At 38.2% G+C, this 230,686-nt stretch carries 203 protein-coding genes, 16 tRNA genes, 6 rRNA genes and 7 riboswitches; of the genes, 175 read left to right on the top strand and 50 right to left on the bottom strand.

Annotated elements, in window-relative coordinates; all coding sequences use genetic code 11:
• Positions 1–30: 30 nt before the first annotated feature.
• Both A2J09_RS16370 and tatC read left to right on the top strand, forming a co-directional pair.
• Positions 31–216: a twin-arginine translocase TatA/TatE family subunit gene (locus A2J09_RS16370; protein WP_010857065.1), complete on the top strand. Its 186-nt coding sequence runs from the start codon at positions 31–33 to the stop codon at positions 214–216.
• 17 nt (positions 217–233) lie between these two features.
• Positions 234–1,058 carry a twin-arginine translocase subunit TatC gene (gene tatC, locus A2J09_RS16365; protein WP_012291937.1) on the top strand — a complete coding sequence of 275 codons (825 nt, stop codon included), beginning with the start codon at positions 234–236 and terminating at the stop codon, positions 1,056–1,058.
• Positions 1,059–1,133: 75 nt separating this feature from the next.
• Here the strand turns inward: tatC and A2J09_RS16360 are convergent, their stop codons facing one another.
• Positions 1,134–1,898 carry a CPBP family intramembrane glutamic endopeptidase gene (locus A2J09_RS16360; RefSeq protein WP_031416324.1) on the bottom strand — a complete coding sequence of 255 codons (765 nt, stop codon included), beginning with the start codon at positions 1,896–1,898 and terminating at the stop codon, positions 1,134–1,136.
• 168 nt (positions 1,899–2,066) lie between these two features.
• Between A2J09_RS16360 and groES the strand changes: the two genes are divergently transcribed.
• The 5 genes from groES (at position 2,067) to A2J09_RS16335 (ending at position 7,190) form a co-directional block, all read left to right on the top strand.
• Entirely contained in the window at positions 2,067–2,351 is a 285-nt protein-coding gene (groES, locus tag A2J09_RS16355; RefSeq protein WP_024363933.1) for a co-chaperone GroES, read from the top strand.
• Positions 2,352–2,479: 128 nt separating this feature from the next.
• Positions 2,480–4,114 (top strand): chaperonin GroEL, encoded by a 1,635-nt coding sequence (groL, locus tag A2J09_RS16350; protein WP_012291939.1) that lies wholly within the window; start codon positions 2,480–2,482, stop codon positions 4,112–4,114.
• Positions 4,115–4,320: 206 nt separating this feature from the next.
• Positions 4,321–5,400: a FecCD family ABC transporter permease gene (locus A2J09_RS16345; protein ID WP_031416326.1), complete on the top strand. Its 1,080-nt coding sequence runs from the start codon at positions 4,321–4,323 to the stop codon at positions 5,398–5,400.
• A gap of 4 nt (positions 5,401–5,404) precedes the next feature.
• Positions 5,405–6,166, top strand: coding sequence for an ABC transporter ATP-binding protein (locus A2J09_RS16340; RefSeq protein ID WP_012291941.1), 762 nt, complete (start codon positions 5,405–5,407; stop codon positions 6,164–6,166).
• Positions 6,167–6,179: 13 nt separating this feature from the next.
• The gene (locus A2J09_RS16335) at positions 6,180–7,190 is read left to right on the top strand and encodes an ABC transporter substrate-binding protein (RefSeq protein ID WP_012291942.1); all 1,011 of its coding nucleotides are present in this window, start codon (positions 6,180–6,182) and stop codon (positions 7,188–7,190) included.
• A 99-nt stretch (positions 7,191–7,289) separates the two neighbouring features.
• Here A2J09_RS16335 and A2J09_RS16330 read toward each other — a convergent pair whose 3' ends face one another.
• From A2J09_RS16330 to A2J09_RS23150, 4 genes are all read right to left on the bottom strand, one after another.
• Positions 7,290–7,946: a 4'-phosphopantetheinyl transferase family protein gene (locus tag A2J09_RS16330; RefSeq protein ID WP_012291943.1), complete on the bottom strand. Its 657-nt coding sequence runs from the start codon at positions 7,944–7,946 to the stop codon at positions 7,290–7,292.
• Positions 7,943–11,110: a non-ribosomal peptide synthetase family protein gene (locus A2J09_RS16325; RefSeq protein ID WP_012291944.1), complete on the bottom strand. Its 3,168-nt coding sequence runs from the start codon at positions 11,108–11,110 to the stop codon at positions 7,943–7,945. The genes A2J09_RS16330 and A2J09_RS16325 overlap by 4 nt, the downstream gene beginning before the upstream one ends.
• Positions 11,111–11,241: 131 nt before the next feature.
• Positions 11,242–12,990, bottom strand: coding sequence for a methyl-accepting chemotaxis protein (locus tag A2J09_RS16320; RefSeq protein WP_012291945.1), 1,749 nt, complete (start codon positions 12,988–12,990; stop codon positions 11,242–11,244).
• Between the two features lie 556 nt (positions 12,991–13,546).
• Positions 13,547–14,023, bottom strand: a complete 477-nt coding sequence (locus A2J09_RS23150) for a hypothetical protein (RefSeq protein ID WP_080695153.1) — start codon at positions 14,021–14,023, stop codon at positions 13,547–13,549.
• A gap of 151 nt (positions 14,024–14,174) precedes the next feature.
• On the opposite strand from A2J09_RS23150, the gene A2J09_RS16310 reads away from it, so the two are divergent.
• Both A2J09_RS16310 and A2J09_RS16305 read left to right on the top strand, forming a co-directional pair.
• Positions 14,175–15,512 (top strand): AAA family ATPase, encoded by a 1,338-nt coding sequence (locus A2J09_RS16310; protein ID WP_012291947.1) that lies wholly within the window; start codon positions 14,175–14,177, stop codon positions 15,510–15,512.
• A complete protein-coding gene (locus A2J09_RS16305; RefSeq protein ID WP_012291948.1) occupies positions 15,505–16,236 on the top strand; it encodes a hypothetical protein in 732 nt (243 codons plus the stop codon). Before A2J09_RS16310 ends, A2J09_RS16305 begins: the two co-directional genes overlap by 8 nt.
• Before the next feature lie 44 nt (positions 16,237–16,280).
• Here the strand turns inward: A2J09_RS16305 and A2J09_RS16300 are convergent, their stop codons facing one another.
• Complete coding sequence (locus A2J09_RS16300) at positions 16,281–21,365, bottom strand: DUF4132 domain-containing protein (protein ID WP_012291949.1); 5,085 nt, start codon at positions 21,363–21,365, stop codon at positions 16,281–16,283.
• Between the two features lie 13 nt (positions 21,366–21,378).
• Positions 21,379–21,798: a hypothetical protein gene (locus tag A2J09_RS16295; RefSeq protein ID WP_012291950.1), complete on the bottom strand. Its 420-nt coding sequence runs from the start codon at positions 21,796–21,798 to the stop codon at positions 21,379–21,381.
• A 600-nt stretch (positions 21,799–22,398) separates the two neighbouring features.
• On the opposite strand from A2J09_RS16295, the gene A2J09_RS16290 reads away from it, so the two are divergent.
• From A2J09_RS16290 to A2J09_RS16280, 3 genes are all read left to right on the top strand, one after another.
• On the top strand, positions 22,399–23,571 hold the full coding sequence (locus A2J09_RS16290; RefSeq protein ID WP_012291952.1) for a glycoside hydrolase family 18 protein: 1,173 nt from the start codon (positions 22,399–22,401) through the stop codon (positions 23,569–23,571).
• Between the two features lie 126 nt (positions 23,572–23,697).
• A complete protein-coding gene (locus A2J09_RS16285; RefSeq protein ID WP_036160386.1) occupies positions 23,698–25,911 on the top strand; it encodes a YcdB/YcdC domain-containing protein in 2,214 nt (737 codons plus the stop codon).
• Positions 25,912–26,018: 107 nt separating this feature from the next.
• Positions 26,019–26,483, top strand: coding sequence for a YusW family protein (locus A2J09_RS16280; protein ID WP_012291954.1), 465 nt, complete (start codon positions 26,019–26,021; stop codon positions 26,481–26,483).
• 50 nt (positions 26,484–26,533) lie between these two features.
• On the opposite strand, the gene A2J09_RS16275 is transcribed toward A2J09_RS16280, so the two are convergent.
• Positions 26,534–28,519, bottom strand: a complete 1,986-nt coding sequence (locus A2J09_RS16275; RefSeq protein ID WP_012291955.1) for a catalase — start codon at positions 28,517–28,519, stop codon at positions 26,534–26,536.
• A gap of 172 nt (positions 28,520–28,691) precedes the next feature.
• Here A2J09_RS16275 and A2J09_RS16270 point away from each other — a divergent pair, with 172 nt between their 5' ends.
• From A2J09_RS16270 to A2J09_RS16245, 6 genes are all read left to right on the top strand, one after another.
• The gene (locus A2J09_RS16270) at positions 28,692–29,126 is read left to right on the top strand and encodes a MarR family winged helix-turn-helix transcriptional regulator (RefSeq protein WP_012291956.1); all 435 of its coding nucleotides are present in this window, start codon (positions 28,692–28,694) and stop codon (positions 29,124–29,126) included.
• 49 nt (positions 29,127–29,175) lie between these two features.
• Positions 29,176–30,159 (top strand): ring-cleaving dioxygenase, encoded by a 984-nt coding sequence (locus A2J09_RS16265; protein WP_012291957.1) that lies wholly within the window; start codon positions 29,176–29,178, stop codon positions 30,157–30,159.
• A gap of 68 nt (positions 30,160–30,227) precedes the next feature.
• Complete coding sequence (locus tag A2J09_RS16260; protein ID WP_012291958.1) at positions 30,228–30,845, top strand: nitroreductase family protein; 618 nt, start codon at positions 30,228–30,230, stop codon at positions 30,843–30,845.
• Between the two features lie 64 nt (positions 30,846–30,909).
• Positions 30,910–31,452 (top strand): NADPH-dependent FMN reductase, encoded by a 543-nt coding sequence (locus tag A2J09_RS16255; protein ID WP_036160389.1) that lies wholly within the window; start codon positions 30,910–30,912, stop codon positions 31,450–31,452.
• Between the two features lie 129 nt (positions 31,453–31,581).
• Entirely contained in the window at positions 31,582–32,982 is a 1,401-nt protein-coding gene (locus tag A2J09_RS16250) for an ATP-binding protein (RefSeq protein WP_012291960.1), read from the top strand.
• A complete protein-coding gene (locus A2J09_RS16245; protein ID WP_036160392.1) occupies positions 32,954–33,640 on the top strand; it encodes a response regulator transcription factor in 687 nt (228 codons plus the stop codon). The genes A2J09_RS16250 and A2J09_RS16245 overlap by 29 nt, the downstream gene beginning before the upstream one ends.
• A gap of 56 nt (positions 33,641–33,696) precedes the next feature.
• On the opposite strand, the gene A2J09_RS16240 is transcribed toward A2J09_RS16245, so the two are convergent.
• Positions 33,697–34,281 (bottom strand): YdhK family protein, encoded by a 585-nt coding sequence (locus tag A2J09_RS16240; protein ID WP_012291962.1) that lies wholly within the window; start codon positions 34,279–34,281, stop codon positions 33,697–33,699.
• 116 nt (positions 34,282–34,397) lie between these two features.
• Complete coding sequence (locus A2J09_RS16235; RefSeq protein WP_031416340.1) at positions 34,398–34,994, bottom strand: biotin transporter BioY; 597 nt, start codon at positions 34,992–34,994, stop codon at positions 34,398–34,400.
• A gap of 154 nt (positions 34,995–35,148) precedes the next feature.
• A riboswitch (cobalamin riboswitch) is annotated at positions 35,149–35,339 on the top strand.
• 194 nt (positions 35,340–35,533) lie between these two features.
• Between A2J09_RS16235 and A2J09_RS16230 the strand changes: the two genes are divergently transcribed.
• Together A2J09_RS16230 and A2J09_RS16225 are read left to right on the top strand one after the other, a co-directional pair.
• Positions 35,534–36,580 carry a FecCD family ABC transporter permease gene (locus tag A2J09_RS16230; RefSeq protein ID WP_012291963.1) on the top strand — a complete coding sequence of 349 codons (1,047 nt, stop codon included), beginning with the start codon at positions 35,534–35,536 and terminating at the stop codon, positions 36,578–36,580.
• A gap of 5 nt (positions 36,581–36,585) precedes the next feature.
• Positions 36,586–37,377 carry an ABC transporter ATP-binding protein gene (locus A2J09_RS16225; RefSeq protein WP_012291964.1) on the top strand — a complete coding sequence of 264 codons (792 nt, stop codon included), beginning with the start codon at positions 36,586–36,588 and terminating at the stop codon, positions 37,375–37,377.
• An 89-nt stretch (positions 37,378–37,466) separates the two neighbouring features.
• Here A2J09_RS16225 and A2J09_RS16220 read toward each other — a convergent pair whose 3' ends face one another.
• The 3 genes from A2J09_RS16220 to A2J09_RS16210 all read right to left on the bottom strand — a co-directional run bounded on the left by A2J09_RS16220 (position 37,467) and on the right by A2J09_RS16210 (position 38,787).
• On the bottom strand, positions 37,467–37,781 hold the full coding sequence (locus A2J09_RS16220; RefSeq protein WP_012291965.1) for a DMT family transporter: 315 nt from the start codon (positions 37,779–37,781) through the stop codon (positions 37,467–37,469).
• Positions 37,781–38,134 (bottom strand): DMT family transporter, encoded by a 354-nt coding sequence (locus A2J09_RS16215; RefSeq protein ID WP_012291966.1) that lies wholly within the window; start codon positions 38,132–38,134, stop codon positions 37,781–37,783. The genes A2J09_RS16220 and A2J09_RS16215 overlap by 1 nt, the downstream gene beginning before the upstream one ends.
• 71 nt (positions 38,135–38,205) lie before the next feature.
• Positions 38,206–38,787, bottom strand: a complete 582-nt coding sequence (locus A2J09_RS16210; protein ID WP_036162504.1) for a TetR/AcrR family transcriptional regulator — start codon at positions 38,785–38,787, stop codon at positions 38,206–38,208.
• Positions 38,788–38,931: 144 nt separating this feature from the next.
• On the opposite strand from A2J09_RS16210, the gene A2J09_RS16205 reads away from it, so the two are divergent.
• The 4 genes from A2J09_RS16205 to A2J09_RS16190 all read left to right on the top strand — a co-directional run bounded on the left by A2J09_RS16205 (position 38,932) and on the right by A2J09_RS16190 (position 42,938).
• On the top strand, positions 38,932–39,102 hold the full coding sequence (locus A2J09_RS16205; protein WP_171821080.1) for a hypothetical protein: 171 nt from the start codon (positions 38,932–38,934) through the stop codon (positions 39,100–39,102).
• Between the two features lie 69 nt (positions 39,103–39,171).
• Positions 39,172–40,338, top strand: coding sequence for an endonuclease Q family protein (locus tag A2J09_RS16200; RefSeq protein WP_012291969.1), 1,167 nt, complete (start codon positions 39,172–39,174; stop codon positions 40,336–40,338).
• 103 nt (positions 40,339–40,441) lie between these two features.
• Positions 40,442–42,064: an S-layer homology domain-containing protein gene (locus A2J09_RS16195; RefSeq protein WP_012291970.1), complete on the top strand. Its 1,623-nt coding sequence runs from the start codon at positions 40,442–40,444 to the stop codon at positions 42,062–42,064.
• 505 nt (positions 42,065–42,569) lie between these two features.
• The gene (locus A2J09_RS16190; RefSeq protein WP_031416348.1) at positions 42,570–42,938 is read left to right on the top strand and encodes an ion channel; all 369 of its coding nucleotides are present in this window, start codon (positions 42,570–42,572) and stop codon (positions 42,936–42,938) included.
• 49 nt (positions 42,939–42,987) lie between these two features.
• Here A2J09_RS16190 and A2J09_RS16185 read toward each other — a convergent pair whose 3' ends face one another.
• Positions 42,988–43,275: a DUF2653 family protein gene (locus A2J09_RS16185; RefSeq protein ID WP_008176904.1), complete on the bottom strand. Its 288-nt coding sequence runs from the start codon at positions 43,273–43,275 to the stop codon at positions 42,988–42,990.
• The gene (locus tag A2J09_RS16180; protein ID WP_012291972.1) at positions 43,263–43,727 is read right to left on the bottom strand and encodes a hypothetical protein; all 465 of its coding nucleotides are present in this window, start codon (positions 43,725–43,727) and stop codon (positions 43,263–43,265) included. Before A2J09_RS16180 ends, A2J09_RS16185 begins: the two co-directional genes overlap by 13 nt.
• Before the next feature lie 394 nt (positions 43,728–44,121).
• On the opposite strand from A2J09_RS16180, the gene A2J09_RS16175 reads away from it, so the two are divergent.
• From A2J09_RS16175 to A2J09_RS16130, 10 genes are all read left to right on the top strand, one after another.
• The gene (locus A2J09_RS16175; protein ID WP_231112970.1) at positions 44,122–44,928 is read left to right on the top strand and encodes a YdcF family protein; all 807 of its coding nucleotides are present in this window, start codon (positions 44,122–44,124) and stop codon (positions 44,926–44,928) included.
• 71 nt (positions 44,929–44,999) lie between these two features.
• Positions 45,000–46,286, top strand: a complete 1,287-nt coding sequence (locus A2J09_RS16170; protein WP_036160398.1) for an SEL1-like repeat protein — start codon at positions 45,000–45,002, stop codon at positions 46,284–46,286.
• A gap of 629 nt (positions 46,287–46,915) precedes the next feature.
• The gene (locus tag A2J09_RS16165; RefSeq protein WP_012291975.1) at positions 46,916–48,208 is read left to right on the top strand and encodes a globin-coupled sensor protein; all 1,293 of its coding nucleotides are present in this window, start codon (positions 46,916–46,918) and stop codon (positions 48,206–48,208) included.
• Positions 48,209–48,399: 191 nt separating this feature from the next.
• Entirely contained in the window at positions 48,400–49,794 is a 1,395-nt protein-coding gene (locus tag A2J09_RS16160) for a protoporphyrinogen oxidase (RefSeq protein WP_031416356.1), read from the top strand.
• 102 nt (positions 49,795–49,896) lie between these two features.
• Positions 49,897–49,996: riboswitch (SAM riboswitch) on the top strand.
• An 89-nt stretch (positions 49,997–50,085) separates the two neighbouring features.
• Positions 50,086–51,933 carry a bifunctional homocysteine S-methyltransferase/methylenetetrahydrofolate reductase gene (locus A2J09_RS16155; protein WP_031416357.1) on the top strand — a complete coding sequence of 616 codons (1,848 nt, stop codon included), beginning with the start codon at positions 50,086–50,088 and terminating at the stop codon, positions 51,931–51,933.
• Positions 51,926–55,357, top strand: a complete 3,432-nt coding sequence (gene metH, locus A2J09_RS16150) for a methionine synthase (RefSeq protein ID WP_012291979.1) — start codon at positions 51,926–51,928, stop codon at positions 55,355–55,357. The genes A2J09_RS16155 and metH overlap by 8 nt, the downstream gene beginning before the upstream one ends.
• Before the next feature lie 100 nt (positions 55,358–55,457).
• Positions 55,458–55,967, top strand: a complete 510-nt coding sequence (locus A2J09_RS16145) for a GNAT family N-acetyltransferase (protein WP_031416360.1) — start codon at positions 55,458–55,460, stop codon at positions 55,965–55,967.
• Between the two features lie 98 nt (positions 55,968–56,065).
• Positions 56,066–57,097: a Delta(5) desaturase DesA gene (locus A2J09_RS16140; protein ID WP_012291981.1), complete on the top strand. Its 1,032-nt coding sequence runs from the start codon at positions 56,066–56,068 to the stop codon at positions 57,095–57,097.
• Positions 57,098–57,221: 124 nt separating this feature from the next.
• Positions 57,222–58,370: a sensor histidine kinase gene (locus tag A2J09_RS16135; RefSeq protein WP_418903501.1), complete on the top strand. Its 1,149-nt coding sequence runs from the start codon at positions 57,222–57,224 to the stop codon at positions 58,368–58,370.
• 16 nt (positions 58,371–58,386) lie between these two features.
• Positions 58,387–58,998: a response regulator transcription factor gene (locus A2J09_RS16130; protein ID WP_031416364.1), complete on the top strand. Its 612-nt coding sequence runs from the start codon at positions 58,387–58,389 to the stop codon at positions 58,996–58,998.
• Between the two features lie 44 nt (positions 58,999–59,042).
• Here A2J09_RS16130 and A2J09_RS16125 read toward each other — a convergent pair whose 3' ends face one another.
• The 3 genes from A2J09_RS16125 to A2J09_RS16115 all read right to left on the bottom strand — a co-directional run bounded on the left by A2J09_RS16125 (position 59,043) and on the right by A2J09_RS16115 (position 61,571).
• Complete coding sequence (locus A2J09_RS16125; RefSeq protein WP_012291984.1) at positions 59,043–60,017, bottom strand: proline dehydrogenase family protein; 975 nt, start codon at positions 60,015–60,017, stop codon at positions 59,043–59,045.
• A gap of 73 nt (positions 60,018–60,090) precedes the next feature.
• On the bottom strand, positions 60,091–60,843 hold the full coding sequence (locus tag A2J09_RS16120; RefSeq protein ID WP_012291985.1) for an ABC transporter permease: 753 nt from the start codon (positions 60,841–60,843) through the stop codon (positions 60,091–60,093).
• The gene (locus tag A2J09_RS16115) at positions 60,840–61,571 is read right to left on the bottom strand and encodes an ABC transporter ATP-binding protein (RefSeq protein WP_012291986.1); all 732 of its coding nucleotides are present in this window, start codon (positions 61,569–61,571) and stop codon (positions 60,840–60,842) included. The genes A2J09_RS16120 and A2J09_RS16115 overlap by 4 nt, the downstream gene beginning before the upstream one ends.
• A 99-nt stretch (positions 61,572–61,670) precedes the next feature.
• On the opposite strand from A2J09_RS16115, the gene A2J09_RS16110 reads away from it, so the two are divergent.
• Positions 61,671–62,171 carry a methylated-DNA--[protein]-cysteine S-methyltransferase gene (locus tag A2J09_RS16110; protein ID WP_012291987.1) on the top strand — a complete coding sequence of 167 codons (501 nt, stop codon included), beginning with the start codon at positions 61,671–61,673 and terminating at the stop codon, positions 62,169–62,171.
• 66 nt (positions 62,172–62,237) lie between these two features.
• On the opposite strand, the gene A2J09_RS16105 is transcribed toward A2J09_RS16110, so the two are convergent.
• Complete coding sequence (locus tag A2J09_RS16105) at positions 62,238–63,539, bottom strand: ammonium transporter (RefSeq protein WP_012291988.1); 1,302 nt, start codon at positions 63,537–63,539, stop codon at positions 62,238–62,240.
• Between the two features lie 13 nt (positions 63,540–63,552).
• Positions 63,553–63,894, bottom strand: a complete 342-nt coding sequence (locus A2J09_RS16100) for a P-II family nitrogen regulator (RefSeq protein WP_012291989.1) — start codon at positions 63,892–63,894, stop codon at positions 63,553–63,555.
• Positions 63,895–64,206: 312 nt separating this feature from the next.
• On the opposite strand from A2J09_RS16100, the gene A2J09_RS16095 reads away from it, so the two are divergent.
• The 30 genes from A2J09_RS16095 (at position 64,207) to purD (ending at position 99,769) form a co-directional block, all read left to right on the top strand.
• Positions 64,207–65,667: a nicotinate phosphoribosyltransferase gene (locus tag A2J09_RS16095; RefSeq protein ID WP_036160402.1), complete on the top strand. Its 1,461-nt coding sequence runs from the start codon at positions 64,207–64,209 to the stop codon at positions 65,665–65,667.
• 18 nt (positions 65,668–65,685) lie between these two features.
• Positions 65,686–66,510, top strand: coding sequence for an NAD(+) synthase (gene nadE / locus A2J09_RS16090; protein ID WP_012291991.1), 825 nt, complete (start codon positions 65,686–65,688; stop codon positions 66,508–66,510).
• A 157-nt stretch (positions 66,511–66,667) separates the two neighbouring features.
• The gene (locus tag A2J09_RS16085; protein ID WP_012291992.1) at positions 66,668–66,988 is read left to right on the top strand and encodes a hypothetical protein; all 321 of its coding nucleotides are present in this window, start codon (positions 66,668–66,670) and stop codon (positions 66,986–66,988) included.
• Between the two features lie 206 nt (positions 66,989–67,194).
• A complete protein-coding gene (locus A2J09_RS16080) occupies positions 67,195–67,833 on the top strand; it encodes a hypothetical protein (protein ID WP_012291993.1) in 639 nt (212 codons plus the stop codon).
• Between the two features lie 59 nt (positions 67,834–67,892).
• On the top strand, positions 67,893–69,164 hold the full coding sequence (locus tag A2J09_RS16075; RefSeq protein WP_227256954.1) for a right-handed parallel beta-helix repeat-containing protein: 1,272 nt from the start codon (positions 67,893–67,895) through the stop codon (positions 69,162–69,164).
• Complete coding sequence (locus tag A2J09_RS16070) at positions 69,161–69,613, top strand: nitrous oxide reductase accessory protein NosL (protein ID WP_031416375.1); 453 nt, start codon at positions 69,161–69,163, stop codon at positions 69,611–69,613. Before A2J09_RS16075 ends, A2J09_RS16070 begins: the two co-directional genes overlap by 4 nt.
• On the top strand, positions 69,610–70,413 hold the full coding sequence (locus tag A2J09_RS16065) for an ABC transporter permease (RefSeq protein ID WP_031416377.1): 804 nt from the start codon (positions 69,610–69,612) through the stop codon (positions 70,411–70,413). Before A2J09_RS16070 ends, A2J09_RS16065 begins: the two co-directional genes overlap by 4 nt.
• The gene (locus A2J09_RS16060) at positions 70,410–71,090 is read left to right on the top strand and encodes an ABC transporter ATP-binding protein (protein WP_012291997.1); all 681 of its coding nucleotides are present in this window, start codon (positions 70,410–70,412) and stop codon (positions 71,088–71,090) included. The genes A2J09_RS16065 and A2J09_RS16060 overlap by 4 nt, the downstream gene beginning before the upstream one ends.
• 192 nt (positions 71,091–71,282) lie before the next feature.
• The gene (locus A2J09_RS16055) at positions 71,283–72,227 is read left to right on the top strand and encodes an AAA family ATPase (protein ID WP_012291998.1); all 945 of its coding nucleotides are present in this window, start codon (positions 71,283–71,285) and stop codon (positions 72,225–72,227) included.
• Positions 72,224–73,405, top strand: a complete 1,182-nt coding sequence (locus A2J09_RS16050; RefSeq protein WP_012291999.1) for a DUF58 domain-containing protein — start codon at positions 72,224–72,226, stop codon at positions 73,403–73,405. The genes A2J09_RS16055 and A2J09_RS16050 overlap by 4 nt, the downstream gene beginning before the upstream one ends.
• Complete coding sequence (locus A2J09_RS16045) at positions 73,402–75,585, top strand: DUF4129 domain-containing transglutaminase family protein (protein ID WP_012292000.1); 2,184 nt, start codon at positions 73,402–73,404, stop codon at positions 75,583–75,585. Before A2J09_RS16050 ends, A2J09_RS16045 begins: the two co-directional genes overlap by 4 nt.
• Before the next feature lie 32 nt (positions 75,586–75,617).
• Positions 75,618–75,719: riboswitch (purine riboswitch) on the top strand.
• Positions 75,720–75,873: 154 nt separating this feature from the next.
• The gene (gene guaA / locus A2J09_RS16040; RefSeq protein WP_031416382.1) at positions 75,874–77,427 is read left to right on the top strand and encodes a glutamine-hydrolyzing GMP synthase; all 1,554 of its coding nucleotides are present in this window, start codon (positions 75,874–75,876) and stop codon (positions 77,425–77,427) included.
• A 173-nt stretch (positions 77,428–77,600) separates the two neighbouring features.
• On the top strand, positions 77,601–78,269 hold the full coding sequence (locus tag A2J09_RS16035; RefSeq protein WP_031416432.1) for an MOSC domain-containing protein: 669 nt from the start codon (positions 77,601–77,603) through the stop codon (positions 78,267–78,269).
• 227 nt (positions 78,270–78,496) lie between these two features.
• A riboswitch (purine riboswitch) is annotated at positions 78,497–78,598 on the top strand.
• Between the two features lie 131 nt (positions 78,599–78,729).
• Positions 78,730–80,031: an NCS2 family permease gene (locus A2J09_RS16030; RefSeq protein WP_031416433.1), complete on the top strand. Its 1,302-nt coding sequence runs from the start codon at positions 78,730–78,732 to the stop codon at positions 80,029–80,031.
• 477 nt (positions 80,032–80,508) lie between these two features.
• A 16S ribosomal RNA gene (locus tag A2J09_RS16025) occupies positions 80,509–82,060 on the top strand.
• Between the two features lie 308 nt (positions 82,061–82,368).
• Positions 82,369–85,296, top strand: a 23S ribosomal RNA gene (locus A2J09_RS16020).
• Positions 85,297–85,483: 187 nt separating this feature from the next.
• Positions 85,484–85,599: ribosomal RNA gene (gene rrf / locus A2J09_RS16015) — 5S ribosomal RNA — on the top strand.
• The 16S, 23S and 5S rRNA genes sit together here, the layout of an rRNA operon.
• Before the next feature lie 576 nt (positions 85,600–86,175).
• Positions 86,176–86,370, top strand: a complete 195-nt coding sequence (locus tag A2J09_RS16005; protein ID WP_012292006.1) for an NETI motif-containing protein — start codon at positions 86,176–86,178, stop codon at positions 86,368–86,370.
• 93 nt (positions 86,371–86,463) lie between these two features.
• Positions 86,464–86,562: riboswitch (purine riboswitch) on the top strand.
• 207 nt (positions 86,563–86,769) lie between these two features.
• Positions 86,770–87,258, top strand: a complete 489-nt coding sequence (purE, locus tag A2J09_RS16000) for a 5-(carboxyamino)imidazole ribonucleotide mutase (RefSeq protein WP_012292008.1) — start codon at positions 86,770–86,772, stop codon at positions 87,256–87,258.
• Positions 87,255–88,379 carry a 5-(carboxyamino)imidazole ribonucleotide synthase gene (purK, locus tag A2J09_RS15995; protein WP_012292009.1) on the top strand — a complete coding sequence of 375 codons (1,125 nt, stop codon included), beginning with the start codon at positions 87,255–87,257 and terminating at the stop codon, positions 88,377–88,379. Before purE ends, purK begins: the two co-directional genes overlap by 4 nt.
• A gap of 13 nt (positions 88,380–88,392) precedes the next feature.
• Positions 88,393–89,688, top strand: coding sequence for an adenylosuccinate lyase (purB, locus tag A2J09_RS15990; RefSeq protein ID WP_012292010.1), 1,296 nt, complete (start codon positions 88,393–88,395; stop codon positions 89,686–89,688).
• A 129-nt stretch (positions 89,689–89,817) separates the two neighbouring features.
• Positions 89,818–90,528 (top strand): phosphoribosylaminoimidazolesuccinocarboxamide synthase, encoded by a 711-nt coding sequence (gene purC / locus A2J09_RS15985; RefSeq protein ID WP_012292011.1) that lies wholly within the window; start codon positions 89,818–89,820, stop codon positions 90,526–90,528.
• 2 nt (positions 90,529–90,530) lie between these two features.
• The gene (purS, locus tag A2J09_RS15980) at positions 90,531–90,779 is read left to right on the top strand and encodes a phosphoribosylformylglycinamidine synthase subunit PurS (protein ID WP_012292012.1); all 249 of its coding nucleotides are present in this window, start codon (positions 90,531–90,533) and stop codon (positions 90,777–90,779) included.
• Between the two features lie 2 nt (positions 90,780–90,781).
• Entirely contained in the window at positions 90,782–91,465 is a 684-nt protein-coding gene (gene purQ / locus A2J09_RS15975) for a phosphoribosylformylglycinamidine synthase subunit PurQ (protein ID WP_012292013.1), read from the top strand.
• Positions 91,452–93,686 carry a phosphoribosylformylglycinamidine synthase subunit PurL gene (gene purL / locus A2J09_RS15970; RefSeq protein WP_012292014.1) on the top strand — a complete coding sequence of 745 codons (2,235 nt, stop codon included), beginning with the start codon at positions 91,452–91,454 and terminating at the stop codon, positions 93,684–93,686. The genes purQ and purL overlap by 14 nt, the downstream gene beginning before the upstream one ends.
• Positions 93,662–95,086 (top strand): amidophosphoribosyltransferase, encoded by a 1,425-nt coding sequence (gene purF, locus A2J09_RS15965; RefSeq protein WP_012292015.1) that lies wholly within the window; start codon positions 93,662–93,664, stop codon positions 95,084–95,086. Before purL ends, purF begins: the two co-directional genes overlap by 25 nt.
• A 93-nt stretch (positions 95,087–95,179) precedes the next feature.
• Positions 95,180–96,235, top strand: coding sequence for a phosphoribosylformylglycinamidine cyclo-ligase (purM, locus tag A2J09_RS15960; protein ID WP_012292016.1), 1,056 nt, complete (start codon positions 95,180–95,182; stop codon positions 96,233–96,235).
• Complete coding sequence (purN, locus tag A2J09_RS15955) at positions 96,235–96,804, top strand: phosphoribosylglycinamide formyltransferase (RefSeq protein ID WP_012292017.1); 570 nt, start codon at positions 96,235–96,237, stop codon at positions 96,802–96,804. The genes purM and purN overlap by 1 nt, the downstream gene beginning before the upstream one ends.
• A gap of 105 nt (positions 96,805–96,909) precedes the next feature.
• Entirely contained in the window at positions 96,910–98,436 is a 1,527-nt protein-coding gene (gene purH / locus A2J09_RS15950) for a bifunctional phosphoribosylaminoimidazolecarboxamide formyltransferase/IMP cyclohydrolase (RefSeq protein WP_012292018.1), read from the top strand.
• 73 nt (positions 98,437–98,509) lie between these two features.
• Complete coding sequence (gene purD / locus A2J09_RS15945) at positions 98,510–99,769, top strand: phosphoribosylamine--glycine ligase (protein ID WP_012292019.1); 1,260 nt, start codon at positions 98,510–98,512, stop codon at positions 99,767–99,769.
• 113 nt (positions 99,770–99,882) lie between these two features.
• On the opposite strand, the gene A2J09_RS15940 is transcribed toward purD, so the two are convergent.
• Positions 99,883–100,308 (bottom strand): YgaP-like transmembrane domain, encoded by a 426-nt coding sequence (locus A2J09_RS15940; RefSeq protein ID WP_051563166.1) that lies wholly within the window; start codon positions 100,306–100,308, stop codon positions 99,883–99,885.
• A gap of 200 nt (positions 100,309–100,508) precedes the next feature.
• Here A2J09_RS15940 and A2J09_RS15935 point away from each other — a divergent pair, with 200 nt between their 5' ends.
• The 23 genes from A2J09_RS15935 (at position 100,509) to A2J09_RS15825 (ending at position 128,975) form a co-directional block, all read left to right on the top strand.
• The gene (locus A2J09_RS15935; RefSeq protein ID WP_012292021.1) at positions 100,509–102,230 is read left to right on the top strand and encodes an adenine deaminase C-terminal domain-containing protein; all 1,722 of its coding nucleotides are present in this window, start codon (positions 100,509–100,511) and stop codon (positions 102,228–102,230) included.
• Between the two features lie 58 nt (positions 102,231–102,288).
• The gene (locus tag A2J09_RS15930) at positions 102,289–103,344 is read left to right on the top strand and encodes a DUF3048 domain-containing protein (RefSeq protein WP_036160415.1); all 1,056 of its coding nucleotides are present in this window, start codon (positions 102,289–102,291) and stop codon (positions 103,342–103,344) included.
• 15 nt (positions 103,345–103,359) lie between these two features.
• On the top strand, positions 103,360–103,680 hold the full coding sequence (locus A2J09_RS15925; protein ID WP_004225717.1) for a YerC/YecD family TrpR-related protein: 321 nt from the start codon (positions 103,360–103,362) through the stop codon (positions 103,678–103,680).
• 110 nt (positions 103,681–103,790) lie between these two features.
• Entirely contained in the window at positions 103,791–104,480 is a 690-nt protein-coding gene (locus A2J09_RS15920; protein WP_031416796.1) for a heptaprenylglyceryl phosphate synthase, read from the top strand.
• Between the two features lie 32 nt (positions 104,481–104,512).
• Positions 104,513–106,762, top strand: a complete 2,250-nt coding sequence (gene pcrA / locus A2J09_RS15915; protein WP_012292024.1) for a DNA helicase PcrA — start codon at positions 104,513–104,515, stop codon at positions 106,760–106,762.
• A 14-nt stretch (positions 106,763–106,776) separates the two neighbouring features.
• On the top strand, positions 106,777–108,780 hold the full coding sequence (ligA, locus tag A2J09_RS15910; RefSeq protein ID WP_012292025.1) for an NAD-dependent DNA ligase LigA: 2,004 nt from the start codon (positions 106,777–106,779) through the stop codon (positions 108,778–108,780).
• Positions 108,781–108,889: 109 nt separating this feature from the next.
• Positions 108,890–110,029 carry a CamS family sex pheromone protein gene (locus tag A2J09_RS15905; protein WP_031416797.1) on the top strand — a complete coding sequence of 380 codons (1,140 nt, stop codon included), beginning with the start codon at positions 108,890–108,892 and terminating at the stop codon, positions 110,027–110,029.
• A 232-nt stretch (positions 110,030–110,261) separates the two neighbouring features.
• Positions 110,262–110,549: an Asp-tRNA(Asn)/Glu-tRNA(Gln) amidotransferase subunit GatC gene (gene gatC / locus A2J09_RS15900; RefSeq protein ID WP_012292027.1), complete on the top strand. Its 288-nt coding sequence runs from the start codon at positions 110,262–110,264 to the stop codon at positions 110,547–110,549.
• A gap of 24 nt (positions 110,550–110,573) precedes the next feature.
• Positions 110,574–112,037 carry an Asp-tRNA(Asn)/Glu-tRNA(Gln) amidotransferase subunit GatA gene (gene gatA / locus A2J09_RS15895; protein WP_012292028.1) on the top strand — a complete coding sequence of 488 codons (1,464 nt, stop codon included), beginning with the start codon at positions 110,574–110,576 and terminating at the stop codon, positions 112,035–112,037.
• A gap of 1 nt (position 112,038) precedes the next feature.
• Complete coding sequence (gatB, locus tag A2J09_RS15890) at positions 112,039–113,466, top strand: Asp-tRNA(Asn)/Glu-tRNA(Gln) amidotransferase subunit GatB (RefSeq protein WP_012292029.1); 1,428 nt, start codon at positions 112,039–112,041, stop codon at positions 113,464–113,466.
• A 160-nt stretch (positions 113,467–113,626) separates the two neighbouring features.
• On the top strand, positions 113,627–114,190 hold the full coding sequence (locus tag A2J09_RS15885; RefSeq protein ID WP_012292030.1) for a thioredoxin family protein: 564 nt from the start codon (positions 113,627–113,629) through the stop codon (positions 114,188–114,190).
• Positions 114,191–114,262: 72 nt separating this feature from the next.
• Positions 114,263–115,177, top strand: coding sequence for a diacylglycerol kinase (locus A2J09_RS15880; protein WP_025115774.1), 915 nt, complete (start codon positions 114,263–114,265; stop codon positions 115,175–115,177).
• A 450-nt stretch (positions 115,178–115,627) separates the two neighbouring features.
• A complete protein-coding gene (locus A2J09_RS15875) occupies positions 115,628–116,974 on the top strand; it encodes a cytochrome ubiquinol oxidase subunit I (protein WP_012292031.1) in 1,347 nt (448 codons plus the stop codon).
• A complete protein-coding gene (locus tag A2J09_RS15870; RefSeq protein WP_031416799.1) occupies positions 116,971–117,996 on the top strand; it encodes a cytochrome d ubiquinol oxidase subunit II in 1,026 nt (341 codons plus the stop codon). Before A2J09_RS15875 ends, A2J09_RS15870 begins: the two co-directional genes overlap by 4 nt.
• A 14-nt stretch (positions 117,997–118,010) precedes the next feature.
• Entirely contained in the window at positions 118,011–118,133 is a 123-nt protein-coding gene (gene cydS / locus A2J09_RS24475; protein WP_012292033.1) for a cytochrome bd oxidase small subunit CydS family protein, read from the top strand.
• Positions 118,134–118,242: 109 nt separating this feature from the next.
• Positions 118,243–119,607 (top strand): 23S rRNA (uracil(1939)-C(5))-methyltransferase RlmD, encoded by a 1,365-nt coding sequence (gene rlmD, locus A2J09_RS15865; protein ID WP_036162511.1) that lies wholly within the window; start codon positions 118,243–118,245, stop codon positions 119,605–119,607.
• A gap of 116 nt (positions 119,608–119,723) precedes the next feature.
• Positions 119,724–120,692 (top strand): tRNA dihydrouridine synthase, encoded by a 969-nt coding sequence (locus tag A2J09_RS15860; RefSeq protein ID WP_012292035.1) that lies wholly within the window; start codon positions 119,724–119,726, stop codon positions 120,690–120,692.
• A 195-nt stretch (positions 120,693–120,887) separates the two neighbouring features.
• On the top strand, positions 120,888–122,531 hold the full coding sequence (locus A2J09_RS15855; protein WP_031416806.1) for a glycerol-3-phosphate dehydrogenase/oxidase: 1,644 nt from the start codon (positions 120,888–120,890) through the stop codon (positions 122,529–122,531).
• Between the two features lie 71 nt (positions 122,532–122,602).
• The gene (locus tag A2J09_RS15850) at positions 122,603–123,160 is read left to right on the top strand and encodes a glycerol-3-phosphate responsive antiterminator (protein ID WP_012292037.1); all 558 of its coding nucleotides are present in this window, start codon (positions 122,603–122,605) and stop codon (positions 123,158–123,160) included.
• Positions 123,161–123,322: 162 nt separating this feature from the next.
• Positions 123,323–124,126: an MIP/aquaporin family protein gene (locus tag A2J09_RS15845; protein ID WP_012292038.1), complete on the top strand. Its 804-nt coding sequence runs from the start codon at positions 123,323–123,325 to the stop codon at positions 124,124–124,126.
• Between the two features lie 19 nt (positions 124,127–124,145).
• Entirely contained in the window at positions 124,146–125,642 is a 1,497-nt protein-coding gene (gene glpK, locus A2J09_RS15840) for a glycerol kinase GlpK (RefSeq protein WP_012292039.1), read from the top strand.
• A gap of 461 nt (positions 125,643–126,103) precedes the next feature.
• Positions 126,104–127,465, top strand: a complete 1,362-nt coding sequence (locus tag A2J09_RS15830) for a serine protease (protein ID WP_012292041.1) — start codon at positions 126,104–126,106, stop codon at positions 127,463–127,465.
• Between the two features lie 313 nt (positions 127,466–127,778).
• Positions 127,779–128,975 (top strand): MFS transporter, encoded by a 1,197-nt coding sequence (locus A2J09_RS15825; RefSeq protein ID WP_012292042.1) that lies wholly within the window; start codon positions 127,779–127,781, stop codon positions 128,973–128,975.
• 77 nt (positions 128,976–129,052) lie between these two features.
• Here A2J09_RS15825 and A2J09_RS15820 read toward each other — a convergent pair whose 3' ends face one another.
• Positions 129,053–129,256: an alpha/beta-type small acid-soluble spore protein gene (locus A2J09_RS15820; RefSeq protein WP_008173624.1), complete on the bottom strand. Its 204-nt coding sequence runs from the start codon at positions 129,254–129,256 to the stop codon at positions 129,053–129,055.
• A gap of 187 nt (positions 129,257–129,443) precedes the next feature.
• Here A2J09_RS15820 and A2J09_RS15815 point away from each other — a divergent pair, with 187 nt between their 5' ends.
• The 6 genes from A2J09_RS15815 (at position 129,444) to A2J09_RS15790 (ending at position 135,477) form a co-directional block, all read left to right on the top strand.
• Entirely contained in the window at positions 129,444–129,938 is a 495-nt protein-coding gene (locus A2J09_RS15815; RefSeq protein WP_031416827.1) for a YehS family protein, read from the top strand.
• 147 nt (positions 129,939–130,085) lie between these two features.
• Positions 130,086–130,280 carry a hypothetical protein gene (locus A2J09_RS15810; protein ID WP_012292043.1) on the top strand — a complete coding sequence of 65 codons (195 nt, stop codon included), beginning with the start codon at positions 130,086–130,088 and terminating at the stop codon, positions 130,278–130,280.
• Positions 130,281–130,454: 174 nt separating this feature from the next.
• Positions 130,455–130,540: riboswitch (cyclic di-GMP riboswitch) on the top strand.
• A 102-nt stretch (positions 130,541–130,642) separates the two neighbouring features.
• The gene (locus A2J09_RS15805; protein WP_036160424.1) at positions 130,643–132,394 is read left to right on the top strand and encodes a methyl-accepting chemotaxis protein; all 1,752 of its coding nucleotides are present in this window, start codon (positions 130,643–130,645) and stop codon (positions 132,392–132,394) included.
• The gene (locus tag A2J09_RS15800) at positions 132,384–133,136 is read left to right on the top strand and encodes an SDR family NAD(P)-dependent oxidoreductase (RefSeq protein ID WP_012292046.1); all 753 of its coding nucleotides are present in this window, start codon (positions 132,384–132,386) and stop codon (positions 133,134–133,136) included. Before A2J09_RS15805 ends, A2J09_RS15800 begins: the two co-directional genes overlap by 11 nt.
• A gap of 21 nt (positions 133,137–133,157) precedes the next feature.
• Positions 133,158–134,648, top strand: coding sequence for a sodium:solute symporter family protein (locus A2J09_RS15795; protein WP_012292047.1), 1,491 nt, complete (start codon positions 133,158–133,160; stop codon positions 134,646–134,648).
• A 145-nt stretch (positions 134,649–134,793) separates the two neighbouring features.
• Entirely contained in the window at positions 134,794–135,477 is a 684-nt protein-coding gene (locus A2J09_RS15790; RefSeq protein ID WP_012292048.1) for a hypothetical protein, read from the top strand.
• Between the two features lie 58 nt (positions 135,478–135,535).
• On the opposite strand, the gene A2J09_RS15785 is transcribed toward A2J09_RS15790, so the two are convergent.
• Both A2J09_RS15785 and A2J09_RS15780 read right to left on the bottom strand, forming a co-directional pair.
• Entirely contained in the window at positions 135,536–137,230 is a 1,695-nt protein-coding gene (locus A2J09_RS15785; RefSeq protein ID WP_012292049.1) for a methyl-accepting chemotaxis protein, read from the bottom strand.
• A gap of 264 nt (positions 137,231–137,494) precedes the next feature.
• Positions 137,495–138,490, bottom strand: coding sequence for a M23 family metallopeptidase (locus tag A2J09_RS15780; RefSeq protein WP_012292050.1), 996 nt, complete (start codon positions 138,488–138,490; stop codon positions 137,495–137,497).
• Positions 138,491–138,705: 215 nt separating this feature from the next.
• On the opposite strand from A2J09_RS15780, the gene A2J09_RS15775 reads away from it, so the two are divergent.
• The 3 genes from A2J09_RS15775 (at position 138,706) to A2J09_RS15765 (ending at position 143,384) form a co-directional block, all read left to right on the top strand.
• A complete protein-coding gene (locus A2J09_RS15775) occupies positions 138,706–140,601 on the top strand; it encodes a PrkA family serine protein kinase (RefSeq protein ID WP_031416834.1) in 1,896 nt (631 codons plus the stop codon).
• 176 nt (positions 140,602–140,777) lie between these two features.
• Positions 140,778–141,935, top strand: a complete 1,158-nt coding sequence (gene yhbH, locus A2J09_RS15770; protein WP_012292052.1) for a sporulation protein YhbH — start codon at positions 140,778–140,780, stop codon at positions 141,933–141,935.
• A gap of 45 nt (positions 141,936–141,980) precedes the next feature.
• Positions 141,981–143,384 (top strand): SpoVR family protein, encoded by a 1,404-nt coding sequence (locus A2J09_RS15765; protein ID WP_012292053.1) that lies wholly within the window; start codon positions 141,981–141,983, stop codon positions 143,382–143,384.
• A 53-nt stretch (positions 143,385–143,437) separates the two neighbouring features.
• On the opposite strand, the gene A2J09_RS15760 is transcribed toward A2J09_RS15765, so the two are convergent.
• The gene (locus A2J09_RS15760; protein ID WP_031416835.1) at positions 143,438–143,854 is read right to left on the bottom strand and encodes a hypothetical protein; all 417 of its coding nucleotides are present in this window, start codon (positions 143,852–143,854) and stop codon (positions 143,438–143,440) included.
• Between the two features lie 180 nt (positions 143,855–144,034).
• Here A2J09_RS15760 and A2J09_RS15755 point away from each other — a divergent pair, with 180 nt between their 5' ends.
• Complete coding sequence (locus A2J09_RS15755) at positions 144,035–144,910, top strand: radical SAM/SPASM domain-containing protein (RefSeq protein WP_031416837.1); 876 nt, start codon at positions 144,035–144,037, stop codon at positions 144,908–144,910.
• A gap of 30 nt (positions 144,911–144,940) precedes the next feature.
• Here A2J09_RS15755 and A2J09_RS15750 read toward each other — a convergent pair whose 3' ends face one another.
• The gene (locus tag A2J09_RS15750) at positions 144,941–145,330 is read right to left on the bottom strand and encodes a helix-turn-helix domain-containing protein (RefSeq protein ID WP_031416838.1); all 390 of its coding nucleotides are present in this window, start codon (positions 145,328–145,330) and stop codon (positions 144,941–144,943) included.
• Between the two features lie 200 nt (positions 145,331–145,530).
• On the opposite strand from A2J09_RS15750, the gene A2J09_RS15745 reads away from it, so the two are divergent.
• A complete protein-coding gene (locus A2J09_RS15745) occupies positions 145,531–146,217 on the top strand; it encodes a restriction endonuclease subunit S domain-containing protein (protein WP_012292057.1) in 687 nt (228 codons plus the stop codon).
• A 49-nt stretch (positions 146,218–146,266) separates the two neighbouring features.
• On the opposite strand, the gene A2J09_RS15740 is transcribed toward A2J09_RS15745, so the two are convergent.
• Positions 146,267–147,937: a ribonuclease J gene (locus A2J09_RS15740; RefSeq protein ID WP_012292058.1), complete on the bottom strand. Its 1,671-nt coding sequence runs from the start codon at positions 147,935–147,937 to the stop codon at positions 146,267–146,269.
• A gap of 209 nt (positions 147,938–148,146) precedes the next feature.
• Here A2J09_RS15740 and A2J09_RS15735 point away from each other — a divergent pair, with 209 nt between their 5' ends.
• On the top strand, positions 148,147–148,911 hold the full coding sequence (locus A2J09_RS15735; RefSeq protein WP_012292059.1) for a DUF2935 domain-containing protein: 765 nt from the start codon (positions 148,147–148,149) through the stop codon (positions 148,909–148,911).
• Between the two features lie 38 nt (positions 148,912–148,949).
• On the opposite strand, the gene A2J09_RS15730 is transcribed toward A2J09_RS15735, so the two are convergent.
• Complete coding sequence (locus A2J09_RS15730; RefSeq protein WP_012292060.1) at positions 148,950–149,444, bottom strand: L,D-transpeptidase family protein; 495 nt, start codon at positions 149,442–149,444, stop codon at positions 148,950–148,952.
• A gap of 123 nt (positions 149,445–149,567) precedes the next feature.
• On the opposite strand from A2J09_RS15730, the gene A2J09_RS15725 reads away from it, so the two are divergent.
• From A2J09_RS15725 to A2J09_RS15710, 5 genes are all read left to right on the top strand, one after another.
• Positions 149,568–149,801 (top strand): hypothetical protein, encoded by a 234-nt coding sequence (locus A2J09_RS15725; protein WP_012292061.1) that lies wholly within the window; start codon positions 149,568–149,570, stop codon positions 149,799–149,801.
• Between the two features lie 45 nt (positions 149,802–149,846).
• Positions 149,847–150,056, top strand: coding sequence for a hypothetical protein (locus A2J09_RS15720; protein WP_031416844.1), 210 nt, complete (start codon positions 149,847–149,849; stop codon positions 150,054–150,056).
• 12 nt (positions 150,057–150,068) lie between these two features.
• Positions 150,069–150,266 carry a gamma-type small acid-soluble spore protein gene (locus tag A2J09_RS15715; RefSeq protein WP_012292063.1) on the top strand — a complete coding sequence of 66 codons (198 nt, stop codon included), beginning with the start codon at positions 150,069–150,071 and terminating at the stop codon, positions 150,264–150,266.
• A gap of 81 nt (positions 150,267–150,347) precedes the next feature.
• On the top strand, positions 150,348–150,524 hold the full coding sequence (locus A2J09_RS23145; RefSeq protein WP_080695155.1) for a cysteine-rich CWC family protein: 177 nt from the start codon (positions 150,348–150,350) through the stop codon (positions 150,522–150,524).
• Between the two features lie 102 nt (positions 150,525–150,626).
• Entirely contained in the window at positions 150,627–151,211 is a 585-nt protein-coding gene (locus tag A2J09_RS15710; protein ID WP_012292064.1) for a DUF305 domain-containing protein, read from the top strand.
• 423 nt (positions 151,212–151,634) lie between these two features.
• Here the strand turns inward: A2J09_RS15710 and A2J09_RS15700 are convergent, their stop codons facing one another.
• Positions 151,635–152,240 carry a metallophosphoesterase family protein gene (locus tag A2J09_RS15700; protein WP_012292067.1) on the bottom strand — a complete coding sequence of 202 codons (606 nt, stop codon included), beginning with the start codon at positions 152,238–152,240 and terminating at the stop codon, positions 151,635–151,637.
• A 245-nt stretch (positions 152,241–152,485) separates the two neighbouring features.
• Between A2J09_RS15700 and A2J09_RS15695 the strand changes: the two genes are divergently transcribed.
• From A2J09_RS15695 to A2J09_RS15655, 9 genes are all read left to right on the top strand, one after another.
• Positions 152,486–153,982, top strand: coding sequence for a class I adenylate-forming enzyme family protein (locus A2J09_RS15695; protein WP_012292068.1), 1,497 nt, complete (start codon positions 152,486–152,488; stop codon positions 153,980–153,982).
• 177 nt (positions 153,983–154,159) lie between these two features.
• A complete protein-coding gene (locus tag A2J09_RS15690; RefSeq protein ID WP_036160430.1) occupies positions 154,160–155,149 on the top strand; it encodes a C39 family peptidase in 990 nt (329 codons plus the stop codon).
• 57 nt (positions 155,150–155,206) lie between these two features.
• Positions 155,207–156,439 carry a carboxylate--amine ligase gene (locus tag A2J09_RS15685; RefSeq protein WP_012292070.1) on the top strand — a complete coding sequence of 411 codons (1,233 nt, stop codon included), beginning with the start codon at positions 155,207–155,209 and terminating at the stop codon, positions 156,437–156,439.
• A complete protein-coding gene (locus A2J09_RS15680; RefSeq protein ID WP_012292071.1) occupies positions 156,436–157,137 on the top strand; it encodes a cysteate racemase in 702 nt (233 codons plus the stop codon). The genes A2J09_RS15685 and A2J09_RS15680 overlap by 4 nt, the downstream gene beginning before the upstream one ends.
• A 218-nt stretch (positions 157,138–157,355) precedes the next feature.
• Positions 157,356–158,504, top strand: a complete 1,149-nt coding sequence (locus A2J09_RS15675; protein ID WP_012292072.1) for a DEAD/DEAH box helicase — start codon at positions 157,356–157,358, stop codon at positions 158,502–158,504.
• 1 nt (position 158,505) lies between these two features.
• On the top strand, positions 158,506–159,735 hold the full coding sequence (locus A2J09_RS15670; RefSeq protein ID WP_012292073.1) for an aminopeptidase: 1,230 nt from the start codon (positions 158,506–158,508) through the stop codon (positions 159,733–159,735).
• A gap of 32 nt (positions 159,736–159,767) precedes the next feature.
• Complete coding sequence (locus A2J09_RS15665; protein WP_036160442.1) at positions 159,768–160,679, top strand: SGNH/GDSL hydrolase family protein; 912 nt, start codon at positions 159,768–159,770, stop codon at positions 160,677–160,679.
• Between the two features lie 109 nt (positions 160,680–160,788).
• The gene (locus A2J09_RS15660) at positions 160,789–161,946 is read left to right on the top strand and encodes an exonuclease SbcCD subunit D (protein ID WP_012292075.1); all 1,158 of its coding nucleotides are present in this window, start codon (positions 160,789–160,791) and stop codon (positions 161,944–161,946) included.
• Positions 161,943–165,023 (top strand): SbcC/MukB-like Walker B domain-containing protein, encoded by a 3,081-nt coding sequence (locus A2J09_RS15655; RefSeq protein WP_012292076.1) that lies wholly within the window; start codon positions 161,943–161,945, stop codon positions 165,021–165,023. The genes A2J09_RS15660 and A2J09_RS15655 overlap by 4 nt, the downstream gene beginning before the upstream one ends.
• A gap of 40 nt (positions 165,024–165,063) precedes the next feature.
• Here the strand turns inward: A2J09_RS15655 and A2J09_RS24470 are convergent, their stop codons facing one another.
• Both A2J09_RS24470 and A2J09_RS15650 read right to left on the bottom strand, forming a co-directional pair.
• Positions 165,064–165,186, bottom strand: a complete 123-nt coding sequence (locus A2J09_RS24470) for a hypothetical protein (RefSeq protein WP_257216288.1) — start codon at positions 165,184–165,186, stop codon at positions 165,064–165,066.
• Between the two features lie 56 nt (positions 165,187–165,242).
• The gene (locus tag A2J09_RS15650; protein ID WP_031416856.1) at positions 165,243–165,566 is read right to left on the bottom strand and encodes a magnetosome magnetite crystal formation protein family; all 324 of its coding nucleotides are present in this window, start codon (positions 165,564–165,566) and stop codon (positions 165,243–165,245) included.
• Positions 165,567–165,692: 126 nt separating this feature from the next.
• Positions 165,693–165,800, top strand: a riboswitch (TPP riboswitch).
• 135 nt (positions 165,801–165,935) lie between these two features.
• Between A2J09_RS15650 and thiT the strand changes: the two genes are divergently transcribed.
• Together thiT and map are read left to right on the top strand one after the other, a co-directional pair.
• Positions 165,936–166,496: an energy-coupled thiamine transporter ThiT gene (gene thiT / locus A2J09_RS15645; RefSeq protein ID WP_012292079.1), complete on the top strand. Its 561-nt coding sequence runs from the start codon at positions 165,936–165,938 to the stop codon at positions 166,494–166,496.
• Positions 166,497–166,667: 171 nt separating this feature from the next.
• Positions 166,668–167,423, top strand: a complete 756-nt coding sequence (map, locus tag A2J09_RS15640) for a type I methionyl aminopeptidase (protein WP_012292080.1) — start codon at positions 166,668–166,670, stop codon at positions 167,421–167,423.
• Positions 167,424–167,451: 28 nt separating this feature from the next.
• On the opposite strand, the gene A2J09_RS15635 is transcribed toward map, so the two are convergent.
• The gene (locus tag A2J09_RS15635; RefSeq protein WP_031416860.1) at positions 167,452–168,165 is read right to left on the bottom strand and encodes a TspO-related membrane protein; all 714 of its coding nucleotides are present in this window, start codon (positions 168,163–168,165) and stop codon (positions 167,452–167,454) included.
• A gap of 199 nt (positions 168,166–168,364) precedes the next feature.
• Between A2J09_RS15635 and A2J09_RS15630 the strand changes: the two genes are divergently transcribed.
• Both A2J09_RS15630 and A2J09_RS15625 read left to right on the top strand, forming a co-directional pair.
• Positions 168,365–169,174 (top strand): polyphosphate kinase 2 family protein, encoded by an 810-nt coding sequence (locus tag A2J09_RS15630; protein ID WP_012292082.1) that lies wholly within the window; start codon positions 168,365–168,367, stop codon positions 169,172–169,174.
• 175 nt (positions 169,175–169,349) lie between these two features.
• Positions 169,350–169,937, top strand: coding sequence for a GNAT family N-acetyltransferase (locus A2J09_RS15625; protein ID WP_012292083.1), 588 nt, complete (start codon positions 169,350–169,352; stop codon positions 169,935–169,937).
• A gap of 70 nt (positions 169,938–170,007) precedes the next feature.
• Here A2J09_RS15625 and A2J09_RS15620 read toward each other — a convergent pair whose 3' ends face one another.
• The 3 genes from A2J09_RS15620 to A2J09_RS15615 form a co-directional block, all read right to left on the bottom strand.
• Positions 170,008–170,571, bottom strand: a complete 564-nt coding sequence (locus A2J09_RS15620) for a beta-class carbonic anhydrase (protein ID WP_012292084.1) — start codon at positions 170,569–170,571, stop codon at positions 170,008–170,010.
• Positions 170,572–170,747: 176 nt separating this feature from the next.
• Complete coding sequence (locus A2J09_RS24465; protein ID WP_004225590.1) at positions 170,748–170,882, bottom strand: hypothetical protein; 135 nt, start codon at positions 170,880–170,882, stop codon at positions 170,748–170,750.
• A 138-nt stretch (positions 170,883–171,020) separates the two neighbouring features.
• On the bottom strand, positions 171,021–172,262 hold the full coding sequence (locus A2J09_RS15615; protein ID WP_012292086.1) for an aminopeptidase: 1,242 nt from the start codon (positions 172,260–172,262) through the stop codon (positions 171,021–171,023).
• 190 nt (positions 172,263–172,452) lie between these two features.
• Between A2J09_RS15615 and motA the strand changes: the two genes are divergently transcribed.
• The gene (motA, locus tag A2J09_RS15610; RefSeq protein ID WP_031416865.1) at positions 172,453–173,256 is read left to right on the top strand and encodes a flagellar motor stator protein MotA; all 804 of its coding nucleotides are present in this window, start codon (positions 172,453–172,455) and stop codon (positions 173,254–173,256) included.
• Positions 173,240–174,004 carry a flagellar motor protein MotB gene (gene motB / locus A2J09_RS15605; protein ID WP_025115820.1) on the top strand — a complete coding sequence of 255 codons (765 nt, stop codon included), beginning with the start codon at positions 173,240–173,242 and terminating at the stop codon, positions 174,002–174,004. The genes motA and motB overlap by 17 nt, the downstream gene beginning before the upstream one ends.
• A gap of 55 nt (positions 174,005–174,059) precedes the next feature.
• Here motB and A2J09_RS15600 read toward each other — a convergent pair whose 3' ends face one another.
• The gene (locus A2J09_RS15600; RefSeq protein ID WP_031416866.1) at positions 174,060–174,281 is read right to left on the bottom strand and encodes a DUF1128 domain-containing protein; all 222 of its coding nucleotides are present in this window, start codon (positions 174,279–174,281) and stop codon (positions 174,060–174,062) included.
• A gap of 178 nt (positions 174,282–174,459) precedes the next feature.
• Between A2J09_RS15600 and A2J09_RS15595 the strand changes: the two genes are divergently transcribed.
• Entirely contained in the window at positions 174,460–174,786 is a 327-nt protein-coding gene (locus tag A2J09_RS15595) for a hypothetical protein (RefSeq protein ID WP_012292090.1), read from the top strand.
• Positions 174,787–174,808: 22 nt separating this feature from the next.
• The gene (locus A2J09_RS15590) at positions 174,809–175,726 is read left to right on the top strand and encodes a YihY/virulence factor BrkB family protein (RefSeq protein ID WP_012292091.1); all 918 of its coding nucleotides are present in this window, start codon (positions 174,809–174,811) and stop codon (positions 175,724–175,726) included.
• A gap of 62 nt (positions 175,727–175,788) precedes the next feature.
• On the opposite strand, the gene A2J09_RS15585 is transcribed toward A2J09_RS15590, so the two are convergent.
• On the bottom strand, positions 175,789–177,693 hold the full coding sequence (locus A2J09_RS15585) for a heavy metal translocating P-type ATPase (protein WP_012292092.1): 1,905 nt from the start codon (positions 177,691–177,693) through the stop codon (positions 175,789–175,791).
• A gap of 259 nt (positions 177,694–177,952) precedes the next feature.
• Positions 177,953–179,491, bottom strand: coding sequence for a fumarate hydratase (locus A2J09_RS15580; RefSeq protein WP_031416868.1), 1,539 nt, complete (start codon positions 179,489–179,491; stop codon positions 177,953–177,955).
• Between the two features lie 190 nt (positions 179,492–179,681).
• On the opposite strand from A2J09_RS15580, the gene A2J09_RS15575 reads away from it, so the two are divergent.
• On the top strand, positions 179,682–180,482 hold the full coding sequence (locus tag A2J09_RS15575) for a YwqG family protein (RefSeq protein WP_036160445.1): 801 nt from the start codon (positions 179,682–179,684) through the stop codon (positions 180,480–180,482).
• Between the two features lie 42 nt (positions 180,483–180,524).
• On the opposite strand, the gene A2J09_RS15570 is transcribed toward A2J09_RS15575, so the two are convergent.
• Positions 180,525–180,710: an SE1561 family protein gene (locus tag A2J09_RS15570; protein WP_008173529.1), complete on the bottom strand. Its 186-nt coding sequence runs from the start codon at positions 180,708–180,710 to the stop codon at positions 180,525–180,527.
• Between the two features lie 362 nt (positions 180,711–181,072).
• Between A2J09_RS15570 and A2J09_RS15565 the strand changes: the two genes are divergently transcribed.
• Both A2J09_RS15565 and A2J09_RS15560 read left to right on the top strand, forming a co-directional pair.
• Positions 181,073–182,257, top strand: a complete 1,185-nt coding sequence (locus tag A2J09_RS15565) for an MFS transporter (protein ID WP_036160447.1) — start codon at positions 181,073–181,075, stop codon at positions 182,255–182,257.
• A 236-nt stretch (positions 182,258–182,493) separates the two neighbouring features.
• Positions 182,494–183,129: a hypothetical protein gene (locus A2J09_RS15560; RefSeq protein ID WP_012292096.1), complete on the top strand. Its 636-nt coding sequence runs from the start codon at positions 182,494–182,496 to the stop codon at positions 183,127–183,129.
• A 330-nt stretch (positions 183,130–183,459) separates the two neighbouring features.
• Here A2J09_RS15560 and rlmD (A2J09_RS15555) read toward each other — a convergent pair whose 3' ends face one another.
• Genes rlmD (A2J09_RS15555) through A2J09_RS15545 form a run of 3 tightly spaced genes read right to left on the bottom strand, consistent with a single transcriptional unit; the run spans position 183,460 to position 186,666 of the window.
• Positions 183,460–184,839 carry a 23S rRNA (uracil(1939)-C(5))-methyltransferase RlmD gene (gene rlmD, locus A2J09_RS15555; RefSeq protein ID WP_036162515.1) on the bottom strand — a complete coding sequence of 460 codons (1,380 nt, stop codon included), beginning with the start codon at positions 184,837–184,839 and terminating at the stop codon, positions 183,460–183,462.
• Between the two features lie 37 nt (positions 184,840–184,876).
• Positions 184,877–185,701: a polysaccharide deacetylase family protein gene (locus A2J09_RS15550; RefSeq protein WP_012292098.1), complete on the bottom strand. Its 825-nt coding sequence runs from the start codon at positions 185,699–185,701 to the stop codon at positions 184,877–184,879.
• Positions 185,702–185,757: 56 nt separating this feature from the next.
• Positions 185,758–186,666 (bottom strand): TIGR01777 family oxidoreductase, encoded by a 909-nt coding sequence (locus A2J09_RS15545; protein WP_036160449.1) that lies wholly within the window; start codon positions 186,664–186,666, stop codon positions 185,758–185,760.
• A gap of 156 nt (positions 186,667–186,822) precedes the next feature.
• On the opposite strand from A2J09_RS15545, the gene recX reads away from it, so the two are divergent.
• From recX to A2J09_RS15530, 3 genes are read left to right on the top strand one after another with little or no spacing between them, the layout of a single operon-like run.
• Positions 186,823–187,626 (top strand): recombination regulator RecX, encoded by an 804-nt coding sequence (recX, locus tag A2J09_RS15540; RefSeq protein WP_080695156.1) that lies wholly within the window; start codon positions 186,823–186,825, stop codon positions 187,624–187,626.
• On the top strand, positions 187,623–187,952 hold the full coding sequence (locus tag A2J09_RS15535) for a YfhH family protein (RefSeq protein ID WP_012292101.1): 330 nt from the start codon (positions 187,623–187,625) through the stop codon (positions 187,950–187,952). The genes recX and A2J09_RS15535 overlap by 4 nt, the downstream gene beginning before the upstream one ends.
• Positions 187,953–188,222, top strand: a complete 270-nt coding sequence (locus tag A2J09_RS15530) for a YfhJ family protein (protein ID WP_012292102.1) — start codon at positions 187,953–187,955, stop codon at positions 188,220–188,222. It begins immediately after the preceding gene.
• 35 nt (positions 188,223–188,257) lie between these two features.
• Here A2J09_RS15530 and A2J09_RS15525 read toward each other — a convergent pair whose 3' ends face one another.
• Positions 188,258–189,244 carry a metal-dependent hydrolase gene (locus A2J09_RS15525; RefSeq protein ID WP_036160453.1) on the bottom strand — a complete coding sequence of 329 codons (987 nt, stop codon included), beginning with the start codon at positions 189,242–189,244 and terminating at the stop codon, positions 188,258–188,260.
• A 200-nt stretch (positions 189,245–189,444) separates the two neighbouring features.
• Here A2J09_RS15525 and mutY point away from each other — a divergent pair, with 200 nt between their 5' ends.
• The 19 genes from mutY to A2J09_RS15435 all read left to right on the top strand — a co-directional run bounded on the left by mutY (position 189,445) and on the right by A2J09_RS15435 (position 209,593).
• Positions 189,445–190,488 (top strand): A/G-specific adenine glycosylase, encoded by a 1,044-nt coding sequence (mutY, locus tag A2J09_RS15520; protein WP_012292104.1) that lies wholly within the window; start codon positions 189,445–189,447, stop codon positions 190,486–190,488.
• Positions 190,489–190,576: 88 nt separating this feature from the next.
• The gene (locus A2J09_RS23140; protein ID WP_008173504.1) at positions 190,577–190,753 is read left to right on the top strand and encodes a gamma-type small acid-soluble spore protein; all 177 of its coding nucleotides are present in this window, start codon (positions 190,577–190,579) and stop codon (positions 190,751–190,753) included.
• A 280-nt stretch (positions 190,754–191,033) separates the two neighbouring features.
• Positions 191,034–191,582: a nucleoside tri-diphosphate phosphatase gene (locus tag A2J09_RS15515; RefSeq protein ID WP_025115837.1), complete on the top strand. Its 549-nt coding sequence runs from the start codon at positions 191,034–191,036 to the stop codon at positions 191,580–191,582.
• Positions 191,583–191,786: 204 nt separating this feature from the next.
• Positions 191,787–193,511 carry an ABC transporter ATP-binding protein gene (locus A2J09_RS15510; RefSeq protein WP_012292106.1) on the top strand — a complete coding sequence of 575 codons (1,725 nt, stop codon included), beginning with the start codon at positions 191,787–191,789 and terminating at the stop codon, positions 193,509–193,511.
• 299 nt (positions 193,512–193,810) lie between these two features.
• Positions 193,811–194,824, top strand: coding sequence for an ABC transporter ATP-binding protein (locus tag A2J09_RS15505; RefSeq protein ID WP_012292107.1), 1,014 nt, complete (start codon positions 193,811–193,813; stop codon positions 194,822–194,824).
• Positions 194,799–195,779 (top strand): ABC transporter ATP-binding protein, encoded by a 981-nt coding sequence (locus tag A2J09_RS15500; RefSeq protein WP_031416885.1) that lies wholly within the window; start codon positions 194,799–194,801, stop codon positions 195,777–195,779. Before A2J09_RS15505 ends, A2J09_RS15500 begins: the two co-directional genes overlap by 26 nt.
• A 31-nt stretch (positions 195,780–195,810) precedes the next feature.
• Positions 195,811–197,427 carry an ABC transporter substrate-binding protein gene (locus A2J09_RS15495; RefSeq protein WP_012292109.1) on the top strand — a complete coding sequence of 539 codons (1,617 nt, stop codon included), beginning with the start codon at positions 195,811–195,813 and terminating at the stop codon, positions 197,425–197,427.
• A 225-nt stretch (positions 197,428–197,652) separates the two neighbouring features.
• On the top strand, positions 197,653–198,657 hold the full coding sequence (locus A2J09_RS15490; RefSeq protein WP_031416888.1) for an ABC transporter permease: 1,005 nt from the start codon (positions 197,653–197,655) through the stop codon (positions 198,655–198,657).
• 12 nt (positions 198,658–198,669) lie between these two features.
• On the top strand, positions 198,670–199,566 hold the full coding sequence (nikC, locus tag A2J09_RS15485) for a nickel transporter permease (RefSeq protein WP_012292111.1): 897 nt from the start codon (positions 198,670–198,672) through the stop codon (positions 199,564–199,566).
• Positions 199,567–199,830: 264 nt separating this feature from the next.
• Complete coding sequence (locus A2J09_RS15480) at positions 199,831–200,448, top strand: TerD family protein (RefSeq protein ID WP_012292112.1); 618 nt, start codon at positions 199,831–199,833, stop codon at positions 200,446–200,448.
• Between the two features lie 32 nt (positions 200,449–200,480).
• Positions 200,481–201,062: a TerD family protein gene (locus tag A2J09_RS15475; protein ID WP_012292113.1), complete on the top strand. Its 582-nt coding sequence runs from the start codon at positions 200,481–200,483 to the stop codon at positions 201,060–201,062.
• A 33-nt stretch (positions 201,063–201,095) separates the two neighbouring features.
• Positions 201,096–201,671: a TerD family protein gene (locus A2J09_RS15470; RefSeq protein WP_012292114.1), complete on the top strand. Its 576-nt coding sequence runs from the start codon at positions 201,096–201,098 to the stop codon at positions 201,669–201,671.
• 109 nt (positions 201,672–201,780) lie between these two features.
• Positions 201,781–201,966: a hypothetical protein gene (locus A2J09_RS15465; protein ID WP_012292115.1), complete on the top strand. Its 186-nt coding sequence runs from the start codon at positions 201,781–201,783 to the stop codon at positions 201,964–201,966.
• Positions 201,967–202,088: 122 nt separating this feature from the next.
• Complete coding sequence (locus A2J09_RS15460) at positions 202,089–203,282, top strand: HpcH/HpaI aldolase/citrate lyase family protein (RefSeq protein WP_012292116.1); 1,194 nt, start codon at positions 202,089–202,091, stop codon at positions 203,280–203,282.
• Positions 203,263–204,621 carry a phosphoribosyltransferase family protein gene (locus A2J09_RS15455; protein WP_012292117.1) on the top strand — a complete coding sequence of 453 codons (1,359 nt, stop codon included), beginning with the start codon at positions 203,263–203,265 and terminating at the stop codon, positions 204,619–204,621. The genes A2J09_RS15460 and A2J09_RS15455 overlap by 20 nt, the downstream gene beginning before the upstream one ends.
• Entirely contained in the window at positions 204,621–205,721 is a 1,101-nt protein-coding gene (locus A2J09_RS15450) for a cysteine protease StiP family protein (RefSeq protein WP_036160459.1), read from the top strand. Before A2J09_RS15455 ends, A2J09_RS15450 begins: the two co-directional genes overlap by 1 nt.
• Positions 205,722–205,732: 11 nt before the next feature.
• On the top strand, positions 205,733–206,545 hold the full coding sequence (locus A2J09_RS15445) for an HAD family hydrolase (RefSeq protein WP_036160461.1): 813 nt from the start codon (positions 205,733–205,735) through the stop codon (positions 206,543–206,545).
• 359 nt (positions 206,546–206,904) lie between these two features.
• Positions 206,905–208,536, top strand: coding sequence for a YceG family protein (locus A2J09_RS15440; protein WP_012292120.1), 1,632 nt, complete (start codon positions 206,905–206,907; stop codon positions 208,534–208,536).
• A 22-nt stretch (positions 208,537–208,558) separates the two neighbouring features.
• Positions 208,559–209,593, top strand: coding sequence for a toxic anion resistance protein (locus tag A2J09_RS15435; RefSeq protein ID WP_031416897.1), 1,035 nt, complete (start codon positions 208,559–208,561; stop codon positions 209,591–209,593).
• A 91-nt stretch (positions 209,594–209,684) separates the two neighbouring features.
• Here A2J09_RS15435 and A2J09_RS15430 read toward each other — a convergent pair whose 3' ends face one another.
• Positions 209,685–210,773, bottom strand: coding sequence for an FUSC family protein (locus tag A2J09_RS15430; protein WP_008173466.1), 1,089 nt, complete (start codon positions 210,771–210,773; stop codon positions 209,685–209,687).
• A 132-nt stretch (positions 210,774–210,905) separates the two neighbouring features.
• A complete protein-coding gene (locus A2J09_RS15425; protein WP_031416899.1) occupies positions 210,906–212,195 on the bottom strand; it encodes a glutamate-1-semialdehyde 2,1-aminomutase in 1,290 nt (429 codons plus the stop codon).
• Positions 212,196–212,324: 129 nt separating this feature from the next.
• Between A2J09_RS15425 and bcp the strand changes: the two genes are divergently transcribed.
• From bcp to perR, 3 genes are all read left to right on the top strand, one after another.
• Positions 212,325–212,801: a thioredoxin-dependent thiol peroxidase gene (gene bcp / locus A2J09_RS15420; RefSeq protein WP_012292123.1), complete on the top strand. Its 477-nt coding sequence runs from the start codon at positions 212,325–212,327 to the stop codon at positions 212,799–212,801.
• Entirely contained in the window at positions 212,798–213,742 is a 945-nt protein-coding gene (locus A2J09_RS15415; protein WP_012292124.1) for a D-2-hydroxyacid dehydrogenase, read from the top strand. Before bcp ends, A2J09_RS15415 begins: the two co-directional genes overlap by 4 nt.
• Positions 213,743–213,860: 118 nt before the next feature.
• Positions 213,861–214,304 (top strand): peroxide-responsive transcriptional repressor PerR, encoded by a 444-nt coding sequence (gene perR / locus A2J09_RS15410; RefSeq protein WP_031416903.1) that lies wholly within the window; start codon positions 213,861–213,863, stop codon positions 214,302–214,304.
• 21 nt (positions 214,305–214,325) lie between these two features.
• Here perR and A2J09_RS15405 read toward each other — a convergent pair whose 3' ends face one another.
• Positions 214,326–214,679, bottom strand: coding sequence for a YgzB family protein (locus A2J09_RS15405; protein WP_008173457.1), 354 nt, complete (start codon positions 214,677–214,679; stop codon positions 214,326–214,328).
• 146 nt (positions 214,680–214,825) lie between these two features.
• On the opposite strand from A2J09_RS15405, the gene A2J09_RS15400 reads away from it, so the two are divergent.
• From A2J09_RS15400 to A2J09_RS24460, 21 genes are all read left to right on the top strand, one after another.
• A complete protein-coding gene (locus tag A2J09_RS15400) occupies positions 214,826–215,713 on the top strand; it encodes a nucleotidyltransferase-like protein (protein WP_031416904.1) in 888 nt (295 codons plus the stop codon).
• A 346-nt stretch (positions 215,714–216,059) separates the two neighbouring features.
• Positions 216,060–217,611, top strand: a 16S ribosomal RNA gene (locus tag A2J09_RS15395).
• A gap of 308 nt (positions 217,612–217,919) precedes the next feature.
• A 23S ribosomal RNA gene (locus tag A2J09_RS15390) occupies positions 217,920–220,847 on the top strand.
• A 112-nt stretch (positions 220,848–220,959) separates the two neighbouring features.
• Positions 220,960–221,075 (top strand): 5S ribosomal RNA (gene rrf / locus A2J09_RS15385).
• 16 nt (positions 221,076–221,091) lie between these two features.
• Positions 221,092–221,168: transfer RNA gene (locus A2J09_RS15380), tRNA-Asn, on the top strand.
• 5 nt (positions 221,169–221,173) lie between these two features.
• Positions 221,174–221,265 (top strand) — tRNA-Ser (locus A2J09_RS15375).
• Positions 221,266–221,289: 24 nt separating this feature from the next.
• A tRNA-Glu gene (locus tag A2J09_RS15370) sits at positions 221,290–221,364 on the top strand.
• A 19-nt stretch (positions 221,365–221,383) separates the two neighbouring features.
• A tRNA-Val gene (locus tag A2J09_RS15365) sits at positions 221,384–221,459 on the top strand.
• A 25-nt stretch (positions 221,460–221,484) separates the two neighbouring features.
• Positions 221,485–221,559: transfer RNA gene (locus tag A2J09_RS15360), tRNA-Met, on the top strand.
• Between the two features lie 3 nt (positions 221,560–221,562).
• Positions 221,563–221,638, top strand: a tRNA-Asp gene (locus A2J09_RS15355).
• Between the two features lie 16 nt (positions 221,639–221,654).
• Positions 221,655–221,727: transfer RNA gene (locus tag A2J09_RS15350), tRNA-Phe, on the top strand.
• 10 nt (positions 221,728–221,737) lie between these two features.
• Positions 221,738–221,813 (top strand) — tRNA-Thr (locus A2J09_RS15345).
• Positions 221,814–221,822: 9 nt separating this feature from the next.
• Positions 221,823–221,906 (top strand) — tRNA-Tyr (locus tag A2J09_RS15340).
• A gap of 23 nt (positions 221,907–221,929) precedes the next feature.
• Positions 221,930–222,003 (top strand) — tRNA-Trp (locus tag A2J09_RS15335).
• Between the two features lie 12 nt (positions 222,004–222,015).
• Positions 222,016–222,091: transfer RNA gene (locus A2J09_RS15330), tRNA-His, on the top strand.
• Positions 222,092–222,135: 44 nt separating this feature from the next.
• Positions 222,136–222,211 (top strand) — tRNA-His (locus tag A2J09_RS15325).
• Positions 222,212–222,215: 4 nt separating this feature from the next.
• A tRNA-Gln gene (locus A2J09_RS15320) sits at positions 222,216–222,290 on the top strand.
• 6 nt (positions 222,291–222,296) lie between these two features.
• Positions 222,297–222,371, top strand: a tRNA-Gly gene (locus A2J09_RS15315).
• Positions 222,372–222,379: 8 nt separating this feature from the next.
• Positions 222,380–222,453: transfer RNA gene (locus tag A2J09_RS15310), tRNA-Cys, on the top strand.
• A 47-nt stretch (positions 222,454–222,500) separates the two neighbouring features.
• A tRNA-Leu gene (locus A2J09_RS15305) sits at positions 222,501–222,581 on the top strand.
• A 326-nt stretch (positions 222,582–222,907) separates the two neighbouring features.
• Complete coding sequence (locus tag A2J09_RS24460; RefSeq protein WP_258858693.1) at positions 222,908–223,039, top strand: hypothetical protein; 132 nt, start codon at positions 222,908–222,910, stop codon at positions 223,037–223,039.
• Positions 223,040–223,168: 129 nt separating this feature from the next.
• Here the strand turns inward: A2J09_RS24460 and A2J09_RS15300 are convergent, their stop codons facing one another.
• Positions 223,169–224,464, bottom strand: coding sequence for a S8 family peptidase (locus A2J09_RS15300; protein ID WP_012292128.1), 1,296 nt, complete (start codon positions 224,462–224,464; stop codon positions 223,169–223,171).
• Between the two features lie 129 nt (positions 224,465–224,593).
• On the opposite strand from A2J09_RS15300, the gene A2J09_RS15295 reads away from it, so the two are divergent.
• The 3 genes from A2J09_RS15295 to A2J09_RS15285 all read left to right on the top strand — a co-directional run bounded on the left by A2J09_RS15295 (position 224,594) and on the right by A2J09_RS15285 (position 227,984).
• Positions 224,594–225,820, top strand: a complete 1,227-nt coding sequence (locus A2J09_RS15295; protein ID WP_012292129.1) for a helix-turn-helix domain-containing protein — start codon at positions 224,594–224,596, stop codon at positions 225,818–225,820.
• 434 nt (positions 225,821–226,254) lie between these two features.
• Positions 226,255–227,286 carry an ABC transporter permease gene (locus tag A2J09_RS15290; RefSeq protein WP_012292130.1) on the top strand — a complete coding sequence of 344 codons (1,032 nt, stop codon included), beginning with the start codon at positions 226,255–226,257 and terminating at the stop codon, positions 227,284–227,286.
• Between the two features lie 2 nt (positions 227,287–227,288).
• Complete coding sequence (locus tag A2J09_RS15285) at positions 227,289–227,984, top strand: ABC transporter ATP-binding protein (RefSeq protein WP_012292131.1); 696 nt, start codon at positions 227,289–227,291, stop codon at positions 227,982–227,984.
• A 19-nt stretch (positions 227,985–228,003) separates the two neighbouring features.
• Here the strand turns inward: A2J09_RS15285 and A2J09_RS15280 are convergent, their stop codons facing one another.
• Genes A2J09_RS15280 through A2J09_RS15270 form a run of 3 tightly spaced genes read right to left on the bottom strand, consistent with a single transcriptional unit; the run spans position 228,004 to position 230,115 of the window.
• Positions 228,004–228,813 (bottom strand): SDR family NAD(P)-dependent oxidoreductase, encoded by an 810-nt coding sequence (locus A2J09_RS15280; RefSeq protein ID WP_012292132.1) that lies wholly within the window; start codon positions 228,811–228,813, stop codon positions 228,004–228,006.
• A 3-nt stretch (positions 228,814–228,816) separates the two neighbouring features.
• Positions 228,817–229,518 (bottom strand): SGNH/GDSL hydrolase family protein, encoded by a 702-nt coding sequence (locus A2J09_RS15275; RefSeq protein ID WP_012292133.1) that lies wholly within the window; start codon positions 229,516–229,518, stop codon positions 228,817–228,819.
• Entirely contained in the window at positions 229,519–230,115 is a 597-nt protein-coding gene (locus A2J09_RS15270; protein WP_012292134.1) for a TetR/AcrR family transcriptional regulator, read from the bottom strand.
• A 231-nt stretch (positions 230,116–230,346) separates the two neighbouring features.
• Between A2J09_RS15270 and A2J09_RS15265 the strand changes: the two genes are divergently transcribed.
• Positions 230,347–230,637, top strand: a complete 291-nt coding sequence (locus tag A2J09_RS15265; protein WP_012292135.1) for a VOC family protein — start codon at positions 230,347–230,349, stop codon at positions 230,635–230,637.
• The last annotated feature ends 49 nt before the right edge of the window (positions 230,638–230,686 follow it).

The raw sequence follows: 230,686 nt of genomic DNA, 5'->3' as shown, positions 1-230,686 counted from the left end.
AATGATGGATATAAAGAGGAGGTGGCTGTAATGGGTGGTATTGGTCCTATGAGCCTCATTATTATCGGAATTGTCGCGTTACTAATTTTTGGTCCTAAAAAGTTACCAGAGCTTGGTAAAGCATTTGGTTCAACACTACGTGAATTCAAAAATGCTACTAAAGGTTTAGCCGACGAAGATGATGATGACAAGAAAAAGAAAGAACTAGATAAGTAAGTTAGGATGTTTGAGGAATGAATCCAAAAGATCTAACTGTCATTGAGCATATAGAAGAATTAAGAAAACGGCTGTTCATTGTTGCCGTTTTCTTTGTTCTCGCTATGGCTGGCGCCTTTTTTGTCGCAAAGCCACTTGTTAAATATCTTCAAACTACAGGAGCAAAATATAATATCGAGCTCCATGCATTTGACGTAGTAACACCACTAGCCATTTATATTCAAGTTGTTTTTTTAATTGCATTTATTCTTTCATCGCCAGTTTTAATGTATCAATTGTGGTCGTTTATTAGTCCAGGGTTAAGGGAAGTAGAGCGAAGAGCAACCTTAAGCTATATACCATATTCTTTTTTATTGTTTATCGCAGGGTTATCATTTTCATACTTTTTACTATTCCCGTATGTCATCAAATTCATGATGAATTTATCAAATGATTTAGATATTCAGCAAACAATTGGTATACATGAGTATTTTACATTTTTATTTAAACTCACAATACCATTCGGTTTTCTATTCCAATTACCTATTGTAGTATTATTCTTTTCACGGATTGGAATATTAAGTCCAGATCTATTAATTCGTATTCGTAAATATTCATATTTTGGTTTATTTGTATGTGCTGCTCTCATTGCGCCGCCTGAATTGGCGTCTCACTTAATGGTATCAGTACCACTGTTTATCCTGTATGAAATTAGTATTATGATATCTCGGGTTGGTTATAGAAAATATCTAAAATCAGAGGAAATTCGATTAAAAGAAGAGCAGGAAGCTGAACAAAAGCGCCAGATTGAAGAGGCATTGGAACAGCAACGACGACAAATAGAAGAATTGAATAATCAGTAATAGTTAAAGCTCGGTGGCCTCATGAAGGCACCGAGCTTTTGTATTTTTGGCAACTTTATATAGCTTTTAAAAAAATTATTGCATTTTTTCTAGTTCTTGAAGAAACTTTTGCAATGGTTCTGCATAGAATTGTACAAGTGTCACAAATCCATTCAACATGACGTGTGCAATAATAGAAGTCCAAATACGTTTTGTTTTGTGATATAAAAAGGCAAAGATTAAACCACAAATTGTATAAAGTAAAATATGAGAGAAGTCGAAGTGTATAATCGCAAAGAATATAGCACTTACTATTGCCGCCACCCAGAAGTTTGTTGTTTGGACAAGTGATCCAAATATAACTCTACGGAAGACGAACTCTTCTAAAATGGGACCGAATACAACAATCGCTAATATGGCAATAGGAGCTCCTTTAGCTATAGCGACAATATCTGCGGTATTTTGGGAACCTCCTTCGATACCAAAAACGGCCATTTCAATAGCTGCTCCAATCATTTGACCAAAAAATACAAGGATGAAGCCAAGAATACCCCAAATAATTGTGAGCGGTATCGTTTCTTTTTTTCCTTGATAAACGTTCCAAAAGGTTTTATCACGAGATGTTAAGATTAAACTTAAAATGAGCGCAATTGCAAAGCTAAGCGCAATATACCAGCCTTGAGTTATAGGCGCTGCTTGCTCAGAAGTTAGGTCGGTCATCTTCATAACGAGCTTGTGAAACGGTAAGAGCAACCATCTACTTGAGATTTGCATAAGGATATAAATCAGTAAAACATATAGAGCGGTTTTTTTATGTTTTGTTACTTTTGGAGAATTAGTCACAGTCAAAATCCTTTCCATTCATAGGCTTCCTTTCTATTGTAGATGAATATGGAAAGAAAACAAAATTTTTCGAAGTTCTGACTTGCAAAAAAAAGTGTGATTGATTATCATAATAATTGTGTTAGCACTCGATGATATAGAGTGCTAATAAATTCAACAATTATTATTATTAGGAGGTTGTTTCACTTGTTAAGACCACTAGGAGATCGTATTGTAATTGAACTAATCGAGGTAGAGGAAAAATCTGCATTCGGTATTGTACTACCTGACTCTGCAAAAGAAAAACCACAAGAAGGTAAAGTTGTAGCAGTTGGGACAGGTCGTGTTTTAGAGAACGGACAACGTGTAGAGCTTGACGTTAAAGTTGACGACCACATTATTTTCTCTAAGTACGCTGGTACAGAAGTTAAATATGAAGGTAATGAATACCTAATTTTACGTGAAAGCGATATTCTCGCAATTATTGGATAATTTTTAATGCACCTTCAATGAAGGTGAATGCTTATTGTTTCTTGAACGAAAAGTGACAATAAGATGAAATTGATATAAATATATTGAAGAAGCTTAACGAATATTCCATTTCAGGAGGGTAAATTCTCATGGCAAAAGATATTAAATTCTCAGAAGACGCTCGTTCATTAATGTTACAAGGTGTAGATAAATTAGCGAATGCAGTAAAAATAACATTAGGTCCAAAAGGACGTAATGTAGTGTTAGAAAAAAAATTCGGTTCACCACTTATTACAAATGATGGTGTGACAATTGCAAAAGAAATCGAGCTGGAAAATCCATACGAAAACATGGGAGCAAAATTAGTAGCTGAGGTTGCTTCTAAGACAAACGAAATCGCTGGTGATGGTACAACTACTGCAACAGTTCTTGCACAAGCAATTATTCGTGAGGGCTTGAAAAACGTGACAGCTGGTGCAAACCCTGTAGGTATCCGTAAAGGGATTGATAAAGCTGTTGCTGCGGCATTAACTGAATTACACACGATTTCGCGTCCTGTAAGCAATAAGGATGAAATCGCACAAGTTGCTGCTATTTCGGCAGCTGATGATGAAGTTGGACAGCTTATTGCTGAAGCGATGGAACGTGTAGGTAATGATGGTGTTATTACAATTGAAGAATCTAAAGGCTTCACAACAGAGCTTGATGTAGTAGAAGGTATGCAGTTTGACCGTGGCTATGCATCACACTATATGGTAACAGATACAGATAAAATGGAAGCAGTTCTGGATAACCCATATATCTTAATTACTGATAAAAAAATTACAAACATCCAAGAAGTATTACCATTATTAGAACAAGTGGTACAACAAGGTCGTCCACTTTTAATTATTGCTGAAGACGTTGAAGGAGAAGCGCTTGCAACACTTGTCGTGAACAAGCTTCGTGGTACATTCAACGCTGTAGCAGTAAAAGCACCAGGTTTTGGTGATCGTCGTAAAGCAATGCTTGAAGATATCGCTATCTTAACTGGTGGTCAAGTGATTACAGAGGAATTAGGTTTAGACCTAAAATCAGCTGATATTTCTTCGCTAGGTCGTGCTGCAAAAGTAGTTGTGACAAAAGACAATACTACAATTGTTGAAGGTGTAGGCGGTGCAGATGCAATCGAAGCACGTATTGGCCAAATCCGAGCACAACTTGCTGAAACAACTTCAGAATTCGATAAAGAAAAACTACAAGAACGCCTTGCGAAATTAGCGGGTGGTGTAGCAGTTATCAAAGTAGGGGCTGCAACAGAAACAGAGCTTAAAGAGCGTAAACTTCGTATTGAAGATGCTTTAAACTCAACACGTGCAGCTGTTGAAGAAGGTATCGTATCAGGTGGTGGTACTGCACTTCTTAACGTGTATGCAGCAGTGGAAAAAGTGTCTGAATCTGAAGAAGGCGATGTAGCAACAGGAGTGAAAATTGTTCTTCGTGCTTTAGAAGAGCCAGTTCGTCAAATCGCTAACAACGCTGGTCTTGAAGGCTCTATCATCGTGGATCGCCTGAAACGTGAAGAAATTGGCATTGGTTTCAATGCAGCAACAGGCGAATGGGTAAACATGATGGAAGCAGGTGTAGTAGACCCAGCAAAAGTAACTCGTTCAGCATTACAAAATGCTGCGTCAGTAGCTGCTCTATTCTTAACAACAGAAGCAGTAGTTGCAGATATTCCTGAACCAGCTGGCGCAGGTATGCCAGATATGAGTGGTATGGGCGGCATGCCAGGAATGATGTAATCGAACGCTAAATGCGATTTGAGTAATAAACTTATAAAAGAAACCAGTTCTCAGTTATAAAATTGAGAGCTGGTTTTTTGTTATGGATACGAAATTCAAATTAAAAATTTTTTCCTGTTGTTTTTCTATAAGATATCACTTACAATACAAATTGATAATGATAATCGTTATCAACGATAGTGATTTTGATAGATAGAGGTGACATTTTGGATAAACAGGAAGCTAACAGAATAGGGATGGGCAATATATATTATGTCATAGTTTTACTATTAATTGCCTCCATTGTAATATCTGCCATTTTTTCTGTATCAATTGGGCAGGTCAGTATACCCTTCAAGCAATCAATGGATATCTTGTTGCATGCTGTATCTAATGGGAGGTTTGGCACACTTGATAGTGTGGATAGTGAATCCTATCTGAATATTATTTTACAGGTCAGAATGCCGCGTGTTATTTTTGCATTGCTCATCGGTATTGGACTTGCTTTATGTGGGGCTGTGATGCAAGCAGTTGTACAAAACCCTCTTGCTGATCCATACATACTTGGCATTTCTTCAGGTGCATCCTTAGGTGCAACTTTTGCCATTCTCGTTGGTTTTGGGAGTAGTGCATTACTGGCACAATTTGGTGTAGCCTTTGGTGCATTTGCTGGAGCTATGCTTACTTCTATGGCAGTGCTTATTTTATCTAGTATAGGTGGTAAAGCAACATCGGTAAAACTTGTTTTATCTGGTGTTGTCATAGGTGCATTATGTAGCTCCTTTTCAAGTCTTATTATCTTTTTTGCCAATAATGCTGAGGGCATAAAAACTGTTACTTTTTGGTCTATGGGAAGTTTAGCCTCTGCAAGCTGGGATAAAACACCGATTTTAGCAATCGTCATTGTATTAGGAGCTGCGTTATTTCTTTTTCAACATCGTGTGCTTAATACGATGCTACTTGGAGATGAATCTGCAATTACATTAGGTATCAATTTAAGTGTTTATCGTAAATTGTATATGATTCTCACATCACTAATAACAGGAACGATGGTTGCTTATGCAGGTATGATTGGTTTTGTCGGCTTAATTATTCCGCATATTACGAGAGGGATTTTTGGAGCAGATCATAAACGATTAATGTTAGGAACGTTACTCTTAGGAGGACTTTTCATGATATGGGCAGATATTTTATCTCGAACATTAATCGAGAATGTAGAACTACCGATTGGCATCATTACTTCTGTCATTGGATCACCATTATTCATCTATATGATTGTAAAAAAAGGTTACAACTTCGGAGGGTAGAACAATGGAATTAGTAGCGAAGGAAATAGAAGTAAAGATTGGAAAGAAGGAAATTGTAAAAAACATATCGATTCATGTAAACAAGCAGCAATTTGTGGGCTTAATCGGACCAAATGGATGCGGAAAGTCAACTTTATTGAAAAGTATTTATAAAAGCTTAGTACCACAAAAAGGGATGGTCTTTTTAGATGATTTAGACGTTTTGAAAAGCCCAGAAAAAAAGATTTCACAGCATTTAGGTGTAGTGGGGCAATTCAATGAAATGCACTTTGATTTAACGGTACAGCAAATGGTGATGTTAGGCAGAACACCTCATAAGAAAATGTTAGAGTCCGATAACCAAAAAGATTTTGACATTGTCGAAGAGGCTTTAACACGGACAAATTTACAAGCTTACAAGGGTCGTAGTTTCCTATCATTATCTGGTGGGGAAAAACAACGGGTTATTTTAGCGAGAACAATCGCCCAGCAACCTAAATTTATGATTTTAGATGAACCAACGAACCATTTAGATATACGCTATCAAATTGAAATACTATCTTGTGTGAGAAGCTTAAATATTGGTGTGTTAGCAGCACTGCATGATTTAGAAATGGCTGCACATTACTGTGATTATCTTTACGCAGTAAAAGATGGTGAGATTTATGCGCATGGTACCCCGGAGCAAGTTTTAACACCCGAGATTATAGAAGCTTTATATCATATCAAGTGTCAAACGTTTACTAATCCAGTGACGAATGGATTAGGCTTTGCATATGGACTATAGGAGGAGCAACAATATGAAGAAAAAATTATTATTAGGAATTGGTTTAGCCGCTGTATTAACGTTAACAGCTTGCGGTAATACTACCAAAAATACTTCAGAAGAAGCACAAACAAAAGAGCATTATCCATTAACTATCGAAAACTTTACAAAGGCTGAAGGTGGTTCGACATGGGAGAAGAAAGATCAAGTATTCGATAAAGCACCTGAAAAAATTATGGCAAATACACGCCCAGCAGCGGAACTACTATTGCATTTAGGACTAGGGGATAAAATCGTTGGTGTTGGTGCAAACTTTGGTGCTGTAGATAAATCTGTAGAAGAGGCATATTCAAAGTTAAATATATTAAGTGATGAATATGTAGGGAAAGAGGTAACATTAGGAACTAATCCAGATTTAGTATTTGGTCGTGGTGGCTTATTTGATAATGCTGAATGGGGGGTAGGCACAGTAGACTCACTAAACGACATGGGCATTAAAACATTTGTATTAGAATCATCCATTACAGGTGGTACATATGATTCTATTTATAAAGATATCGAAAATATCGGTGAAATTTTCAATGTTCAAGACAAGGCCACTAGCTTCATTAAAGAATTAAAAGATCGACAACAAGACATTACTTCAAAATTAGAAAGTATTAAAGAAGAAAAGTCATTTGCTTATTTACATACAAATGATCCTAAAGAACTTTTTGTATACCCCGCGCACGATGAAACATTTTTTAACGACGCATTCAAAATGGTGAAGTTAGATAATATTTTCAAAGATGAAACAGGAGATGTTAGTGTAGAAACATTAATTGCATCAGATCCAGATGTGTTAATTCTTCCAAACTGGGATGGGTCTGATCTGACAAAAGTTCGTGAAGAAATCTATGCTAACCCTAAGCTTTCAAGCATGAAGGCTATTAAAAACAAACAAATTTATATTGTGGATTACAATTATATGTTTGGTTATGGCTATAATACAATAGATGGTATGGAAGCCTTAGCGAAAGAAATGTATCCAGATTTATTTAAATAATATATTGGAGCTGCCCAGACGGTTTATAAAACAGACACAATGGGCAGCTTTTCTATTCATAAAAAAGGGAGGAGAAATGATAGTTTTCTCCTCCTTGTTTTATGACTGTAGAAGCTGATGTTTATTTAATGTTGTTATTTTTACATGGGTAGAGCCATTGTTCCAGCAAATGGTTACAGGATGACGTTGATCGAGATAATGTAATTGCGTTGAAAGATCCGCTCTTGTTTTTTTTATATCGATAGTATCAAGCATGTGAGGTGATAGGTGAGGGAATAAGCCTGTTTTAAAAAGAGCCTCCTTTAAAGTCCAAAGCTCATAAAAAACATGTAGAGGTTGATGAAGAGCCATGTGGAACTCTTGTTTAGATAATGCAAAGTGCATAATATCTTTATTCACTGGCTTTATTTCTTCAACATCAATTCCTACTCGCCCGTTTGTTGTTAGGGCCAGGACAATCCAATCACCAGAGTGAGAGAGATTAAAATCGCCTTTCCAGTGCTGATGACTCGCTACATTTGGACGACCATATATGTCTTGAGTTATTTGGAATGTGGTCTTATCCATGAATGGGAGGAGCACCCACCTAATAAGCGTGTTACCTAGCAAGGCTCTTTGACGGTCCTGCCACTGCTTGTACTGCTGGATATTTCTTTGAACATGAGAAGGGAGTACATTATGAAATACATTCCATTCTGCTGAAGTTAACGGTTCCCCTAATGGTAGTGCAAAAAGCTGTATATCATTTGTGCTCATCGTATATTGACTTGCGTAGGCTCAGGAAAGTAGCCAGTTTCTATCCCGTATTCAATCATTTGGTGAATAAATGCTGTATTTGGTGCAGCACATTCAATTCTTGCATTGGCTAGAAATTCAATCGTTTTTTTACAGTTAAAGATAAATGGTGAGTCACTAGCTCCATCACCTTCTAGCTGTGCAATAGCTAATGCTAAATATTCCTGTACCTCTATAGAATGATCATCATGTAATAGCCAATTTGTATACTCTTGCTTTGACATAACTTGTAAATCATAGCCAAATTCCTTCAGCATGTCGATTAATTCTAAATAAGTAAGCGATACAGGGTTACATAAATGGAAGACATGACCATTTGATGCTGGCTGATTAGCTAGACATACTAATGCTTGGCTAGCATAATTAATTGGTGTAAAGTCTACATGCCATTGTACAGAAGGTGTTTTACCTAAATAAAGCATAGCTTTAATCATACGGTAAAAGGCGTTATCATCGATATTACGTTGGAATTTTCCTGTTTCAGAATGACAACTCAAATTACCTACTCGATAGATTGAAATAGGAATCATATCATGTACTGCATTTCTTACGAGATTTTCTGCTTCCAGCTTACTTTGTGTATAGACATTATGAAGCTTCGTATCGTAGTTGAAATCACCATTAGCCTCTTCTGCCCCCCATTGAATGGCAGCGAGCTCCTCTGGAATACCGATTGTTGATACATAATGAAAATGAATACCAGGTTTACGCTCTGCCAATTCAAGTAAATAACGTGTCCCATTTACATTGACATTATTAAAATGCTCAGTCGCTCCGAAGTGACGTACATCAGCTCCACAGTGGATGATGGCATCGATTTCATCTATTAGTGTCTGTTCATCTTCACTAGTTAGATGAAGTTTTTTCTTTCCTAAATCGCCTTTAATGATAGTTACTCGATTCTGCATATGTCTACCAATGTTATGTCCAAAGTAAAATTGCATACTTTCCATTAGCTTATCCTCTAAAGTGCTCTTTTCACTTGGTCGAATAAGACAATAGATGTGCGCTTTTGTTGAGACTAGTAGCTCATATAGCACGTGGCTTCCTAAATAACCTGTCGCACCTGTTAATAAAACCGTAGTCATCGGTAATGGCTTCACTATTGGTGAGATTGGTAGCGGACCAGGCTCCATTAAATCCTTATAAACAAGGTTAGTAGGTTGCGTTTGCACGTCTAAATCTTCAGGCTGATGGTTGCAAATATATTGATCTAATTCAGCAATCGTTTGATATTGGAAAAAATCCTGAATCTTTAGGAATGGTATATGCTTCTTCACTTGTACAAGAATTTCAAGTACTTTTAATGAATGTCCGCCAATGTGAAAGAAGTTATCATGAATACCTATTGGGCTGACGTTAAGTACATACTCCCATGCATTTGCTAGTAAATGCTGCGTATCATTTTCAGGGGCAACGTATAAATTACTCCGTGATAAATGTGTATCCATTGAGGCCAACTGCGTGCGATCAATTTTGCCAGTAGGGGATAATGGCATTTCTAGTAATTCGATGAATCGTTCAGGCACCATATAATCTGGTAAAAGATTGTGTAAATAGTCTCTTAAATTGCGTTCCTCTAGCTGAATACCACTTGCCACCGTATAATAAGCAAATAAATGGTTCTGACCATCAGACATTTTCTTAGCTATCACTACAGATTCCTGAATGGTAGGGTAATTGCTTAATACTGTCTCAATTTCTCCAAGCTCAATACGGAAGCCTCTTACTTTAATTTGCGAATCCTTCCGTCCAACAAATTCAATGACACCATTAGGTAAAAGGCGCACTAAATCACCTGTGCGATACATTTTTTGATCTGGTTTAAACAGATGCGGGACAAAGACCTCGGCTGTTTTTTCAGGCTGATGTAAATATCCTGCTGCCAAGCCAACCCCAGCAATACATAGTTCGCCTGTTACATGAACTGGGCAAAGCTGTTCATCCTCATTCACCACATACATCTCATAATTGGCAATCGGTTTGCCGATAGGAATACTAGATTGCATGTCTGTAAGCTGACTTTTTATCTTAAAGTAGGAAGTTAACACTGTACATTCAGTTGGTCCATAAACATTTATAATTTCTGTAGAATATCCGAACTTTTCTTGCCATTTTTGAACAATGGCAGGCAATAGAGCTTCGCCGCCGACGGATAAATATTGTAGTGTCATCAACTTGTCCCGATACTCTACAGGTAAATGTGTGGCTAATTGTGTAAAGAAAGCGTTTGGTACAGTTGCTGTTGTTACTCGCTCTCGTGCAATCATATCAGCAAATGCTTCTATTGAAAGACGCTCAATACTTGTGAGCATATGGAGTCTTGCACCAGAAAAGAAAGCGGTAAAAGTCTCTGTCACAGAGGGATCAAAACTGTAAGAAATAAACTGAGAAAATACACCTTCTTCAGTCGAATGGTAAATTCTTTGATTATCTGTAATTAGGTTAATAACGGCTGTATGTTTAAGCAAAACACCTTTAGGTTTACCAGTAGAACCAGATGTATAAATAATATAGGCTAAATCGGATGGATGTAGGTTACATGGCAAATCCTCTTTTGAAAGGCCACTCTCCATTTGATTGATTGTTAGCACTGTGTGTGATTGGAACTTATTATGTATTAGGTCATTCAGTAAGTCACTATATTCGTTTTTCGTAATGATAAATGGTGCACCTGTATCATGTAACAAATACTGGCAACGTTCTTTTGGATAACTAGGATCGATAGGAACATAAACACCACCCGCTTTTAGCACACCTAACAAACTAATAATAGTTTCCTTACTACGGTCCATGATAATTGCCACATAGTCACCTTTTTGAAGACCATTGGCTAATAGCATATGTGCAACTTGGTTGGACTGTTCATTTAACTGACGATAGGTCATCTTGCCATCTTCATAGGATAGAGCGATACGGTCTGCAAATTGCTGTGCTACTTGATAAAATACTTCTGGTATTGTGATAGTTTTATCGTAGTCAGCCATAGTGCGATTTAATGTTTGATAAGCTAATGTATCCTCTTCATTTAATAGCTGTGTATGATTGGATAGTAGCTTCTCTTGTTTAGAAAAATGCTTATTAAACTGTGATGTAGGACAATCAAATTCTCGTTTATTATTCAATCATTACAACCCCTATTCTAGAAAAGGGCAGTCACTTATGCAGGAAATTTTAAGTCCGTTAGCTCTGACAGAAAGTATTCTGTAGAAGCTAAGGGACCAAAAACACCGTATAAGGGCAGCCCTTTCTCTTTTTATTTCACTACAAAGGTATTGACAACATTCAATAATTCTTCAGATAACTCGGATAGTACTTGTGCTTCTTCAGATACTTGCTGTACTGTATTTAGCTGAGAGGCAGAAGTTGCAGCTACTGCTCTTGTACTATCTTTAGAGTTGATGGAGAAGTCCTCCATATCTTTAACAGCAGAAGTGACTTGTTCCATGCCAGCCGCCATTTCTTCAATAGTTGCGGATAGCTCTTGTATTTGCCCTGTTACATGATGAATAGATGTTAAAATTTGACTAAATGATTGTTCTGAATCGTTGATCATGACAATACCATGATCAACTTCCTCTACCGCCCGAACCATGATATTAACAGATTCATTCGTATCGTGCTGAATATGAGATATAAGCGTGGAAATTTCCCGGGCTGAGGCCTCAGACTGTTCAGCTAGCTTACGCACTTCATCAGCTACAACGGCAAATCCACTGCCAGCTTCTCCTGCACGAGCAGCTTCAATGGCTGCATTTAAGGCTAGGAGGTTTGTTTGAGAGGCAATGCCAGTAATAATGCCGACAATTTCTTCAATTTTATTAGAATGATCGCCCAGCAATTTAACAGATGCCGCTGATTGATTGACTGCCTGACTAATCGCATTCATTTGAGCGACAGACTTATTAGTTGAATCATTCCCTCTTTCAGCTTCTTCAGATGCTAAAATAGAAGATTCTGAAATCTGATTGGATGTCATCGCAATACGTTGAATTCCAATACTCATTTCTTCTATTGTAATTGTACTTTCTTTAGCTCTTTGAACTTGAAGATCAGCTGAACTCGCAATTTCTTGCATGGAAGAAGCTACGGTATTGTAGGAATCAGAAGTTTCCTGCATATTCGTAGACAAAATATTAGCTGTGTTTGATACACGTGCTGATACATTTGTTGTACTTTTAATAACAGTTTTTAAGTTTTCAATCATCGAATTAAAGTTTTGAGTAAGCGTTCCTACTTCATCCGTTGAAGTAACTGGTAAAGGCTCAAGCTCTAAATTACCATTTGCTACTTTTTTAGATTGTAAGGATAGCTGCTGAATAGGTGTTAATTTTTTTCTTAAAAGAGTATACACAGCAATAGATGAACCAATTAAGAAAATAACCGTTACTACCAATGTCCAAAGTGCCTCTGACATAGCCTTGCCAGTTACCATCGACACGTCATAATCAATAGCATACGCAGCTAGCATATTTCCATCATCATCTAAAATTGGTGTAAGGCCAGTTTTATAGCTACCAAATTCATCGCTATAGATATCTGTAGCTGTAGCCTCTTTTGTCTCAAAAACCTCTTTAATTCTCGCTAGGAAATCAGGCGATAAACCCATAGCAATCATGTCCTGATTATACTCAGCCCCTAGTTTAAGTATACTAGAAGAAAGGACAGGTGCATTAATATTTTCCCCATTAACAGTTATTAAAAAGAGATTGGTAATGCTATCTGAATAATCATTAATAGCATCCATTTCCTTCGTCAGTCGAAGTGCATCAGGGTTACTGTCTGAAGGATTATCTAATATCGATTTCAATGTGTTAACATCAATTGTTTTGGCTAAGATCATGCCTTTGTCATCAAGTGATTGATTCATATCTGTTAAATTACTATTTCTTACTATATAATAAGAAAGACCTAAAGTAACTAATCCAAACAGTAATAAAATACTTACCATTATAGCAGTTATTTTCTTACTAATAGACATATGCTGCTTCTTACGTTTTTTCATGCTTTTCCTCCTAATTATATTATACCGATTATTTCATGTTAAGGATGAGAAATGGGTATTTAATCGATGAAATAAAAGCTCATTCAATGTAATGTCGTGGTGTCATTCATAGAATTCTAGATGCATTCTCAATAAATATATACCAGTGAAAAATAATCTAATTATCCCCTAACAATAAACTACTATACTGCCAAAAAAAATGATTCACAACCCAGAAAACTTACTATTTGAAGTGTAGATTTTAGTAGATGAATGAGAATTTTTAGTGTTTTAGTCTATGTATTTTTCAGCTTAGACGATATTTTTACGAAAATTTAGAGGCTATTTAATATAAAAAACAAGTATGCTCAAAACTGAGTCAAATTTAATTTAATTAAAATTTGGCTAAAATCTTATTTTTTAATCTCTCGTTAAGTCTTTTTGCCTATTAGGGAATGTCATTTCTTCTAGAAAATACTATTGCTTATCGTAGTTTTGTTACGGGAATAAAATATAAAAATGTAAAAAAAGGCTTTCTCTTTATTCGTAAATGAATAAAGAGAAAGCCTATTATTTTTTACGGCTGTCTGGGATTACCGATGATACCTGGCATTATATTGGGGAGTCCTGGCAATAATGGGGGTGGGAAGCCTGGGAATTGTCCCCCTGGAAATGGCGGATATGGCCTTGGTGGTTGTGGTGGATAAGGTTGTGGTGGATAAGGTCTTGGTGGATAAGGTCTCGGTGGATAAGGCTGCGGCGGATATGGCCTTGGTGGGTACGGTTGCGGCGGATAAGGTGTCGGATAGGGTGGTGGATAAGGTGGTGGATAGGAATTACCAGGAGGTGCTCCTGTACCAGCCGCGGTTATTTGGCTAACATCAACAGTCACTATTTGACCGTTATCTAATTGAATTTCAGCAGTTCTTCCTCCTGTTCCAAATGTTCGAATTAATGTACCTGAATAAGTCCCAGTAGGAAGTGTCACCCATATTTTCATTCCTGGACGGAATTGACTGTTAAAATCTTCAGGGGCCAATCTAGGATAAACCAATGAAACACACCTTTCTTCATTTTCTTTAACATATGCCCACTTACTGTGAGTGTCATAGGCTATAGGCTAGTTGATAATTAAGTGGAATATTGTTATAAAATATATCAATTTTCATTATAATAGGGGAAAAGAGCTAAAGGGTGTTTAGCAGATGGCAATCATTAAAGTGAAAAAAATAAACATAAAAAATTTACGGAATGTACGACATGGTGAGATTATTCTGGCTGTTAACTTTGAGACCTTCTTAAAAGCAAATGTTGTTGGACTATACGGACAAAATGGCTCAGGGAAGACAACCATTGTTGATGCGTTTGGTTTATTGAAGACCCTTATCTCAGGTTGGCTTGCTGAAGTGAAGCTGCCCTCGCAAGAGAAGCGGCTAATTTTAGCAGGCGAGGATACAGCCAGTCTTGATTTTGAATTTTTAGTTGAGAATCAATTTGGTACATTTTTTGTCCATTATTATGTAGAGCTGCAGGAGGATCAACATCGGCTCTATACAACACTGGAACGTCTCACGTACCGAGAAAATGACAAAGGAAAACGCTCAAAGGTGTTAATGGCTATGACAGAGAATGGTATTCAAATTCGTAACTCTCATTTGCCTGATATGAGTGAACAAGCACGTATTCAATTGCTTGTTATTCAACAATTAGCAAGAAAGGAATATCGATCCTTTCTCTTTCATAAAGATTTGAAGCCATTATTACAGGAACGGCTTACCGAGCAAGAAATACAGCTGCTCCAAAATATGGCCGTTGATTTTAATCGAGATTTACATGTAGTGAATAATCAAAATATTGCTCCTCTATTTGAAGAACGTATCATGCCATTTAGTATTCATTTAGAGAAAACAAGAGGGCAAATTCCGTATGATTTAAAGGGTCCTGCATTATTGCCAGAGGATGAATTCTATGCCTTATGTGAAGTGATTGAACAGAGTAACCGAGTGCTAGCTGCTATTATTCCAGGTCTAACTATTAAAATCAATATCATTACAAAGCAAACAATGGATGATGGTGGACAAGGCATCCGTTTTGAATTTTTATCGCAGCGTGGAGAGCAGGAATTACCCTTACGAACAGAGTCTGAAGGGATATTGAAGATTATTTCAGTTCTTAGTGTATTGATTGCCGTATATAACAATCCAAATGCTTGTGTCGTGATTGATGAATTAGATTCAGGTGTTTTTGAATATTTGCTAGGTGAGTTGTTAACAGTGATAGATGAGGATGGAAAAGGACAGCTTTTTTTCACATCCCATAATCTACGAGTGTTAGAGGTGCTAGCTATTAAAAATTTATGGTTTACGACAACGAATGAAAATCACCGTTATATGCAGTTAAAGGGCATTAAAGAAGTAAATAATGCCAGAGATGTCTACTTGCGTGCTATTCAGCTTGGCGGCCAGGATGAAGAGGTTTATAAGGAGACTAAAACATTTAAAATTAAGCGTGCTTTTCGTAAGGCAGGTGTGCACCATGACTAAAAAAGTACTTTTAATCATTGTTGAGGGGCAGACGGAGCAAATTATTTTAGAGGATTACTTGGATGCTTACTTCGAGAATGCAACTATACGATTTGATGTCCAGCGTGAGGATGTATTAACAAAATGGGATGCCCATAAACGCATCCCGAATATTAAAAACAGTGTTATACGGGTAATCCAGAGTTATTTAGAAAAATATAAATTTTTGGCGAAGGATTTAACTGCTGTTGTTCATATAACAGATGCAGATGGTTGTTTTATTGCACCAGAATGCGTCCAAGTCGATGAGAAAATTGAGCAAAAATTGTTTTATACTGAGGAAGCCATTTTAGTGAAGTCTAATAAGCGTAAGGAGCAAATTGAACAGCGCAATGAAATGAAGGCGAGAAATGTCAGAATTTTAATTGCCAATGACCATTTTAGTATTAATCGCTTAAAAGTGCCTTATCAATTATTTTATTTCTCTACAAACTTAGAACATGTACTATGGGATGAACGCAATGAAATCCCAACAGAGAAAATCCACAAGGCGGATGAGTTTATAGAAAACTTGTCTGGTACAATCGAAGATTATTTAAAGGCTTATTTGCCAGTCGATACTGAATTACCATATAGGGAAAAAATGAAAAAAAGCTGGTCATATTTAATGGAAGGAAGCCATTCATTACAGCGAGGAACGAATGTACCCCTTTTATTTGAAATGATAAAAACAGACGTACAATAAAACAGGTGACATATGTTTCGTCACCTGTTTTTGTTTTATATCTCTTAATGCGTTTGTTCATAACTTCGAATATGAGCTAAAATGGCTGGGTCCTTAATTTTAGTATCTTCACTTAGCAATAAAAGCTTTGCCATAATTTCAGCTGTCCGTGGATCATCATCCACCATAGGTAAAAATATACGTCCACGATGCTGAGATGGGACTGCGACAATCGGTATCATCGAACCACCGACTTGATGAACGATACCGCTGCCTAAATGCAAGGAATAGCTTGCTAATTTACCTTCAATAAGGACATGTTGTTTTTTAGTTTCTACGTTGGATAGTTTTAATAATTTAGCTAATTCTTCAACGATAATACTCCGCATGTCAACAGTAGAATGACTGGCCTCAGGGTCGACACCACCAACATGGGCAACGCTGACAACGAGGTCCATATCCCGCATAACCTCGGAGAAGATTGCGGCTGGAATATCATCTAAGACGATATCTTTTCCTGTTAAACGGTTGTAGAAATAAACACCTTCGATTGTAGGTGCTTCGATTTCTGCTGGAGTAAACCAGTCTGCCTGCGCATACAAGGAAGCCACTATATTTTCTTTGTAATACACCTTACGAGGTCCAGTTTCATAACTAATTTGCCAGCCTCGTGTTTTTAACAAGGCTACTGTTTGAGATGGATTGACTTGATGTCCCGCATAACGCAATGATTGTTTTCGTCCTTTTTCGTCTGCATTTATAAGGTATAGTTCACGGAACACTTGTTTAAATGGCTGTTGTATTTTGTGCTCGAACATATAGGCTTGCCATTGTCTCCATTGACCACTTTCAAGAAGATGATAAGGATGAGCAATCATTAAGGTTGTTGTTGGAGCCAAATTCACAACGTTACCTGATAGTACTTGTAAGCCCTCTGGTGTTATCATCCCAACATGCTCGCCGCTAATAAAGACAAGCTTTTGTAAAAGAGGAGCTAGAATTGGGTGAGCTAACAGGTTGATTAGCTCTTCCGCTGAAAATATGGTTTCTAATGCCATTGCCTGCTCAAGTGCTGGACGTGCACGTTTATATTGCTCTTGCAAATCTTTGCGAGCTTCTTGAAGAGTGACAACGTCAGCATGCTTTTTTAAAGCAGTAGGTATGTTTTTTAGTCGTTTACCATCTTTTTCAACAATTATCGTAATAGTTGCATCTTCTTCGATTTGTAAATGCGCTGTTATTTGTTCGATAGGCTGTGCTTTAAATAATTGCTGAATATCGTTAAAGGCTGATAATTCCATTCGCCATATGAAGCGAGTGGCTTCCCCATCTCCAGCATTACGGGCTAAATTTTCTAGTGCAATACTAGCTGCTCGTGCCTCACTTGCCCTACGTTGAGCGCCAAATTGTTTACTCTCCTTTAAAAACTGTTGAATAAATTGGTAACGATCTAGAGCATCTTTGTCATCTGCTGATTTTAAAGGAATAAGTCCAAGTGCACGTAGTTTATCTTTATTGCGCTTTTCTTGAATTTCTTTCATTAATGGTTTCGGACTAAGTTTGCCAATGGCTGTATCTGCATATAACTGAGCTCGACGATGGTTGGCTCCTTCAGAAGCATATTTTGCTGCATCATATACAACTTTAAATTTCTTCGAACCCAATGTTTGGTAAGCACTTTGGAACCATGCTAAATCAAAGGCGCCATCACCAAAATCTTCTGCCGTTATGCTGGAGAAGAGAGCTATCTGATCTTTGGCAAAATCTGATAAAGAATCTGTAGTATGAGCGATAAAATACCAAGCTGATTCCTTTAGTCCTTCCCAGTCAATCACTTCACTGACAAGGTCAATCCAATGCTGGTTATACATCATAGCTTCAATTAAACGCTCTTTAGAAATCTCTGTTTTTTGCCATGCTTCTTTTAATTGCTGTGCCGTTTCTTCTTTTTTAGGATAGCAGCTAGTTAAAAGGCGGGAGAATACATCTTTCTTCGTTTCAGCCTGCCATATATAGCCTCGCGAAAGCTTTTCACCATCAAGTGCCTGTAAAATTTGCAGGAAATAATCAATCCCTTCAAAGTAAGAAATGCTACTAGCCAGCTTGGTAACAGCTGTTGGAGTATCACCACGCTTCAGTTCTATAGCTAAGATGCGATCTATAGCTTCATTACGAATAGCAAGGAAATCCGTTAAGTCATCAAACGATTGATAGCGATCTAGTAGTTTACTTGGTTCAGTAAATATTTCTGAGGCAAGAGTATTCGTAAAAATGGCTTCATATAAATGGTCTTGCTTTAATAGACCAGCTTTAAAGGCATCTAAATATTGGAATAATGATAAATCGTATAGAATTGGGCTATAATTTTCTTTTTGCATACGTTTTGTTAGCTCTTCATTGATGGCAAGCATTTTAGCATAGTCTTCATAAGTTGCATAATTCGATAGTCGATCGACAAATGCCTCAATAATATCTAAGTCGATAATTGTAGAGGTAGATTGATAGTAGTAATAACCTTTATCTCTTACATTCACTTGCCATTGATCAGCAGGGATTTGATGTAATAGCTGAAGCACAATACCAGCTGCCTGATTGAAGCTATTAAATACCGGTGTATGTCTTTCTAGTAATGAAACTGCTTCTGTATGCAGTGTTGTCTCTCCTGAAATATTTTTGATATCTTGTGACAAAACAGAAAAAATTTGTTGAAGTGTATAGTGATATTTCAAGGAATTAAATTGAGCAACATATTTTTTTATTTCTTCATACTGAAAGAATGGTTGTATAAGAACATGGGCTGCTTCAGAAAGGTCATGCGCAGCAGGGTATTCAGATAGATGACTATAAAAATTAAAATACGCTAAGTCTTCACTGCTAAAGGATGATGATTGAATCCATTGAACAATAGCCTCTGGGATAGGATAAACATCCAAACTAGCATGTCGCTGACTGTCTGTTTTAGTGGCCAATATACTGTATTTTTGTCCTAAAGTAGTGGTCATTTTAGTGTCATTCCATTGAAAAGTTTCATATTCAAAATCAGCATATTCATCAAGAATATGAATAAGTTGCTCTAACTTGAAGAGAAGCTTATCTAAATCATATTGGAAAAATTTTTCAATGGGTGTAGGTGTTTGTACATATAAAGGTATAAGCTGTTGCCAAGGTTCTTCACTGTTCATTTTGATGGAGCTATTGGTAATGCTATCGTATGAAATAGGGGCATGTGGTGTATACAAGCCAAAGCCATTGCTTTCGTTATATTCTGGTACATCCCTTGCTACTAATTGTTCTAAAAATACTTGTTCATTTTTTGTTATCTTTGGTAATAGTGAGCATAATGCCGTAATTTGCTCGTTAGCTAAATTGTAGTCCTTAGAGGCCTCTAATAATAATTCAAGACCGCCAAGCCTCTTTAGCTGTTTATTATCTTTTATTAATCGTTCAGCGCTTTGCAATACATGATCTTGTGGTTGTACTTTCAAGAGTGAAATAGCTTCTTTTCGCAGAGCCCCAGATTTATTAGCTAAAAGATCCTCAATTTTTGCTATTTCTTCTTGGGTTGGTGTCAGGGCATGTATTTTTTTTAATGCAAGGGAACGATTGATAGAGCTTCGATCTCGTAAAGAATTGAATAGAAATTCACGCTGTCCTTGTGTGATTGGATCAAGACAATAAATATTCAATAGACCAATCCTACTTGATGGTGGATAAGCATCTGAACGTGCGATGATTCGTTGGAATAACTCTTCATCCTGAAGATAATGCGCAAGAATGATTTGTGTTGAAATTAAGTCTTCGAATGACAAGTGTACAAAGACAAAAGATAAAGGCTTGCCTGTAATGGATAATCCGTCTTTTGTCATTTCATTTTTTGCCCATTCAAGCTGTTCAAATAAAGGATATTCTATGCCTTGTAGCTGTGAATTTTCTTTCATAAAGCCTTGAAGTGTTTTTTCCCATTCGTTATCTCTCGCATATTCACTATTTATATAGTGGTTGGCATGAATGAAATTATTCCATGCAAATGCAAATAACTCGATATCCTTCGTTGTTAAAATTAATTCCTTCACAAAAGGCGCTGTAAAGGAGATTTTTGATAGATTCTTTAAAAAGGCTAATGTTGTAAGCTGAATATGCTTGTCTCGCTTTAAGAGATCAGCTAATAGCAATTCTAGCTTCGTATAGTCTTTTGTAGAAGTCGCCCATAATGCGACGTAAATATCAATGGTACGTTCACTTTTTAGCAGCTGTTCGGTGAAATGATCATCTTCCATCGCTTGGATGGCTAAAGACAAAACTTCTTCCGTAATTTTTTGATTTTCAAAGCTACTATAGCCAAGTCCCATCCATGTATCGACCGCTCGAATAACAGAGGAGAACCTTGTTAGTTGATGTTCCTGGATAAGTTTCATCATTTTTAGTTGTGCATCTAGATTCCCATGGTCAATATTTTCTACAATTGCTTGTCGAAGCCCTTCTTGACGTGCAGCCGCTACTAATAATTTACCAAGTGCTTCATGCATCCGACTATTGCTTGATTTAAAAATGCCACGAATGAGGGGATGACCGAAAAAGCTACTGCGGTGCTCATCAAATAAAATACTTTCTATCTTTTCTTCAATGATAGGATTTTCTAAGGATAACTCTTCAGCAAGCAATTGCTCAAATACATGAAAGCTCATTACTTTTTCATTTTCGTTTTTCAATACATAGGAGCTATAGTTAGGGTATGTACCATGCTCATATTGGCTGTGGTGAGCTAGTAAATCTTGTAAACCAATTTCCTCAAATGTCAGCATCTCCTCTATTAATTGTAGACATTGAAAAAGATGATCTTGTACGGACGAGGCTGACCGAAATGAGCGACGTAAACTATCAGTTTGGAATATCGTAGCATCAAAACGTAAAGCTAATTTCTTGATATGGGATGCCCGTTCCTGTGAAGAAAAAAGTGTAAGCACTTCTAATAATGGTCCGCTAAATAGTTCCTCTAGTGATTGAACGTGCTGTTCTGTAATAAGCTGTTCAATATCATAATTCCGATTGTCCATATATTTTAGTAATGCAGCCGCTAATGGCTGTATAGTTGACGGTGCTGTGTCAACTATACTTTGAAAATGTGTTTTTTGTTCATGTGAAAGTGTCATGAAACATTCCTCCTTACCAAATTCGTCCTGCAAGCATTGTTAATTTAATAAATGTAAAAACATCGTCCTCCTGTACAGCTAGTGGTGAGTTAAGCGAATCTATGGTCTCCTCATTATGAAGGACTAAAAAAAGTTCATCTTGAAAAGCTTGGAGCATTGTAGAGACGGCTTGGTCTACTGGTTGGAATGAACCGTTTTTTTTCTCTCCAAAATGGACTTTGCCGTACTGAGCAGCATGATCTAATTGCTGATCGGTTAAATATAGATGGAGAGGCGTATCTACCATTTTTTCGTTATATTGTTGTACCTGTTGTGTGACAATCTTTATAAGTAAATCCTGTAAATTTATGACAGGCTCTTCGATAAAAAATGGAATCTTTTGAAGCTTACGTGATTTCTTACCGATTACTTTTTGTTGGTAAAATAAACGCAATCTAACACCTCCTTACAATAATTTCATTATACAAGAGGGGTAGCTGTGAAAAGAATAAGGCATACGAAGCTAGTTGCATAAATATTTTTGGGAAATGTGTAACAAAAAATAGTGTATTACGGATGATTTGTAAGGTAAAAAGAGAGGGAAGTTCTGCTAAAGGATACTTCAAAAATAGAACGTTTGTACGATTGTTTTCGTTGGGGTATGTATCATTTTGCGCTCTAACACAAATAGTAGAGAAAAGACAGAGGATGTTACGCAAGTATTTTTCAGGAATAAATACGTATGGAAATATATACTAAAAAACGAAGGTGCTTTTCTTACTTGAACAATTATTTGCCCAAGCTGTAAAGCTATTAAAAAATCCATTACTGCTTCTAGTGAATGGATTTTTTATGAGATTTCTAGTAAGACATCATTTCATTCCTTATTTCATAAACTTTATAGGTATGATTTATCAAGCTAGAAGGAGGCAAAGTCATTCAAATACATGTTGTACGGGCTGGCGAGTCTTTATGGGGTATTGCGGAGGCATATGGGACTACAGTTCAAAGTATTGTAGACGCCAATAAAATTCCAGAGCCAAATCGTTTAGTCGTGGGGCAAGCACTCGTTATTCCAATTGTCGGCAGTTTTTATTATGTACAGCCAGGAGATAGTCTATGGTCAATCGGGCAACGATTGGGTATTAACTATGTAACACTTGCACAAGTAAATGGTATTAATCCGAACCAACCATTAGCTGTTGGGATGAGATTATATATTCCGCAACCACCAAAAACCAGAGCAGAAACGTTAGCATACTTAGAACCAAGGGGTACTTCTGTTAGTGAGGTGCTTTTGGATCAAGCCAGAGAAGCGGGTCCCTATTTAACATACTTGGCTTTATTTAGCTACGAAGCCAGACGAGATGGCACCTTACGGATACCGCCTAGTCAAGGTGTACCTCAGATTACGGATGATACTGGGGCTTCTTTGGCAATGGTTGTTACGAATCTGGAAAACTTCAGTTTTAGTGGAGAGCTAGCGAGAGATATTTTTCAAAGTACGGCTGTTCAGGATTTACTCTTTGATAATATTCTTGCAGAGGCTAATAAGCTAGGTGACGTTAAGGATATCCATTTTGATTTTGAAAATTTACCAGGCGATCAACGAGAAGCCTATAACAATTTTTTAAGAAGAGCTGTGGAGAAGTTTCATACTCAGGGTTACACAGTATCTACTGCGTTGGCTCCAAAAACAAGTGCAAGTGATCGAGGTCCATGGACTGCGGGACATGATTATAGGGCACATGGTGAGATAGTGGACTTTGTTTTACTAATGACCTATGAATGGGGTTATTCAGCAGGACCACCAATGGCTGTTTCCCCACTTCCTGAAGTGGAGGAAGTGGTCAAGTATGCGGTGAGTGAAATACCTGCAGGCAAAATTATGCTGGGACAAAATTTATATGGTTATGATTGGACGTTACCATTTGTTCAGGGGGGGCCTATTGCAGAAGCATTGAGTCCTCAACGAGCTATTGAGACTGCCAAACGTTACAATGCGGCAATTCAATATGATTGGAGAGCACAAGCTCCGTTTTTTGAATACTATGATGAACAAGGTAGGGCACATATTGTTTGGTTTGAAGATGCAAGATCCATTCAAGCTAAATTTAATCTTGTTAAACAATATAATCTTCGGGGGATCGGCTATTGGAAATTAGGACTACCATTCCCTCAAAATTGGCTATTAATTGGTGCTAACTTTGATGTGGTAAAGAAATGATATGCGATAGAAGAATAGGGTTTACCCAATGTATTTTCTGCGTAGTTGGTAATTATCTGTAAAATTGTTTCTAAATATAGGAATCTGTATTATAATTATGGTAAATTGTATTTTAGGAGGGATATTTTGGGTAAATTCAAAAAGTTAGGAATCATTTTAACATCAACAGCTTTTTCTGTTGGTATGCTAGCACCAATATCGCAGGCATCAGCAAATGTAAAGGAATCATCGGAGCGTATTGAAATTCAAGTAGCTTCAACTGAAACAAAAATTACAAAAAATATGCTGATAAAAAAGCTCCGTTCACTATTCCCGGAAGAGTTCAAATTTGTAGCGGATCAAGATTTTAATTCTGGACCTGGACATTTCTATAGAGATGATACAACGGTTCGATATGAACTAAATTTCTATAAAACCATTAAAGGTAAAGATGTACATGGTAGTTTTGTATTTAAGGGTGATGATTTAGAATTAGAACACTTTTATTATCAGCCTGCAAATATGGCAGAGGCAATCTATCCAGCAAAGTATTCAGAGAATGAAGCACAAAAAATTGCGCAAAAATTCCTGGGTAAATTTGTGAATTCGGATAATTTTAAACTTCGAGATGATAATAACGAATATGGTTTTAATATTACTAGACCGTTATCAGAACCAATTACTTACTCCTTTACCTATTCACCAATTTATAATGGGGTTCTTATTGGAGATCAAAGTATAACTATTAATGTTCTGGCAAATGGTGATGTTACCGGGATGTCTAGTAATGCAGAGTCTATTAGTAAAGCTTCTTTTGATAATTTAGATCAAAAAAAGAAAGAAGAAGATGTGTTGGCGCAAGTTCGTGAAAACCTAGCTATGGAACTTCGTTATTATATTGATTATGATTACAGATCTGACCAAAGTAACGTGAAGCTTGTTTATGCGCCTGTTACAGGGTTCAATGGTGTACATGCTCTTAATGGGCAATGGCAGACAGCAAATGGCTTCACTGAACAGTTGCCGAAGACAAAGAGTGTTGAAAAAATTTCAGCACAACCGCTACCTCCAAGAAAGAACGGTATAACGGCAACTGAAGCTGAAGAATTCGCAAAAAATTTCTTAAAAGTTGATGAGAGTAAAGCAAAGCTTACGATCGATTTAGTAGATGAAAGAGAAAATGACAATGGTGAGACGATCTACTCTGTAAACTATACGTATATGTATGGCAATGGTGGATCGGGTAGCTCTTTAGAAATTAATAAGGCGACAGGTGAGCTAGTTCAGTATCATGACCTATCAAGAGACTTTTTAACAGATAACAAAGTAAACGCTATTTCTAAGGACGCTGCATTGAAGAAGGCAATCGATTACTTAAAGGAATGGGCACCTTCGTATTTACATGAATATTCAATGCCAATAGAGGATGCTGTATTTGATCAATATAGTAAGGACTATTACTTCACCTTCCCACGCATCATGAATGGAATTGCAGTTGTAGGAGATGGTTTACATGTAGGGATTGGGGCTGATGGAACCTTACGCTCATTAAGTGTTAATAAGCAGAAGATAGATAACTGGCAGCCGATTAAAAATGTCATATCAGCTGACAAAGCAAAAGAAGCTTATAGCAAAGCACTTACATTGCAATTACAATATGTAAAACAAGATACAGAGAGTAAACTACATTACGATTTAGTCTATGCGCCTACTTACAATGGCAGTTTATATAACCAGATAGATGCTGTGTCTGGTGAATGGCTAAATAATGTAGATGGCTCCACAGAGAAACCAGTTATTTCTCATCCAACAGCTGCCAAAGAGTTGAACTATTTATTCAATCAAAATGTGTTAGATGTAAAAGATATAGCAAACTTTAATGCGGACGCTGCTGTAACAAAAGGAGAAGCATTGAAAATTTTATTGCATTCCTTAACATATGGTTACTATGGTAGTGGAGATGGAGAAAAGCAATCCTTCAACAATATTGATAAAAAACATCCTCTCTATGGGGTAGTAGAGCAAGCTGTTAAAATGGGCATCATTCAGCCAGCTAATCAATTTGCATTAGATGCTACTCTGAGTCGTCAAGAGTTCGCAGAGTGGTCAATCAAACTATTACAATTAGACAATGTTGCTAAGTATAAGGATATTTATAAATTAAACTTTGCTGATGCAGCTTCAATTGATCCAGCGTATACAGGCTATATTGCATTAGCAAATGGTATGGGTCTGATTGACGCACAGCAAAATAACTTTAATGCTACGAAGAGTGTGTCATATGCTGATTTAGCTGTCTCAACAGTCCGTTTAGCAAAGGCTATTCAAGAAAATAAAGTTGATCGCAACTTCTATTATTAAGTTATATGTCATAAAAAGGGCATTTCCTCATTAGAGGAGATGCCCTTTTGGGGTTAGTTTATAGCAGAATGGGGAAATAATATGAAAAGAAAGGAGTGTACAACTAGATGAAATTAAAATTATTATTAGCGATTTCTTTCGTAATGGTTATATTGTATGGCTGTAACAAAGAAGAGGTGAAGGATGTACCTACTAATGCGCCGGCAGATCAGAATGCTTCACAACAGACTGGTGATACGCCTACAGACCAAGTGACATTCAATTTTTTAGAGTTTTCATTAGATGTTGATTATTCTGCTACGGAGTCATACGAGGTAGAGTATGAAAATAAAAAAACAGGTATCTCAGCGAAGTTACAGGATGATCGACAAAATGTAAAGTTACAGGGTGATGAAGCCTATACAAAACTAGAGCCGTTATTTAAGCAGTTAAATTTTGATTCTACCACTCCAAATGATGAAGTGATTGATCAAGTAATTAAAGTTTTTAATATTGAAGATAACTATCAGTCCATTGAAGTCGAAGTAGAGTTTATGGACGGAAATGAGAAGGAATTCAAACGACTACCTTAAAAATGAGACAAGCCAGCTAAAGCGTTAGCTGGCTTTTACATGTATGAACGCTAACGTTCCCAATGTCGATGCTTTGCAAGGAGTTGAATAAAAGAAGGTAAGTTATTAGCAACCCCATTTTTATTGGCGAGATGCTGTGAAAACGATACATTTTTAGCAAGGCCAATTGTTTTAAAGTGCTGGTAGGCTTCTTCAATAAATTGCTCTGCTTTAGCTTGTTGATTCAAATCATGGAAGGAACCAGAAACGTAAATCCCATCATAAAGTACGGAAGAAGCAGTGGCAAATGTTTCATGAATCTCAAAGCCATTTAGTAACCCCTGTTTTGTACTAACTAATTCAACTACTATATTTTTGCTCAGCAGTGTAGCTATTAGCTCATTTAAGTTTTCTTCCGTATTTTCTGCTACAATCACCGCTACTTTAAAAGTTTTGACACTTTCTACTGCATTCAAGATTTGGCTAACAGCAGGGGAAGTTTGCATTATGTGCGGGACCTCTACTTGTACAGGCGGTACGATACCAATATTATCTGCAATAGCTGTAGCAAGGGAATGGCTGACATGAGCAAACATATCAACAACTTGTTTTCGAATGGCTTTGCTTTTTACTTTTCCCAGTTCGAAGCTAAAAGCATTGATGATATGTTCCTTTTCAATCTCTGTCATACTCAGCCAAAATAACCTAGCTTGTGTAAAGTGGTCTTTAAAACTTTCACTGCGGGCGCGTACCTTATGTCCCTCTACTTTTTCCTCATAATGTGTATAGCCACCTTCTTCCTCAGAGACAGGGGACGGTGTATTATCAGCTAAGGAATTTTTGTGGTAGCTAACTTGCCCAACATTAATCGTTTGTCGACCATAGCCATCTCGTTGATTATTATGGAAGGGACAGATGGGTTTATTAATAGGGATCTCGTGAAAGTTTGGGCCACCTAATCTTATTAACTGTGTATCTGTATAGGAGAATAAGCGGCCTTGTAATAAAGGATCATTAGAGAAGTCAATGCCAGGTACAACATGTCCTACATGAAATGCAGCTTGTTCTGTTTCAGCAAAAAAGTTGTCCACATTTTTATTAAGCGTCATTTTGCCAAGGATACGGACAGGAACTTCTTCTTCAGGCCATATTTTCGTTGCATCTAAAATGTCAAAATTAAATTTGAATTCATCTTCGAGCGGAATAAGCTGCACGCTGAGTTCCCACTCTGGATAATCCCCTCGTTCAATGGATTCCCATAAGTCTCTGCGGTGGAAATCAGGATCTTTACCAGCTATGATTTGTGCCTCATCCCATACTAACGATTTAACACCTAGAACAGGCTTCCAATGAAACTTAACAAAATGGGACTTCCCTTCAGAATTGATGAAACGATAAGTATTCACACCGAAACCTTCCATCATTCGATAGCTTCGTGGAATTGATCTATCTGACATATGCCACATAACCATATGGGCAGATTCCTGATTGTTTGCAATAAAATCCCAAAATGTATCATGGGCACTTTGAGCTTGAGGAATTTCGTTATTTGGTTCGGGCTTTACTGCGTGTACGAAATCGGGGAATTTAATAGCGTCTTGTATAAAAAATATAGGAATGTTATTTCCGACCAAATCATAATTACCTTCCTGTGTATAAAATTTTGTAGCGAAGCCACGTGCATCGCGGACGGTATCAGCGGAGCCTCTTGAGCCTGCAACGGTCGAAAAACGAACAAAGACAGGTGTTTTCGTTCCTTTACCATTTAAAAATTGTGCTTTTGTAATGTCACTTGCACATTCATAGGTTTCAAAAATGCCGTGTGCAGCCGATCCACGTGCATGAACGACTCTTTCTGGAATACGTTCATGATCAAAATGCGTCATTTTTTCACGAAAATGAAAATCCTCTAGTAAAGTAGGACCTCGATTGCCAGCCTTTAAAGAATGTTCATCCTCAGCTATTTTTAGCCCTTGATTGGTTGTGAGTGGTTGATTTTTATCACTTACTCGGAATGCTTCTAATTGATGTTGTTTTTGATTGATATCTTTTTTCATTTATAGAATCCTCCTTTATAAGTTACAACTACCTTCTACCCGCAGAGGATGTTCACAAACATTTTCAGCTCACAATTAAAATACGAAACAAAATGATTGCTGATTAAAAATGGATATGTTATTATTATCTCGAATTAAAGATAATTAAATTCGAAATAAGTGAGGGAGTCGTATGAAGGAAGACAATCGTAACTTAAAAGCATTTACGGTCTTGTTCCGAGCATATCAAACGATTCAGGAAGCAACAAAAAGGGATTTACTTCAATTTGACTTAAATCAAACCGAATTTTCAGTCCTTGAATTTCTGTATCATCGTGGCGAGCAGCCCATTCAAGTAATCGGCAAAAGAATATTAATTGCTAGCAGTAGTATTACGTATGTAATTGATAAGCTTGAACAAAAAGGCTATGTATATCGCAAATCTTGCCCTAGAGATCGACGTGTCACTTATGTATTGCTTACACATGAGGGACAAATTTTAATGGAAGAGATTTTCCCTAAGCATGAACAAAAAATAAATGAAATATTTGAAGTATTGGAGCCTCAGGAGCTGGATACAATGATTTTGTCCCTTAAAAAGGTTGGCAAAAATGCTAATGAACATTAAAAAAATTTAAATAAATATCTCGATTTCGAGATAATAGGAGGAGAATTTTATGAACCATTTAAAAGGTGTACACCACGTAACCGCTATTACAAGCAGTGCTGAAGAAAACTATAAATTCTTTACCTATGTATTAGGAATGCGTTTAGTGAAGAAAACAGTAAATCAGGATGACATTCAAACATATCATTTATTCTTTGCAGATGATAAAGGTAGTGCTGGTACAGATATGACGTTTTTTGATTTCCCTAACATTCAAAAAGGTGTACATGGTACGAACGAAATTTCAAAGACTTCCTTCCGTGTGCCAACAGATGCTTCCTTAGAATATTGGGAAAAGCGCTTTGATCGATTGCATGTAAAGCATACTGGTATTAAAGAGCAGTTTGGTAAAAAAACATTATCATTCGTGGATTTTGATGATCAGCAGTATCAGCTTATTTCTGATGAGCATGATACAGGAATTGCATCAGGTACGCCTTGGCAGGTCGGTCCTATTCCACTTAAATATGCTATTACAGGTTTAGGACCAGTATTTATTCGCGTAGCTAATTTCAATTACTTTAAAGATGTTTTAGAAAAAGTAATGCTGTTTACCGAGATTGGGGAGGAGGGTGACTTCCATCTATTTGAAGTAGGTGAGGGTGGAAATGGAGCCCAAGTGATTGTAGAACACAACACTGTGTTACCAGTAGCGCGCCAAGGTTTTGGTACTGTTCACCATGCAGCCTTCCGTGTAGAGGATCGTGCAGTATTAGATGAATGGACTGCGCGTTTTGAAAGCTTTGGTTTCCACACATCTGGCTATGTAAATCGTCATTTCTTTGAATCATTATATGCACGTGTAGCGCCACAAATTTTATTTGAGTTAGCAACAGATGGCCCAGGATTTATGGGAGATGAGCCGTACGAAACTTTAGGAGAAAAACTTTCATTACCACCATTCCTAGAACCAAAACGTACCCAAATTGAAGGCCTTGTTCGCCCTATAGATACTGTAAGAAGTTCCATTACGTTCGATAAAGAATATGAGTAATATTATTTTATTCAGTAGACAATTTTTTCTCTACTGAATGGTTACATATTGGATTGGGGGTTTAATGAATGGAATTTTCCAAATTAATTGATAAGCGTCGATCGGCGAACAATTTTTTAAAGGACGTAAAAATGACTGAGGAAGATATACGTCCAATTTTAGAGGATGTTAAACTTGCTCCGTCAGCTTTTAACTTACAGCATGCCAATTACATCGTTGTGTTAGATGAGACTATGAAGGAAAAAGTAAGAGAAGCTGCATATGGTCAATATAAAGTACATTCAGCTTCTGGGGTCATTCTTGTATTAGGTGATAAAAAAGCTTATAAAAACACGGCTGAACTAAGTCAGGGTATGGTGGACTTAGGGATTATCACAACATATGAGTTAGAAGAAATAGTTGCTGAGAATACTCACTTTTATGAAGATCGCGGCGATGCATTTATGAAAGAAGAAGCGATTCGAAATGCATCTTTGTCAGCAATGTTATTTATGCTAGCAGCGAAAAATCGCGGATGGGACACTTGTCCTATGATAGGCTTCGATAATCAAAAAATGCGTGAGCTTTTCAATGTGCCCGAAGAGCAAGAAATAGCTCTCATGATTACTATTGGGAAAGAAAAAGAAAGCAGTCGTCGTTTACGCGGTTATCGTAAGCCAGTCGAAGAATTTGCCACTTATTATTAAAGTGGTATAAAATTACAAAAGTTATATAAATACTATGAATAATATACATTTAGGAGGAAACATCGTGAAAGTAGTAGCCATCGTAGGGAGTATCCGTAAAGAATCTTATAATATGCAATTAGCTCAATTTATTGAAAAACGTTATGCCGAGAAATTGGATCTAGAAGTGTTAAGTCTGAAGGATTTACCGATGTACAACCAAGATATCGAAAATGAAGCACCACAAGCAGTACTTGATTTTAAAGCGAAAGTAAAGGCTGCAGATGCAGTGTTATGGATAACACCAGAATATAATGGAACTGTTCCAGGTGTGATGGTTAATGCAATTGACTGGTTATCTCGTGTAGATAAAGTAATGATTGGCAAGCCATCTATTATAATGGGTGCATCTATGGGGAATTTAGGTACTGTTAAAGCACAATTACATCTGCGTGATATATTATTCTCACCTGGTATTAATTCACCATTACTAAGTGGTAATGATGTTTATATCGGTGCTGTGCATACTAAATTTGATGAAGAAGGTAATTTGACGGATGAGGGTACAGTGAAATTCTTAGATGTAGTCATCGATAATTTCTTAAACTGGTCAAAAAAATACATTTAATTTAAAACCTAACCCATAAGTTTATAGTATACTTATGGGTCTTTTTCTGTTTGGATCGAGCTTTTTTCTGCATGAAATCTTCATATTTTGCCGATATACTAGTAAGAAACTCTAAAATGGTGGTTACAGATGAGAAAATTATCACTAAAGCTAGGCATCATCTTTTTCATTACATTATTTTGTATTGAAACATTTATGATGTTTTTTTTACACGCCTCATTGACTAATTCTAGAGTCGAAGAAGAATTAGCAAGTTTGCAAGCGAGAGGAAACTCACATCGCACAATATTAGAACAGAACTTTAATAACGAAACATTAGCACATGTCGTCCTGATGGAATCGGAAGAATCTACAGATGTAGTGGTGACAGATGCTGAGGGGATCATTTTAGCCTCCTCGCAACTACATCCTGAAATCAAAGAGCTGATAAAGAAAATAGATGAGACTATTCCATACGAGGGAAAGATTCTACAAGATAACTGGCGAGAGGTAAAAGCTATTGCTACTATTAGTCCAATGAAAAGAGAGCAGACAACGATTGGCTATGTCTTTATGTTTCAAAATACAGACTCAATCCATGCTTTAATGAAACGTTTAAATAAACATTTTCTTATTGTGGGCATTGTCTCTGGTTTAGTAACCATTGCTGTCATCATTGTGTTATCTAGAAAACTTGCGGAACCATTAATTCAGATGAAAGAGGCCACTTTGAAAATGAGTAAAGGGGATTTTACTGTCGCTCTTTCTACAAATGGCAAAGATGAACTTGGAGATTTATCGAATGCCATTCAGCTACTATCCAATGAGTTAAATCATTTAAGGCAGGAACGCGAAGAGTTTTTATCTAGTATTGCCCATGAGCTTCGTACACCGATAACCTTTATTAAAGGCTATACCGATATTCTTTATAAACGTGATTTATCAGCGCAGGATCGACAAAAATATTTAGCCATTATACGGGAAGAGACAAATAGACTTTCTCGTTTAATAAAGGATTTATTTGATCTAGCTAAAATGGATGAAAACTCCTTTATAATTGAAAAACAAAATCTAGATTTACAGGCTTTTTTTACTGGCATTAAGGGGAAATTAAGCCCTGCTTTTCAAGAAAAAGATATCCACTTTGAGGTATGCTGTGAAAACGGCTTAACGTTATGGGCAGATGAGGCAAGATTAGAGCAAATAATAATCAATCTATTAAATAACGCATTGACCTATTGCGGACAGGGAGATACTACCACGGTAAATGTTAAGAAGGTCAATGGTGTCTTAACGATTATTATTCGTGATACAGGAAGAGGGATTCCCAACAAAGATTTACCGTTTATTTTTGAGCGCTTTTACCGTGTAGAAAAATCTAGAAGTCGTGCTTTAGGTGGCTCTGGATTAGGTCTTGCAATTGTCAAGGAACTCGTACAGGCCCATGGGGGAGAAGTGACGGTTAAAAGTGAACTAAATAAAGGGACTGTTTTTGAATTATCGTTTAAAGGAGTAGGAGCGGATGAAAACCATTTTATGCATAGACGATGAACCAAGAATGTTAGATTTATTGACTCTTTATTTAGAGCCGGTGTTTCATTGTAGAGCCATGTCGTCCATTCATGATGCGCTCATATATCTAGAGGAAGAGCATGTTGATTTAGTTCTTTTGGATATTATGATGCCAGAGATGGATGGATTTCAAGTGTGCCAAGAAATCAGGAAGTTTTGGCATGTACCTATCATCATGCTTACGGCAAAAGGAGAGCACTCGGATATTGTAAAAGGATTAAACATTGGGGCAGATGATTATATATTAAAACCTTTCGATGAGGAAGAGCTATTAGCACGTATACATGCTGTATTAAGGAGAACCAAAGTAGAAAACAAAGTCGTTGTCTTTGAGGGGTTACGCTTAGATAAAGAATCCTTTGAATTATATTTTCAACAAGAAGCCATCCCATTAACACCAAAAGAATTTTCCATGATGTCCTTATTTCTAGATTATCAAAATAAAGTATTTTCAAGGGAACATCTTATTAATACAGTTTGGGGATATCATGTATCCATTGAGGATCGCACTATCGATTCCCATGTCCGAAATTTACGTGAAAAATTAAGAAAAAGCGGTTTTCCTGCTGATGATTATTTGCAAACTGTTTGGGGAATCGGCTATAAATGGCATAAGTTTGCGGATCGAAAGCCTTGAGAACATAAAAACTAGAAAACAACCTCTGCCAAATCTATTGGGAGAGGTTGTTCGGATTATTGCGCTGTTAACTCATCTTCTGTTACCCATTTATGATTTTTCACTGTTTCACCATTCGTCGTAGAAATATAATCAACCATATAAACAGTGGTTGGTACAGCTTCTTCAATTCGGACAGTCGCGTTTTTCATTCCTGCCATATGAGTAGCAGTCGTTTTTACCTCTGTGTCAGAGGATAAAGGCGCTTCTCCTACATCAATTAATTCCTCATGGATAATCCATTTATGATTCTCTACACGTTCGCCACCAGATGTTGGATTATAAGAAATAATATAGGCTGTAGTTTTATAGGCACCAACAATTGTCGCTTCAGCACCTTTCATCCCTTCCATATGCCCATCTTTAATCAAAGCGGTACTTCCTACCGGAAATGTTGGATCTTCAGCCTTTTTTAATGTAGCTGGTACTTCTGCTGAGCTAGAATGGTTCATCGTGGAGTGATCCATTTCTGTTTGTTGCTCCGACTCTGGAGTATTATTTGAAGTTGATGAAGGCTCCGTTTTATCTTCAGAACAAGCTGATAAAGTTAGTAAAACAACTGCTAATAATAGTCCACCTGACCACCTTCGTTTGAATGTCATATGAGATTCTCCTTTCTATTTGCCCTTACTGTAACAAACAAATATGCAGAAAGGATGAACATTAACGATTACAAAAAACTTCTTTAGTCCATTAACTTAAGAAGTGGGTGTAAGCGTTATTGAATGGGTAAGATTTTCAATGTTTTTTGCAGTCGGTACGCTAAAAAACCAGCGAAAATAGCTAAAATAATATCTTTTGGAAGTGGGGGGATCATCCAGAGCCAAGCTAATCTATAGGAAAAACCCTCTGGCGCACTGGCCCATAGTTTGTATGCAATAAACAGCCAGTTGGTACCTATTAAATAATTGAGAGCAGTTGCCAAAAATGCCGCTAGAATATAGCTTTTTCTCGTACCACTTCGTTCTACCATTAATCCAGCCATATACGCTGCTAAAATAAAGGTAATAATGAATCCAAATGTGGGGCTTAATAGTTGACTAAAGCCTCCACCAAAGCGAGCAAAGACAGGGGCTCCTGCTAATCCAATGCACATATAAACTGTGCAGGCAAGCGCTCCCTTTCTACTACCCAAAATAAGTCCTGCTAAAATGGCAAAAAGGGTTTGGAGAGTAATCGGTACTCCTCCCACTGTCATAAAGGGTACAAAGGAAGTTATATTGGCGCCGATCATCATAAGGGTAGAAAATAATCCAATATATGCCATATCTACAGTTCTTAATTTTTGATGACTTTGATTTGTTGCTGTTGTCATGATTTCACCTCTTATTTCAGAGTACTTACCGATAGTGTAAAAAACTAAGTTTTTTGTGTCAACTTAATTTTTGTTCATTGTTAACTCAAGTATGCTGGAAATTCCTTGTAGACTAAGTATCTATAAAAATGTATGATAGAATCGTCATAATTTTATAACTTCACATACTATTGGTGTGACATTTGAAACAATGTCGCTTAAAAGGGAAATCGGTGGAAGTCCGATGCTGTCCCGCAACTGTAACGAGGAGTCCTATCATGTTTATTTGCCACTATTAAAATGGGAAGGCTAATTATAGGATGATGAATCGAAGCCAGGAGACCTGCCAATAAGTAATACCTGTAATGCCCACGAGGATGCAAGCAATTACGGACAATAGCTGGATTTTCTGACTTTGTTTATTCGAGGGTATTTTTGTGCATATTTTGCACGAAATGCCCTTTTTTTATTGAGTGCTAACTGAAGTAAGAGGATCTGGCCAAAATCATGCGAAAGTATATTTAATTGCTTCATTCATCATCTTAGTAGGAGTTTAATGAATGAATAAAAAATTTATGTTATTTTCTTTAGTGCTTCTTTTAGTATTAATCGTATCCATGACATTTGCTGTGATGGTAGGATCTGTTTCTGTGACGCCATTATATGTATGGAAAGTAATTCTTTCAAAATTACCCTTTATACAACAAACAATAGAGCAGGATTGGAGTCGCTCACAGGAAATTATTATATGGCAAATAAGAGTACCCCGTGTCATCCTTGCGGCTATTGTTGGAGCGGGTTTAGCCATTGCAGGGGCAGCAATTCAGGCACTTGTAAGAAATTCCATTGCAGACCCGTACATATTAGGAATTTCTTCAGGAGCAGCAGTTGGAGCAACTTCAGTAATTATTTTAGGTGCTTTTTCATTTTTAGGTATTTACGCACTTTCTGTATCAGCTTTTATAGGGTCTTTGCTTGCGATTGGGTTAGTGTTTTTCTTATCGCGCGTAGGTGGCAGGGTCTCGATTTTTCGCTTACTATTGGCAGGAATGGCAGTTTCCTTTATATTAACAGCCATTTCTAATTTTATATTAATGATGTCAAAGCAAGAGGGTGCATTAAAGGCCGTTATGTTTTGGATGTTAGGAAGCTTAGCTGGAGCTAAATGGAGTAATATTATTATTCCAGCTTCCATCTTTTTCATAGTGTTTGCCCTTTTATGGCTATTTTATCGAAATTTAAATTTGCTATTACTTGGGGAAGAGGCTGCTGTAACATTAGGAGTCAATCTTCAACAATTTCGCATACAGCTCATATTACTTGTCTCTCTTTTAACGGGGGTACTTGTAGCAGTCAGTGGTTCTATCGGATTTGTGGGATTAATTATTCCGCATATAGTACGGTTAATTGTCGGTTCTAACTATAAATATGTAATACCGGTCAGTGCTTTATTAGGAGGGATATTCTTAGTCTGGGCAGATGCTTTAGCTCGCATTATAATTGCCCCACAGGAGATGCCAATCGGTATTATTACAGCTTTCTGTGGGGGACCATTTTTCATTTGGTTGCTCCGTCGTAACAATTATTCTTTCGGTGAAGGAGATTAAGTTCTATGACATTAGAAGCAAAACAAGTATCATTCTCCATTTACGATCAGCAAATACTTCACGAGGTAAGTGTAAAAATAAAGAAAAAGCAATTTGTCGGGTTAATCGGCCCTAATGGTAGTGGGAAGTCGACCTTGCTTAAAAATATGTATCGTCTCCTAAAGCCGGAAAGTGGGACAGTCTTGTTAAATGAACAAGATATTTTAAAGCAATCTAGTAAAGCCATTGCTAAAAATTTAGCCGTTGTGAGTCAAGAAACACCTGTATTATTTGACTTTACTGTTCACGATTTAGTCAGTATGGGAAGGACTCCACATAAAAAGCTTTTAGAGCTTGATCAGGAACAGGATTTTCAAATTGTTAAAAATGCTCTCAAGCAAACGGGTATATTGCATCTCGCGAAACGAAGCTTTAGCTCACTTTCCGGTGGGGAAAAGAAGCGTGTCATGGTGGCAAGAGCACTTGCTCAGCAAGCACACGTACTTATATTAGATGAACCAACAAATCATTTAGATATTCAACATCAACTTCAGTTGATGGACTTAATTCAAACCTTACATCTAACAGTAGTAGCCGCTTTGCATGACTTGAATATCGCCGCAATGTACTGTGATCAAATTTATGTTTTACAGCGTGGACGCATTGTTTGTCATGGTACACCAGAAGAAGTGCTTACACCATCATTACTGCAAGAAGTATTTGGAGTATTTGCAGATATTCAAACACATACACTGACGGGTAAACCGTATCTTACATATGTCCCTGAACAATTTGCAAGAAGGACCAACCCTATTTAGTAATCACAATTGTCTTGCCTCAATCATTTAACATCATCTAAATAAAAAGGGCGCCACTTCATTAAGAGGGCGCCCTTTGTAATCAAATATCAAGATACTGCTTTTAAACCTGCAACTCCAATGATAATTGCAACGATACTGATGATTCGTGCAAGGTTTTTAGATTCCCCAAAGAACATAATATTGACAAGCACGGCACCTACAGTTCCAATACCAACCCAAACAACATAGGCGATACTTAATTGTAAATAATTGAAGGAAGCATATAAAAGTGCAAAAGATAAACCAAAGCCTCCGATGTATAATAATAAATTTCGGACGGTTTTATGTTGACTATAAAAGCGTAAACCAATGACACCGACTATTTCCGCCACTGCTGCTAATATAACGAATACCCAGCCCATTATGCATCCACTCCTTTTGTCGTACTAGGATCTTTCGATGGATTATCCGCCAATTTTAGGCCAATAACGCCCAACACTAAAATAACCATAAATATCCCCTTAATCGCATTAAAGTCACCATTGAAAATAAAAATATCCATTAAGGTCGTTCCGATTGCACCTGCTCCAGCGAAAATTGCATAGACAGTACCAGTAGGAAGTTTTTCACAAGCCTTTGATAAGAAGTGAAAATCAATAGCGATAATAGATACAATAATGATCCAATGCCACCATGAATTTGCTACATTAAAACCGAATATCCAGAACAATTCAAATAAACTTGTTAGTCCTACATACATCCATTCTTTTTGCATAAATAAATTCCTTTCATAGTAAAATATTATGACTGACATTCAGTCATTTTTGAGGTAAAAGAGAACGCCACTTATGCGTGACGTAGGCCAAGTGCATGATATAAAAAGTCTAGAAGCTCAAGTTTAAGCTGTTGCATGGTTTCATCCTTACTATCGTCAAACAAATAAATTTGTTCGGCAGCAGATTCAATTAGCCCAATGATAAGCTTGGCTGAACGTGATGGGTTAATGGAATCTCGTATGACTCCTTGCTGTTGAGCCGTTAATAAGAAATTACTCATCCAATGATAGTAGGGTGAATAGATGTTTTCCCATTCTTTCAAATGCTCAGTTTGTGCAATACCCGCATAAATAAGTGCAACGATATCTCCATATTCTTTCGTAATTAAGAAAATCATTTCAACCACTTCTTCAAGCTGCTGTTCAAAGGGTTTATGATCTGAAACTCCTTCTTCGACAGTCGCTATAATGCGCTCTACCATATTTTTTGCAATAGCAGGCATAACTGAAAGGCGCGATGGGAAATAAAGATAAAATGTTCCTTGTGCAATACCAGCGGCCTTTACGATATCTGAAACCTTTGTTTTTTCAATACCTTTTTCTCGAAATACTTCAATGGCTGCTTGAATAATTTTTTCTTCCTTTGACATGATATCCCTCACTTTTGCCATCTTTATTAGTATGTTACAGGAGAGAAAAATGAATGTCAACGAAAAATGACTGATAGTCAGTCATTTTTTAGGTAAGTATAGTTGTTTTAAATTCGGGGAACTTTATATTTGAAAGGATTGATGACAATGGAAGACATTAAATTTGCACAATTAGATCCACAGCAACTTGCGAAAATTAATGAACTGGAGAAAAAAATGGGTGTTACATTAGTTGCCTATGATTCATCATCTACACCCCCACACAGCTCTGGGGCTTATGAGGAAAATAATAGCACAACCAATCATCATCCATCATAATAAAATGTGAAATGCCTTGCAGTCATGTAAGGTATTTTCGTTTAAGTAGCGCTTAAGGAGTGAATGAACATGAAAGAATTCTATGCTGATTTACATATTCATATTGGTCGTACAGCCAAAGGGCGTGCCGTGAAAATTACTGGCAGTAAAACGTTGACATTAGCCCGTATATTGGAGACTGCTAGTGCAAGAAAGGGACTGGACATCATTGGTATTATTGATTGCCATTCGCCCGAGGTAATAGAAGAAATGAAAGTGATGATTGACCAAGGAGAACTGGTGGAGCTGGCAGAGGGTGGACTACGTTTTCAAGAAACGACACTGATTCCTGGTTCAGAAATAGAAATCTATGACCATCATTGTCATGGTCCCATTCATGTACTTGCTTACTTTCCTACATTATTGCGAATGGAACAATTTTCAGATTGGATGTCTCAGCATATGAAAAACATTCATTTAAGCTCACAACGAATTTACTGTGAAGGAAGGACATTACAAAAAAAGGTCCGTGAGTTGGGAGGGCTATTTATCCCTGCACATGTATTTACCCCATTTAAAAGTTTATATGGGAAAGGTGTTCATCGCAGTTTAACAGAGGTTTTTGATCCGCAGCTAATAGATGCCATTGAATTAGGGTTAAGCTCAGATACAAACATGGTACGCCAGATTAAAGAGCTTCAATCCTATCCATTCGTGAGTAATTCTGACGCTCATTCTCTTGGAAAACTGGCACGTGAGTATCAAAAATTACGATTAGCAGATGCAAATTTTATAGAATTACAAATGGCTCTCCGTGATCAACAGGGACGAGCCATAATAGCCAATTATGGCTTAAATCCATTGCTAGGTAAATATCATCAGACAGTTTGTAGTAAATGTGGAGAACAGCTTAGTAACGAGGCTATGATTTGTACGAACTGTGAAAGTACGCAAATCATAAAAGGCGTTGCTACACGTATTCAGGAGTTATCAGAGAATTTTCCACATGAAAAAAATAGACCACCGTATATCCATCAAGTACCGCTCGATTTTATTCCAGGGATTGGCCCAAAAATGATGGAACGACTACTACATGCTTTCGGAACAGAGATGAATATTTTACACCAAGTTACCATGGAACAGCTTGAACAAATAGTGCCACATAAAATAGCCAAATTAATTGATGCGGCAAGAACAGGTCATTTAGATATTGAAGTTGGTGGTGGAGGAATTTATGGGAAGGTACACATGGAATAGCAAAAATGATTAAAAAACATTGCTGGGTTTTTAACCTATTTTTATCCTTCTTCTAGTAAAATAGTTAAAACAATTACTATTTTTTAGGTAGGGGAGAGAGTGTATGAAACTTTCAAAGAAATGCCGATTTTTAGCTACTAGTATGCTAGCATTACAATTAACGATACCTGTCGTTGCGAATGCTGAAGAAACAGGAGATTACATAGCACCAAGTTGGACTACTCAGGCAGATTATGTAGCTCTAGGTGATTCAATTGCACATGGGATGAATGAGGTCGGTGCAATCGGATTAGGCTACCCAGATTATGTTGCACAAGCTTTACAAAAAGAGGGTTTCATTACTTCTTTTAATAAAGGCTTTGCGATGTCAGGCTATACAACAAAAAATGTGTTGGCAGATATACAAAATGATGTTGCAAAAACAGTGACAGGTTTTGGCTATCCCATTGAACAGGTTAAATTAAAAGCATCTATTAAAGAGGCAGAGATTATTACGTTAACTATTGGTGCTAATGATTTACTGCCAATATTAAAAGAATCACAGACAGCGGGAATTGATACACTAGCCATTATAAAGGCTACAAAAGAGGCTGTAACCAATATTGCAGCAATTTTAACTGAAATAAAAAAACTAAATCCACAAGCAGAAGTTTATGTGATGGGCTATTACAATTCGTTCCCCTATTATGGTGAGAGCCTACAAAATCAATTTAAAATACTATTGGCTACAATGAATACAACCATTAAAACGACAGTTGAAAAGGCTGGAGCATTTTTTGTACCAACATCTGATATTGTAGCAAAGGATGTTCCAAGCTATCTTCCAAATCCAGAAAATATTCATTTAAGTGAAGCCGGTTATTTCGCAGTAGCCAATGAGGCATTTTTACCAATCATAAAAACTAGTTCCTTATGGGATGTAACAAATGCTATTCAAGTACATGTGAAAGATCATAAAACTGTGGATATAAGTTGGCGAGAAGCGACGGATAATGTAGGTGTGGAAAATTACCAAGTATATGTAAATGGGAAATTAGCTTCAACAGTAACTGCTGATACAACAGAGATGACACTTACGGATCTGACTGAGAATACAGACTACACTATTACAATAAAAGCAATTGATGCTGCTGGTAATGAAAGTGTTCAAAATCCAACAGCGGCTTTCACTACTAGAGAAACGATACGTTTTACAGATACAGCTCATCATTGGGCAAAAGAGTATATTCAACAAGCAGCAGAAGCGGGGATGATGAATGGCTATCCAGATGGTACATTTAAACCTAATCAAAATGTGACACGAGCACAAGTAGCTTCAATACTAGTGAGAAGTCTGGGGATATCAACACAGGAAAAGACGCCGTTTACAGATATCGCCAAATATGATGCGAAAACACAGTCGGAAATTGCGGCAGCGTATGCACATGGCATTATTAAGGGGGCCGATGGGAAATTCAACCCTGCAAGACCTGTAAGCCGCGCTGAATTAGCAGTAATGATTGAGCGTGCCTATGAGCAACAATTTAAACAGCCTTATATTGTCCAAGGAAGTTCACCATTTACAGATATTACATCTTATAATGCAGAGACAAAACATGCCATCACGATGTTATTTGAGCTAGGAATTGTGTCCGGAGATGGACAGAAGTATTCACCAGCGGCTTCAACTACAAGAGGGCAAGCAGCTAAAATAATGGTGAATCTGAATCAATTATTCAATAAGTAGACCATCAAAGGTAGAGGTGAAATGGCGCCTCTACCTTTTAACGTTTTCGTGATAAATGAAAGCTTCTATGTTTTTATTCGTCATACAACTTTTTCAGCAACGTTTTCATTACCTGTCAAGTGACGAGGACCTGCCTGACAGTGTTGTTCACCACCGGTTTTTCTTTGGAAAAGATTTTCGTAATGATTGAAGCGCCATTACACAGTTCAACTGTATACCGCAAATGCTATAGCGACATAAACTAAACATTAATAAGCGATAAGGATAAAAATGAGATTGAACTTGTCCTAAATTACTACAATTTAGATCAGGTTTAAAAATAAATGTGTTGAATACCCTCTAATGATAGTTATAGGGTGTTTTTTTATGATTAAAAGAAATAAGATTTGTCTAGATAAAATTATAGTAGGTAAATACCTGGGTTAGAGGATAATATATGAATATAAGCAATACTTTTAATTCGTACTTATATAGAGTTTACTGAATTAAAGAAAGGAAAATGAGGATGTTATCATTTATTTTATCTACCAAAAGATTAGTTAAAGGATTGTGGCGGTCATTTAAAAGACCCCAGTTTCTTTCATTATTTACAACTCTATTCCTCATCATTCTATCGGGTACGTTGTTTTACAAGGGGACAGAGGGGTGGCATTGGCTAGATGCCATGTATTTTGCCGTAGTCAGCTTGATTCCAACAGGCGTAGAAACGGGGCTATATCCAACAACCTCGTTCTCCAAGATTTTTACCATGATCTATCTTATTGTAGGTACGGGTGTAATGTTTATTATGTTGCTCACGCTTGGCCGCTCTATCGTAGACTTTTCCTTAAATGAGGAGGAAGCGGTTGCGGTTAAGAAACGTTTGAAAAAGTAAAATAGCCGTACAATGAATCTGGTGAAAGATTCATTGTACGGCTATATTTTTATGAAAGTTTAGCTATAATGCCTTCTTCGTCGTCTAAAACAAGTTCAATACCTGTTGAAAAAGGATCACCATGTAGAACATCTTTTATCCAAACACGTAAGGCACCAATCATGGCTCCTGTATTGAGTATTTCGATTTGACCATTTACTTCAACCTCCGCACCGAAGCCTGTGTCATCATCATATGTCAATTCGACGATAACATCCTCTGGGCGAATGCTCTTATAATACGCTTGAGATAAACAAATAGCGTTAATAATATCTTGTTCGTTAATTATTTGTGCCATTGGGCTTCCTCTTTGCGTTTTTTATCTTTAAACATATTCATAATTTTTACGACTAGCATCACAATAACAGCAATTGCAGCTACGTTAATGAGCAATCCTAAGATGTTTCCAAGTAAACCCATACCGCTAAATAAGCTACCGAATAATAAACCTGCAAGTCCCCCAAGCATTAAACCTTTCATAAGACCACCCGAGAAGAAACCACCTTTTTTAGTTGTATCAGCTTTATTTGTTGAGTTGGTATTGTTTTTATTTGTTGTGGCATTTTTTTGATCTTTAGAAGTGTCCTGAGACTTCTGGATATTTGAGCTATTGTTATTATTTGAGAAGCCTTTTTTACCTGATTTATAGGACTTAGCCTCTGCTGTTGGTGTGTCAGAGATGAATAATGCTGCACCAACTGTGGAAAATATCAGTGTCGCTGCAAATAGAGCGGCAAGAATTTTTTTCATTACTTACATTCCTCCAATATAATTTTTGGTTTGGTCATAAACTAGTTCTTATATAGTAATATTACATGAACTTTATTAAAAAATAAAACCAATACCTTCTATAAATAAGCAATATCAAAAAATTTGAACAAATAGTGACAGATGTAGCATTTGGGAAAATTATATAATAGAAAGAGGTGAAACGATGCTAGTTACATTCATATTCTTCATCTCCATATTTTTATTGCTGTACCTGACAGAAAAAAGGCGTTTCCTTAACGCGGTAGCTCTGGGTTTGATAGGTGTATATATAGTCAGGGTGCTCATTATACATTTTCCTTTATTACTGCCGAATAATCAGGGCATCATATCAGAAATGGGGATTTTTATTATACTAGGAAGCTTTCCTAGTATCATGTTTATGTTATCTATAGCTATGTTTTTCAATAGTAAGGTTTTGTTAGAGAAGGAAGGACGTAAAGTAAGGAATTTAATGTTAGCTATTATGGGGCTTAGTTTTGTTATTATGATGATAGGGTATGTATTCGTTATTTTTATTCAGATTGAAAATGTGCTTTGGCATATTCTTTTCTTCTATGCCTTTTTAATTTTTGGCTATACCATGTTTTTATACACAAGTGTCCTAGCATACGCTGTATTGTATCATTTCACACCTATACGCTATGAACCAAACTATATAATAGCTCTTGGATCAGGATTAATTGGGGATAGAGTTCCACCACTTTTAGCAAGTCGCTTAAATGAAGCGGTAAAGCAATACAAGAAGTACGGGGAAAGACCGTTTATCATTGTCTCAGGTGGTCAAGGGACTGATGAAAACGTATCTGAGGCAAAGGCTATGGAAAAATATTTATTAGATGTTCATGATATTCCCGCTAATAAAGTTCTAATGGAAGATCAGTCAACCAATACAGAAGAAAATATGATTTTTACGAAAAACATAATGGATCAGCATGCTCAAGGAGAAAAATATCGTTCCATATTTGTGACAAATAATTTTCACGTATTTCGCGCAAGTCTCTATGCAAAAAAAGCAAAATTAGATGCAGAAGGAGTTGGCTCAAAAACAGCCTTTTACTATGTTCCTAATGCATTTACAAGAGAATTTATAGGCTTATTAGAAATGAATAAGTGGGCCCATATGACAGTTTTTTTGATCATTACGCTATTCATAGGCTTACTGTTGCGAGCATATGTGTAACCAAAAATCAACTGTCTTCCATATAATAATGGCAAGACAGTTTTTTACATAATGTGCAAGGGAGGAAAACAATGTACGAGCAAATTTTAGCTAAGCGCAATAAGGAACGCATTCAGTCCCTACAAGAAATCATGCAAACAAAAAATACAATGTTTGCTCAAAATATTACATTACTAACATTCACTGAAGTTAACTTAACAGCCTTGCAAAAAATACTGTATCAAATAGTGCGAGGGTTATTAAAAGATCAGCAACAGCGACATTTACAAATTGTCCATTCAGATCAAACTCAATCTGTGCAGGATAATGTTTTAACGTTGTTAGCAGAGTATGATGATGTGTTGCGTGATGCCATTCCACAACCAATCTATATACTCATTTGGCAAATTTCATCCCTCGAAAGGTTAACAAGCAGAGTAGAAGTTGTAGATGATGTACTTGATGTTGTTGAATGGTATTTCGACCATCAGGATGATCAAGTCAAGATTTTAGATGAAGAAGATTTAGATCATGAGGTAATGATTGATTTATATAAAGAGGCGGTTGAAGATCAAGACACGGATGCACAATATCAGCTAGGGGAGTATTACAATGCTAAGGAAGGGAATTGTTTTCAACCTGAAAAATCATTAAAATGGTTCGAATTAGCCGCAGCCCAAGGAAATGCAGATGCTCAATATGTGCTAGGGAATTTTTATTTTGAGGGAGTCGGTGTTGAGGAGAATTACACGCAGGCCTTTTCTTTATATGAAAGGGCTGCTTTACAAGGGCATGCCGATGCTGCCAATAATTTAGCGGATATGTACTTTAATGGAGAGGGTGTGCCGCTGGATTTTACTCTGGCAAGAAAATGGTTTGATTTTGCAGCTAGTAAGAATGTGGCAGAGGCTATGTTTACGCTAGGAATTATTTATGAGCAAGGATTAGGAGTCAATAAAGATACAAATGCAGCTTTTAATATGTATAAAAAGTCTGCCGAAGCAGGATATGTGGAAGCGCAGTATCGTCTAGGGGGTATTTATCTAGAGGGGCGCCTTGATCAAGCAAAAGATATAAATCGAGGTCTATTTTGGTATGAAAGAGCTGCAGAGCAATTTCATATCGATGCCTTTTATGATTTAGGCTTTATTTGGAGTAAAGGTTTAACAGGCATCCGAAATATTGAAAAGGGCATTCATTGGTTTAAACAGGCTGCTCTACAAGGGGATGCAGATGCAAAGCTACAACTTGGTCATATATATAATAATGGTGAAGGCATTGCTAGAAATCTGAAGGAGGCTCTTAAGTGGTATAGACTTGCTGCAGATGCTGGCATAGAAGAAGCGGCTAAAATAGTAGAGGAACTTAAGGGATTGTAAATTTTATATTAAAATTTCATAGCTCAATAAGATTATTTATACGAATGTATATAATGAACCTTTTGTATTGTTAGAGAGCTAGATGTTAGGTATTTATGATTATTTAAAATGAAGGTATAAAATATTAATATAGTGAAATTCAATGATGATTGATCGAAAAATAGAAAAAAGGTAAAAAAAATAAGCATAATCAAACAAACAAATGAAACAAAAGGCTACCAATAATATTGTGGTAGCTTTTTTTTGATGATATTCATACAATGTAACAACAAGGACTTTATATACATATTATGTAAAATTATGGTAATGATAAAATTGACAGTATTTTTTAAAATGTTTAAGGTAAATGAGTAATTTTGAAATGAATCAAACATAAATAAATCGACTGTAGTCAATGTATAGAGAAGATCTGTTAGTTGGGTGCAAATTACCTTTTATTCATGATAGAACAATGTGTGACTGCTTTTTTGGGAGGAAGAAGTGTGACAAATGAAATAGCTGAAGCAAATGGGCTCATAGTAATATGCTAAGCTATTTATCGGTATTTTTTGTTGTATCAATCAATATGCTAAAAGGTATTTGTTGTTTCTCAGCCTAATAAAGTAAACGGGACGAAAGAGGGAAGATAAGTGATTTTTCAAAAACAGAGTAAGACGAAGGCGTTGGATTTACAGCAATATACGGTGAAAATGGATCTGTCTAATCGCCAATTAATGGTGAAGCAAATTGAAATGCTGAATGTAACGAAGCAGGACTTACAATATTTAAAAGCATTCCAGCCGTATGTTATGGACAATGTAGACCACATCGTAAACCGTTTTTACAATATGATCGGTACCGAACAACATTTGGTAAATATCATTAGTCATCATAGTTCTGTAGAAAAGCTTAAAGTAACGTTACGGCAGCATATTATTGAAATGTTTAATGGAACGATTGATGAGGTGTATTACCAAAGGCGTGTGAAAATTGCAAAGGTGCACGTCCATATTGGGCTTAGAACACAATGGTATATTTGCGCATTCCAAGATTTATCTCTCTCATTTATAGACTTGGTTGAACAGCATATTGGTCATCCGCAAGATCAGTTTAATACAATAAGAGCTATTTCTAAAATTTGTAATTTTGAGCAACAACTTGTTTTAGAGGCATATGAAAATACAGTGGAACAGCATAAAGAAAACATGGAACAAGAAAAAGAAGTAATTGAACGACAAATTGTACAATCCTCTGAATTACTTGCAGCCATTTCACAGGAAACCAATAGTTCATTTTGCAGACTAAGCGAGCAGTCTGGGGATATTGAACAATTGGCGAAGAGATCACTAGAAGTGTCTACTCTTGCTGAAAACCAAGCACTGGATGGACGTGAATGTTTAAAGAAACAATCACAAAATATGCACAATATTATTCAATCTCTTCATGATATAGAAGAAAATATTGAACAATTATCTGATATGTCGAAGGAAATGGAAACGATTATGAGTGTCGTTACCAATATTGCCAATCAGACTAATTTGTTGGCTTTAAATGCCGCTATTGAAGCAGCCCGTGCCGGAGAAGCAGGGAAGGGATTTAGTGTAGTAGCTGATGAAGTACGTAAATTATCCATTCAAACAAAGGAATCTGTCACAGCTGTTGCATTATTGCTGCAAAAAACGAGTGAACGCACAGAGAAGTTAGAGCAATCTCTCATTAATATCCAAGATGAGGTGGCATCTGGTGAGGATAATATGTTACACACGGAAGGTCAATTTACAAATATAGTAGGTGCAATGACAGAAGCAAAAGATCAAAATGATTGCATGGCGACGAAAATACAAGCAATTGCAGGTATATTAAGTGGGTTGGGTACTTCTTTTACTGAAGTAACGAACTCAGCAGAAAAATTAGCTAGCTTTGCCCAAAATTTAAAAAGCTAGACCACTAGTAACAATATTTAACACTATAGTACTCATTGTAATGTGTGTTTAGTAAGTATCATTCTTTTGAGCTAGAGTTATCTCACGGTTGAGATAGCTCTATTTTTGCTAAATTTGTAAAGGGTTTAACGTAATTTTCAATGAAAATAAGTTTATACTGTAGACAGAACTAAAAATAGGGGCGGTTTACTATGAAAACAGTTGTTGTATTAGGTGGCGGTATTACTGGGTTATGCACAATGCATTATCTACAACGTCAAGTGAAGGAAAAAAATTTAGATGTTCAGCTAGTGCTCGTAGAAAAAAATACATATTTAGGTGGTAAATTATATTCAGCCTATGAACAAGGTTTTATTATGGAAACTGGTGCTGATTCTATTGTAGCTCGCCATAAAGGTGTAATGGAGCTAGTGCAGGAGCTAGATTTTGAAGATCATCTCGTTTACAACGAAACAGGTATATCCTATATTTATACAAATAACGAGCTGCACGCCATCCCAGCGGATTCTACTTTCGGTATACCTATGAGTGTGGCATCACTTGAAGAAAGCACACTTATCTCTGATCAGGCCAAACAAGAAGCTTTAAAAGATTTAACTTTACCCAATGCAGGCTTTACAAAAGAAAGCTCGATAGGGGAATTTCTAACTTATTACCTTGGTGAAGAGCTAGTGGAAAATCAAATTGCACCAGTTCTAGCAGGTGTCTATTCTGGTGATTTACACCAGCTTTCTATTGCCTCCACTTTACCGTATTTAATTGACTATAAAAATGAATATGGAAGTATCATAAAAGGTTTTGATGCGAATCGTGAGCAATTTGTTAAAGCAGCTAATAAAAAATTTATTTCATTTCAAAATGGATTATCCTCTTTAATTGAGCGATTAGAGCAAACATTAACAGATGTAGACATCATTAAAGGTGTAGCCACAAGTCAGGTCAAAAAAATGGAGAACCACTATTTGATTTCCTTAACAAGTGGTCAAAACATTGAGGCAGATTATGTTGTTCTAGCACTACCAAATGAGGCAGTCCAAAGTATATTGCAGGACGATTCCTTAACACATTATTTTAATCAGTTTACTACAGCGTCAGCCATTACCATTTATCTGGGCTTTGATGTGCCTGATGCAAACTTACCAGCGGATGGTACAGGCTATATTGTATCTCATAATTCTGATGTCACTTGTAATGCAGCAACTTGGACGAGTCGTAAGTGGAAGCATACATCGAAAAACAATCAATTACTTGTGCGCCTATTCTATAAGAGTATAAATCCGGCGTATGAGCAGTTACGTGATATGACTGATGATGAATTGGCAGCGGTTGCTTTAGAAGATGTTCGAAAAAGCCTAGGAATCGATGAAAAACCAACCGTTGTGAATGTTACAAAGTGGATTGATCAAATGCCTAAATATGACTTAGCACATCGTGAAGCGCTGCAAGGCTTATTACTAGAGCTAAATGAAAACTACCCGAATTTATCGATAGCAGGTTGCTCTTATTTTGGAGTAGGTATTGGTGCTTGCATTCAAAATGGGAAAAAAATTGGTGAAGAGCTTGCGGAAGAACTATCCAATCTTTAAGTTTTTAAGCGGAAAAATTCTTTGTTGTGAGAAATAGTCTTGACTCATACGTCTGTAAACGATATGATTCTTTTAATTATTTAAAAAATTCATACTTAATAATTCTTATCAAGAGAAGCAGAGGGACTGGCCCATTGAAGCTTCAGCAACCAACTTTTTGTCAGGTGCTAAATCCAGAAGACCGTTGAGTCGAAGATGAGAAGGAACAATAATGATGAGTCGTTAAAGCCTTCTTTTTATATAAAAGAAGGCTTTTTATTATACAGAGATAGAGGAAGAGAGGCTAGATTTATGGGATTGCTGGAAAGGTTAAAAACGCATGTATTGACGGCAGATGGTGCAATAGGCACAGTGTTGTATGGCTATGGATTGGAGTATTGCCATGAGGAAATGAATGTTCAAAGACCTGAATTAATTGAAAAGATTCATAGAGAGTACATTGCAGCTGGTGCTGATATCATTCAAACGAATACATACGGTGCCAATGCCATTAAATTAGCTCGCTATGGACTAGAATCGAGTGTCCAACGATTTAATGAAGCAGCTATTACTATTGCCAAGCGAGCAGCAGCAGATGGCGGTCAATTTGTTTTAGGAACAATAGGTGGTATTCGTGGTATTCGTAAAAGCGATGCCACATTAAATGACATTTTAAAGACCGTTGAAGAACAGGCAAGTGTGCTACTTGCAGGGAATCCAGATGGCCTTTTACTCGAAACCTATTACGATTTTGAAGAATTAACAGCAACATTAAAAATGCTACGCGCCAAAACTAATATACCGATAATTGCTCAAGTATCTATGCATGAGCCTGGTGTTTTACAAAATGGTATGTCTCTAAATATTGCACTACATGAGCTAGAGATTCTTGGTGCAGATATAGTAGGTGTCAATTGCCGTCTAGGTCCATATCATACGATTCAAGCCTTTGAGGGTGTAGAACTTCCAGAAAAGGCGTTTATGTCGGCCTATCCAAATGCTTCGTTATTAGATTTAGAGGATGGGCGTGTTGTTTATGAGTCGGAGGCTGATTATTTTGGTCGCGCTGCTGTCGAGCTGCGTGATCAAGGGGTACGCTTAATTGGGGGGTGTTGTGGTACGACACCAAAGCATATTGCAGCCGCAAAGAAGTATTTAGAGGAGCTATCACCAGTTAGTGAAAAGTATGCGAAACCTGCAAAAATTGAGATTGTTCGTGATGCAGAGCCAGCTAAGTATGAACCACTTCATGAAAAAGTAAAACGTGAGCGCTCGGTCATCGTGGAGTTGGATACGCCTAGACACTTAGAAATAGAAGGATTTCTTGAAGGGGCCAAACAACTATATGAGGCAGGTGCCGATGTAGTGATGATGGCAGACAATTCATTGGCATCCCCACGTATTAGCAATATTGCAATGGGTGCCTTATTGAAAAGTACGAATGGTGTACGCCCTCTTACTCATATTACCTGTCGAGATCGTAATTTAATTGGCCTGCAATCGCATTTAATGGGCTTAAATGCATTAGGGATTCATGATGTGTTAGCTGTTACGGGTGACCCAACGAAGGTTGGAGACTTTCCTGGTGCCACCAGTGTATATGATGTCTCCTCGATGGAGCTTATCCAATTAATTAAACAATTAAATGAGGGAGTCTCTTTCTCAGGGAAACCACTCCGAAAAAAGGCAAATTTCTCTGTGGCTGCTGCATTTAACCCAAATGTTCGTGTTTTAGATCGTGCTGTTGCACGCTTAGAAAAAAAGATTGAGCATGGGGCAGACTACTTCATTTCACAGCCTGTGTATACGAAGGAAAAAATGATAGAAATTTATGAAGCAACCAAGCATTTACAAGCACCGATTTATATTGGTATTATGCCCGTTACGAGTTATAAAAGTGCTGAATTTTTACATCATGAGGTGCCAGGTATTAAATTATCTGAAGATGCTTTAGCAAGAATGAAAGCATGTGGTGAAGATAAGGAACGCGCCACACTTGAAGGTATTGCAATTGCCAAGGAATTAGTAGAAGTGGCTGCGCAATATTTCAATGGAATTTACCTCATTACACCATTTTTACGCTACGATGTGACATTAGAGTTAATGAAATATATAGAGCAATTGGATGAACAGAAAAAAGGGGTAAGTATAAATGGCTAAGCACTTAATTGAAGAACAACTTGATAAACGAATATTAATTCTTGATGGCGCGATGGGAACAATGCTGCAAAATGAAAACTTAACAGCAGATGATTTTGGCGGGGAGGAGCTAGATGGGTGTAATGAAAATCTAGTGCTAACTAGACCTGATGTCATTGAAAAAATACATCATAAATACTTAGAGGCAGGAGCAGATATTATTTGTACGAATACATTCGGTGGAACACCACTTGTATTAAATGAATATAGTCTGGGTGCAAAAGCGGAGGAAATTAATAAACGTGCAGTCGAGATTGCTCGCCAAGCAGTAGATAATTATTCTACTTCTGATTGGCCCCGCTTTGTTGCTGGTGCAATGGGTCCAACAACTAAAACACTATCCGTAACAGGTGGTATTACATTTGATGAATTAGAAGAAAATTTTTATGTACAAGCAAAGGCATTGATTGAAGCAGGTGCAGATGTGCTTTTACTAGAGACAAGTCAGGATATGTTAAATGTGAAAGCAGGTACCCTTGGGGTAACGCGTGCTTTCGAGAAAACTGGCAAAGAGCTACCTGTTATGATTTCTGGAACGATTGAGCCTATGGGTACTACTCTTGCAGGACAAACCATTGATGCTTTTTATATTTCCATCGAGCATATTCAACCACTATCAGTGGGCTTAAACTGTGCAACGGGACCGGAATTTATGACGGATCATATACGCTCGTTAGCAGAGCTGTCAACAGGGTATATTAGCTGTTATCCGAATGCAGGCTTACCGGATGAGGAAGGATGTTATCATGAGTCTCCAGAATCTTTATCGCAAAAATTAAAAGGATTTGCAGAAAAAGGTTGGCTCAATATTGTAGGTGGATGCTGTGGTACAACTCCAGCACATATTGCGGCCATTCGTGAAGCTTTAAAGGATGAAAAGCCTCGTCAGCTACCAGAAAAAACGCATGGTCACGTAGTATCAGGGATCGAGCCACTTCTATACGATGATTCTATGCGTCCGTTATTTATTGGGGAAAGAACAAATGTTATTGGTTCCCGCAAATTTAAAAACTTAATTATTGATGGAAAGTTTGAGGAAGCGGCTGAGATTGCAAGGGCGCAAGTGAAAAACGGCGCACATGTCATAGATATTTGTTTAGCGAACCCAGATCGGGATGAATTAGCAGATATCCGTGGCTTTATGCAGGAGGTCGTAAAAAAAGTGAAGGTTCCACTTGTTATTGATTCCACAGACGAAAAGGTTATTGAAGAGGCACTCAAATTTTCGCAAGGAAAGGCCATCATTAACTCTATTAATCTAGAAGATGGCGAAGAACGATTTGATGCAGTATTGCCATTAGTGAAAAAGTATGGTGCCTCGTTAGTTGTGGGAACAATCGATGAGACAGGGATGGCAGTCGATCGTCATCGGAAGCTTGAAATTGCTGAGCGTTCCTATCAATTACTAACAGAAAAATGGGGAATTGAACCTGAAGATATCATCTTTGACCCATTAATGTTCCCAGTAGGAACGGGGGATGAGCAATATATTGGCTCAGCACTTGAAACAATTGAAGGAATACGTCTCATCAAAGAAAAAATGCCTCGTACTTTAACGGTGCTTGGCGTTAGTAATATTTCGTTTGGCTTACCACCGGTTGGACGCGAAGTTCTCAATGCTGTATATCTTTATCATTGTACACAGGCTGGTTTAGATTATGCCATTGTAAATACCGAGAAGCTAGAACGGTACGCATCTATTCCAGAAGCAGAAATAAAACTAGCCAATGATTTGTTATTTAATACAAATGATGAAACATTAGCTGTATTTACCGATTTTTATCGTGACAAAAAGAAGGAAAAGACGGAAGCTGATATTCCGAAAACTGTAGAAGGTCGCTTAGCCTACTATATATTGGAAGGGACCAAAGAAGGACTTATTGCTGATTTAGAGGCTGCCCGAGAAATATTTGAGACACCTCTTGATATCATAAATGGACCTCTTATGAATGGTATGGCTGAGGTTGGTCGTTTATTTAATGATAACCAACTGATCGTAGCGGAGGTTTTACAATCTGCTGGAGTGATGAAGGCTGCTGTTGCCCATTTAGAGCAATACATGGAGAAGAACGAGGAGAGCGCTGGTAAGGGTAAAATGGTGCTTGCTACTGTAAAAGGTGATGTGCATGATATTGGAAAAAACCTTGTTGATATTATTTTAAGTAATAATGGCTATAAGGTTGTAGATTTAGGTATCAAGGTGACGCCTGCTCAATTAATAGAAGCTATTCGCAAGGAAAAGCCAGATTTCATCGGATTATCAGGTTTATTAGTCAAATCTGCCCAGCAAATGGTCACTACCGCTCAAGATTTCAAAGAAGCGGGAATTGATGTACCCATTTTAGTAGGAGGAGCTGCACTTTCTCGACGTTTTACAGAAACAAAAATTGCTGATGAATATGGTGGTCCTGTTATTTATTCAAAGGATGCGATGCAAGGATTAGAGCAGGCAAATTTACTAATGGGTGAGGGGACACGTGAAAACTTCTTAGCAGAAATAGCGGAATCTCGACAAAAACGTTTAGAGGCAGATGAAAAAAGAGCGGCTCGTCCTGCCAAAGAGGTCACAATAAAACCTGCGCGTACCGTAAAGGAAGCACCAGTTTTTTTACCTGCTGATTTACGCCGTCATGTAAAGAAAGAATACGCTGTCTCTCATTTATATCCATATGTGAATATGCGGACATTGTTGGGGCATCATTTGGGGTTAAAAGGGCAAGTGCAACCATTACTAGATGCTGGCGATCCAAGAGCTACAGAGCTAAAAGATTTAGTGGATGATTATTTAAAAAGTGATTTATTAAAGCCTTCAGGTTTATATCAATTTTTCCCTGCCCAAGCAGATGGAGATGATGTAATTATTTATGATCCAGCGGATAGCAAGACAGAAATTGAACGTTTTACATTCCCACGTCAGCAGATAGACCCTTTTTTATGCCTGGCTGATTTCTTAAGAACGGTAGAAAGTGGAGAAATGGATTATATTGCCCTTATGGTAGTGACAGCAGGGCAAGGAGTTATGGCAAAAGCTCGTCAGCTAAAAGAAGATGGCAAATTCCTTGAAAGTCATGCCTTGCAGTCGACGGCACTAGAATTAGCAGAGGGCTTTGCTGAACGCATGCATCAAGAAATACGTGATCAATGGGGTTTCCCAGATGTGACAGATTTCACGATGCGCGATCGTTTTGCGGCTAAGTACCAGGGACAACGTTTTTCATTTGGTTATCCAGCATGCCCAAACTTAGAGGATCAAGAAAAATTATTTGGTTTACTAAAGCCAGAAGATATTGGTGTTCATTTAACGGAAGGCTTTATGATGGAGCCAGAAGCATCTGTATCGGCGATTGTTTTTGCTCACCCTGATGCTCGTTATTTCAATGTGTAAGGCGTAAAATTGAGGATATAGATAGTGGAATGATAAGTCTATCTATATCTTCTTTTCTTACAATCGAAGATAAGGATAATGTCGGAAGGACGTGAGGAAAATAATTCGATTGATGGAAGAAAAAGATATACCTGAGGTATTAGAAATTTATAATGATATAATTTTAACAAGCAAAGCAGTCTATCGATATGAAATTCAATCTTTAGATGAAAAAGTGAAGTGGTTTAGGGAACAGCAAGCATTAGGAAATCCGTTGCTTGTATTTGATGATAATGGGATGGTCGCTGGCTTTGCAACTTATAGTCAATTCCGTCCTTATCCGGGTTATAAATATACTATGGAGCACTCCGTTTATGTACATAAGGAGCACTATCAAAAAGGTATTGCAACGAATCTTATGCTTCAGCTTATAGAGATAGCGAAGGAGCAAGGGGTAAAGACATTAGTTGCAGGTATAGATGGAGAAAATATTGGTAGTATTAAAGCACATGAGAAACTAGGCTTTGAATATGCAGGAACCATAAAAAATGCAGGCTATAAGTTTGAACAATGGCTAGATCTTGTGTTCTATCAACTACATCTGACTGGACCGATTCATAAAAGGATATGACAAATGTCATATCCTTTTTGTGATGTTTGCGTCTGTTGCTGACTTATACTCTTATTTTATGATGAGGTCATAAGAAAAAGGAAACGAGGGAGTAAAAGATGGCAACAATAAAAGAAAAAACAAAAAAATTACGCCAAGATGTAGCGCCTTTTGCTAAATCAGACACGCGTAAAAGTGTTTTTCAAATGATTAATACCATTGTACCGTTAATTGCTTTGTGGGTGGCAGGTTACTTGTTAGTTGATGTTTCACCTTGGCTAACAGTTGGTTTAAGTGTTATTTCAGCAGGTTTTGTCGTAAGAACTTTTATTATCTTTCACGATTGTACACATGGATCATTTTTCAAAAGTAAAAAGGCAAACGACTGGGTTGGATTTTTTACTGGGGTGTTAACTTCATTCCCATATGAAAAATGGAAACGTGAGCATACAATTCACCATGCAACAAGCTCAAACTTAGACAAGCGTGGTATTGGTGATATTGATATGATGACTGTGGAAGAATATATGCAAGCCTCAAAGGGACAACGATTATGGTATCGCTTTTATCGTAATCCATTTGTAATGTTTGGTTTAGGACCTTTATATATGGTACTTGTTTTAAATCGTTTTAATCGTAAGGATGCAAAGCAAAAGGAACGTACTAACACAATTTTAACGAATATTGTTATTGCTGGAGTTTGTGCCGCTTTAATCTTCTTTATGGGCTGGCAAGCGTTTTTATTAGTCCAAGGTGTAACATTATTTATTGCGGGTGCTTTAGGAATTTGGTTATTTTATATTCAGCACACCTATGAAGATTCTTACTTTGAACATGATTCAGAGTGGGATTATGTGAAAGCCGCAGTAGAAGGTAGCTCGTATTACAAATTGCCGAAAATCTTGCAATGGGTTACTGGAAATATCGGTTTCCATCATGTTCATCACTTGGCACCTCGTGTACCTAACTATAATCTTGAAAAGGCTCATAATGAAACGCCGCCATTACATACGGCGACAACGATTACTTTACGTACAAGTTTAGAATCATTGCGTTATAAGCTATATGATGAAGAGCAAAGTAAATTTGTCACATTTAAAGAAGTCGAATTAATTATAAAACGTAAAGCAAAAGGCAGTATTGCCGCTTAGCTAGAAACAGCCATCTCAATTAGAGAGATGGCTGTTTTAAATATAGCTGAGAAAATAAGCATGTATGGGCAAAAAAATAATTTTCTTGTTATAATAAGGGAAAAGTAGGAAAGAGCGTGAGATTATGTTGAGGAAATGGCATAGTATTATTCCGAATAGTCCTATGCTCAGTATATATTTATGGATTATTTTTTGCTTTCTACCGTTTTTCTTTATTTTTAGAAAATCATCTTATATAGAAATCTCTATAGGCATTACGTTTTTAATGCTATATTTTATTTTTTATCGATTTTCCATGAATTCGAAAAGCGGTCTTGTATATATGTGGATTAGCTTTGAAATGGTTATTAATATTGTCATGACGATTTTATATGGTTATGTTTATCTTTCCATTTTTACAGCATTTTTCATTGGAAATATACGAAGACCAGTTGGTTTCTATATCATGTACGGTCTACATATTGGCTTTACAGTCATTTCTACAGGCGCTGGCTTTTTTGTCGAGCTTCACTTATTTTTATCACAATTACCTTTTGTCGTGTTAACTATTTTGGCTGTTGTTCTTTTACCACTAACAATCTATTCCAAAAACAAACGTGAGAACCTAGAAGGACAGTTAGAAACGGCCAATGAACGTATTGCTGAGTTAATTGTTTTTGAAGAACGACAACGTATTGCACGTGATTTACATGATACATTGGGGCAAAAATTGTCTATGATCGGTTTGAAAAGTGATTTGGCATCAAGGTTGATTGAGCGTGATCCACAGCAAGCTTTAGTTGAGATTAAGGATATACGCCAAACTGCCAGTATTGCCTTAAAAGAGGTTCGTGAATTGGTTTCAGACATGCGGACAGCAAAATTTGAAGATGAGCTTATGCGTATTTCTCAAATACTAAAGGCAGCAGAGATGGAATTTGTCTTTGAGGGCGATAAAAATGCCTTGCAAGTGCCACCACTTGTAGAAAATGTTTTGTCTATGTGCTTAAAAGAGGCTGTTAATAATGTTGTTAAACATAGTGGTGCGACAAAATGCGAAATAGCATTTCATCAAAATTTTAAAGAAGTTTACTTAGTAGTTCGTGATAATGGACAAGGGATTACAAAAAAACAAGCATGGAAGACTGGGAACGGGTTAAAAGGAATGCGAGAGCGTTTAGAGTTTATCAATGGTTCCTTTAAAATTGAAAGTGTTGACGGAACGACATTGTCGGTAACCATTCCAGTGGCTATTACGCATCAAAGTGTAAAAGAAAATCTGAAGAACATATAGAAAAGAGGCTTGTGACATGATACGAATTGTGATTGCTGAAGATCAGGGGATGCTATTAGGCGCTCTTCGCTCTTTACTTAGTATGGAGGATGATATGGAGGTCGTTGGCTTAGCCAAAAATGGTGAGGAAGCAGTGATGCTTGTTGAAGAGCACCAGCCTGATATTTGTGTGATGGATATTGAAATGCCTGTTAAAACTGGCCTTGATGCAGCAGAAGAGATGCATGGCTCTGGCTCGGATTGTAAAGTCATTATTTTAACTACGTTTGCTAGACCGGGTTATTTCGAGCGTGCTAGAAAAGCTAGTGTAAGGGGATATTTATTAAAGGATAGCCCTATTGAAGAATTAGTTTCTGCAATTCGTACGATAATGGATGGTAAACGGATTTATGCCCCAGAGCTCGTTGATTTTGTTTATGAGGATGATAGCGAAAATCCATTAACAGAGCGAGAAAGCCAGGTGCTGACACTTGTGGCAGAGGGCAAAACAACAAAGGAGATTGCCGCAGAGCTATTCCTATCTGCTGGAACCGTTCGTAACTATATTTCTACGATTTTAGAAAAATTAAACGTAGGCAATCGTATTGAAGCCATCGCACGCTTTAAAGAAAAAGGATGGAATAAATAAGAAAAGAACCTTATCGCATGGTTGCGGCAAGGTTCTTTTCTGTTTTATTTATTGCGTTTTGTTAAACGTCCAAGAACGAATGCACCTGCTGCTACAGCAAGAACTGTATTCGTCTTTTTCGTAAACACTTGTTTTGTGACAAGGTTAAGGTTTTGAGGACGTTCAGCTAGGCGACGCATAAAGTAACCATACCAATCTTCGCCGAATGGAACGTATACACAGAAGTTATAGCCTTCTTTAGCTAGCTCTTTTTGCATATCTGTACGGAATCCATAAAGCATTTGGAATTCGAATTTATCAAGTGGAATATTATGATCAGCTACAAAGCGTTTAACGTGAGCAATAATATTATGGTCATGTGTTGCAATGGACGTAAATTTACCATGTAATAAATGATATTCAATTAACTCAATAAAGTTTAAATCGATATCCAATTTATCCTGATAAGCAACTTCAACAGGCTCTTTATAAGCACCTTTTACGATACGTAAACGATAGTCCTTGAATTTTTCAATGTCGTCCTTTGCACGGTAAAAGTAAGATTGAATGACAGTTCCAACATTACTAAATGTTTTAGATAATTCTTCTACCATATCAAAGGATGTTTGAAGACGCCCGAAGTCTTCCATATCGAAGTTAACGAATATATCGTAAGCAGCCGCTTTTTCAACAATTTCATACAGATTGTCATAGCAGAAATCTACATCAATATCTAAACCTAATTGAGAGGGCTTTAATGAAATATGTGCTTTTACATCATTTTCATGAATAGCTTCTACGACAGAGAGGATTTTATCTTTTGCAGCAGTTGCTTCTTCTTTACTTGAAACAAATTCCCCAAGGTTATCAACTGTACAAGAGATATTATGTGCATTTAGTTCTTTGATGCTTGCAATTGTTTCTTCAATATTTGTACCAGCTACTACACTTTGTGCTCCTAATTTTAGGCCATATTTCTTTGCAGCACTATTCAATAGTTGGTTTTCAGATAGATGGATGAAAAAATCGCGTAATAACATGGTCATTCTCCTAACTGCATTTTCTTTTTAGTATATCATAAATTATTAAAACTATATTAAATCTGCTTAACAATTATTTCATTTCAAGTATTTGCATACGCTCATTAAAAAGTGCAGGATAACTTAAAAAACCAATCATGATACTTGATAATGTTGCCGTTGTTAGAAGAGCGAAGATGATCAAAAGCTGAAATTGTACAGCCTGAATGGGGTCGGCACCACCGATAATTTGACCGCTCATCATGCCTGGTAGCTGTACCAAGCCAATTGTTTTTTGGCTTTCAATAGTAGGAATCATACTTGCTTTTACGGCATTGATAAGTTGTCGATGAACGGCTTGTTTAGGTGTGCCTCCAAGTGACAAGATTAATTCCATTTGATCTTTATGGCTAGTAATTTCAGCCGTAAATCGGTTTAAAAATAAAATGGATAACACCATTGAATTGCCAATTAACATGCCACTAATGGGAATAATATATTGAGCGGTTGCTGGCACAATGTTGAAGCCCAGTAAGACACCTTGTGTAATAATTTCTATTATCACAAGCGTCAGTGCAATCTTCCAGGTGATTCCTTTAATACCTTCTCCTTTTTTTCGAGCATTAAACGTAGCAACTAGTATCATTAAAGCTACCATAAGAAAAATATACATATAACTATTTGCATCAAAGACAAATTTAAGTATATAGCCAACAGCAAGCAATTGAACTATTGAACGAAGAGTTGCAATAAGTGTATCTTTTTCAAGTCCTAATTTTAATGTTTTGGATAGCAGTAAAGGGATGCAAACAAATATTAATGTCAGTGATAAGGACGTATATGTCATATGCTAGCCCCCTGAACAAATTCAGCTACACGTGGGTTCGTTGGTGCTTTAAGTAAAGCACTCTTGCCAGTTTCAATTAGCTCTCCATTCATCATGACCCATGTGTAGTGTCCAATTGTTAACGCTTGTTGCAAATTGTGAGTAATCCAAATCATCGTTACATTGTATTTTTGATTAATAGTGACGATGAGTTTTTCAATGTCCTTGACTGATTGGCGATCGAGAGCGGAGGTTATTTCATCTAATAATAAAATAGAGGATTGATTAATAAGTGTTCTTGCTATAGAAACCTTTTGACGTTGTCCTCCGGATAATTCATTTGTGGATTGATATAAGAAGCTTTCATCTAAGCCAACATCCTCTAAATATTGAATGGCCTCCTGTTGAGAAAGTTTTTTTCCTTGCAATGTTCGCGGGAGTGCAATGTTTTCCTTAACAGTACCAGCAATCATAGGAGCAGCTTGTAGGGCAATACCAACATGTCTTCGTAATGCTGAGGGCTCATAATTTGAGATGGGCTCATTATCAATAAGTATTTGCCCATTTGTCGGTGAAAGAAGGCCATTACATAATTTAAGCAGGGTTGTTTTACCTGCACCAGAAGGGCCGACGAGAGTGGTAATTTGACCTTTCGGAAACGACCCCGTAATTGACTTTAATATCATTTTGTCATTTACTGAGAATTGAACTTGTTGAAAGTGAATGGCAGGCTCGTATAGCGTATTCATATAGTAACTCCTTTGCTATAGTCAGTAAAATAACTGTAGCATGAAATGAAGGAAAGATGCATTTTAAATATAAGATTTTAGAAATGGGGAGAAAAGGGAATGGAAAAATTGTATTTTGATACATTAACGTTTGCACAAGGTAGTATGTACATTGTGGCCTCAAATAATGGACTTGCCTATATTGGAACACCTAATGCATCATTTGATGAGGTTAAAGAGTGGGCTAAAAAGCCTTTCAAAGGTTATAGCTTTGAAGAAAATCAAGAGCAATTGCAACCATATAAAGAACAATTAACAGCATACTTTAATAAGGAACTGACAGAATTTGATGTACCTATCCATGTGAAGGGGACACCTTTTCAATTAGCTGTATGGGACGCCCTTAAAGAATTACCCTATGGTTCAACAACATCGTATGGAAGTATCGCAGAACGTATTGGGAACCCCAAAGCGGTTAGGGCTGTAGGCAGTGCTATTGGTGCAAATCCAATCTTAGCAATTATTCCATGTCACCGGGTCATTGGAAAAAATGGTCAATTAACAGGTTTTCGTAGTGGACTAGATGTCAAACAATTTTTATTAGAACTAGAGAAAGCTTAACATCATTAGTTTACTAAAAAAATCTGCCTGCTATTTTATTAAAGGCAGAGCAGATTTTTCTTTTGGTTATATGTGTTGTTCTTCTTGTTGTACGTTGCTTTGGGTTTTACCAAAATGTGTTAAACGATGTGCAAAGGTTTCTCCTCGAACAGCAGAACTCTTAAAAATATCTTGGAATTCGTAGGCAGGAGCTCCGTGCTCTATAACGTCTAAACCAGCAATTTCCTCTTCAGCCGTTACCCGTAATGGTACAAAAGCTTTGATGATAAATATACCAGCTGTTACAGAAACACTAACCCAGGCTATTGTAGCAATAACACCGACTGCTTGAATGCCTAATAGACTCAAGCCCCCACCATAAAATAAACCTTGACCGTTACTATCAAATAATCCAACTGCTAGTGTCCCCCATACACCGCAAATACCATGTACAGCAATTGCACCAACTGGATCATCCACTTTTAGCTTCCACTCAAGGAATCGTACACCTTCAACAAGTAATGGGGCGGCGATAAGGCCGATGATAATAGAACCGATAATGCTGACATTCGCTGCACCTGCTGTAATTCCTACTAGTCCTGCTAGTGCACCATTTAATGTGAGGGAGCCGTCAATATGGCCATAACGGAACTTTGTATAGAAGGCGGTTGCTACGACACCAGCGGCCGCTGCAAAAAATGTATTAGCAATGACATTTGGAACAAGTTCAGGATCAGCAGCTAAAGTGGATGCACCATTAAAGCCAAACCAACCGAACCATAGTAAAAATACGCCTAATGCTCCTAATGGTATACTATGACCTGTAATAACATTTACTCGACCGTTTTCATATTTACCTAGTCGTGGTCCAACCATAACTGCTGCGACAAAAGCGGCTACAGCACCTGTTAAATGAACGACTGTCGAGCCGGCAAAATCTACAAAGCCTAAATCAGTCAACCAACCTTGACCACTCCAAACCCAATGGCCTACAACTGGATAAACAACTAATGACATTAGTATAATAATTCCTATATAAGCAAAAATATTAGTACGCTCTGCTACAGCGCCAGATAAAATAGTTGCTCCTGTTGCAGCAAACATTGCTTGGAAAATAAAGAATGAAAGATCATCGACTCCGTTTAAAGCAAAGCCGCTTATGCCGAAAATACCACCTACAGTGTCACCAAACATAATGGCATAGCCACATAAAAAATAAACAATTCCCCCTAGGGAAATGGTAAGAAAATTTTTCATGATGATGTTAACAGCATTTTTTGAACGTGTAAATCCTGCCTCTACCATAGCGAATCCAGCGTGCATAAAAAAGACTAAAATTGTGCCTAACATCACCCAAATTAAATTAACCGATAATATTATTTCCTCCATCTATATCGCCCCCTTATTCTACTGCAATTGATCCGACTTCTTTTGTTCGGATACGAATCGCTTGTTCTACTGGATAAATGAAGATTTTCCCGTCCCCAACCTTGCCAGTGGCTGCTTCACGCAATAGTATTTCTACAATGCCATCCACTTTACTATCATCTACAATCATTTCTAATTTCAATTTAGGTAAAAATTCGATTTCATACGTATTACCACGAAATAAACCAGTCCGCCCTAATTGACGACCACAACCTGCGATTTCAGAGACACTTAACCCTGCAATTCCTTGTTGTGCAAGACCGTCCCGAACGGCTCCAAAAACCTCAGGACGAATGATTACTTCGATTTTTTTCATCTGTACCAGCTCCTTGCGTAATTTTAATTTACATGATAAATTGCCTTGAACAGGAGTGCAATTACTTTTTGGAAGTTCGTGTTAGTTTTTATTACATGAATTATTTTTGTTCTCGAAATATTCGTGAGAAAAAGGTTTCAGAATGGGAATGAAAGCGGTACTAAAATTTGTGTCTAAAATATGAACAGTTCTAAATTTTCTGACTATTAATGTTAGAAAACCTAACATAGAGGAGTGAGAATGTCATACGCAAGAATTTGGGTATATAGTGTATACTAGGACTAATTATCAAAGCGGAAGAAGGGGTTTCTTGTGAGATCAAACTATGCAGACGATAGCTTAGCGCTACACACAGACTTATATCAAATCAATATGGCCGAATCCTATTGGGCTGATGGGATACATAATAAAAAAGCAATTTTTGAGTTGTATTTTAGAAAATTACCTTTTGGCAATGGCTATGCAATATTTGCTGGCCTAGAGCGAATGCTGGATTATTTACGCAATTTCCGTTTTAGTGAATCTGATATTACGTATTTACGTGAGGAAGTTGGTTATAAAGAGGACTTTATTGAGTATTTAAAAGATATTCGATTCACAGGGGATATGTATTCGATGGTAGAGGGAGAGCTTGTTTTTGCCAATGAACCAATTGTTCGAATTGAAGCTCCATTAGTGGAGGCTCAGCTTATAGAAACAGCATTATTGAACATCGTTAATTATCAAACATTAATAGCAACGAAGGCTAGCCGTATTAAACAAATTATTAAAAATGAAGTGGCCATGGAATTTGGTACACGACGCGCTCAGGAAATGGATGCAGCTATTTGGGGGACGCGTGCAGCATTCATAGGTGGCTTTGCTTCCACTAGTAATGTACGAGCAGGTAAACTGTTTAACATCCCGGTGTCTGGCACACATGCTCATGCTTTGGTACAGGCGTATAAAAATGATTACGATGCTTTCCATTCTTATGCAAAGCGTCATAGAGATTGTGTTTTTCTTGTAGATACGTACAATACTTTGAAATCTGGTGTTCCAACCGCTATAAAAGTAGCCAAAGAATTAGGTGACAAAATTAATTTTATTGGTATACGTTTAGATAGTGGAGACATTGCGTTTTTATCAAAAGAGGCTCGTCGCATGCTAGATGCGGCTGGTTTCCATGATGCGAAAATTATTGTTTCAAATGATTTGGATGAATACACCATATTAAATTTAAAAGCTCAAGGGGCAAAAGTTGACGTGTGGGGAATTGGTACGAAGCTTATTACAGCTTATGACCAGCCTGCGTTAGGAGCTGTTTACAAAATGGTTGCCATTGAAAATAGTGAAGGTCAATTGGAGGATACCATTAAAATATCAGCGAATGCTGAAAAGGTAACAACGCCAGGTCTCAAAAATGTATATCGTATTATCGATAAAAAGAATGGCAAAGCAGAGGGAGATTACATCGCGATGCAGGATGAAAATCCTCAGGAGGAGGAGCGTATTAAAATGTTCCACCCAATTCACACGTTTGTATCTAAATTTGTCACGAATTTCGAAGCGAAAAATTTACATCAGCATGTGATTCATCATGGCGAAATAAACTATACAAACCCAACGCTTGAGGAAATGCGTGACTATGCAGCCGGAAATTTAGAGCTGCTATGGGATGAATATAAACGTGCGATGAATCCTGAAGAGTATCCAGTCGATTTAAGTCAAAAATGCTGGGATAATAAAATGCGCAATATTGAAGAAGTTCATAACATGGTTAAGCAAATGTAAATAGGGAGTGATGGAACGATGACTTTACAGCAACAGATCATTGAAGAATTACGTGTACAACCAACTATTAATGCGCAGGAGGAAATACGTAAATCCATTGATTTCTTAAAGGAATATGCGAAACATTATAGTTTTGTAAAAGGATTTGTTCTTGGTATTTCTGGTGGTCAGGATTCAACGTTAACAGGAAAACTAGCGCAACTAGCTGTTGATGAATTGAATAAAGAAGTTGGTGAAATGAAATATTCATTTTGGGCGATTCGCTTACCGTATGGAGTGCAAGCAGATGAGCAAGATTGTCAGGACGCTATCGACTATATAAAGCCAACGGGGTCTTATACAGTTAATATAAAAGATGCTGTCGATGCGAGTGTGAAGGCCCTAGCAAATGCGGGTGTTGAGCTGAATGATTTTGTCAAAGGGAACGAAAAAGCACGGGAGCGTATGAAAGTGCAATATTCGATTGCTGCAATGAATGGAGGAGTTGTATTAGGAACGGATCATGCGGCAGAGGCTATTACAGGTTTTTATACTAAGTTTGGTGATGGAGGAGCTGACTTAATGCCAATCTTTCGTTTAAATAAAAGACAAGGGAAGCAGTTATTGGCAGAACTCAATTGTCCAGAGCATCTTTATACGAAGGTACCGACAGCAGACTTGGAGGAAAATCGTCCATCTTTGCCAGATGAAGTGGCTCTTGGTGTGTCCTATGATCAAATTGATGATTATTTAGAGGGAAAGGAAATCCCAGAAGAACCTCGCCAATTACTAGAAGGGTATTATTTGCGTTCACAACATAAACGCCATATGCCTATTACAATATTTGATGTTTTTTGGAAGTAAAATTAGGGAAAAGGGTTATAAAAGTGAATCTCACTTTTGAAAATAGCTCTTTTCTCTCTTTTTTTATGCAATTTGGTTCTATGTTGTTAAATATCATCATATAATGTCGATATAATTACCTATAAGGATTATAAAATGTAAGGGAGGGTAACTTAATATGAGGACTTCTAGAGTAAATGCAACGACAAGTAGTGTTTTTCGTCAGGAAAATCAGTATCTACATGCAGGTGATATTAGCCATAATTTTGGGCAAAATCCACAAAATTTATTTAAAAATAGTTTGCAAAGAAATAAAGAGAAGAAGCGCAGTTCGATCAATACACCAAATCAACAGAAACAGCATCAGCAAACTGCGCCCATCCATATGGATAGTACGAATGATTTGCAAATTCGTCGCGAATTAAATGAAACTGCGTTAAAACTTAGTCGTTTAAGCAGACAAAAGAAGTTACTTAATAGTTACCGTTCTTCCATATAAAGACTAAACTCCCCACAGCTAAACATGTGGGGAGTTTTTGATGCGAGTGAAAAAGAAGCACTAAATTCAAATTATTTGAAATGAAGATGTTCATTGAATGTTCAAGATAATTTTTCCAAATCTTCACCTCGATTTTTTACTAATTTCACAACTAATCTGTATTGTAGAATATGGCAACAGAAAATTAAAATTGGAGGAAAAAATTTGTGAAAAAATTATGGTTACCAGCATTATTATTATTATTACTTGCAGCATGTAATAGCGAAAAACCACAGGTAAAGGAGAAGGGATCAGAGCAAGATGCTACCGAAATGGAAACGGAAGTAGTGGATGATTCTGTACAAGTTGCTTCGCTTGTCGATTCACGGTTACAAGAGCCAAAGGAAGATACAGTTTGTGAAATGTGTAATATGAAGGTATACATGAAGGATCATGAGATGGGCGTATTTTCAACGCAAGCGATCAAAGAAGATGGAACTATTGCATTTTATGATGATATTGGCTGTTTGTTAAATGCAGAGGTTGCCAATGAAGAGAAAAATGCCAAATTCGTCCGTGATTTTGTGACGAAGGAGTGGGCGAAGGTCGAAGATGTAACAATTGTGAAAACAGAGCTGAAATCTCCGATGAACTGGGGCTATATTTACTTCGTGAACAAAGCGGAAGCAGATACATACATCCAAGAAAATCCGAATGCTTATGTTGAAGAACTACAAAAAATTAAAGATGACGCATTGGAACGACGTAAGAAAATGATGGAAAAAAAGGCTAAGGAAGAAAGTGGAGATTCTAGTTCTATGCATTCAAATGAAATGAATCATGGGCAAGAGGGACATGGCCATTAAAAGCCTAGACTAGGGGGCTCTCCTCTAGTCTTTTTATGCTGAATAAGGTGGTGAACGTGATGAAACGAATATGTTTGTTCGTATTGTTTTTTCTATGGGCAAGTCAAACAGCGAATGCGGAGTTTGATCTTCAATTGGCTATTGATCAAGCGAAACCAGGAGAAATTGTTCATATTCCTGCCGGTCGTTACCAAGGAAATTTTATAGTAAAGAAACCGATTAAACTCCTAGGTGAAAAAGGGGTTGAACTTTATTCTCAAAATACTGAACCTGCACTAAAAATTGACCATACGGCTAATGTCTCTATCGAAAATATAATGATTTCTGCCAAAAACAAAGGAATTGTTGTTAATGAAACGGAGAATTTAAAACTGAAAGCTATTGAGATAAAGAATATACAAGTGGGTATCCATATTCAACGTTCTAAGCATATTCGAATAGTTGAAAATAAGATTGTTGGTAATCAGTTACATTATGCTGAAAAAGGCAATGGGGTTGCTGTGTTTAAAAGTGAGGACATTGCTATTGAACACAATGCTATTGATCTTGTGCAAGATGGAATATATGTAGAAGAAGCAAAACAAATCGATGTGCGTCAAAACGAAGTGACAAATAGTCGATATGGGACGCATTTTATGTATTCAAGTGATGTCAAGGTGGATTACAATTCATATTTTCAAAATGTTACAGGTCTTATGGTAATGATGACTACTGACTTAGAAATAGCCAGAAATACGGTTAGAAACCATAATGATTTCAATAGCTATGGTCTTTTAATGTATGACACTCAACAGGCAAAGGTAAGAAAAAATAGCTTTCAAAATAATCGGGTGGGCGTAGCATTGCAAAAATGTTCAGTTATACAAATACAAGAAAATCGGTTTCAGATGAATCAGACTGCCTTAGAAGGAACAAAGGTAGATAAGCACTCTATTATAAAGGATAATCAGTTTACTGGAAATATATTGACAGCAAGATCAGACCAACAAGGTTTGCGATTAGTTCGCAATTTTTATGATGATTATAGAGGGATAGATGTTGCAGGAGATGGTTTTGGAGATGTTCCATATGTAGCTGTTTCGAGCTTTGGTCAATGGATGGTGAGACAACCAGTTTATCAATTTTTTGTGGCATCACCGAGTGTTATGATCCTGACGTCACTTGATCAGCAAGTGAATAAGACAGAACAAAATTTACTTGTAGATAACGAACCGAGATTAATTAGCCATACGAAAGAGAAGGGGCTTTCGATTAACATCCTACAATTCATTATTGGTTTGGTTGTAACTATGGGTGGATTTTGGCTGTGGAAAAGAGGAATGTTAGTATGATAAGGTGGATAACCATTCTAGTTATATGTAGTACAATATTGGGCGGTTGCAGCGGAAAAGTATATAACCCACGTGATATTATCAGTGAAACAGATATTTGTGAAATTTGTAATATGAGTATCGTTCATCAAGAATATGCTGGACAAATTGTATTAACAAATGGAGATTATAAGATTTTTGATGATATTGGATGTTTGATGGATTATCTTACGCTAAATGGTGAGGGTGAAATTGGCGCAGCCTATATTAAAAATAAAGCAAATAATGAATGGATTGATGTTTATAAAGCTACCTATGTATATAATCCAGGCTATTGGACGCCGATGAACTATGGCGTTCTTGCGTTTGCGACAGAGGCTGAGGCACAGGAATGGATGACCAATGAAGGAGAGGGGCAATTATTAGCCTATCAAGATTTGCTGACGTTTAATTGGGGGATTCATAAATGATGTTTGTGAAAATAGAGCTAAAGCAAATTTTAAGAAGCCATTGGATGCAACTAGTAGCTTTTCTGTTTACATTTGTATTTGTAGCCATTATAGTCATTCAACGAATGGCATTACCTGATATGGAGGGCTTTACACGTCAAACAGCATCATTTTTAAATGTGTTATTGTTTCTATTGCCCTTATTCATTATCACCATTGGAAGTATGAGTTTAGCTGGCGATATAGAATCTGGTTGGTTTTCGTTATTAAAAACATATCCCATGAAAATAGCGCAATATATTATAGGGAAGTATGTGGCTATATCACTTGCTTTTTTATTAGTAGTGCTTGTGGCGTTTGGTGTTGTCTTAGCATTAGGTGGTCTATTGGATGGCGTACAGTTACCGATTATTTTAGTAATCCTTACGTTATTATGTATCTTTATATTTGTCTCATTGGGTATTGTACTGGGGGCAATGGCTAAAACAAGATTATTTGCACTAGCCCTGTCACTTGTTGTATGGTCCTTTTTTTTACTGCTCATTTCTTATGCTTTAATGGCTCTTGGTGCAGTTGTAGCGGGTCATGTTTTACAAAAACTTACCATTATATCGATACATATTAATCCAGTAGAATGGCTACGCTTTGGTTATTTTATATTCACCCATCAGGCTAGTGTGCTTGGTCCAGCATTTTATGGTGTAACGAAATTTTATTCGTCACCTGAGGGTCATGTGATGTATGTGATAGTGACGCTTCTTTGGATCATTCTACCACTTATACTGGCTACGAAGTTTTTAAAGGAGGACCCAAAGCGATGATTCTATTAGAAGCAAAAAATGTAGCCAATGTCTATGGAAATGGTAGAGGCTTAAAAGAAGCTACCTTTACACTACATTCGGGTAAAATTCTAGCATTGGTTGGGGGCAATGGAGCTGGGAAGAGTACGTTGATCCGTTTACTAACGGGACAAGAAAAGAAAAAGTCTGGAGAAATGATATGGCATAAACCGCAAGTAATTCGTTATATGCCTGATGACGTAAATTTTCCAATCATGCTAACGGCGGCAGAAATTTTTGAACTGCTGGCATCTTTAAAACAAGTAGATCAAGATGAGCAAGAGCGTATATTGAAGCGTGTTTCCTTGTGGGATGTTCGCAATCAACCAGCTAAACAGTTCTCTAAAGGGATGCTTCAACGATTAAATCTTGCGCAAAGTTTACTTGGAAGTGGATCCTTGCTAATCTTGGATGAACCGACAAATGGTCTTGATCCATTTTGGATAGCACAACTGAAACATGTGATGATAGAGGAAAAGAAAAAAGGAAATACGGTCATATTCTCTACTCACTTGCTGTCATTTGCTGAAGAAATAGCAGATGATGTATTAGTTTTACATGATGGGGAAATTATTATTTCTGGTCCGATCACTGAAATTTTTACACAAGAAAATTCTACATCTTTGGAAGAGATATGGTTAAAAAGATTAGAATTGTAACATTCTAATGATTAGTGACGTTGTATAATAAACAAGGCTTGTTTGACTATGTTCAAACAAGCCTTGTTTATTAAGTGTTATCAAAGGGAAGGAGTTTCTGATAATTGTTTTACTAGACATATTTCGATATGCTTATGATAAGTTATCGTGCAATTCACACAATTGTTCGGTGGAATGGAGGTTTTTTAATTTATGAATTCTCAAATACAAAATGTGCTAGAAAATATAGAGAAAGTAATGATTGGAAAGAGAGAGGTGGCTGAGCTGAGCCTTGTTGCTTTATTAGCGAGGGGGCACGTATTGTTAGAGGATGTGCCTGGTGTTGGGAAAACAATGATGGTTCGTTCATTAGCCAAATCCTTTGATGCACAGTTTAAACGAATTCAATTTACTCCAGATTTATTACCTTCCGATGTAGTGGGAATCTCTATTTATAATCCAAAGACTTTGGAGTTTGAATTTCGTCCAGGACCGATAATGGGCGATGTTATTTTAGCTGATGAAATTAATCGTACCTCGCCAAAAACGCAATCAGCTTTACTAGAGGGGATGGAAGAAGCATCTGTTACTATTGATGGTAAAACACTTGCCATTAATCAGCCTTTCTTTGTAATGGCCACGCAAAATCCGATAGAACACGAAGGTACTTATCCATTGCCGGAAGCCCAGCTTGATCGTTTTTTGTTGAAAATAAAGATGGGCTACCCTACTAGAGGGCAAGAAGTAGAAATTTTACGTCGAGCGGAAAATGGCAAAGCAATTGAAAAGATCGACGCTGTATTGTCAGTAGCTCAATTAATTGAATTACAAGAGCTTGTTCAAGGAGTGTACGTTGAAGATTCAGTAAAAAATTACATGGTGGAGCTTGCTACTCAAACTAGAGAAAACAGCTATGTTTATTTAGGAGTAAGTCCCCGGGCTACATTAGCCTTAATGAAGGCTTCGCAAGCTTACGCGTTTATGAAAGGGCGTAGCTATGTCATACCTGATGATGTCCAATACCTTGTACCTTTTGTTTTCAGTCATCGCCTAGTTTTAAAACCAGATGCTCGCTACGATAATGTAACGGCCAATGAAATTATTGAACGGATCATTGCCAAAACGCCAGTACCAACAAAAAGGTTTGCAGAACAATGAGGCAATGGAAAGCTTTTTTGGAGAAAAGTAAACATTTCCTATTAGTGGTTTTCTTAATGGTTGTAACATTTTGTTATGCAATGTTCCAAGGTGGTTTTGTTAGTTGGTTTGTGTTTTTTACCGTAAGTCCATTTTTAGTGTACGCCTTATTTTTCTTTGTTGTTAGGGAAAGTATCCTAGTAGTAGAGCGCAAAATTGAACCTTCACACATAGAACGTGGTCAGTCAGCGAAGGTAACGATTTCGGTCGAGAGGAAAACACGTTTCCCTTTTGCTTATATGATGATGGAGGAACTTGTAGATAGTGAGGGATTAGTACAGGCCAAGCTACAAAGTTCAGCTGCTATCAAATTTGTTGGCTTTAGAAAAAAATTTAACTGGCATTATGAACTAGTAAATATGCCTCGTGGTGAACACCGTTATTTGGGTGTTACGATAGCTTTCTATGATTTTTTTGGCTGGGCCAAAAAAATGGTTGTGGCTGAGAAAGAACAAACTATTTTAGTTTATCCAAGGCTCAGAGAAATGAAATATTCGGCACTGCAAACAAAATATGATGTTGGGCCAATGATGTCCCCTTATTCCATAGTTAAGGATACTACTATGTCTGTTGGATTACGAGAATATGTTCCAGGGGATCGTTTTTCTTGGATTCATTGGAAATCTTTCGCAAAAACCCAAACCTTACAATCGAAGGAATTTGAGGATAGACAATCCTCTGAGTTAATGTTAGTGCTTGATGCCAAGAAATCAACGTTATTTGAGGATAAGATTGAACTAGTTGCATCTATGCTCAATATGATCGTGCAGGAACTTGGTGATATTTCCTTTATTGCTGCTGGAGAAATGACGAAGGTGTTTCCGGTTATACAAGGTGAAAAGCAGTTAGATCAGGTTATGTATCATTTGGCAGCTATCAAACCTACTGAGAATGTAAAATTCCGATTTTATGACCAGCAAGCCTTTAAGCAAGTTGCGACATTGCTTTATGTAACTAATGAAGTATCAGATGAATTCCTACATACTCTTGCGAATATAGTGAAAAGTTGTATTTGTTTTGTCGTGACAAAACAGCCACCTGTGCAATCTGAGGTTACGTTGCGTTATAAACATATTCAAATGGTCTATGTAGATCCAACAGATTTTTATCATGTTTTCACGGGGGTGATGAAGCCGTGAAACAGTCGTTAGGAGAATTTTTAGAGTTGGCAGTCGCCTATATTATCGTTTTCTTTATATTGCGTGAATGGCTAATGCCCATTATGCAATTAACTAATACAGGAGGGTTTCATCTCTTCCTAGTCTTTATTGGCTTGTCTCTAGCTTTAAGTTTATTCCGAGTGCATCCTGTATTATCAGGAATTGTAAAGTTAGGTTATATTATTTGGTGTATTGTCTTTATTTATAGCGAAAGCCCAGTGCTCTCTGGAAAGACCATATCCTTCTTATTAGCAGAATGGAAAGGCAATATGGCCGCCATTATTTCAGGTGATTTTGGACTAGTATCCGATGCTTTTAGAACAGTGCTATTTCTAGTATTAATATGGATGCTTGTTTACTTAATTCACCATTGGGTCTCCGTGCGGAAAAATATATTTTACTTTTTTGTCATGACAGTATTCTTTATTGCTACGTTAGATACGTTTAGTGAATACAATGGTAAAACAGCTATTGTTAAAGTGGTTATACTAGGATTAATGATGACAGGTGTCCTATTTGTCAAACGTTTATGGCTTCAAGCGGGTACAACGAGCAATGCGTTTGGAAAATGGAAAATTGTTATTCCGATGCTTGTTTCCGTAATACTTTTTGGTAGTATCGCCTTCTTTTTACCAAAGACAGGGCCGACATGGGCAGACCCTGTGCCATTTATCCAAGGTGTTACTGGGCAAGATGGGAATGGAGCAGGCATGAAATCAGTCGGCTATAGTCAAGACGATAGTCAATTAGGTGGACCTTTCCAAGGAGATAATACATTAATTTTTACTGCTTCTTCTCGTGATCGTCATTATTGGCGTGTTGAAACGAAGGATACTTATACCTCAAAGGGATGGATTTTGTCAGAGGGGAACTTTGGGAAAAATGTATATGAGTCAAATGCGCCGATTATGACCTCATTACAAGTGGGATTACCTGAAAACGAGCGTCAAATTCAATTGGACATTGCGGCCTCGATGCCATTTTTAATCCAAACATATGGTTTATTATCTGTTTCGGCACAAGATTCTACATTATTTATTCAGGATGAGCAGACGGAACGGATGACTATAGAGCAGCAGAATGATACATCTAAATCGTTATCAAACTATACATTATCATATAGTGAGCCAGTCTATAGTATGGAACAGTTGCAATTATCTCTGCCAGCCACACTTGAAACGTTAGATTTATCTTTTGATCGCTTTATGCAGTTGCCAGTGGAATTGCCACAACGGGTAAGAGATTTGGCGTTGGCGATAACACAGGATGAAACTACGGTTTACGATCAAATTAAGGCAGTGGAAGGTTATTTTCGGACAAACGGGTTTAGGTATGATAAAACCCAAGCGGCTATTCCGGCAGAAAATCAAGATTATGTCGATCAGTTTTTATTTGATACAAAAGTAGGGTATTGTGATAATTTTTCAACGTCAATGGTAGTGCTTTTGCGTTCAATAGGCATACCGGCTCGCTGGGTCAAAGGTTTTGCGCCTGGTACGGCAGGGCCAATGACAGATGGTCTGCGAGAGTATCGAATTACCAATGACAACGCACACTCATGGGTAGAGGCATATATACCTGGGACAGGTTGGATGGAGTTTGAACCTACAATAGGCTTTAGTGGCAATGCTAACATTGATTATGATATACCATTAGATACATCAGAACAGGAAGAAATTCTACAGCCAGAGCAAAAACCTGAACAGCCACAACAGCAGGAACAAGTGTCCAATAAAGAGCAAAGTAAATCAACGTTTAGTCTGGATATGCTCTGGGCATGGATGAAGAAGTTCGCTTATGTTTGGGGAATTGGTTTAATATTATTACTGATTAGTGGGATTGCATTATACTTGCAGCGCAAAACATGGCTGCCTAAAATGCATGTGCGAGCATATCGTAAAAAGACTGCCGATTGGTCTACCTTTGATTCCTCTTATCATATTCTTCTGAAGCAATTATCACGTATTGGACTGCGTATGAGAGATGGAGAAACGTTGCACATGTTTGCCGAACGTGTGGATGCATCCTTAGAAACAGATGAAATGCAAAAGCTAACGGCTGTTTATGAGCAACATGTTTATGGGAAGGATAAACAAGAAGTGGATTTCATAAAGCTGAAAGAAAGTTGGGAATATTTAATCAATCGCACTATCGGTTGATTTTAACTTAGACAAAGAGTAAAATGAAAAAAATTAAATGCAAGGATTGCTTTCATATAAGTTCGATAATAAGGTTCGGATGTTTCTACGAAATCACCACAAATGATTTCTCTATGAAGGCGGATGTATTCGCTAGGTGAGAGGTATAGTAAATCACTTTACTTTGCTACGCATTCGCCTTTATAAATCATCATGAGCTTTTTGAACGCGTAGAAAGATTTTACTTTCTTCGCGTTTTTCTTTGAACAAATGAATGATCCTTTAATAATAGTAGAAGAGGTGGAAATTTTGACAGCTAGCCCTTTATTAAAAGAGCAAGAAAAAATCGTTGTACTTGACTTCGGTAGCCAATTTAACCAATTAATTACTCGTCGTATCCGTGAGTTTGGTGTATTCAGTGAATTACATCCACATACAGTAACTGCTGAAGAAATTAAAGAAATGAACGCAGCTGGTATTATTTTTTCAGGTGGTCCAAACTCTGTTTATGATGAAAATGCTTTCCATGTGGATCCAGCCATTTTTGAATTAGGCCTACCAATCCTAGGTATTTGCTATGGTATGCAATTAATGGCGCATACAAATGGTGGTAAAGTAGAAGGTGCTGAAACTCGTGAATATGGTAAAGCTGAAATCAAAGTAACTGCTTCCAATAAATTATTTGGTGAGTTACCAACTGAGCAAATCGTGTGGATGAGCCATGGTGACCATGTAACAGAAGTTCCTGCTGGATTTGAAGTGATCGCAACGAGCGCATCATGTCCGATTGCAGCAATGGCAAACGTAGAACGTAAACTATACGCTGTTCAATTCCACCCAGAGGTACGTCACTCTGTTTATGGTAATGATTTATTACGTCAATTCGTATTCGATGTTTGTGAAGCAAAAGGTGATTGGTCAATGGCCAACTTCATCGAACTTGAAATCGCAAAAATTCGTGAAATTGTAGGCGATAAAAAAGTATTATGTGCGCTTTCAGGTGGTGTTGACTCTTCAGTTGTAGCTGTTCTTATCCACAAAGCGATCGGTGACCAATTAACTTGTATGTTCGTAGACCACAACTTAAACCGTAAAGGTGAAGTTGAGCAAGTAATGAAAACATTTACTGAAGATTTCGATATGAATCTTATTAAAATTGATGCTCGCAAACGTTTCATGGACAAGCTTGCGGGTGTATCAGATCCAGAGAAAAAACGTAAAATTATCGGTAATGAATTTATTTACGTATTTGATGAAGAAGCATCAAAGCTTGAAGGTATGGATTTCTTAGCTCAAGGTACTCTTTATACAGATATTATTGAATCAGGTACTTCAACTGCACAAACAATCAAATCTCACCATAATGTTGGTGGACTTCCAGAAGATATGCAATTCCAATTAATCGAACCACTAAAAACATTATTCAAAGATGAAGTACGAGCATTAGGCTTAGAGCTTGGTCTGGATGAAAAAATCGTTTGGCGTCAACCATTCCCAGGTCCTGGATTAGGTATCCGTGTACTTGGTGAAGTAACAGAAGAAAAATTAGAAATCGTTCGCGAATCTGACTTCATCTTACGTGAGGAGATCGCCAATGCTGGCCTTGATCGTGACATTTGGCAATACTTCACGGTATTACCTGATATCCGTTCAGTTGGTGTAATGGGCGATGCACGTACGTATGATTACGCAATCGGTATCCGTGCGGTAACATCTATCGACGGTATGACATCTGACTGGGCACGTATCCCATGGGATGTACTAGAAAAAATCTCTGTCCGTCTAGTAAATGAAGTAAAACACGTTAACCGTGTAGTGTATGATATTACATCTAAGCCACCAGCAACGATTGAGTGGGAATAGTAGCAAAAGCCCTAAAAGCCCTGAGAGGTTTTTAGGGCTTTTTTGATTTCACTATGTCTGAATTTATGCTAAATAAAGTATCTCAACATGGAAAAATTGCTGGTAAAGTGTTGTGTGTAGTAAACTAAATGAATGCAAAAGAAATGATACTATTCAGATTAGGGGGGATTCAAATGGAAAAAAATAAACCAATAATTCATACATTAGCAGTTGGGATGCCAAAAGAATTGATTGATAGTAAAGGGCGTTCAATGATTACAGGTATTGAAAAGCAAAAAATTCAAGAAGTTTATTTGTCAGCTCATGGCTTCGACGGAGATGATGTTGCTGATAAAAAACATCATGGTGGTCCTGATCGTGCAGTTTGTTTATATCCTGCGGAACATTACATACAATGGGAACAAGAACTTGGTAAACCACTACCAACTGCTGCTTTCGGTGAAAATCTAACGGTTACAAATATGCTAGAAGCGGATACTTGTATTGGTGATATTTATAAAATAGGAGATGCTGTCATTCAAATTACACAAGGGCGTGTTCCCTGTAGCACGATCGACAAATATACTGAATCAAACACATTGCTGAAACGTATGATTGAAACTGGTTATACTGGCTTCCTTGGGCGTGTACTAGAAGAGGGGACAATCTGTGCGAGCTCGAATATTGAATTAGTAGAAAAGCATCCTGCCCAAGTTTCGGTTTTGTATTGCAACGAAGTATATTTTAAAAACAAAGATGCGGATGCGATGAAACATATCCGAGCAGTAGATGCATTGGCGGAAGATTGGAAACAGAAGTTAGAAAAAAGAATTCAGGTTTTGCAAAGTAAAGTGATGAATTAAAGATTGTCTGCAATTGAGTCCTTCCATAAAATCCTTTAGAATTCGAGTGAGTTCTAAGGGGTTTTTTATTGTTTGCGTTCGGAGAATTGTTCAGTACTTAGGCTTTTTAGTAGCAGTTTATTAAAATATGAACATTAAATAAGAAATTTACACGAACTTTCGTATTTTATTTTATAAAATTGTTCGGAAATAGGGTTGAAATCTAAAAAGTGAAATGATATATTACGAATGTAAATTAAATAAGTCGTCGTATAATGTCGGGGATAGGGCCCGTGAGTTTCTACCAAGTTACCGTAAATAACTTGACTACGATTGAGGTTTATATGCGAATGTATAAACCCTAATTTATTTCACACATTAATGTGGATGAAATATATCGTAGACATGCGACTAGTAGATTAGTCAGCGTGTCTTTTTTGTTTTCGATATTGAGGACGACCATACGGAGGATTTTTTTATAATGAAAAAATATTTCATGTTTGATGAATTAGGAACTAATTACCGCCGCGAAATAATAGGCGGTATTACAACCTTTCTTGCGATGGCATATATTCTAGCTGTTAACCCAGGTATTCTAGAAAATGCAGGGATGGATAAAGGTGCTGTTTTTGTAGCAACAGCATTAGCTGCAGCAGTTGGTTCTTTAATAATGGGTATTTTCGCTAAATTCCCAATTTCACTAGCTCCTGGTATGGGATTAAATGCATTCTTCGCCTTTACTGTAGTTGGAGCTTATGGTATTCCATGGCAAACTGGTCTAACTGGCGTCTTCTTCTCTGGGATTATCTTTATCATCCTATCTCTAACAGGTATTCGCGAAACAGTTATTAACGCTATACCAGTACAGCTTAAATATGCTGTTTCGGCAGGTATAGGATTGTTTATTACTTTCGTAGGTTTACAAGGTGCAGGAATTGTTGTAGATAGTCCAGCTACATTAGTAACTTTAGGAACTTTCACTGGCTCTACATTACTAGCGGTATTCGGCATCGTTCTATCTGTTATTCTGATTATTAAATTACGCAGTGTCGGTATTTTCTTAGGGATGGTTATTACTGCGATTATTGGTATGGTGACAGGTATTATTGAACCTCCAACAGCAATTGTTTCTGCTATTCCAAGTGTGGATTCTACATTCATGGTGGCACTAGAACCACTTGGAGATATTAAATCATTATTTAACGTGAAGTTTTTAGTAGTTGTATTAACATTCTTGTTTGTAGATTTCTTTGATACAGCAGGTACTTTAATGGCTGTGGCAACACAGGCTGGCTTAGTCAAAGATAATAAATTACCACGTGCAGGTCGCGCATTAATGGCAGATGCACTTGCAACAACAATTGGTTCTTTATTTGGTACATCTACGACTACTGCCTATGTAGAATCAACTTCGGGGGTAGCAGCTGGGGCTCGCTCTGGGTTCTCGGCGGTAGTAACAGCAGTACTTTTCTTAGTAGCTTTATTTTTCTCTCCGTTATTAGCAGTAGTAACGCCAGCAGTAACAGCACCTGCGCTAGTAATTGTAGGGGTATTAATGGTTTCGTCATTACGTTTAATTGATTGGGATAAATTTGAGATTGCCGTACCTGCATTCTTTACGGTATTAATGATGCCTCTTGGTTATTCTATAGCTACGGGTATTGCAATTGGCTTCGTGTTCTACCCAATCACAATGTTGTTAGCGGGACGGAGAAAAGAAATTCATCCTATGATGTATGGTTTATTCTTTGTCTTCCTAGCATATTTCATCTGGGTACGATAAATTAAATATACTTTGAAAAAAACTCCATTGTTAAGTAAGGATTCTAACAATGGAGTTTTTTATGATTGAATAAAAAATTTTATTGTTACTCTATTCATCTTTTTTATTATTCATAGAGCATTACTTTATATAAAGTTGCTTTCACCTTTATTATAGAAGAAACTCACTTTTAAATAATAAGAATAGTTTTACTTTAATGAAACGCTTGCAAACTTTATTTTATGATGATATATTTAAACACGTTGTTACGAAACAAACGAACAACTTTTAAAATATTAACATAGACAGTTGACAATATGTTAACAATATGTTAAATTATAAAAAGTTACTTGAGAGTAACTAGCAAATGAACCTTGAAAACTGAACAAGCAAAACGTAATCAATAAAGTTTTAAGTAGCTAGCCTAGCTAGTGAACGAAACAAAATTTTGGACATCAAAATGATGCCAGCAAAACAATTTGAGCTAATCAAATTTCTTTTATGGAGAGTTTGATCCTGGCTCAGGACGAACGCTGGCGGCGTGCCTAATACATGCAAGTCGAGCGAACAGAGAAGGAGCTTGCTCCTTTGACGTTAGCGGCGGACGGGTGAGTAACACGTGGGCAACCTACCTTATAGTTTGGGATAACTCCGGGAAACCGGGGCTAATACCGAATAATCTATTTCACCTCATGGTGAAATATTGAAAGACGGTTTCGGCTGTCGCTATAGGATGGGCCCGCGGCGCATTAGCTAGTTGGTGAGGTAACGGCTCACCAAGGCGACGATGCGTAGCCGACCTGAGAGGGTGATCGGCCACACTGGGACTGAGACACGGCCCAGACTCCTACGGGAGGCAGCAGTAGGGAATCTTCCACAATGGGCGAAAGCCTGATGGAGCAACGCCGCGTGAGTGAAGAAGGATTTCGGTTCGTAAAACTCTGTTGTAAGGGAAGAACAAGTACAGTAGTAACTGGCTGTACCTTGACGGTACCTTATTAGAAAGCCACGGCTAACTACGTGCCAGCAGCCGCGGTAATACGTAGGTGGCAAGCGTTGTCCGGAATTATTGGGCGTAAAGCGCGCGCAGGTGGTTTCTTAAGTCTGATGTGAAAGCCCACGGCTCAACCGTGGAGGGTCATTGGAAACTGGGAGACTTGAGTGCAGAAGAGGATAGTGGAATTCCAAGTGTAGCGGTGAAATGCGTAGAGATTTGGAGGAACACCAGTGGCGAAGGCGACTATCTGGTCTGTAACTGACACTGAGGCGCGAAAGCGTGGGGAGCAAACAGGATTAGATACCCTGGTAGTCCACGCCGTAAACGATGAGTGCTAAGTGTTAGGGGGTTTCCGCCCCTTAGTGCTGCAGCTAACGCATTAAGCACTCCGCCTGGGGAGTACGGTCGCAAGACTGAAACTCAAAGGAATTGACGGGGGCCCGCACAAGCGGTGGAGCATGTGGTTTAATTCGAAGCAACGCGAAGAACCTTACCAGGTCTTGACATCCCGTTGACCACTGTAGAGATATGGTTTCCCCTTCGGGGGCAACGGTGACAGGTGGTGCATGGTTGTCGTCAGCTCGTGTCGTGAGATGTTGGGTTAAGTCCCGCAACGAGCGCAACCCTTGATCTTAGTTGCCATCATTTAGTTGGGCACTCTAAGGTGACTGCCGGTGACAAACCGGAGGAAGGTGGGGATGACGTCAAATCATCATGCCCCTTATGACCTGGGCTACACACGTGCTACAATGGACGATACAAACGGTTGCCAACTCGCGAGAGGGAGCTAATCCGATAAAGTCGTTCTCAGTTCGGATTGTAGGCTGCAACTCGCCTACATGAAGCCGGAATCGCTAGTAATCGCGGATCAGCATGCCGCGGTGAATACGTTCCCGGGCCTTGTACACACCGCCCGTCACACCACGAGAGTTTGTAACACCCGAAGTCGGTGAGGTAACCTTTTGGAGCCAGCCGCCGAAGGTGGGATAGATGATTGGGGTGAAGTCGTAACAAGGTAGCCGTATCGGAAGGTGCGGCTGGATCACCTCCTTTCTAAGGATATTTTCGGAATACAAACCTTGGGTTTGTAAGATTACGTTTTGCGTTCAGTTTTGAAGGTTCATTCTTTCTGAATGAAATACTTCAAAACTTGTTCTTTGAAAACTGGATAAAACGACATTGAAATTGTAACAAACACATTTATTTTTTTAAGTTTTTTTATAGGCTTAATAACATGATAAGATTTTCAGACACGAGCAGTTCTAGGAAGCAATCGAGTAAATGAAGGAGCGTACTTCAGTACGTGACTGATTGAACGAGTGAGGCTGACAACGAAATGTGAAGTGTATGGAAAGCTGATAGGTTAAGTTATTAAGGGCGCACGGCGAATGCCTTGGCACTAGGAGCCGAAGAAGGACGGCACTAACACCGATATGCTTCGGGGAGCTGTAAGTGAGCTTTGATCCGGAGATTTCCGAATGGGGGAACCCACTACGTTTAATCGCGTAGTATCTTGACGTGAATACATAGCGTCTTGAAGGCAGACCCAGGGAACTGAAACATCTAAGTACCTGGAGGAAGAGAAAGAAAAATCGATTCCCTGAGTAGCGGCGAGCGAAACGGGAAGAGCCCAAACCAAGAGGCTTGCCTCTTGGGGTTGTAGGACACTCAATACGGAGTTACAAAAGAGCGAGTTAGATGAAGCGACTTGGAAAGGTCCGCCAGAGCAGGTAAAAGCCCTGTAGTCGAAAGTTCGTTCTCTCCTGAGTGGATCCTGAGTACGGCGGAACACGTGAAATTCCGTCGGAATCCGGGAGGACCATCTCCCAAGGCTAAATACTACCTAGTGACCGATAGTGAACCAGTACCGTGAGGGAAAGGTGAAAAGCACCCCGGAAGGGGAGTGAAAGAGATCCTGAAACCGTGTGCCTACAAGTAGTTAGAGCCCGTTAATGGGTGATAGCGTGCCTTTTGTAGAATGAACCGGCGAGTTACGATTACGTGCGAGGTTAAGCTTTAGAAGGCGGAGCCGCAGCGAAAGCGAGTCTGAATAGGGCGAAATAGTACGTGGTCGTAGACCCGAAACCAGGTGATCTACCCATGTCCAGGGTGAAGGTAAGGTAACACTTACTGGAGGCCCGAACCCACGCACGTTGAAAAGTGCGGGGATGAGGTGTGGGTAGCGGAGAAATTCCAATCGAACTTGGAGATAGCTGGTTCTCTCCGAAATAGCTTTAGGGCTAGCCTCGTGATGAGAATACTGGAGGTAGAGCACTGTTTGGACTAGGGGGCCATCCCGGTTTACCGAATTCAGACAAACTCCGAATGCCAGATATTTATACACGGGAGTCAGACTGCGAGTGATAAGATCCGTAGTCAAAAGGGAAACAGCCCAGACCACCAGCTAAGGTCCCAAAGTAATCGTTAAGTGGAAAAGGATGTGGCGTTGCACAGACAACCAGGATGTTGGCTTAGAAGCAGCCATCATTTAAAGAGTGCGTAATAGCTCACTGGTCGAGTGACGCTGCGCCGAAAATGTATCGGGGCTAAACGATTCACCGAAGCTGTGGATTGACATCTACGATGTCAGTGGTAGGAGAGCGTTCTAAGTGCGTTGAAGTCAGACCGGAAGGACTGGTGGAGCGCTTAGAAGTGAGAATGCCGGTATGAGTAGCGAAAGACGGGTGAGAATCCCGTCCACCGTATGACTAAGGTTTCCTGAGGAAGGCTCGTCCGCTCAGGGTTAGTCGGGACCTAAGCCGAGGCCGATAGGCGTAGGCGATGGACAACAGGTTGATATTCCTGTACCACCTCCTCACCGTTTGAGAAATGGGGGGACGCAGTAGGATAGGGTAAGCGCGCTGTTGGTTATGCGCGTCCAAGCAGTAAGGCGTGTGTGTAGGCAAATCCGCACACTGTAACGTTGAGCTGTGATGGCGAGTCCGTATGGACGAAGTTCCTGATTTCACACTGCCAAGAAAAGCCTCTATCGAGGTGAGAGGTGCCCGTACCGCAAACCGACACAGGTAGTCGAGGAGAGAATCCTAAGGTGTGCGAGAGAACTCTCGTTAAGGAACTCGGCAAAATGACCCCGTAACTTCGGGAGAAGGGGTGCTCTTGAGCGTGCAAGCGCATGAGAGCCGCAGTGAATAGGCCCAGGCGACTGTTTAGCAAAAACACAGGTCTCTGCAAAACCGTAAGGTGACGTATAGGGGCTGACGCCTGCCCGGTGCTGGAAGGTTAAGAGGAGTGGTTAGCGCAAGCGAAGCTACGAATTGAAGCCCCAGTAAACGGCGGCCGTAACTATAACGGTCCTAAGGTAGCGAAATTCCTTGTCGGGTAAGTTCCGACCCGCACGAAAGGCGTAACGATCTGGGCACTGTCTCAACGAGAGACTCGGTGAAATTATAGTACCTGTGAAGATGCAGGTTACCCGCGACAGGACGGAAAGACCCCGTGGAGCTTTACTGTAGCCTGATATTGAATTTTGGTACAACTTGTACAGGATAGGTAGGAGCCAGAGATCTCGGAGCGCCAGCTTCGAAGGAGGCGTCGGTGGGATACTACCCTGGTTGTATTGAAATTCTAACCCATGCCCCTTAGCGGGGCAGGAGACAGTGTCAGGCGGACAGTTTGACTGGGGCGGTCGCCTCCTAAAAGGTAACGGAGGCGCCCAAAGGTTCCCTCAGAATGGTTGGAAATCATTCGTAGAGTGTAAAGGCACAAGGGAGCTTGACTGCGAGACCTACAAGTCGAGCAGGGTCGAAAGACGGGCTTAGTGATCCGGTGGTTCCGCATGGAAGGGCCATCGCTCAACGGATAAAAGCTACCCCGGGGATAACAGGCTTATCTCCCCCAAGAGTCCACATCGACGGGGAGGTTTGGCACCTCGATGTCGGCTCATCGCATCCTGGGGCTGTAGTCGGTCCCAAGGGTTGGGCTGTTCGCCCATTAAAGCGGTACGCGAGCTGGGTTCAGAACGTCGTGAGACAGTTCGGTCCCTATCCGTCGTGGGCGTAGGAAATTTGAGAGGAGCTGTCCTTAGTACGAGAGGACCGGGATGGACACACCGCTGGTGTACCAGTTGTCTTGCCAAAGGCATCGCTGGGTAGCTATGTGTGGACGGGATAAGTGCTGAAAGCATCTAAGCATGAAGCCCCCCTCAAGATGAGATTTCCCATTACGCAAGTAAGTAAGATCCCTCAAAGACGATGAGGTAGATAGGTTCGAGGTGGAAGTGTGGTGACACATGGAGCTGACGAATACTAATCGATCGAGGACTTAACCAAAAAAGTTTGAAGCATTCAATGAACCGTTTATCCAGTTTTGAAAGAATAATTTCTTTTATAAAGGGTTTCAAGATACGAGTAGTTCGAGGAAGCAATGAAGAGAGGGAAGGAGCGTACTCAAGTACGTGACTGACTGAACGACAGAAGCTGACGAAGAAATGCGATGTATATTGAAAGCCGAACATAGTCTAGTGATGATGGCAAAGAGGTCACACCCGTTCCCATACCGAACACGGAAGTTAAGCTCTTTAGCGCCGATGGTAGTTGGGGGCTTCCCCCTGTGAGAGTAGGACGTCGCTAGGCACTTAAAAAGTCATGGATATATTCCATGGCTTTTTTTATTTTATAAAATAAAAAGTAGTGGTATAATTCACTAAATGTTAAATTTATACTGATGTAAAGATAATTAAAATAGACAGCACTTCCTACTTATCTTGAATGGAATGATGGAGGAATGAAAATGAAGCGTAATATGTTTTCGACTCTTTCGATTCTGTGCCTACTCCTAACATTCTTAATGTTTGGATATGATTCTACAAAATGGTATGGGAGTTTTTTTAAATTCCTCTCTGACCTGAGTATATTTACGCCATTTATACTAGGAGGAATAGGTATGGTTAGTACCTTTTTAGGTATTAAAGAATATCGTTTCATTCTTGTTGTCCTTCATTCATTCTTGTTGCTACTAATATTAGGCATCTATATAAAAGCTTTATATGGATTTTACTGAACTTGCAAGTAAAACTGCGGATATATATCTGCAGTTTTTTATATTTAACAAACAATTAATTAGTTCTTACACACTTCCTAAGGCAACTCAAGGTATAATGAAGTAACAAGTGCTAGGAAATAAATTATGTTATTGAAAGGGAGAAAAAGTTGGGAAAGAAGCAAATTTGGTATGAAGTACAAGAAAACGAATCCATTGAAGAATGTTTAGAAAGAATGCGAAACGATGGGTACATGGCAATTGGACGAAAAGAAGAGCCACTTTTTCATTTAGTCGATGGTGAACCAACATTATTACGTCAAAAAATTCAATTTAAAGCTATACTTACTCAAGATATGGAATGATTTTGACTAAAATCCGAACGTTTTTTTTAGGTTATAAAAAAATGTTCGCATTTTTGCATTGACGATAATACGATCCCTTGTTAAAATATGATAAGGAAAAACAAATAAATCCCACATATATGCTAGAGGATTGGCTCTAGTGTCTCTACCCGGCACCGTAAATGCTGGACTATGCGGGAAAGCACTTTTGGCTTTTATGAGAAGATCCATGTACAAAATTGTATATGGACAAATTCTTGCCCTTATAAGTCCTCAAGTAAGCTGCTTTCACGCGTAAAGGTAGAGAGTAGTTTATTTGGGGATTTTCTTTGTAAAAAGGTAAAAATTGCAGAGCTATTTTATATAGAGGCTTGCACAATAATTGATCATTTTTCTATCGTTTAAAAGGAGCGACAATTTATGAATCCGAAAATCGGTGTCATTATGGGTAGTTCAAGTGACTGGGAAACAATGAAACATGCATGTGATATTTTAGACGAATTACAAGTACCGTACGAAAAGAAGGTTGTATCTGCACATCGAACACCAGATTTAATGTTTGAATATGCGGAAGCAGCACGCAAACGGGGAATACAAGTAATTATAGCTGGGGCAGGCGGAGCTGCACATTTACCTGGAATGGTAGCAGCTAAAACAACTTTACCTGTCATCGGTGTACCAGTTCAATCACGTGCACTGAATGGGCTTGATTCACTGCTATCCATCGTTCAAATGCCTGGTGGTGTGCCTGTAGCAACTGTAGCTATTGGGAAAGCGGGAGCAACAAACGCAGGTTTACTAGCAGCTCAGATTTTGTCAACGACAGATGCAGAACTTGCTGACAAGTTAGATGCTCGACGTGAAGCTACAAAGCAGCAAGTTTTAGAAAGCACAGGTGACTTAGTGTGACAAAAATTATTTATCCTGGACAAACGATAGGTATTATAGGCGGGGGGCAGCTTGGTCGAATGATGGCTCTTGCTGCAAAGGAGTCTGGTTTTAAAATTGCTGTACTGGAACCGGCAATGGACTCACCTTGTGGGCAGGTGGCAGATGTTCGTATTGTAGCTCCCTATGATGATGAAGCTGCTTTAGAAGAACTTGCAGAAGTCAGTGATGTCATCACATATGAATTCGAAAATATTGATTATGAAGGCTTAAAGCGTTTATCACAAATGGCTTATGTTCCTCAGGGAGCTGAATTGGTACGCATTACACAAAACCGCATAACCGAAAAGGACGCGATTGTGAGAGCTGGTTGCCCAGTAGCACCATATATTGTTGCAAAAACTTATGAAGAATTAGTAGCCAATATTGATTCGATTGGTTATCCTTGTATAGTCAAAACAGCAAGAGGTGGTTATGATGGCAAGGGACAGCAGCTGTTAACATCAACTGAAGATCTTCCGTTAGCGAAAGAACTCTTTATGCATTCTCCATGTATTGCTGAAGGATTCGTACCCTTCGTAAAAGAGGTATCAGTCATTGTTCAAAGAAATGGTAGTGGTGAATCGTATTGCCAGCCAGTTGGAGAGAACATTCATGTTCATCATATTCTGCACGAAACAATTGTGCCTGCTCGCATAACAGAAAGCACAGCCCAGGCTGCCGAACGAGAAGCTTTAAAAATTGCAGATTACTTACATTTAGTAGGAACGTTAGCGGTAGAAATGTTTGTGCTAGAAGATGGTGGCATTGTGATTAATGAATTAGCACCAAGACCTCATAATTCAGGGCACTATTCAATAGAAGCGTGTAATGTTTCACAATTCCATCAGCATATACGAGCTGTTTGTGGTTGGCCATTACGTAAGCCAGAGCTTTGGGCACCATCCATTATGATCAATGTATTAGGGCAGCATGTCGTGCCATTGAGTAACTCCATTGCTAAATATCCTGAATGGTCTATCCATCTTTATGGGAAAGCTGAGGCTAAGGTTAACCGTAAGATGGGCCATGTAACGATTATGACAAAAAACTTAGAAGAAACATTACAACAAATCGAGAGTTCTGGCATTTGGTCAGAATAGAAGGAGATACGCAATGATTGAACGTTACACAAGACCCGAAATGGGCGCAATTTGGACAGAACAAAATAAATATCAAGCTTGGCTAGAGGTAGAAATCCTAGCTTGTGAGGCGTGGGCTGAAATCGGCGATATTCCAAAAGAGGATGTTGCTAAAATTCGTGAGAATGCTTCATTCGATGTGAACCGTATTTTAGAAATTGAACAAGAGACTCGTCATGACGTAGTAGCCTTTACACGTGCCGTTTCAGAAACCCTTGGTGAAGAGCGTAAATGGGTACATTATGGTTTAACTTCTACAGACGTAGTAGACACAGCACTTTCTTATTTAATCAAACAAGCAAATGATATTTTACGTAAAGATATCGTGAATTTCATTGATATTATTGCTGTTAAGGCAAAAGAACATAAACATACAGTGATGATGGGCCGTACTCATGGTGTCCATGCAGAGCCAACAACTTTTGGTTTAAAGCTGGGTTTATGGTATGAGGAAATGAAGCGTAACTTGGAACGTTTTGAAGCAGCAGCTAAAGTAATTGAAACTGGAAAAATGTCTGGTGCCGTTGGAACATATGCCAATATTGATCCTCGTGTTGAGCAATATGTTTGTGATCAACTAGGTCTAGCTGCATCACCGATTTCAACACAAACCTTACAGCGTGATCGTCATGCACAATATTTAGGTGCATTAGCTTTAATCGCTACTTCCATTGAAAAATTCGCAACAGAAATTCGTGGTTTACAGAAATCTGAGACACGCGAAGTGGAAGAAGCTTTTGCTAAAGGTCAAAAAGGATCTTCAGCAATGCCACATAAACGTAATCCAATCGGCTCTGAAAACATGGTTGGGATGTCTCGTTTAATGCGCGGATACATGGTGACTGCTTATGAAAATGTCGCTTTATGGCATGAACGTGATATTTCTCATTCTTCTGCAGAGCGTGTTATTTTACCGGATGCAACGATTACTCTTAACTATATGTTAAATCGCTTCGGTAATATTGTGAAAAACTTAACAGTATTCCCTGAAAACATGAAACGTAATATGACTCGTACATTCGGTCTTATTTACTCTCAGCGCATTTTGTTAGCATTAATTGATAAAGGATTAGTACGTGAGGAAGCTTATGATACTGTACAGCCTTTAGCTATGCAGGCATGGGACGAGCAGGTACAGTTCCGCACATTAGTGGATGCAAGTGAAAAAATCACATCTTATTTAACAAAAGAAGAGCTGGACGAGTGCTTTGATTATAACTACCACTTACAGCATGTTGATATGATTTTTGAACGTCTAGGACTTAACTAATATTTATTTCGCCAATACAAAATAAATGTTAGAGCCACCAGTAAATGCTTCAGAATTGAATCGTGGAGAACACGGTTCGATTCTGATCATTCATAAAAGCGTATCTCATAATATCAGGGGGAAAAACGAATGACTAAAGGTCAACTTTTGTATGAAGGTAAAGCAAAAAAATTGTATACAACTGAGGAGCCGAATGTGCTGCTTGTGGAGTACAAGGATAGTGCGACTGCATTCAATGGTGAAAAGAAAGAAGAAATAGAAGGTAAGGGCATTTTAAATAATCGCATTACTTCATTAATTTTCGAAAAATTACAAGGAAACGGAATTGCGTCACATTTCGTAAAACAATTATCTGATACGCAACAACTTGTAAGAAAAGTAGATATTATTCCGATTGAAGTAGTCGTTCGTAATATAGTTGCAGGAAGTTTAGCAAAGCGTATTGGTCTTGAAGAGGGGACACCTTTAAAACGACCAATCGTCGAGTTTTACTATAAGGACGATGAGTTAGGTGATCCATTCATCACGACAGAGCATATAGATGTTCTTGAGCTTGCAACGTCTGCTGAAGTATCGGCTATTTACGATAAGGCACTAGCTATTAACAAAGTTCTACAGCCAATCTTTGCTGATGTCAATGTGACGCTAATTGATTTTAAATTAGAGTTTGGCCGTGATGCTGATGGTCATGTTTTATTGGCAGATGAAATTTCACCAGATACATGTCGACTTTGGGATGCAACAACGAAGCAAAAGTTAGACAAAGATGTTTTTCGTAGAGACCTTGGTAATTTAACTGAAGTTTATACTATTATACTTTCTAGACTCGGAGGCAAATAACAATGAAAAAAGTAAAAATCTATGTAACATTACGTGAGAGCATTCTTGATCCACAAGGCTCTGCAGTACAGGGTTCTTTAGCTAAAATGGGCTACGGTGAAGTAGAGGATTTACGTATCGGTAAATATCTTGAACTATCAATTAATGATACAGAGCGTGACATTGATACTCTAGTAAAAGAAATGTGTGAAAAGGTTTTAACGAATGTTGTCATTGAGGACTACCGTTATGAAGTCGAGGAGGCTAACTAATCATGAAATTCGCAGTACTCGTATTCCCTGGGTCAAACTGTGATATCGATATGTATCATGCGATTAAAGACGAGCTAGGTGAAGAAGTAGAATATGTATGGCATACAGCAACAGATCTAAGTGGCTTTGATGGTGTATTAGTACCTGGAGGATTTTCATATGGAGATTATCTTCGTTGTGGTGCAATGGCTAATCAATCTAACATTATGGCAGAAGTTAAGAAAGTAGCAGACGCAGGTAAGCCTGTACTAGGTGTATGTAATGGATTCCAAATCCTAACAGAGGCGGGATTATTGCCAGGTGCTTTATTACGCAATACAAACTTGAAATTTATGTGCCGTACAGTGCAGCTAAAAGTGGAGAACAACAATACATTATTCACAAACCAATACGAGCAAGGTCAAATTATTCATATCCCAATCGCACATGGTGAAGGGAATTACTACTGTGATGAGGAGACATTACAATCATTAAAAGATAATAATCAAATCGTATTCACATACTCAGGTGACAATCCAAACGGTTCTTTGGAAGATATCGCAGGGATTATAAACGAGCGCGGCAATGTATTAGGGATGATGCCCCACCCAGAACGAGCTGTTGATGCACTGGTGGGTGGCGCAGACGGTTTAGCAGTATTTAAATCAATTGTGAAGCAGTGGAGGGAAAATCATGTCAACAACTAAGTTTGAGCCAACAGCACAGCAAATTAAAGATGAAAAGCTATACGCTGGAATGGGGATGTCAGACGAAGAATTTGCATTGGTAGAAGGTATTTTAGAACGCCTACCTAATTGGACAGAGACAGGTCTTTTCTCAGTAATGTGGTCTGAACACTGCTCATACAAAAATTCAAAACCGGTATTACGTAAATTCCCTACAAAGGGGCCACAAGTTTTACAAGGACCTGGGGAAGGTGCAGGTATTGTTGATATCGGTGACGAACAAGCCGTAGTGTTTAAAATGGAATCTCATAACCATCCATCTGCAATTGAGCCATACCAAGGGGCTGCAACTGGTGTTGGCGGTATTATACGTGATGTTTTCTCTATGGGGGCACGTCCTATCGCAATGCTGAACTCATTACGCTTTGGTGAATTAAAATCAGCGCGCGGTAAATATCTATTTGAAGAAGTCGTAGCTGGAATCGCTGGATATGGTAACTGTATCGGTATTCCTACAGTAGGTGGCGAGATTCAATTCGATCCTTGCTATGAAGGCAATCCACTTGTTAATGCGATGTGTGTAGGCTTAATTGATCATAAAGATATTCAACGAGGTATTGCAGCAGGTGTTGGAAATACAGTGATGTACGTGGGTGCGAAAACAGGGCGAGATGGAATTCATGGTGCGACATTTGCTTCTGAAGAATTAACGGAGGAATCAGAAAATCAACGTCCAGCGGTACAAGTAGGGGACCCATTCATGGAGAAGCTTTTACTTGAAGCCTGTTTAGAAGTTGTGAAATCGGATGCTCTAGTTGGTATTCAAGATATGGGCGCAGCTGGTCTTACTTCTTCTTCAGCAGAAATGGCTTCAAAAGCTGGCTCTGGTGTAGAAATGAATTTAGATTTAGTACCTCAACGTGAGACAGGTATGACAGCATACGAAATGATGCTATCTGAATCTCAAGAGCGTATGCTGCTAGTCGTGAAAAAGGGTCGCGAGGATGAAATTAAGGCTATTTTTGATAAATATGATTTAGATGCGGTAGCAATTGGTCGTGTAACAGATGATAAAATGCTTCGCCTTTTACACAATGGACAAATAGTGGCAGAAGTACCTGCGGATGCGTTAGCCGAGGATGCTCCAGTTTACCATAAGCCATCTGCTGAACCTGCTTACTATGCTCAGTTCCAAGCAATTGAAAATACAGAGCCAGTTGTAACAGATTATAAAGAAACGTTAAATGCTTTATTAAAAGCACCGACAATTGCTTCAAAAGAATGGGTTTACGATCAGTACGATTATCAGGTTCGTACGTCAACTGTTGTTAAACCAGGTTCAGATGCTGCAGTTATTTGTGTACGTGGTACAAATAAAGGTTTAGCAATGACAACAGACTGCAACTCTCGCTATATTTATTTAGATCCAGAAGTCGGTGGCGCTATTGCAGTGGCTGAAGCAGCTCGTAATATTGTTGCTACTGGTGGTACACCACTTGCAATTACAGACTGCTTAAATTTTGGTAATCCAGAGAAGCCAGAAATCTTCTGGCAAATTGAAAAATCTGCTGATGGTATTTCGGCTGCATGTACAGCATTGAATGCACCAGTAATTGGCGGTAACGTATCGCTTTATAATGAGCGCTCTGGTGAAGCCGTTTATCCAACACCGACAATTGGTATGGTAGGTCTAATCGAAGACTTAGCGCATGTTACAACACAGGAAGTAAAGGGCGCAGGAGATATCGTATTTGTCATTGGTGAAACAACGACTGAGTTCGGTGGTTCAGAGCTTCAAAAATTATTAAATAATGGCGTTATTTCTGGGAAAGCACCAGCTATCGATTTAGAGATAGAAGCAGCACGTCAGCAGGCTTTATTAAAGGCTATAAAAGCTGGGATTGTGCAGTCTGCGCATGATGTGGCTGAGGGTGGTCTTGCAGTGGCTATTGCAGAAAAAACTTTCAGTGCAAATGGTCTTGGTGTTGAGGTTACATTAACAGGTTCTGCTACAACTGCGTTATTCAGTGAAAGTCAATCACGTTTTGTTGTTACTGTTAAAGAAGAACATGCAGCTACATTTGTCGAAATCATCAAAGATGCTCATAAAATTGGCGTCGTAACAAACGATGCACTTGTTAAAATCAACGGGGACAAAGGTGTGCTTGTAGAAGGTACAGTGGAGGAATTCCGTTCTAATTGGAAAGGAGCAATCCCATGCTTGCTGAACTCAGAGGCTTAAATGAAGAATGTGGGGTGTTTGGTATTTGGGGTAACCCAAATCCAGCACACCTTAGTTATTACGGGCTTCATGCTCTTCAACACCGTGGTCAAGAAGGCGCAGGTATCGTCGTTTCCGATGGTCAGCACCTTCGCGCGGTAAAAGGCGAAGGACTAGTTAATGATGTTTTCAACGAAGATAAATTAAAGGCAGTGAACGGCAAAGCAGCCATTGCCCATGTTCGTTATACAACTGCTGGTGGTGGCGGTATTGAAAATGTACAGCCATTACTATTTCATTCCTCAACTGGTAGCCTTTCTATTGCCCATAACGGTAACTTAGTCAATGCGACACATCTTAAACAGTATTTAGAGCGACAAGGTAGTATTTTCCACTCTAGCTCTGATACAGAAGTGCTGGCGCATCTTATTAAGAAAAGTTCGCATTCACCATTTCGGGCTAAAGTGAAAAATGCCCTTTCTTTATTAAAGGGTGCGTATTCTTGCTTAATTATGACAAAGGATGAAATGCTTGTTGCACGTGATCCACATGGTTTACGCCCGCTCTCTCTTGGTAAGCTAGGAGAAGGCTGGATAGTAGCTTCTGAAACTTGTGCATTTGATTTAATAGGAGCGGAGTTCGTTCGTTCTGTAGAACCAGGTGAATTATTAATTATTAACGATGAGGGTGTAAAGTCAGACCGCTTTGCTGAGATGGAAAAGCGTTCTATGTGTGCGATGGAATATGTGTATCTAGCACGTCCTGATTCGGATATTGATGGTATTAATGTCCATATGGCACGTAAACGTATGGGGAAACAGCTTGCTCGTGAATGCGCGCATATTGAGGCTGATGTTGTAACGGGGGTACCGGATTCTAGTATTTCAGCTGCTATCGGTTTTGCAGAAGAAAGTGGTATTCCTTATGAACTTGGTCTGATTAAAAACCGTTATGTAGGGCGTACTTTTATTCAACCGACACAGGAATTACGAGAACGTGGTGTGAAAATGAAGCTTTCACCAGTTGTTCAAGTTGTCAAAGGTAAACGCGTAGTGATGGTAGACGATTCTATTGTACGTGGAACAACTTCACGTCGAATTGTCAAAATGTTAAAAGACGCTGGTGCAGCAGAGGTTCACGTGGTCATTTCGTCACCACCTATGACAAACCCTTGTTATTATGGCATCGATACGTCAACACATGAAGAACTTATTGCTTCCAGTCATAATGTGGATGAAATTCGTGAAGTAATTGGTGCAGATTCTCTGACATTCCTTTCTGTTGAAGGTATGGTTGAGACCATTGCACGTCCATATGAAGATGAAAACCGTGGACTATGCCTTGCATGCTTTACAGGTAAATATCCAACAGAGATTTTCCCGGATACCATCTTACCACATGAAAAAGAACTTTTACGTTAAAAAAACATCGCAGTGAATTAGTGTCTACTAGAAGGTTGAAAAATGAATTCTAGGATACTGGTAGGCGATTTAGATGATAAGGAGGAACTCTGCGTGTCAAAGGCATATGAACAAGCAGGAGTAAATATTGAAGCGGGCTATGAAGCTGTAAAACGAATGAAATCTCATGTTGAACGGACAAACCGTCTAGGTGTCATGGGAACGTTTGGTGGCTTTGGTGGTATGTTTGACTTGTCAGAACTAAATCTAAAAGAACCTGTTCTTATTTCAGGAACTGATGGTGTTGGGACAAAGCTAAAGCTAGCCTTTATGGTAGACAAGCACGATACAATTGGTGTGGATTGTGTAGCAATGTGCGTGAATGATATCGTTGCACAAGGAGCGGAGCCGCTATACTTTTTAGATTACGTAGCACTTGGAAAAGCAGAACCTGCAAAAATTGAGCAAATTGTTAAAGGTGTTGCGGATGGCTGTGTGCAATCAGGTGCAGCTCTAATTGGTGGCGAAACAGCAGAAATGCCAGGTCTATATGAAGAGGATGAATATGATTTAGCTGGCTTTGCAGTGGGGGCTTGTGAAAAGTCTGCCATTGTGACAGGAGAAAGAATTGTCGAGGGCGATGTACTTATTGGTATTGCTTCAAGTGGTGTGCATTCAAACGGTTATTCTTTAGTGCGTAAAATTGTCTTTGCAGATCGTCAATATGCGGTGGATGCCATTGTAGAAAATTATGAGGATTTAGGACCAATCGGCGAGGCGCTATTAGTGCCAACAAAGCTTTATGCTAAGCCTGTATTAGCGGCTTTAAAAGCAGCAGATGTACACGGCTGTGCCCACGTTACTGGTGGAGGTTTCTATGAAAATTTACCACGTATGATGCCTGAAGGATTAGCTACAGAAATTGACTTAGGTTCATGGCCAGTATTACGTATCTTTGAATTCCTAAAGGATAAAGGTCAGTTAGAAGATAAGGATTTATATAATGTGTTTAATATGGGGATAGGTTTTGTCATAGCTGCTCCAGCAGCAGAAGCCGATAAAGTGATGGCAGCAGTAGAAGCAAATGGTGAAAAGGCTTATACAATCGGTCGTGTTATTAAAGGCAATGGAGTAGTGTTTAATGGAACACATGATGGGAGTTTAGTGTAATGACTGCACCAACAAAAATTGCCGTGTTCGCATCAGGGAGCGGTAGTAATTTTCAAGCCATTCAAGAGGCTATTGAACGAAAGGAACTGCATGCAAAGATTGAGCTAGTAGTGACAGATAAGCCTGGTGCATATGTAGTGACACGTGCTGAACACTTGGGGATTCCTGTATTAGCCTTGAACCCAAAAGATTTTGCCTCGAAAGCAGCTTACGAGAAAGTAATTGTCGATGCACTACATGAGTGCGATGTGAAATGGATTGTGCTTGCGGGATATATGCGTTTAATCAGTGATGTATTATTGGCGGCCTTTCCGCAGCGAATTGTTAATATTCATCCTTCCTTATTGCCAGCCTTTCCTGGGAAGGATGCTATCGGACAAGCATTGAATCATGGGGTGAAAATAACGGGCGTAACGGTACATTTTGTTGATGAAGGAATGGATACTGGCCCAATTATCGCACAGGCTGCTGTATCTGTCATTGAAGGAAATCGAGAGGCAACAGAAGCTGCTATTCATAAGCAAGAGCATTTATTATATACAAAGGCTTTACAGCAATTATTACAATAACTGAAGGAGGAGTTAGGTCGAGAACCTTACTCAACACCTAACTCTATAAATCTATGACAGCAAGTTAGTTCGTGCAAGCACGATAAAAATTAGGAGGATATTGTTGTGACAAAACGTGCATTAATCAGTGTTTCCAATAAAGATGGTATTTTAGAATTTGCAAAGGAATTAGTAGCATTAGGTTATGAAATTTTATCAACAGGCGGTACTAAAAAAATGCTACAGGACAATGCAGTAGCTGTAACGGCAGTAGATGAAGTAACGAAGTTTCCTGAAATTTTAGATGGCCGTGTTAAAACTTTAAATCCAATGATTCACGGTGGTTTATTAGGGAAATTTGATGATGACTCTCATCAGGCACAAATGAATGAGCATGGAATTGAGCCAATAGAAATTGTTTGTGTCAATCTTTATCCATTCGTTGAAACAATTTCAAAGCCTAATGTAACATGGGATGATGCGATTGAGAACATAGATATCGGTGGTCCTACAATGTTACGATCTGCTGCAAAAAACCATCAATATGTAACAGTCATCGTAGACAGCAATGACTATGCAACAGTGTTAGAGGAACTAAAAGCTGGTGGTGCCACAACAATTGAGACACGTCGTAAATTGGCTGCAAAGGTTTTCCGTCACACAGCCGCCTATGATTCGTATATCTCGAATTATTTGACAGAAGAAGAGTTCCCAGAGAGCCTAACAATGACGTATGAATTAAAGCAGAACTTACGCTATGGTGAAAATCCTCACCAAAAAGCGGCATTTTACCAAAAACGTCTAGGGTCTGATTTCTCATTAGCTTATGCCACACAATTACATGGTAAAGAGTTATCCTATAACAACATTCAAGATGGGAATGCAGCTTTGCAAATCGTGAAAGAGTTTGAAATGCCAGCTGCAGTTGCTGTAAAGCATATGAATCCTTGTGGAGTTGGAACAGGCGTCACATTAGAGGAAGCATTTGATAAAGCGTATGAGGCAGATCCAACATCTATTTTTGGTGGAATTATCGCTCTTAATATGGAAGTGGATGCAGCAACTGCTGAGAAGCTAAGCCATATTTTCCTAGAAATTATTATTGCTCCTGCTTTTTCACAAGAGGCACTCGATATTTTAACGAAAAAGAAAAATATTCGCTTATTAACAATTCCATTCGAGCAAGCTAAGCAAGATCAATTTAATGTAGTATCTGTAGAGGGCGGTCTGCTTGTACAGGAACCAGATCGCTATGGTTTTGCCAATGCAGATATAAAGGTAGTAACAGATCGTGAACCAACAAAACAGGAATGGGAAGCATTGCAACTGGGTTGGTCTGTTGTGAAGCATGTTAAATCAAACGCGATCGTTGTAACGGATTCTCAAATGACACTTGGAGTAGGCGCTGGTCAAATGAACCGCGTTGGCGCTGCTAAAATTGCCTTTGAGCAGGCTGGTGAAAAAGCAAAGGGTGCTGCATTGGCATCAGATGCATTTTTCCCAATGAGTGATACTGTTGAGGCTGCAGCGGCAGCAGGTATTACAGCTATTATTCAACCAGGTGGATCTATTAAAGATCAAGATTCAATCGATAAAGCAAATGAATATGGTATTACGATGATATTTACAGGCGTACGCCATTTTAAACACTAATTAATATTGACATAAAACAGACCGAGATGTGGGTTCATCTCGGTCTTACTCACAAAGAGGAGGATTCTCTAAAATGAATGTATTAGTAATCGGAAGTGGCGGTCGTGAGCATGCAATCGCTAGACAATTTAACATTTCTCCATCCGTTAACCAAGTATTTGTAGCACCAGGAAATGACGGGATGCGAGGCGAGGTAGAAGTAGTTAGTATTGACACAATGGATTTTGCAGGACTTGCCCAATTTGCTAAGGAAAATGATATTACTTTAACATTTGTCGGCCCAGAACAACCACTTGCTGAAGGGATTGTCGATTTCTTCACAGCTCGTGGATTACAAATTTTTGGTCCGACAAAGATGGCTGCTCAATTAGAAAGTAGTAAGTCGTATGCAAAAGATGTGATGAGTAAATACAATATACCAACAGCCGCCCATAAAACATTTACTGATGCAGAACAAGCTATTGCCTATATTAAAGAACAGGGCGCACCCATTGTTATTAAAGCGGATGGTTTAGCAGCTGGTAAGGGCGTTGTTGTGGCGATGACAGAGCAAGAAGCCATTGAAGCTGTGCAAGATATGATTGGCAATCAACGCTTTGGTGAATCATCTTCTCGCGTTGTCATCGAAGAATTTTTAGACGGGGAAGAGTTCTCCTTTATGTCCTTTGTGCATAAAGGACAAATATATCCCATGGTGATTGCACAGGACCATAAACGTGCCTATGACGGTGATAGAGGACCTAATACAGGTGGGATGGGTGCTTACTCACCAGTACCACAAATCTCACAAGAAGTTGTAGATATCGCTTACCAAACGATTGTTAAGCCAACTGTCAAAGGGATGGAGGCGGATGGCGCTTCCTTTACAGGTATTTTATATGCAGGCTTAATTTTAACGAAGAAGGGTCCTAAGGTTATTGAGTTTAATGCACGCTTTGGTGATCCAGAAACACAAGTAGTTTTACCTCGAATGGCTTCTGACTTTGGTGCATTTATGGTGGCATTAATGAACGAGCAACCCTTTGATTTGCAATGGTCTGAAGATGCTATGCTGGGCGTTGTCATTGCAGCTGAAGGATATCCTGGCGATGTTGAAAAAGGTAAAACATTACCCAATTTAGCGGAGATATCCAAGTCATATGCTGTATTCCATGCAGGTACAAAATTAGTAGATGGCCAATTTGTTGGGAATGGTGGTCGTGTTCTGTTAGTTGGGGCTAAAGCGCCTACTTTACAGGAAGCACAGGAAAAAGTATATGCTGGCATGACTAAAGAAACATGGGATCACTTTTTCTTCCGCAAAGATATTGGATGGCGTACGTTCAAAAAATAATCATTATTTTTACTAAAATTTAAAATATTTTTAATCCTCTTTTGAAACCTCTTAAAGTTTCAAACGTAAGAGGTAAGAGCCGTCTCCAAATTAGATTGGGACGGCTCCTTTGACTAAGAAGGGTTTTGAGCAGTATTCGATGTCGAATTGCTCCTTGTTGAGGAATTTTGAGTTGAAGTGCTGGTATCAGATTGCGTTGAAGCGGTATCTTGTGAACCTGAGGAATTGCCAGCTATTGCAGAAGAGAAATCCTTCATGAGTTTATCGATTTGCTCAGAGGACATAGAATTTTGCCCGCTGAACATACTTTGCATAGAGGTGTTCATGGCATTTTGCATATTGGTGCTCATGAGAGCCTTGGCAGGGCAATATTTAAAGATTCCTTCTGCCATTTTCATGGCTCCTAATGCAATCATTAATCGACCTTTTGTACAATTAGGATTTCTTGAAACTTTAGCGATACCGAATGCTGTCAAACTTGTACCCATGGCAAAACGACAAAATGCATTTTTTTCGCTTAAATTTGCTTGCTGCATCATATTACTTCCTCCTTTAGTCATTGTGGAAAAAATTAAGCGAGGTGCACTTTGCTTTATGAAAGTGCTGTGTTACGATTGAAACAAGATGATTGCATAAAGCATAAATTTTATGAAAGTATGCGATTATGCAATAGTAGTATGTGATTCAAGGTTGATTTTACACAATGAAAAATTACGTAATTTAGGAAGGAGCGAATAGCATGGATCCAGTATGGAAAATAACAAAAATACGTCAGCAATTAGCTGTAATTGATGGAAAAAAGGCGCCTGATATTGTGCTGAAAAATGCAAGGTACTTGCATAGTATGATGAAACAGTGGATTGTAGGAAACATTTGGATTTTAGGGGACCGCATTGTCTATGCTGGTGACAGGATGCCTCCTTTAATAGAAGGAACACAAGTAGTGGATTGTACAGGGAAAACAGTTGTACCAGGCTATATTGAGCCACATGTACATCCTTTCCAGCTTTATCACCCACAATCCTTTGCAGATTTTTGTGGTCAGCTAGGGACAACAACTTTTATTTCTGATAATTTAAGTTTTGTTTTAAATTTAGAAAATAAGAAAGCGTTTTCAATTTTAGATCATTTAAAAAAGTTGCCGTTTTCTTTTTATTGGTGGACTCGCTTTGATTCGCAAACTGAGTTGGAGCAGGAGGAAGAAGTTTTCTCTAACACGTCTATATTAGAATGGTTAGAGCGAAGTGATGTTTTGCTTGGGGGAGAGTTGACAGGCTGGCCTAAGCTATTACATGGGGACGATCAAATGCTTTATCGCATGCAAATGGCAAAGGGACTAGGTAAAAAAATCGAAGGTCATTTTCCAGGAGCCTCTGAGAGAACTTTAGCTCGTATGAAACTTCTTGGTGCGGATGGTGATCATGAGGCGATGACGGTGGAAGAAGTGGAACGTCGTATAATGCAAGGTTATGCTGTTACATTACGTCATTCTTCTATTCGACCAGATTTACCGCACCTATTAAAAGGAATCGTAGAAAAAGAGCTTCCTATTTTTGATCATTTAATGATGACAACAGATGGTTCACCACCTTCGTTCCATGAGGATGGGGTGATGGATAAGTGTATACAAGCAGCCCTAGATGCAGGAGTTTCTCCAATCGATGCCTACCAAATGGCTTCGTATAATGTAGCGCGCTATTATAATATGTCCAATTTACATGGTTTTATCGCGACAGGTCGCTTTGCCTCACTTAATATTTTACAAGATGAATATCATCCTGTACCTGAAAGTGTCCTATCAAAAGGCGTTTGGCTAAAACGTGATGGAGATCGTGTGCATAGGCTGGCAGCCATTGATTATTCTGCTATCCCCGCATTTCATTTAGATTTTTCATTAGACGCACAAGATTTCCAGTTTTCTATGCCTTTTGGAATTCAGCTTGTTAATGATGTCATTACAAAACCGTATAATTCATTAATTACTAGAGAAGGGCAACTAGCGGATCACGATGAGTGCTATTTAATGCTAATAAACAGGCAAGGTCACTGGCATGTTAATACAATGATTAAAGGGTTTGCAACAGGTGTTCAAGGCTTTGCATCGTCCTACTCAAACACAGGCGATATTTTATTAATCGGAAAAAATAAAGAAGATATGATCAAAGCCTTCGAAGAAATGAAGGCCATGAATGGTGGTATCGTCCTTGTAGAAAAAGGGGAAGTCATAGCAGATATACCATTATCAATTGGTGGACTTTTATATGATGGGGATGTATTGACACTAGCAGAGAAAGAAAAGGCTTTAAAGCAAGCTTTAGCAGAGCGTGGGTATCATTTAGGAGATGCTATTTACACGCTATTATTTTTACAGTCCACTCATTTACCCTATATTCGTATAACACCGAAAGGGATTTTCGATGTAATGAAGAATAAGTTATTATTGCCTGCTGTTATGCGCTAATATATGAAAGTGTAAACAGGTACTTTCATATGGAAATGTTCAAAGGAGAGTAATGCTTGTGTTCAAAACGAAGAAATTATGGATGACTATGGCATTTAGCGCTTTAGTGATCGGAGGATGCTCAAAGGATACACCCAAGGTTAAAGAAGATGATGAGAGGGTAACACAGGAAGAAAAAGTAGTTGAGGAGCAAATACAGAAACCAGCATTTGTTGCGCCACTTACAGGAGAGGCAGTGCAAGAGGAAATTACTCAACGGCCTATTGTCGTGACGATTAATAATCATCCAGCTGCACGTCCGCAATCAGGATTAGCTGCAGCGGATATCATTTATGAGATGCTTGCGGAAGGCAATGTGACTCGCTTTTTAGCAGTTTATCAAAGTGAGCTACCTGAAAATATAGGGCCGGTTCGTAGTGCACGCTCTTATTTTATCGATATAGCAAAAGGATTCAATGCCTTTTATGTAGCTCATGGTTATAGTCCAGAGGCGAAAACAATGCTCGATAATCGTGTAGTCGACAATATCAACGGAATGGCTTATGATGGTATACTTTTTAAACGTTCAAGCGAACGAGTTGCACCACATAATTCATATATTACATCGGAAAAGATCAGAAAAGGTGCTGAAATGGTAGGCGCTTCAATGAATTACAGTGAAAAAGTACTTCAGGCTTTTTATGAACCCGATGAACGTGGTAAAATAGGCATTGAAACAAGTCAAGTTGATATTTACTACGGGAATAATGAAGATTTCCACAATTCGTATGTGTATGATCATCAAAGTAATTATTATGAACGACAATCGGCTGGCGTGGACACAAAAGATATGTTAACCGGCGAAGCATTATCATTGGCAAATGTTCTATTTTTTGAAATGGATCACCAAATAGTCGATGATATTGGTCGCCAAACAATTGATTTAACTTCTGGTGGAAATGCGTACGTATTTCAAAATGGCTATTTGAGGGAAGTCAAATGGGCTAATGTGAATGGAATACCAACGGCTGTTGAGCAATCAGGGGAGCCTGTAAAGCTAGTACCTGGAAAGTCGTGGGTCCATTTTGTACCATCCTCACCAGGGTTACAAGCAATGGTGAAAACGCAGCCTTAAAGGGAGGAAAATTGCATGCAAATCGAAAAAATTCGAGGGCATCAAACAGATCAGTTATTTAAAGCAGTGTTAGAGCTGAAAGACATCGAAGAATGCTATAAGTTTTTTGATGATTTATGTACGATTAGTGAAATTCAATCGTTGGCACAACGCTTTGAGGTTGCACATTTATTACGTTTAAAGAAAACCTATGAATCCATTAAAAAGGAAACAGGTGCAAGTACAGCAACGATTTCACGTGTTCGACGTTGCTTCGATTATGGAAACGATACATATGATGAAATGCTAGGTCGTTTGTATCCTGATGAGAAACCATTTCAAGCACCAAAAGAATAGTTGAAAAAGAGACTGGGTAGATGTTCTACCCAGTCTTTTTCATTTTTTTGTGGTCCATCATAAGCTATACTTGTAAACGAATAGATAGAAAACGATAGGTGGTAAAATAAATGGATTATTTAGAATGGAGACATGTGTTCAAGTTAGATCCTGCAAAGGACATATCAGATGAAGACTTAGAAAAAATTTGTGAATCTGGAACTGACGTTATTTTAGTCGGTGGCACAGACAATGTGACATTGGATGGGGTATTAGATTTACTTGTTCGTGTTAGGCGGTTCGAAGTCCCGATAGCTTTGGAAATTTCAACGATTGATGCGATTACACCAGGCTATGACTATTACTTTATTCCGACGGTCTTAAATAGTGATGATCCAAAATGGATTAAAAATTTGCATCATGCAGCTATTAAAGAATTTGGAGATATTATGGTGTGGGATGAATTAGTAGCAGAAGGTTATTGTATTTTAAATCCGGATTGTAAAGTGGCACATGTAACAGGTGCTACAACAGATTTATCGATAGACGATATCGTAGCCTATGCACGTATGGCAGAAAATTTCTTTAAACTTCCGGTGTTTTATTTAGAGTACAGTGGAATTTACGGAAATCCAGAAGTAGTAAGTGCTGTGAAAAATGAATTGAAGCACACTAAGCTCTTTTATGGTGGAGGCATTACATCAGCCAAGCAGGCAGAGGAAATGGCACAGTATGCAGACACGGTTGTAGTTGGAAATATTATTTATGAAGATTTAAAAGCTGCACTTGCGACTGTTAAGGCTGTTAAAAATACGTTATAATTTTAGAACAAATGTTTGTAAGGCGGTGCGAAATGGAACAGTTAACAAAAAATTTACTAGCAGGAATGAATCCTGAACAAGAAAGAGCGGTCAAAACCACTGAGGGACCACTACTGATTATGGCTGGTGCTGGGTCAGGAAAAACACGAGTATTAACACATCGTATTGCTTACTTAATTATAGAAAAGGAAGTATACCCATCCAAAGTTTTAGCCATTACGTTTACTAATAAAGCTGCTCGTGAAATGCGAGAGCGTATCGACGGTATTCTTGGCAATGGGACAGGCGATAGTATGTGGGTATCTACTTTCCACTCCATGTGTGTAAGAATTTTACGTCGCAATATCGATCAACTAGGCATATCTCGTAATTTCTCCATCCTAGATTCTACGGATCAACTTTCAGTGATTAAAAATGTAATGAAGGATGAGAATATCGATCCAAAGCGTTTTGAGCCAAGAGCAATTTTAAATGCTATTAGTGCAGCTAAAAATGAGTGTATTACAGCAGATGATTACGCCGGTCATATGAATGATAAAAATCCTTATGAACAAACCGTTGCACGTGTTTATAAAGGCTATGAAAAAAGATTACGTCGTAACCAATCCCTCGATTTTGATGATTTAATTATGACAACCATTACGTTGTTCAAACGCGTACCAGAGGTGTTGGAATACTATCAAAATAAATTTCAATATATTCATGTAGATGAATATCAGGATACCAATAAATCCCAATACTTACTTGTGCAATTATTAGCTAAAAAATTTAAAAATATTTGTGTTGTAGGGGATTCTGATCAATCAATTTATCGCTGGCGTGGTGCAGATATCGGTAATATCCTTTCCTTTGAAAAGGATTATCCGAATGCTAAGGTGATTATGCTTGAGCAAAATTATCGTTCAACTAAACGCATCCTCCAAGCAGCAAATGACGTCATTCAAAATAATACAACACGTTACCCAAAAGAACTGCGTACAGAAAATGCAGAGGGAGAAAAAATTGCGTTATACAAAGCTTATAATGAGCAGGAAGAAGCACAATTTGTTGTACAAACCATCCAACAGTTGATGGAAAAGGAAAACCGTACATTTGATGATTTTGCCATTTTATATCGTACGAATGCTCAGTCACGTGTGATGGAGGAAGTACTTGTTAAATCCAATATGGTGTATCAAATTGTTGGCGGGACAAAGTTCTATGATCGAAAAGAAATAAAAGACTTACTTGCTTATTTGCGCCTTATTGCTAATAATGACGATGATTTATCACTTGCACGTATTATTAATGAACCCAAACGTAGTATAGGCGCCACTTCTTTTGAGAAAATGGCCCGTTATGCTATTGAGCAGGATCGTTCCATTTTTGATGCTATGAATGATCTTATTTTCATGGGTCTATCTGGGAAAGCGGCAAACTCAGCAGAGCAATTTTATGCAATGATTAAAGGTTTTACTGAAATGCAAGAATATTTATCGGTCACTGAAATTGTTGAGCAAGTCATTGATAAATCTGGGTACCGTACAATGCTCCAAAATGAAAAGACGATTGAAGCTGAAAGTCGTTTAGAGAATATTGAAGAGTTCTTATCTGTCACAAAAGCATTTGAGGAGCGCAGTGATGATAAAAGTTTAATAGCATTTTTAACAGATTTAGCATTAATTGCTGATATCGATGCACTTGATAAAGAGGATGCTTCCAAGGGAAATATTATTTTAATGACGATGCATGCTGCTAAGGGCTTAGAGTTTCCTATTGTTTTTATTATCGGTATGGAGGAAAATATCTTCCCGCATTCGCGCTCCCTTGATGATCAAGATGAAATGGAAGAAGAACGTCGCCTTATGTATGTTGGTGTGACGCGCGCAGAGGAACGTCTATATTTAACATGTGCACAAAGCCGAACAATTTTTGGCCGTTCGAGCTTTAATAATGCTTCACGATTTTTAGGTGAGATTTCCGAAGATATTACCGAATCCATCTCCAAAGCTGGTGCTAAAACGAATGTACCGTTTGCTACTAGCAATCGTTCAAGTAATTATCAAAAACGTACACTTGGGTCCGTTCAACAAACTCAGCCTGCCACAGCGCGCTTACAATCGACAGGCGGAGATCAGTACGGCTGGAAGGCTGGAGACAAAGCCGTCCATAAAAAGTGGGGCACAGGTATGGTTGTAAGTGTAAAAGGCGAAGGTGATAGTACAGAGCTTGATATCGCTTTTCCACAACCAATTGGTATTAAGCGATTACTGGCACAATTTGCACCGATTGAAAAAGCGTAAGCGGAGGAACGTAAATGAACGAAATAGAACAGCGAATAGCGGAGTTAAATAAATTATTACATGAATATGGTTATGCCTATTATGTACTAGATAAACCAGTCGTTGCTGACAGTGTTTATGATCAATTATTGCATGAATTGATTGCGTTAGAAGAGGCCAATCCATCACTTATTTTTCCCGATTCACCCACGCAACGTGTTGGCGGAACTGTCGTAGAGGGCTTTAAAAAGGTGACACATGATTACCCAATGCTAAGTCTATCAAACGCTTTTAACGAAGCAGATTTACAAGAATTTGATCGTAAGGTTCGACAGGCTATTGGTGATCATTTCTCCTATGTATGTGAGCTGAAAATAGATGGTCTTGCCATTTCGTTAAAATATGAAAATGGCGTGTTTGTCCAGGGTGCAACAAGAGGAGATGGTGTTGTAGGGGAAGAAATTACAGCCAATTTAAAGACCATTCATGCTATTCCTCTGCGTTTAAAAGAACCAATTACAATCGAAGTACGCGGTGAGGCGTACATGCCAAAAAAATCATTTGAAAAATTAAATGCGCAACGTGCTGACAATGGTGAAGAACTATTTGCTAACCCACGTAATGCTGCTGCAGGCTCTTTACGACAGTTAGACCCTAAAATTGCTGCAAGTCGCCAGCTATCAACTTTCATCTATGCCATTGGAGGAGATGGTGAAATCTATGGCATCGATGGACATGCAGAAATGCTTGATTATTTAGAGGATCTAGGTTTCCCTTCCAATAAGGAGCGTCAGCGTTGCTCTACAATTGAAGAGGTTATGGCCTTTATTGAGCATTGGACAGAAAATCGTCCACATCTAGCCTATGAAATAGATGGAATCGTTATAAAAGTCGACCGCTATGCTCAACAAGATGAGCTAGGCTATACGGCAAAAAGTCCACGCTGGGCCATTGCTTATAAATTCCCTGCAGAGGAAGTTGTCACGACATTACTAGATATTGATTTAACAGTAGGGCGTACAGGGGTTGTCACGCCAACAGCTATTTTAACGCCTGTTCAAGTAGCGGGGACGACGGTGCAGCGTGCTTCCTTACACAATGAAGATCTTATACGAGATAAAGATATACGTCTTGGGGATACGGTCATTATTCGAAAGGCCGGTGATATTATTCCACAAGTTGTTGGTGTGCTCATCGAGCAGCGTCCTGAAAACTCTGTACCGTTTGAGATGCCTAAAAATTGTCCGGTTTGTGATAGTGAATTGATTCGTATTGAGGGTGAGGTTGCTTTGCGCTGTGTAAATCCTGCATGCTTTGCTCAAATTGCAGAAAGCATTAAATATTTTGTGTCTCGTAATGCTATGAATATTGATGGCCTTGGAGATAAAGTGGTTGAGCAGTTATTGCGTGCGGATTTAATACATGATGTATCTGATTTATATCATTTAACCATTGAGCAATTGGTTGAGCTAGAACGGATGGGCGAAAAATCTGCAACCAATTTAGTCAATGCGATTCAAGCCTCGAAGGAAAATTCGATGGAACGTTTATTAATTGGTCTAGGAATTCGTCACGTTGGTGAAAAGGCTGCAAAAATTGTATCAGAGCAATTTGGCTCAATGGAAGCTGTCATGGCAGCAACAGAGGAACAACTTGTGGCTATCTATGAGATTGGCGATAAAATGGCATCGTCATTAGTGGAATACTTCTCCAATGATGACGCACGTGCAGTCATTGAACGTCTTGCTGAAGTGGGCGTGAATATGACTTTTAAAGGAAAAAAAGTAGAAGTAGTGGTAGGCGATAATCCTTTTGCAGGAAAAACAATTGTTTTAACTGGTAAACTTGAGCAATTGACACGTAACGAAGCAAAGGCGAAAATAGAAGAGTTAGGTGGGACTGTCACAGGTAGTGTCAGTAAAAAAACGGATCTTGTTATCGCAGGCGAGGATGCAGGCTCTAAGCTAGCAAAGGCTGAGCAATTAGGTATTGAAGTTTGGAATGAAGACAACTTAATTGAACAACTTAACCTTATCTAATAAATATACTGAAGATATAACCTCATAAAAGACATGCGTTTTGCTAAATGGTTATATCTCAGTGATTCGTCGAACCAAATTGATTATGAGTAAAGGAGCACTAAATATAATGAAGTCTTTTCGACTCATTCCAGCACTTGTAGCAGCTGCAATGTTAGTCGGCTGTGTACCTTCTAATGAAGGGGGAACAGAGCTTACGCAGGAAACACAACAAAATGAAAAAACTGAAACAACCATTATCCCCAGTATACAAATTGACGATTCTTATTATAAGACACTTATTCCTTATAAAGAGAGTGCCAGTAGAGGCCTAGTTGTATCAAATATTTTTACGAAGTATGATATGAAGGAAGTGGAAGCAGGTTTAATGCGTCTTTCGCACAATGAGTTTGACACTGAAAACTATTACTTCCAAGAGGGTCAATATTTAGCTGAAAGTACGGTGAGCTCTTGGCTTGCTCGAAGCTCTCAGACAGAAGACGGATTAAATCCACCAACAACAGATACAATGACACCCGAAGAGCGAGCAACAAAGGCACCTATTTATTTATCTCATATTGTTGAGCAAAATTACTTAACAAAAACAAAAGATAATAAAGTGAAATTAGGTGGAATTTCAATAGGTCTTGCGCTTAATTCTATTTATTATTATCAAAAAGAACAGTATGGCGAATATTACGAGAAACCAATATCAGAGTCTGAGCTTGTTGAGCAAGGGAAAAAAATGGCCGCTGAGATTGTTTCACGTTTACGTACGCGCGATGAGCTAAAGGATATTCCAATTGTTGTTGGCCTGTTTAAGCAACAACCTCGGAATCAGATTATTCCTGGAGCCTATTTTAGCTATGGTGTAGCAAAAGCTGGACAGAACAACATTGCTGATTGGGAAGGAATAGATGAAAACTATGTATTATTCCCAACAGATGATTCGCAGGATGTATACCGAGACGTGAGTAAAAACTTCAAAATCTTTAAGCAAGACGTTGATAAATATTTCTCAAATTATACGAGTGTTATTGGTACAGGTTTCTATCGCAATAAAGAAATCCAAAAACTGACGATCGAAATTCCTATCCAATTTTTCGGCAAAGCAGAAATCATTGGATTCACACAATATTTGACAGGTATATTAATCAATCGATTTAATAATATTCATGTTGAGGTGAGTATTACTTCTGTCAATGGTCCCGAGGCATTAATCAATAAAAAGGCCAATGACACGGACCCTTATGTACATGTCTATGAATAATATAGTCAGCCTTTGTGCTGACTATATTTTTATGTAGAAAGAGAGACTTAAAGGAAAACAACTGGTATAGATTCACAACACTTCGTTATAGTAGTGAAAGTTTCTATATTTTTGGTGAAAGTTGTGATTTTTAATATGAAAAATGTTATGATTATTGGCATGGTTAACTTTATCCAACCCTATTGTTATCAATAAAAACAATAAATGGAGCAAGTATTCGGAGGTGTAAAAAATGGCTAAATTAACAAAAGAAGAAGTAAAGCACGTGGCAAATTTAGCACGTCTTGCAATTACTGAAGAGGAAGCTGAGAAGTTTGCTGAACAGCTTGGTAAAATTACTGACTTTGCAGAGCAATTAAACGAACTAGATACAGCGAATGTTGAACCTACAACGCATGTTTTACCATTAGTTAATGTAATGCGTGAAGATGTTGCAGTAAAAGGTCTAGACCGTGAAGTAATGATGTTAAATGTAAGAGAACAAGAAGATGGTCAAGTAAAAGTACCAGCTATCATGTAATACTAAAACATAGGAGGATTCCTCATGACGTTATTTGAACGTTCAGCTAAGGAGTTACAAGCGGAAATTAAAGCAGGTAACTTATCAATCGCTGACTTAACGAAAGAAGCATACGAGCGCATTGCAAAGCTTGATGGCGATGTACAAGCATTCCTTGCTTCAAACGAAGAAAAAGCAACTGCACAAGCTGCTGAAATGGATAAGGTACCATTTGAAGAGCGTGGACCGCTATTTGGTCTTCCAATCGGTGTGAAGGACAATATTGTAACAGAAGGCTTAGAAACAACATGTGCCTCTAAAATTTTGGAAGGCTTTATGCCAATTTACGATGCAACTGTTGTCAACAAGCTACGTGAAGCCGGTATGATTACAGTCGGTAAACTAAACATGGACGAGTTTGCAATGGGTTCATCGAATGAAAACTCATACTACAAAACAACAAAAAATCCATGGAATTTAAATCATGTGCCAGGTGGATCTTCAGGTGCATCTGCAGCCTCAGTAGCAGCAGGGGAAGTGCCATTTTCACTTGGTTCAGATACAGGTGGTTCAATCCGTCAACCAGCAGCATACTGTGGTGTTGTAGGGATGAAACCTACATATGGTCGTGTGTCTCGTTTTGGTCTAGTGGCATTCGCCTCTTCTTTAGATCAAATTGGACCCATTACACGCAATGTTGAAGATAACGCGTTATTACTTGAGGCTATTGCAGGCTTAGATCCAAATGATTCTACTTCTGCTGACGTAGAGGTGCCAAACTATGCTGCTGCTCTTACTGGAGATGTAAAAGGCTTGCGTATCGCTGTACCAAAGGAATTCCTCGGTGAAGGTGTAGGAGAAGCAGCACGTCAATCTGTGCTTGCAGCATTAGAGGTATTAAAAGGTTTAGGTGCGACTGTAGAAGAAGTATCTCTTCCTCATTCTAAATATGCGCTTGCTGCGTATTATATCCTTTCTTCATCTGAAGCGTCTTCTAACTTATCTCGTTTCGATGGGATTCGTTACGGTTTCCGTGCAGAAAACGTGACAAATTTAATGGATCTATATAAAGAAACACGTGCGCAAGGTTTTGGAGATGAAGTAAAACGCCGTATCATGCTTGGGACTTATTCATTAAGCGCAGGTACATATGATGCGTATTACAAAAAAGCACAACAAGCACGTACACTGATCAAAGCAGACTATGACAAAGTATTTGAAGACTTTGATGTTATCATTGGACCTACATCACCAACACCAGCTTTCAAAATTGGTGAAAATGTTGATGATCCGATGACCATGTATGCAAACGATATTTTAACAATTCCGATGAACTTAGCGGGTGTACCTGCTATTTCCATTCCATGTGGTTTTGACAACGGACTACCACTAGGTTTACAAATTATAGGTAAATACTTTGATGAAGCAACTATTTACCGTGTAGCTCATGCTTTTGAACAAGCAACGGAGTTCCATAAACAAGTTCCTCAAATGTGGGAGGGAAAATAACATGAACTTTGAAACAGTCATTGGTTTAGAAGTACACGTTGAGTTAAAAACAAACTCAAAAATCTTCTCACCAGCACCTGCTCACTTTGGTGCTGAACCAAATACAAACACAACAGTAATCGATCTAGGTTATCCTGGTGTCCTACCAGTTCTGAATAAAAATGTGGTAGATTTCGCTATGCGTGCAGCTCTTGCATTAAATATGGAAATCGAACAAGAAACGAAATTTGACCGTAAAAACTACTTCTACCCTGATAATCCAAAAGCTTATCAAATTTCACAATTTGATAAACCAATCGGCAAAAATGGCTGGATTGACATCGAAGTAGACGGATACACAAAACGTATCGGTATTACTCGTCTTCATATGGAAGAAGATGCAGGTAAACTTTCACATGCGGGTGATCACTCACTAGTGGACTTTAACCGTCAAGGTACGCCGCTTGTTGAAATCGTTTCTGAGCCAGATATTCGTACGCCAAATGAAGCTTATGCTTACTTAGAAAAATTAAAATCAATTATCCAATATACAGATGTTTCTGATTGTAAAATGGAAGAAGGTTCACTTCGTTGTGATGCCAATATTTCTATTCGTCCTTATGGTCAAGAAGAGTTTGGTACAAAAACAGAGCTTAAAAACCTGAACTCTTTCAACTATGTTCGTCGTGGTTTAGAGCATGAGGAATTACGTCAAGCAGATGTATTATTATCAGGTGGCGTTATTGAGCAAGAAACTCGTCGCTTCGATGAAAAAACGGGTAAAACAATTTTAATGCGTGTGAAAGAAGGAACAGATGATTACCGTTACTTCCCAGAGCCAGATTTAGTTCGTCTTTCTATTGATGACGCTTGGCTAGAGCGCGTAAAATCAGAAATTCCTGAGCTTCCAGATGCTCGTAAAAAGCGTTATGTTGAAGAGCTAGGATTAACACCATATGATGCAGGAGTTCTTGTTATTTCTAAAGAAATTTCAGACTTCTTCGAGTCGATGATCGTCAACGGTGCAGATGCGAAACTTTCTGCTAACTGGTTGATGGGTGATGTTTCTGCTTATTTAAACGCAGAACAAAAAGACTTAAAGGATACTGCATTAACACCTGAAAACCTTGCTGAAATGGTGAAATTAATCACTGACGGTACTATTTCTTCTAAAATCGGTAAAAAAGTGTTTGCTGAATTAGTTGAAAATGGCGGTTCTGCACAAGAAATTGTAAAAGCAAAAGGCTTAGTTCAAATTTCTGATGAAGGTGCTTTACTTGCCATTGTTACAGAAGTTTTAGACAATAATGCACAGTCTATTGAAGATTTCAAAAATGGTAAGGATCGTGCTATTGGTTTCTTAGTTGGTCAAATTATGAAAGCTACTAAAGGTCAAGCTAACCCACCAATGGTCAATAAATTATTGCAACAAGAAATTGCCAAACGATAATTACTCGTTGTAACATAGTAGCCGAGAGAGCTTAATTGCTTTCTCGGCTATTATTTTTCATAAATGTAACAATATTGAAATTTATAATACTTAATAGTTGTTTAAAAGGAGTATTCATAGCAAAATATAGATTAGATAATTATAAGGGGGACGAGAACTAATGAAATCAGAACAACAATATTTTAATGAAGCTATTTCAATTCAACAATATATGGACAATATGACGACTCTTAAAGAAGAGAGTTTCCGCATTTATGACAGTTATGTAGTGCCAACAAACGATGGCTTTATTGAATTATTAAAAGACAAAAAACCTAAAATTTTAACGATTACGGAAGATTGGTGCGGAGATGCTATGTTAAACAATCCCATTGTTCGTCGTGTTGCTGAAGCAGCTGAATTGGACATGCGAACAGTTTTCCGTGATGCGGACACAGATCTAATTGATCGTTATCTAACAAACGGTGGTCGTGCTATTCCTATTTACTTGCTATTAGATAGCACTGGTGAGGTGATTGGAAAGTGGGGTCCACGTGCACCTGAATTACAAGAGCTTGTTGTAACGAAGCGTGCAAGCTTACCAGATAAAGAAGATCCCACATTTGAAGAAGCTCAAAAAGCTCTTTATGCGGAAATTCGCGAGGAAAATATAACGAACCCAACATATTGGACGTATGTTTATGACGACTTTAAAAAACAGGTGTCAAACGCGTTACAAAAATAACAAACGTAATGCAACATTTTAGCGAGTAAATCGTTGAATGAAATAGAATCTTATGAAGCAGGAAGGTATGTTATGAAACGAGCAAGAATCATTTATAATCCTACATCTGGACGCGAAGCGTTTAAGAAACATCTACCAGAGGTGTTGGAAAAATTAGAAGTAGCAGGCTATGAAACATCCTGTCACGCAACAACGGGTGAAGGCGATGCAACACTTGCAGCAAAAGATGCAGTCGACCGTGGCTTTGATATAATCATCGCAGTTGGTGGAGATGGCACTTTAAATGAAGTTGTTTCAGGTGTAAGTCCATTTGAAAACCGTCCAAAAGTTGGTCTAATTCCAATGGGCACTACAAATGATTTTGCCCGTGCTGTGCATATCCCACGAAATATTGATGAGGCGGTAGACATTATTATACAGGGCGATACATTGCCAGTGGATGTCGGTCTATTAAATGGCGAACGCTACTTCATCAATATTGCTGCTGGCGGACGCATTACGGAGCTAACATATGAAGTACCAAGTAAAATGAAAACAATGCTTGGGCAGTTAGCCTATTATTTAAAAGCAGTAGAGATGATTCCATCCATCAAAGCTTCCCATATGCGCATAGAATACGATGGAGAAGTGTTTGACGGTGATGCCATGATGTTCTTATGTGGTTTAACCAACTCTGTAGGCGGCTTTGAAAAACTTGCACCAGATGCAAGTATTAATGATGGATACTTTACATTATTAGTGTTAAAGAAAGTAAGTCTACCTGAGTTTATTCAATTGGCGGCTATGGCATTAAGAGGCGAACATTTAAATGATGATCGGGTCATTTACAAAAAAGCGAGTGTTGTCAAAGTCACGACTGAAAACGAAGTCCATCTTAATCTAGATGGAGAATATGGTGGAGACGCTCCAGCTACCTTTGAAAATTTAAAGCGTCATATCGAAATTTTTGTCCCTCTTGCAGATATTCGCGAGGAAGACCGTATTTAAAATAGGAAATGCTCATCTTTGTTTTAGCGAGGGTGAGCTTTTTTGTGTATAGGAAACGAAGTTAAAAACTCCTTGATAGGCAACTAAAATTTCGTATGAAACGATTAAAAAGATAATAGACTAAATCAAATAACCAGCAGCGAAAAATTCAATATGTAGTAAGTCCAACCTTTAGAATTAGGGATTGTGAATGAAATAAGAAAAATGTTTGGCAAATGTGCGTATATTACTTGAACAAAATTTGAAACCTTAATAATAGGCTGAAATTCCGGTCCATTATAAAGGTTTTTTTCGTTGTAATAGTGGAAAATGGGGTATGGATAAGGGAAAGGAAGTGTTGCTTTTGTATAAGTCACAGGAGAAGAAGCTTATTTGGCTAAGCTTTGGTGTTGCAATCATTATGCTACTTTCCATTCTTGGAAGAATATTTGGAAGCTAGGGGGCAATGAGATGATAAACGAATCAGCAGTCTATTGGAGTCGCGCATTAACGGAATTAACATTATCGTTCCATATTATTTATGCAACGATAGGTGTAGGTGTCCCGTTAATGATCATGATTGCTCAATGGACTGGGTATAAAAAGAATGATGAGCATTATATTTTAATGGCAAGACGTTGGGCACGTGGTTTCGTCATAACGGTTGCAGTGGGTGTTGTGACTGGTACCGCAATTGGCTTACAATTATCATTATTATGGCCCAACTTTATGCAACTAGCTGGTCAAACCATTGCTTTACCGCTTTTTTTGGAAACGTTTGCATTTTTCTTTGAAGCTATATTTTTGGGTATTTATTTATATACTTGGGACCGCTTCGATAGTCAGAAAAAGCATATGCTATTGTTAATTCCAGTTGCAGTAGGCGCATCGATGTCAGCTGTATTTATTACAATCGTGAATGCTTTTATGAATGCTCCGAGAGGCTTCGATATTGTCGACGGGGAACTTGTTAATATTCAACCCTTCTTAGCGATGTTTAACCCTGCTATGCCGACAAAGGTGGCGCATGTACTGGTAACAGCATATATGACATCTGCATTTGTATTAGCAGCTATTGCAGGATACCGAATGCTGAAAGGATCGAAACATGTATACCATAAAAAATCATTATTATTGCTGATGAAAATTGGTTTAATTTTCTCTATTGCAGCAGCTGTGATTGGAGATTTCTCGGGAAAATACTTAGCGGAATATCAACCAGAAAAATTAGCCGCAGCAGAATGGCATTTTGAAACAGAAGGTAAGGCTTCTCTTGTCTTATTTGGCGTACTAGATGGAGAAGAAGTGAAATATGCTATTAAAATTCCGTATGCTTTGAGCGTTCTTGCACATTTTAATCCTAATGAAGAGGTAATTGGATTAGATCAATTCGAGGAAGAGGATTTACCACCTCTCTATATTCATTATCTCTTTGATATCATGGTTTCTATAGGTATGTTTATGGTGCTAGTTTCATTACTGTATGTTGTAGGGAAAGCACGGGGCTGGCAGTTTATACATTCACGGTGGTATCGATGGATCATTGTGGCGGGTGGCCCACTCTCTATCATTGCCATTGAAGCAGGCTGGTGGCTTGCAGAGGTTGGACGTCAACCATGGATTCTTTATGGTTTGATGCGAACACCAGAAGGAGCCACAACGAGTGATCATGTGGATTTAATGCTGTTGTTGTTTGCAGGTGTATATGCAGTATTAGCGGTAGGAAGTATTGTCGTCTTGGTGCGAATGTTTAAAAAGAATCCAATTGAGCGTGAGATTGAAGATCGCCACTCTGAAAAAGGTGGTGACATCCTATGACATTAGAGATTCTAGGTATTTCAGTATTGTGGATATTCCTATTTGGCTATGTCATTGTCGCATCGATTGATTTTGGTGCTGGTTTCTTTAACGCCTATAGCTTACTGATAGGGAAGAATCATATTTTAACGAATATTATTAAACGGTATTTATCGCCTGTTTGGGAAGTAACCAATGTCTTTTTGGTATTCTTCTTTGTAGGGATTGTAGGATTTTTCCCGCAAACTGCTTTTTACTACGGAACTATTTTACTGATACCAGTCAGCATTTCTCTTGTCCTATTGGCTATTCGGGGTTCCTATTATGCCTTTGAATCGTATGGTACGAGAGGACATATTGGCTACACGCTGACATATGGTGTCGCAGGTTTATTAATTCCCGCATCTTTGTCTGTTGTCTTTGCTATTGCTGGTGGAGGTTATGTGGACCTCGTTAATGGGCAGCCTGTTTTAAACTACTGGACTTTATATACGAGTCCATTTGCTTGGAGCATTGTGGTCCTGAGTATTGCCGCTGTACTTTACATTTCGGCAGTATTCTTAACTTGGTATGCACATAAAGCGAATGACAAGGAAGCTACGAAGCTAATGAGAAAATATGCACTTTTATGGGCAGCCCCTTTGATGGTTAGCGCGTTAGGCATCATGTATGAGATGAAATCCATTAACCCTGAAAGTTATGGGCACATGGTGAATCTATGGTGGATGTTTGCGATATCAGCCATATTATTTATGATTACAGTGCTCCTCATTGCGCTGCGTAAAAAATACGGGCTTGCAGTTGCGCTTCTTATTGCTCAATTTGCAGTAGCATTCTTCGCTTATGGTATTGCGCAATATCCGTATTTGCTGTATCCATATTTAACAATTTATGATGGCTTCACAAGTACACAAATGGCAATTGCTTTAATTATTGCCTTTATTTTAGGACTTTGTCTCCTGCTCCCTTCACTTTATTTATTGATGAAATTATTCTTGTTCAATAAAAACTATGTGACTGGAAAAGAAGACAATCACGCATAGGAGGAAATGAGTGTATGCAAAGTTTTTTAATTTTTTATGCGCCTTTTATTGTCGTCATTCTTGGAATCTTGTGTGCATTTTGGTGGGCACCAAGGGATTATCATATAACAAAAGAGCAAGGAAAGAGTCGCGAATAGCGGCTCTTTTTTCAAGTTAGTTAGGAGAACGACATAACAGGTAAGTCTTGTTCTTTTTTCATTCGCCAACACATGCTACAATAAGGAGATTGAAATGGAGGATGTACGAATGTCAGCACCCGTGAAAAAGAATGAACGACTTTCAGTTTATATAGAAGACTTAACACATGATGGCAATGGTGTTGCTAAGGTAGATGGCTATCCATTATTTATACAAGGCGCACTTCCGAACGAAACAGCCGAAATCCATGTGATGAAAACCTTAAAAAATTATGGCTTTGCAAAAGTTGTAGATATTATTAAGCCATCACCCGATCGAGTAGAAGCTCCATGCGATTACTTTAAGCAATGCGGAGGCTGTCAATTACAGCATTTATCGTATGAGGGGCAGCTCAAATGGAAAGAAAATATGGTACGCAATGTGATGCAACGCATTGGCAAAATAGATGCACCTGTTCTGCCTGTAAAAGGAATGAAAGAGCCTTGGCATTATCGGAATAAAGCGCAAATTCCTTTCTCTGAAAATGAAGCAGGACAAGCTATTGCTGGTTTTTATAAAACGAAGACGCATAGCATTGTGGATATGGAGCGTTGCTTGATTCAAACGGGAGAAGCAGATGCAATTTTAGTAGGCTTGAAAAAAGAATTAGTGGCGATAGGCATGCGCCCCTACAATGAACTTTCCCACGAAGGAATGTTGCGCCATGTTGTGATTCGTAAAGCACGGGCAACAGGTGAGGTCATGGTTGTTCTCGTGACGAAAAAGAAAAAATTTCCACAAAAAGAAGCAGCCATTGCAGTAATTCAAAAGCTTGTTCCGAACGTCACTTCAATTATGCAAAATGTTAATCATGAGAAAACGAATGTGATTTTTGGTGACGACACATTGAACCTTTGGGGCAAGGACGTTATTATTGACACAATTGGCGACGTACGCTTTGAAATTTCTGCTCGCTCCTTCTATCAAGTCAACCCAGAGCAAACTGAGGTCCTTTATAAACAAGCACTTGATTATGCTAACTTACAAGGAGATGAACGAGTGATTGATGCCTATTGTGGAATCGGAACGATCTCCTTGTTCCTGGCACAAAAGGCAAGGGCAGTTATGGGCGTAGAAATTGTCCCACAAGCGATTGAAGATGCCAAACGCAATGCTGTACTCAATGGTTTTACAAATACTTATTTTGAGGCAGGACCAGCTGAGGAAGTTATACCTAGATGGTATAAGGAAGGAAAGGAAGCAGACGTACTGGTGGTAGATCCACCACGTAAAGGCTGTGATGAGGCACTTTTAACTACTATTTTAGAGCAGCGTCCAAAACGAGTGGTCTATGTCTCCTGTAATCCAGCTACACTAGCACGCGATCTTCGTATTTTGGAGAATGGCGGCTATCAAACACAAGAAATTCAGCCAGTAGATATGTTCCCGCATTCCACACATTGTGAAGCGGTTGCGTGGTTAGAGTTGGTATAATAGAAAAGCAGTTGATATAGAAAAAATCTATACCATCTGCTTTTTATAATTTTTCATCCACTTGTTTTTGAGTCAGAATTAAAGTTATACAGATAGTGAGAGGATTTGGAATGAACATGATAGATAATTTTTGGCGTGATTTGCCGCGTCCATTTTTTGTACTGGCACCGATGGAGGATGTAACAGATGTTGTTTTTCGTCAAGTAGTCAGTGAAGCCGGAAGACCGGATGTATTTTTCACAGAGTTTACAAATTCAGATAGCTACTGTCATCCAGAGGGGCAGAAAAGTGTGCGTGGCCGTTTGATTTTTACAGAAGATGAACAGCCGATGGTGGCACATATTTGGGGAGATAATCCTGAGTATTTCCGTCAAATGAGTAGAGGCATGGCAGAGCTAGGCTTTAAAGGTATTGATATTAATATGGGCTGTCCTGTGCCAAATGTGGCATCGAGGGGAAAAGGGAGTGGCCTTATTTTACGTCCTGATGTGGCGGCAGAATTGATTCAAGCTGCCAAAGCGGGTGGACTGCCTGTCAGTGTGAAAACACGACTTGGCTATAAGGATGTAGAGGAATGGGAGGAATGGTTAACGCATATTTTCAAACAAGATATTGCGAACCTATCGATTCATTTGCGCACAAGAAAGGAAATGAGCCAAGTTGATGCACATTGGGAGCTCATTCCTGAAATCAAAAAATTACGCGATTGTATCGCACCTAATACGCTATTAACGATCAATGGAGACATCCCTGATCGACAAACCGGGCTAGAGCTCGCCGAAAAATATGGTATTGATGGCGTAATGATTGGACGAGGTATTTTTAAAAATCCCTTTGCTTTTGAAAAAGAACCAAAGGAGCATAGCAGTAAAGAGTATCTTGACCTTTTAAGACTGCAGCTCGATCTTCAAGATCAATATGAGGAAGTACTCCCACGCTCTATCACAGGACTTCATCGCTTTTTCAAAATATATGTCAAAGGATTCCGAGGTGCCAGTGAGTTAAGAAGCCAATTGATGAACACGAAATCAACAGATGAGGTGCGTGCATTGCTTGATCGCTTTGAAGCAAATCATGTTGAATAACCTTTATTAGGGTGAGGTAAGCAGTACCCTGACACTAAACAGAAACTTGCCTTTTTTGAATGTGCATATTACAATAAAAAGTAAGTTAATAGCAGGTTTGAGTAACTGAGAGACCATTGAAAACATATGTGCCTAGCGTACATATGCTTTTGATGGTCTTTTTTATCGTTAAAATGATAAGGGAGGAAATAAATGATGAGTACAGCTTCTGCGTTACAACGACAACAAACAATAGAGGAGCTTCAAGATAGGGAGTACGATTTATTAGTAATTGGTGGCGGTATTACAGGGTGTGGTATTGCACTGGATGCTATTGCTCGCGGTCTGTCTGTAGCATTAGTGGAAATGCAGGATTTTGCAGCAGGGACTTCTAGCCGTTCGACAAAATTAGTACATGGCGGTTTACGTTATTTAAAGCAATTTGAAATAAAAGAGGTAGCAGAGTTAGGGAAGGAACGTGCCATTGTTTATGAAAATGGTCCACATGTGACAACACCTGTTTGGATGTTATTACCTTTTCATAAGGGAGGGACATTTGGAAAATACTCTACAAATCTCGGCTTGCGTGTCTATGATTTTTTAGCAGGAGTTAAACGAGCAGAGCGCCGTTATATGTTAAGTACAGGTCAAACCATTGAGAAGGAGCCATTAGTGAAAACTGAGGGATTACTTGGCGGTGGAATGTATGTAGAGTATCGTACGGATGATGCTCGTTTAACCATTGAAGTAGCAAAGGCAGCCATTGAAAGAGGGGCAACATTATTGAATTATATAAAAGCCGAAAACTTTTTATATAATGAACAGCAAAAAATAAGGGGTATTGTTGCAACGGATTTATTAACAAATCATCCAATCGAAATTCGTGCAAAGGCTGTCGTTAATGCTGCTGGTCCATGGGTGGACGATGTGCGCACAATTGAAGGGAAGCAAGCAGGGAAGCATTTAATTTTATCGAAAGGTGTGCATATTGTTTTTGATGAATCCAAATTCCCATTAAAGCAAGCTGTTTATTTTGATACACCTGATGGCCGCATGGTATTTGCCATCCCTCGACAAGGAAAAACCTATGTAGGTACAACAGATACATTTTATGAGGGCGATGCTCGCAATATGGATATTTATCAAGAAGATCGCAATTATATAATGAAGGCGATTCATTATATGTTCCCAAATGTGAAGGTGGAAGATGCGGATATTGAATCAAGCTGGGCAGGTGTTCGTCCATTAATTCATGAGGACGGAAAAAATCCATCTGAAATTTCTCGTAAGGATGAAGTGTGGATTTCACCATCGGGCCTTGTAACAATTGCAGGTGGGAAATTAACAGGTTATCGTAAAATGGCCGAAACAGTTTTAAATACGATTGCACAAGAGCTAGATCAACAATTTGGCATTAAATCTTCACCGTGTACCACAAAAAATATTCCGATTTCTGGTGGCCATATGGGCGGCTCAAATAAATTTTATGCCTTCTTATATGACCATACAAGATTAGGTAAGAAAATAGGTTTATCGGAGGAGGAGGCGAAATTCTTATCGCAGCATTATGGTAGCAACGTAGAGATTGTTTTTAATTATGTAAAGGAAGGGCATTCCATCTTACCATCATGGCTATATGCACAATTAATGTATGGGATTCATCATGAAATGGTCGTTCATCCAAATGATTTTTTGGTTCGTCGGACAGGATATATGTTCTTTCAAATGGCCACTGTTCAACAGTATGAAGAGGCTATTTTAGATGAAATGGCTAAGCAACTCAACTGGACAACACAGCAACGGACACAATATGAAGAAGATGTAAAGAAAGAAATAAAACGAGCGACAACTGCGCTATAATGAGGTAGTTATTCTCAACATAATATAAGGGTGAGCATTCACACTGTATTATAAGGGAAGGAGAGAATGGAATGCATTTTGATAATCAACAGGTGATTCCTGCTGCGCGTACCGTCAAGCAGTTTGACGAGATAATAGCAAGTCCATTCGATTATATTGTGCTATTGGAGGTGCACATTAGCTTATTGATGTCTTTAAAGCGTGAGGCATATCGACATGGAAAAAAATTAATTATTCATGCGGATTTAATTCATGGTTTAAAAACAGATAATTTTGCAGCAGACTTTTTATGTAATGATATTCGTCCAGCTGGCATTATTTCAACTCGTTCCAATATGCTAATGAAAGCCAAAGCTCGTGGAATTATGGCTATTCAACGTGTGTTTTTGATTGATACGATTGCTCTTGAGAAAAGTTATTCGATGATTGAAACAGCGCAGCCTGATTATATTGAGCTATTACCAGGCATTATTCCATCGATGATTCAGGAAATCTATGAGCGTACACAAATCCCTGTTATTACAGGTGGCTTAGTGCGTACAGTGGACAATATTGAAGAAGCATTAGCTGGTGGTGCTATCGCCGTTACAACATCCAATAGACAATTATGGGAAAATTTCAAAAAATAGTTGACTCTGTATGTTTTTTTCTCTAAAATGGACATAAGTTCATACGCACGTGGTTAGGAAAAGGAACCCACATTTGTTCAACTACATGTAGTAATGTAGTTTGATTGGATGTGGGTTCCTTTTTGTTTTCTATGGGCTATTATCACAAAGGGGGATTAAACTATGTCTACGTTTACAGCTGAGCTGGTCGGCACAATGATTCTTATTTTATTTGGTGGCGGCGTAGTAGCAGGTGCCGTGTTAAACAAATCAAAGGGCTTTGGTGGTGGATGGATTGTTATTACCTTTGCATGGGGGCTTGGGGTTGCAATGGCAGCTTATGCAGTAGGTGGAATCAGTGGTGCTCACCTAAATCCGGCACTAACCATTGCCCTTGCCACGATTGGAAATTTTCCTTGGGCAGATGTGCCATCCTATATTGCCGCACAAATGATTGGTGCATTTTTAGGGGCTACGCTTGTTTACTTTATGTATTTACCACATTGGCAGGCAACAGCAGATGCTGATGTTAAATTAGCACCATTTTCCACAATGCCAGCTATTAAGCATCCTTTATCAAATCTATTATCAGAAATGATAGGAACATTTATTTTAGTTTTAGGGATTTTAGCGTTAGGTACAAATACTATTACAGATGGTTTAAATCCATTTTTAGTTGGTTTGTTAATTATTGTAATTGGGATGGCTTTAGGGGGCCCTACCGGCTATGCAATAAATCCAGCACGTGATTTAGGTCCGCGTATTGCGCATTTTATTTTACCGATTGCAGGCAAAGGTGATTCTGGTTGGAGTTATGCTTGGATACCAGTTGTAGGTCCCATTATTGGTGGTACATTTGGTGCATTGTTTTTCCAACAAATATTCGAAGGGAAAAATAGTTTAGCATTTTGGATTGTTGCAGTGATTGTGATTGCTATTTTCATAGGAGCACAATTAACCGTTAAAAATGTTCAAGTAGAAGACTAATTTATTTGGAGGGATTTCTATGTCAGAAAAAAAATATATTTTAGCGTTAGACCAAGGAACTACAAGCTCAAGGGCTATTCTTTTTGATGAAACGGGTAAAATCGTACACACAGCACAACAAGAATTCCAACAACATTTTCCACAAGCAGGCTGGGTAGAGCATCATGCAGAGGAAATTTGGTCATCTATTCTATCTTGTATTGCAACAGTGTTATCAGAAAAAGGTGTGAGTTCAAGTCAAATTGCAGGGATTGGGATTACCAATCAACGTGAAACAACAGTAGTTTGGGATAAACATACTGGCAAGCCTGTTTATAACGCAATTGTTTGGCAATCACGTCAAACGAATGATATTTGTGAGCGATTAAAGGAAAGCGGTTACAATGATTTATTCCGAGAAAAAACAGGTCTATTAATAGATGCTTACTTCTCTGGTACAAAAGTGAAGTGGATTTTAGATCATGTTGAGGGTGCTCGTGAAAAAGCGGAGGCCGGAGAATTGCTATTCGGTACAATTGATACTTGGCTAATTTGGAAGCTATCCGGTGGAAAAGTACATGTAACAGATTATTCAAATGCCTCTCGTACATTGATGTATAATATCCATGATTTAAAGTGGGATGAAGAACTATTAGAAATTTTAACTGTTCCAGCCTCAATGCTACCAGAAGTACGTCCTTCTTCTGAAGTTTACGGGTATACAGAGGAGGCATTATTCTTTGGCTCTGCTGTCCCAATTGCGGGTGCTGCAGGTGACCAACAAGCAGCACTATTTGGTCAGGCATGCTTTGAGGAAGGTATGGTCAAGAACACATATGGCACAGGTTGCTTTATGTTAATGAACACTGGAGAAAAGGCTGTGAAGTCAAATAATGGCCTATTGACTACATTAGCTTGGGGCTTAGATGGCAAAGTAACGTATGCTTTAGAGGGCAGTATTTTTGTAGCAGGTTCTGCGATTCAATGGTTACGTGATGGCTTGCGTATGTTCCGCAGTGCAAGTGAATCAGAGCAATATGCAACACGTGTAGAGTCAACAGATGGTGTGTATGTTGTCCCAGCATTTGTTGGCTTAGGAACACCATATTGGGATTCTGATGTGCGAGGAGCTATCTTTGGCTTAACACGAGGAACAGCGAAGGAGCATTTTGTACGTGCGACACTAGAATCATTAGCTTATCAAACAAAGGATGTATTAGCGGCAATGGAGGCTGATGCGAATATTCCATTAGCAAAATTACGTGTAGATGGCGGAGCTGTGGCCAATGATTTCTTAATGCAATTCCAAGCAGATTTATTGGATGTTCCTGTTGATCGCCCCATTATTAATGAAACAACAGCTTTAGGTGCAGCGTATTTAGCTGGCTTAGCAGTTGACTATTGGCATTCGACAGAGGAAATCAGCAAGTATTGGAATTTAGATCGTCAATTTACACCAAATATGAGTAATGACCATCGTGATAAAATTTATGGAGGATGGAAAAAGGCTGTTGCGGCAGCGCAAGTATTTAAGTAAGCCAAACATTTGAGAGGTTGGGGCATAGCTAGCTTCAATTAATGAGAAATCCGAATTCGAATGCATTCAAATTTGGATTTCTCTATTTTTTTATGTTGTCTCCAGATAGATCTTAACTGATGTCCAATTTTTCTTCTGGCATGAATTCTTCTTCAAACAGTCCATCGTATAGCTGGTTTGACTTTTCAATCAGTCTGTTTTGCCATTTGCATTAGCTATTGGTGCTCTAGCTACAGATGCTGATGGCGGGGTTCTTGTTGGTATGCACGGCTTTTTATTTATACAAGGCCTACCATTCGTCATACTTCTGATATTTTTATTTGAGGAAGGTGAAGAAAGCGTCCAATTCTTTATAGAATTGTGCATTTTTGTCGTTAGGAATAGAGGATTTAGAGAGATGTCAGAGAATTGTATATAAGTACCATTATATGTAATGACGTGCTTATAGGAGTTGTATGAAGATGGTTGTGACAATGAGACCGTTAAAAATTAAGTATAAAAAGTTAGCTAATCCTTTTCAGGAGTTTATGCAGATCAGTCCTAACAATAATGCCCTTACGAAGGAAGTAGTCTTTCTACGATATATTGGTATACCTGATTCTGTAGATCTTTATAAAGAAGATATTTTAAAAATGGATGAGTATTTCACAAAGCAAAGCGTATTTTATTTACGACTACATAGGCTTGAGGTCATCAATAATAAGAAAGATGCAGATAGACTGTCGGAGCTTTGGGGAGAATGGCAGGCTGCTGCTGATAGTATACAGTTACTGTATGAGACATCTTTATGCGGTAAATTAGCGAATAATCAACTCGAATGGACAAAAAAGCTTAGCTTTAAAAATATTCTCCATCTTTTTAAAGAACAACAGCCGCATGCGAATGACACTTTACTAAAAAACTTTGCAGTTAAATTTTTATATTGGATGGATTATTATTTACCACAAATTTTTTCTAAGGAAAATCAAGCATCCCCTAAAATTGTTTTTATAGGTGACATTACGCAGCATGAATCATTATTTTTATATTTCTTATCGACACTTGGCTGCGATATATGCTATATGAATCCTAAAGGGGATATCACTAATTTGTATCCTATCATAGCAGCCGCATCTAATTTGCAGAGTTGTTCGGATTACTATGAAAAAGAATTCATAATTCCTGAAATGCTCTCAATGAAAAGCATACCACCACAACAACCGACGATTCTCCCAACCCCTAGTTCTAGAATGGTTACAAGAGAAGAGTGTAGTTATGAACAGTTAGCTTCTTTAGCCACATCAGTTGTCATGATTAAAACCTTTGGAGTAGATCACAAAGTGATATGTTTTGGTTCTGGTGTTGTTCTTCATCAAGAGGGTTATATTTTAACGAACCTGCATGTTGTAAGTGGTGGGGAATATTATTCTGTGCTATATGAAAATGATTCAAACGAATATACTACGCATCAATTTGTGAAATATCATGATATACATGATTTGGCTATTTTGAAAGTGGCCAGAACAAGCCAACCTTTACCTGTTAAAATGGATGGTCATTTAGTCAGAGGACAAAAGATTGTAGCGATTGGCAGTCCTCTAGGTTTATTTAATTCGATCTCTGATGGAATTGTTGCTGGATTTAGGGATATACGAAAAATGTCTATGGTTCAATTTACAGCTGCTATTTCAAACGGAAGTTCCGGTGGTGCTTTATTGGATATGCAAGGGAGGTTGGTCGGTTTAATTACAGCTGGATTTGATGATGGTCAGAATCTTAATTTGGCTGTACCAGCTCATGTTATCTATCAATTTGCTCAAAACTTTATTGAGTTACCTAGTTAGTTTCCACTATTCAACCATTGCTTTTTTATGCATAATCTTATAGAATGTAGAACGGTATAAATGAACGAAATAAATTACCTTTAATACGGTCCAGAGAGGCTGAAAAGGGCTACATGATATTCTTAGGCTTATAATATCTTTAATTTAGCATGCCCTTTTGTCTTCTCTGACTAAAGGGCTTTTATTTTTGTTCAAATACACCTCTTTTAAAGGAAGTCCTGTGAGGCTTCAAAAGAGAATGGACAAGACAGCTATAATCCATTCACCTGAACTCTAAAAGAGAAAGACAATAAACATCTGGAGGTTAGAAAGAATGGATTATCGTAAAAAAACCGTGGTCGCTTCAGTGGCCGGGTTAACGCTAGAAGGAATGGACATTATGTTTATTTCTTTTGCGATGACAATGATTATTGCAGAATTTAACATCGATCTTGCAACAGGTGGATTGATTTCATCCATCACAAATATAGGCATGCTCTTAGGTGGGATTATTTTCGGTGTGCTCGCAGATAAGTATGGTCGAGTAAAAGTGTTCACATATACGATCATTTTGTTTGCAATCGGTACAGCCCTGACAGGAGTAGCAACCAGTATTGAACAAGTTTATGTATATAGATTTATCGCTGGACTAGGTGCCGGTGGAGAATACGGTATTGGAATGGCGCTTGTTGCTGAGGCTTGGCCAAAAAATAAACAAGGAAGAGCATCTTCCTATGTGAGTGTAGGTGCACAGTATGGGGTAATATTAGCAGCTTTATTAAGCGCCGTTATTTTACCGACATTAGGATGGAGAGCACTATTCTTTATTGGTGTATTGCCAGTGATCTTTGCCTTTATTGTACGAAAAAATCTTCATGAATCACCAGAATGGCTGGCATCGCAAAAAAATGAAAGCAACATGCAAAAAAAGGGGAAATTGGCACAGCTATTTGTAACACCTCGTGTCACTATGACAACCCTTTCCCTAATATTAATGGCTACTGTTCAAATTGCAGGCTATAATGGTCTGATGATCTGGCTACCATCAATGCTCCAAAAATCGCAAGGCTTATCTGTTTCAAGCTCTGCATTGTGGACAATTAGTACGGCAGTCGGTATGATTATTGGCATGCTCACTTTCGGAAGATTTATGGATCGTTTTGGTGCGAAACGTGCATTTGGTATCTTTTTATTGGCTTCTGCATGTGCAGTCTTTCTCTACTCCTTTGCGACAGGAGCTGTGGCTATATTAATGGGCGGTGCCATTGTAGGATTTTTCTCTAATGGTATGTTTGCTGGCTACGGTGCATTAATTAGTAGCTTCTATCCTGTGCAAATTCGTAGTACAGCAACAAATACAATTTTTAACTTTGGCCGAGCAATAGGAGGATTTTCACCAATCTTTGTCGGCTATATTTTACAAAGTTATGATATGACAGTCGTCATGATTTACTTAGCAGCACTATATGGCATTTCCTTTATGGTCATGCTAACGCTTAAAGGCTCAACTGAAGCCTTGCAAACAGCTTAATTCTATTAATTACAAAAGAACGAATTCCACTTCTTCAAAAGGAGGAGAGGGATTCGTTCTTTTTTATTAGTTTTTAATTATAATAAACCCTTTGAACGCTTCTCAGCGATTTCTACGAGGCGTTTTGTAATTTCTCCTCCAACTGAACCATTAGCGCGAGAAGATGCTTCTGGCCCAAGCTGAACGCCAAACTCTTGTGCAATTTCATATTTCATTTGATTCACAGCTTCTTGTACACCAGGTACTAGAAGTTTATTTGAGCTACGATTATTATTAGCCATTATTCTCACCTCCTTGCATTTAGAATGGTTGCCTACAAACTTTTCATACATTTAAAAAGAAGGAAACGCACACGCTAATTGCTAACAGCAACAACTTGTGGAAATCAAGCTAAAATGAGCAAACTGTCTGTTATAATAAAGCCTGGCTCTTTGCTAAAGAAGGTTGATTAAAAGGAGGAATTTATTAATGACGAATAATGATATTCTAATTCGTTTACGCTATGCGTTAGATATAAAAAATGTAGATATGGTGGAAATATTTAAGCTTGGTGGCATGGATTATACGAAGGAAGAAATATTAAACATGCTTCTAAAGGTTAATGATGAGGAAGATGCACCAGAACAATACATCAAATGTAATAACAAAATGTTAGAAGCCTTTTTGAATGGATTGATTACATTTAAACGTGGTCCTCAAAAGACTAAAGAAGGACAGCCAGAAGGTCCATTACCTGTCTCGGGGAAAGAAAGCCCAAATAATATGCTATTAAAAAAAGTGAAAATTGCCTTAGCTTTAACAACTGAGGACATGCTTGAAATATTATATGATGGTGGGATAAAAGTTACTAAAGGTGAATTAGGTGCGATTTTAAGAAACCCAAGTCATCGTAATTATAAAGAATGTGGCGATTCATTTGTTCGTAATTTTTTAAGAGGTTTAACATATAAATATAGAGAATAATGCGCTAATGTAGCGAGAATAAATCATAAAGTACCATTTTTTTCTTTTAAATGAGTTGACATTTTGTGACGAAATTGTGTACAATTTAGTTATCACAAAATGTTCACAAAAAAGATGGAAAATGTTCACAAATAAAGGGGTGCTTGTATGATTTATTTTGACATCTTATTAGTAGCTATTGCATGTGTTACAATGCCTTTTATTGTTGCAGTTATGTTAGATATTTTTTATGCAGAACGAAAAAAAGTTCGTTTTTCTTTACGACGTACTTCATTATGGTATATGGCTATGTTTGCTCTATCATTTATACCATCTGTATTACTGATGACACAAAACGTATAAATTATTCAAACACTTAGGGGTAAGTGGAAAAATATGCAGCTACAATATGTATTCATGTTGTAGCTGTTTTTATTTTGCTCTATAAATGAATAACTAGTAATGAAGTAGTATAAGATTATACATTTTAAAATTGGTAGCATTGACTACTTTTTCCCATTGTGTTAATTTTGGGAGGGAAAATATAGGCAAATTTACTAAAAAGTAAAGATGCAAAGCTACAGGTCTAAGGGAATATTTACTTAGATAGCTAGGTTGCAAAAGAGTGCTAGTTGTTCCGTTAAATTCTAGTTTAAGTTCTTTTATGCCTATTTCTTTCGGAATAGGCTTTTTATTTGCAAAAACGTATAAGGAGGAAGAAAGTCATGAAGTTATGGAAAAACATCTCATTAAAAAACAAACTTTTACTGACGGTTTCCATTGTTGTGTTATTGCTTATAGCCGTCATTACTACACAAAGTATTAAAGAATTAAACAATCGTATGACAGTTGATTTGGAACAAGAATTAACAAGTGTTGGTTTGTTAACAGCTATGAATTTAGATAGTGATGAAGTGAAAGATTTATTGTCTGAAAAAGGGGAAACAAACGCGAAATTTACGAAGGTACAAAAGCAACTCGATTTGATTCAAGAACAACAGGGTATTATGAGTTGGAGTTATATTTGGGATGTGCAGGATGAAGGTGGGGTCAATCCGATTGGCTATACATCTAATTTGAATGAGGTCTATGAAGCAGGTGAAATTTTTACCGATTTAGCGAATGAGCATGTAGAAACAGCAAAATTAGCTATTCAAAATAATAGTACAGAAGTAACAGATATATTCGAGGATCCCTTTGGTTCCTGGAGAACTGTTTTCAGCCCCATTCACGATGATAATGGACAATTGATAGCGCTCTTAGGAATTGATTACTCTGCGGACTATATCAATACCATTATTAAAGCAAGTGTTATTAAGCAAATCGTCATTGCAATTATAGGAATTTTAATTTTATTAGTTTTAGTTTACATAATTATAGATCGTTTATTAAAGCCACTTCAGAAAGTGGTAAATGTAGCAAACCAAGTAGCAAATGGAGAGCTAATAAATGTGGATTTAGATATTACTAAAGATGAAATCGGCAATTTATCAGCATCTATTCAAACAATGGTTGCCAATTTACAACATATTATTTTAAACATCAGAAATACTTCGAATCACGTTTCTTCAGCAGCGACTCAATTAACTGTCAATGCTGGTGAGACCTATAACAGCTCTACCAATATTGCGAATGATGTAAAGCAAATTACTCAAAATGCAGAAGCTTCTATGACAATGACCGAGGAAACGGCAGCTGCTATGGAGGAGACTGCAACTGGTATCCAACAAATTGCTGACTCGGCTAATACAGCAACGGAATCTTCTATTTCAGCATCACAAGCGTCTGAACGAGGCAATCAAGTTGTGCATCAGGTTATTGCACAAATGGAATTAATTAATGAATCAGTCGAGCAAATTGGCACAACAATTAACGGCTTACATGTCAATACTAAAAAAATTAGTGACATTGTTAGCTTAATTACAGCTATTGCAGACCAAACAAATCTTTTAGCACTGAACGCAGCCATTGAAGCGGCACGAGCAGGTGAACATGGTAAGGGCTTCGCTGTTGTCGCTGATGAGGTAAGACGATTGGCTGAGCAATCCTCGCAGTCAGCAACTGAAATTTATAATTTAATTAGTTCGATTCAGGCAGATTCCAATGCATCTCTTACTGTTATGGAAAAAGGAAAAGAGGATGTAAAAGTAGGGATGACATTTACTAATGAGGTGGGAGAAATCTTTAAGGAAATTCTTACTTCCTCAGAAGAAGTAGCAAATCAAATACGTGAAATTTCTGCAGCGTCTCAGCAAATATCTGCCTCCTCGGAGGAAGTGGCTGCATCCGTTAATAACATTAAACAATCTGCAGAATTATCGGCTGATTTCTCTTCTAATGTTTCCAAATCTACACAAGAGCAGTTAACGACAATGCAAGAAGTGAAAGATGCATCCTCAGCGCTTGGACAAACAGCAGAAGAGCTTCAAGCGCTTGTGACAAAATTTAAATTGGAGAATGATCAAGATGAACATTGATTTTACAGGGAAAAATGTTTTAATAACAGGCTCTAGTAAAGGGATCGGCAAAGCCATTGCATTAGGCTTTGCTCAGCATGGGGCTAATATAGTAATCAATTATATTGGAGATAAGCCTGAAGCTGAGGCAGTGCGAATGGAGGCTGAAAAGTTTGGTATTAAAGCTTTGACGTTTCATGCAGATGTTTCTAAATCTGAGGAAGTGCAAGACATGTATCAATATATGGATAAGCATTTAGGCAAAATTGATATTCTTGTGAATAATGCTGGGTTTGCACAGGCATCCAGCATTACCGATTTAACAGATGAGCAATGGGACAGAATGATTAAGGTTCATTTATATGGATGCTTCTATAATTGCCGTGAAGCTGCTAAAAGAATGAAAGAACGAGACACAGGGAAAATCATTAATATTTCTTCTGATATTGGGAGCTTAGGATGTGAAGAATTTACACATTATTCCGCCGCCAAAGGTGCTATAAATGCCTTTACAAAAGCATTAGCTAGAGAATTAGCACCAACAATTCTTGTTAATGCAGTAGCGCCAAGTGGTACGTTTACAGACATTTTAAAAGAGTTTGGGGACAACTATGTTGAGGAAGAATCTGCAAAATACCCATTAAAACGTTTAGCGCAGCCAGAGGAAATTGCCAAAAGTGTATTATTTTTAGCCTCTCAGCATGCTGATTTCTATACAGGTCAAATATTAACACCTAATGGTGGCGTTGTAATGAATGGATAATGGAAACTAAGGAGTACGAGCATGTTAAATATAATCATCTTTAGCTTATACTTAGTATTTATTTATTATATTGGCTATAAAGGGTACAAGCGTGTCAATACCGCAGAGGATTTAATTGTTGCTGGTTGGAGTATGCCTCTTTCTGTGGTCACTGGAAGTTTAGTCGCGGCTTTATTAGCTGCTCCATTCTTTTTTGCAGCAGTAGGATCAGGCTATACGAGCGGAGGCTTTGAAGGTTCAGCAACAATGGGTGGCTTAGGTACTTGTATGATACTTGGCGCACTCATTTGGACAAAGCCACTACGTCGTTTAAAGGGCTGGACATTAGCAGATTACTATGGCTTACGCTATGGTAGTAAAAAGTTAGGAGCCTATACAGGTGTCGTAATGGCCATTGCCTTTGGTGTGTTTAATGCGGCGGCATTAACAGTCGGTGGTACATATATTATTCAGCAACTATTACAAATTGACTTCATTCCTGCAGCACTTCTATTTGTATCATTAACAGCTATCTATTCAGTTATAGGTGGTTTATGGGCAGTCGCTTATACAGAAATCGTACAAGGTGCGCTTGCCATAGCAGGGATTTTAGGAATTACTATCTTTATTTTATTTTATTATCCTGATGTGACTTTTAACCCTGAGTGGTGGAATATTCATACATTGTTTGACAAGGCAGGAGCCGAGTTTTGGACGCTATATCTTGTCTTAGCACTTGGGGACATTCCAGCAGTTGATCTTGGTCAAAGGGTCGCAGCGGCGAAAAGTCCAAAAGTAGCTCAGCGCAGTATGATCATTGCGGGGACTATAGTTATTGCGATCAGCTGGATTCCAGGAATGTTGGGTGAAGCTTTCAAATCTATTTACCCTAATAGTACTAACCCAGAAACATTGATGCTTACCTTTGCACAAGGTTATTTCCCTCCGCTTTTGGCAGCTATTTTTTTAACGGCCATGGCAGCTATGGGGATGTCAACGGTAGCCGCATGCTATGTAGCGACTTCGGGAATTGTCACAAAGAACATTTATTTAGATTTTATTAATCGAAATCCTGATCCTAAAAAGCTTCTAAGATTCTCACGCTCTGTCATACTTTCAAGTGCATTGCTAGGGTTAGTGTTAGCGATAAGCTTTCAAAAGGTTATTGATTTAGCGTATTTAGCTTGGGATGTCATTTTTGTAACGATATTCTGGCCAATCGTTTTAGGACCATTTTGGAAACGTGTGAGTACACCTGCTGTTTGGGCAAGTATATCAGTTGGCTTAATCTATTACATTGTTACTTCATTGACATTTGTCCCTAGTTTAACCATCCAATCAGAAGGATTTCTTGGTCTATTAAATGAATTGTGGCAGGCACCAGTATTTTCAGGTGTTGTAATAACAGGAATTACGATTGTAGTAGTAAGCCTACTAGTGCCACCATCACAGCATGTCCTTGAGATGCACAAAATAGAAAAAGATAAAACACTAGATGACGTAGGCAGTAAAGAAGAATTAGTCGGTCGTTAATAGAGAACATGAGATCATTGAACTTTTACTGATCTCATGTTTTTTTATGTGAGAGAAATAAGTATGAAAAGATAGATTCATGAATAGATTGCTAGTATATTCAACTATTTCTCTAGCGGATTATCTTCATAAAGGCGGGATATGAATGAACATTATTTTCTTCATTTTATTAGGGATCATCTATTTTTTTCTAGCAAATGCAATTGAAGTAGCCATTATTAAGCAGCTATTTTTTTTAATCGGGCTAACGTTAGTGAGTATAGGCATTATTCGGTATATAAAAGAGCGTTATATCGAATCACAAAATTATGCAGAAATGAAGGAAGCTAGTGAAGAGGAGATGAAGGCGATTCCTCATACGCAATGCCTAATATCACAGGATGCTTTAAAGGGGTTATTGTTAAATGAACATACAAATATGCTCATCTTCGCTCATAGGGAAGAGTTAGAGGAAGAACTTAAAATTATAGAAATTCCGTTTAGTAAAATTTATGAAGTAGCTATGATGGAGGATGAAATGTTTGTCCTCAGAACTAAAAATTACTTAATGAGTGGCTCGTTGTTAGGGGAGGAGGAGAATGTAGCAGAAGAAGAAGAGGAAGTTGAAGAGGATGATACCGTTTCACAACTATCATTAAAGTTTGTAGTCGATCATTTATCAGAGCCTATTTTAGAATATATGTTTATGGATCAGGGTGAACATCCTATTGCGAGAGATGAGGAAGAATACGAAGAAGCCATGGAATTATGTGAGAAATGGTTTCAAAAGATAAGTGTCATTATAAAACGTCATGAGCTGGAAAGAGTGCCAATTAGACATTGGCAATAAAGAAAAGATAAAAAACTATCCCAAATCCGAAAAATTGAGATAGCTTTTAACATCGTTTTTAAATTTTAAACTGTTTTAATTGGCCATTTAATTCCTCGGCTAATCCAGCGAGCAGATTAGCACTTCGAGCTATTTCATCCATAGTAGCGGCTGTTTCCTCCACAGTCGCTGTCGTTTGTTCAACCCCTGCTGCAGATTCCTGTGAAATGGAAGCCATTTCATCAATAGAAGCATTGATCGTTTCGGAACCATCCGCAAGTTGATTTAAATTATTAGAGATAGTCGTAATATTATCTATCATATCCTCTACAGCACTAGATATTTGTTCAAATGTTTCACTTGTTTGATCAAGCTGTGCTGTCCCTCTTTTGACTTCCTCATAGCCTGTCTGTAAGGCAGTAGTGACAGTACCTGTCTCACCTTGAATCCGATTGACGATTGTTGAAATATCAGTAACTGAGAATTGCACTTGTTCGGCAAGTTTGCGTACCTCATCTGCGACAACAGCGAAGCCCTTACCATGTTCACCTGCTCTCGCCGCTTCAATAGCTGCATTTAAAGCTAGTAAATTAGTTTGGTTTGAAATATCGTCTATTACAGAAACTAATTTTGAGATTTCAGCAGACTGATCATTCAAATTTTCAACCTTTTTCACGGAATCTAACATGATTTCATTAATAGCGGCCATTTGTTGTGTAGATTGAATCATTAAATTTTTGCCACTAATCGTTAAATCTTGAACTTGGCTAGAATGATCTTTTAGCTCGGTACCTTCCTGTGTTGTTTCTTGAATACTACGTTTGAACGCTGTCATTGTTTCTGCTAAATCACCCGTTGTAGAGGCTTGCGTTTCTGTGCCTGAAGCAAGCTCCTGCATAGTCACTGTAATTTGTTCAGTACCAGCCTGTACTTCATTGGAAGATTGCGCTAGCTCCTCGCTACTTGCTGCAACAGTTTCAGAAACTGTATAGATGGATTGAATGGTTTGCTTTAATTGATCATTCATATCGTTTGCTGCAGACATTAACGTTCCAATTTCATCGCGCGTTTTTACAGTTAATGGGTCAAGCTGTAAATTACCATCTGCTAGTTCCTTCATACGATTTGCCACTACCTTAATGGGCTTCGAAATCGTACTAGCTGTAACAATAGCAATTAAAATACCAATAATTGTTAGGATAGAGCTGACAATAATACCAATCGTACGATTGGTAGAGCTCGTTGTTACAACATCATTACCAACAGCTGTAATAGCTTCTTCACGGTCATTAGCGAGCTGTTCATAGCCATTACGTACGCTTGACACGAGATTTTGTGTATCCATTAAATTTTCTAAGGCTAGTTCCTTATTGCCCTGTTGATAGACATCGAATACCTCTGTCTTCACAATTTGGCTCCAATCACGTGCAAGTTCTACAGTTTTAGTGCGTTCCTCGGATGTATCATATTTGTCCAGAAGCGCGTTATTATCCTCAGCTATTTGACGATACTCATTAAACGTTTCCTTATATTTTTCATCACCAGTTAACACATAGTTTAAGGCTGCTGACAATCGGACACTCATAGAGAGTGCTAAATTGTTACTTGCATTGAGTACTACTAAATCTTCCTTTACTAAAGCCTTTGCTTGTTTCTCCATAGCTGTATTGGAAGTGTAAGTGTAAGCTGTAAAGCTAACGACTAAAACTAACAAAAGTATAAATGCACTTAAAATTTTTGCTTTAAGTGTTTTAAACTGAAAAATGCCTTTCATTTCCCCATCCCTTTACCTAACTCCATATAGAGTATTTTGATCAATAACAACTTTTATTTTATAACTATTTTGATAGATTAATAAGCCATTTGGTAAAAATAATTAAAAATAGTTTTTTAGTTCAACAGTATAATTATTTTTCTTTTACGAGTAGTAAAATATGTACAGCGGCCAGAGATATGAAAAAAATATTTATGTGAAATTTCCTAATGGCAAAGAAAAAACACCTGAAGCAAAATGCCTCAAGTGTCTTGAATCATATATTTATTGTTTTTTACTCTTTGCCTGTCGCTCCCACTGAAGTAAGGAAGGATAAGGATCAAATGCCCATTCAGTTCTACCATTAAATTTGTATATGCCATAATGAAGATGGGGTGGGAATTTTCCAGATGTACCTTCTTTTCCGTAGCCAGAGCTTCCAACATAGCCGAGCACCGTGCCGGGCTCCACAATTGTACCTACTTCAATGTCCTTATGATAGCTGCCGAGGTGGGCATAATAGTGATAGGAGTTATGATTATCACGAATACCAATACGCCAGCCGCCAAATTGGTTCCAGCCTTTGACCTCAACAACCCCATAGGAGGTAGATAATACAGGTGTTCCATAATTGGCAAAAATATCGGTTCCCTCATGGATACGACGTCCGCCCCAGCCTCTATTGGCGCCCCATGTTCCTTTATAGCTGTAAGTAGAGCTGATATTAAGTGGGAAGGTATGTGCATCAAGCTCGATGGTTTTATAATGTCTGTATAAAGTGGAAATGGTAAAAATTTGATTGACCGCTTCTTCGCTGCCGTAGTACTCCCATAAGGCTAATTTAAAATCCTCATCAGTTGTTCCATATTTGGCTAAGTAACTTGCCATTGAGAAGATGACATCCTCATCGTCCTTAGGGCTAGCAATTCCATCGTTATTTCCGTCTAAGCCCATTCCTCCAAAATAGCTAATTGTTTCGGGTTTGCTGTCTTCCTTTATAGGATTTAATGCACCAGACCAATATTCATCAGAAAATTGAATGGACAAATAGCCATCTCGCTTAGGGATATCTTTTCGAACGGATTGTAGATTTCTCTCATATTGATCTATAGCAGCCAAAAAGTGCCAAGGGATGAGCAATTCATCAAATTGTACATAATAAGACATACGCTGCTGCACAATTTCTTCTTCCGTTGCCTCCTCCTTTGCAAATGAGTCGGCTGGGCAGAGTGTAATTCCTAAAAGTATGAATGTTAAAAGAAATATAAAATGACGATGCAATGATGGACCTCCTTTCTAAAGATTAGAATAACCGAAATTTTTATCTTCATTCCAGAAAGCTTTTTCCTTACGATTTAGGCCATGTTTTCACGGTTTTTTTTGCCATAAAAAAAACCATAATAAGAAGAAACTTCACTAAAGAAAAAGTAATCGGTATCATCATGTCATTTACTTCATACTATGTTATAAATCAAGCCCTGAATGGAGGGAAGGCTATTAACATTTTAGATAAAGTGAAAAGCTATCGCGAAGAAGAAAATAGGCTGAAGTGGGAAGGCACATTTGCAGATTATTTAAACATCGTTAGGGAAAGACCTGAAGTTGCACAAACAGCCCATTCACGCGTCTACAATATGATAAAAAGTGCTGGTGTAGAGGAACGCGATGGGCAAAAAATGTACAAATTTTTCGGACATGAAATTTTTGGGCTTGAAACAGCAATTGAAAGGCTGGTGGAGGAATATTTCCATCCAGCAGCACGCAGGTTAGATGTTAGAAAGCGTATTTTATTATTAATGGGACCAGTTAGTGGTGGTAAATCAACAATTGTTACTTTATTGAAACGCGGGTTAGAGCAATATTCTCGAACAGATGAGGGTGCGGTCTACGCAATTAAGGGATGTCCAATGCATGAGGACCCATTGCACTTAATTCCACATCATTTACGTAATGATTTCTTTGAGGAGTATGGCATAAGAATTGAAGGAAGTTTATCGCCTTTAAATACGATGCGTCTTGAAAAGGAATACGATGGACGTATTGAAAACGTGATGATTGAACGAATTTCTTTTTCAGAAGATAAACGCGTAGGAATAGGAACATTTACACCTTCTGATCCGAAATCGCAGGATATTGCCGATTTAACGGGAAGTATTGATTTCTCCACAATCGGTGAATTTGGTTCTGAATCCGATCCCCGTGCCTATCGCTTTGATGGGGAGCTCAATAAAGCCAATCGAGGAATGATGGAGTTCCAAGAGATGCTGAAGTTGGATGAAAAATTCTTGTGGAATTTATTATCTTTAACGCAAGAGGGAAATTTCAAAGCAGGAAGATTTGCATTAATTAGTGCGGATGAGTTAATTGTAGCTCATACAAACGAAACCGAATATCGATCCTTTATTTCTAATAAAAAGAATGAGGCATTACATTCCCGTATTATTGTTATGCCGATTCCGTATAACCTAAAGGTGAGTCAGGAAGAGCATATTTATGAAAAAATGATTAAAGAGAGTGATATGTCCCATGTTCATATTGCGCCGCATGCTTTAAAGGCCGCAGCAATCTTTTCGGTTCTTACGAGATTGGAGGTTCCGAAAAAACAAGGTGTGGATCTGATTAAGAAAATGCGCTTGTACGACGGAGAAAATGTGGAGGGATTTAATTCCGTTGACTTAGAGGAACTGAAAAAGGAGTTTCCTAATGAAGGCATGAACGGTATTGATCCGCGCTATATTATTAATCGTATTTCATCAGCAATTATCCGCAAAGAGGTGCCATCTATTAATGCATTAGATGTTTTACGAGCTTTGAAGGATGGATTGGATCAGCATGCTTCCATTTCTCAGGAGGATCGTGAGAAATACATGAACTACATTGCGGTTGCCCGCAAAGAGTACGATGAAATTGCAAAGAATGAAGTACAGAAGGCTTTTGTATACTCCTATGAAGAATCAGCGAAAACATTGATGAACAATTACCTCGATAATGTAGAGGCGTTTTGTAATAAAAATAAATTATTTGATCCGCTCACTGGGGAAGAAATGAACCCAGACGAAAAATTAATGCGTTCGATTGAGGAGCAAATTGGCATTTCGGAAAATGCTAAAAAGGCATTTCGTGAGGAGATTCTCATTCGTATTTCTGCCTATGCACGAAAAGGCAAACGTTTTGACTATAATTCTCACGAAAGATTACGAGAAGCCATTCAAAAAAAATTATTTGCCGATTTGAAAGATGTAGTGAAAATTACAACTTCATCAAAAATGCCGGATGAATCGCAGCTCAAGAAAATTAATGAGGTAGTCGCGAGACTTGTGGATGAGCATGGTTATAATACAACATCTGCAAACGAGTTGCTGCAATATGTAGGAAGCCTGTTGAATCGATAAATAACTTTTATTGTTCCAAGTCAGATAGGAGTGTCCCAATTCAGGGCACTCCTTTTACTATCAAAATGAGGGATTTTTACGCAATGCACTATGGAATTTATAAAAAACGTGCAAGAAAGTGTTTCTCAAGCATAGTATAGAAAAAGCGAATTTGAGATAGATGGGTGAGGATAAAAATGACTGAACACGAAAATAAAGGATTTGTTATCTCTCAGGAAAATTGGTCCCTCCATCGTAAAGGACATCAGGACCAACAACGACATATGGAAAAAGTGAAAGATGCCATTAAGAACAATTTACCTGATTTAGTTAGTGAAGAAAGTATTGTCATGTCTAATGGTCGAGAGGTTATTAAAATACCTATACGCTCACTGGATGAATTTAAAATTCGATATAACTATGATAATTCTAAGCATGTAGGGCAAGGGCAAGGAGATAGTAATATTGGTGATGTAGTGGCACGAGATGGTAGTAAGGCCAATCAAGCTCAAGGAAAAGGAAAAGAGGCAGGTGACAAGCCTGGCCAAGATTATTATGAAGCGGAAGTCAGTATTGAAGAAATTCAAAATGTCTTATTCCGCGAGTTGGAGCTACCTAATTTGCAGCAGAAGGAAAAGGCAGAAATCGTTACTGAAAAAATAGATTTCAATGATATTCGCAAAAAAGGGCTAATGGGCAATGTGGATAAAAAGCGCACCATTTTAAATGCATTAAAACGCAATGCAATGCAAGGAAAAGCTGAAATTACACCTATTCATAATGATGATTTACGTTTCAAAACTTGGGATGAAGTGGTAAAACCAGAATCAAAAGCGGTAGTGCTTGCCATGATGGATACGAGTGGCTCGATGGGAGCATTTGAAAAGTATTGTGCTCGCAGTTTCTTCTTTTGGATGACAAAGTTTTTACGTTCCAAATATGGAACGGTTGAAATTGAATTCATTGCCCATCATACAGAAGCAAAGGTAGTGACAGAAGAGGAGTTTTTCACAAAGGGAGAAAGTGGAGGAACTATTTGTTCTTCGGCTTACAAAAAAGCACTGGAATTGATTGAGGAAAAATACTCTCCATCCCGTTACAATATTTATCCTGTTCATTTTTCAGATGGTGAAAATATTTCAATGGATAATGAAAAGTGCTTGAAGCTAGTGGCAGAATTGATGAACGTATCCAGTATGTTTGGATATGGAGAAGTCAATCAGCATAATCGTTTCTCGACACTTATGTATACCTATAAAAAAATTGATGATCCGAAATTTAGACATCATATTTTGAGAAAAAAAGGCGATGTCTATGATGCTTTAAAGAGCTTTTTTAAGAAAAATGAGGAGTAATATGGAAGTTTGATTAGTATCAACGTTCAAGGGAGGGGGCGTAAAATGGACACAAAAGAGCTTCATCGAGCAATAGATGAAATTACCGAAATTGCCTCAGGCTTTGGCTTAGATTTTTATCCGATGCGCTATGAAATTTGTCCAGCGGATATTATTTATACATTTGGCGCTTATGGAATGCCTACTCGTTTTTCCCATTGGAGCTTTGGAAAGCAATTTCATAAAATGAAGCTTCAATATGATTTAGGGCTTAGTCAAATTTATGAGCTCGTTATTAATTCTAATCCATGCTATGCATTTTTACTTGATACGAATACGTTAACACAAAATAAATTGATTATCGCCCATGTTTTAGCACACTGCGATTTCTTTAAAAATAATGTACGCTTTTCCAACACAAGAAGAGATATGGTAGAGAGCATGACAGCTACGGCTGAACGAATTGCCGGCTATGAAAGAGAATATGGTAAGGATGAGGTGGAACAGTTTTTGGATGCCGTTTTAGCGATTCAGGAACATATTGATCCATCTATATTGAGACCAAAGCTATCTTGGAGTGAGGAAGATGAGCTAGAGGAAGAAAAAGCCCCGATAAAATCACCGTACGATGATTTATGGAGCTTAGAGGAAAAAGATAAAGTGTATAAACCAATCAGACGGAGATTAAAGCAGTTCCCACCAAAACCCGAAAAAGATCTTTTATTATTTTTAGAAGAACATAGTCGAGAGCTGGAAGATTGGCAACGAGATATATTAACAATGATGCGTGAAGAAATGCTCTATTTTTGGCCGCAGTTAGAAACGAAAATAATGAATGAGGGCTGGGCATCTTTTTGGCATCAACGAATTATGCGGGAGTTGAATCTAACAACTCCAGAAACCATTGAATATGCCAAGTTAAATGCTGGAGTTGTGCAACCCTCTAAAACGTCGATTAATCCATATTACCTTGGCATTAAAATTTTTGAGGATATTGAAAATCGTTATAACAATCCGACTGAGGAGATGAAGCGGTTAGGTGTACAGCCGAACACGGGACGGGAAAAAATATTTGAAGTAAGAGAGGTTGAGTCAGATATTTCCTTTATCCGTAATTATTTATCAAAAGACTTAGCGAAACGTGAGGATTTATATTTATTTCAAAAGAAAGGTAATGAGTATCGGATTACCGACAAAGATTATGAGATGGTTCGAGATCAGCTTGTTTCCATGCGAGTAAATGGTGGATTCCCTTATATTTTAGTAAAAAACGGAGATTATTTACGGAACGGAGAACTCTATTTAATGCATGGCTATGAAGGAATGGAGCTAGATCCGCACTATTTAGAAAATGTTTTACCCTATATATATCAGCTGTGGGGCCGTCCTGTGCATTTAGAGACCTATGTGGATGGTAAACCGATGTTATATTCCTATGATGGTACTAAAAACTATAAACGTAATGTTTAATAAAAAACTTCTATCTGTTGAGTGTGACAATGAACAGATAGAAGTTTTTAATTCTATTCCTCTGTTTCTTCTGTTAAATCATTGTCCTCTTCATGGCTTTCACTATGATTAGAGGAGGAATGAATATCGCTATCAATGACTAAGCTATCCCTTACCTTAATACCTTGCTGTCCACCAGCTTCGTCGTTATTATTACCCGCTATACCGCTACGGCCATTACCATCTGCGAACTGAGAATTTACATTCCGTGTGTGACTGCCATCACTAGCATTTTGCCCACCTTGATTGGCATTAGTCCCCACATCCTCATTGATTTGACCTCCGCCTTCAGCGCGTTGCTCAAAATGGAAGTCTGTATTTCCTATATTGAAAGTAAAATTGAATGTAATATGGTTTCTAGCATGTTTTTCAGTAGAATTGTTTTCAGGTTCCTCAGGGTCATTAAATTTTCTAGAATTGAAACTTTGCATCGTTTGACCTCCTTTCATCTATTAATACTAATACTAATAAGATATTACAGTTTTTAAAGTCCGTTTGTACGTGTAGCCATATCAACTAGAGAGAAGCACATGAATTTTGCTATCTATCCTATAAATTTGTTAAAATGAATGGGATTTGAATATCTAGGGAACTGGAACGGTGAAGGAAAGTTGAAAACATTTAAAAAGGTTTATATAGAAATAACGAGTGTTTGTAATTTAGCATGTAGTTTTTGTCCACCTACTGCACGAGCAAAGGGACTCATAAAAGTAGAGCAATTTAATAAAATATTAGACGAAATCCGACCCCACACAAAATATATTTATTTGCATGTAAAGGGAGAGCCTCTTTTACATCCACGAATAGATCAATTGTTGGATGCGGCTCATGCGAAAGGGTTTAAGGTTAATATTACAACGAATGGTACGCTAATTAAGAAAAACCGTGAAAAAATATTAGGAAAACCAGCATTACGTCAAATAAACTTTTCTCTACATAGCTTTGATGGGCATGAGGGTTCTGAAAACAGAGAAAAATATTTAGGCGATATTTTAGATTTTGTACGGGAGTCTAGAGAATACAAAACGATTATTTCCTACCGTTTATGGAATTTGCAAAAAGACCATGTTTCAGATGTTGCAGCACGTCGCAACCGTGAAACATTAGAAATACTAGAAAATGAGTATAATCTTGATTTTCGCATCGAAGAAAAAGTAGAGCCTGGTAAGGGTGTTAAAATTGGCCCCAATATTTATTTGAATCAGGATCATGAATTTAGATGGCCAAGCTTACTGGAGCCAGAAGATGAAGGTAAAGGCTTTTGTCACGCACTTCGGAGTCAGGCTGCAATTCTTGTAGATGGTACCGTGGTACCTTGCTGTTTAGATGGCGAAGGGGTCATTAATTTAGGTAATGTTCATGAAAAATCCTTCGCAGAAATAGTGGATGGGGAACGTGCAACTAATATAATCGATGGCTTTTCAAGAAGAGAGGCTGTTGAAGAGCTTTGTAGAAAATGTGGCTATCGTCAAAAGTTTGGTATGTAATTATGTATATGAAAAGAAACAGCTCCAATGTCATTGACCATTGGGGCTGTTTTTCTTTGACTGTGAATCAATCGTATCTAAAAAATCCTTTGTAATCCGAACGACATATTTAACCTCATCTAAATTGCGTTCTCTTAATAATGATCGATGAATGTCTAGCATAAGGTTCTTTTCCTCAATATCAGTAACGCCAGATAATTTTTGAAAATTAAAAAGCTCCTCAGGAGGGATGTCTAGTGCCTTCATAAGTGTTTCTAATGTACTCAAGGTTATATTAGATTGTCCGTGTTCAATATTGGAAACTCTCCCTTTACTGAACCCCAATTTCCCTGTTCTTTCGGCCACTTCTTCCTGGCTTAGCCCCTTAGATAATCTAATAATACGGAGTTGTTCACCTACTAGCTTTAAAAAATCTGACATATGATTCACCTCTATGTTAAAAGCTAGTGAAAAATAGTGGAATTGACTATACTATTATAGTGGTATAATAGAGAAAATGTTACATTAAAATGGTACAATTTTAGAGTATCAACTTTCCTTAACCAAATGGCCTAATGGAAGCTATAAGGATTATATTGAAAGTGAACTTTATAGGGCGGTTTACAAAGTAGGATGTAGGATTGGAGGATGAAAGCAAGGTGAAATATTTGTTAGAAGAGATAGCAAAAATAAAAATTGGGAAGGTGGTCACGAGTAAAAAACGTTTTGCTATGGATGGTATTCCTTATATAACAGAAGAAGTGCTAAGGAAATTATCGTTGGAAGATAATACTAGTCTTTTACCAAAGGTTGATAGTACTTTGAAAGAACCATTTTCTTTTTCACTGGTGCCCGCTCAAAGTATCCTTCTAAATAAAATGAATTTAAAGGAAGCGTATATATATCAATGTAAAACAGATGTATGTATTAGCCATGATATCATGGCAATCATACCGAAAGAATCGATACTAATCGGTGACTATTTATTTCATTTTATGAAATGGTATCAGAACAATAAAGAGAGATGTAATGTCTATAGTTTAATGATTGATTTACCTTCTATAGCCATTCAGCATAATGTCGTTCAATTAATAAATGCTGTTGAACAATTATTAAAAAATAAGGGTTCACTAGTCACTGCGGTGAATGAACTACCCAAGTATTTTGATAATATTTCCAGACAAGTAAAACAGCATTCCGACAGCTTACACGAAGGATTTGAGCAATTGAATGATCAATATATCGCTATGCTAGACCATATTTTTAATGGTGATTTTTTGAATGATTTTCAAGAGTATCATGTTTTTCAGAGTATATGTAGCGAATAATATAAAGCAGTCGGTGCGTAATGGATTTGAAAGTCCATGCACCGACTGCTTAAATTTCAATAATAATGGGTAAAATCATAGGTTTCCGTTTTGTTTTTGTAAATAAATATTGACCTACAGCTTTTTTTATTTCTCGTCTTAAGACATGTATTTGCCTACTTTCTTGCTGCAATTCCATGATGATTTCTTTGGTCAGGACATTCACTTTATTTAATAGCTCCTCAAAATCTTTTGCATACACAAAGCCACGAGAAATAGTATCAGGCTCTGAAATGATAGCACCGTCTGCTTTGCTAAGGGTTAAGACAATAACCAACATCCCATCCTCAGAAAGCTGCTTGCGATCACGCAGGACAATGCCTTCTACTTCACCTATGCCGATTCCATCCACATACGTATCCCCTGATGGGACTTTGCGTGTTTGTCGCGCCACCGCATTTTCAATATCAACAACATCTCCATTTTTCATAATAAACGTATGGCCCTTTTGAACACCAACAGCTTCAGCTAATAAACGGTGCTGATGCAACATACGGAATTCGCCATGAATAGGAATAAAAAATTGTGGTTTCATAAACGTCAGCATAAGCTTTAAGTCTTCCTGATAGCCATGTCCTGAAACATGCATTCCCGTATGACTGGAAGAACCATATATGACTTTTGCGCCAAGCTGAAATAAATGATCCACGATGCGAGAAACTCCTTTTTCATTGCCTGGAATAGGAGACGCTGCAAGAATAACCATATCATCAGGTAAAACCTTTACTTCCCGATGATTACCATTTGCTAAACGAGCGAGTGCTGCTAACGGTTCTCCTTGACTACCTGTGCATAGTACTACAACCTCTTCAGGGGGAAGGTATTTGACTTCACGCGCATCTATTAACAGATCATCTGGAACAAATAAATACCCTCGTTCAATAGCGACATCTACAACATTTACCATGCTACGACCTAATAAAGCTAGCTTTCGATTAGCGGCAATGGTTGCATGCACAATTTGTTGAATACGATTAACATTTGAGGCAAAGGTTGAGATGATAATTTTACGCTCAGCATGGAAAAAGGCCTCCTCAATATGATGCCCAACAAGTTGCTCTGAGGGGGTTAAGCCTGGCCGTTCAGCATTTGTACTTTCTGATATTAGAACGAGCACTCCTTTTGATCCGATTTCCGCCATTTTATGAATGTCTGCGAATTGGTTATTCACAGGTGTTAAGTCGAATTTGAAATCGCCAGTATGCACTACATTTCCTTCAGGAGTGGCAAGGACGATTCCTAAGCAATCGGGTATGCTATGGTTAGTTCTAAAGAAGCTTACATCAATTTCTCCTAAATGAAGTGCTGAATCAGCATGAATTTCAATTAAATCCGTCTCTCTGAGCAGCTTATGTTCTTTTAGCTTCAATTCGATCAGCCCTAAAGTAAAGCGAGTAGCATAAACAGGAACGTTTAATTTTTTTAATAGATATGGAATACCACCAATGTGATCTTCATGTCCATGCGTCACAATTAAAGCCTTAACTTTTTCTTTATTTTCAAGCAAGTAGGTAATATCAGGAATTATTAAATCAATACCGAGCAAGGTCTCATCTGGAAATTTCGCTCCGCAATCAATAAGAATCATATCATCTGCATATTGAACTACATACATATTCTTGCCAATTTCATTAATGCCACCTAAGGCAAAAATTGATAATAACTGTTTCTTTGTGGACAAAATACTCCCTCCTAAAGTTGTAATTCCATCTAATAATTACTTTAGCCATTGGTAGTATAGCTATTAGTGTTTCATCCTATACAACAAGGATTATGATGAATCCAAGACTACTATTTGTATTTCATGATGAATAGAATGGAGGAGACATAAACTGGGTGCGTTAGTGTCAAGCTTCTTCCAAAGTTCAGAAAAATAAAGGAGGTTTAACTTTGTCTGATTTTGTGCAACATGCAATTTTCGAGCATAGGTTTTGGCTAGAAATCATGCAAAATCATGCGCAATTTATTCATGATGCATTATATCCCTCTGAACAGGATGACATTCAAAGGGCAAATAGTTTTATCCAGCAATTCTCTCGGCTCCTCACCTATGTGTCGTCTATTGATGCTACCAATGCCGTCGCTTTCACGATAACTGTCGATGACAATGTCGAGCAGTTTAAACAATTTAAACTCCATCTACTGAGACATCAATTGTCAGGAGATATTGGTATTCATTTAACACCAACATTTGTCAATCATATGGTGAATGAGCTTGAGGAATATCAAAATGTACTTAGTTATTTGAGAAAAGGCGAAGTGCCACCCATATTTCATGAGCTTCATCACCATTTAATTTGGTTATTGGATGCCTCAGGACATGCAGGTATTATTCAGGATAATTTAGATGGGGTCGAAAAAAGATTGAAGCAAAAGAGTCATGAGTTTGCCAAACACTTTGAACAATTTTATTTAAAAGCAGTAGAATTAACAGGTTATTTACGAACTAATATGCATTCCTTTCCTGCTTTAAGCCGATTTAATAAAGATGTTGAGCTGGAAATGACATTATTCAAAACATTTTTAAAGGAGTTAGAAGAGATGGAATTGAGTGCAGAGGTTTTAGGTACATTTACTGCACCTATGGCGGATCATATGTGGCGTGAAGAGCAATACTATTTAATGAAGCTTGTACAGTCAAGAGGGGAAGGATAAATGAATCGAGAGGCTATCCCAATAGATAGCCTTATTTATTATGGATGAATCACTACTTCAGTCCCTATTGGAACAATACTGGCCAGTTCTTCAACATCTGGATTTTGCATTCGGATACATCCATGAGAAACAGCATGCCCAATGGAGCTAGGATCATTCGTGCCATGAATGCCATAGTGTTCCTTTGATAAACTCATCCACATAGTTCCAAATGGGCCGCCTGGATTTGGGTCTTTGTTAATAATAATAAAGCTGCCGACAGGTGTTTCGTGGAGCATACGTCCAACTGCTATTGGATATTGCTTTTGTAGGATACTATTTCTATAGAGACGTAGCCAACGATTTTCTGTAGAAATCTCAATACGGTAGGGGATCGTTTCGGGGTCCGGAAAGCCAGGTATTATTATTGGTTGATCAACGTAAAGAGTACCTGATTGAATGCCTGGATTGGCAGCAATAATGGAAGCCACTGGAGTACGATAATCACGGGAAATTTGAATTAACGTTTCCCCAGGTTTAACGGTATGAATCAACGTCAATCCCTCCTTTAATACAGGTGATGATTATACTATATGCTACAAATGAATGATGTTATGGATTGTTCAGGTCTTTGGATAGAATAAGCAGTAACATCGTATGGTTAAGGAGCATATAGCATGAAGGAATTTAAAATTACTTATTTTTTTGATGAAATACATTATGTCAGAAGATTTATCTTTATCGAGTCGCAGCAAGAAGCAGAGAAACTGGTAAAGAGTGAACGAGATCAATATATCTCCTTTACAGATAGCAGAGGTATTTATCATGAATTGCATACTAGGCATGTACGAGTCATTCAAATTTCTGAATACCATCGTATCGATAAAAGTGCTAAAAGGAATGACACATAATCTGTTCATCATTACACACATTAAAGAAGAAAGGAGTGTGGCATGATGGACAAAGAACAAATACCACATGAAAAGAAAATATTTATGAATTTAAATAGTAAAGACAAACCTGACATGGTTGAATCTGATACAATAAGTCTTTTCGATTTGCATGAGGATATGCAAACCGTGGATGCTATTCCTGTGGAGGAGCTTAATAAGAGAGTAGAAAGAGAAGGCGATGAATTGATTGAATTACAGCCGGATGAATTGTAGGGGGAGCGAGCAATGAATAGAGAAAATGGAGATGCCCAATTCTCAGTTTCGGGTACGAATATTGATGAAGTGAAGCAAAAAAATGCCGAATCAGGATTATCCTACAATGAGGTAAAAGCATTATTGGCTAAACAGGGAGGACATGGGACGGCTGTCTTTAGTGACACAAATGTTGATGAAGTAAAACAAGAAATACACAAGCATCAATAAATGACTGAGGAGGAGTGAGGTGTTGAGTGCTCTTCCTTTTTTCCTTTACAATGATGAGATAAGAAAGGGAGGTCTTAGACTATGTTGGAAAATAGATGTCCACGTTGTGGGAGAGAAAATCATTGTGGAGTCGCCAAAGGTGAAAAAGAATGTTGGTGTATGACAGAGAATTTTCCAGAGCAATTGTTAAGTACTACAAAGACGAATACATGTATTTGTCAAGCATGCTTAAATACATATAAAGAAGAGTCAGTATAACTTATAACTATTTGATGTTGCAGTAAAAATTGCACAATTGGTACAATTGTCTATCGCACAACAACCTAGGGGGCATACATTACTCTGAAAGGAGTGTGTCTAATGGCTAGACCAATTGAACTTAGTAATGTCACACAGATATATTTAGAGGAATATCAACGCATCCTCAAAAAGATGATGCAGGGCATGACCTATGTAACCATTACTTGTAGTATTTCAGAAAACTTTATAAAGCAAATCATCCCTTATCAAATAGCAGCAATTCAAATGTCAGAAAATGTTTTACGCTTCACAACAAATATTCCTGTACAAAATCTTGCATTAGAAATCATCCGAACACATACAGAAATGCTTGAAAGTATTGAAGCGCTACAAAATAGATGCTGTGTTGTGCAAAATTCAGAGTATGAATTATACGAGTATATGTGTGCTTATAAAGAAATTACGGAAGCTATGTTTAATGCAATGTGTGCACCACCAGTTTCCAATAGCATTAACATCAACTATTTAAGGGAAATGATTGTCCATCATCAGGGAGGAATACGACTAGCGCAAAATGTGCTGAGATTTTGTATTTGCCAAGAATTAATCCCGATTCTAAAGTGCATGATTCAAACGCTTTGTGAGCAACTAGAGGCTATGGAAAAGTTACTGGATAGTTTACAAAATTGCGATTGCGAGTGCTAGTACTAACTAAAGGTTTATATAGGAAAAAGGCGCTAAGATCAATCATGGTTTTAGCGCTTTTTCTGCATGAGAATAGTTTATCAAAGAACAATGAGGAAATGTCGATAAAGGCTCGCCTAAAAATTCACGTCTTGGTGAGTGGTATTATGGCACTGGCAAAAAGCTATTAGGTCAGGAACGTGTCTATATAGAATTAGAACAGCCATTCATTCATTACATGAAATTGCTAAAAAAGCCGTGTGGGAATATTACACAGGTCGTAAAAATGAGGCGGAAAAATACTTGCAGGAAATTTCAGAGAAATACTTTGTAGTCATTGAAAAGCTAAAAGCGTTAAATGAAATTCTCTTGGACGGAAAAAAGCAATATATTCATTAAAAACGGGGAGCAAGCAAAGAGAAGATTAGCTTGCTCTTTTTATGTTTAGGACATGGTTCCTTTATCAACACTAGGAACACACATAAAGGTTACGGTCCGCTTTTCACTATCATACAGACACCATTCACGGTGATCTACAACGGAGCCAACATTTACACCGTATTGTTTATCTTGTAATACAATTGGTTGTCCATAGCGAATGCGAATGGGTAGTTTTTTCTGCTGATGATAAAGACCTGATTCATGGCTATGGCCAAAGAAGAACAATGGCTTTTGAAAGGATGGGAATGTTGGCTGCCAGCTTACACTCCATTTAAATTGATGTCCATGCATTAGGGTGGCTCCATCAATTTCCATTATTTCAGGTAATGCTCTAAAGCGCTCAATACCAGTTACCTGTGTAATACGCTCTTCTTGATTGCCCCGTATAGAGGGGAAGGTTAACAGCTCTTCAAACTTACTTTCAACGATTGCTGCTCTTTGTAAAGATAACCCAGACATCGTTTGGGCTTTTTTCTTACTAATAGTGCATTCATATAAATCACCTAATCCAATGATTTTTGCTTCCTTTGCTGTCTGCTGAATATGAGTGAGAACAGCCTTCGTATCTTCTATATTAGAATGTAAATCTCCTAAAAGTGCATAAAGCATGCAAACCCGGCCTTTCCTATAAAATCGTATAAATATCATACACCTAATAGAAATTGCTAGAAAAGTAAAACGTCTAAGAATATTTCGTTAGTTTACCAACATATTTTGGGTGTATGGAAAAATTGCCAGGAAATTAAATGCTTGCTAAAATAAAATCATAATTTTCTGAAATTTAAATCCTTTAGTAGTTTGCCATTAATGATGACTCTATCCCGCAGTAGAAAATGAATTTTGGAGGGCTTATAATGACGATGTACATGACGGATATTCTTGAAAAGTATGCTGTGCAACAGCCTAGTAAAATTGCGACCTTATATAATGGGAATAAGTTAAGTTATCGTGAGTTTTACAAACATGTCGAACGATTTGCAGCTTATTTACAAGAGCAAAATTATAAAAAAGAGGATGTTATTGCACTATATACACTCAACACAGATTTATTTTTAATTGCATATTTAGGTGTGCAATTAGCTGGCTACGTTGCTATGCCCATTAACACTAAATTAGCAGCTCCGGAGGTTGAGTTTATTTTTAATCATTCCCAAGCAAAGGGACTCATTTATGATGAAAGATTAGCTGAAACCTTAGAAAATGTATCCTATTCATTCCAACATATTATTGGATTTCAAGATATGAATCACATCCTTACTAATACTAATTTAGTAAGGGCTGTAGTACCGTTGGAGGCACATGATACTGCTGTTGTTATGTACACTTCAGGTACAACTGGTAAACCAAAAGGCGTGATGCTAACTCATCAAAATATTGTGGCTACAGCAGATATTTGGTCATCTTCCATGAACATGCTTAACACGGACAAGATGTTTATTTGTACACCATTATTTCACTGTGCGGGACTTCATGTTTTTGCCATGCCCATGTTTTATCAAGGCGGGACTGTCTTGATAGAAGAAGCTTTTTCACCCACTAAAACATTAGAGCAGATTGCAGTAACAGAGGCAACCATCTTCTTTGGTGTTCCATCTATGTATACGATCATTTTAAATACGCCCGGATTTAAGGAACATAGCTTTAACCATTTGCGTTTATTATGTTACGGGGCTGCCCCAATGCCTTATGAGCTTGTTAAACAAGTAAAAGAGGCGTTTTCAAATGTTAAAGTTCAAAATTTATATGGTCAAACGGAGAACACACCTGCAGCCACCTCTTTATTAGATACGGATGCTTTAACGAAAATAGGCTCTGTTGGGAAGCCATTAGAACAGACAGAGGTCCGAGTAGTTGATAGTGAAGGAAAGCTAGTTCCCGCTGGTGAGGTGGGCGAGATATGTGTAAGGGGACCCCAGGTGATGAAGGGCTATTTACGTAATCCCGAAGAAACAGCTAGAACGATTATAGATGGATGGCTTTATTCAGGTGATTTAGGACGTTTTGATGAGGAAGGCTATTTATATATAGTTGATAGGAAAAAAGATATGATTATCCGAGGCGGTGAAAATATTTATCCAATCGAGGTGGAGGAAGTGCTGTATCAATTGCCAGAAATTTTAGAAGCAGCAGTGGTTGGATTACCACATGAAGTGTATGGAGAAGTGCCTAAAGCCTTTGTCGTATTTAAAGAAGGTAAATATCTCGATGAGGAAATCATTTTATCCTATTGTCAATCACGGCTTGCTAAATATAAAGTACCATATGAAATAGAATGTTTAACTGAACTGCCGCGCAATGCTTCTGGTAAAGTTTTAAAGCATACATTACGACCAAAAGTAAGAACGATTTGAGAAAAAAGTTTTAGTATTTACAGTTAATTTTACTCGAAGCTTCGTTTTCGATGCAAAAAAAGTTCTCAGAAACAAGATAAAATAGGAACCTCTTTCAAAGTATCGTATAATAGAGTCTACGACAAATTAAAAGAGAGAAGGGTAACCCTTCGATTTAGAATAGGAGCGGAATTTGTCTTGTGGACGGGGTATAAACGCCTATTACTTATTGGCATGTTGATTATTATGTTACTTTCTAGCTGTCAGCCATTTTCACAGCAAGATGCAGAAAATAAAAATCAATTAACAGTATTAACAGTAGAATTTAATAGTGGAGCACCAATTGCTAATCTTTATATTACGGTCACAGATGTTCAGAATGGTAATGTTGTAGAAGAAGCTATTGGTTCTGAAGAGGGAGAAGCGATATTTTCGAAGCTAAAAGAGGGGCGAGAGTATGCTATTGCGGCAACGACTCTTGAAAATAGTGCAACAAATGATGGCTATACAACCATCGAGAATTTTACCTATGATACTACAAAACCTTACTTTAGATTGCAGACCCACTTTACAAGAGACGAGCAAGAGCTAGATGTTCCCGTGGTGATGCAAAATCCTGAGCTTCCACATGGCTGTGAAATAACTTCACTCACAGCCGTATTAAATTACTATGGAATGAATGTGTCAAAGCTTGAAATGGCTGATAACTATTTACCAAAGGAAGAAATACGTACAATAGGCAATCAACGATTTGGACCAAATCCAAATGAGGCTTTTGCAGGTAATCCTCGTGATAAAGCTCGAGGTATGTATGTATTTGCTGCTCCGATTGTCAAGGCGGCGGAGGCAGCTATTGCAGAGAAACAGGCTGATTTACGTGTAACAGATATGAGAAATGCCTCACAGGCTGATATTTTACAGCTTGTTCGTGAGGGAGTTCCTGTCGTGACATGGGTGACGCTGGATTTATCCAAGCCTAAAAAAAATGCAAATAGAGGCTGGATTTATAAAGGAGCGACTACTTCCCAGGATGCTTTTATGAATTTACACGCTGTTGTGCTAACTGGGCATTTAGGCGATAAGGTCGTGGTAATGGACCCGTTAAAGGGCTATGTAACTTATAATGTGGATCAGTTCTTTAAAAGCTATCATGAATTAGGTGAACAGGCAGTAGCTGTACATAAATAAACTAGCCATTAGGAAGTATGTTACACTAATAAAAAAGTAAAAAGTGAGTTGAGTAGAATGGCCATTGAGCACGCTTTTTTACCGGTTTTATTAGGCGATGAAATGAATGCTTATGGCATGGCCAGAGCATTTTACGAAGCCTATGGTGTGAAGCCACTTGCATTGAATCACACGAATATGGAAAAAATTCAACAAAGTGATTTATTAACCTTCCGTGAAGTACCGAGACTTCATATAGAAGAACGATTTGTGACGGCACTAAAGGCAATAGCGCAGGAATTCACAGAAAAAAAATTACTGCTATTAGCCTGTGATGAATTTTATGTCAAAAAAATTGTAGAACATAAAGATGAATTAATAGAGGATTTTTTAGTTCCTTATGTGAATACTAGCCTTGCACATCAGCTGCTGACTCGTGAAAGTATGTATGAACTGTGTGCACAATTTGGCTTTCAATACCCTGCTATGCATGTATGTACAGTTAATGATTATGAAGATTACGAAATGTCATTGGATTACCCAATTGTTATTAAACCAATGAATATGACAAAGTATGCCACATGTATTTTTCCTGGAAAGAAAAAAGTATATATTGCACATGATAAAGAAGAAAAGGATAGTATATTTCATGCTATTTATAAGGAATCAGCCTATCGGGATGATCTCATGATTCAACAATATATCCCTGGAGAAGACGCGAATATGCGTGTTGTCAATGCTTATGTAGGACAAGATGGGAAGACGAAGCTTCTTGCTGTAGGAAATCCAATACTAGAAGAGCATTCACCAGAGGGCATTGGTCGTTATGTAGCTATTATGACAGCCTATAACCCTGCTTTAATGGAAAATGTGAAGTTGTTTCTAGAAGCTATTCAATTCCAGGGATTTGCTACATTTGATATGAAATATGATGAGCGTGATGGACACTATAAATTGTTAAGTATCGAATTACATAATGAGCTTTCCAATTATTATGTGACTGCTAGTGGCTATAACCTTATGCAATATGTAGCGGACGATTATGTTCGTGGAAGTAAACAGCCACTTACATACGTGCAAAATAAACATCTTTGGACAATTGTACCCAATGGTGTCCTTTTCAAATATGTACAAAATGAACAACTGATTATTGAAGCGAAAAGTCTCATTCGACAAGGAATGGCAACGGATTCTATTTTTAATTATAAGGATATGAATGCTAAACGCTGGTTGAATGTTACTGTCGATAATTTAAATTTTTACCGTAAATATAAGAAATATTTTAATAACAAAGGTCTGTCTAACTCATGAAAAAACAAACTTTAGGTATAATAGGTGGAGTTGGTCCACTAGCAACCATGTTTATTGGTGAAATGATTGTAAGACGTACAAAGGCGCAAAAAGATCAGGAGCATTTACATACCATTATTGATAATGATACAAATATTCCTGACCGTACGGCTTTTATTTTAGATAATACGAAAGAAAACCCTGTGCCTGTTATAATGGAGGATGCAAAAAAGTTAGCTTCTGTAGGAGCTGATATGATTGCTATTCCGTGTAATACCGCTCATACTTTTTATGACGAGATTCAGGCAGGCTCTCCGATTCCCGTTTTGCATATGATTCGTGAAACAGCAAAGCGAGCATCCGAATTGGGAGCAGAGCGTGTTGGAATTTTAGCGACAACAGGTACATTGACTTCACGGATGTATCAAGAGGCGTTGGAAGAATATGGTATTACACCTGTGGTACCAGATAATGAGATGAGGGCGCATGTGATGACCATCATTTACGATTTTGTCAAAGCTGGTAAAGATGTCACACAGGATGATTGGCAACCAATTGAAGATGCCATGCTTGCCCTAAACTGTGACCGTATCGTGTTGGGTTGTACGGAGTTATCTATAGTTAATCGAGATTTAAAATTAAGTAATGTATATATCGATTCATTAATCGTTTTAGCGGAGTGTGCTATTTTAGCATGTGGTTATGAGCTAATCGATTAGGAATGTATAGAAAAAATCTGCTTGCTTTACATGGGTAGGCTGCAAGTCTTCAAAGAGTTGTGGACGGGCTTTCATTTCCATGTGTGGAGTTAGGCAGATTTTTTATGGATGAAAGATTCATTTGGTGAAACGATTAGACCAAGGTTTGCGTACATATAAAGTAGGAAGCTGCCGAGTGTGTTAAACTAGTGTCAAGCAGATAGAAGGTGGGAAATAACATGTCAGTAATCAGTTTATTAAAAGAAGAATTACAAGCAAAATGGAACTTTGAAGCAACCATGAAAATTCAAGAGGAAATGATACCAGCCATGCTTGAAGGGAAGGATATCGTAGCTGAATCACCTACAGGTTCTGGTAAAACATTAGCGTATGTTTTACCATTGCTGAATAAAGTTAATGGAGCGAAAAAACAAACACAAGGTCTTATCGTAGCTCCATCACAAGAGCTAGCGATGCAAATTGTGGAAGTTATCCGTGAGTGGACGGCAGGTACGGATATTACAGTTCAGCAGCTTATTGGTGGTGCCAATTCCGCTCGTCAAATTGAAAAATTAAAGAAAAAGCCAACGATTGTTGTAGGAACACCTGGTCGTTTAAATGAATTAGCACGTGCAGGGAAATTAAAACTCAAAGAAATTGAAACAGTTGTTTTAGATGAATGTGATCAATTACTAAGTCGTGAATACCGTGTTGTCATTAAATCCTTTATTGAAGGTTCAGCGTTTGGACGACAAGTGGTAGTTGTTTCGGCTACTATTACAGAGGAAATTGAATTAGTGGCAAGTCGAATGATGTTCGAACCAGTTCGTTTTAAAATTAAGCCAGAGGATATGCTAAAGGTTGGCAAAGTAACCCACTCTTTTGTGAAGGTCGAAGAACGTGATAAAACGGAGTTTCTTCGCCGCCTATCGCATACAGAAGGCCTGAGAGCATTAGCTTTCGTCAATAATATTGATCAATTATTAATGAAAGAAACGAAGCTCCAGTATCGCTCTGCACCAATCGTTACACTTCATTCTGACATGAAAAAGGAAGAACGTAAAAAGGCTTTAGATGCTTTCCGCAAAGGGGACGCACGTATTTTAATAGCAACAGATATTGCTGCACGTGGTTTAGATATTGCCGGTTTAACACATGTTATTCATGTCGATGTACCACGAACAATTGAGCAGTATTTACACCGTTCTGGTCGTACTGGTCGTGCCGGTGCAGATGGTGAGGTATTAACATTACTATCTTATCGTGACGAAAAAACCTATAAAAAATGGACAAGAGAAATTCCTGGTAAGCCAGTGCAGAAGATTTGGCATGATGGTAAGTTGAAAGAAGGTAATTCTAAAACAATTGGACAAAAGGGAGGGAAATAATATGACGTTTGAAGAAAAATTACAGGCATACGCGGAACTTGCAGTAAAAGTTGGGGTAAACATTCAACCAGGTCAATATTTGTTAGTCAACACATCAGTTGAGGCTTTAGATTTTGCTCGTTTAGTCGTTAAAGAGGCGTATAAGGCTGGGGCAGGGCGTGTCCATGTTAATTTTTCTGACGATGAAATGGATCGTGCCTATTTTGAACATGCCTCTGATGAAGAATTTAACCGTTTCCCCGAATGGGTCGTACAAATGCGTGATGAACTCATTGAACGTAAAGGGGCATTATTATGGATAGATGCCGCAGATCCTGATAAATTAACAGGAATCTCGGCTGATCGATTAGCTACTCATCAAAAGGTATCAGGAGCTGCGTTGAAAAACTATCGTAATGCAGTTATGAAGGATTTGATTGCGTGGTCCATTATTGCAGTACCTTCGCCAAAGTGGGCGGCAAAGGTATTCCCTCAATTGACAGCAGACGAGCAAGTACCTGCTTTATGGGAAGCTATCTTTAAAACAGTTCATATCGGAGAAGGTAACGCAGTTGAAAATTGGCATCAGCATGTAACGAATTTAGAATCTCGGGCAGAACTTTTAAATAATAAAAAGTATGCGAAGCTACACTATACTGCACCTGGAACAGATTTAACGATTGCTTTAGCTCCACAGCATAAATGGGTAACTGGTGGCAGTAAAACGCCTGAAGGCCATGTTTTTATCGCCAATATGCCAACAGAAGAAGTCTATACACTTCCTATGAAGCAAGGTGTAGACGGTTATGTTAGTAATTCAAAGCCTTTAGTATATCAGGGCAATATCATTGATGGCTTTAAATTAACATTTAAAGAAGGAAAAATCATTAAAGCAGAAGCTGAAGTAGGTCAAGATTTACTACAGGAGCTTATTCAAGTAGATGAGGGTTCTAGTTATTTAGGTGAAGTAGCACTTGTCCCGCATGAGTCACCAATTTCAGCATCAGGGATTTTATACTTTAATACACTATTCGATGAGAATGCTTCGAACCATTTAGCGATTGGAGAAGCATACCCGACATGCTTAGAGGGTGGTAGAGACTTGGAAAACGGTCAACTAGAAGCATTAGGTGCGAATATTTCTGTAACCCATGAAGACTTTATGGTTGGTAACGGTGAAATGGACATTGATGGTATATTACCAGATGGAACTATAGAGCCTATATTCCGTAAAGGTAGCTGGGCTTTCTAAACTTAGTTTGAATGGAGAATGGGGGAGAGCAGATGAAGCACATAGGTAGTTTGATTGGGATGATTATATTATTACTGACAGGCTGGAGTTCATCTGCTTTTGCTCAAACTGAAAACTATATAGCAATTGGGGATTCACTAGCTGCTGGTCAAACCCCCTTTCAACAAATTGATGCTGGGTATAGTGATCTAATTGCTATGAGATTACAGTCAATGAATCAATTAAAATTCTATACAAAAGAACTTGCTTTTCCAGGTTACACAACAGCCCATGTATTAGAAAAAATTAAGACTGAGGAAGCAAGGGATTTATTAGCCAATGCCACTTTAGTTACTGTTTCAGCAGGTGCCAATGATTTATTAAGCCTTATACGGCTAAATCCAATGGCTGGAACATTAACTTTTTCTCAACTTCAAACAGATTACGCCTTAAATACGGTGAGAAAAAATATAATAGCTATTTTAAATGAATTGGCGGAACGAGCTCCAAAGGCTCAGGTATATGTTGTAGGCTATTATTTTGCCTATCCAGCTGTTCATCTAACTCAAAAAGAAGGCACAAATGCACAGCTTGTGAAATTAAATAAAATTTTACAGCAACAGGCGGAGCTAGCTGGAGCGGGTTACGTAAATGTGTATGACAGCTTCGGGTTAAATGCCACAAACTACTTACCAAACTATACAGATGTCCATCCGAATATGGAAGGCTATCGCCAAATGGCCAATGCATTTTTAAAGGCTTATAGTGGTAGTGATGCCCTATCTATAGCTCCATCACAATTACCGAAACCGAATCCTGTATCATTTGAGGAAATTTTACAAGAACGAGCTTCTGCACAGCCTAAACAACAAAAGGTAACATCCTCCCAGTCTGTACGAAGTGTACGTTCCATTCAGGGATTTCACGGCTATACCGCTTTTATGGAAAAATTAGAAAAGAGATAAGTGAAGGCATCTGATAGGATGCTTTTTTTTCGTTCTTAATTCCCCAAACAAAGGAAAAACAATCCTTTACTAGCCATGATAAAATAGTAAGAGGACAGGAGGTACAGGAATGAAAATATTTCATACAGCAGATTGGCATTTAGGGAAGCTCGTTCAGGGTGTCTATATGACAGAAGATCAACAATATATCCTACAACAATTTATACAAGCTATCGATGAAGAAAAGCCAGATGTAATTATTATAGCAGGTGATCTATACGATCGTTCCATGCCCCCTATTGAGGCAGTGAATTTACTAAATGACACTTTAGCAAAAATAGTTTTAGAAAAGAAGATTCCTATTTTAGCCGTTGCAGGAAATCACGATAGTGCAGGCAGATTAAACTTTGGTAGTCGATTAATGCGTGATAGTGGTTTATATATTAAGGGCCAATTTACGAAAGATCATGCCCCTATTATTATAAATGATCAATATGGAGAGGTGCATTTTCATCTTGTACCATTTGCAGACCCTGCCTCTATTCGCAGTATCTTTGAAGAGGAAGCCATTCGCTCTCACCAAGATGCTATGCAGAAAATAATTGAACATATAACAGCAGGTATGGATACAAGTAAACGTAATATATTTGTTGGACATGCCTTTGTGACCAAATACGGTGAGGAGGAAGCCAACACTAGTGATTCAGAGCGTCCGCTTTCTATAGGAGGCTCAGACTGTGTGAATGCTGCTTTATTTAAACCATTTCATTATACAGCACTTGGACATTTACATAAGGCACATTTTGTCTTAAATGAAACGATTCGCTATGCCGGTTCACCATTAAAATATTCATTATCTGAGCATCTACATGAAAAGGGCTTTTTAATTATCGATCTAGATGAGCACGGAAATAGTACTGTAACGAAAAGAAAATTGATGCCGAGAAGAGATTTGCGTGTAGTAGAAGGTGAGTTGGAGGAGTTATTAATGCTTCCACCAAGTGATGATTATGTATTTGTTAGATTGACAGATGCTACGTCCGTATCTTCGCCAATGGAACGTATTCGTACTGTTTTTCCTCATGCCCTGCATGTTGAACGTAAGATTTTACGACAAGAGAAACCAAGTGAGCTTCAAGTAGTAGAGGCAGAAAAGCTAGAAGATATAGATCTATTCCGCTCTTTCTTTACAGATATAATTGGGATTCAACCAGATGAAGATACCGAGCGTCTGTTTACAGAGATGTTACAGGAATTATTAGATAAGGAGCGAGAAACAGTAAAATGAAGCCATTAAAGTTAACGATTACGGCATTCGGTCCTTATAAAAATACGGAAATAATTGATTTTCAACAGTTAGGGGAACATCGATTGTTCGCCATCTCTGGCAAAACTGGAGCAGGGAAGACGACGATTTTTGATGCGATTTGTTATGCACTTTATGGGGCAGGTAGTGGTGAAGATCGCCAGGATACAGCTTTACTACGAAGTGGCTTTGCTGACGATGATGTGTATACAGCAGTAGAACTTATTTTTGAAATGCATGGAAGGGTCTATCAGATTTTACGTCAGCCCGGACATATAAAGGGAAAAAATAAAACAGCTACTGGTAAAAAAGTGGAGCTAGCGGAAGTTAGGGAGGGAATGCTCGATTATAACATTGTGGAAAAGCAGCAAACACTTGAGGTCGATAAAAAGATTCAGGAAATTATAGGTCTGACAAAGGATCAATTTAGCCAAATTGTGATGCTACCTCAAGGTGAATTTCGCAAATTATTAACGTCTGATTCAACAAACAAAGAGGTAATCTTACGAAAAATTTTCAAAACAGATCGCTTTGGTGCTATGACAAAGCTGCTTGATGCTAAACGAAAAGAAGCAGAGAGTGATCTTGAACGTGCCAAACAATTAAAAGAACATCTACTTGGTCAAATTGTTGGTGCACTTCCACAACGTTCATCTCCTCTGTTCAAACAAATTGCGGATAATACGGAAAATATGTTTCAGCTCAAGCAAGCACTTGAAGAGGAGCTTACCTATTATAAAAAATGTTTTGAAGATATACAGCGACAATATGAGGAAGCTTATAATCATCATCAAAAAGAACAGGAATTTTACCGTTTAGCTAAAACGCTTAATGAACAATTTGAGGAGCAGTCCAAACGACAAGAACGACTACAAATGCTGTTAGATGAGCAAGATAAATACCATGCGAAGGAACGGGAAATAGCTTTAGCAGAACAAGCGGAGCGTTTACTATTACTCGAACAACAATGTATGGATTTACGAGCTGAACAAAATTTAAAAGAACAAGCCTATCAACAAGCCCAAAGTAGTCAGCTACAAACCAAGGAACTCTTACAACGAGCACAAGAAAAATATGAAGCGGAAGAGGCAAAAGAGTCTGAGCGGCAACTGCTTTTACAGCAAGAAATGCAACTCCAAGCATTGCTTCCTAAGTTTGAAGCGTATGACAGCCATGTACAGCAGCTGCAAATTGCTGAGCAATATGTGAAAACCGCCAAACAAGGTGCAGCGGATAATATAGTACTAATCGAAAAAGAAAGCGCACAATTAGAGCAGCTTTCACAATCAATTGAGCACTATGAAAAACAAATGGAACCATATGAAGGTTACTTAGAAAAACTTCCAAAGTTGCAGGAGCAAGTAACTTTGCTCATGCAGATGGAGAACTATACAAAAACGGTAGAGATAGCGAAACAGGATGTTATCGCAACTAAAGCTCGCTATCAGGACAGTAGACTGGAGCTTCAACAATTAGAGCAACGCTGGCTGACAAGTCAAGCAAGTGTTTTAGCTCAGCAGCTTAAAGAAGGGCAGCCTTGTCCTGTATGCGGGAGTACGGCTCATCAGCAAACTCATAATGAGAAATTGGAAATTGTTGAACTTGCTCAGGTGGAAACATTAAGGGTAAAAGTTTCTTCCGATGAACGTTTGTATTTGGAAAAAGAGGCAATGTTAAGATCCGCACAACAGCTTCAGCAAGAGACACTGAAACAATTAGATGCACACTCTATCAAGCAACAGGATCAAGCACAGATAATAGCTTCCTTAGAAAAAATGGAGAAAGAGATTACTAGCTTAAGGGTTATCAATCAACAGTTAGCTCAAACAAGAAAAAACCAGAAGGAACAGCGTTTAACAATAGAGCAATTGCAAAACAAACAATTAAAACTTGAGGAATATTTAAGCGAGCAGATGAAGAGCTGGACAAGACTTCAGGCAATTGTAGAGGAACAGCATAAGCAAATGCCAACAAATATTCCAACTTTACCGCAATTAAAACAAACGCTTACAGATGTTAGCCAACAGAAAATGGATTTTCAAAAATTATGGCAGGAAAGCCAACATCATTTACATGCCATGAAGGAAGCTGACAGTAATGCAAAACTAGCTGTGGAGATCGCCAAACAGAATTTTGAAGAATTAAAGCTCAAAATGAATGACAAGCGTGAACAGTTTTCAACAAGCATGCAGGAAGCGGGCTTTGTAAGCTATGAAGACTACGCAGCTGCGAAAAGAAGTGCCACTCAATTAGAGGAACTCCGGAGAGCATGCAGTGACTACACCCTTCAGGTTCATACGTTAAAAATTCAAATTTCAGAAGGAGAAAAACATCTTCAAGGAAAAGAGGAACAAGATTTAGCCTTGATGGAGGCGACTGTGAAAAGCCTCCGAATCGCCTATGAGGATGCCTTTAAACAACTTCAGCAAATAGATGGATTTGTGAAATCATGTCAAAGCTTTATGAACAAAGTAGAGGAAACAGAAAGAGAGCTACGTTTACTTGAGAGTGAGGCTGGACGTGTAAAGGAGCTATATGGCTTATTAAATGGGCAAAATTCGAAAAAGCTGTCCTTTGAACGATATATTCAAATAAATTATTTAGATCAAATTACAGAGGCAGCCAATATTCGCCTTAATCATTTATCGAATGGTCAATTTGAGCTTAGACGCTCAGACAGACTTGAAAAGCATGCAAAGCAAAGTGGACTTGGGCTTGATGTATATGATGCTTACACAGATCAATTACGAGATGTCAAAACGTTATCTGGTGGTGAAAAGTTCAATGCGTCATTAAGTCTTGCTCTGGGAATGGCGGATGTTATTCAAAGCTTCCAAGGCAATATTCATATTGAAACTATGTTTATTGATGAGGGCTTTGGCTCGCTCGATGAGGAATCATTAAATAAAGCAATAGACACCTTAATCGATTTACAAGATTCTGGCCGAATGATTGGCGTCATCTCCCATGTGCCTGAATTAAAATCCGCGATGCCAGCCGTTTTACATGTCGAAAAAACATTAAACGGACATAGTCAAACACACTTTGAAATAAAATAAAGGAAGGTGTATTTCCGGCTTAAGGAAATACACCTTCCTTTTATTTTTTCCGAGGACTGACTGTAGAAGTTGTCCCTTTTTTTGCTGCCATCACTTTTTTTACAATCGGTATAACAATCGGCGCTAATTTAACAGCGGTTTTTACTACCTTTGATACTTTCATTAAAAACACAGCTCCTTTTTTAATTACTTCTACCTGTTTATTCTAAAAGTAAAACATTAGCGGATAACTCGAACGGCTTGAATAATATTCCATATTACGATTCCGAGCGAGACAATTCCGTAAATGGCGAACGAAATGAACCAAACGATCATTACTGTACTATTACTTGAAGTGGGATCTAAACTAAAGGTAGAAAACACAAAGACAATGAAAAATAATATACCAAATACAAAAGGAATTAAATGAGACACTAGTGCGCGAATGGAATGTCTTTTGATATCAGCATCTTTCGAAACGAAATAAACAATCAATGGTACGATGAAAGGAGCAAAGAAAATACTGAGATAGCTGAAGGCAGATAAAATTTTTTGGTTCTCCATAGTTGTACCTCCTTTTTTAATATTTACGCATGGAAATCAGCAAAGTTTCAAAAATTAAGTATGGAAGAGGTTGTAATCATTCCATGCTTTGCGTACAATGTAATTATTCAAAGTAAATTCAGATGTAACGACCACAAGGGGAGCTGATGATGTCAGCTGAGACTGGGCACGTAATGCCTTTACTCTTTGAACCTGTAAGCTAGCACTTACGTAGGGATGTGGATAGAAACCGACACTTGTACGATGTGAGGCTCTGTCCTGGCATCGTTTTTTTCATTCTTGAAAATAATAAGATGTCAGAGAGAATCAAATCAGCGCTTTTCTATTCCTGCTCTTGTATCCTACATCGGAACAAAGGAGAGAATATGTATGGACAAAAAAAGACTATTAATGTTAGTGGAGATTGCAATATTTGCAGCAATTGGCCTTGTGCTGGATCAGGTCTCGTTTAAAGTATGGGCACAAGGTGGCTCTGTTAGTCTTGTCATGGTACCAATTATGTTAATTGCTATTCGCTGGGGCTTAGTAGCTGGCCTAACAACAGGCTTACTTGTAGGTGTTATGCAAACCATGTTTGGCGCTTATATTGTACACTGGCTTCAAGGGTTACTAGATTATGGCGTCGCTTTCACAGTTGTAGGATTAGCAGCCATTGTGCGCAGACCTTTACTAGAGGCAGCAAGTCAACTAAACAAAACAAAAATGGCACTTTATATTATTTTAGGTACTGTGTTTGCAGGCTTCTTGCGTTATGTAGCACATACTACTGCTGGGGCTGTATTTTTTGCGGAGTATGCCGGCGATCAAAATGCATGGATTTATTCGATTATTTATAATGGTACATATATGCTTCCTGCTAAAGTATTAACAGCCATTGTGGGAGTGTTATTATTCACAGCGGCTCCACAACTTATGCAACGTAAAGCATAATGCCATCCCCCTTCATGTTGGTGAAGGGGTTTTTTATATAGTTATAAGAGAATAGCGCTTTTTGCACTTTGCCAAGGAGGCACGCATACAATATTTAAAGCGTTTAGCGTTATACGTATAAAAAGTTATGTTATATTAAAGAGTAGATATTAGATGAAAGGGACGTTATACATGATTGTAAAAACGCAAGAAGAGATTGAAGCTTTTAAAAAAATTGGACGCATTTGTGCGGAGATCCGTGAAACAATGAAGTCTGCTACAAAACCAGGTGTCACAACACTTGAACTAGATGAAATTGCCGGTCGAATGTTTGCTGAGGCAGGTGCGATTTCTGGACCAAAAGGAGAATATGACTTCCCAGGATATACTTGTATTAGTGTCAACGAGGAAGTAGCGCACGGTATCCCAGGTAAACGTGTTATTCAGGAGGGAGATATCGTTAATATCGATGTTTCAGGCTCTTTAGATGGCTACTTTGCCGACACAGGTATTTCTTTTGTAGTCGGTGATGGCTATGAAGATAAAGAAAAACTATGTCGTGTTGCCAAAGATGCTTTTGATCGTGCAATGACAAAGGTAAAGGCTGGCTCTAAATTAAATCAAATTGGCAAGGCGGTAGAGCGCGAGGCGAATGCTAATGGCTTAACAGTTATCATGAATTTAACAGGCCATGGTTTAGGTCGTTCTTTACATGATGAGCCAAATCACATTTTAAATTATTATGATGCATGGGACTCTACGATTATGAAAGAAGGCATGGTTCTTGCAGTTGAGCCATTTATCTCTGCAAAAGCAGAGCATATAGTAGAAGCTGGTGATGGTTGGACATTCATAACACCCGATAAGTCTCTTGTTGCTCAAATTGAGCATTCAGTGATTGTTACAAAAGATAAACCAATTATCCTCACTTCATTAGACGAAGACTAGGATGACACAAAAAATCCTGCTCACCAAATTACTTTTGGTAGGCAGGATTTTTTTTAATGAATAAAATGCCAACAAAGAGTACACCACATAAAAATAACGCAGCGGTTGTTACGAGTAGCTCATCAAAACCATTATGTAAAGCGATTCCTATATAAGCCCATATAAAAACACTTGGATACATGATATCAAAGTGATGAAAGCGGATATGTAGCGCAATGACTCCACCTAATGTCAGTAAAATAACTGCCCAAAGAGGAGTACTTAGACCAAAACCGTTCCAACCATAAGCTGTTAACGTAAAGCTAATATTTGTGATGAAAATAAATGTCATCCATGCTAAATAAATGGCGAAAGGAATACGACCCGACAGTGATTTGTCATGAAGTGGATACGTATTGTACAACATAAATAGATACAAGACTAAGAGTAGGGTAATGCCGAGAGAAACAATAAATAATTCATGATGCCATACGTATATCATTAATGCTTGTAAAATATTTATGCAACTAAAGAGCGCAGACTGTTTCATAGATGTCTTTTTGATGTTCATCACTAACCAATAACCGATGAATAAATAAATGACAATCCAAATTAAATGACTTCCATCAACAGGTGCAAATACCACCGAAAAACGATTAGAAATTTCTAAAGAAGACTGACCGTTAAGTTTCATGAAAAAGGATGAAAAGGTTAGGATGAGTGAGACAATATACGAAATTGTCATCAATAAAAACCGAGGCATGCTTTCCTCTCCCTTCGTGTTAAATTGTATAGGGAAAAGACAAATAAGTATAGTACTGTCACTCATTTTATTATAACGGAAACTTCCATCAATGTATCGTGTTGTTTGCTAACACTATCTACAATTTACCATCTCAATAGGCATCCATTTATTTCTTTAGTACAATAAGAATATATACAAAATAAAGGAGTGAAGCTTTATGACACAAAACTTAAAAAATCTAGACCTATCTATTGAACTAGATAAAAAGATGTATAAAAAGAAATTAAAAGTACTCCAATATGAAATGTTAAATGCCCAACAATTTTTATTAAAAAACAAAATTGGTTTAATTTTAGTGTTTGAAGGTATGGATGCCGCTGGGAAAGGTGGAGCGATAAAACGTTTAATTGAACGTGTCGATCCACGTGGCTATGTCGTACACCCAATTTCAGCTCCACAGCCACATGAGCTACGCTATAACTATTTACAACGGTTCTGGAGAAAGCTACCTCAGCATGGGCAAATCGCTGTTTTCGATCGTTCATGGTATGGGCGTGTATTAGTAGAACGTATTGAAGGGTTCGCAACGAAGGAAGAATGGTCTCGTGCCTATGAGGAGATTAATAATTTTGAAAAGATTTTAACTGAGGGGGACTACATAATAATTAAGTTCTGGCTTCATGTTTCAGATGAGGAGCAATTAAAGCGTTTTAAGGAACGAGAACAAAATCCATATAAATCTTGGAAGCTAACAGAAGAGGATTGGCGCAATCGAGAAAAGTCACCACAATATATTGAGGCTGCCAATGAAATGTTTGACAAGACCGATAAGAAAAATGCTCCATGGATTTTAGTAGCTGGAAACGATAAAAAATATGCACGTGTGCAGGTGCTACAAGAAACGCTTGCACATATTGAACGAGAGGCACTGAAACGTGGACTTCATTTAACAAATGTATTAGACAATCCGCTTTTAGAAGATGCTGACTCATCCAGCCTGAACACCTTGAATGAGAAGAAGAAGTAAAAAATAAAATGTAAAATGATGGTGCTATGACATGAAGACATGAGCTGTTTTAGTTGTAGCAGCATCTTTTTTTACATACAATAAGGTAAAACTAGGGATTACTCCTTTAAATTCTATTAGTTAAGAAGGTAGTGAAAATTTCTACCGATATTGATTGGAAGGCTAGTGTGGAGAAATGGTGCTTAAAATTTGGAATTTATTAAGAAAAAAGGGTGGGAATGTGGTAACTATAAAGGGGGAAAAATGCTACATCCGAACATTCCAAGAAAATGATGCACGAAGTTTAACAGGTCTCGTAAGCCGCAATAAATACTTTTGGTCAACATATGAGCCTTTACAAAGACCTGAATACTATACGATCGACGCGCAATATAAAAAAATTCAAGAAAGCTTATATTTAATGGATTCAAAGCGAGAATTTACTTTTGGCATTTTTGAGCATGGTACTAATAACCTAATAGGACATATTGCACTATATGCTGTAAAACGTTTACCCTACTCAAGTGCATTTGTGGGATATGCTATGGATGAAATTTACGTAGGTAAAGGAATTGTTACTGAGGCAGTGAATATGGTAGTCCGCTTTGCATTCGATCAAATTGGGCTACATCGAGTAGAGGCATATGTATCAACCCAAAATAATCCCTCGATGCGTGTTTTAGAGAAGGCGGGCTTTCAACAGGAAGGTCTTTTAAGGAAGCTCCTGTATATTAATGGTCATTGGGTGGATCATTATATGTATGCTCGTTTAGAGGATGAATAAATAAACAAGTGCCTTTCTTTTCAAAGGAAAGCACTTGTTTATTGATTAGCTATAAATCAAGTTAGGATAACTATTGATGGTTACCATCTTCAATTAAATCTAGATGACCTGTATTTGGGTCAATAATTAAACCATGTACAGGAACGTCTTTTACCATTAATGGGTGATTTCGAATCGTGTCGACACTTTTTTTGACACTTGTCGCTACATCACCAAAACCACGTAAAAATTCTTTTAAATCAAAACCAGAATACTCCAGCATTTTGATGGTTTCTGGATTGATACCTCTTTTAACCATTTCACTTAGCATGGCATCAGGATCAACTGCACTCATACCACAGTCATAATGTCCAACCACATAAACTTCATCTGCTTGTAGGCCATAGACAGCAACTAATAAACTACGCATTACAGCACCGAAAGGATGGCTCACTAATGCACCGGCACTTTTCACAATTTTTACATCGCCATTACGGAGATTCATCGCTTTTGGTAAAAGCTCTACAAGACGAGTATCCATACAAGATAAAACAACAATACGTTTATCAGGATATTTTGTAGTGATGAATGGTTCATATTTTTTCTCTTGTACAAACTCTTTGTTAAACCCTAAAATATCTTGTAACATTGTCATGAAAATTGCTCCCTTCCTTACAAAAAATATTTTAGAGCAAAACTTTAATTATGCAAACAATAAAGACTTTTTTCAGACAATTTTTACAATAAAGAAGCAAACTTCGTACACTTTAGCAGCTTAATAACGTTGAAACTATAAAAAAACAGCTACTTTTACAGTAGCTGTTTTTTTACTTAAAATTTTTCGTTTGGCTTTGGATCTACAGTTACTGAAGACTTGCTATCTAAACCTACTTGTAGGTAGTGGATGAAGAATCCAGTTGAAATTAATAAAACTGCTGAAAAGCCAAGAACAGTTGTAATGAACATTTTTAGAGCTCCTCTCTACTTAAATGATCTACTAATTACCCTAAACTAATTATACAATAGGATACTAGGAAAATCTAAGGATAATTTATGACATCCATAACATACTAGACTAGAATACTATTAGTAAGAATGGATTATTTAAAATGCCCAATTTCCATCACGGAATATTGGTTCTTTTTGATTATCGTGGGTAATGCCATCAATATTCATTTTATTCGATCCAATCATAAAGTCTACATGTGTTAAGCTTTGGTTTATGCCATGAGCAGCTAACTCATCAGAAGACATGTCTTTACCACCTTCAATACAAAAAGCATAAGCACTACCAATGGCTAAATGATTTGAGGCATTTTCATCAAATAACGTATTGTAGAATAACAAATTCGATTGGGAAATAGGGGAATGATGAGGCACTAATGCTATTTCACCAAGATAATGCGCCCCCTCGTCTGTTTCAATAAGAGAAGCTAAAATTTCTTGACCTTCCTCAGCTTTTACATCGATAATACGGCCATCTTTAAACGTTAATGTGAAATTGTTAATAATATTGCCACCATAGCTTAACGGTTTAGTGCTGGATACAAACCCATTTATGCCTGTTTTTAAAGGTGCAGTAAAAATTTCTTCAGTAGGTATATTCGCCATAAATGTTTGACCTTGTTCGTTGACACTACTACCGCCTGTCCAGATGTGATGTGCAGGTAACTCGATGGTTAAATCTGTACCTGGAGCCGTGTAGTGAAGCGACTTATACTGTTTGCTGTTTAAATATTCCGCTTTGTCGTGTAATTCTTTGTCGTGAGCTAACCAAGCTTCCACTGAATGTTCAAGATCAATACGCGTCGCTGCAAAGATAGCTTCCCATAGGGCATCCATTTGTTGATCCTCTGGTAAATCAGGAAAAACCTTTGCTGCCCATGCTTTAGATGGAGCAGCGATAACTGACCAACTAAATTTATCAGACTGTAGCAACTGATAATAGTTCGCTAATGCTTGGCCTGATGCTTTTTGGAACGCCATAATTCTGTCACGCTCAATACCTTTTAGTAAATCTGGGTTTTGTGAACTAATGCTTAGGAAAGCAGCACCATTTTCAGCCAGCCACTCACGTTCTTGAACTTTCCATGGTGGGAAGAAATCAAATGAGTCTTTCGGTGCTCCTTCATAGCGAGCACGAACAAGTTCATCGTCAGATAAATCGACAAATACTTGTTTTGCACCATTTTTATAGGCTAATTTAGTAATAATTTGAGCTAATTTTAAGTTATCAGTCGAACAGCTTATATAAAGATATTGATCTTTTTGGATATTTACTCCTACTTTTATTGCTAATTCGGCATATTTTAGTAATTTTGTGTTAAATGATAATAACAAATTCATATCCCCCTTTGAAATAAGACAGTTTAGTGTAAGATTCTTAATTCAATATAATCAAAAATGGTCGAAATGTGAATAAAAAGCATTAATTACATCGAAAAATAATTAAAATACATTTATACTAGCATTATATATTTAAAATATGGAAAATTAGACGAAATTAACAGTAGATAGTAGATTTGGAGGTTCTAGAATGGATAAGTCGTCGATCATAGGGTTAATAATTGCGTTTATAGCGCTGTTAACAGGGATGGTAATGAAGGGTGTAAGTTTAACAGCATTTTATAACCCAGCAGCTATCCTAATTATCATCTTTGGTACTATTTCTGCAGTAACAATTGCCTTTCCAATGCAAGAGTTAAAGCGTGTACCAAAGCTATTTAAGATTCTTTTTAAAGAAACTAAATTAGCAAATGATATTGAAATTATTAAGATGTTTTCGCAATGGGCTGACTTAGCTCGTCGTGAAGGGCTATTAGCACTTGAAAGTAAAGCATCAGAAATTGAAGATCCATTTTTGAAAAATGGTCTTACATTAGCAATTGATGGACAAAATGCAGACTACATCCGTGATGTATTAACAGAGGAAGTAGAGGCTATGGAAGAACGTCATGCAAGTGGTTCTGCCATTTTTACACAAGCAGGTACATATGCACCAACTCTTGGGGTTCTTGGTGCAGTAGTAGGTTTAATCGCCGCATTGGCTGATATGAATGATATTGAAAAGCTTGGACACGCTATTTCAGCAGCTTTCATGGCTACATTACTCGGTATCTTTACTGGTTATGTTTTATGGCACCCATTTGCGAACAAATTAAAACGTAAGTCTGCTTTAGAAGTGAAACAAAAGAGAATGATGATTGAGGGTATCCTTTCAGTATTAGAAGGGGAGGCTCCACGTGTTATTGAACAAAAACTATCATCATACTTAACGATGGAAGAACGTCGTCAAATTTCTGGTGAAAGCGGGGCGGGTGGCCTTGGCAAAGAAAGCTAAGAAAAAAAAGCATGATGAGCATATAGATGAGTCTTGGCTAGTGCCATATGCCGACATCTTAACATTGCTCTTAGCTGTGTTTATTATACTATTTGCTTCAAGTTCAGTAGACCAAGAAAAGCTAGAGAGAATGTCAGCCGTTTTTAGTCAGGTTTTTGATGGTGGAACAAGCTTTTTAGAGCAGCCTGCACCAGTACCTAGTCCAAATGCGGATAGCGACCAAACACCACAGCAAAATTCAGCCTACTTAAAGGATCAGCAGGAGTTGGCTGAAATTAAAGATAGTGTCGATAATTTTATCGCTGTCAATGAAATGGAAGGTCAATTCGCTACAGAAATGACGGATGAAGGTTTACTTGTGACAATTCGTGATAGTATTTTATTTGATCCTGGGCAAGCAACGATTAAACCAGAGTATATTCCTATTGCGAAGGAGCTTGCGGATGTATTAGTATCCAATCCACCACGTAATATTGTTATTACTGGTCATACGGATAACGTTCCAGCTGGTCCTAATTTTTCATCAAATTTAGAGCTATCATTAATGCGTGCATCTAATTTCTATATGGTTTTATTAGACAGTAATTCGCAATTGAAATCTGAGAACTTTAGTGCAAAAGGCTATGGCGAAAACCGTGCGATTGCACCAAATGATACAGCAGAAGGTCGTGCAAAGAACCGACGTGTTGAAGTACTTATTCAACCACTAGTGACTGAGGACGGCTCGGAAGCGAAGAATACACAATAAATAAAAAGCTATTAGCAAGGACTATTTGTCTCCTGCTAATAGCTTTTTTATTTGCTTATTTACGTAAAGCGCCCAATTCTGCAACAATTGCCTGCATTTCACTTGGACTAAATGATTCTCTTTTCATAACCATTTCGTATAAATACGTTAAGTCTTCGTAGTTTGCTTCATCGAAGTGTTCCGATTTCATTGCATCGACATTTACCATGCGAAGCTTGTCCTTCATTTGATCAATCATATAAATAACGTTTTCCTTTGACGGGACTGACAAATCCATTTTTTAGCCTACCTTTCGTACTCCTCGCACATATCATTTCATTGAATAAAAAAAATGTCAACTCCGTATTTGGGCATTGCTTTAAAAATAGACTGTTATTGGGTAGAATAAGGGCAGTAGACTAGTTTATTTATGAAATATTAGGGAATATGCAATTACACAAGCAGGGGGTTTTAATATGGGTCAAAGTAAATTATTAGTATCAATCGTAGCAGGAGCAGCAATTGGAGCAGCGTTAAGCATGCTCGATCGCACTACTCGTGAGAAAACAATTGACACTACAAAAAAAATGAAAGAAGCTGTCACGTATTATGCAACAAATCGTGAAGAATTACAGGTCCTCGTGGAGGAAAAAGTACTGGCTGCGAAGGTGCTTTGTGAAAATGTGTCAGATAATGTCAACACTATTGCAGAGAAGGTGGAGGAGTTTAAAGAATTGCCAACTACGATTCAAAGTATGATTGATGACACAAAGTCAGCTTTTACTTTACCTCATAAAGAATAATTGTAGTTTTAGGAGGAGTTGTATGGAAAAGAAAAAGGCAACAATGCAAAATGCCTTTGGATTCGTCAAATCATTTGTGTCTCCTGAAGGGGAAGTGATTGATGTCATGACATCCAAGGGCTTTGTCCAAGATTTGATAGGTCGGGTAAAGCGAGTGGAAATTTCAGCGCTTTCCGCACAGCTCGCTTATTTCTTTTTACTATCATTCTTCCCATTACTTATCTTCCTCGTGACATTGCTACCATATCTTAACTTAGAAACAACGCAGGTTTATTCATTTTTAGTAAATGTATTGCCAGATGAAGTGTATAAGCTTATTGAAAATACGTTGAATGAAATTTTAACAAACCGCAACAGTAGTTTATTGTCCATCGGTGTACTAGGTACGATATGGTCGGCATCTAAAGGTATTAATGCGCTGATTCGAGCTTTAAATAAAGCATACGATACAGAAGGAAGAGCAGGTATATTAGATAGAGGGCTATCTCTTGTTTTTACAGTGGCTCTTGTAGTTGTCATGGCAGTCGCTCTTCTATTGCCGGTATTTGGCCAGCAAATAGGACATTTCTTATTTTCAATCGTCGGAATAGAGGAACAATTTGAATCGGTCTGGCATAATTTAAGATGGTCGATACCACCAATACTTATTTTTATTGTTTTAATGGGTATTTACTGGTTCGTACCTAATACAAGCCCTCGGTTGAAAATATTAGGTGTTTGGCCAGGGGCAATGTTTGCTACGCTTGCCTGGTTAGTGGTCACATATGCTTTCTCTTTCTATATTAATAACTTTGCGAATTATTCTGCTACATATGGTAGTATTGGTGGCGTTATTATTTTAATGCTCTGGTTATATTTTACAGGAATTATTTTAATCTTTGGTGGAGTATTAAATGCTACAATGCAGAAAAGGGCATTACAAAAGGAAATTAATAGATAAGAAAATGACATAATTAAAAAAGGCCTCGCTTCTATTATGAAAGAAGCGAGGCATCTTTGTGATTAAACATTTTTATTCAGCATGCGTAAGCCGTTTAAAATAACGAGGATGGTACTACCCTCATGTCCAATAACACCTAGAGGTAAATCGACTACTTGTAAAAAGTTTGAGGCAATTAGCAAAATAATTACCCCGATAGAGAAGATGATATTTTGCTTTACAATTCGTTGCATTTTACGAGAGAGGCGAACAGCATAAGCAATTTTAGATAGATCGTTTTTCATTAATACAACATCAGCGGTTTCTAATGCAACGTCTGTACCCTCACCCATCGCAATGCCGGTAGTTGCTGTAGCTAGTGCGGGGGCGTCATTGATGCCGTCACCCACCATTCCTACAAATTGATATTGGGAAAGCAAACGTTTCATTTCTGTTACCTTCGTTTCAGGTAGACACTCCGCTACATACTCAGTGACACCAGCTTCTTTAGCAATTACTTTTGCCGTTTTTTCGTTGTCTCCAGTAAGCATGACGACTTGAATACCAAGCTCTTTTAATAATGACACAGCTTTTTTGGCTTCGTTACGTACAGTATCCTTTAAAGCTGTTAACGCTACAATTCCATTTTGGTCACGGATGAAAATAACCGTTTTACCTTGTGCAGCAAGTTTTGCCGCAGCTCCATTTGCAAAATCATTGGCATGTTGAGCATTCACAAAATCAGGTTTACCAACTTGATATTCCTTGTTGTGAACGGTCCCCTTAATACCCCATCCTGGGATATCCTCAATTGTTGCTGATGGTAAGGCAGTAATTCCTTCCGCTTTCGCATAGGAAGTAATGGCTTGAGCAAGAGGATGGTTGGATTGTGTTTCTATTCCCGCAAGAATAGCTAAAGCCATATTACGATCGAATCCATCACGGACAATAAAATCTGTTACGACTGGTTTACCTTGTGTTAATGTTCCAGTTTTATCAACAGCTAATGCACCTAAAACACTTAGATGCTCTAAATGTAAGCCGCCCTTAAATAGCACACCATTTTTAGCACCATTTGAAATAGCTGCAAGTGTCGCTGGCATGATGGCTGCGACAAGGGCACATGGAGAAGCAACAACTAATAAAACCATGGCACGATAAAAAGTTGTTGTCCAATCCCAACCAAGTACGAAATGGGGAAGGAACATCATGATGGCTACACCAAGTAAAACAAATTTTACATAAGTTCCCTCGAATTTTTCGATAAATTGTTGAGACGGAGATTTTTCACTTTGAGCACTTTGGACAAGCTGAATAATTTTTTGAAAGAGTGTTTCTGAATTGGCCTTCGTCATTTCCATTGTAATAGCGCCATTCAAGTTTACCGTACCTGCAAATATTTCATCACCCTCACGTTTTAAAACGGGTAATGGTTCACCACTTATAGCTGACTCATCAATGGAAGACTGTCCTTTAAAAATAATGCCGTCGGCTGGAATACGCTCCCCGGGTTTAATCAATAAATGATCACCAATTTGTAATGTCGAAACAGATACCTTCATTGGCTCAAAGCTGCCTCGAACTAACCAGGCTTCTTCTGGCTGAAGATTCATTAACGCAGATATTTCACGATGACTTTTATTCATAGCATATGTTTCAAGTGCACCACTTACTGCAAAGATGAAAATAAGAATGGCACCTTCTGTCCAATAACCAATAGCAGCAGAACCAATAGCTGCTAATACCATTAGGAGTTCAACATTCAATTTCCTTTCTTCTATGGTTTCTTCTATACCTTCCTTTGCTTTGGCAAAACCACCTACACAAAATGCAATGACATAAAGAAGAACAGAAGCGGTTGTTTGTCCGCTTATATCTAAACGCCATGCAAGTAAGATGAATACACCAGCCATTAACGCAGCGATTAATTCTGCATGTTCTTTAATTTTCTCAATTAAATTTATATTTTCTCGATTAGAGTGTTCCATTCCTATCCCTCCTGATAATGAAAATCAATATCAAAACCCTTAAATATAAGCATTTATTTATGGCCTGTAATTGAAAATGGATTTCAATTACCACATCTTTTATTTAGAATAATTATAACAAAGTAATTTATAGAAATAAAGAGGGAGTTAAAAAAAGGAGGAATTTTATTAACAGAAAAAGGCACAGTCTATTCACTAGGAATATTCTGTGCCTTACAATAGTGTGCAGTAAAAAGGGCTACTACTTACTTATATTTAATTAGAAAACTCTTTCTGCGTGCAGTGCAAGTTTTTCTAAAGATGATTTATCGACATCTGCGTGTAATGAGTTGCCGTGTGAATCCATTGTTACAACTGCTGTAAATTTTTCAACATTTAAGTGCCACATCGCTTCTGGAATACCAAATTCCATTAAATCAACACCATCTACACCTTTAATGCAGTCTGCGTAATATTGTGCTGCTCCACCGATAGCATTTAGGTAAACGCCACCATGTTCATTAAGAGCTTTTAATGTTTTTGGTCCCATACCACCTTTGCCGATGACAGCACGAATACCGAACTTTTTCATGATATCGCCTTGATAAGGCTCCTCACGAATAGAAGTAGTTGGGCCAGCTGCTTTTACTGTCCAATTGCCTTCCTCATCTTTTGCCATAACTGGTCCACAGTGATAGATAACTTGTCCATTTAGATCCACTGGTGCATCATGGCTCATTAAATGATGGTGGATAGCGTCACGACCAGTATACATACGTCCTGTAATAGAAACTACATCTCCAACTTTTAGTGAACGAATTTGTTCTTCTGTAATTGGTGCAGTAAGCTCTACTACATTTGTTGTGTTGTCTTCTGTTGTAGCTGCCACTTCATCCTCTTTGAAAGTAATTTTTTCACCTTCTTGGTAGTGCCATTTAATAATTTCACCAGTTTGAGGATCGATATCCACAGCCATACGACGGTAAGCCCAGCAGTTATATGCTACAGACACATAGAATGAAGCTGGGATACGGTGCATAACCCCAATTTTGCAGCCTAGTAATGTTGCTTCACCACCGAACCCCATTGTACCGATACCAAATGTATTAGAAGTTTTCACCACATACTCTTCTAATTTGGCAAGATCAGGATTTGGATTTGTATCTTCAACATGACGGAATAATTGTTCCTTTGCTAAATCGTAGCCGGAAGAACGATCTCCACCAATACCTACGCCGATGAAACCAGCTGAACAGCCTTGGCCTTGTGCTTGGTATACAGAGTGTAAAATACACTTACGGATACCATCTAAGTCACGACCTGCACGACCTAGACCATCTATTTCACATGGAAGACTGTATTGAATGTTTTTGTTTTCACAGCCGCCACCTTTTAGAATTAATTTAATCGTAATGTAATCATTTTCCCATTGTTCAAACTTCATAACTGGTAAACCATCGCCAAGGTTATTACCACTATTGGCACCAGTTAATGAATCCACTGCATTTGGACGTAGTTTTGCATCAGCTGTAGTATCATTGATTGCCTTTTTAATCGCAGCTTTAATTTCTAATTGGTTTACGCCCACAGGTGTATAAATTTTAAAAGTTGGAAGACCAGTATCTTGACAAATAGGTGATACATTATCTTCAGCCATAATAATATTATTTGAGATTGTGTCTAAGCTCATTGCCGCACGTGTTCCAGCATTCTCCGCTTCTTTTGCTTTTTTAATCGCACGACGTACATCCTTAGGTAAATTTGTGGATGTTTCAGTAATTAAATCATAAAGACTTTTCTCCAAAGTTTGTAGATTCATTCGTGTATTGCCCCCCATAGAAAATTTGATTATTTCCACGTAACATTATACTCTTTTCAACTAATGAAAAAAAGAGTCCTTACCTATGAGGGCTAAATTTACGCATAGTTTAATAGTATTTGGGGAGGGAGTTGATTTTATAGAACGTTTGTTCTATAATGATAGTAACCCACATTTAGGAGGAATTTGTATGTCTGCTAAAACTTTACTTGAATTACCTGAAGAATTTGATCAATACAGACCGCTAATAGAGGAAACAATGAAGCCCGTTGTTCTGATTGATGCATATGCTGGGAAAACAACCTTGTTTCAAAGTAAGTTTGCAGGGGACCCTTATTTCCCACTAGCGATGGAATATCCTAAAAATGCAAGTGGACAACCACTAAAGCTTTTAGCCCAAGTTAATTTTGCAGAATTGCCTAAGCATTTGCCTCATTTCCCAGAAGAAGGGATAGTGCAGTTTTATATTGATGGCTATGACGATGTATTAGGAATGGACTTTGATAATGGAAAAAATCAAGAAGGCTTTCGTGTCATTTTTCATGATACCGTTATACATGATGAAGCACAGCTTATTCAAGATTTTTCATTTGTAGAAAAAGAAGATGAGGAAATGTATTTTCCGGTAGAGCGTGAAATGACCTTATCCTTTAAAACAGGTTTTGAACCCTTAACGATTGATGATTACAGAGCCAATGAAATCTACAGTAGCATCTTGAAGGCTATTGAAGATAACGAAACAGTAGAAGATGCCTTTTATGATGCTTTAACTGGGGATGGACTTAAAATAGGGGGGTATCCATTCTTTACACAAGAAGATCCACGAGCATACGGTAATTATACAGACTCTAGCATTTTGCTCTTGCAAATAGATAGTGTGGGGGATGATATATTATGGGGCGATTGTGGAGTTGGAAATTTCTTTATTACTGAGGAAGAGTTAAAAAATAAAGACTTTAGCAATGTTCTTTATAATTGGGACTGTCATTAAAAAACAAGCGAGCATACTTTGTGCTCGCTTGTTTTTTCATCTTTATTGTTCACGAGCATTAAATTGCTCCATTTTGTCTTCTAGGTCATCCATCATTTGAATTAAACGATCAATATCATCTAATTCAGCTGTTTCTGGATCTAGGGCATCTAATACTTCTAAAAACATTTCAAGACGCTCTCTTAAATAGGTTACTTGCTGTTTTTTATCAGTGATTGGCTTGGACATTCGTACACCTCATTTCATCCCTTTCATCGTAGCTGATTTAAGCTGAAATTTCAATGTTTAGGTAGATGCCTAGGACTAAGAGATTAATTTCAAAAATAAGTAGACGGAATATTTACAATATTGAATATGTATGTTAAAGTTGTTTTAAGATAAAGTAAAGGAGCTGATTGAAAACATCTTTAAAACTCTAACTCGAAAAGGAGGGAGTTTAAACAAGTACTCGGTAATAATCAAAAGCCGAATTTCGTGTTTATACAATTAAATGACTATAAGTATTCGTTAAGCCTTAGCGTAAAATCACATGTGGTGAGCGCTAAGGCTTTTTGGTATGCTGTTCTTTGGGAGAATGATTGGAGGAAAAGATGACATATTTCTCAGATTACAGCAAAAAAAGATTTACCATATTAGTAATAATTGTATCCATATCGGGCTTTTCACAAGGGATGTTATTACCGCTCATTTCTATAATTTTTGAACGTGATGGCGTTTCCTCAGCATTAAATGGCTTGAATGCAACGGGCTTATACATAGGGACATTATTAATTTCACCATTCATTGAGCAACCATTACGAAAATGGGGCTATAAACCGATTATTTTAATGGGTGGCGCGTTTGTTTTTATCTCCTTATTGGCATTTCCTTTATGGAAAAGCGTCACATTTTGGTTTGTGCTTCGCTTACTGATTGGTGTTGGGGATCATGCCCTGCATTATGCCACACAAACATGGATTACTAGTACCGCTGATCATAAAAGCTTGGGAAAAGGGATGGCTATCTATGGCTTGTCCTTTAGTATAGGCTTTGCCGTTGGGCCACTAATGGTAAAGTTGATTGAAATAGCTGAAGCTTTACCGTTTATTGTTTCGTCAATCATGTGTTTAATTGCATGGTCTTTTGTATTCTTCTTACAAAATGAAAAACCTGAGCGATTAACAGGTGACTTACATGCAAGAGGATGGAAGCGTTACAAAATGGCTATATTATTTGGGTGGATTGCCTTTTTAGGACCTTTTGTATACGGGTTCCTTGAATCTTCATTGAATGCATTATTCCCCGTATATGCACTACGTAAAGGGTTTGAGGTTGGCATGATTCCAATTATTTTATCAGTCTTTACATTTGGTGGTATTTTAACTCAAGTCCCATTAGGTGCACTGGGAGATAAAGTGGGGAGAAGGAATATTTTGATGGTAGGGTCATTTGGTGGCGCTATTATTTTCGCAATTGCCAGCTTTTTAGAACAATCACAAATGGCTGTCGCTATAGCATTTTTCTTAACGGGTACGCTAGTTGGCTCGATGTTTTCTTTGGGGATTACTTTTATGGCAGATTTAACGCCAAAGGAGCTACTGCCCACTGGGAATTTACTCTGCGGAATTGCCCTAAGTATAGGTAGTTTAACCGGACCGTTCTTAGGTGGAGTTTATTTAGAATATGTTAAAAATTATAGCTTCCTTTTACTTGTAGCTATACTGCTCCTAATTGTGGCTTTCATATTACTCATATTTGGACGTCTTAAGAACAAACAGACATTGATGGCAAAATAAAAAGAGCGGGGCTCATCTCCCGCTCAAAAACAAAAAAACGCCCAGCAAATCCGTGCTGTTATGGCGTTTTTTGCGTAACAAGGATGTTCCGTCCAAGTTACATAGGTTTGGCACCTAAAAAAGAATTATACAGACAAATTATTATGAAATCAATAAAAATAAAAAGGTATATTTTGGACATTGCTAAAATTTTTAAATATAATGAAAGAATACTTGCTTAAGAAGGAGGTTTTATCATGACCGAAATGAAAAAACTATCTATTCATCGCGCCTTAACAGAATTGAAAATGCTACAACAACGTATAGAAGGGGCAACCAATGAGGTTAGCTCTGTAGTAGCCAATCGTAAAAGTAATCAGAAAATAAATGGAATAGAAATAGTTGAATACGAAAAACAAATGCAAGCATCCTATGATAAAGTAATGGGCTTAATTAGCTATAGAAATAACATAAAAGCGTTAGTTGTACAATCGAATGCCAGCACAAAGGTAATCGTTGGCAAGGAAGAAATGACTGTCGCGGAGGCCATTGAGCGTAAACAATCGATTCAATATGAAAAGAACTTGCTAGAAGTCATGCAACATCAATACCGTTCTGCTATCCATACAGTTGCCAAAGAAAATGATGCATTACCGGCCAAACTGGAAACCTATTTAATTAATATATTAGGCAATAAAGATAAACAATCTCCGGAAGAAGTGAAATTACATACGGAAACATTTATGAAAAGGAATGAGTTTGAAATCATTGATCCACTAAATGTTAGACAGAGAATAGAGACATTAAGTAGTCGGATTGAAGAGTTCGAATCAGAGGTCGATGCAGTCTTATCTGAATCGAATGCCACAACATTTATTGAAGTGCAAGCATAAAAGGATATGCATGGCCTTGCGAAAACGGAAAACGAAGAGTCGCTCGCGCTTTAAGGCATGTGTGCGAGTTTAAACATAAAACATGCCTTACTCAAATGAAACTTACAACGAAAATAACCTAAAGGCTTAAAGGTTAAAGGTAAAAGTACAAAGTTTACGTGTCAAATATCTTTCTATAAAAGTTCAACTCTTAGCATTTAAAAATCTTCTAAATCCTGGGGTAATGGTTGAGGTATTGACTTTTCTGGACCGTCCGTCATCCACCAGGCAGCTCGTGCTGTGCATAACAAAAAAAGGACGTCTCAAATTTTTTTGAGACGCCTTTTATTTTTATTTATTTTTCAATACCAGCTTTGCTACACATTCTACCTGTGCCGTCTGTGAAAACATATCGACAGGTTGAATATACTCGACATGATAATGCTTCGATAATTGCTGTAAATCCTTCGCTAATGTAGATGGATTACATGATGTATAAACAAAACGCTTAGGTCTAAGCTTAAGCACGGTTTGAATAAACTCTGATGCAAGACCTGTACGCGGTGGGTCTACTGTTATAACATCTGGTGTAAAGCCTTCTTTGCGCCATTTTGATAGGACACTTTCGGCCGTACCTACAGCATATTTAGTATGCTTGAAGCCATGGTTGCGCGCATTTTTGCGAGCATCTTGAATGCTTTCAGGAATGACATCCATCCCGCGAACTTCTGCTGCTTGATCTGCTAGCCAAAGACCCACGGTACCAACTCCACAATATGCATCAACTACTGATTCTTTTCCTGTTAAAGCAGCTGCCTTTTTTATTTCATCATAGAGATGAACTGTTTGAGTTGGATTAAGCTGGAAGAAAGCACGAGCCGATAAGTCAAAGGCCAATTCGCCAAGCTCTTCATGTATTGTTTCTTTACCATCAAGAACTATTGTTTCATCACCAAAAATTAAAGAGGTTTTCTCACGATTAATATTTTGTGCAATGGAAACAATGCTAGGATCAATTTTTTTTATACGTGTAATCAATTCAGCAAGATGGGGAATTTCTTTACGGGTAGTTACAAGTACAACTTGTGTTTCACCTGTACGTATCCCTGTACGTACTACAATCGTACGCACTAAGCCATCTAGTGTACGTCCATCATAAATCGTGATATTTAATTTTTGTAAAATCTTACGTGTTGCGACAGTAATTTTAGATGTAACAGGGTGTTGTACAAGGCAGTCGTTAATATTTAGTAGCTTATTGCTGCCTTCAGCAAATAAGCCTGCATATACTCGCTTGCCCTCTTTACGTACTTGGAATTGACTTTTATTACGATAATGCCAAGGATTATCCATTCCAAGTGTTTTTCGTACTTCCACTGTTTCAGCTAGAGGTTTCGCATAACGCTCTAAAGCTTGGATGACAATATCACGTTTTTCCAATAGCTGTTTTTCATATGTCATATGTTGAAGTTGACAGCCACCACATTCATTGTAGACTGGACAAGGTGCTTCCTGGCGGTGCTTAGAGGCTTTATGAATGGATAAAATCTCAGCTTCAGCAAAATTACGTTGAGTTTTCGTAACCTGAGCGGTAATTTCTTCACCAGGAATAGCTCCTTTTACAAATATTACATTTCTTTTATAAAAACCCACACCTTCTCCATTAATGCCAAGTCTTCTTATTATGAGTGGGAATTTTTGCCCCACGGTCATTGTTGTTTGCTGCGTCAAACGTTCCACGTCCCTGCTTTATAATGTCATCTCCCCATTATAACGAAGGAGCAGACGATTGCAAAGCAACAGGAAAATCTTCATATTCTAATACTAAATCGTCAAGTGATAAGAAGGTATAGCCTTGCTTTTTGGCCTCTGCAATAAACATTGGCAAAGCTTCGGCATTGTCTTGTGCAACCGTATGCATTAAAATAACGGCGCCTGGATGCAATTGCTCCATGAGCGCATTATAGGCATAATCAGCACCACGTCGCTCATCTTTCATCCAATCCTTAAAGGCAACAGACCAAAATATATGTCGATACCCTTCCGCATTACCTACTTCTAGCAGTTTTGCATTAAAGGTTCCTTCTGGCGGACGTGCATAGGTTGTACGATCGATGCCAGTCATTTCACGTAATTTCCCATCAAATTTTCGCCATTCTGCACGCATGCCCTCTGGAGTAAGTCGAGCCATATTAGGGTGCCCATATGAATGGTTGCCAATAGTATGACCATCCTTCACCATACGTTTTACTAGGTCGCTCGCGCTGTCTAAATAATGGCCAGTTAAAAAGAAAGTTGCAGGTACATCTTCTTTTTTCAATGTATCCAAAATACTTTCGGTAAAGCCGTTCTCATAGCCATTATCAAATGTTAGGTAGGCAATTTTTTTATCTGCCTTCCCTTTATAAATAGCCCCATATTTATCAAGTAGTTGATCAAGCTGCGCACCAGCCTCTGCCTGTTCACCATTTTTAGCACGCTTAAAGCCCCAATGATGTTCATCAGAACCTGCAGCAAAATATGGATTAATGCTAATACCTGCGGCAATAATAAAAGTAGCGATTACCGCACCAACAATATGCTGTTTCCACATAAAAAACGCATCCTTTCTTTTTCAATAGGATGCGTAAAATAGCTATAAATTATCCACTAATTCTGAGCAATTAATAAGTCTTCAAGTGCTTCTGTTAAATGGGGAAATTTAAATGTAAAATGATGCTTTTCTAACAAAGCTGGTTGGACATGTTGACCCTCTAAAACAAGAGTGCTCTGTTCTCCAAGGGCAAAGCGGATGGCAAAGCTAGGGACAGGCATCCAATGTCGTCGATTCATGACCATAGCGATTGTTTGTCCAAATTCTTTCATGCGTGTGGCATGAGGTGCAGTTACATTGAATGGACCATGAATTTCTTCATGAAGGATTGCAAAATATAAAGCACGTGCTACATCTTCAATATGTACCCACGAAAGCCATTGCTTACCAGAACCGATTGTTCCGCCAATATGCATTTGATATGGCAATAGCATGGGTGGTAAGGCACCGCTCTTTCTACCTAAAATGACACCAAAGCGTGCAAGGGCCACACGGATTCCCAAATGTTCTGCTCGTTTTGCATGTCGTTCCCAATCATCAACGGTCGAGCCTAAAAAATTGGTCGCTGCATCAGAAAAATTCTCATTATAAATAACCTCTGTAGAATGGGGGTAAAAACCCACGGCACTTGCATTAACAAGTACTTTCGGTTTTTTCCTGAGCTTTTCTATTATGCGCACTATTTCAAGTGTTGCATGCATCCGACTCCAATAAATATCCTTCTTTTGTTTTTTCGTCCATCGACCATTATTTAAAGAAACTCCTGCTAAATTCACAAAGGCATCTGCTCCTTCTAATGCCTCTATTGGTAGGGACTCATCCTGCAACCATTGTACATATTGAATACCATTTTTTTCGGAGGAAGGACTTCGAGTTAAAACAAATATACTGTGACCATTTTCCTGAGCTAGCTTGATAAAAGCTTTTCCCACAAAACCAGTTCCACCCGCAATCACGATTTTCATAAGAAGCACCCCTTTTTCAAAAATATACTTTACTAGTAATTTTATCATTTAACACGAATGCAAGCACCTTAAGTGAATCCCTAGAAGAAGGTGATAAGTATCGAATAACGGATACCGTAAAAAGAAATGTTATAATGGACAGGTGAGGTGTTGGCTATGCGTATGATTACGAAAATTGCACGTCAAAAAAACAATCCTGAGCGTTATAATATCTATTTAAATGAAGAATATGCATTTCCTGTTGATGAGGCTATTCTTCTTCAATTTTCTTTAACAAAGGGGAAAGTTCTCGATGAATTTGAAATTCAGGAAATTGCCTATGAGGATGAGATACGCAAGGCGTTTAATAAAGGATTAAACTTTCTTTCTTATCAAATGCGAAGTGAGCACGAGGTTAAGAAAAAACTTCTTACCTTAGAATTTGGAGAAGCAGTAGTTTTAGAAGCAATCCAGAAATTAAAATCGTATGGCTTTATAAACGATGAAAATTATTCCAAAGCTTTACTTGATACAAAAAAGGCTACAATGAAAAAGGGACCGAGAGCTATTAGACAAGATCTCATGAAAAAAGGAATTAATAAAAACCTACAAGATGAGGTACTTGCCACTTATAGTTTTGAAGAACAAATAAAATTGGCCTTACAGTTGGCGGAAAAAATTATACGTTCAGAGAAAAGAAAGACGCCAGCACAAGTAAAGGCTAAAATTCAAGATTATCTGTTAAGAAAAGGCTATGCATTTCCTATTGTGGAAGAGGTGCTTAATCAAATAGAACTTGAGCAAGATGAAGACAACTGGCAGCCATTACTCGATGCACAGGGCGAAAAAGTTTGGAAAAAGTACGTATCGAAGTATACTGGTTATGAGCTAAAAATGAAGGTGAAGCAGACGCTTTACCAAAAGGGTTTTCCTATAGAAGTAATAGATCGTTTTATAGAAGAGAAGGAGAATGAGGAATGAACGAAAAGAATTATGCTGCTATGTCTGAGCATGAACTGCGTGAGGAAATTGCATTTTTAAAAGAGAAGGCAAGAAAGGCAGAACAGCTTGGCATCATTAATGAATTTGCTGTTTATGAACGTAAAGCATTAATGGCAGCAGCTTATTTAGTAGATTTGAATACAATTGTTCCGGGTGAAATGTATCGTATTGATCGTTCAGATAATGAATTTTTCCAAGTTGATTATTTGAAGGGACGATTTGCATGGGGACATCGTTTAGGTGGTGACAAATACCAAGAGGCACTACCTGTATCCATGCTGTCTCCTGTAAAGGTGGGTAAATAAATGGAGGAAAAAATTGAAAAATTGACAGCAGAATTGCTTGCGAAAAATCCACAAATGTCAGTTGGACGTGCCCGTGTCTGGGTTGAATTATTATGGAGTGATTTTGAATCAACTTCAGCTAAAGCAGGGCATGATTATCGTGGGCCAGATTATACAGAAAATCTTGTTCGCCAATTAATTACAAGCTATGGTGATAAACTTCATGCCTTTGCAGGGCGCAATCCCAAATATGCCCATCTCCTAGATGCTAGTGATGATATGATACAATAATAAAACCCTGACCATTATTGGTCAGGGTTTACTGCTTAATTACTTGCGCCAATTTGTAGTTTTTTCTGAAGCTTATCTTCTGTAAAAATCCAACCCGTGTAGGATGTGACGATTTCATTATCGTCATTTAAATGTGCTACTGCCACAAAGGGATAGCGATTGTCACTACGATAACGCAAGTCGATTAAACGTACCTCTAATAAGCCATTTTCAAGCTCAGAAATCTCCCATCGGTACATCGGGGAGAATGACACGAAGGCAGCTAAGTTGGGGTCTTTCATTGCTGCATGAATGAGGGCAGTATTAGGTAAAGGCTTAATCTCAAATTTATCATAAATATTAACAGTCCTTCCATAAGCACGGCCAACATAATAATGTGTTTTAGACTTGGCAGCAATACGCCAATGGAAGAAGCGCATAGTGGGTGCTACGATAACATATTCTTCATCTTGTATCGTACTGTGGACAGCATTTTTTACTGCTTTTTGAACAGCAAATCGTAACAGATAATAAATCACGATGATGATATACATGATGCTAAATGTCCAAACAGGGTTGGCTCCGAAAGCCCATAATACAATACCTAAACAGTGTAAGGAAAAAATAATCGGATCAAATGTATTGATGACACCTAATGCAACCCATTTTCTGGAAAATGGCCGTATTGCTTGGGTACCGTATGCATTAAAAATATCTACAAAGACGTGAAGAGCAACAGCTAAAAATGTCCAAAGCCATAAATGAAACACATTTACGTCTTGCAAAATAAGGGATATAACTGCTGTTATTAAGATTGGCCATATAGCTACTGCCGGTAGAGAATGTGTAATTCCGCGATGATGTCTAATATAAATGGCATTATTGCGTAGTTTTAACACAGTATCAACATCTGGAGCTTGTGAGCCAATTATCGTACCTGCCATGACAGCAGTAAAGGTCATTGAGTGATTTGCTACTATAGGGTCGGCTAATGCGAGACCGCCAATGGCAATACCCATAACGAAATGTGTACCTGAATCCAAAAATATCCACTCCTAGTATGCAGTAAAATCGAGTACAATTTGCATACATCTTTATTTCAATTATAAATTAACTGTATTCAATTTTTGTATGGTGACATTCGATAATGACGAATTTTGTCAGTTATGGACGAATGTTCATTCTTTATTAATTGTATACCCTTTTCAACATAAATTAAATCGTAAAAATATTGGAGGTCACTGTGAATTACCCATATGTAACAGAATTTCGACATTCTTTAGTCGAATGGTTTAACGCTGAGAAACGCGACTTACCGTGGAGACATACTACAGATCCATATAAAATTTGGGTTTCTGAAGTGATGCTACAGCAGACACGTGTCGACACAGTTATTCCTTATTACAATCGTTTTATGGAAAGTTTTCCAACATTAGATTTGCTTGCAGAAGCTCCACAAGATTATTTATTAAAGCATTGGGAAGGACTTGGCTATTATTCTCGAGTGCGCAATTTACAGGCAGGTGCACGTGAGGTTTTAGAAAATTATGGAGGCGTGGTCCCTGATAATCGCCATGAAATATCAAAATTAAAAGGTGTAGGACCTTATACCGCTGGTGCTATTTTAAGTATTGCCTATAACAAGCCCGAACATGCAGTAGATGGCAATGTTATGCGAGTATTAAGCAGAGTGCTTAATATAAATGAGGACATAGCCGTACCCAAAACTAAAAAGATTTTTGAAGCGGCAGTTGAGGAGCTTATTGATCCTACTAATGCATCTTCCTTTAACCAAGGCTTAATGGAGCTAGGGGCACTTATTTGTACGCCTACGTCACCGAAATGTTTATTGTGCCCTGTGCGAGAATATTGTACAGCGTTTAATGAGGGTGAACCGGAAAAACTGCCAGTTAAATCGAAAAAAATGAAGATGAAGCATTTGAGTTACAATATTTTAGTCTGTCAAGATGAACAAGGACGTTTTTTAATGGAGCAACGGCCCGAAGAAGGATTATTAGCTAAACTATGGCAATTCCCAATGATTGATACTACTAGTCAGATAACAGAGGAAAGCTTCTTAAAGGAATGTTTCATTAATGTACAAGCTAGGCATGAACTGCTTTCATTTAAGCACGTGTTTTCACATTTAACATGGCATATAAATAGCTATTATATGAAGTGTAAATCCTCTTCAACGGGCGATTGGTTCACTCAAGAACAAATAGAACAATTGCCGATGCCTGTTCCTATGTTAAAAATATGGGAAGAGGTAAAAAATAATAAATAGGAAAATAAATCCTGCTTAAAACAATTATTTAATGAGCATAAATTTCTTCACCTCGGTACACAATAATTAGCGTGGAGGTGAATGAATAATGAAAAAGCAAAACAACCAAAATTTCCAACCGAATAAAAATATGCAACGTCAAAGTGAAGAATTTGGTTATGAAACGGACGTAAATGAAGTGCAAAAGCAAAATGCGAAAGCAGAGCAAAAGAAAGCTCCAGCTTCAGGTCGTTTCTCTAAAACTAACCAAGATTTAGGTGAGTAACACTTTGTAATTGCATAATTGCATTTACCTCTAAGGGGCTGTCTAAAAATCCGAAAAGATGAAAAAGACAGCTCCTTTCTATATTCTTTTGGTAAACCAATAAATTCCAATATTGCAGGGCTTTTAATAAATTTCGCTTAAAGTTAACGAAATTTTATACAAATTCAAAATAGCGTAGTGAAATTTGTGGTTTTCTAACTACACCTTTCGCGTACACATTGCTATAATATACTAGAGACTGCTAGATAAAGGTAGCATAGACGAAAAGGTGGGCTTCAAAATGGCATTACCGGTAGAAGGAGAAACGATACAAATACATAGCTATAAGCACAATGGCCGCATCCACCGTGTTTGGCAAGAAACGATGGTTTTAAAAGGAACGAAAAATATTGTGATTGGTGCGAATGAACGGACACTTGTGACAGAATCCGATGGTCGTACATGGCTAACGAGAGAGCCTTCTATTTGCTATTTCCATGCGGAACACTGGTTTAACATCATCTGTATGCTACGTGAAGACGGTGTGTATTATTATTGCAATCTAAGCTCACCATTTGTGTTCGATAATAATGCCATTAAATATATCGACTATGATCTAGACATTAAAGTTTTTCCTGACATGTCTTATACGCTCTTAGATGAGGATGAATATGAGCTTCATCGTAAGGAAATGTCTTATCCTGATGTGATTGATAAAATTTTAAAGCGCAATGTCGATAAGCTAATAAGCTGGATTCAACAAAAAAGAGGACCTTTTGCACCCGATTTCATCGACGTCTGGACAAATCGTTATAAGTTCCAGCTAGATATGCAGTCAGATGATTGTTAGTGACACCTATTAGTTAACTAATAGGTGTTTTATATTGCCTCTTGTAGCCATTTCTAGGAAAGGCATATGCAAAATAGTTAGCGGTAAAGTCATCATAACTGTATTTTAGTCAAAATATTGCTATAATACATAGGGCATTCATCATTGGATGCCTGTTTCTTTTTGTAAGGATGTGATGAAAATTTGGGAAGCATCAAGCGGTATATGCGCTTTGTAAAACCTTATTCTTGGGAGATCGTTTTAACGATTGTTATCGGTATAGTTAAATTTGCTATTCCTTTATTTATTCCATTACTCATTAAAATTGTGTTGGATGATATTATTGCTGCGGACGACTTAACAGATGGAGAAAAAACAAAAGAGCTATTATATTGGCTGGGAGGAACGATTATTGTGTTCTTTATTATTCGTCCACCCATCGAATACTACCGTCAATATTTTGCACAACATGTTAGTAATAAGGTGCTGTTTGATATTCGGAAAGAAATCTACGCACATTTACAACGATTAAGCTTAAAATATTATGCCAATACACGTGCCGGTGATGTTATTTCAAGGGTCATCAACGATGTTGAGCAAACGAAGAACTTTGTAATGACGGGTTTAATGAATGTGTGGCTAGACCTTGCAACCATTGTCATTGCAGTCATTATTATGCTAACAATGGATATTAAGCTAACATTAGTGGCCTTATTAGCGTTCCCATTTTATGCATTGAGTGTGAAGTACTTTTTTGGAAAACTGAGAGATTTGACACGTAAACGTTCACAAGCACTTGCAGGTGTGCAAAGCTATTTACATGAACGAGTAGCTGGTATGAGTATTGTTAAAAGCTTTACATTAGAAAAACATGAACAAACACTATTTGATCAAGCAAATGGTGAATTTTTAGAGAAGGCCCTTGATCAAACAAAGTGGAATGCTAAATCCTTTGCTGTGGTAAATACCATTACAGATGTAGCGCCTTTACTTGTTATTGCTTATGCAGGTTATCAAGTCATAAATGGTACATTATCTGTTGGAACAATGGTTGCCTTTATCGCGTATATTGAACGATTGTATGGCCCACTTCGCCGCCTTGTTAGTTCTTCAACAACGTTGACACAATCCATTGCATCAATGGATCGAATGTTTGATTTAATGGATGAACCGTATGAAGTGAAAAATAAAGTGGGTGCGCGAGAATTACCAGCCGCGACAGGAGAAGTTCGTTTTGATAATGTTTCTTTCCAATATGAAAAAGATGGGGTATCTATTTTAAAAAATATTAATTTTACTATTAATCCTGGTGAGACTGTCGCCTTCGTCGGCATGAGTGGTGGTGGTAAATCCACAATTATTAGCTTAATACCTCGGTTTTATGATGCAACGGATGGTTTCGTAACAATTGATGGACAGGATGTAAGAGATGTCACATTGCACTCACTACGTTCTCAAATTGGAATTGTCCTACAAGATAATATACTCTTCAGTGACTCTGTTAAAGAAAATATTTTAATGGGAAAACCTGATGCGACAGATGAGCAAGTGATTGAGGCTGCCAAAGCAGCAAATGCTCATGATTTTATTATGACTCTGCCAAATGGATATGACACTAAAGTAGGTGAACGTGGAGTAAAACTATCAGGTGGGCAAAAACAACGAGTTGCCATTGCTCGAGTATTTTTAAAAAATCCTCCGATTTTAATCCTTGACGAAGCAACTTCAGCGCTGGATTTAGAGAGTGAAGCATTGATTCAGGAGTCATTAGAGGAGCTGGCTCATGAACGAACAACCATAATTATTGCTCATCGTCTTTCGACTATCACACATGCTGACAAGATTTTTGTTATAGACCATGGTCAATTAATCGAAAGCGGTACTCATGAGCAATTAATGATGGAACAAGGGACATATTATGATTTATTCCAAGTGCAACATTTGGAGTAATAATGAAATTATACGAAAATCAACAAATGTGAAATTTTTAAAAAAAGTCTTTCATTTATTTTTAAATGGAAGGCTATTTTTTTTTGATAAATGTAAAAAATTATCTCTTTATAAGATTTAATTATTATTAAAGACGATTATTGTAGAAATTCTATGTAATTTGCAGAATATTAATGATTGAAAGAGTGATGTTTTTTAGTTAGAATTATCTGAAAATAGGGAATTTAACAAAAGTTATAGTATTCTGTTAATATAATTTATACAATTAAGTAAAATATAGGTAGGGTGGGACGTTGCGCATGAGGAAAAAGCTACTAGAAATAAAAGGTTTAAAAACAACCTTTTTCACAGATAATGGACAAATTCCTGCTGTAGATGATATCGATTTTTCTGTCCAAGAAGGAGAAATATTAGGGATTGTCGGTGAATCGGGAAGTGGTAAAAGTGTTACGTCACTGTCCATCATGGGATTAATTCCATCACCCCCTGGCAAAATAACCGGTGGTGAAATATTGCTAGATGGTAAAAATCTAGTGAATTATACAGAAAAACAAATGCAGAAAATTCGTGGAAAAGACATAGCTATGATTTTTCAGGAGCCTATGACTTCACTAAATCCCTTGTTTACAATTGGTGATCAATTAAAGGAGGCCATTTTAATACATAATCCAAAATGGTCGAGAAAGAAAGCGTTTGCCAGAGCAGTTGAAATTGTGAAACTTGTAGGTTTACCACGTGCTGAAGAATTACTAAAGGATTACCCGCATCAGCTATCGGGAGGGATGCGTCAACGGGTCATGATTGCAATGGCACTTGTCTGTGATCCACAGGTTTTAATTGCGGACGAACCGACAACTGCTTTAGACGTTACGATTCAAGCTCAAATTTTACAACTTATGAAAGATTTAAATAAACGATTGAATACAGCAGTACTATTAATTACACATGATTTAGGCGTTGTAGCAGAAACCTGTGAGCGTGTGATTGTCATGTATGCTGGACAAGTTGTAGAGGAGGCACCGATTCAAGAAATATTCGCTAATCCGAAGCATCCTTATACACAAGGTCTTATTCAATCAGTGCCTGATATGCGATTTAAAAAGGAGAATTTATATTCAATCCCTGGAAGTGTACCAAAACCAGGGAGTATTCAAGTAGGGTGTCGTTTTGCGGCACGCTGTGAATACGCAATGGAACGTTGTTTACAGGAAACACCACCTTTATTTGAGGCAGCAGAGCAGCATAAATCGAGATGTTTTTTACTAGAGAAGCAGGAGGTGGAGCAACGTGTCGAAAGTGTTATTAAAGGTTGATGGCTTAAAGAAATATTTCCCCATACGCAAAGGGGTTCTAAATACACAAACCGGGGATGTAAAAGCAGTGGATGATGTTTCATTTGAGGTTTTTGAAGGTGAAACATTGGGGATTGTTGGTGAGTCGGGCTGTGGTAAATCAACAACAGGTCGTTTACTCATGCGATTACTAGAGCCTACTGAAGGAAACATTGAATTCGCAGGTAAAATGATTTCTGAATTATCCAATAATGAAATGAGGAAGGCACGTAGAGATATTCAAATGATTTTTCAGGACCCGTATGCCTCTCTAAATCCAAGACATAACATTGGCAAAATTTTAGAAGAGCCTCTTATCGTTCACGGAATAGGTAGTGCCAAGGAGCGGAAGCAAAAGGTATTGGAGCTGCTTGAGATTGTTGGATTGAATGAATATCATGTCAAACGTTACCCACATCAGTTTAGTGGTGGTCAAAGGCAACGAATCGGTATCGCACGTGCTTTAATGACCAATCCTCGTTTGATCATTGCGGATGAACCAGTATCGGCATTGGATGTGTCTATACAGGCACAAGTGTTAAATCTATTGCAAAAGCTGCAAAAGGATTTAAAGCTAACCTATATATTTATTTCTCATGATTTAGGGGTTGTGCGCCATATTAGCAATCGTGTTGGCGTCATGTATTTAGGCAAATTAGTAGAGTTGACTGCGAGTGAAGGCTTATATGCTGAACCGCTTCATCCATATACACAGGCACTCTTATCTTCGGTCCCAGTGCCAGATCCAACGTTTGAACGTGAACAAATCATTATTACTGGGGATATTCCGAGTGCATCCAATCCGCCAAGTGGCTGTACATTCCATACGAGATGTCCTTTTAAAATGGAACAATGCTCACAGGTAGTACCTAGCATGCAAGAAGTGAAAACAGGTCATTATGTTGCGTGTCATCTATATGAGGCACTTCAACATTAAATGATATAAAAACCACATAGGGGGAAATTGAATGAAGAAAAAGAAGCTTTGGACTTTAGGAGTAATGCTGCTCCTTATTCTCTCGACGATCTTAGCAGCTTGTGGCGGCTCTGATACAAAGGATACGGGTAGTAAAGATACTTCAACTGGTGGCGATACAGCTAGCAGTGGAGAACCGAAAATTTTAGTGTATGGTCGTGGAGGAGATTCTGTAGCACTAGACCCTGCTGTTGTAACAGACGGTGAATCCTTTACGGTTACAGCTAATATTTATGAAACATTGGTGAATTTTGGTGAACAAGATGTAACGATTCAGCCAGGTTTAGCAAAATCATGGGAGGCATCAGAGGATGGTTTAACGTATACTTTCCAGCTACAAGAAGGTGTGAAATTCCATGATGGCACAGATTTCAATGCTGAGGCAGTTGTTAAGAATATTGAACGTTGGAAATCAGGTGCTGATAAACACCCTTATTTTAGTTCGCAATTTCTCGTTGGTGACAAACAAGTAATTGAGTCAGTAAATGCAGAGGGTGACTATACAGTTGTCTTTAAGCTAAGCCAACCACAAGCACCGTTCCTGAAAAACTTAGCAATGTCTCCATTTGCGATTGCTTCACCCACTGCATTTGAAGCAGATGAAGAGGGATTGTCAGCAAATCCTGTAGGTACTGGCCCTTTCAAATTTGTCAGCTGGGTACGTAATGATTCAATCACAATTGAGAAAAATCCTGATTACTATATTGATGGCTATCCTAAATTAGATAAAGTAATTTATCGTTCTATTCCAGAGAACTCTGCACGCTTAAATGATTTATTAGCAGGCAATATTGATGTAGCTGATGGCATTAGTCCATCCGATAAAGGAACAATTGAGGGGGATGCTAATTTACAATTAATTGAGCGTCCATCTATGAACGTTGGCTATCTAGGGTTAACAGTGACACGCCCTCCATTTGATAATGTAAAAGTGCGTCAGGCAGTTAACTATGCAATTGATAAGCAAGCATTAGTGGATGCATTTTATGAAGGGCTAGCAGAGCCAGCGAAAAACCCAATGCCACCAGTAATTTCTGGCTATAATGATGAAGTTGCAGGCTATACGTATGATCCGGAAAAGGCGAAAGCATTACTTGCTGAAGCAGGTTACGATGGCAAGGAAATTGAGCTTTGGGCAATGCCAGTACCACGTCCATACATGCCTGACGGTCAAAAAGTGGCAGAAGCGATTCAAAAGAACCTAGAGGATGTAGGCATTAAATCTAAAATTGTGTCATTTGAATGGGCTACTTATCTAGAGAAAGCACAAAATGGTGAGGCGGATGCATTCTTACTTGGCTGGACAGGTGATAATGGGGATGCGGATAACTTCTTATATACTTTATTAGATGGAGATAATATAGGCTCGAACAACTATACATTCTATGATAATCAAGAATTACACAAGTTGTTAACAGCCGCTCAAACTGAAGTCGATGAGGACAAGCGTAATGAGCTTTATAAGCAAGCTCAAGTCATTATTTCTGAGGATGCACCATGGGTTCCGCTTGCTCACTCTACTCCAATTTTAGCTGCTAACAAGAAAGTTACAAATTATATTGCGCATCCTACTGGCTCTGACCGTTTAGGTGCGGTAGATATTCAATAGTCATTTTATGAGTTGAATAAAAGAATTAGTGAATCTGCTTGCTTTTCTGCGGGTAAGCCGTGGAATTCTAGCAGATTCTTTTCTAGTATAAGAAAACCATATCATTTTCTCCTGTATGAAAGATCACTCATCTAAACATTCAAAACCGTTTGGTGAAGGCTCAACCTTTCAACAGTATATAAAGACTTCAAAGTAGATTATGAAAATCATAGAGAGGTGATGAACATGCTTCACTATATGGGGAGACGTTTATTTCAACTAATCCCAGTTTTGCTTGGAATGACTTTTATTGTCTTTATGTTAATACGAGCAATACCTGGTAATCCCGCTCAAGTTATTTTGGGACAACAGGCGACAAAAGAGGCAGTCGAGGCATTAAACGCAAGTTTAGGATTAGACAAACCCTGGTATACACAATATTTTAGTTATTTGGCAGGCATTTTTCAGGGAGATTTAGGGGTTTCCTTACGTACAAAATTACCTGTATCAGATGAAATTTTTCCATACTTAGCTGCAACAGCTGAGCTCGCCTTTTTTGCGATGATTATTGCGATAGTTATCGGTGTGAATGCTGGTATTATTTCTGCTTGGTTTCAAAATTCTTGGTTTGATTATACAGCGATGATTGTTGCATTAATCGGTGTTTCTGTACCGGTGTTCTGGCTTGGGTTGATGGAGCAATGGACATTTAGTAGTAAGCTTGGTTGGTTGCCTACCTCTGGCCGAGAAGATGTCCGAAATCCTATAACCGCCATAACCCATTTTTATTTATTGGATACGCTCATTCAAGGTCGCTTCGATCAATTCGTCGAAGTCTTAAAGCGACTCATATTACCAGGTGTCGCACTGGCAACTATTCCGATGGCTATCATTGCAAGAATTACAAGATCTTCTATGCTAGAGGTTATGCGCTCAGATTATGTTCGCACTGCAAGAGCAAAAGGCCAAAAAATGTTTATTGTGGTTTATAAGCATGCTTTAAAGAATGCCGTTATTCCTGTGTTAACAGTAATTGGTTTACAAACAGGATTACTGCTTGGTGGGGCCATTTTAACAGAGACTATTTTTAGTTGGCCAGGAATTGGTCGCTATATTTATGATGCGATTGGCTTCAGGGATTATCCTGTGATTCAATCAGGAATTTTAATCGTTGCATTTATTTTCATCATGATTAACTTAATCGTGGATTTACTGTATACAGTTGTCGATCCGCGTATTAAATACAAGTAGAAGGGAGTTGCAATGATGACTGGAGCAATCGATATAAAAAAAGAAGCAGCACCAGTGCGAGAAAGGGCAGTAGGTCCATGGCTCGAAGGCTGGCGTAGCTTTAAAAAGAGCAAAGTTTCACTCGTAGGAGCAGGAATCGTTATATTCTTCGTTTTACTGGCTGTCATTGGTCCTTTCATTGCACCACAGGGCATCAATGAACAAGATTTAACGAAGCGTTTACTGGCACCATCCGCTGATCATTGGTTTGGAACGGATGATTTTGGACGGGATATCTTTTCGAGAATCATACATGGTGCAAGGATTTCACTATGGGTAGGCTTTTTTTCCGTTATTTTATCCGTTATAATTGGTAGTTTACTTGGCATTATCGCAGGCTATTATGGGAAATGGATTGATACGATTATTTCACGTATTTTTGATATTATGCTAGCTTTCCCTAGTATGCTGCTGGCGATTGCGGTCGTATCAGTGCTAGGTCCATCTTTACAAAATGCATTAATTGCCATTGCTATTATTAACATACCGAACTTTGGGCGCTTAATCCGCTCTAAAGTATTAAGTGTTAAAGAAGAAGAATATATTGTAGCGGCAAAGGCTATTGGCATGCGTGATTCACGAATTCTGTTTTCTCACATTTTGCCAAATTCTATCACTCCGATTATTGTACAGGGGACGCTAGCTATTGCAACTGCCATTATTGAAGCGGCGGCATTAGGTTTCCTTGGTCTAGGCGCGCAAGCACCAGCACCTGAATGGGGAAAAATGCTTGCGGATGCTAGGAAGTTTTTATTAAACGCACCATGGACAATGATTTTTCCAGGGTTAGCGATTATGTTAACGGTTCTTGGCTTTAACTTAATGGGTGATGGTTTACGTGATGCACTAGATCCGAAAATGAAAAATTAGTAATTAGATTCATGAGCCTTCTACAAGTTAGAAGGTTTTTTTCGGCTCTTTCGAAAAGGAACTCTTTTACAGGTGAAGCGTCCTTTATAGAAATATTCCTATAACAATAAATAAAAAAAGAGAACCTTTCGGAGCCATTTATTGAATTTTTTGTCACGTTATTTTAGACTGAAAGTATGGTTAATAAAGGCCATCTTACTGGGTAGATGATGACTTTACATATAATCTTTTAATTAGAATACATATTTTAGGAGGGTGATCAAATTGGCAATTAATTTACAAAAAGGACAACGTGTTGATTTAACAAAAGGGAACGCAGGATTAAACAAGATTAAAGTAGGTTTAGGATGGGACCCTGTCGGCCAAGAAAAAAGTGGTGGCTTCCTTGGCGGTTTATTTTCTAGTAGAAATAGTGGCAGTGGTAGAAGCGTTGACTGTGACGCCTCTGTATTAATGCTGCAAGACGATAAAGTTTTAGCTGGGGACGATGTCATTTACTTTGGCAAATTAACAAGTAACTGTGGCTCTGTTCGACATTCAGGTGATAACTTAACGGGAGATGGCGATGGGGATGATGAAGTAATCACAATTGAGCTATCGTCTGTTCCGACACAATTTAATAAGCTAGTGTTTGTCGTAAACATCTATGATGCGGCAGGCAGAAACCAACACTTTGGTATGATTCGAAATGCATATATCCGTGTGTATGATGACAGGACAGGAAGCGAACTAATTCGCTATAATTTAAGTGATGATTATTCGAATTTAACGACGTTAATCTGTGGTGAAATTTACCGCCATCAAACTGAATGGAAATTCGCAGCAGTTGGTTCAGGAACGAACGATCTCAAACTTGGCGACGTTGTTCGAAGATATCAATAAAATAAAACGACTATTTAGGAGGAAGAAAAAGCATGGGTATTTCACTACAAAAAGGTCAAAAGGTAGATTTAACGAAAACAAATCCGGGATTAACAAATGTAATTGTTGGTTTAGGTTGGGATACAAATAAATATGATGGTGGAAATGATTTTGATTTAGATTCCTCTGTATTTTTACTTGCCGATACAGGAAAAGTAGCAGATCAAAATGACTTTATTTTCTACAACAATACAACAGGCGGTAACGGATCAGTTGAACATTCAGGTGACAATTTAACAGGTATTGGTGAAGGTGACGATGAAGTGGTGAAAGTTGCATTAGCTCAAGTTCCTGCCCATGTTCAACGACTTGCATTCACTGTAACTATTCATGATGCAGAGTCACGCAATCAAAACTTCGGTATGGTATCGAATGCATACATTCGCATTGTAAATGCTGCATCCAACCAAGAACTAATTCGCTATGATTTAGGTGAGGACTTCAGTATTGAAACAGCTATTGTAGTTGGTGAATTATATCGTCATAACGGAGAATGGAAATTTAACGCAGTAGGTGCTGGCTATCAAGGTGGCTTAGCTGCTTTATGTAATGACTACGGCTTGAACGTAAACTAAATTTTCATCTTTGGACGGAAAGGGAGATTTTGAATGGCTATCCAATTAAGTAAAGGGCAAAGAATTGATTTAACGAAGCAAGACCCTGGTTTAAACAACATCGGCATTGGCTTAGGCTGGGATGTCAAACAGTTTGATGGTGGGCAAGATTTTGACCTTGATGCATCTGTATTTTTACTAGATGCATCGGGCAAGTGTCGTAATGAACAAGATTTTATCTTTTACAATAATTTAGCGAGTCCAGACCAATCAGTTGTTCATGCGGGTGATAACCGCACAGGGGAAGGGGATGGGGATGATGAAAAAATCCTTGTCAACTTAAAGCAAGTATCTCCTCAAATTGACAAGATTGTTGTAACGGTCACTATCTATGATGCAGAGGGACGTCATCAAAACTTTGGACAAGTCCTAAATGCTTATGTTCGTTTGACAAATGAAGAGTCAGGAGCAGAGGTATTGCGTTATGATTTAGGCGAGGATTTCAGTATTGAAACAGCCGTAGTATTTTGTGAGCTGTATCGTCATAATGGCGAGTGGAAGTTTGCCGCAATAGGCTCAGGCTATCAAGGTGGCTTAGCAGCATTAATCAACGCATATGGCCTACAATAACTAGGTATATGACGAGGTTTTTGTGTGGATGTAATTAATGAGATATTAAGTACATATGCACAGTTTTTAAAGTATAGGTTCTATTAGTAGGCGGGATGTAGGAATACTCATGATGCATACGATTGCTCTTGTATTCCTATGTTTAATTGAACGAGTGTCAGAGCTTGAAACGAGTGCTTATATACTAATTCCGACTATTGTATGGAATATGTTTGCGCATATTTTTGGATTCCATCTATTACATGAAGCATTTTTCATTATTCTAATTGCTGCGTTCTTATTGAGTTCTTATTGACATTTGTTGTACACAGGATGAATTAGAAAACAGCAGTGTAACAAGGCACTGTATTGGTCTGTATAAACAGGCTGATACAGTGCTTTTTTTACAAAAGGCATAATTATAGGGGAGTGGATTAGATGCAACACTTTGCAACAGAAGCAGAGACAATTTTTTATAAGAAGCCGCAGCCTTTTACGAAATGGGCAACGCCAGATATTTTATCCTATGCACTAGGGGCTACTTTGTATATGCCCGCTTCCATGCCTAATATTGTAGGTTTGATTCAATCACAAAAATATAAAGAACTCACGTCACTTGTCATTGATTTAGAGGATGCAGTGGGGGATTCAGAATTAGGTGATTGTGAGGCAAAATTGCTTGAAGACATTAGCGAATTATACAAACTCTATCACCAAAAACAATTGCTACTCCAAGATATTCCCTTACTTTTTATTCGTGTGCGTCATGTTGAACAATTTAATTATTTAACTTCTAGTTTAAAAGAGAAGCAGGAAGTTTTAACTGGGTATGTCTTTCCGAAATTTACAGCAACACAAGGGGCACAATATTTTGAGCTTCTTGAGAAAACAATTCTAGAGAATAATCTTACCTTATACGGGATGCCAATTTTAGAAAGTAGGGAGGTACTCTATAAAGAATCTCGTATGGAGGCATTATTAGCCATTAAATCGGTTTTACAGCAGTACCAATCAAGGGTGTTGAATATACGAATTGGCGCTACTGATTTTTGTGGAATTTATGGAATTCGCCGCCGTATGGACTCGACCATATATGACATTAGCTTAATAAGGGATTGTATAGCGGATATAGTGAATGTTTTAGGGCGTGAGGAAGATGGCTTTGTGATATCTGGGCCAGTATGGGAGTATTTTAGTAATCAGCGTGTGTTAAAACCAGCCTTACGCATGACGCCATTTAGTGAGAAGGGTGCGCTTGAAACGAGGAAAGCGTTATTAGACGATTGCTTAGATGGACTAATAAAGGAAGTTTTAATGGACAAACAAAATGGAATTGTGGGTAAAACGGTGATTCATCCAAGTCATATCCGTGTTGTGCATGCACTATACGCTATTTCATATGAGGAGTATTTAGATGCACTTAGTATTGTGGAACATAATGATGGTAGTAAAGGTGTGATGAAAAGTCATTATGCTAATAAAATGAATGAAATCAAACCACATATGCGGTGGGCACAACGTATTTTAAAACAGGCACATGTCTATGGCGTTTATCATGAAACTGTGGATTTCGCCTCCCTATTATTAAATTCAGAACTAGGTGGTCATATGTATGCAACAACAAATGAGTAAACTTACTATTTTACCAAACTATTCAATTGACATTGAAATCACCCATAACCCACACGATTTTGCGCTAACAGATTTATTTCAAATGGCTGCTCGTATTAATAAGAAGCGACAATTTTTATTTATAAGCACTGTGCTTGGCAAGCATTTGGCTGTTCGACCGCAAATCCCTTTACTAACAGGAGCTCTTTTAGCTATGATGTACGACCAGCAAGGTAATAATCAAAAAGTCAATACGATTACGCCTGTTGTTCAAGCTTTAAAAGAAGGCATAAATTTAGAGGAGCTACAAAATTCTATGAAAGGAAGCGTAGAGTTAGCACATAAGACATTGTTTATTGGATTTGCGGAGACGGCCACTGCACTTGGGCATGCCGTATTTAATGCATTTCAATCAAATGCTATGTATATCCATACTACTCGTGAAGTTATTCCTCATATTGAACCATTTGTCACATTCGAGGAAGAACATTCCCATGCGACAAGCCATAGAATTTATACAGAGGAACCTAATGTTTTACAGCAAGCTAAGCGTATCGTATTAATAGATGATGAAATTACGACTGGGAATACGGTCATCAACATAATTGAAACATTAAAAAAGAAGTTTCCTGATGTTAAACAGTACGTCGTCCTATCTATTTTAGATTGGCGATCAGAGCAGCAGCGAATAGTCTTTCAGCAATTAGAAGAGCAATGGGAAATTTCTATTAAATTTATCTCCATAATGTGTGGGACATTCAATTGTACAGGAGTACCTAGTTTAACAAGTGTACAGCCGAAGGTAACGACTATTGCTACTAGGGATATCACTCTACTGCCCATTAAAGACTCCATTGATCGTCTTTTCTATTATTCTGTTGCAGAGAATGGCAAAATAAACAATCAGCCGTACCTAAAAGCAACAGGAAGATTTATGCTAACATCAAAACAGCATTTTGAACAAATGAACATGTTACAAGCCATCGCCAAGCAATTAAAGGAACTACGAACGGATGGACCAGCTTTGGTGATTGGAACAGGTGAGTTTATGTATGTACCTATGCAAATTGCATCCTATTTAGGGGAAGGTGTTTATTTCCAATCATCAACTCGCAGTCCTATTTATTGTACAGACGATGTAGATTATACAATTACAGAAAAAATTGTATTTGAGAGTCCCGAAAATAACGGGGTTGAAAATTATTTATATAATGTCCAGAGCCAACTATATACGGAACTTTTTCTAATAATAGAACGTATATCCAATAAAGAGGTAGTAGATCGAATGGTGGCAGCTCTTCAGTCGGTTAGTGGGGCGAAGGTATATGTGATTTGTATGCATGAGTTGGAGGGAGTATGATGACATCGACTTTACAGCCAGATAACATGGGTAGCTATGCACGAGAGGACGTAATTTTTTTATTGCGTGATATTGGAAATGTTTTTCTAGAGATGGGTAATGAAAAACGGGAACAGCTTATTCAAGCAGGTACGCATTACTCTGAAATGTTACCAATGGAATATCAACCATCTAAAACATATATGAAGCTATTTTATAAAACCTTGGATGCTTTCGCGGATAGAATTGCTATCGCTGTTGGGGTAGTAGCAGAACGTATCGTCAAAAGTAGAGGGTTAGAAAATTTAATACTTGTAAGTTTAGCCAGAGCAGGTACACCAATCGGTATTTTAATTAAACGTTACATATCAATGAACTATAAGGTGGATGTACCACATTATTCTATTTCTATTTTGCGTGGTCGTGGATTTGATGAGGCGGCGATACGTTACATTCTTTCAGAACATCCTCAAGGCTGTCTTCAATTTATTGATGGTTGGACGGGAAAAGGCGCTATAACCAAAGAATTGATTCAATCTTGTCAAACGTTTAATGAACAATATCAAACGCAGTTAAAAGCGGATCTAGCTGTATTAGCAGATCCAGGGCATTGTGCTACGATTTTTGGAACTCGCGAAGATTTTTTAATTCCTTCTGCTTGTTTAAATTCAACTGTCTCTGGCTTGGTAAGCAGAACCGTTTTAAATTTGCAGTTTATGGATAAGGACGACTTCCATGGAGCAAAATACTATAAAGAATTAGAAGATATGGATGTCTCGAACTTGTACATAAATCGTATAGTCGCATGCTTCAAGCAAGTACGGAATGAAATTACCAGTCAACTTCAGGATGAAGCTACCTCTCTTATTACGTGGGCAGGTATGAAATCGGTCCAAAATATTCAATTGGATTTTGACATGGAAAACATTAACCTTATTAAACCAGGTGTTGGAGAAACGACCCGAGTTTTATTGCGACGAATACCTTGGAAAATCTTAATTAATCCACAGTATAAGGATGAGCTAGAGCATATTTTATTATTAGCTCATGAAAAAAATGTAGTATTAGAAGAATATTCGCATATGTCCTACGCATGTTGCGGCTTAATAAAAGAATTATAGAGGAGTTCAAAATGATATTATTCACATCAGATTTAGATAGAACACTGATTTATTCTAAACGCATGATGGAGATGTTTCCGCCTATTTCAGATAAAGTGGTCGTTGAACATAAGGCTAATGAAAAGATGAGCATGATGACAAAAGAAACAGCTATTTTATTGCAACAGGTTCATCAGCAAACACTATTTGTCCCTGTTACAACTAGAGCGTTGCATCAATATAAAAGAATCCATTTTATAAATGACCTGAACCCTTCTTTTGCAATTACGAGCAATGGGGGTACAATATTAGAAAAGGGTCAGCCATGCGACAAATGGACCAAAACATTAGGTAGACGTATTGAAGATTCTTCAATTCCACGTGAGGATATGTTACAAATATTTCACACCATCAAATCTGATACATGGCTACAACGTTCTTTCTATATAGATGACCTTTTTTATGTCCATCATGTAAATCTGGATGTTTTACAACAGGATGATTTACGCGCCATGACTCAAGAATTCGATACCCATGGTTGGTACGTTTTTCTGCAAGGGAAAAAACTATATTTCATGCCAAAGGTTTTGACCAAGGAAGCTGCCATACAATATATGATGGAGTTTTGTACATACGATGTGCATATAGCAGCAGGCGATTCTATGATGGATTATGGCATGTTGAAGATGGCTGATGTGGCTTTTACACCAAACCATGGTGATTTAAAGGATAAACAGCCAGAAACACTACTTAATACAACATACTCGCCGTATGAGGGTGAAGCATTTACCAAGCATTTGCTTCAGGCTGTTTTACAGCATACTACACAACAAACAGTAGTATAGTTTTTTCGCTACCGCTAAATCATCAGTATCTTCACAGATGCAAATGTGATGTAATAATTTTTCGTCAAGTACTTCCTCGTTAGCATACAACCAAGTTGTTGTGCCGAAGGTGGATTGAACATGAGGTTTTTCGAAGTAATGGCGGCAATCATCTTAGGTTTTTACAGGAGTTTTACTTATGTGATAGTGGAATAAAACTTCTTATTTTACTTGATTGCCTTTTTGGGATGTTAGTTTTGATTTTATTTACGTTTAACGTTTTCAAAAATTACTAGAGAATATGAAGAAAATAATATTGATTAAATTTATATATCCGTTGAATTAAGCTTAAGGATGATTTTTTTAGGGGGTGCGTTTGTATGCAAACAATCACAATAAAAACAATAGTCGAGCGTAATCAAGATGATTGGCTACAGGCGTTTCAAGATTCACCAAAGAATCGTGCATTTTATGAGGAAACACCACAACAAATATGTTTTAGCCGTATGGCTCTACGCGTTTTAGGCGTACCAATCGAGGAAGATGAATATTTTAATTCATTATATACCTTATCTCAAAACCAAAATATTCATATTTTAAGTGAAGAATTAAATAAGCACATTGAACAAAAAGACTTTCAAGCCATACAAAATATTTTATCGCAGCATCAGCAAACACCTAAAGGACTTACCATTAATCGTTTAGTGGCGATGATGTATGGGTATCAACTGATTCCAAAACATGATGACAGCATTATGAATCGACATTTACAGCTAACGACTATTAAGGTTATAGAATTATTTCAACATCAACAATCGCTAGGTTTACTTTCCAATGAATTTCGTCGTTTCTTAATTGATCTGGTGAAGTGGTTAAAAAACCATTGGATTCAATGGGCTAAAGCTTTGAAGCCAACCGATGATTTCCCTAAAGTTGTTTGGTATGGAGAGGCCACTGTTAGTCAGCGATATTTTTTGTTACTCCTAATGGAACTTGGCTGTGATGTATTAATATTTCATCCAGCAAAAGTAGATGAATTTGCTGAGGTGGATCCTAATGATGATTTTTCCATCAGCTATTCATATACAAGCCAAACATCATTACAGCCATTTCCTGACAAGCTCCGTGATCGTCAGGCAACTGTAGGCTATCGTTCTAGTCAGCATTTTGAACAATTAATGCATGACCAGCAATCAGGAGTCTATAGACCGTGGCAATTCAAAGATTTTATGCCACGCTCACTAACTTTGCGTATGACCTATGATGATATTTTTATTTATGCGAAGGAAAAGGCATTGGTACGACCCCAATTTGATGTCAATGGAAATGAAGTAGTGATTCCTGTCATCTTTGCAAAAATCAGCGGAGTCTCAAGCCAGCGTGAGGAATACTGGCATTTCATGCATCAGTTATTAATAAACCCACAAACTATCTTCGTGCAGGAATTTCCTTTTACAAAAACAAGCAAGGCCAACTTTCATTTTCACTATAAACATTGCTTAGTAAATGGTGAACTTTCAGCAGAACGTATTATACAAAGTGATTGGTGGCAGTATGGTGAATTATCATTGGAGCTGCAACAAGCCATTGCGTATACGATCAAAACATCTTGTGAGCAACCAATGTTAAAACAGCAACCAAATGAGACTTTATATGATTTACAGTTATTTGTATTTAAGCAGCTGACAATGATTCCTCAAGAAATACTGCGATTATTGCAAAGCTTCGACTATTCACAAGAGATACCGAAGATTATTATGTATCAAGCGCCGCAGCAACCTGCATTATCGCGCGAAGATATTGCCTTATTAGCATTTTTAAATCGTTTCGGTATGGATATCATTTTTTATAATCCGACTGGACAATTAGATTTAGAAAAGCATCTGCTGGAGGACACATATGATGTGCATCGTTTAGAGCATATGTTATTTGATTTGCCTTATGAAGAACCATCGCAGCAAAAAGCGGCACCGGATAAAATTATTAAAAAGCTCTTTAATCGCTTTTTCTGATGATAGGAAGGAGGCGGCGACCATGTCAAACATCCCAATGACGCTTGAGCAACTGACACTAGAAACAGCAGATGCCGTCAAACAACAATTACGAGAACATGAAGAGGTTCAACAAATTGCTCATCAGATTGATATAAAAAATCAGCTAGAGCTAATAGAGTTGGGAAAAGAACCAGCTACCAAATTATCAAAATTTGCAGATCAAGTTCTAGCTATAGTGACCCAATCAGCTACTTTTGAATCCAATGAATTATTTAAACAGCTTGAATCCTTAATGCTGACATTCGATAAAAAAGATTTTGCTGAACAAAAGGGTTTCTTTAAGAAGCTATTTACACGTAAATCAAAAAATGAAGAGGATGTATATGCGAAATACAATGTGCTCGGTAGAGATATAGAAAAAATTCATTACCAATTTGTGCTTATGGAAGAGGAATTAGCGAAGGATAATCGATTACTCGCTCGGTTATACAAAGAAGATTTGATGTTTTACCTTGATATAGAAAAATATATCGTAGCTACTGATATGAAATTACATGAGGTGCAAACAACATTAATCCCATTATATGAGGAACAGGGTGAGGCAGGTAATCAGGTAGCCAAAATGGAGCTTAATCGTTTACAGACAATTGCTGAAATGCTTCAACAAAAAATAGATGAGTTGGAGAAATCACGAATGGTTGCCATCTTAACAGCTCCACAAATTGAGATGCTACGTCATGGGAATAATGAGCTGATTGAACAGATTCATGGCGCATTTGTTAAAACCATTCCTGTTTTTAAAATGGGGCTGATGAATGCTGTGAATGAAAGACGTCAACAATTACAAAATCAATCAGCATCTGCCTTTGAAAATCGAGTGAAGCAATTTGGGGAAGCTAGCAATGAAGCGGTTCACCTAAGCACAGCTCTTGCTCAGCAGACGGATAAAACACAGACGCTAGAAGAAATGTGGGATACAATTGTTACAGGTATTGCTAATTACCAGCATTTGCGGAGTGAGCAGACAAGTAAACGTAAGCTAGCAGAGCAACAGCTGCTTGCGTTACGTCCTTAATTTTACCTTTAAGTAGAATTCTACTTAAAGGTTTTTTTTGTAGTAAAAAGCGACAGATCCGCTGTATGTGAATCTGTCGCTTACGTGGTTGCTAGATGAATTCTTCTTCAAATTCTACATTAATTTCATGGCCATGGTAGCTTTGGTATGAAACAATCAGTGTATCTAGATGCTCTAAATTTTCCTCATAATCTAGAATCCTCGATAAAATATAGAGTAAGTGATAGCTAGAAAATTCCGTATCGCCTTCCTCGCGAGCAAAGTTTACTTGCTTAATGAAAATTTCCATTAGTTCATTGCGTTGAACATAGTCGATGCTTTTACTCCACTCAGAATGCTCAGGCTTTAATTTCCCAGTATATTTTAAGAGCAATTGTTCGTGATACGTTAATAAGGAATCAAGCCGTTCCTGAATCATTAAGTGAAATTGCGTAGGTAGCTTAGCTAATTCGTTTTCGTGGTTATGCAATCGTTGTAGCAATTCTAAACTTTTTTTGGAAGTTAAGATCATTTGACGATAGACGACCAATTTACGTGCTTTTACATACTTTTTATTTTTGAAATAATTACGCTCCTCTTTATATAAATCATACAGCGTATCGACTCGTAACATACGGCTTTTAAATTTACTTAATGCGCCCTTTGTAGATGTATGCTCAGAAGCCTGCCGTACTGCAAGTCGCGTCCAACGAATAATATCATCCTGCAAAATATAAATTTTGCGGAATAGTTTAATCTCATATTTCGGTGGTAAGAAAACAAGATTAACGACAAATGCTGCTAACACCCCGACTAATATAGTAACAAAGCGTATTAAACCAAACGTTAAAAAGTCTTCTCCTTGGAATTCCATAATGGCCACGACTGATACCAACGCCAACGAAAGAGATTTTTCTAGTTTAAATTTCAACATTAAACCAATAGCTATTATGACAGCTATGCCAATGGCAACCACATGATGGCCAAAAAGTAAGCCGAAAAAGACGGCAATGGTTGCACCTATAATATTTGCTTGAACTTGCTCTACAATGGTTTGATAAGAGCGATAAATAGAAGGCTGTATCGCAAAAATAGCTGCAATTCCAGCAAAAACAGGTGAAGGTAGTTTTAACAGCTCTGCAATAAACAGGGCAAATACGATAGCGACACCAGTTTTAAATACACGGGCACCTAATTTCATAAAGATGTCCTTTCTGTCTCATATTTTTTAGCTTCTTTACATTATAGAAGGAAGTGCACATAAAATACATAGATTTGTATGCAAGAATAAGAAAAAGGCGACTTATGATAGAAAGTCGCCTTTGCATACCCATTATGATAATTGAGAAAATGCGTAATTCACAGCTTTAATTGTTTCAAGAATATCTGCTTCAGTATGCTCTGTAGTTAAGAACCATGCTTCATATTTAGAAGGAGCTAGATTAACGCCTTGCTCAAGCATTAGTTTAAAGAAGCGACCAAAAATTTCTCCGTTAGAGTTTTCGGCTTGCTCATAGTTTTCTACTTTCACATCTGTAAAGTAAATTGTCAGCGCCCCTTTAAGACGATTTAATGTGATGGTTACTCCATGCTCTTTAGCAGCAGCTAAAATCCCTTCTTCTAAAATCCCGCCTAGTCGATCCATTTCATCGTAAATGCCTGGTGTTTGTAGCACTTCTAAGCACGCAATACCTGCTTGCATAGATGCTGGATTTCCGGCCATCGTTCCGGCTTGGTAAGCTGGACCTAGTGGTGCGACTGTATCCATAATTTCTTTACGACCACCATATGCACCAATTGGTAAACCGCCACCAATAACTTTACCAAGTGCTGTTAGATCAGGTGTTAGGCCAAGTAAGTTTTGGGCACCACCGTAGTGGAAGCGGAAAGCCGTGATAACTTCATCGTAAATTGTTAAGGCTCCTTTTTCTTTGGCCGTAGCGTGTACTAATTCAAGGAAGCCAGGATTCGGTTCAACAATACCAAAGTTTCCTACGATAGGTTCAATTAAAATAGCTGCAATTTCATCGCCCCATGTATTCATTGCTTCTGTAAAAGCTTCAGGGTTATTGAAAGGTACCGTAATAACTTCTTCAGCTGTAGAAGTCGTTACACCTGCTGAGTCTGGTGTTCCTAATGTAGCAGGACCTGAACCAGCAGCTACTAAAACTAAATCGAAATGACCATGGTAGCATCCGGCAAATTTCATTATTTTTGTACGTCCTGTATAGGCACGTGCAACACGAATAGTTGTCATAACAGCTTCTGTACCAGAGTTGTTAAAGCGTACTTTATCCATAGACGGAATGGCTTCTTTTAGCATTTTTGCAAAAGTAACCTCATATTCAGTCGGCGTTCCAAACAATGTGCCATTTTCAGCAGCATGTGTAATAGCCTTAGCAATGTGAGGGTGCCCATGACCTGTAACGATAGGACCGTATGCTGCAAGATAATCTATATAACGATTGCCATCTACATCCCAAAAATATGCGCCTTTTCCTCGAACCATTGCCACAGGAGAACCACCGCCTACTGCTTTATATGAACGAGAAGGGCTATTTACACCACCAACGATATGTTGTAACGCCTCTGCGTGTACTGCTTCAGATTTTGCGTGATTCATAGTATTGCCTCCTAACTTTTTATACGTAATCTATTGTAGACCTATCAGTGTCAGAAATCCAAAGAAAATAAGGAATATGACTTGATTTGTTACTTGGAGTAAAATGAACATACAGAGGAGGAGATTATTATGACTTTGCAAGAAGGACAGAAGGTACCCGATTTTTCTCTTATGAATGAAAAGGGAGAGACGGTACAGCTAACTGATTTTAAAGGACAGAATGTAATTTTATACTTTTACCCAAAAGATATGACACCAGGTTGCACAACTGAAGCATGTGATTTTCGAGATAGGTTTGAGGACTTTAGTCATTTAAACGCTGTTGTTCTAGGCGTTAGTCCAGATGATGCAAACAAACATACAAAATTTATTGATAAGCATGGCTTGCCTTTTTCTTTATTAGTAGATGAAGATCATGCTGTAGCGGAGGCGTATGGTGTATGGGTCTTAAAGAAAATGTATGGACGTGAATTTATGGGGATTGAGCGTTCCACATTTTTAATTGATTCGGAGGGTAAGTTAATGAAAGCTTGGCGTAAAGTACGTGTGAAAAATCATATTGAAGAAGTTTATGCCTATTTAGCAGAACAGGAGGCGACAACATGAGAATCTATTTTACTTTTGAACCAAGACCAGATTTACGGGAACCATTATTAGCAGAATTCCCACAAGTCGATTTTATATTTGAAAGTGGAATAACAAATGAAGAGCTTCAAAAAGCGGATGTTTTAGTTACATATGGTGAGAATTTAACAACAGAGAGCATCCAACAGGCGACGAAGTTAAAATGGATTTTTGTTGCATCAGCAGGCATTGAAAAAATGCCTGCTCAAGCTATTATGGAGCGTGGTATTTTAGTTTCTAATGTACGAGGTATCCATAAAACACCTATGGCAGAATCAATGCTAGCCCATATTTTAGCCATTAAACGTGCTTTACCTTGGATGTATGAGCAACAAAAGAAAGGTGAATGGTCAAAAAAAGCCAAACAAACTGAATTACGAGATAGTACAGCGCTTATTTTAGGTCCAGGCGCTATTGGCTCGGAAGTGGGGCGCTTATTACAAGCCTTTGGTGTGACGACTATTGGCTGCAATCGCTCTGGAAATGAAGCGTCAAACATGGATAAGATGATTAGCTTTGAGCAATTAATAGAAGTTTTGCCGAGTGCTGATATTGTCATTTCTGTGTTGCCAAAAACACAAGAAACAACGCATTTATTAAATGAAGAACATTTTATAGCTATGAAGAGCAGTGCAATTTTCATGAATTTTGGCCGAGGGAATTTAGTTGATGAAAAGGTACTCATTCAGGCGCTCGAAGATGGAGAAATAGGATATGCCGTTTTGGATGTATTTGAAGAAGAACCTCTGTCATCAGACAATCCACTATGGGCATTGCCAAATGTCATAGTATCACCACATGTCTCAAGCCATTCATCTCGTTATGTGGAACGAAGCTTAGAAATTTTTAAGACCAGCTTAACAAAATGGCTAAGAGGTGACAGAGATTTAGAAAATGTCATGGAGCTATCGAGAGGATATTAAGAAAAAAACGATGAAATTAGAGGATTAGTATGTGTGATTGTTGACGAAGTAGCGCTAATTGGATACACTATTTATAACAATTATAAATTAATAATACTTATGGAAGAGGTGCATGACGATGTCTACAACGCATTTACAGGATGCACTGGACACGTTAAAAACAACTGGTGTACGTATTACTCCTCAGCGTCATGCTATTTTGGAATATCTAATTCAATCTATGGCACATCCTACTGCCGATGAAATTTATAAAGCACTTGAAGGGAAATTTCCTAATATGAGTGTAGCGACTGTTTATAATAACCTGCGAGTATTTCGTGAGGTAGGTCTTGTGAAAGAGCTTACTTATGGAGATGCTTCAAGCCGCTTTGATTTCGTGACAAATGATCATTACCATATGATTTGTGAATGCTGTGGCAAGATCGTCGATTTCCATTATCCTGGGCTCGATGAAATAGAGCATTTTGCATCACAGGTAACTGACTTTGATGTGCATTCGCATCGTTTAGAGATATACGGCACATGTCCATCATGTAAAGGTGTTACTGCTAAAGTACAATAAAAATCCTAGCTCGTTAACGGGCTAGGATTTTTTCGTTTTATGATTATAGGATTGGTCGAACTCTTTACCTTCAAGAGTAGGATCAAGCGTTAATGGCTCATTGCAATACATGCACATATCGACTCTGCCTAAAACTTTTGTATGTTTATGGCAATTAGGACACTCAACTTGAATGGCTCGTGTTGATAATAAACCTATCCAGGCATAGACAACTGTACTACCAATAATACATAAAACACCTAATGTCATGAAAATTAAAACTAATATTGGGCTATTTTTAAAGAATATACCTCCGTACATTACAATAAAACCAATAAAGATTAGTGCTAAAGCGAATGAACGAATTTTATTAATTTTACTTTTATAAGGTTTCATTTATCTTGCCTCCCAATCTAAAATCTACTATAACATATAAGGGCAAAGTATTTTAGCTTTGAGGTAAATCAAAGAAGGAATACTTTTAGAGTATGTCGAATTTTTAACGGAACAAGGGAAGCTATATGAATAAAGGGGGGCTGAACATGGAGCAAGTATTGCGTCCTATATACCAAGAACGTGCGAGTCAGTCAAATACATTAGGCGTTATTTTAGTGGAAAAACGTGAGGAGCAAAGTAACGTTACAGATACATTTGATACTGTTTTATTAATTATTGTAAAAGAAGCAGAGCAGCCAGTCTTTTCAAAACATTACTTATATGAAGGAAATAAAGTCGCTCTACATACGGTTACGGAGAAACTAATACGAAAATGGCTTCTAATCGGATCTAATAAGAAGGTAGTCGATTGGATTTTCTTTGGCAGAGTACTATTTGATCGGAATGAATTCCTGCATAAACTAAAAATAGAATTACAGGAATTTCCGTATAGTGGCCGTAAGATTAAGACAGGCATTCAATTTTCCAAGTTAATACGTCGTTATTTGGAGGGGAAGGAATACTTTGATAAGGGCAGTTATTTGGATGCATATAATCATGTAGTTGATTCCTTACACCATTTGGGGCGTTTATCAATCATTGATAGTGGTCTATACCCTGAAGTAACTGTATGGGGGCAAGTGAAAAAAATTGAACCAGCGATTTATAAGCTGTACGAAGAACTGGTGACGAGTAATGAGCCAATTGAAAAACGCTTAGAACTTTTATTCTTAGCAAGTGAGTTTTTAATACATTCTCGAACACGAGATGGAGCACAACATATATTAGAAGTGATGCAAACAAAAGAAACATGGTCGATTCAAGAGCTACATGACCATCATGAACTCATGAATTACTCTGTGGATTTAGAAGTATTTGTCGAATACTTAGTGGATAAGGGGTATATTCATATAGAGCCAGTTACTGCGAAAAACGAGATGATCTTTCACCGTCATTACAAGGTCGATAAAGAAGCTCTAGAAATTGGTCAATGACTGTAGTATGCTTGTAATCGAGGTATCTAAAAAATACCTCGATATTTTTTTAAAAAAGTAGTTGACGAATATTATAATGATATTGTATTATATTAATTGTCGCTAAGACATAACAAGTAACTCGATGAAAAACATAAAAAACTTTTTCAAAAATAGTTGACATGTTTTGAGTGAGATGTTAATATAAAGAAGTCGCTGAAAAAACGACTTAAATAATGAACCTTGAAAACTGAACAAGCAAAACGTAATCAATAAAGTTTTAAGTAGCTAGCCTAGCTAGTGAACGAAATAAAATTTTGGACATCAAAATGATGCCAGCAAAACAATTTGAGCTAATCAAATTTCTTTTATGGAGAGTTTGATCCTGGCTCAGGACGAACGCTGGCGGCGTGCCTAATACATGCAAGTCGAGCGAACAGAGAAGGAGCTTGCTCCTTTGACGTTAGCGGCGGACGGGTGAGTAACACGTGGGCAACCTACCTTATAGTTTGGGATAACTCCGGGAAACCGGGGCTAATACCGAATAATCTGTTTCACCTCATGGTGAAATATTGAAAGACGGTTTCGGCTGTCGCTATAGGATGGGCCCGCGGCGCATTAGCTAGTTGGTGAGGTAACGGCTCACCAAGGCGACGATGCGTAGCCGACCTGAGAGGGTGATCGGCCACACTGGGACTGAGACACGGCCCAGACTCCTACGGGAGGCAGCAGTAGGGAATCTTCCACAATGGGCGAAAGCCTGATGGAGCAACGCCGCGTGAGTGAAGAAGGATTTCGGTTCGTAAAACTCTGTTGTAAGGGAAGAACAAGTACAGTAGTAACTGGCTGTACCTTGACGGTACCTTATTAGAAAGCCACGGCTAACTACGTGCCAGCAGCCGCGGTAATACGTAGGTGGCAAGCGTTGTCCGGAATTATTGGGCGTAAAGCGCGCGCAGGTGGTTTCTTAAGTCTGATGTGAAAGCCCACGGCTCAACCGTGGAGGGTCATTGGAAACTGGGAGACTTGAGTGCAGAAGAGGATAGTGGAATTCCAAGTGTAGCGGTGAAATGCGTAGAGATTTGGAGGAACACCAGTGGCGAAGGCGACTATCTGGTCTGTAACTGACACTGAGGCGCGAAAGCGTGGGGAGCAAACAGGATTAGATACCCTGGTAGTCCACGCCGTAAACGATGAGTGCTAAGTGTTAGGGGGTTTCCGCCCCTTAGTGCTGCAGCTAACGCATTAAGCACTCCGCCTGGGGAGTACGGTCGCAAGACTGAAACTCAAAGGAATTGACGGGGGCCCGCACAAGCGGTGGAGCATGTGGTTTAATTCGAAGCAACGCGAAGAACCTTACCAGGTCTTGACATCCCGTTGACCACTGTAGAGATATGGTTTCCCCTTCGGGGGCAACGGTGACAGGTGGTGCATGGTTGTCGTCAGCTCGTGTCGTGAGATGTTGGGTTAAGTCCCGCAACGAGCGCAACCCTTGATCTTAGTTGCCATCATTTAGTTGGGCACTCTAAGGTGACTGCCGGTGACAAACCGGAGGAAGGTGGGGATGACGTCAAATCATCATGCCCCTTATGACCTGGGCTACACACGTGCTACAATGGACGATACAAACGGTTGCCAACTCGCGAGAGGGAGCTAATCCGATAAAGTCGTTCTCAGTTCGGATTGTAGGCTGCAACTCGCCTACATGAAGCCGGAATCGCTAGTAATCGCGGATCAGCATGCCGCGGTGAATACGTTCCCGGGCCTTGTACACACCGCCCGTCACACCACGAGAGTTTGTAACACCCGAAGTCGGTGAGGTAACCTTTTGGAGCCAGCCGCCGAAGGTGGGATAGATGATTGGGGTGAAGTCGTAACAAGGTAGCCGTATCGGAAGGTGCGGCTGGATCACCTCCTTTCTAAGGATATTTTCGGAATACAAACCTAGGGTTTGTAAGATTACGTTTTGCGTTCAGTTTTGAAGGTTCATTCTTTCTGAATGAAATACTTCAAAACTTGTTCTTTGAAAACTGGATAAAACGACATTGAAATTGTAACAAACACATTTATTTTTTTAAGTTTTTTTATAGGCTTAATAACATGATAAGGTTTTCAGACACGAGCAGTTCTAGGAAGCAATCGAGTAAATGAAGGAGCGTACTTCAGTACGTGACTGATTGAACGAGTGAGGCTGACAACGAAATGTGAAGTGTATGGAAAGCTGATAGGTTAAGTTATTAAGGGCGCACGGCGAATGCCTTGGCACTAGGAGCCGAAGAAGGACGGCACTAACACCGATATGCTTCGGGGAGCTGTAAGTGAGCTTTGATCCGGAGATTTCCGAATGGGGGAACCCACTACGTTTAATCGCGTAGTATCTTGACGTGAATACATAGCGTCTTGAAGGCAGACCCAGGGAACTGAAACATCTAAGTACCTGGAGGAAGAGAAAGAAAAATCGATTCCCTGAGTAGCGGCGAGCGAAACGGGAAGAGCCCAAACCAAGAGGCTTGCCTCTTGGGGTTGTAGGACACTCAATACGGAGTTACAAAAGAACGAGTTAGATGAAGCGACTTGGAAAGGTCCGCCAGAGCAGGTAAAAGCCCTGTAGTCGAAAGTTCGTTCTCTCCTGAGTGGATCCTGAGTACGGCGGAACACGTGAAATTCCGTCGGAATCCGGGAGGACCATCTCCCAAGGCTAAATACTACCTAGTGACCGATAGTGAACCAGTACCGTGAGGGAAAGGTGAAAAGCACCCCGGAAGGGGAGTGAAAGAGATCCTGAAACCGTGTGCCTACAAGTAGTTAGAGCCCGTTAATGGGTGATAGCGTGCCTTTTGTAGAATGAACCGGCGAGTTACGATTACGTGCGAGGTTAAGCTTTAGAAGGCGGAGCCGCAGCGAAAGCGAGTCTGAATAGGGCGAAATAGTACGTGGTCGTAGACCCGAAACCAGGTGATCTACCCATGTCCAGGGTGAAGGTAAGGTAACACTTACTGGAGGCCCGAACCCACGCACGTTGAAAAGTGCGGGGATGAGGTGTGGGTAGCGGAGAAATTCCAATCGAACTTGGAGATAGCTGGTTCTCTCCGAAATAGCTTTAGGGCTAGCCTCGTGATGAGAATACTGGAGGTAGAGCACTGTTTGGACTAGGGGGCCATCCCGGTTTACCGAATTCAGACAAACTCCGAATGCCAGATATTTATACACGGGAGTCAGACTGCGAGTGATAAGATCCGTAGTCAAAAGGGAAACAGCCCAGACCACCAGCTAAGGTCCCAAAGTAATCGTTAAGTGGAAAAGGATGTGGCGTTGCACAGACAACCAGGATGTTGGCTTAGAAGCAGCCATCATTTAAAGAGTGCGTAATAGCTCACTGGTCGAGTGACGCTGCGCCGAAAATGTATCGGGGCTAAACGATTCACCGAAGCTGTGGATTGACATCTACGATGTCAGTGGTAGGAGAGCGTTCTAAGTGCGTTGAAGTCAGACCGGAAGGACTGGTGGAGCGCTTAGAAGTGAGAATGCCGGTATGAGTAGCGAAAGACGGGTGAGAATCCCGTCCACCGTATGACTAAGGTTTCCTGAGGAAGGCTCGTCCGCTCAGGGTTAGTCGGGACCTAAGCCGAGGCCGATAGGCGTAGGCGATGGACAACAGGTTGATATTCCTGTACCACCTCCTCACCGTTTGAGAAATGGGGGGACGCAGTAGGATAGGGTAAGCGCGCTGTTGGTTATGCGCGTCCAAGCAGTAAGGCGTGTGTGTAGGCAAATCCGCACACTGTAACGTTGAGCTGTGATGGCGAGTCCGTATGGACGAAGTTCCTGATTTCACACTGCCAAGAAAAGCCTCTATCGAGGTGAGAGGTGCCCGTACCGCAAACCGACACAGGTAGTCGAGGAGAGAATCCTAAGGTGTGCGAGAGAACTCTCGTTAAGGAACTCGGCAAAATGACCCCGTAACTTCGGGAGAAGGGGTGCTCTTGAGCGTGCAAGCGCATGAGAGCCGCAGTGAATAGGCCCAGGCGACTGTTTAGCAAAAACACAGGTCTCTGCAAAACCGTAAGGTGACGTATAGGGGCTGACGCCTGCCCGGTGCTGGAAGGTTAAGAGGAGTGGTTAGCGCAAGCGAAGCTGCGAATTGAAGCCCCAGTAAACGGCGGCCGTAACTATAACGGTCCTAAGGTAGCGAAATTCCTTGTCGGGTAAGTTCCGACCCGCACGAAAGGCGTAACGATCTGGGCACTGTCTCAACGAGAGACTCGGTGAAATTATAGTACCTGTGAAGATGCAGGTTACCCGCGACAGGACGGAAAGACCCCGTGGAGCTTTACTGTAGCCTGATATTGAATTTTGGTACAACTTGTACAGGATAGGTAGGAGCCAGAGATCTCGGAGCGCCAGCTTCGAAGGAGGCGTCGGTGGGATACTACCCTGGTTGTATTGAAATTCTAACCCATGCCCCTTAGCGGGGCAGGAGACAGTGTCAGGCGGACAGTTTGACTGGGGCGGTCGCCTCCTAAAAGGTAACGGAGGCGCCCAAAGGTTCCCTCAGAATGGTTGGAAATCATTCGTAGAGTGTAAAGGCACAAGGGAGCTTGACTGCGAGACCTACAAGTCGAGCAGGGTCGAAAGACGGGCTTAGTGATCCGGTGGTTCCGCATGGAAGGGCCATCGCTCAACGGATAAAAGCTACCCCGGGGATAACAGGCTTATCTCCCCCAAGAGTCCACATCGACGGGGAGGTTTGGCACCTCGATGTCGGCTCATCGCATCCTGGGGCTGTAGTCGGTCCCAAGGGTTGGGCTGTTCGCCCATTAAAGCGGTACGCGAGCTGGGTTCAGAACGTCGTGAGACAGTTCGGTCCCTATCCGTCGTGGGCGTAGGAAATTTGAGAGGAGCTGTCCTTAGTACGAGAGGACCGGGATGGACACACCGCTGGTGTACCAGTTGTCTTGCCAAAGGCATCGCTGGGTAGCTATGTGTGGACGGGATAAGTGCTGAAAGCATCTAAGCATGAAGCCCCCCTCAAGATGAGATTTCCCATTACGCAAGTAAGTAAGATCCCTCAAAGACGATGAGGTAGATAGGTTCGAGGTGGAAGTGTGGTGACACATGGAGCTGACGAATACTAATCGATCGAGGACTTAACCAAAAAGTTTGAAGCATTCAATGAACCGTTTATCCAGTTTTGAAAGAATAAAATTATTATAATATACTTGTAATTTTGATAAAATATGTTATAATAAGTATTGTCTTTCAAATAGTCTAGTGATGATGGCAAAGAGGTCACACCCGTTCCCATACCGAACACGGAAGTTAAGCTCTTTAGCGCCGATGGTAGTTGGGGGCTTCCCCCTGTGAGAGTAGGACGTCGCTAGGCTGTATACTAAAATTATTCCGAAGTAGCTCAGTTGGTAGTAGCACCTGACTGTTAATCAGGTTGTCGCAGGTTCGAGTCCTGCCTTCGGAGCCATTCTTGGAGAGTTGTCCGAGTGGCCGAAGGAGCACGATTGGAAATCGTGTAGGCGGTTAACACTGTCTCAAGGGTTCAAATCCCTTACTCTCCGCCAGCACTTTTAATTATTCCAAACGAAGGCCCCTTGGTCAAGTGGTTAAGACACCGCCCTTTCACGGCGGTAACACGGGTTCGAATCCCGTAGGGGTCACCATTCATTTTTATACCCAGATGGAGGATTAGCTCAGCTGGGAGAGCATCTGCCTTACAAGCAGAGGGTCGGCGGTTCGAGCCCGTCATCCTCCACCATTTTAAAAACAACATATATCATTAACGCGGGGTGGAGCAGTGGTAGCTCGTCGGGCTCATAACCCGAAGGTCGTTGGTTCAAATCCGGCCCCCGCAACCAAATGGTCCCGTGGTGTAGCGGTTAACATGCCTGCCTGTCACGCAGGAGATCGCCGGTTCGATCCCGGTCGGGACCGCCATTTTTTTATAATATATGGGTCAGTAGCTCAGTTGGTAGAGCATTAGATTGAAGCTCTAAGTGTCGGCGGTTCGATTCCGTCCTGACCCATCATTTTTTTGCCGGTGTAGCTCAGTTGGTAGAGCAACTGACTTGTAATCAGTAGGTCGTGGGTTCGACTCCTATCGCCGGCACCATGAATTCCCGGAGGGGTAGCGAAGTGGCTAAACGCGGCGGACTGTAAATCCGCTCCTTAGGGTTCGGCGGTTCGAATCCGTCCCCCTCCACCAGTTTTATTTTTTTATTTTTAAATAGGGGCATAGTTCAACGGTAGAATAGAGGTCTCCAAAACCTTTGGTGTGGGTTCGATTCCTACTGCCCCTGCCAATTTATTTTATGGCGATTGTGGCGAAGTGGTTAACGCACCGGATTGTGGTTCCGGCATTCGTGGGTTCGATTCCCATCAGTCGCCCCATTCAAGAATAAAGTAAATTTCATAATAATAACTATAATATAATGGCGATTGTGGCGAAGTGGTTAACGCACCGGATTGTGGTTCCGGCATTCGTGGGTTCGATTCCCATCAGTCGCCCCATAGTTGGGGTATAGCCAAGCGGTAAGGCAACGGATTTTGATTCCGTCATGCCTAGGTTCGAATCCTAGTACCCCAGCCATTTTTTGCGGAAGTAGTTCAGTGGTAGAACACCACCTTGCCAAGGTGGGGGTCGCGAGTTCGAACCTCGTCTTCCGCTCCAAGTATGATGGCGGCATAGCCAAGTGGTAAGGCACAGGTCTGCAACACCTTTATCACCGGTTCAAATCCGGTTGCCGCCTCCATATTTTTACTGCTAATCGGTTTATCCGATTTTTTTTATCTCCATTATGCCGGTGTGGCGGAATTGGCAGACGCGCACGACTCAAAATCGTGTTCCTTTGGAGTGTCGGTTCGACCCCGACCACCGGTATCATTACGTACATATACGTTACATTTAGTAAGTTTAGAAAGCTCACAAACCTTGATAATACAGGGTTTGTGAGCTTTTTTCATTTTTGGGGATACGATAAGAATTGAAATCATTTTACACACTTCAGGTAGAAGACATTGATATATAAGGCTTTTTACTACATTCCCTATCCTTATCACCGGTAACGAGGTTAGCGTAATAATATAGCAATAGTTGTGTAGGGAGATTAGTTAAAGAAGGTAGTTTTTAAGTGAATGGTGCATTGTCAAAAAAATAATATATTACACAATAAGTAAGTTTCAATGGAAAGGTTGGAGGTGATTTTTATGAAGAAGGTGATTAGTGGACAACAAGATGAATTTAAAGGGAACGATACTGCAAATGGTATTGATAAAATGTTTTCTGGTCAACCTGTTCACCCTACATGTAGAAATATGTTTGAGGCTGATATCGTATAACAAGCAAAGCTATAATACTACTTGGGGGTAATAGGGGTACTGGTGAATACGTTTAGAACCCAAAAAATAGCAATACAAACCAAAGCTTTGGTTTGTATTACTATTGTTAGTATGCTTCACCTTTTGAAATTATTGAACGCGAGCAAATCCAAATCCTGAAGCGTAGTCATCACCTATAGCAGCTCCATAACCACCTTTAATATCTACTGATTTTGCTCTCTCTTGTAAGTTAGAACGTAGTTGCGTGTTAGATAATGACGGATTTTCAGCCCAAATTTTTGCTGCTAAACCAGAGACATGAGGGGTAGCCATTGATGTGCCGCTAATTGTATTATAACCGCCATTATACCATGTAGAATAAACGGATGAGCCAGGAGCTGAGATTTCAATATCACCTTCCTGGATGACATAATCTCCAGCTGTAGATATATAACCACGTGAAGAGTAGTCAGCTACACGATAAGTCCCATTTTGTTGTACATTTTCTAAAGCTGCAACGGCGATTGCATTTGGTAATGCCCCCGGATAACCAATTGTTCCTTGCGCATAGCCAGAATTACCAGCTGCAGCTACTATTAGAACTCCTTTACTGTATGCGTAATTGACAGCACTCGAAATGAGGCTATTATTCGCTGAAGAACCTAGAGACATACTAATAATTGTTTTGGTACCAGTAGCTGTTGCTTGATCTGCTGCATGTCGAATAGCAGCAGCAATATCATCTGAGTATCCAGAACCGCTATCTAATAACACTTTGTAAGCCCAAAGATCAGCATCTGGAGCTACACCGTAAATGCCTGCTTGATCGCTTCCACCATCAGCTAAGGCCGTACCAGCAACATGTGTACCATGTCCGTTTCTATCAGTACAGCTGTTATTAATGGGTGTTGTCGCACCTGTAAAGTCTTTACATTGCTCTACGTTATTGACAAGGTCAGGATGAGAAATATTTACACCCGTATCGAGTACGGCAATATTAATGCCACTTCCTCCAGTTGTAGATGTTAAAGTATCATTGTTATAAATTGCTTTAATGCCCCAAGGTATTTGTTGAGAAGCTCTTAAAGAAGTTACCAAATCCAGAGTTTCATTTTCTACCATACTATCGTCTTCCAAACCTATCGTATCTAATGTAACGATAGGCACTTTTGTAACTGTGAAATTTTTATTCTTCTGTAATGCTTCGAATTGTTTTTCATTCATATCAGTTGAAAATCCGTTCTCTGTTAATTCCCAACGAGCAGAATATTGAGTTTTTAATGTTGATTTTTCTGTTTTTTTGTTTGCCTCAACATAAACACGGAATTTCTCCTGACCACCGTCGTTTCCTAAGCTATCTTCGCTATCCATCGCTGTTGCGTACACCGGGTTTATTACTGATCCTGCAATCAAAAGACTTAGCAACGTACTTTTCATTTTTTTCATTCTTTCCAACTCCTTTTCAAATTAAGTTATAGTACTACAATTTGAATCTACCATAATTTAGGTTTTTTGATTATTGGGAAAATTATGATTATAATAAATGTAAAATACAGTCATTCGATACGGGAGGTTATGAAAATGAAGATTGGTTCATTAATTAAGTACTATCGTACAAAGCTAGGAATGACACAGAATTCAGTGGCGATGGGGATTTGCTCGATTCCTCATTTAAGTAAAATTGAGAATAATAATAAAGAAGCAAATAGCGAGACAATACGTCTACTGCTAGAACGATTAAATATTAGTATTCACGATGTAGAGAATAACGAACAAAATATTATTTGCCTATTAAATGATTTACAAAAACATATAAATTACCTAGAGATTGATAAAGTAAAAGAGACAATGAGCAGATTAAAAGAATATGAAGAAATAATAGGTTTTACAGAATCTATTTATTTATATGAACTTTATAAGTTACGTTATTATGTGTTTGTTAAAGAGCATAAATTAGCAGACAATCAATTAAAATGGCTAAATGCCCACCGACCAAATTTTTCCCAACATGAAAGGTATTTACATTCATATTATTATGCATTAGTTTTAATTACAAAAGGTAAATATGAGGAAGCAGCTAAAGAACTAACTCAAATACTTCAAATACATCCAGAACTAGGGTCACTAGAAGGAGAGTTTTACTATCATTTCGCTTTAATAAAAGGGCGGTTAGAAGAACCAAGCCAAGCAATTATTTATGGGAAAAAAGCTCTTCAATTCTATAAGGACCAATTTAATTTTAAAAGAATTGTTTATACATTAATGTCTCTGGCACTCAATTACTCTCGAGGAAAAGTGTTTCACGAAGCAATCGAAATCTATGAACATTTAGTGAGAAATGTGGAGCTATTACAGCAACAGCAGCTATTACCTGCTATATATCACAATTTGGGGGATTTGTACCAAATGAGATGGGAATATGAAAATGCATTAATTTACTTTGAAAAAAGCGCTTCTTTAATGTCAAAGAACTGTGATCATTATCTGCTTTGCTTATATAATTTAGGTGTTACGCAATTTCGCTTAGAACAAACGGAAAAAAGTATAAAAACCTTTACTATTCTAAAGGAAGAAGCAAAAAATAAGAAAAAATTAAGTTTTAATTTATTTGCTACTTTTTATTTATATTTGCTAGGAGAAGAAAAAAAGAAAGCGATGGATTTTTTAGAAGGGAGGTTAATTCCATTTATAGCAGATAATGAAGAATTAAAAGAAATGCACCAACAATTTTCTAATTTATTGGGAGAGTATTATCGACAAGAAAAGCAGTTCGAGAAAGCTATGCAATTTATTGAAATTTAAAGGAGAGTGTGAATATGAAGAAAAATGTTGGATTATCAATTTTAATACTGAGTGCTGCAGTAATAATTATATCTGTTCCAATTCATCCACCGGTTTTATAAAAGGCAAGAGTGGGAGAAGGTAGTGGCTCTATCTTATGATTGAGGAACAGTGTAAACCACAAGCCTTTGAAACTGAGAGAGATAGGCAGATTTTTTATGAAGGGTATGGGAGAAAGTTAATTAATTAAAACGAGTACAATTACTTTAAAAATGGATTATATGAGTTTTTTTAGATGAAGATCTAAACCGTTCTGTAGGATAAATGACTTTCCTTCAGAGCGGTTTATTTGTTTTCGTTTCTTTTTTTTCTTTTCCATTCTTAATGATTAGTTCATGCTCTGTTCATGAAACAATTTTAAGCTAAGGATAATTAAAGAAATGGAGGGATAAAGGATGAATCTTGCCTGGAAAGAAATGAAGAAAAATAAAGTACGATTTTTAATCTTGGGCTCCATCATCTTCCTAGTTAGTTTTTTAACGTTTATTATTTCAGGTTTGGCGAATGGCTTGTCACAGGATAATGCAGCTTTAATAAAAGACTTACCGCAGGGGCAATTCTACATGACAGAGGATGCTGATGGGACGTTTAATCTTTCGAGAATCTCTAACAATCTACAACAGGAAGTCATGTCTGAAGAGAAGGAAGCAGTTGCCTTTTCTATTCAAATGGGCTTTTTAAGTGATGAGGATGATAAACAGCAAAGTGTGGCCTTTGTCACATCGACAGAGTCATCACTATTTAGAAATGTGCGTCAAGGTGAGGTCCTGTTAGACAGCTCGCTACAGGAAAAGGGAATAAAAGTGGGAGATATATTAGCGAACAATCAATATAGTGGAGAGTTCAAGGTGAAAGGCTTTGTGGAGCAAAAGAAATATAGCCATGCCCCTGTTGCGTATATCAGTAAAGAGGCTTACCAGGAAATGTATCGGATACAGGATATGCAGTTAATTTTTGTTCCACACAATGCTGCCAAGGATTTTGAGGGGCTACAGTCTTATAGCAATAAAGAATTTCTGAATGCTATCCCGAGTTACAGTGCGGAACAGATGTCTTTAAATATGATTATTTGGTTTTTAGTTGTCATTAGTGGTATGCTGTTTGCTATTTTCTTCTATATGATGAATGTACAAAAGATTGGCCTATATGGCATTCTAAAAGCAATTGGATTAAAAACAGGTAGGTTGTTTAACATGATCTGGACACAGATGGTGATTATTACAGCTATTTCACTAGTATTATCAGTCAGCCTTAGTCAATTATTCAATATAGTTGCGCCAAAGGGGATGCCATTTACGTTAAATTTTGGTACAACAATGCAGCTATCGTTAGTGTTCCTTGTCATTGGTTTTGTGGGAGCTACATTGTCAGGTCTACAAATTAAAAAAATTCAACCGTTACAAGCAATACACCAAGGGGAGGCTTAGTCATGACGTTATTTACGATTGATGAAGTAAGAAAAACGTTTAAAAATGGTGATGTCGAAGAGGAAATTTTAAAAGGTATTAATTTATCCTTAAAAGAAGGAGAGATTACGGCATTGGTAGGTGCATCTGGTTCAGGAAAAAGTACGCTATTAACTATAGCTGCTGGACTGCAACCCGCAACGGATGGACAGATTCTTTTTGAGGGACAAAATTTAACGACTATGAACGAAGAACAAGTACGAAAGCTGCGTGCAAGTAAATTTGGCTTTGTTTTTCAGTTTGCTCATCTTGTACCTTTTCTTACCGTAGAAGAACAGCTGCTATTAATGTTGGATGTTGCTGGGTCTCCACTGAAGAAACATGAACAAAAGCATGAAGTAAATCGTTTATTACAGTTAGTTGGGCTGGCTCATCGTCAAGATGCTTATCCTTCTTCATTGTCAGGGGGAGAAAAGCAACGTGTAGCGATTGCACGTGCCATCATTCATCAACCGAAAGTGCTGTTTGCAGATGAGCCAACAGCAAGTTTAGATTCACAGCGTTCTAAAGAAATTATGATGTTATTAAGAACATTAACAAAAACTTTAAGTATCACAACATTATTAGTGACGCATGACGAAGAGATGCTAGCTTATACAGATCGTATTATTAAAATGAGCGATGGTGTGGTATTACAAAATAAGCAAGGCTCCCACTAGTAGGGAGCCTTTGTAGCGTTTAGGTTAAACGGGCATTACGACTCACTTTACAAACCATTCTCATTAACGCTTTGTGTAGAAAAGGAAAAATAGTAAAAATAACATCCATTGTTTTGCGCATTGGCATTGGACAAATGATAGGCTTATTTTGATGAACACCTTCTATAGCAATTTTTGCAATTCGCTGAGGTGAGATCATTTTTTGCTGCTGTAATTGTTTGGTGATAATTGATTTATCCATATGAATCGCTTTGGCGTTATCGAAAATAGGTGTATCCACAAACGTTGGACATAAGGCACTCACCTTAATCCCAAATTCCTCAGCCTCATAGTGTAGAGAGGTCGTTAATCCTATAACAGCATGTTTGGTAGTAGCGTATGCAGAAGAAAAAGGAGAAGGTCCTAACCCTGCAGCTGATGAGGTATTGATGATATGTCCAAAACCTTGTTTTTTCATAAGTGAATAACCTAGTTGAGTACCATAAATGACACCCCACAAATTAATAGCCATAATTTCCTTCCAATCCTCAATAGTCGTTTCACCCAGCTCTCCGTACATAGCAATTCCAGCATTATTAAACAGATAATCTATCCGATGATATTCTTCAATTACACCATGAATGACAGATGCTACACTATTGTAATCGGTTACATTTAGTGGTACAAATTTTGCATGAACAGCATCTTTATTTAACTGTGCTTCTAACATACGACCTTCTTGTTCTTGAATATCAGCAATAATGACAAATATATGTCGAGTAATTAATTCCTGGCAAATGGCCTTTCCTATCCCTGATACACCACCTGTAACAACAGCAATCTTTTTCATTTTTTAGGACCTCCCGATTTTGTCTCCTTCGTTTGCATAATGTTCAATGATAGAGCTATATTGCTGTGCCACTATATCAGCACCTTTACTATTTAAATGAACGCCATCCATAGTTACATGTAGCCCTCTTTTTTGAGATAATTTATCGATGCGTAAAGGATTTTTGTAAAATAAAACATCTAGTAGAACTCTCATTACACTCGTATTAATAAAGCTTGAGCAGTCCAAATGTTCTAAATGCTCTTTAAAGAGATTTTGCATATTCACAAAATAAACATTGCCGGATTTCAATGCAATAGACTCCATAACGGACGTTAGCTCTTTTACTTCGTTGTTAGAGTGATTTTGAAGATCTTCTCCTACTAATGCTGGAGATACTAGCACAACATTTTTAGAAGCGGTATGTGCTTTCTCTAATACTTTGAGGCAGTACTCTTCGAATTCTATATGATCCTTCGTCACGGGTTGTGCTTGCACCTTTAATAATTTTGAATAGACGTCATTGACGCCTACCCAAAGAAAAAGGAGATCATAGGAGGATTGGAGTGGCGTTTTTTCCAAGCGAGTAAATAAACTTTTAATCGTCTCGCCTGGATTCCCAAGATTGTCAAATGAAATATGAGGATATTGCAGTTTTAAAAGATTATAAAATGAAACTCCTGGACGACCTTCTGTTAAGCTATCACCTATTAAACCTACTTTCATTTAAATCCCACCTTTTTTAATTTCTTTTAAGAAAATCGTTATTGCTTGTTGAAAGAGTGGTTCTAATGATTTCAAATGTTGAGTATTGGTAAGCTGACATAATCCGCCTAGCCATGTGCCTAGTAAGACGGTCCAAGTATCTACATCGCCATGAACAAATTCGTTTTGGTCGATGCCCTCTTGAAGAATTACACGATAAGCATTCATAGGTGTAATAGCTAAATTGAATAACTGCTGTATAGATTCGGGGGTTGATTTAGGATTAGATGCCAGTTCCTGACCTGATTTTAGTAAAGGTGTTTGATACTCATAGAGGACATGTAGGGCCATACCATACAATTTTTCTGTTGATGTGGTGTATGAAGATTCTTTTTGCAACCATTTGTCATGCCAATTTTTCATTGATTGCTGCGCTAAAAGCACAAATAACTTTTCCTTATTTTCGAAATGATAATAAATATGTCCTTTACTGTAACCAGAAACCTTCGAAATATCGCCAACAGATGTTTGATTATAGCCATGTTGAGAAAATAATTGGGTGGCATGTTTGATAATTTCAAGCTTTGCCTTGTCACTGTCATAGCGTCTTTTATTCAATGTTGTACTCCTTTAATGATTTGAACAATCGTTCTAATTTAATTATACATAATTTTCTAATTAAATAAATAGGTAAAATTTTTATTTGAAATACGGTTGGAAAGGAAGGAAATTCCAATTGTTTGTTGAATTATTTGTTATGCTTAAAAAAGGGGGATTTGTATGGGAAGAGTGATTGGCTTTGAATTAAATAGTCAGGAACCGAAGAAAGCGGCAGCTTTTTATAGCTAAGTGTTTGGCTGGAGGATAGCGGCTCCAAATTGGGATTATTGGCCAGTTACAACTGGGCATGAAAGCAAAATTGGGATTAATGGTGGTATTAGCAAAGGACCTAGTGATTATCCACATGGTACACGAATTCAGATTGAAGTGGATGCAATGGATGAAGTTATTGAGCAGGCAACCAGCAATGGGGCTACTATTTTACGTGGAAAAATGGAGTTTGAGGACTTTTATCTTGCTTATTTGATGGATCCGACTGGCATAGAAATTGGATTAATTCAACATAAAAATAACGAATAAAGTCTCTTTCAGAAGAGTCTTTTTTCATTTTTAGCATAACTACACGTCT

It is taken from the genome of Lysinibacillus sphaericus, assembly GCF_001629735.1.
In the GTDB taxonomy this organism is placed as follows: domain Bacteria; phylum Bacillota; class Bacilli; order Bacillales_A; family Planococcaceae; genus Lysinibacillus; species Lysinibacillus pinottii.
The sequence above is the reverse complement of the archived record's forward strand: the minus strand, read 5'-3'. Positions and strand labels throughout refer to the sequence as shown.

Bases quoted from the DNA above. Each gene is read 5' to 3' on its own strand.
- A2J09_RS16370 (WP_010857065.1), top strand. From the start codon at position 31: ATGGGTGGTATTGGTCCTATGAGCCTCATTATTATCGGAATTGTCGCG.
- tatC (WP_012291937.1), top strand. From the start codon at position 234: ATGAATCCAAAAGATCTAACTGTCATTGAGCATATAGAAGAATTAAGA.
- A2J09_RS16360 (WP_031416324.1), bottom strand. From the start codon at position 1,898: ATGGAAAGGATTTTGACTGTGACTAATTCTCCAAAAGTAACAAAACAT.
- groL (WP_012291939.1), top strand. From the start codon at position 2,480: ATGGCAAAAGATATTAAATTCTCAGAAGACGCTCGTTCATTAATGTTA.
- A2J09_RS16340 (WP_012291941.1), top strand. From the start codon at position 5,405: ATGGAATTAGTAGCGAAGGAAATAGAAGTAAAGATTGGAAAGAAGGAA.
- A2J09_RS16335 (WP_012291942.1), top strand. From the start codon at position 6,180: ATGAAGAAAAAATTATTATTAGGAATTGGTTTAGCCGCTGTATTAACG.
- A2J09_RS16330 (WP_012291943.1), bottom strand. From the start codon at position 7,946: ATGAGCACAAATGATATACAGCTTTTTGCACTACCATTAGGGGAACCG.
- A2J09_RS16320 (WP_012291945.1), bottom strand. From the start codon at position 12,990: ATGAAAAAACGTAAGAAGCAGCATATGTCTATTAGTAAGAAAATAACT.
- A2J09_RS16310 (WP_012291947.1), top strand. From the start codon at position 14,175: ATGGCAATCATTAAAGTGAAAAAAATAAACATAAAAAATTTACGGAAT.
- A2J09_RS16305 (WP_012291948.1), top strand. From the start codon at position 15,505: ATGACTAAAAAAGTACTTTTAATCATTGTTGAGGGGCAGACGGAGCAA.
- A2J09_RS16300 (WP_012291949.1), bottom strand. From the start codon at position 21,365: ATGACACTTTCACATGAACAAAAAACACATTTTCAAAGTATAGTTGAC.
- A2J09_RS16280 (WP_012291954.1), top strand. From the start codon at position 26,019: ATGAAATTAAAATTATTATTAGCGATTTCTTTCGTAATGGTTATATTG.
- A2J09_RS16275 (WP_012291955.1), bottom strand. From the start codon at position 28,519: ATGAAAAAAGATATCAATCAAAAACAACATCAATTAGAAGCATTCCGA.
- A2J09_RS16270 (WP_012291956.1), top strand. From the start codon at position 28,692: ATGAAGGAAGACAATCGTAACTTAAAAGCATTTACGGTCTTGTTCCGA.
- A2J09_RS16265 (WP_012291957.1), top strand. From the start codon at position 29,176: ATGAACCATTTAAAAGGTGTACACCACGTAACCGCTATTACAAGCAGT.
- A2J09_RS16260 (WP_012291958.1), top strand. From the start codon at position 30,228: ATGGAATTTTCCAAATTAATTGATAAGCGTCGATCGGCGAACAATTTT.
- A2J09_RS16250 (WP_012291960.1), top strand. From the start codon at position 31,582: ATGAGAAAATTATCACTAAAGCTAGGCATCATCTTTTTCATTACATTA.
- A2J09_RS16245 (WP_036160392.1), top strand. From the start codon at position 32,954: ATGAAAACCATTTTATGCATAGACGATGAACCAAGAATGTTAGATTTA.
- A2J09_RS16240 (WP_012291962.1), bottom strand. From the start codon at position 34,281: ATGACATTCAAACGAAGGTGGTCAGGTGGACTATTATTAGCAGTTGTT.
- A2J09_RS16235 (WP_031416340.1), bottom strand. From the start codon at position 34,994: ATGACAACAGCAACAAATCAAAGTCATCAAAAATTAAGAACTGTAGAT.
- A2J09_RS16230 (WP_012291963.1), top strand. From the start codon at position 35,534: ATGAATAAAAAATTTATGTTATTTTCTTTAGTGCTTCTTTTAGTATTA.
- A2J09_RS16225 (WP_012291964.1), top strand. From the start codon at position 36,586: ATGACATTAGAAGCAAAACAAGTATCATTCTCCATTTACGATCAGCAA.
- A2J09_RS16220 (WP_012291965.1), bottom strand. From the start codon at position 37,781: ATGGGCTGGGTATTCGTTATATTAGCAGCAGTGGCGGAAATAGTCGGT.
- A2J09_RS16215 (WP_012291966.1), bottom strand. From the start codon at position 38,134: ATGCAAAAAGAATGGATGTATGTAGGACTAACAAGTTTATTTGAATTG.
- A2J09_RS16205 (WP_171821080.1), top strand. From the start codon at position 38,932: ATGGAAGACATTAAATTTGCACAATTAGATCCACAGCAACTTGCGAAA.
- A2J09_RS16200 (WP_012291969.1), top strand. From the start codon at position 39,172: ATGAAAGAATTCTATGCTGATTTACATATTCATATTGGTCGTACAGCC.
- A2J09_RS16195 (WP_012291970.1), top strand. From the start codon at position 40,442: ATGAAACTTTCAAAGAAATGCCGATTTTTAGCTACTAGTATGCTAGCA.
- A2J09_RS16190 (WP_031416348.1), top strand. From the start codon at position 42,570: ATGTTATCATTTATTTTATCTACCAAAAGATTAGTTAAAGGATTGTGG.
- A2J09_RS16185 (WP_008176904.1), bottom strand. From the start codon at position 43,275: ATGGCACAAATAATTAACGAACAAGATATTATTAACGCTATTTGTTTA.
- A2J09_RS16180 (WP_012291972.1), bottom strand. From the start codon at position 43,727: ATGAAAAAAATTCTTGCCGCTCTATTTGCAGCGACACTGATATTTTCC.
- A2J09_RS16175 (WP_231112970.1), top strand. From the start codon at position 44,122: ATGTTTATGTTATCTATAGCTATGTTTTTCAATAGTAAGGTTTTGTTA.
- A2J09_RS16170 (WP_036160398.1), top strand. From the start codon at position 45,000: ATGTACGAGCAAATTTTAGCTAAGCGCAATAAGGAACGCATTCAGTCC.
- A2J09_RS16160 (WP_031416356.1), top strand. From the start codon at position 48,400: ATGAAAACAGTTGTTGTATTAGGTGGCGGTATTACTGGGTTATGCACA.
- A2J09_RS16155 (WP_031416357.1), top strand. From the start codon at position 50,086: ATGGGATTGCTGGAAAGGTTAAAAACGCATGTATTGACGGCAGATGGT.
- metH (WP_012291979.1), top strand. From the start codon at position 51,926: ATGGCTAAGCACTTAATTGAAGAACAACTTGATAAACGAATATTAATT.
- A2J09_RS16140 (WP_012291981.1), top strand. From the start codon at position 56,066: ATGGCAACAATAAAAGAAAAAACAAAAAAATTACGCCAAGATGTAGCG.
- A2J09_RS16135 (WP_418903501.1), top strand. From the start codon at position 57,222: ATGTTGAGGAAATGGCATAGTATTATTCCGAATAGTCCTATGCTCAGT.
- A2J09_RS16130 (WP_031416364.1), top strand. From the start codon at position 58,387: ATGATACGAATTGTGATTGCTGAAGATCAGGGGATGCTATTAGGCGCT.
- A2J09_RS16125 (WP_012291984.1), bottom strand. From the start codon at position 60,017: ATGTTATTACGCGATTTTTTCATCCATCTATCTGAAAACCAACTATTG.
- A2J09_RS16120 (WP_012291985.1), bottom strand. From the start codon at position 60,843: ATGACATATACGTCCTTATCACTGACATTAATATTTGTTTGCATCCCT.
- A2J09_RS16115 (WP_012291986.1), bottom strand. From the start codon at position 61,571: ATGAATACGCTATACGAGCCTGCCATTCACTTTCAACAAGTTCAATTC.
- A2J09_RS16110 (WP_012291987.1), top strand. From the start codon at position 61,671: ATGGAAAAATTGTATTTTGATACATTAACGTTTGCACAAGGTAGTATG.
- A2J09_RS16105 (WP_012291988.1), bottom strand. From the start codon at position 63,539: ATGGAGGAAATAATATTATCGGTTAATTTAATTTGGGTGATGTTAGGC.
- A2J09_RS16100 (WP_012291989.1), bottom strand. From the start codon at position 63,894: ATGAAAAAAATCGAAGTAATCATTCGTCCTGAGGTTTTTGGAGCCGTT.
- nadE (WP_012291991.1), top strand. From the start codon at position 65,686: ATGACTTTACAGCAACAGATCATTGAAGAATTACGTGTACAACCAACT.
- A2J09_RS16085 (WP_012291992.1), top strand. From the start codon at position 66,668: ATGAGGACTTCTAGAGTAAATGCAACGACAAGTAGTGTTTTTCGTCAG.
- A2J09_RS16075 (WP_227256954.1), top strand. From the start codon at position 67,893: ATGAAACGAATATGTTTGTTCGTATTGTTTTTTCTATGGGCAAGTCAA.
- A2J09_RS16070 (WP_031416375.1), top strand. From the start codon at position 69,161: ATGATAAGGTGGATAACCATTCTAGTTATATGTAGTACAATATTGGGC.
- A2J09_RS16065 (WP_031416377.1), top strand. From the start codon at position 69,610: ATGATGTTTGTGAAAATAGAGCTAAAGCAAATTTTAAGAAGCCATTGG.
- A2J09_RS16060 (WP_012291997.1), top strand. From the start codon at position 70,410: ATGATTCTATTAGAAGCAAAAAATGTAGCCAATGTCTATGGAAATGGT.
- A2J09_RS16055 (WP_012291998.1), top strand. From the start codon at position 71,283: ATGAATTCTCAAATACAAAATGTGCTAGAAAATATAGAGAAAGTAATG.
- A2J09_RS16050 (WP_012291999.1), top strand. From the start codon at position 72,224: ATGAGGCAATGGAAAGCTTTTTTGGAGAAAAGTAAACATTTCCTATTA.
- A2J09_RS16035 (WP_031416432.1), top strand. From the start codon at position 77,601: ATGGAAAAAAATAAACCAATAATTCATACATTAGCAGTTGGGATGCCA.
- A2J09_RS16030 (WP_031416433.1), top strand. From the start codon at position 78,730: ATGAAAAAATATTTCATGTTTGATGAATTAGGAACTAATTACCGCCGC.
- purE (WP_012292008.1), top strand. From the start codon at position 86,770: ATGAATCCGAAAATCGGTGTCATTATGGGTAGTTCAAGTGACTGGGAA.
- purB (WP_012292010.1), top strand. From the start codon at position 88,393: ATGATTGAACGTTACACAAGACCCGAAATGGGCGCAATTTGGACAGAA.
- purC (WP_012292011.1), top strand. From the start codon at position 89,818: ATGACTAAAGGTCAACTTTTGTATGAAGGTAAAGCAAAAAAATTGTAT.
- purS (WP_012292012.1), top strand. From the start codon at position 90,531: ATGAAAAAAGTAAAAATCTATGTAACATTACGTGAGAGCATTCTTGAT.
- purQ (WP_012292013.1), top strand. From the start codon at position 90,782: ATGAAATTCGCAGTACTCGTATTCCCTGGGTCAAACTGTGATATCGAT.
- purL (WP_012292014.1), top strand. From the start codon at position 91,452: ATGTCAACAACTAAGTTTGAGCCAACAGCACAGCAAATTAAAGATGAA.
- purF (WP_012292015.1), top strand. From the start codon at position 93,662: ATGCTTGCTGAACTCAGAGGCTTAAATGAAGAATGTGGGGTGTTTGGT.
- purN (WP_012292017.1), top strand. From the start codon at position 96,235: ATGACTGCACCAACAAAAATTGCCGTGTTCGCATCAGGGAGCGGTAGT.
- purD (WP_012292019.1), top strand. From the start codon at position 98,510: ATGAATGTATTAGTAATCGGAAGTGGCGGTCGTGAGCATGCAATCGCT.
- A2J09_RS15940 (WP_051563166.1), bottom strand. From the start codon at position 100,308: ATGATGCAGCAAGCAAATTTAAGCGAAAAAAATGCATTTTGTCGTTTT.
- A2J09_RS15935 (WP_012292021.1), top strand. From the start codon at position 100,509: ATGGATCCAGTATGGAAAATAACAAAAATACGTCAGCAATTAGCTGTA.
- A2J09_RS15925 (WP_004225717.1), top strand. From the start codon at position 103,360: ATGCAAATCGAAAAAATTCGAGGGCATCAAACAGATCAGTTATTTAAA.
- A2J09_RS15920 (WP_031416796.1), top strand. From the start codon at position 103,791: ATGGATTATTTAGAATGGAGACATGTGTTCAAGTTAGATCCTGCAAAG.
- pcrA (WP_012292024.1), top strand. From the start codon at position 104,513: ATGGAACAGTTAACAAAAAATTTACTAGCAGGAATGAATCCTGAACAA.
- ligA (WP_012292025.1), top strand. From the start codon at position 106,777: ATGAACGAAATAGAACAGCGAATAGCGGAGTTAAATAAATTATTACAT.
- A2J09_RS15905 (WP_031416797.1), top strand. From the start codon at position 108,890: ATGAAGTCTTTTCGACTCATTCCAGCACTTGTAGCAGCTGCAATGTTA.
- gatC (WP_012292027.1), top strand. From the start codon at position 110,262: ATGGCTAAATTAACAAAAGAAGAAGTAAAGCACGTGGCAAATTTAGCA.
- gatA (WP_012292028.1), top strand. From the start codon at position 110,574: ATGACGTTATTTGAACGTTCAGCTAAGGAGTTACAAGCGGAAATTAAA.
- gatB (WP_012292029.1), top strand. From the start codon at position 112,039: ATGAACTTTGAAACAGTCATTGGTTTAGAAGTACACGTTGAGTTAAAA.
- A2J09_RS15885 (WP_012292030.1), top strand. From the start codon at position 113,627: ATGAAATCAGAACAACAATATTTTAATGAAGCTATTTCAATTCAACAA.
- A2J09_RS15880 (WP_025115774.1), top strand. From the start codon at position 114,263: ATGAAACGAGCAAGAATCATTTATAATCCTACATCTGGACGCGAAGCG.
- A2J09_RS15875 (WP_012292031.1), top strand. From the start codon at position 115,628: ATGATAAACGAATCAGCAGTCTATTGGAGTCGCGCATTAACGGAATTA.
- A2J09_RS15870 (WP_031416799.1), top strand. From the start codon at position 116,971: ATGACATTAGAGATTCTAGGTATTTCAGTATTGTGGATATTCCTATTT.
- cydS (WP_012292033.1), top strand. From the start codon at position 118,011: ATGCAAAGTTTTTTAATTTTTTATGCGCCTTTTATTGTCGTCATTCTT.
- rlmD (WP_036162511.1), top strand. From the start codon at position 118,243: ATGTCAGCACCCGTGAAAAAGAATGAACGACTTTCAGTTTATATAGAA.
- A2J09_RS15860 (WP_012292035.1), top strand. From the start codon at position 119,724: ATGATAGATAATTTTTGGCGTGATTTGCCGCGTCCATTTTTTGTACTG.
- A2J09_RS15855 (WP_031416806.1), top strand. From the start codon at position 120,888: ATGAGTACAGCTTCTGCGTTACAACGACAACAAACAATAGAGGAGCTT.
- A2J09_RS15850 (WP_012292037.1), top strand. From the start codon at position 122,603: ATGCATTTTGATAATCAACAGGTGATTCCTGCTGCGCGTACCGTCAAG.
- A2J09_RS15845 (WP_012292038.1), top strand. From the start codon at position 123,323: ATGTCTACGTTTACAGCTGAGCTGGTCGGCACAATGATTCTTATTTTA.
- glpK (WP_012292039.1), top strand. From the start codon at position 124,146: ATGTCAGAAAAAAAATATATTTTAGCGTTAGACCAAGGAACTACAAGC.
- A2J09_RS15830 (WP_012292041.1), top strand. From the start codon at position 126,104: ATGGTTGTGACAATGAGACCGTTAAAAATTAAGTATAAAAAGTTAGCT.
- A2J09_RS15825 (WP_012292042.1), top strand. From the start codon at position 127,779: ATGGATTATCGTAAAAAAACCGTGGTCGCTTCAGTGGCCGGGTTAACG.
- A2J09_RS15820 (WP_008173624.1), bottom strand. From the start codon at position 129,256: ATGGCTAATAATAATCGTAGCTCAAATAAACTTCTAGTACCTGGTGTA.
- A2J09_RS15815 (WP_031416827.1), top strand. From the start codon at position 129,444: ATGACGAATAATGATATTCTAATTCGTTTACGCTATGCGTTAGATATA.
- A2J09_RS15810 (WP_012292043.1), top strand. From the start codon at position 130,086: ATGATTTATTTTGACATCTTATTAGTAGCTATTGCATGTGTTACAATG.
- A2J09_RS15805 (WP_036160424.1), top strand. From the start codon at position 130,643: ATGAAGTTATGGAAAAACATCTCATTAAAAAACAAACTTTTACTGACG.
- A2J09_RS15800 (WP_012292046.1), top strand. From the start codon at position 132,384: ATGAACATTGATTTTACAGGGAAAAATGTTTTAATAACAGGCTCTAGT.
- A2J09_RS15795 (WP_012292047.1), top strand. From the start codon at position 133,158: ATGTTAAATATAATCATCTTTAGCTTATACTTAGTATTTATTTATTAT.
- A2J09_RS15790 (WP_012292048.1), top strand. From the start codon at position 134,794: ATGAACATTATTTTCTTCATTTTATTAGGGATCATCTATTTTTTTCTA.
- A2J09_RS15785 (WP_012292049.1), bottom strand. From the start codon at position 137,230: ATGAAAGGCATTTTTCAGTTTAAAACACTTAAAGCAAAAATTTTAAGT.
- yhbH (WP_012292052.1), top strand. From the start codon at position 140,778: ATGACTGAACACGAAAATAAAGGATTTGTTATCTCTCAGGAAAATTGG.
- A2J09_RS15765 (WP_012292053.1), top strand. From the start codon at position 141,981: ATGGACACAAAAGAGCTTCATCGAGCAATAGATGAAATTACCGAAATT.
- A2J09_RS15760 (WP_031416835.1), bottom strand. From the start codon at position 143,854: ATGCAAAGTTTCAATTCTAGAAAATTTAATGACCCTGAGGAACCTGAA.
- A2J09_RS15750 (WP_031416838.1), bottom strand. From the start codon at position 145,330: ATGTCAGATTTTTTAAAGCTAGTAGGTGAACAACTCCGTATTATTAGA.
- A2J09_RS15725 (WP_012292061.1), top strand. From the start codon at position 149,568: ATGAAGGAATTTAAAATTACTTATTTTTTTGATGAAATACATTATGTC.
- A2J09_RS15720 (WP_031416844.1), top strand. From the start codon at position 149,847: ATGGACAAAGAACAAATACCACATGAAAAGAAAATATTTATGAATTTA.
- A2J09_RS15715 (WP_012292063.1), top strand. From the start codon at position 150,069: ATGAATAGAGAAAATGGAGATGCCCAATTCTCAGTTTCGGGTACGAAT.
- A2J09_RS23145 (WP_080695155.1), top strand. From the start codon at position 150,348: ATGTTGGAAAATAGATGTCCACGTTGTGGGAGAGAAAATCATTGTGGA.
- A2J09_RS15710 (WP_012292064.1), top strand. From the start codon at position 150,627: ATGGCTAGACCAATTGAACTTAGTAATGTCACACAGATATATTTAGAG.
- A2J09_RS15700 (WP_012292067.1), bottom strand. From the start codon at position 152,240: ATGCTTTATGCACTTTTAGGAGATTTACATTCTAATATAGAAGATACG.
- A2J09_RS15695 (WP_012292068.1), top strand. From the start codon at position 152,486: ATGACGATGTACATGACGGATATTCTTGAAAAGTATGCTGTGCAACAG.
- A2J09_RS15685 (WP_012292070.1), top strand. From the start codon at position 155,207: ATGGCCATTGAGCACGCTTTTTTACCGGTTTTATTAGGCGATGAAATG.
- A2J09_RS15680 (WP_012292071.1), top strand. From the start codon at position 156,436: ATGAAAAAACAAACTTTAGGTATAATAGGTGGAGTTGGTCCACTAGCA.
- A2J09_RS15675 (WP_012292072.1), top strand. From the start codon at position 157,356: ATGTCAGTAATCAGTTTATTAAAAGAAGAATTACAAGCAAAATGGAAC.
- A2J09_RS15670 (WP_012292073.1), top strand. From the start codon at position 158,506: ATGACGTTTGAAGAAAAATTACAGGCATACGCGGAACTTGCAGTAAAA.
- A2J09_RS15665 (WP_036160442.1), top strand. From the start codon at position 159,768: ATGAAGCACATAGGTAGTTTGATTGGGATGATTATATTATTACTGACA.
- A2J09_RS15660 (WP_012292075.1), top strand. From the start codon at position 160,789: ATGAAAATATTTCATACAGCAGATTGGCATTTAGGGAAGCTCGTTCAG.
- A2J09_RS15655 (WP_012292076.1), top strand. From the start codon at position 161,943: ATGAAGCCATTAAAGTTAACGATTACGGCATTCGGTCCTTATAAAAAT.
- A2J09_RS24470 (WP_257216288.1), bottom strand. From the start codon at position 165,186: ATGAAAGTATCAAAGGTAGTAAAAACCGCTGTTAAATTAGCGCCGATT.
- A2J09_RS15650 (WP_031416856.1), bottom strand. From the start codon at position 165,566: ATGGAGAACCAAAAAATTTTATCTGCCTTCAGCTATCTCAGTATTTTC.
- thiT (WP_012292079.1), top strand. From the start codon at position 165,936: ATGGACAAAAAAAGACTATTAATGTTAGTGGAGATTGCAATATTTGCA.
- map (WP_012292080.1), top strand. From the start codon at position 166,668: ATGATTGTAAAAACGCAAGAAGAGATTGAAGCTTTTAAAAAAATTGGA.
- A2J09_RS15635 (WP_031416860.1), bottom strand. From the start codon at position 168,165: ATGCCTCGGTTTTTATTGATGACAATTTCGTATATTGTCTCACTCATC.
- A2J09_RS15630 (WP_012292082.1), top strand. From the start codon at position 168,365: ATGACACAAAACTTAAAAAATCTAGACCTATCTATTGAACTAGATAAA.
- A2J09_RS15625 (WP_012292083.1), top strand. From the start codon at position 169,350: ATGGTGCTTAAAATTTGGAATTTATTAAGAAAAAAGGGTGGGAATGTG.
- A2J09_RS15620 (WP_012292084.1), bottom strand. From the start codon at position 170,571: ATGACAATGTTACAAGATATTTTAGGGTTTAACAAAGAGTTTGTACAA.
- A2J09_RS24465 (WP_004225590.1), bottom strand. From the start codon at position 170,882: ATGTTCATTACAACTGTTCTTGGCTTTTCAGCAGTTTTATTAATTTCA.
- A2J09_RS15615 (WP_012292086.1), bottom strand. From the start codon at position 172,262: ATGAATTTGTTATTATCATTTAACACAAAATTACTAAAATATGCCGAA.
- motA (WP_031416865.1), top strand. From the start codon at position 172,453: ATGGATAAGTCGTCGATCATAGGGTTAATAATTGCGTTTATAGCGCTG.
- A2J09_RS15600 (WP_031416866.1), bottom strand. From the start codon at position 174,281: ATGGATTTGTCAGTCCCGTCAAAGGAAAACGTTATTTATATGATTGAT.
- A2J09_RS15595 (WP_012292090.1), top strand. From the start codon at position 174,460: ATGGGTCAAAGTAAATTATTAGTATCAATCGTAGCAGGAGCAGCAATT.
- A2J09_RS15590 (WP_012292091.1), top strand. From the start codon at position 174,809: ATGGAAAAGAAAAAGGCAACAATGCAAAATGCCTTTGGATTCGTCAAA.
- A2J09_RS15585 (WP_012292092.1), bottom strand. From the start codon at position 177,693: ATGGAACACTCTAATCGAGAAAATATAAATTTAATTGAGAAAATTAAA.
- A2J09_RS15580 (WP_031416868.1), bottom strand. From the start codon at position 179,491: ATGAATCTACAAACTTTGGAGAAAAGTCTTTATGATTTAATTACTGAA.
- A2J09_RS15575 (WP_036160445.1), top strand. From the start codon at position 179,682: ATGTCTGCTAAAACTTTACTTGAATTACCTGAAGAATTTGATCAATAC.
- A2J09_RS15570 (WP_008173529.1), bottom strand. From the start codon at position 180,710: ATGTCCAAGCCAATCACTGATAAAAAACAGCAAGTAACCTATTTAAGA.
- A2J09_RS15565 (WP_036160447.1), top strand. From the start codon at position 181,073: ATGACATATTTCTCAGATTACAGCAAAAAAAGATTTACCATATTAGTA.
- A2J09_RS15560 (WP_012292096.1), top strand. From the start codon at position 182,494: ATGACCGAAATGAAAAAACTATCTATTCATCGCGCCTTAACAGAATTG.
- A2J09_RS15550 (WP_012292098.1), bottom strand. From the start codon at position 185,701: ATGTGGAAACAGCATATTGTTGGTGCGGTAATCGCTACTTTTATTATT.
- A2J09_RS15545 (WP_036160449.1), bottom strand. From the start codon at position 186,666: ATGAAAATCGTGATTGCGGGTGGAACTGGTTTTGTGGGAAAAGCTTTT.
- recX (WP_080695156.1), top strand. From the start codon at position 186,823: ATGCGTATGATTACGAAAATTGCACGTCAAAAAAACAATCCTGAGCGT.
- A2J09_RS15535 (WP_012292101.1), top strand. From the start codon at position 187,623: ATGAACGAAAAGAATTATGCTGCTATGTCTGAGCATGAACTGCGTGAG.
- A2J09_RS15530 (WP_012292102.1), top strand. From the start codon at position 187,953: ATGGAGGAAAAAATTGAAAAATTGACAGCAGAATTGCTTGCGAAAAAT.
- A2J09_RS23140 (WP_008173504.1), top strand. From the start codon at position 190,577: ATGAAAAAGCAAAACAACCAAAATTTCCAACCGAATAAAAATATGCAA.
- A2J09_RS15515 (WP_025115837.1), top strand. From the start codon at position 191,034: ATGGCATTACCGGTAGAAGGAGAAACGATACAAATACATAGCTATAAG.
- A2J09_RS15510 (WP_012292106.1), top strand. From the start codon at position 191,787: ATGCGCTTTGTAAAACCTTATTCTTGGGAGATCGTTTTAACGATTGTT.
- A2J09_RS15505 (WP_012292107.1), top strand. From the start codon at position 193,811: ATGAGGAAAAAGCTACTAGAAATAAAAGGTTTAAAAACAACCTTTTTC.
- A2J09_RS15495 (WP_012292109.1), top strand. From the start codon at position 195,811: ATGAAGAAAAAGAAGCTTTGGACTTTAGGAGTAATGCTGCTCCTTATT.
- A2J09_RS15490 (WP_031416888.1), top strand. From the start codon at position 197,653: ATGCTTCACTATATGGGGAGACGTTTATTTCAACTAATCCCAGTTTTG.
- nikC (WP_012292111.1), top strand. From the start codon at position 198,670: ATGATGACTGGAGCAATCGATATAAAAAAAGAAGCAGCACCAGTGCGA.
- A2J09_RS15475 (WP_012292113.1), top strand. From the start codon at position 200,481: ATGGGTATTTCACTACAAAAAGGTCAAAAGGTAGATTTAACGAAAACA.
- A2J09_RS15470 (WP_012292114.1), top strand. From the start codon at position 201,096: ATGGCTATCCAATTAAGTAAAGGGCAAAGAATTGATTTAACGAAGCAA.
- A2J09_RS15465 (WP_012292115.1), top strand. From the start codon at position 201,781: ATGATGCATACGATTGCTCTTGTATTCCTATGTTTAATTGAACGAGTG.
- A2J09_RS15460 (WP_012292116.1), top strand. From the start codon at position 202,089: ATGCAACACTTTGCAACAGAAGCAGAGACAATTTTTTATAAGAAGCCG.
- A2J09_RS15455 (WP_012292117.1), top strand. From the start codon at position 203,263: ATGCAACAACAAATGAGTAAACTTACTATTTTACCAAACTATTCAATT.
- A2J09_RS15450 (WP_036160459.1), top strand. From the start codon at position 204,621: ATGACATCGACTTTACAGCCAGATAACATGGGTAGCTATGCACGAGAG.
- A2J09_RS15445 (WP_036160461.1), top strand. From the start codon at position 205,733: ATGATATTATTCACATCAGATTTAGATAGAACACTGATTTATTCTAAA.
- A2J09_RS15440 (WP_012292120.1), top strand. From the start codon at position 206,905: ATGCAAACAATCACAATAAAAACAATAGTCGAGCGTAATCAAGATGAT.
- A2J09_RS15435 (WP_031416897.1), top strand. From the start codon at position 208,559: ATGTCAAACATCCCAATGACGCTTGAGCAACTGACACTAGAAACAGCA.
- A2J09_RS15430 (WP_008173466.1), bottom strand. From the start codon at position 210,773: ATGAAATTAGGTGCCCGTGTATTTAAAACTGGTGTCGCTATCGTATTT.
- A2J09_RS15425 (WP_031416899.1), bottom strand. From the start codon at position 212,195: ATGAATCACGCAAAATCTGAAGCAGTACACGCAGAGGCGTTACAACAT.
- bcp (WP_012292123.1), top strand. From the start codon at position 212,325: ATGACTTTGCAAGAAGGACAGAAGGTACCCGATTTTTCTCTTATGAAT.
- A2J09_RS15415 (WP_012292124.1), top strand. From the start codon at position 212,798: ATGAGAATCTATTTTACTTTTGAACCAAGACCAGATTTACGGGAACCA.
- perR (WP_031416903.1), top strand. From the start codon at position 213,861: ATGTCTACAACGCATTTACAGGATGCACTGGACACGTTAAAAACAACT.
- A2J09_RS15405 (WP_008173457.1), bottom strand. From the start codon at position 214,679: ATGAAACCTTATAAAAGTAAAATTAATAAAATTCGTTCATTCGCTTTA.
- A2J09_RS15400 (WP_031416904.1), top strand. From the start codon at position 214,826: ATGGAGCAAGTATTGCGTCCTATATACCAAGAACGTGCGAGTCAGTCA.
- A2J09_RS24460 (WP_258858693.1), top strand. From the start codon at position 222,908: ATGAAGAAGGTGATTAGTGGACAACAAGATGAATTTAAAGGGAACGAT.
- A2J09_RS15300 (WP_012292128.1), bottom strand. From the start codon at position 224,464: ATGAAAAAAATGAAAAGTACGTTGCTAAGTCTTTTGATTGCAGGATCA.
- A2J09_RS15295 (WP_012292129.1), top strand. From the start codon at position 224,594: ATGAAAATGAAGATTGGTTCATTAATTAAGTACTATCGTACAAAGCTA.
- A2J09_RS15290 (WP_012292130.1), top strand. From the start codon at position 226,255: ATGAATCTTGCCTGGAAAGAAATGAAGAAAAATAAAGTACGATTTTTA.
- A2J09_RS15285 (WP_012292131.1), top strand. From the start codon at position 227,289: ATGACGTTATTTACGATTGATGAAGTAAGAAAAACGTTTAAAAATGGT.
- A2J09_RS15280 (WP_012292132.1), bottom strand. From the start codon at position 228,813: ATGAAAAAGATTGCTGTTGTTACAGGTGGTGTATCAGGGATAGGAAAG.
- A2J09_RS15275 (WP_012292133.1), bottom strand. From the start codon at position 229,518: ATGAAAGTAGGTTTAATAGGTGATAGCTTAACAGAAGGTCGTCCAGGA.